The sequence below is a fragment of the Prauserella flavalba genome, from assembly GCF_003202235.1.
GTDB lineage: Bacteria > Actinomycetota > Actinomycetes > Mycobacteriales > Pseudonocardiaceae > Prauserella_A > Prauserella_A flavalba.
Map to the genome: position 1 here is coordinate 448,614 of NZ_MASU01000002.1, position 228,456 is coordinate 677,069.

Genomic DNA, 228,456 nt, shown 5'->3' on the forward strand with positions numbered 1-228,456 from the left:
GGCCGGCATCATCAAGATGAGCGTCAGCCGCTCGCGGGAGTACCAGGCCGACGCCTCGGGCGCCGAGCTCACCGGCGACCCGCTCGCGCTCGCCTCGGCACTGCGCAAGCTGGAGCGGGGCACCCGTGCCCTGCCGCTGGCGCCAGAGCCCAAGGTCGTCTCGCAGTCGCACCTGATGATCGCCAACCCGTTCCGGCCAGGCCAGCGGCTCTCGCAGCTGTTCTCCACGCACCCGCCGATCGAGGACCGCGTGCGCAGGCTCGAGGAGATGGCCAAGGGTCCTCGGTACTGAGCCTCAGCCCGAGGCGCCCGCGGCCCTGGCGACGTCCATCACGTAGTCGCCGTAGCCGCTCTTGGCGAGCTTCGCGCCCAGCTGGTAGCACTCGTCGGGGCCGATGAAGCCCATGCGCAGCGCGATCTCCTCCAGGCACGCGATGCGGACCCCGGTGCGGTGTTCGAGCACCTGCACGAACTGCGCGGCCTCCAGCAGCGAGTCGTGCGTGCCGGTGTCGAGCCACGCGAACCCGCGGCTGAGCTCCACCAGCCGCGCGCGGTCCTGCCGCAGGTAGGCCATGTTGACGTCGGTGATCTCGAGCTCGCCGCGCTTCGACGGGGTCAGCCCCTTCGCGATCTCCACCACCTGGTTGTCGTAGAGGTACAGACCGGTGATGGCGCGATTGGAGCGCGGCCGCTCCGGCTTCTCCTCGATGGACAGCAGCCTGCCGTCCGCGTCCATCTCGCCGACGCCGTAGCGCTGCGGGTCCTTGACGGGGTAGCCGAACAGCACGCAGCCGTCCAGAGTGGACACCTGCTCCTGCAGGGTCCGCGAGAAGCCTTGGCCGTAGAAGATGTTGTCGCCGAGGATGAGCGCCACGTCGTCGTCGCCGATGAAGTCGGCGCCGATCACGAACGCCTCCGCCAGCCCGTTGGGTGCGGCCTGCTCGGCGTAGCTCAGCTCGATGCCGAACTGGCTGCCGTCACCGAGCAGGCGCCGGAAGTTCGGCAGGTCCGTGGGCGTGGAGATGACCAGCACCTCGCGGATCCCGGCCAGCATGAGCACCGAGAGCGGGTAGTAGATCATCGGCTTGTCGTAGACCGGGAGCAGCTGTTTGGAGATCGCCTGCGTGATGGGGTGGAGCCGGGTGCCGCTGCCACCAGCCAGCACGATGCCCTTCATCCAGATACTCCTGCCGTCACTCGGTCGTGAATGGCCAGGGTATCGCGGCGGTCAGCGGGACGGCCCCCTGCCGAAGTAGGCCTTGCACACCCCGTTGGTGTAGTCCGCCGCGATTTGCAGCACGTTCTCGCCGTCGTCCACGGGCAGCAGCGTGGAGCTGTAGTTCGGGCACCAGTTGTCGTAGGGCCTGCGCACGTGGACGGGAGCGGGTACCTCGTACCAGTCACCCGCGCCGAGGTGGTCGTTGGCGAGCAAGGTGCGTCCGTTGCCCGGCAGCGGCTTGCCGTGCCGGTCGACGTAGATCTGGCCGACCATGAGGATGCGGGTCCCGGTGGGCCCGCCGGGGAACAGCGTGATGGTCTGGGCGTGCTGGAAGTGGTTGCCGCTCGCCGTGTCCACCCTGGTGCCGGGCGCCTTCGGGTCGCCGTAGTTGGCGCCGTCGGGGGAGATCTTGAAGTACGGGTCGCAGAAGCGGTCGCCGTAGTTGCAGATCTCGTAGGCGAAGTAGTACCGGCCGTCGGGCAGCCTGCGCACGATCGGCATGCCGGGGCGCACGCGGTCCGGCGGAATGGCCAGGGTGCGCTGCTTGGTGCCCCAGTTGATGCCGTCTGTGCTGGCGACGCGGTTGAGCACCTGGCCGTAGCGGGGCGCCTCGGTCTCGTCGGCGTAGTGCATCCAGAGGTTGCCGCCCGCGTCGACGGTGAACTCGGGTTCCCACACACCGTCGTAGTTGTGGGAGCGAACGGGCTCGGCGAGGAAGCTCCAGCTGCGACCGAGGTCACGGCTGGCCCACACGCGGATGCCGATGCGCCGGTCGGGCCCCGCCTTCTGCCGGTAACTCGCGGCCCAGAGCAGCGTCCCCGCGCGCAGCCGCCCGACACGTTCCGGCAGCTCGTAGAGGGTGCCGCAGCACATGCCGGCGGCGCCGGCGGGATCACGCACGGCGCCGACGCGAGTGAACGTGCGACCCTCGTCGGTGCTCTCGAAGATCGGCGCGTAGTAACCGGCGGCGTCCCTGCTGGTGACGGACGCGAGGATGCGCCCGTCGCCGAGCAGCCCGCCGTGCTCGAGGCGGATCAGCCGAGGGTAGGAGCCGAGCCCGCTGTGAAGGAGCTTCCGCTCGGCGGCCGCCGCGGGGGCGACCAACCCGGAGAGCATGAGCAGGCAGAACAACAGGACGAAGACCTTGCGCATGGTGACCCCCTTCGCGCTGTGACGGGGGGATTACACCATGACGTGATCTTGTGCGCCGACCCGTGGCGCCATTCGCTGGCCCGTGGCCTGGCTACCTATCGAGCTGCGGAAACGTGGACCCGGCCGATCAGCATCGTCACCTGAACCTGTTCGGTGAACGGCCGGTGTGGCTGAAGTACGTGGCAGAGCCGCTCGGCGAAGCGTGGGCGTTGTTCCGGGGACGGAAGGCGGTCAACGGGTAACGCCGAGTAGACGCCACCGACGATCTGCTCGGCGCTGAGCTCGTCGAGGTAGTCGACGCTGGTGACGGCGACGTCGTAGCCAGCCGCGGCCAGCCCGTCACTGTATCGCCGCCGGCTGGCTTCATCAGTGCCGCAGGTGCTGGTCAGCTCGCTGCCCAGCCAGTCCTCCAGATGGCCGCGCAGAGCGCGAGACCACGCCGTGTTCTGCAGCCACAGCGGTGTTCCGTTGGTCACCACAGCCACACCACCGCCGGGCCGGACGAGGGGAACCACTGCGCGGAACAACTCCTCGTGGTCCATCCAGTGCAGCGCCTGTCCGATGGTCACCACACCCAGGCGTCGATCACCGATCAGGGCGCCAAGCGTGGGAATGTCGGTGTCGGCCCCGATCATCCAGGTCACGTTGGCGACCCCGCGCTCACGCGCGGCGCGCCGGGCTCGCAGCAGCATGTCCGGCTCAGGATCCACGGCAACCACAGACCGCACCCGCTCGGCGATCGGCAGGGTCAGCTGGCCGGTTCCGCACCCGAGGTCCACCACGACGTCGTCGGTCGTCAACCCGAAGGCGCCCACCAGCGAGTCGATCACGGTCGGCGGATAGCCACGCCGAAACCGATGATAGAAGTCAACGACCTCGCCACGAAAACCCAAGTCCACGGCCTCAGTCTGCTCACCGGGTCCTGGCAACGACAGCGGTTCAGCTCACGGCGTAGAGCGTTGCCCGAGCGGTACAGGGCTGTCGGCTACCTGGCTTCCGGGTGCGGCCGACCGTCGTCGCGGGCAGGCAGCCGGACCTCGCTGCCGCCCACGACGAAGACCGGCCGTCGAGGACGCGGGCCTGCCGAAGGCTCCGGCCTGCGCGGCCGGATCAGCGGTAGTTGGTGAACTGCAGAGCGATCTCGAAGTCCTTGTTCTTCAGCAGAGAGATGACATCCTGCAGGTGGTCCTTCTTCTTGCCGGAGACTCGCAGCTGGTCGCCCTGGATCTGCGCCTGAACGCCCTTGGGGCCCTCGTCGCGGATGAACTTGGCGATCTGCTTGGCCTTGTCCGAGGCGATGCCCTCGATGATCTTGCCCTGGACCTTGTAGACCTTCCCCGAGACGGCGGGCTCGCCCGCGTCGAACGCCTTGAGCGAGATGCCGCGCTTGATCAGCTTCTCCTTGAACACCTCGACCGCGGCGAGCACGCGCTCCTCGGTCTCGGCCTCGAGCACCACGCCGTCGGAGCCGGACCACTCGATCTTGGCGCCGGTGCCGCGGAAGTCGAACCGGGTGGACAGCTCCTTGCCCGCCTGGTTCAGCGCGTTGTCCACCTCCTGGTGATCGACCTTGCTCACCACGTCGAACGATGGATCGGCCACGTCACACACCTCGTAGTCTGCTGGTTGGAATGGGTCCCACCTTAGTGACCGCGAACCCCCGGCGTGGGCAGGCCGGGGGCATTGGGTACTCTGTTCCTCGGCCGGGCGAGCACCGGCCCCGGCGGGTTGCCCGAGCGGCCAAAGGGATCTGACTGTAAATCAGACGGCACTGCCTTCGGGGGTTCGAATCCCTCACCCGCCACACTCGGCAAACACCCCCGCGACCTGCGAGAACAGGGCACGGGGGTGTTCTTGTATGTCCGGCCGCGTCCGACTCGGTCCGGCACCGACCGGCATCCCGCCCCAAATACACCCCAGAGCTCTAATAGCCACGCATGGCGCGCTCAGCGCGGTCACGAGCGGCCTTCTCGCCGCCGTCCAGGCACTTCGCGTAGACCTTCAGCAGCACTGAGAGGCTGTGGCCTGCCCACTTCGCCACCCTGGTCGGCTCCACGCCGCCGCTCAACCAGGTTGAGACGCACGCGTGACGCAGGTCGTACGGCCGCTTGGCGAGCGGGCCAGCCTGCACCTCTTCGGTGAAGACCAGCTCGCGTGCGGCAGCCCATACGCGTCCGTAGACGCTGCTCGACACCCGGCCGCCGTCTCGGGCGCCGCGGAAGAGGCGACCGTCCGGCGCCGTGCCGAAGCGGGTCAGGTGGTTGTGCAGGATCTCCGTCAACGCGGGCGCGCAGGGAACCGTCCGGCCGGTGTTCTCCTCGCGGTGCTTCAGTGGACCCGCTTCGCTCGCCTCGCCCGAGTCGGTCCACTCCTTTGCGATCTCGGGGCGCGCGCCACTCAGGTTGAGATCGCCCCAGCCTTCCTCGGGAATCGCGAGATCGGTCTTGTTCAGGTTTGCGGCCTCCTCAGGGCGCAAACCGGCGTAGTACATCGTGGCGAAGAAGGCGACGAGTGGTGGCCCCGGTTTCCCCACGTTGCCGACTGCCTCCAACAACATCCGCGCTTGCATCGGGTTCACGACCGAAGCGGGGTCGACCTCCTTGAGCGCGTAGTTGCGCCTCTTGGTCTTCAGCTCGGCGAGTGGGTTGCCCGCGAGCAGCTTCTTCTCAATGGCGTAGTCGATGGAGTTGGTGAGCGCGGCCTTGCGGATGCGCACGGTGTTCGTCGATCCTCGCTTGCCGTCCAGGTTGGTTTCGAGTTCGGCAAGTACCGACCGAAGAACGTCGGGCTTCTCCAGGTCGTTCACGTTGCGACTGTGCCGGGCGATCGTGCTCAGCTCGCCGGCCATCCGGCCGGACAGCGCGGCCTCGCGCGTCGTCGGATTGAACGCAGCCATCAGGGCTTGCCGCAACTCCCGTCCCTCGGGGCTGCCTGCATCGGGCAACGAACCGCGATTGTCGGTCATGGCCAGAGTGATCCGTGCGAGCGATTCCGCAGTGGACTTCCGATATCGAGGCGAGGAGTTCGGCCACTTCATGTCGATGTACTCGCACGCGAACTCGAACCACGGCATCGTCGCGAGCTTTCGCATCATCGAGACCGGTAAGCCAGTGTCGGTGTCGAATGCTTCGCCCTTACGCGACGCGGTGACGAGATCCGAGCGGAAGCTGTCGGCGAGACCGACTGTCGCAAAGGACTCGCCGAACCTCTGCTTCGCAACGAGCCAGCGCACGCGGTAGGTGGTCTTCCGCTTGCCCTTGATCTTCTCTACTGCCCAGATACGGACGTCGTGGCTGGTCTGCATCAGGCGGCCACCTCTCGGGATTCGAGCCACGCTTCGAGGTCCGAGCGTCGAATGCGGATTTCGCCGTTCGGCAGCTTGATATGCCGTGGTGCGCGGCCCTTTGCACACCAGTCGTAGAAGGTCGACTTGGCGACCTGGAGCTCTTCGCAGAACGCTTTCAGCGTGAGGAATCGGGACGTGGTGCCCATGACGAGGTGTCCTCCGAGGAGTGGTGACGGTCGGCGACGGCTGGCATGAGGCATGGCGGATTCCTTCTGGTGTTGGGCGGCTATGTCGCGTAACTGGCGTAACCGGCGTAACCGCCCTGGTCAGCGGGTTACGGATGCTTGGGCGGTTACGGATGCATCCGTAACCGGGGCTCTTGCCGTAACCGGCTGGCCTGCGGGGTTACGTGAGTTACGTCGGTTACGCGGTAGAGCCGGGGTCGGCGGGTAGGTACCGCTTCCAGGCGTCGGCGAGGCCGGTTTCGCCGGTGGCGAGGTAGCCGCGGGTGGGCTTGCCCTCGGCCTTGTAGACGGTGGGCTTGACGCCGTAGCGGTCCAGCTCCTTCGCCAGTCGCCGGGCGTCCAGCGGCTTGCCGTAGAGGTCGCCCCACGGTGCCTCTTCGTTGGCGTAGAGGGCTTCCAGGATCGCCGCAGTGGGCAGTCGGTCGGCCTGGCGCTGGGTGAAGACCTCGCGGAGATCGGCCAGGAGCCGGATGCCGAGGCTGCCCTTGTGCGGGTCGTTGTTCGCCACGAAGTGGGCGCAGGCGGCCCGGGCGGTGTCGGGCCAGTGGCCGCCGGCGGCGTCGGCGAGGGCGATCAGCGGTTCCCAGATCTCGGCGGATCGGTCGGTGACGCCTTCGGGCATGTCGGGTTCGGCGTCGTCGAGGCTGTCGGCGACGCTGGCGACCCACGCGGCGAGCTTGTCCCGCAGCGGTTCGGCCTCGGTCTCGATGCGGCGGGTCTTGAAGGGTTCTACGTGCTCGTTCGGGGCGCGGCGGCGCATGTGGATGGTGATGGCGCGGGTGGTGATGGTGTCGGGCATGTGCCCGGCGATCCCGGCCAGCGCGACGGGGGCGTAGACCTTGAAGCGCTGCACGTTCATGGCCTTGGCGTCGCCGACGCACCGGGCGATGGTGGCGGAGCGCTTGTAGCCGGCGTTGAGCATGGCGCGCAGGTCTTCGTAGTTGCCGCCGTTCTTTGGGTTGAAGATCGCGTCCACCTCGTCGAACAGGATGGTGATGGGGGCGGCGTTGACCATCCGGAAGAGTGCCGCGGTGCTGGCGGAAATGGTCATCTCCGGGGCGTGCACGAGGTACTGGGCGACCTCCAGCACGCGGGTCTTACCGGACCCGGGTTCGGCGCTGGACAGGATCAGCCGTGGGGTGACGTAGAAGTGCTCGGCGGCGTGGGTGTGGGCGTACCAGAGCGCGAGGGTAGGCACGCAGTGCTCGTCGGGGAAGGCGTTGAAGCGGGACACGAAGGCTCCGATCTCATCGAGGACGGCGGCACCATCGGCGGGCGTGGGGCCAGGTGCGCGGGCGGCGGGCACGACCCGTAGTGGGCGGGCGGGATGGCTCATCCGGGCTTCCTTCCTCGGCTCAGGTAGGGGATGTCAGGCGGCGTCCTGGTCGGCCCGTAGACGGGCGCGGACGCGGACGACGGTGCGCGGGGTGGTGCGCAAGGTGCAGGCGATCTCGCGGGCGGTCTTGCCGGCGCGGGTCAGCCGGGCGACCTCCCGGTCGCGCGGGTTCTCCGGACGGCGGTGGCGGTGTGGGCGTTCCTGCTCGGTCTGTCCGCCCCAGATGCCGAACTCCTCGTCGTGGCTCCGAGCCCACTCCGCGCAGGCAGCGCGGACCGGGCAGACGGCACACACGCGCTTGGCCGCGGCGGTCAGCTCGGCGGCACCGGGGCCGGGTTCGGGGAAGAACGCGTCCGGGTCGGTGCCGCGGCAGGCAGCGTGCTCGTGCCAGGCGAGCTCGGCGGCGGTCACGCCGAGGACGGCCCAGGTTGGCGGGGCGGCTGGTGCGCGGCCGGGGGTGGTTGTACCGGTGATGCGGCGTGGCTGGCGAAGTTGGGGCATCAGGCTGCCACCTCCAAATTCGGCCGGCCGGTCACGGCGGCCTGGTAGCGCGACCAGAGTTCGTCGACGGCGGCGGCGTCGTCGGCCAGCTCGCGCAGCACCTCGGTCGGTGAGCTGGCCACGGCCTGCTCGATGCGGCGGGCGTGGGCGAGCAGGGCGCGGCGCCATGCGGTCTCCAGCAGGACGGCCTTGAGGTGGTCAGCAAGCTCGGGCGGCGGGGCGTCGCGGAAGGTGTCGGCCAGCCAGCCGGACAGCCACTCGCGGCGCTTCTCACCCGGTGCCTGCCCGGTGGCGATGGCGTGGGTGTAGAGGGTGACCGGGGCCGGGGTCCGTTCGGCGGCCACGACTTCGATGGCGAGTTGGAGGCTGTGGGCGGTCATGCCGCCGGCGAAGTCGGTGGCGCGCATTCCGGCCAGCAACCGCCGCGCGATGCGGGCGGGAAGCTGCATCAGGCAGCCGAGGAACTGGCGTTCGGGGTCGGTCAGGGCATCGGTAGCGGTGACCATGATGGTCCTTCCTGTGTGGAGGGTCAGGCGCAGCGGGCGAGGACGGCGGCCAGGGAGTCGTGTTCGGCTTGGTCGATCGAGAGGCGGTAGCGGGTCTTGGTCTCGATCCAGCGGGCGGCGTAGCCGCACCGGTCCCGCTCCGGGAGCCAGTGCGCGGGGTCGGAGTCCCCTTTGGACCGGTTCGCGCGGGCGGTGGCGACGACGAGGACGTCCGGGTCGTTGGCGTAGCGTTCCCGCTCGGCGCGGGACCAGGTGCGGGGGCCGACGCGGTGGCCGTTCTCGATGCGGCCGGAGCGGGCGACCTCGGCCAGTGGCACGAGGTGGTCAATGTCCAGTTTGGACGCGTCGGTGACGGTCACCCCGTCGTAGGCGCTGACCCAGGTCCCGGTGATCGGGCGGCACTGGTCGTCGGCGCGGACGTCCTGGCCCTGATCGAGCAGGGCTTGTTCGCGGGCGTTGCAGGTGCCGTGCACGGTCTTCCAGTGCGGCCAGTCGTCGCGGTCGTAGTGGAACCCGGTGTCTTCGGGGGCGATCGGCAGCGCGGCGAGCGTGGCGGCGACCTCAGCAGGGGCGGCGGAGGTGTCGGTGACGGGCAGGCAACCGGCGGTCAGGGCGAGGGTGGCGAGCGCGGCAACGGTGATGGCGGCGGGCTTCATGACTTCCTCTCGATGACTACTCAACGTGTCGAAAGATGGGCGTGAGACGCCAGGGCGACAGCCGGGCGGGGGTGTCGCCGAGACGGGTTTCCCGGGGTTCCGGGGGTGTTTGCGCTGGTGGACGCTAGGAGCTAGCTCGCAGCTCAGGAAGGGTGTGGGGCGCTAGCGGGGATGCTAGATCTAGCATCGGGTGACGCTAGCGAGCCGGAACCCGCTAGCACCCCACGGCGGTTACTCTCCGTTGTTCTTGGTGCGGTGGCGGTCGGCCGCGGCGAGCACGGCGGCGCGTTCGACACCGCGCCGGTTGGCGGTCTTGCCGTCCTCGGTGCGGCCGTAGACCTGGAGCGTGTCCACGCCGAACGGCTTGAGCGCGGAGGCGAGCTGGTTGGCCTTCGCCCGCCCGTCCAGCTCGGCCCACGACCCGTAGACCTCCGGGCGCAGCTCGGCGAGCCGGTCGACCAGGGTTTCCGACCACACCTTCTGTTCCCCGGCCCGGATCACCGACGCGGTGTCGGCGATGACCGAATAGGACGGACGCGCGGCCTCGTCGGTGACCACTTCGCCGGCGGCGTGGCCGGTGATGGTGCCGTGTCCCTCGCGCAGGGCGCGGGCGCGGTTCACGATCTTCTCGGCGGCTGGGCCGTCGATGTAGTAGCCGCGCACGATCTGCGGGTCGTCGCTGGCGCCGACCAGGTAGCCGATGCCCTTGTCCTTCGCCCCGAACGTGGTGGCCCGGATGCCGTTCTTGTACGACGAGGTGCCCAGCACCATGTCGTTCTCCAGCTGGCCCATGACCCGCAGGCAAAACCGCAGACCGGCGTTCGCCGAGACGCCCGGCGGCAGGGACTGGGCGTCGGGGCGCTGGGTGGCCAGCACGAGGATGATGCCCATCGCCGGGCCGCGCTTGATGATGCCCTCGGCTAGCTTGCGGGCCTCGTCCTTGTAGTCGTCGTGGGAGAACAGTTCCTGGCACTCGTCAATCGCGGCGAAGATCGGGTGCAGCCCGAGCTTGCGGTTGCGCGAGAGCTGCGGGGTGACCTTGTTTTCCGGGCACAGCGCCCGGTTTTCCTTGGCGATGCGGGTGATGGTCTTCGACCGGCGCTCCAGCTCCTTATACAGCCGGCGCAGGCTGTTCATGGCGCCTTCCAGCGTCTCGTCGTCGGCGCCGGAGCCGTACTCGTGCGCGACCTTCTCGAACATCCCCAGGTCACCGGTGCCCTTGAGCTCCCACAACACCAGCTCCACCCACGGGTCCAGCGCCGCGGCCAGCACCAGCACCCGCAGGGAGAACGTCTTGCCCATGCGGGGCATGGCGCCGATGACCATGTTCGCGAACATCAGGTCCACCCCGACCGGACGGCCGCGCTGGTCGGTGCCGAACGGGACCGACTTGAACAGGTCCGCCTCACCCGACTTCGCCAGCGGCCAGGTCGCGGGCTTGGCCTTGGACATGTCCTGGTCCCCGACCCAGATCACCAGCCGCCCGGCGTGCTCCTCGGACACCGGCTCGGGCCACACGCAGCCCAGCGGGCGGCGCAGCCCTGACGCCAGCTTGTCGCGACGCTCCATCACATCCGTCACGGTGACGCCGTGCGGCAGGTCGACCTCGGCGCGCCAGCCCGGCCCGTCCCGGGTGATCGGCGCCGGGAACGTGATGCCCTGCCCCTTCGCTACGGCCTGGTTGATCCCGGAGATGCCCAGCGCGGCCAGGGCGCGGACCACAACGTCGCTGGTCAGCTTCGGCGCCTTCGACGTCACGACGGCGCGGCCGAGAACCGGCTTGTCCGCCGGGGTGCCGACCTTGCCCAGCAGCGCGACCCCGGCGGCGGCCAGCAGCCACGCCAGGCCGGTGCTGTAGCTGGCTAGCACGTACACGCCGGCCGCGGCCACGAGCAGGGTCAGGAAGGCGAGCAGGCCGCGCTTGCGGATGCGCTCGGCGCGGACCTCGGCGAGCTTGAAGTACTTGTCGTACTCGTTCGCCGTCACCGCCGCCGCGCGCAGCGGCTTGCCCTCCGCGTCGTAGACCCACCGGTGCGTGGCCACGACCACCCGCCACAGCCCGCGGGGCGAGCGCAGCAGCAGGATTCCGGCATAGGCCGGGGTCCGCACCGCGTGGTAGGCGATCGTGTGGCCGGTGTAGAAGGCGACCCACTTCACCCGGTCCCGCAGCTCGGCCTTGGACCGCGCCCACGCGGGCAGCAACGGCCGGATCTTCGCGTCCCGGGTGGTCTCCCACCACGACGCCTTGGCCGGTGTCGGCGGGTCCACGAGCACCGCGTGCCGGACCTGCTCGGCGTCCTCGTCGTCGACGATCTCGGCGTCGATCACGTCCGACCGGGACAGGTCGCGGCGTTCCTGAACGGGGATCTCGTCGGCGTTGTTGGCGCTGTCCGGGCGGGGCGTGAACGGCAGCACCTTGCCGTTCACGGTCTCGCGCTGGTCGGTGTTCACGGGCTCCTGTTCGGGGGTGTTCATGAGGTCCTCACGGTTGGAGTCGTCGCCGGGGCGCGGGTTGGTGGGGATGGACATCAGGCGGCCTCCTCGCGGCTGTGGGCAGCGGACGGGAACGGGGCGGGCTCGGCGGTCGCGGTGACCTCGGCGCGCAGGTCGTCGGCGACGTTCTTGCTGGTCCCCCGGGAGATGTCCGGGCAGACCGTCCGGACCCACGCCGGCGTGATCTCGATGCCCGGCGCCCACGCCGCGCGGACCTCGGCGAGGTAGTCGGCCCGCAGCTTGCGGGCTGGCTTGGCCGCAGCTTTCGGCTTCCGGGGCGTCCGCTTGACCGGCTCGGGAGCGGGCTCCTGAACGGGCTCCGGGGTGGCGTCCTGAACGGCCTCGTGAGGCTGTCCAGTGAACGCCGGGGCGGCGGCGCGGGTGACCGCCTCGGTGAGCCGGTCCCGCAGCACGGGGGCGGTCTCGGCGGCCAGGAACACCAGCACCGGCGGCACCGAGTGCAGCACGACCCCGGCCACGTGCAGCTCGGTCCAGGAGTGCCACGTGTTCATCACGTAGGTGGCCAGGAACGCGAACCACTTCGTGCGGTGCGGCCACTTCCCGGTCTCGACCTGGTACCGGGCGGTGATCTGCTCGGCGCGCAGCACCGCCACCAGCACCAGCGACACCATCGGGTCCAGCAGCCACGCGGCCAGCCACGGCAGCGACCACATGGCGGCGCCGGCGGCGGCGAAGGTCTGGACGTTGACCATCGTGAACGCCAGCCCGAGGAAGATGCCGACCCACACCAGCGTGTCCACGAAGCCGCGGACCTTCTCCACCCGCAGCGCGATCACGTCCGGGTGGTTGGACAGCGCCCGCACCTCGGCCGCGGTCTCCGCGTCCTGGCGCAGCTTGTCCGCAGTGGACAGAGGAACGAGCTGGGCGTCCTGCGTTGCCGTCATCGCTGCCCCCTCGTGGTCGTGACGATCTCGGTCACCGCGAGCAGCCGCGCCACGGCCGCGCCGGCGAACAGCGACGGCACGATGAGCACGATCAGCAGCGCGGTGGTGTTGGGCCACCAGGTGATGACGGCCCACTGGATGGCGACGATCACCGCGGCCGTGAGCAGCGTCCGCACGGCGTTGCCGGTCATCCGGGTCACCTCGCGGACGCCCTTGCGGGCCTTGAGCGCGGACTTCCGGCCGGACCGCCAGGTCGCGAACAACCCGATCAGCGCGAGTCCGCCGAGGACGTAGAGCGCGGTGTGGTTCATCAGGCCACCTCCTTCGCGGTGTCGAGCTCGGCGAACAGGTCGATCTGGTCGGCGGGCTGCCACGCCCCGTCGCGCCAAACGGCGTCGAGAGCGATGCCTTCCTCAGCACGCAGGACGGGTTCGGTCCTGGACAGCCACGCGGCGCGCTGGACGGCGGTCAGGTCGCGCCACCGGCGCCCGGTCGTGGTCTCGTAACGGCGGATGGCGAGGGTCTTGAGCTGGGCGGGTGTGGCGACGGTCCTCATGCGGCCTCACCACCCAGCGCCGCGAACTCGCGGTCCCAGTCGATCCGGTCCGACTCGCTGCCGATCGGCACCAGGGCCTCGGTCTTGGCCAGCGCGTCGACCAGGCTGGCGCGCTTGAACGCGAAGTCGGCCACCCCGGTCGGAGAGGACAGGCTGATCCACACCCGCCACGGCACGTCCAGGCACGGGGCGACCAGCACGTCCCCCATGCCCGCGTTGTCGGCGCTGCCGGGCGGGATCGCCAGGCCCTCGGCGAGCAGGTCCCGGGCGATGTGCCAGCGCGCCCACTGCTCGGCGCCGACCGCGAAGTCCAGCACCACCGCGAACGGGTCATCCGTGCGGTAGCGGAACTTCACCTTCACCGGCACCAGCTCGATCACCTCGCCAGAGCAGTCCTCCAGCTCGGCCCACATCGGCAGGTTCAGGCTCGTGGGCAGCATCAGCGCTCACCCCGCTCGATCTCCGGGGCGAGGGCGGCGAAGCGGCACACCGCTTCACACACGTCGCCGTAGAGGTCCAGGGCCGCCGCGTAGCTGGCGTCCTGCACCACGTCCTCGGCCTCCATGCTGCCCACGCGCTGCTCGGCGCCCTGCCGGATCAGATCGGCCCAGGTCTCCAGGTGCTCGCGGCCGGCTCGCAGCTTGGCCAACACGCGCTCGCGCTCCTGCACAGCCTGGTCGCGCTCGTTGGTGCCTACCATTGGGTTCCTTCCCGAGTGGTCTTGCGACTGGTTGGGGAGTCCCGGCACGGCGTGCTTGTTCTTGGCGGAGTGGGCCGCCGTGCCGGGGTCCGTGATCACAAAGCGAGTCATGTTTCTTGCCCCCGTTCTCAGGCGAGGACGGACAGGACCAGCGCGACGGCGAGCGCGCCGGCGCCGAGGATGAGCAGGTTCACCGCGTGCTTGACGCGGGTGTGCTTGTCCACCGCGAGCTGACCCAGCAGGCACACGTCCTGCGCGGCAGCCTCGGCGGCGTAGCTACCGGCCTCCAGCAGCACACTCGGCCCGTGCAACGTGGCGTCCAGCCACGATCCCGGCGCCGGGAACTGCGAAAGCTTCGGCCGGATCGTGGCCAGCAGCACCAGCACCGCACCGAAGATCGGCAGAGCCGACAGCCACAGCGCGGCCAGCGCCGGAACCGGCATCCCGGCCTTGGCCAGCGCCACCACCCCGGCCAGCGCCACCCCGACCACCGACAACAACGTCGTGGCCTTGGTGTCCGCCCGGCGCAACTCGTCCCGAACCTGCTCGTGCGCCCGCAGCACCACCGGCGGCGCGTCCATCCGAAGGCGTCCATCAGGCGGCCTCCCCCTCGATCAGGTCGGCCACGTCCAGCCGGGCCGGCAGCGACCGCAGCACGGTCGCCTCCGCCCGGCGCAACTCCCGCCCCGCCCGGCGCGGATCGGTGAACCGCGGCACCCGAACCAGCGCCGCGAGCGCGGCGGCCTCCAACTCGGCGTCGATCTCGTCGAGCAGGTCCAACGCGCCGGCCAACTCGTCGGCATCCGCCGCGCAGGCAGCCTGCGCCTGCACCGCGAACACCTCGTCGTAGTCGATGTCCAGACCGTCGAACCGGGCCTCGGCCTGCCGACGGCTGATGTGTGCGGACCTCATCGGGTCTCCCTTCCGGGTTCAATGCCTTAACGTGCCTTAGTGCACTACATGGTGCTCGGGCCCGTCAAGGTCGCACATGTGGTGCTTTAGGGTGATGTTGGTTCCGAGGTACCCTCGGTCAGTGCCTATCGATCAGCACGGCGCTCAGCCGCTAAGCACTCAGATCAGGGACGACCTCGCCCGACGCATCCGCGCGGGGGAGTTCAACGTGGGGGAGAAGATTCCGTCGCTTCGGGCGCTCGCCGCGGACTACGGCGTCGCCGAGCTGACGGTGCACGGCGCGATCCGGGAGCTTCAGCACGCGGGCGTTCTGGAGTCCTCCACGGGCCGCGGCACCTTCGTCCGTGCTCTGCCGGACGAGGTTGCCTCTAACGCCGACGCCCTGGAAGCCCTCCGAGCCGAGGTCGCGGACCTCCGGGAGCGAGTCGAGGCCTTGGAGAAGGAGCGCCAGTCGCGCTGACCCGGTGTTCGTGTTCGCTGTCATGACCTAAGAACACCGCAGGAACGGCCGCGCTGGTAGGCGATGCGCAGTCGCGTCCGCGCTATTCCGGAAAGGACTATTCCGGGGCGGCATACGCGCTGGTCAGAGACTTCCAGCCGTCCGAAAGAATCTGCGACAAATCCGAGTTCGGGGCTTGCCAGCCCAGCTCCTCACGGATGCGCCGGCTGTCCGCGAGCAGCACGCGCGGCTCGTTCGCGGGCGGGTTCCGCTTGATCCGGACCGGACGGCCGGTGATCTGCTCGGCGGCCGCGAGAACGTCGTTGATGGACGTCTCGCGGCCGCTGCCGACGTTGTAGGCGCGCCACTCGCCAGGGGTGCACGCCTCGATGGCGAGGACGAAGGCGTGTGCCATGTCGGCGACGTGCACGAAGTCGCGGACGGCTGATCCGTCGCCGTTGACGCCCAGCTCCTCGGCGAGTCCGGCCTGGACGGCGAGCACCTTGGGGATCAGGCGGGTGAAGTCGCGGTCCGGGTGGCCGTCGACGGCACCGGCGATGTTGAACGCGCGCAGGCTGATCGCCCCGAGCCGGCCGGTTGCCGCGACGTTCGCGGCCGCGAGGTCAGCCGCGGCTTTGGTCGCTCCGTACGGGTTCGTCGGCGCGATCGGCGCGTCTTCGCTGATGGGCTGGACGGTCGGGGTGCCGTAGACGGCCGCCGTCGACGCGAGCACGAGGCTGGCCGGCGCGTCCCGGTCCGTGAGGGCTCCGAGCAGGTTGAGCGTGCCGTTGACGTTGGTACGCCAGTAGGGCAGGGGATCGGCCAGGGACTCGCGGACCCGAGCGCGGGCCGCGAGGTGGCACACGCCTTCGACGTCGCGGACCGCTTCGCGGAGGCTGGCCGGGTCTTCGACGTCCCCGACTGCCGTTGCCGCTGCTTGACGTGGGGCCTTGGCGGCGTCGCGCACGAACGCCACCGGGTCGTGCCCCCGCTCGGCGAGGGCAGCGACGACGGCGTGTCCGAGGTACCCGGCAGCGCCGGTGACGAGAACGCGCACGTGCTCAGCTTGCCAGGAGGGTGTTCCGGTGCTGCCAGGCCAGCTCGATGCAGGCGCGCGAGATCGGTGAGAGCGGTTCGGACTTCAGCCGCTCGCGAGACTCCGAGTTGAAGGGGATGCCCACAGTCGGCCGGCCCGCCTCGGTGCTGACGGCGGCGCCCTCCTCGTTAACCTCGACCATGCCGGCGAAGAGCTGATCGAACACCGGCGCCTCAATCACGGCGACAGTCAGCAGCTCCACCCACAGCGTCAGCGGTTCGAGCACCACGGCGCAGGTGAAGACACGGAAGTCACCGGCCGCTCGAGCAGCGGCGAACGAGCGGAACGGCTCGTCGTGCTCGTAGTCGATGGGGTCAAGGGCGTTGCCGTCGTGCTCGGGGTTGCCGAGGAACTCTTCGGAGTACTCGCGCTGGATGTTGCGCCACAGGGAGAAGTCGTTGGCCTGGTGCGCGGGCGCGAGCGCGGCGGGCTGGAACACCCCGGCGGGGATGACGTGGAACATGCCGCCGGCGACCGCGGTGGCCTTGGCGTCGCGGCGGTGCAGGAACATCCGGTGCCCGTCGATCGGGTCCCGCCGGATGGTCAGGGTGTTGATACTGGGCAGCATCGGCCGGGCGAGCAGGTCGAACGGGTCGACGATGTGGCGGCGCAGCGGCAGGTGAGCGAGGCTGGGCCGCTTCCGGCCGGCGCGGAGCCAGGCGTCGGCGAACTCGTGCGCCGCGGCCTCGCAGACGTCCAGGACGTCGAAGTAGGTGGTGTAGCTGAACCCGAGGCGGCCCTTGTCGCCGGTCCAGTCGACCTCGGCGAGGCGGTAGCTGACGCGGTTGTCCAGCAGCTTCGGCCGGGCGAGGTCGCGCAGGGCGCGCGAGTAGAGCCGGAAGCGGTCGCCGTCCGCGGCCAGCGGCCGGACGCTCTCGGTCTGCTCGATGCCCCGGGTGATGGCGGGCTTGGGCAGGGCCTCGGCGAGCCAGTACAGCTCGATATCGGACAGCTCGACTGGCTCGGAGGGCAGCCAGTTCGGCTGGGTCAGGACGGTGGTGCCGGGGATGCAGTGGGCCTGCGGGTACAGCTCGGACGCGAGGTCGCCGAGCCGGGCGCGGTTGGCGTTCAGCTCACGCCGCACGAGCTTCCAGTGCTCCTGGCTCTCGTGCGGCGCGCCGGCGTCGCTGACCTGCCCCGGCTTGGGGATGGCGTCCGCGGAGTGGTCGGGCAGGATGCCGAGGCGTTCCGGCGGGATGTGCAGCTTGGCCGCGATCGACCGCAGCTCGGCGAGGCCAGGCACGAGCTTGCCTTTCTCGACCTTCGACACCCAGGACTGCGTGGTGTTGAGCAGGTCAGCGGCTTCCTGCTGAGTGAGGTTGTGGTGCTGCCGGTACCAGCGGATGACCTCTCCAGCGTCGGAGCCATCTGGGGGAGCGGCAACAGCCTGCGCCACGTGTAGCCACCTTCCGGTGTCGGCGGTGTCGGTCAAGGCGCGCTTCCTTTCGCGGCTCGTCACACATTCCCGGCTCAATTGTCGCAGCTTCGAGCACTGTTTGGGCAGGAAGGGCGTGAAGTGCCGAGAAGCTCCGGTTGCTGCTTCCTAGACCTTCAGTGCATCGCCCCAGCGAAGGTAGAACGCCAGGAACGGATCCAGCACATAAAACCGATCATCTTTGTATGCCACGGCTGGGTCACCTGCGCCTCTTTCTGCCTCGGCGATCGTAGACATGTGGCGGAGAGTGTTGGACACCTGTTGTGCGCTAGGAACATCTTCCTTCAGTTCCGCATCCAACCGCCTGGTGATCTCTTGATATGTCAAGATCGTCTTAGGTCCGGTCATCGCGATAGCCCGCAAGACGGCGCCGTAAATGTCGGTTGTGAATCCATCTTTGAACGGACGATCTATGCGTTCCTGTCCGCGACTCTTCGGTCCCGCAAGTAGACGATCGAAAACGGGGGGCGTTATCCTGTTTGCGATACGCCGAAAGAATGCTTCCCAGCCACCAATTGGTCCAGATATCGATTGCGGGTCGTTCTTGGTTTCAAGGATTCCGCTTGCCGTGCAAACGTCGTGGCACAGTTGCTGCATGAGGAAGGGGGCGCCATAGGAGTGCTCGGCAAGTTTTGTCGCAACCACGTCCTCAGGGTCTGCAACGTTGAGGGCCTCGAAGCCCTTTTTTGCGATGAAGATCAACTCGTCTTTAGTCCACGGTTCGATTCTGAGATTCCAGACGCGGCCGCTCATGTCTGGTTCCCGTCGGACCACTTCAAAGGCTTCGTGCGGAACTGCGACGAGGACCACATGCGTGATGGTGATGATGCTCTTGACGGCTCGTGCAACCTCAAGTTGAGCTGCTCGGTCGATGTAGTGGAAGTCATCCAGAACTATAGGAACCGGTAGGGTTTCGAGACCTTGCCGCGCGACTGCGGCGTATGCGCGCTTTCTTGCAAGTTTGACCGTTGAGGTTGCCGTGCTGCTGTCGCCGACGTTTGCCGTAACTGACGCGACTTTCGGGACGCCGATAGACCCAGAGACGCCAGTGCTGGTTTGGTCAGCGTTCTGGGTGCTGACCTCAACTTGATCATACAGGCCATACCAGTCGACGATTCTCTCCCAGAATTCGTCAACACTCTTGATGTCAGAACCCTGTAACCAAATCGCGTCGTGTGTCGGAAGCTGCTTCTCGATAAGGACAGTCTTACCCGATTTCGTTGGGCCGGATACAGAGAGGGCCTTTCCGCCTTGGGAGAGGTAGCTTCCAACCTCGGATTCCTGTTGGCGTTCGTCTCTCGGATTATACGTGACGAGCGGTGTTCGTCCGGCGACGAACACGTTTTTTGTCAGGTAGACAATCCTCTGATCAACGGTCTTATCAGCCAAGTGTGGCTCCCATCCCTGCGTCATCGCCCCTCGGTAGATGAGTGGCAACAGCTTCCCAGTGTCTGGCGCTTCGAGCGCCGCCGTTCTCCCCTCTCTTGCGTCCCCGTGGGTCCGATGCGTCCCTGCGCTAGCCGTAATGTCTGCGGACGATGACCCAGTGTTACGGCGGGCTGCTCAACTTCTGCTGGGAGGTACTGGTGCGCTGACGGAGCGCTTCCATGCGTTCCGGCTCGGTGCGCACGCCCCAAATGCTCCCCTAGTGGTGCCGCTCAGAAGGTAAAGGTCCAGGTCAGACCCGGTTTGCTCGCCGCTCTGTAAATCAGACGGCACTGCCTTCGGGGGTTCGAATCCCTCACCCGCCACACCTACCGATACGCCCCGGTGACCTGTTCGATCAGGTCTCGGGGCGTTTTCGTGCGTGGGCCAGGGGGCGGCCCCTCACAGACGCGAGGCGCGGACCGTGGTGCTCAGCCGGTCCGCCGCGGCCCGCACGGCTTCCGCTCGGGCCTCGCCTTCGGCGCCCGCGAAATCCTCGCTGTGTCCTCCGAGGCTGATCGTTCCCGTGAGAGACCCGTGCCTGCCGAGGACGGGCGCCGCGACCGCGGACACGCCACGCAGGTAGTCGTCGTGGCTGCGGGAGATCCCCTCGGTGCGTACCCGCTCCAGGTGACTTTCGAGCGCTGCCGGGTCGATGTGCGTTTCCTCGGTGAACGCTTCGAGCCGCCCCTTCAGGACCCGGCGGCGGATCTCCGGATCGAACGCGGCCATGACGACCGGTGCGGCGGCCGCGTGGAAGGGCAGGACCGAACCGACGCTGATGGCGGCCAGAGCCATCGGTTTCCCGCCCTCGACCCGGTCGATGCACACGGCGCCTGCGTCGGAGGGCACCATCAGGAACGCGGTGTCGCCGAACCGCTGCGCCAGCGCCTCGAGTTCAGGCCTGGCCTCGGTGCGCAGGTCGAATCCGGAGAGCGCCGCGGCGCCGATGGTGAACACGGGCATCCGGATCCGGTACGCGCCCGTGTGGTCCCGGTGCACCCAGCCGGCCTCGACGAACGAGCTCATGAGCCGGTGCACCGTGGGCTTGTTGAGTCCGGTGGTCGCCGTCAGCTCGGCCAGGGTGATGACCGGCCGGTCGGCGCTGAAGTGGCCGAGCAGCTGGCACGCGCGGAGCACCGAGGTGACGGTCTCGCGCCCCGCGGAGCCGTCCTGAAGTGCTTCTTGCGCCACCGCTCACCTCACCTGCCGCGTGCTTGCTGGACTCAGGTTAGCGATGAGTTCGGACCGGTTCCTTGACATGCTCGGTGTCCTTCCCGCAAAGTTTCGGAACGCGTATCGCATTACGATACACAAGGGAGTGATCAGTGGATTTGCGCGAGTTGATCAGCGACCGACTCGTCTACGCGCCGGGTGTCTGGGACGGTCTGACCGCCCGCCTGGCCGAACAGGCGGGCTTTCCCGCGCTGTGCGCGTCGGGCTTCGCGATCTCGGCGGCGCTGGGCTATCCGGACACCGAGCTCTACTCGATGTCGGAGAATCTGCAGGCCGTGCGGACGATTCGCGAAGCGAGCGGGCTGCCCCTCATCGCCGACATCGACACGGGCTACGGCAACGCCGTCAACGCACACCGCACGGCGCGTCTGTTCGCCGGCGCCGGAGTGTCCGCCGTGTTCATGGAGGACCAGCGTTCGCCCAAGCGATGCCCACTGATCCCCGGCGCCGCACCCGAACTGCTCGACGTGCCCGAGGCGACCGGCAAGATCCGCGCCGTGGTCGAGGCGGCCAGGGACTCGGGCATGCTCGTCATCGCCAGGACGGACGCCGCGGGCGACGAGGCGCTCCGCCGTGCCGAGGCGTACGTCGAGGCGGGCGCGGACCTGATCATGCCGGTGACGAAGACGTTCAGCACCGTCGAAGAGTGGCGGCGCTGTCACGAGGTCACCGGTGTTCCGCTGATGGCCACCCTCACCGCGTCGGCGTGGACCGAACGCGAGTTCACTCCCGAGGTGATGGGCCAGATCGGTGTCCGCATCGCATTGTTGCCGACACAGGTGCTGATGGCGGTCACGCGTGCCGCGGGTGACTGCCTGCGCCGGCTCGCCTCCGGCGAGAACCCGGCCGACGTCAGCGCGGACGCGACCGCGCACCACGACTTCCTCGGCCTCATCGGCATGCCCGAGATCGAGCGGCTCCAGCAGGCGTACCTGCCCGCCGCGGAGCCGGTGTGAGGAGCGCCATGCCGAGCACGATCGCCGAGAAGATCCTGGCCAGGGCCGCCGGTGTCGACGTCGTCAAGGCAGGCGACAACCTGCCCGTGCGTCCCGACTACATGATCGCCTACGACTTCCCTGGCTACACCGACGTGATGTTCAAGCAGATGCACGACGACTTCGGCATCCGGACGCTCGCCGAGCCTCACCGGTACGTCGTGTTCATCGACCACATGCTCACGAAGGGCACGGAGCAGGAACGCCAGGTCCACCAGGTCACGCGGGACTGGTGCGAGTTCTACGGCATCGAACTGCACGAAGCCCGCGGCATCGGCCACCAGGTGATGGCCGAACTGGGGTACGCGCTGCCCGGCAACTTCCTGATCCACTTCGACGGCCACATCTCGGGCGCCGGCGCGTTCGGCGCGCTCGGCTGGGGCGTGCGCCGGGATCTCCTGGAGGCGTGGGTGTCCGGGCAGATCTACCTCGACGTCCCGGCGACGACGCGGTTCGAGCTGGTCGGTGAGCTGGCCGACGGCGTGGACAGCCGCGATCTGGTGCACCACATCATCGGTGAGTACGGTGCCGACGGCTGTGCGCACCAGGTCATGGAGTTCGCGGGCCCCGGTGCGCGCGGCATGTCGATCGACCGCAGGCAGGGCCTCTGTGGCATGGCCATGTTCACCGGCGCCGTGTCCGCGGTCTTCGAACCCGACGAGGCGGCACTGGCCTACGCGAGCCGGGTTGCCAGAACCGAGTTCACGCCGCAGCTGCCGGACGAGGGCGCCGACTACGCCGCAGTGCACACCATCGACCTTTCCGAGCTGCGCCCCCGGGTCGTGCTGCCCGGATCGGCACGGTCGGACAACACCCGGGGGGTCGACGAGCTGGCGGGCACCCCGGTCACCAAGGCCTTCATCGGTTCCTGCGCCAGCGGCCGCATCGAGGACATCCGCGCCGCCGCGCTCATCCTGGACGGCCGCAAGGTCGCTCCCGGCGTCGAGCTCAACGTCGTGCCGACCTCCGACTCGGTGCACCAGCAGGCGGAGGACGAAGGGCTGCTCGACGTGCTGCGCGCTGCCGGTGCGCAGATCGCACGCTCCAGCTGCGACTTCTGCTTCGGTTACCAGAAGCCGTTGCAGCCGGGCGAGAACTGCATCTCCACCGGCGTGCTGAACATCTCGGGCCGGATGGGCAGCACCGAGGCGAACATCTACATGGGGTCGGCGTACACGGTCGCGGCCAGTGCCGTCGCCGGAACGATCTCGTCAGCGGAGGGGGTGGCCCGGTCGTGAGCGCACTCCGCGACTACCCACCACCGCCCGACGTGATCCGCGGCCGCGTGGCCTGGATCTTCGGTGACGACTTCGACATCGACCTCGTCATCGGTGTCGAGAACATCAAGTCCTACGACGCGGATTTCCTGCGCGGCAAGGTGATGCGGCAGTACGACCCGACGTTCGCCGATCGGGTCAGGCCCGGTGACGTGATCGTCGGTGGCCGCAACTTCGGCTACGGCCATCCGCATTACCCGCCGATGGTGGCGCTGCGGGACCTCGGCATCGCGGCGGTGCTGGCCGAATCGTTCTCCCCGGGCTTCTGGCGGGGGGAGACGTACAACGGAATGCCGTTGCTGACCGTGCCCGGCATCAGCACCGGCGTGGCCAAGGGGGACAACGTGGCGGTGGACTGGCGCGCCGCCACCGTGCGCCTCGACGACGGCACCGAGTTGCGGGGCACCCCACCCAGCGACCGGGTTCGCCGCGTCATCGAGGCGGGCGGCTCGCTGAAGCTTCTGCTCGCCGAGCACGCACGTCAACCAGCCGACCGATCCTGATATCCCTCCGCCCAGTCAACGACGACGGACCCAGGAGCACCATGTCCGAGACGACCTCACACCCGTCGACCGAAAGCCCCGCTGTGCCCTCACCTGCCACGGCCAAACGCGCCGCGCTGGCCGGTGGGGTCGGCACCCTGATCGAGTACTACGACTTCAGCGTGTACGCGTTCCTCGCGGTGACGATCGGTCCGCTGTTCTTCCCCAGCGGCGAGCCCGCGGTCTCCGTGCTCGTCGCGCTGGCCGTGTTCGGGTCCGGCTATGTCATGCGGCCCATCGGTGGCTGGTTCTTCGGTCGCCTCGGCGACCGCCGCGGGCGCCGCAGCGCGCTCGTGGTGACGGTCGTCGCCATGGGTATCTGCTGTGGCCTGCTGGGTCTGTTGCCGACCTACGCCTCCATCGGCATCGCCGCGCCGATCCTGCTGGTGCTGCTCCGCCTGGCCCAGGGGTTCTCCGCGGGCGGTGAGATCGGTGGTGCGGCGACCTACGTGGCCGAGTCGGCGCCGACCAAACGCCGTGGTTTCTACGGCTCCGTCACCGCGCTCGGCTCGACCCTCGGCTTCTCCGTGTCCGCGGCCGTGGTCGGCCTCGTGAGCAGCCTGACGACGACCGAGCAGATGATGTCGTGGGGCTGGCGCATCCCGTTCCTCATCTCGCTCCCGCTCGCGCTGCTCTGCCTGTGGGTGCGGGTGCGGCTCGAGGACACCGACGAGTTCGCTGAGATGGCCAACAAGCGCGAGATCGTGCGCAGCCCGCTGCTCCAGGTCATCAAGGAGCGGCCAGGAAGCGTCGCGCGGGTCGTCGGCATCGCGATCGCCATGAACGGCAGTGGCTACATCGGACTGACGTACTTCAACGTCTACCTCATCGATCAGGGGTTCGACAAACAGGCCGTCTACTGGGCATCCGCCATCGGCATCGCGCTCGCCTGCGTGACGTTCCCGCTGGCCGGTGCGCTCGCCGACCGGTTCGGGCGCCGTCCCGTGCTGCTCACCGCGTACATCGGGTACCTGCTGATCGCGTGGCCCGCGTTCGCGATCCTCGGCGGGACGTCGAGCATCCTCGTCGTGGTGCTCGTCTACATCGTCTACATGTCGTTCAACGGCCTCGCCCAGGTGCCGGCGTTCCCCCAGTTCACCGAGCTGTTCCCGCGGCGAATGCGCTACACCGGTGTCGCGCTCGGCTTCAACATCGGCACCATCATCGCCGGCGGGTCGGCCCCGTACATCGCCGCTCAGCTGGTGGAGAGCACCGGCGAGCCGATGGCGCCCGCCTTCTGGGTCATGGGTGTCGCGATCGTCGGCATCGTGACGGTGCTGACGTTCCGCGAGACCGGCAGGAAGCGCCTGCCGGTGTGACCGAGACGGCCACCGCGACACGACTCGAGGAGAACACCTTGTCCGATTCCCTGTACACCGCGTCGGTGAGCGTCACGCACGGCCGGGGCGGCACGGCACGCAGTGACGACGGAAAGCTCGACGTGACACTCGCGCCGCCCGCCGCTCTCGGCGGCGACGGCGCCGGAACGAATCCGGAGCAGCTCTTCGCCGCCGGTTTCGCGGCCTGCTACCTCAGCGCGCTCGGCGCCGTGGCTCGCCGGGCCCGCACGAAACTGCCCGAGTTGTCCGCCACGTCGCACGTGGACCTGCGTCGTGCCGACGACGGTGGTTTCGAGCTCGCGGTCGATATCGTCGTCACGGTGCCCGCGGACTCCGTCGGCCAGGTGCGGCCGCTGCTCGCCGAGGCTGAGAAGACGTGCCCGTACAGCCGCGCCACCCGAGGCAACATCAACGTGAGTATCGACGTGAGGGGCTCCTGACGATGTCAGGCGTCCGGGAGGTCGACCTCCTCTGCGTCGGCGGCGGTCTGGGTGGTCTCGCCGGGGCGCTGCGGGCTCACGACCTCGGCGCCGAGGTGCTCGTGGCCGAACGGTCGTCGCTGGTCGGTGGTGTCGCCGCCTACAGCGGCGGGTTCGTCTGGGTCGGCGGCGGTCCGCTCGCCTCCGCCGCCGACCCCATCGAGGCCGTCGAGTCCTATCTGGACCACGTGCAGGGAGAGCGCCCGGTCGACCGCGCCGCACGCCGTGAGTACCTGCTGGACGCGGTCGAGGCGACGGCGTGGTTCGCCGACGCCGGTGTACCGCTGCGGGTGATCCCGGACGCTCCCGATCTGTACCACCCAGCGCCCGGATCCACGGGCGAAGGCAGGCTGCTGGAGTGCGTGCTCGACGGCGCGGAGCTGGGCGCCTGGCGGCCGTATCTGCGTCCCGGGCCGTACTACGACATCGGCGTCACCCGGGCCGAGCAGTACACCGGACCAGCCACATCGGACGGTGCGGGGCGCGGCGAGGACCGCCTGACGCACGGAGTGGGGCTCGCGGGCGGCTTCGTCAGGGAGACGCTCGTGCGACGCGGTGTCGAATGCCTGCTCGAGCACCGGGTGGTGGAACTGCTGTGCGAGGACGGCGCGGTGGTCGGCGCGGTGCTCGCCGGGCCCGGCGGCCGCGTCGCCGTCAGGACGCGTGGTGGCGTGCTGATCGCGGCGGGCGGCTACGGCTGGACCGCGCACGCGGCCGAGCTGGAGGACGTGCCCGAGCTGGTGGAATGCGCCCCTCCGGTCGTCGAGGGCGACTCGGCGGCGCTCGCGGAGCAGGCGGGAGCGGGCCTGGTCCGAGGGGCCGACCCGTTCTTCAGCGTCGGCTACGGGTTCCCCGGTGAGCTCCACCCCGGCACCGACGTCCCGCTCGTCCGGCCGTTGCTCGCCCATCTCGGCCTGCCGCACTCGATGATCGTCAACCGGGATGGGCGACGGTTCGGCGACGAGAGCTACTACGGGGCCCTGATCGGTGCCCTGCGCCGGTTCGACGGTCGTCGCCGCCGCTGGGAGAACATGCCGTGCTGGTTCCTCGTCGACGACGAGTACCGGAAGCGGTACCCACTCGGGCCCTACGCGGCGGGGCAGGAATGGCCGGACTCGATCCCGAGGGCGGACAGCGTCGCCGAACTGGCCGCGCTCACGGGCATCGACCCCGACGGGCTGGAACGGACCGTCAACGCGTTCAACGAGTGCGCCGACCGTGGTGAGGACCGGGAGTTCGGGAGGGGTGCGCTGCCGTTCGTGCTGCGGACCTACGGCGATGCCGCCCACGAGCCCAACGCGTGCCTCGGCGCCCTGCGCACCCCACCGTTCTACGCACTGGAGCTGACCGTGGTCGGGTTCGGCATGGGCACGCTCGGTCTCTGGATCGACCGCGACGCCCGCGTGCTGCGCCGGGACGGCACGCCGATCCACGGTCTGTACGCCACGGGAAACGCGGCAGCCACCCGGGAACTGCGTGGCTACGTCACCGGACTGGCGAACGCCCGGAACTACACGTACGCCTACCGCGCGGCCGGCCACGCCTGTGACCGGGTACGCGGCACCCACGAGTGAGGACGCCGATGCCGATTCGCAGCCCGTATCCAGCTGTCACCGTCCCCGACGTTTCCCTGACCACGTTGCTGTTCGGCGACGGTCCTGGTGAGCATGCCGATGCGACCGCGCTCGTCGACGGCCGCACGGGCGCGGTGACGACCTTCGGCGAGCTGCACCAGCGCGTCGGGCGCGTGGCGGCGGGCTTGCGCCGCCACGGACTGCGCACCGGCGACGTCGTCGGTCTGGTGGGCCCGAACTCGCCGGACTGGGTGACGGCGTTTCACGCCGTGCTGCGCGCGGGTGGCGTCGTCACGTCCGCGAACCCCACGTACACGACCGCCGAGCTCGCCCATCAGCTCCACGACTCGGGCACCCGTTTCGCCATCGCGGCGGCCGCGCAGCGGGAGCTGGTGGCGGCGGCCGCGGAGAAGGCCGGGATCGCGCAGGAGGCCGTGTTCACCCTGGAGCCGGTCGAAGGCCACGGCTGCCTTGCCGAGCTGGCGACGGAATCCGGCCCCGCACCCGTACCGTCCGTCGGGCCGGACGACCCCGCCGTGCTGCCGTACTCGTCGGGTACCACGGGCCAGGCCAAGGGCGTGGTGCTCACCCACCGCAACGTCGTCTCGAACGTCCTGCAGTTCGACCGGATGGTGCCGCTGACGCGCGGAAGCACGCAGCTGGCCGTGCTGCCGCTGTTCCACATCTACGGCATGACCGTGCTGATGAACCACAGCCTGTACACCCGCGCACCACTGGTCACGATGGCGCGGTTCGACCTGGCCGAGCTGCTCCGCCTGGTGGAGGAGCACCGCGTGCGCAAGCTGTACGTGGCACCGCCGGTCGTGCGCGCACTCGCCAAGGAACCGCTGGTGGACCGGTACGACGTGGGCAGCCTGGAGATGGTCTTCTCCGGTGCGGCCCCGCTGGACCGCGGGTTGAGTGCCACGCTGGCGGAGCGGCTGGGGTGCGCGGTCATGCAGGGCTACGGGATGACGGAGATGTCGCCCGTATCGCACGCGGCGCCCGAGGACCGCCTCGACATCGACCCGGCGAGCTGCGGGTTCGCCCTGCCCGGCATCGAGTTCCGGCTCGTCGACCCAGTGACCGGTGACGACGCGCAGCCTGGCGAGCGGGGCGAGCTGTGGGTGCGGGGACCGAACGTCATGTCCGGGTACCTGAACAACCCCTCGGCTACGGCCTCCGCGCTCGACGAGGACGGCTACCTGCACACCGGAGACGTCGCGACGCTCGGCCCGCACGGTGAGCTCAAGATCGTCGACCGGATCAAGGAGCTGATCAAGTACAAGGGCTACCAGGTCGCGCCCGCCGAGCTCGAGGACGTGCTGCTCGGCCATCCGGACCTGGACGACGCGGCCGTGGTCGGGGCCCGTGACGCCGACGGGGAGGAGGTGCCCAAGGCGTTCGTCGCGCGCCGCAGGGGGAGCACCGTCACCGCGGAGGCGGTCATGACCTTCGTGGCCGAACGGGTGGCGCCCCACAAACGCGTCCGCGCCGTGGAGTTCGTCGCCGCGATTCCCAAGTCGGCGTCCGGGAAGATCCTGCGCAACAAGCTCCGCGAGTCGTGAGCGTGGGCCCCCGCTGACCCGTCACCTCGGGCAGTGCCTGAGCACCGCGTTGATCGCTTCCAGCTCCGCCTGGTCGGCCGTCAGGTCGTACTTGGCCTTCGCCTGGACCCAGCGGGTCACATAGCCGCAGCGGTCCTGTTCCGGGAGCCACGTCGCCGGGTCCTGGTCGCCCTTCTGCCGGTTGCTGCTGGCCGTCACCGCCACCAGTACCTCCGGGTCGTTGGCGTACGCCTCGCGCTCGGCTTCCGTCCAGTCGCGGGAACCGGAGCGGGCCACTTCCGCCAGCGGGACGATGTGGTCGATGTCCAGGTCGCCGGCGTCGGTCACGATCTCGCCGTCGTAGACGCTCGTCCACTCGCCGGTCACCTTGCAGTTGTCGCCGACGCGGATGGAACGGCCCTGGTCCTGCAGGATCTGGTCCCGCACGTCGCAGCCGTCGCCGAGGTAGTCCCAGTGCGGCCAGTCGTCGCGGTCGTAGCGGGCGCCCGTGTCCTCCGGTGCCTCCCGCAGCTGCGGGAGCTCTCCCTGCGGAGCGGGCGTTTCGGCCGGGGCTTCGGGTAGTTCGCACGCGGTGAGCGTGAACGCGGCTGCAAGGGCGAGGACGAGGGCGCGGATCTTCACCCCGTGATCATCTCTGGTCGCCGTCCGTATCCGTGGCAACGACAGAGGAGGAGAACGTCACATCGGATGCGGTCAGGCGATCGCGTCGAAGCGGGCGAAGAGGGCACAGTCTTCGCGCGGGTGGGCTTCGTGTTCCGGGCACAGTTCCGCCGCGTACGCCGTCACCTCGCCCCGCGCGCGCCATTCGGCGGCGGCCGCCAGGGCCTCCTCGTGTTCGTAGATGCCGACCACCAGGCAGCCGCTTTGCAGTGAGAAGACCCCGTACTCGGTCGAGTCTTCTTCCGGAGGGACCGACCACGATTCGAAGGAGGAGGTCCGTACGAGTACGTCCCGTCCGCTCATACCTGAGACCTCCATCGGTCGGTCACGCTTGACCGGTGGTGAAAACCGTTCGCATCACCATGGACGATTCCCCTGGTCAAGAGCAAGGGAGTCACCCGGGTGGCAGGCACCCGGGTGAGCGAACGACACTTTCCGTAGCACGGCCGGGGCGCGGGCCGCACGCCCGCACCCCGGCCGGGAACTCAGCCCGTGAAGTGGAACGCCTGGTTCCAGGTCTGCACGGTGCTCGCCGAACGCTCCTTGGCGTCTTCCGGCGTGAAGAGGTGGAACTGCTCCGAATCGGCGGGGGGCAGCTGGTACTCACCTGTCGGTGTCGGTTCCAGTCCGGGGCGGGCGGGCACGAAGCCCTGTGCCGCCGCGAACTTCTGGCCCGCCTTCGACATCGTCCAGTTGATGAACAGCTTCGCCGCCGGGCTCTTCTCACCTGCCGGCGTGAGGCCCATCAGGTTGAACGAGCCCGAGATGCCGTCCTCGGGCACCACCAGCTTCACCGGCGCACCTGCCACCTCGGCGCCGTACGTGCTGTTGAAGCCCAGCGTCGCGACCGTGATCTCGCCCCTCGCCAGCGCCTCCAGCTGCACCGACGTGGTGTCGAAGATGCGGGGCTGCTGGGCACCGAGTGCCTTGACGTAGTCCTCGCCGAACGCGTCGAGCTGGAAGGCGGCGAGCGCCGTCACCGTGCCGCCCGCGCCCGCGTGCACCACGCCCAGCTTGCCCTTCCACTTCGGGTCGAGCAGGTCGGCCCACTTCTTCGGCACGTCCTTGCCCTGCACGGCCGCCGAGTTGTAGCCGAAGGCGTAGGCCGAGTAGTAGGCGGTGAGGTACTGGCCGTCGTTGAAGACGACATTGTCGCCCTTCGCGAGCTCGCCGATCGACGGCGGCTGGTAGTTCACGTACACGCCCCGTTTGGCGAACTCCTCCGCCACCAGCGGGTCGGTGACCCGCACGACGCCCGCGCCGAGCTGGTTCGCGCCGTGCTCGCTGAGCACCCGCTCCGAGAGCTTGTTCGTCGGCATCCGGGTGAGCTCGATGTCGATGCCCGTCTCGGCCTTGAACCGCGCGATCGTGAGGTCCTCGCTCTCCTTGCCGGAGCCCGAGTACAGCACCACCTTGTCCTTCTTCGCGGCCTCGAAGAGCTGCTTGTCGGCGATCCGCTCGCCGTCGATCACGAGACCGTTGGAGGTGTCGATCTTGGCGGGCATCGGCAGCACCTCGTTGCGTGCCGCGTCGCTCGCGGGGGACTCGCCAGAGCCGCCGCCACCGCACGCGGTGGTCAGCACCAGTAAGGCCGTCGTGGCGAGGCCGAGGGTCAGTTTTCTCCGCATCGGATTCAACTCCTTTGTCGTCCTGAGTGCGTTGGTCAGGGGGTCATTCCGCCCGAGCCGAGGCGGCGGGGCAGGTAGGAGAGCACGAACATGATCAGGCAGTAGATGACACTCATCGCCGCCGCTTGCTGCAGCGCTCCACCGTTCTCGAACTGGTCGAAGATGGTGATCGAAAGGATGTGAGTGTCCGATGTGTACAGGAACAGTGGAACGGTCAGCTCCCGCATGGAGAGCATGAGCAACATGAGGAACGTCGACGCGATGCCCACCCGCATGAGCGGCACGGTGATCGAGAGCACCGCGCGGGACCGCCTCGCGCCGTGCAGCACGGCGTTGTCCTCCAGGTCCCGTTCCGTGGACTGGATCGACGACGCGATGCCGCGCAGGCCCTGCGGCATCTGCACCGCGATGAACGCGATCATCAGCACCGCCAGCGTCCCGTACAGCGGCACCGGCATCACGAGCCACGTCCACAGCAGACCCATGCCGAGCACGATCGCGGGGATCGCGAGCGGCACCATCGACACGCCTTCCAGCGCACCGCGGGCCTTGGCCTTGGTGCGATACACGGTGTAGCCGACGAGGAACGCGAGCACGGTGCCGAGTGCGGCGGACACCACGGCCACGAGCACGCTGTTGCCCGCCGAGTCGAGGAACAGGTCCGACTGCAAGACCCGGCCGAAGGAACCGAAGTCGATCGCGCCCGGCGCCGAGAGGTCGTTGAACGACTGCATGTACGGCGACGTCCGCACGGCCGTCAGCACCAGCGCCGCGAGCGGCAGCACGATCGACAGCAGCAGGTACACGAGCGCGACCGCGAACAGCGGCCACCGCCAGCGGCCGAGCGAGATGCGCCGCGCCTTGAGGCCCTTGCCCGACACCGTGGTGTAGGAGCGGCGGGCCAGAATGCGGCGCTGGCCGAGCGTCACCAGCAGCACTACGAGCACGAGCACCACGGCCATCACCGCGGCCTCGTTGCCGCGCGAGGGCGAGGCGTTCATGAGGCGGTAGATGAACGTCGGCAATGTGTCGATCTGGCCCGGTGTCGCCAGCACCTGCGAGACGGGGAAGTTCTCGAAGATGTGGGTGAACACCAGCAGCGCGGAGCCCAGGATCGCGGGCAGTGCCAGCGGGAACGTGACGCTGCGCAGCATCTGCCACGTCGACCCGCCGTGCACGCCCGCCGCGTCCTCGAGGTCGGGGTTCATCAGCGACATCGAGCTGTGCATGAGCAGGAAGGCGTACGGCGCGTAGAACATGCCCATCACGAGCACGACGCCGCCCATGCTGTAGATGTTCACGGTGAAGTCGATGCCGAGGTCGCGCATGCCGATGTTGAGCAGCCCGGCCACGGGGCTGCCGAGGATCGACCACGCCAGCGCGCCGACGTAGGACGGCAGGAACAGCGGCATCAGCCCGATCAGGAACACGAAGCCGCGCATCGGGATGTTGGTCCGCGCCGTCACGAACGCCAGGAAGCCGCCGATCAGCAGCGCCAGCAGCGTCGCCGAGACACCGATGATCAGCGAGTTCAGCGTCGCCTTCAGCACGCCCGGCTCGGTGAACACGGCCAGGTGCTTGAGCGTCAGGTCGAAGTTGATGCTGCCGGGGCGGGGGATGTCGACGCTGAACGCGGCGAGCAGCACGAACCCCGCCGGGACGAGGATCAGGAAGCCCACCACCAGCAGCAACGGCAGGCTGCCGAGGCCCTTCGGCCTGCGCCACCGGCGACGCGAGGCCGGGGCCGGTGACGGCGCCGAGGGACGGGCCTTCACGCGGGTGCTCTGCATGGTCGTCATGCCGCGGCCTCCTCCGGCACCGGTGCGGCCTCGACCTCGTCGGGCAGCACCAGCACGGCCTCGGGCGCGATCTCGACGCTCGCGCGCTCGCCCCGTGCCAGCGCGCCGGGACCGGCGGGGCACACGGCGTCGAGCAGGGGACCGTCGTCGAGCCTCACCTGGTAGCGCACCGAAGAACCCTGGTAGACGCACACCTCGACGGTTCCCGGAAGGCCGGAGCCTTCGCCTCGCACGACGACGTCCTCGGGGCGGACGGCGACGCTCGCCGCCCCGGCCGGAGCCGCCGAGGCCGTGAGGAGTTCCAGCGCGTGGTCGGCGAGCGTCACGCGGTTGCCCGAGGCGCCGCCGACGGCGAACACGTTGGTGACGCCCATGAACTTCGCGATCGACGCGCTCGCCGGGGTCGCGTAGACCTCCTCGGGAGTGCCGAGCTGGGTGATGCGCCCGCCCTGCATGATCGCGATGCGGTCGGCCAGTGCGAGGGCCTCCTGCTGGTCGTGCGTGACGTACATGCTCGTCAGGCCCCGTTCCTGCTGGATGTGCCTCAGCTCCACGCGCAGGTCCTCACGCAGCCGGGCGTCCAGGTTGGACAGTGGCTCGTCGAGCAGCAGCACGCTCGGCTCCATCGCCATGCTCCTGGCCAGCGCCACCCGCTGCATCTGCCCGCCGGAGAGCTGGCTCGCGCCGCGCTCGGCGAGGTGGTCGAGCCCGACGAGCCCGAGCACCTCCATCGCCTTGTCCCTGGCCGCGCCGCGCTTGACCTTCTTCATCCGCAGCGGGAAGGTCACGTTCTCCAGCACGGTCTTGTGCGGCCACACGGCGTAGGACTGGAACACCATGCCGACGTTGCGCCGGAACGACGGCACCGAGCGGCCGGTCTCGTGGTCGAACACCACGGTGTCACCGATCGAGATCCGGCCGCCGGTGGGCTCCTCCAGCCCCGCGATGCAGCGCATCGTGCTGGTCTTGCCGCAGCCGGACTGTCCGAGCAGGACGATCGACTCGCCGTCGGCGATGGTCAGGTCGAGCCCTTTCACGGCGGTGAAACCGCCGTAGGCAAGGCTGAGATTGGTGATCGTCACCTGCATGACGGTCTCCTTCCTTGGGCTGGGGATCAGGGTTGGCCGGCGACCCGCACGAGCGCGTCGAGCGCGGTGGCACCCTCTCCGGCGGCGCCGACGGAGAGCGGGTTCACCTCCGCCTCGACGACGTCGGGCCGGTCGACGGCGAGGTTCGACACGGCGACGATCGTGTCGACGAGCGCGTCGACGTCACCGGCCTCGGATCCACGGAAGCCGGCGAGCGTGCCGAGGCCACGCACGTCGGCGATCATGCCGCGCGCGGTGGCCGGATCCACCGGTGCGAGCCGCACGGTGGAGTCGGAGTACAGCTCGGCGTAGATGCCGCCCGCGGCGAGCACCACGAGCGGGCCCGCCGAGGGGCTGACGCGGTAGCCGACGAGGGCCTCGGCGACACCCTTCGCGGCCATCCGCTGCACGAGCACGCGGTCGATCCCGATCGAGGAGTCGTAGGCGGCGACGTTGGCCTTGATCCGCGCCACCGCCTCGCGCACGCCGGCGGCGTCGGCGACGTCCAGCACGACGGCACCGGCTTCGGTCTTGTGCGGCAGCTTCTCCGACAGGGCCTTGACCACCACCGGGTACTCGAACGGCAGCGTGAACTCCCCGGCGACGTCGGCGGTGCCGAGCACCACGGACGGAACCCTCGCGACACCCTGCGCCGCCAGCAGCTCCGCCGACTCCGCCTCGTCCAGCACGCGCGACGACGCGGGCGGGGGCGTGCCGAGCGGGACGCCCGCGCGCACGGTCGGCACGGATCTGCCGAACGCGGTGGCGATGGCGTCGGCACACGCCTCCGGCGTGCGGAACGCCGCGACCCCGGCCTCGTCGAGCAACCGCAGCGTGGTGAGCGCGTCGGGCAGCGCGAACGCGACGAGCGGCGTCTTGCCGTTCGCGCACTCGGCGATCGCCTTGACAGCTAGCTCGGGGTTGTTGCGGGCCGAGGAGCCGATCACGAAGCACACGAGGTCGAACTCGCCGCTGTCCTGCATGATCTCGATCGCCGAGCGCACCACCTCGTGCTTGGCGCCCGCGAGGGTGAGGTCGGCGATGAGGTTCGGCGCGACCGGGGCCTTGGCCTCCGCGAAGCGCTCCAGCACCTGCTCGCTCGGCGCCACGACCTGCACGCCACGCGTGGCGAGCTGGTCGACCATGATCGCCGCGCCGCCGCCGGTCGTGGTGATCACCCCGACACGGGCGGGCTTCTCACCCTCGGCGGGCGCCAGCTTGCGCAGCAGCGACGGCGCCTCGATGAGGGCCTCGAGGTGGTCGACGCGGGCGAAGCCGCACGCGCGGAAGAACGCGTCCGACTCGCTGTCCTCACCCGCGAGCGCGCCGGTGTGCGACACCGAGAGCTGCGCGGCCTCCTCCGAGCGGCCCAGCTTGTAGACCACCACCGGCTTGCCCGCCCGATGCGCGGCGTGCGCGAACGACGCGAGCTCGTCGGTGTGCTGCAACGACTCCATGAACAGCGCGTAGGCGCCGATGCCAGGGTCGTCGACGGTCGCCTCGCACAGCGCGCCGATCGAGACGTCGGCCTCGCCGCCCACCGAGACGAGCCCCGCGAAGCCGATGCCGCGTGCCTTGCCCCTGCTCACCAGCGCGCCGATCATCGAGCCCGACTGCGAGGCGACGAACAGGTCGCCCTGCAGCAGCTCCTCATCGAACGCGGCGTTGGCGGTGAGCAGCAGGTGGTTACGCGGGTTGACCACGCCGAGGCTGCTCGGGCCGATCAGCCGCACACCGCCCGCGCGGGCCGCCTCGCGCAGCCGTTCCTGCCGCTCGTGCCCCTCGGGGCCCTCCTCACCGAACCCGCTCGCGAGGATCGTCGCCACCGGAACGCCCAGCGCGGCGCATTCCCGCACCGTCTCGATCGCGGGCTCGGCGTTGGTGAGCACGAAGACGTGGTCGGGCACCTCGGGCAACGCGGACAGGCTCGGGTAGCAGCGCTCGCCGAGCACCTCCTCGCGGGCGGGGTTCACCAGGTACACCGCACCGGCGAACCCGGCCTGGCGCAGGAACCGCTGCGGCCGCGACGTGGTCTTCGCAGGGTCGCCGGACGCGCCGACCACCGCGACACTGCGCGGACGCAGCAGGCTCTCGGCGAAGCTGGACTGGTTGTCAGCAACCATCGTTCTGTTTCCGTTTCCTCTCAGCTGGCTCGGCGGAGCAGCTCGTCGGCGCGGTCGAGGAAGCCGAGGCCGTCGAGGGCCCACACGGCGTCGATCAGCTCGGCGGCCGCGGCCTCCCCGAGGATGGGGTCCACGAGCGCGTGGAACTTGCCCGCCAGCGACTCGTCGCTCATCGGGTTCGACGGCTCCCCGTAGGGCTGCTCGACGGTCTCGGCCACCGTGCGGCCGTCCCGCAGTGTGAGCGTGAGCGTGGCGGGGCGGGCCTTCGGGTAGACGTCCTGCGCGGCCTGGTCCACCTCGACGGCGACCGCGCGGGTCAGCCGCCCGATCTCGGCGTCGGCGCGGGCCTCGTCGCCGAACTCGGCGAGCGCGACCTTGCCGCGTGCCAGCGCGGCCGCCACCGCATAGGGGATGCTCATCTGCGCGTCGAGCAGGCCGTTCACCTCGGTGTGCGAGTGATGCGTGGCCACGGTGTAGGTGCCGACGTGCGCCTGCTCGACGTCGGCGGCGGTGAGGCCGTGCCGCTCGCGCAGCGCGAGCGCCGCGTCGATCGGACCGTGCAGGTGGCGGCAGCTCGGGTACGGCTTGACGTAGGTGTCGAGCAGCGTCCAGCGCGAGCCGAGTCCGTCGCGGACGGTCTCGGGCGACCACTCGTCGCGGGCGAACGCGGCGAAGTAGCCGTGGGTGCCCTCCAGCACCGTGTGCGGGCCGGTGACGCCCGCCGCCGCGAGCTGCGCGCTCGCGATGCCGTCGCGTGCGGCCTTGCCGGGGTGGACCCGCTTGACCTCGGCCGACTGGCCGAGGAACTCGAACAGCCCGCCCGCGTGCGAGCCCGCGATGCCCAGCGCGTCCTGCACCCGCTCGGTGTCGAGGCCCAGCAGCCCGGCGACCCCGGCCGCCGAGGCGACGACCCCGGTGAGCGGCGTGTTGTGGAAGTGGTTGCGCCACGTCGCGGGGTGTCCGGCCGCGGCGAGGCGGCACGTCAGTTCCAGCGCGATGGCGGAGGCGGCGAGGGTCCGCTCTGGGTCGGCGCCCGCCTGCTGCGCGGCGGCGAGCACCGCGGGCAGCGCGACCGCGCTCGGGTGGACACTGCCCGGCGTGTAGCCGTCGTCCACCTCCAGCCCGTGCGCGGCGGTGCCGTTGACCAGCGCGGCGCCGAGCGCCGACAGCCTGCCCGCACCGATACCGGTGGCCCCGTCCCCGCCGTAGGACTCGCGGGCGTGCGCGGCCACGGCCTTCGACACCGGCGTGGTCGCACTGGCGATCACCCCGCCGAGGTGGTCGAGGATCAGGCGCTTGACGTGGTGTTCGACCTCGGGCGACAGCGGCGTGGCAGCCTGCTCGCTCACCCAGCCCGCGACGTGCGCGGTGAGTCCCTGCGCGCTCACTTGGCGGCCTCCACGGGACGCTGGCTGAAGCGCTGGCCGAGCACGTTCTGCGAGATCGTGTTGCGCAGCACCTCCACCGAACCGCCCGCGATCATCCAGCCGCGCGTGCGGCGCACGATGTACTCCAGCGGGAACTCGGTGGAGTAGCCGCTCGCGCCGAACATCTGCAGCGCGTCGTTGGCGACCTTGAACGCCGTCTCGTTGCAGTGCAGCTTCGCGATCGCCGCCTCGGTCGGGTCGGGGGTGCCGGTGTCCGCTCCCGCCACGGCGCGCATCAGCAGCAGCTTCGCGGCGTCGAGCTGCACCTTCATGTCGGCGAACTTCCACTGCAGGCCCTGGAACTCCGAGAGCGTGCGGCCGAACGCCTTGCGGGTCTTGACGTGCTCGATCGCGCGCTCGTAGGCCGATTCGGCGAGCGCGAGCGACCGCGAGGCGTTGCCCATGCGCTCGACGCCGAACACCGAGAGCATCTTCTTGATCGCGCCCGAGTCGGCGAGCACGTACTCCTTGGGCACGCGCGCGTTGTCGAAGTACAGCTGGCAGTGCCGCTCACCGGACATGTAGGTCTCCGCCTTGCCGCGCGAGAAACCGGGGGCGTCCACGGGCACCACCACGGCGCCGATGTCGCGGCTGCGCGGGCCGAACCGGCACCACACCACGGAGTGCGTGATGTCGGGGCCGTGGGAGTTCCAGCACTTCTGCCCGTTGAGCACCACGTCGCCGCCGTCGTACTCGGCGCGCGTGGTGAGGTCGGTCAGCGCGGTGCCCGCCTCCGGCTCGCTCATGCCCGCGCTCACCAGCGCGTCACCGGCCAGCAGCGGCGCGAGCACCTCCGTGCGCACGCGCTCGGAACCGAAGTGCGCGATCTGCCGGATGGCGCCGAAGTTGGCGGCCTGGAAGGCGTCGGCGCTGTGCGGGCACACCTTGGTCAGCGACATCATCACGAGCACCGCGTCGAGCAGGCCGGCACCCTGTCCGCCCACCTCCACGGGCAGCGTGAGGCCGGTGAGCTCGTTGGCGGCCAGCGTCTTCAAGCTGTCCCACGCGAAGCCGTCGCGCTGGAACGCCTGTGCGGCGAACTCGCGCTCCGCGAGCTTGGTGACGGAGTCGACGAGGGCTTTCTGTTCGTCGGTCAGCTGGAAGTCCATGGTCTCCACTTCTCTTCTCGGGAGCGCTTTTCTTGCGTAAGCGCGGGGAAAACTCAGGCGCCGAGTGCGGCGAGCGCGGGGCCGAGGCCGGCTGGGGAGAGGTCGGCGAGCCGCTCGGCGAGCGCGGCGATGGCGGCGACCGTGCCGTCCGGGTCGTGCCCGCCGACGCGGGCGCACGCGGCGGTCTTGGCGGCGAGCCGCTCCTCGGTGAGGGGATGTTCGGGGGAGCCCGCCATCGGCGCGGTGGCCTCGTGGGTCCGCCCGTCGTCGGTGCGCAGCACCACGGTGGCCGGGGCCATCGCGGCGGTGCCGTGCCGGTCCTGGTGCACGGTGACGCGCGCCGCGAAGGTCTCCACATCGGTGTCGAGCAGGGTCGGCCCGGCGATCGTGGTGAGGTCGACGGTGCCGGTGACCAGCTGCGCGGCGACGAGCCAGGGGATGGAGAACTGAGCGTCGATCACCGGGCGGCCCCGGCGTTCGAAGGGACGCGACACCAGGGCGTACGCCGCGCCGTCGGGCACGTGCACGTCGACGGAGGAGATCCTCGTGTGCGCGATGCCGAGTCCCGCTTCGGCCGCGGCGGCGATCGCGGCGTGGGTGTAGCGGCACGCGGGGTAGGGCTTGAGCGAGAGGTTGGCGCCCTCCCAGCCCGGCGCGAACAGCACGCCCGCCGGGTCGCTGGCCTTGGCGAGCAGGCCGTAGCCGCCGTCGGCCCAGCCCGAGGGGCCCTCGACGCCTGCCTGTGCGAGGAACGCCGCCGTGAGCCCGGCCTGTACCGCGAAGCCCGGCTGGAGCCGTTTGTTGACGGCGCTGTTCTCCACCACCTGCCTGCTGTGCGGCGATCCGGCCGAGGAGAGTGCGAGCGCCATCGCGTTGCCGATGCCCTCGGCGCCGAGGCCCAGTGTGCGGGCCGCGGCCGCCGCGGCGGCGGGTGCGCCGAGGCTCGCGGTGCGCACCATGCCGTGCTGCGGGCCGAGGGCGAGCGAGAGCCTGCTCAGCGCCTGCACGCCGACGACAACGCCGTCGAGCAGGTCGGCACCGGACCGGTTCGTCCGCAGTGCGGCCGCGAGCGCGGCGGGGAGTGCGACGGCCATCGCGTGCACCACGGCGTCGTCGTGGGTGTCGTCGAAGTCCCACGCGTGCACGAGCGCGGAGGTGGCGAGCCCGGCCTGTGCGGCGGGCAGCCGGAGATCGGTCCAGGGCACCGCGACCTCGCCGGAACCCAGCGCGCGCAGGGCGTTCAGTGCCGGCTCGATGCCGGTGGCGCGGGTGCCGGCTGAGGCGATGCCGAGCGCGTCGCGCAGCAGCACGATTCCCGCGTGGCGTTCGGTGGGGGACAGTCCTGACCAGCTCATGCCCGCCAGTTCGGCAGGCCACTTCGTCGTGGATTCCATGGGGCTCCAGGCTTTCGAGAGTTGGAAGTCACTCTGCGACTACCGGGAAGGTACATAGTCTATAGAGTGTTGTCTATAACCAATTGAGGAGCGAAGATGGTGCGGAGAGTGTCGGTCCGGACCCGGTCCGGGAGGAGTTCGCGACATACTGTGTCCAGTTCCTGGCATGGTGGTCGCTGGAGGAGAGGGTCCCCATGACGTCGGAGGTCGAGCCGATGCGGCCGCCTCAGAGCCGTGTGGCCTACGTGGTCGAGCGGCTCAAGGAAGACCTGGCCAGCGGGCTGATCCAGCCCGGCGAGCTGATCAAGCAGACCGTGCTCGCCAAGCGGTACGGGGTCAGCCCCACACCCGTGCGCGAGGCGCTGCGCGTGCTGGAGGCCGACGGCACCATCACCTACCAGCCGCACCGCGGCGCGTCGGTGCGCGAAATGGCCCCCGAGGCCGCGGTCGACCTGTACCGGATGCGCGCGAGCGCGGAGGGCACCGCGACGGAGATGGCCGTCGAGCGGATGACCCCGGCCGGGCTCAACCGCATCGAGGCCAAGCACGAGGAGCTGAACCGGGAACGCGCCGAAGGGGCGACCTCGGCCAGGCTGTCGCAGCTGAATCGCGAACTGCACTTCACGATCTACGCGCAGAGCTCGCCGCTGGTGGTGGAGTACCTGGAGCTGCTGTGGACCCGGTTCACGCCGTCCAGCACGATCTGGACCGGTGAGCACGCCGGCGAGCTGGCCGACGACCACGAGGCGATCATGGACGCCATCCGCGATGGCGATGCCCGGCGTGCGGGCGCGCTGATGTCCGAGCACATCCTGCGGGCGTCGCGGATCCGCGCGGGTGACCCCACGGCTCGCGCCGAGGGTACCCACGACCAGATGGACTCCTGAGCCTCGAGACCTGAACCGCCCCGCTACCGCGGGGTGGTCCACCGAGGCTGGCCCCGATACGGCAGAAGGTGGCAATGCGGCACTGGTATCCCCACCTGTGCGTCGTCACGGCGCTGTCCCAGGCGGCGTTCAACGCGGCCAGGATGCTCGTCTCCTACCGCGCGCTCGGACTCGGCGCCGACGGCGTGGCACTCGGCGTCATCGCGGCGCTCTTCTCGCTACTGCCCCTCGTGGTGGCGGTGCACGTCGGCAGGGCCGTCGACAACGGCCACCCCGCCGGGATGCTGCGGGCGGGCGTACTGCTCACCGCGGCCTCGCTGATCGTGATCGCGTTGAGCGGCGACCTCGTGGTGCTCGGCATCGGCAACGCCCTGCTCGGGTTCGGGCAGATCCTCGTGGTCGTGGCCGCGCAGGGGTTCATCCCGCTGCTGTCGGAGCCGTACGAGCTGGACAAGCGGTTCGCGGGGTGGTCGCTGGCGGTCTCCATCGGACAGACGGTGGGCCTGCCGGTGGCCGGGCTCGTGTCGTCGGCCAGCAGCGCCGAGGGCGAGGGCGTGGCGACCACCGGGGCGGTGCTCGCGCTCGCCGGGCTCGTCGCGCTCGCGGCGCCCTCTTCGCTCCTGCTGCCCGTGCCGAGGCGGGTCAACGGCAAGGCGCCGTCCCAGGAACCCACACAGTCGGTGCTGACGATGCTCGGCATCCGCGGCATGTGCCCCGCCGTCTTCAGCAGTCTCGTGGTGCTGACGTCGATGGACGTGCTCTCGGCGTTCCTTCCCGTGCTGGGCGAGGAGTACGGCTTCAGCGTCCTGCTGGTGACCGTGCTGCTGATGCTGCGCACGGGCTCCTCGATCGTGTCCCGGGCGTTCCTGCCCGCGCTGCTGCGGGTGGTGTCGCGCCGCTGGCTGCTGCTGTCGGCGACGCTGTGCTCCGCGCTGCCGATGTCACTGCTTCCCCTTGCGCACCAACCGGTGCTGATGGGCATCCTGCTCGTCATCGTCGGCTTCTTCTGGGGCATCGGGCAGCCGCTGACGATGACGTGGGTGGTGACGCTCGTGTCGCAGCGCAGCCGCGCTTCGGCGTTGTCGTTGCGGCTCACGGGAAACCGGCTCGGTCAAGTGCTCGTACCCCTCGGCGCGGGTGCCATCGCGGGCTCGGCGGGCGTCGCGTCGGTGTTCGTGGTCACCGGCGCGCTGCTGTGGACCTCCAGCGGCTTCACCTGGCGAGCCGTCCGCCGCGAACGGGACGCCTGACCCGGGAAGGGCGGGGGTTGCGCGATGGGTGTAGATCTTCAATGTGAGGAATTCCGGACTTTTCCGGCTCGTTGCCGGAGCACTCGCCGTGACGACGTCGGCCGCGCTTGTCGCGCCACCCGCGAACGCGGCTCCGCAGCAGGTGCACCTGCCCGATCCCGAAGGCCCGTACGCGCCGGGGACGAGCCTGCTTCACCTTGTCGACGAGGGCCGCACCGACGCCCTCGCTCCCGAGGGCGGGCCACGGGAACTGATGGCACAGGTCTGGTATCCGGCGCTGCCCCTGCCCTGGTACGAGCGCGCGGCCTACGCGCCCGCGAAGGAGGCCGCGCGGCAGGAGGAGTTCTACGTCCTTCCCGACGGCGTGCTCGAAGGTGCCGTCACCAACAGCAGGCAGGACGCGCCCGCGCTGCCGGGCAACTACCCGGTGGTGCTCTTCTACCACGGCCTGTGCGCGAGCCGGACCGACACGACGGCCGTCAACGAGCGCCTCGCGAGCCTCGGCTTCGTCGTCGTCGCACTCGGCAGCACCCATGAGTCCGACCTGGTCGAGTTCCCCGGCGGCAGGACGGTCTCCACCGCCGACCCGGCGTTCTGCGCCGCGGCCAGCGACTTCAGCCCGGAGAACCAGGCGATCCTCAACCGGCTCCAGGAGACCAGGGTCGCCGACGTCCGGTTCGTGCTCGACGGGCTTCAGCAGGGGTCCCTGCCGCTGCCATCGGGCGTTGCCCGCGCCGCCGACATCGACCGTGCGGGCATCTACGGGCACTCGTTCGGCGGCTCCACAGCGGCGCAGGCGATGCTGGAGGACCCGAGGCTGCTGGCGGGCATCAACCTCGACGGCCTTGTCGTCGGCCCGGTCCGCACCGAGGGCCTCGACAAGCCGTTCCTGGTCATGGGCAGCGACTACCACGACGACAAGGCCGACCCCACGTGGGCGGATTTCCTGCCCGCCCTCACCGGGTGGCACCAGTGGCTGCGGATCCGCGACGCGGGCCACTACCGCTTCGTCGACCAGGGCGGCAGCGCCGACCGCTGGAACATGCGCGAGGTGATGCCGCCGGAGATCTGGACCGCGAACTTCGACGACATCGGTGACGAACGCTCGCAGCGGATCCTGCTCGACTACACGTCGGCCTTCTTCCTGCGCTTCCTCAAGGGCGAGGAGCAGCCGCTCCTCGACGGTCCGTCCGCGGGGTACCCCGAGGTGGAGTTCAAGACCGCAGGCGGGCCAGCGCCTCGTCCAGGTCGGTGACGTCGGCGTACTTCGCGTCCAGGTCGGTCAGGTTCGCGTCGTGCAGCTGGACGGATCGGTCGGCGCACGCCTGGCGCACCACCTGCGGCCGGAAGCCGTGCGCGAGCGCGTCCGTGGCCGAGGCACGCACACAGCCCGACGTCGACACCCCGGCCACCACCACGGTGTCGACGCCTGCCGAGTGCAGGGTCGCCGCGAGCGACGTGCCGAAGAACGCCGACGCGTACTGTTTCACGATCACCGGCTCGCCCGGCTCCGGCTTCAACGGCGGCGCGATCTCACCCCAGCCGCCCTCGGCATCCTCCGCGAACGCCGCCAGCGCGGGCACCTTCCGCACGAACAGCCCGCCGTCGGCGAGCCCGCGCGTGTACCGGACCACCGTCCACAGCACCGGCCTGCCCGCAGCCCTCGCCGCGGCCACCAGCTCGCCCGTCGCGGCGACGGCCGGTCCGGGATCCGGCAGCAGGAACGGCCCGCCCGGCTCGGTGTAGGCGCGCACCAGGTCGATCACGAGCACCGCAGGGCGCTCACCCCAGCCGACCCTGCCGGAGAACGCCGTCCCGTGCGGCCCGGTGCTCACGATTCCGCCCAGTGCGGCCGTTTCGGCGCGGGCAGGCCGGTCTCGGCCTCGCAGCGCTCCAGCAGCTCCTCGATCGGCGGGCCCATGTCGAACACCGGCAGCTCGGCGGGCCGCGACGCCTTCAGCTCCGCCCGCAGCGCCTCGGTCGCCTCGGCGTCCACCGCGCCGGAACCGTCGAGCACCACGCCGTAGCGCCGCGCGCCCTCTGCGGTCACCAGTCCTCGCGCCACCTCCAGCGCCACCAGCTCGGGGTCGCGTTGCAGCGGGTCACCCCAGCCGCCACCGCCCCACGTGACGAAGTGCAGCACGTCCCCCGGCCGCACCGGCACGTCGTGACACTTGCTCGGCAACACCTCGCGGGTGCCGTCGGCTCGCTCCAGCCACTTCGTGCCGCGCGCCCCGGGCTCGCCGCCGTTGACGCCCCACGGGTAGGTCAGCCACCGGTCGTCATGGATCGCGATCGTGCCCGGCTCCTCGAACACGTACGTCACGTCCACACCGTTGCCGCCCCGGTGCAGGCCCGCGCCGCCGGTGTCGGACACGGTCTCCCAGCGTTCGATGCGCAGCGGGTAGTACGACTCCAGGTACTCGCACGGGATGTTGACGAAGCTCGGCCACAGCGAGTGCCCGTCGGGCCCGTCCCCGAGCGGGCGGCCGGGGATGCCGCCGAAACCGATGGAGTAGAGCTGGAACCACTCGCCCTCGCGGTCGCCGGAGGTGTAGTAGCCGGAGTACATGAAGTGCGGACTGGAGGAGAACCCGGCCGCGTTGAGCAGCGCGGGGTTGGTCTGCCCGAGCAGCCCGCCGAAGAGGTCGAACACACGCCCGATGCCGTGGTTGCGGCCGTTGAGCGACGCCGGGTGCTTCGGCTTCCAGTACGAGCCGTCCGGGATCGTCACGTCCACGAGCGGGTAGAAGCCGTCGTTCCACAGGATCTGCGGGTCGGCCACCGTGATCATGTAGATCCCGAAGAACATCCGGGTCAGGTTCTCGTTGATGTAGTAGTTCACCGGCCCGGCCGCCTGCGGCGAGCTGCCCGTGAAGTCCAGGTGCACCTTCTCGCCGTTCCTGGTGAGCGACAGCTTCAGCTCGTAGGGCCCGTTGCCGACGCCGTCGTCGCAGATGTAGTCGGTGAAGCTGATCGTCTTGCCGTCCTCGAAGACGGTCTCCAGCAGCACCTTCATCGCGTCGTAGTTGCGTTGCAGCAGCGCGTCGAGCGCGGACAGGTAGGTCGCCGTGCCGAACCGCTCGCACATCTCCACCACGCGACGGCCCGCCGTGCGGCACGCGGCGACGAGCCCGTTGAGGTCGGCGCGGTTCCAGTCCGGCATGCGCACCTGGTTGAGGATGATGCGCAGCGCGTCGGCGTTCAGCTCTCCCCTGCGGTACAGCTTGAACGGCGGCACGACCACGCCCTCCTCGTAGATCGTGCGCGCGTCGGTGGGCATCGAGCACGGGGTCTTGCCGCCGACGTCGGACATGTGCCCGAACATCGACGCCCAGCCGACGAGCCTGCCCTCGTGGAAGATCGGCATCACGAGCAGCCAGTCGTTGGCGTGGCTGATCGCGGCGCCGCACGCGTAGGGGTCCGACGTCATCAGCACGTCGCCCTCTTCGATCGTGTCGTCGAAGTTCTCCAGGAAGTCGGGAATGGACAGTCCGAACTGGCCGACCACCATCTTGCCGCTCGGGTCGCCGATGAGCGGGAACTCGTCGTGCTGCTCGCGGATCCCAGGCGACAGCGCGGTGCGGAACAGCACCTCGTCCATCTCGTAGCGCGCGTTGCGCAGGCCGTTCTCGATGAGGTCGAGGGTCACCGGGTCCACGGTGCCCTTGGTGAGCTCGCCGGTCGCGGTCTCGATGATGCGGGCCATGCCTCACGCCTCCAGCGGGTTGATGAGCAGGCTGCCGGTCGGGTGCACCGTGGCCGCGTGGCCGGGCAGCACGAGGGTCGTCGAGTCCATCTCGGTCACGATCGCGGGGCCATTGACCACGTCGCCGGCCCGCAGCTTCGCCCGGTCGTACACGCGGGCGTCGTGCCGGGCGCCGGAGACGTGGATCGGGTGGGTGTCCACGAGCGCGTCGGCGGGATCGCCCGTGCCCTCCGGCAGGGTCAGCGGGGCGACCTCCGGCCTCGGCCCTGTCACCGTGGCGCGGGCGTTGACCAGCTCGTGGTCCACCGAGAGCAGGAACGAGAACAGCCGGTCGTGCTCGGCGTCGAAGCGGCTCGCGAGCGTCTCCAGCGCGGTGCCGGGTCCGTCCAGCCACGCCGGATCGAGCTCGACGGGGATCTCGAAGCCCTGGCCGTGGTAGCGCACGTCGACCTCGAAGCCGACCTCCTGTGCGTCCTTCGCCAGGCCCTGCGCGGCGAGCCGTTCGCCCGCCTCGTCCGCCAGCTCCAGCAGGATCGCGCCCAGCTCGTCGCCGGTGAGGTCGCCGAAGCGGCGCAGCACCGTGCGGGCGGCGATGTCACGCAGGCTCGTCGTCGCGTCACCGAGCGCGCACAGCACGCCGGGTGACGGCGGCACGATCACGGGCCACGCGCCGGTGAGCCTGCCGAGCGCGTTGGCGTGCAGCGGTCCCGCGCCGCCGAAGGCGACGAGCGCGAAGTCGCGCGGGTCGAAACCCTGCTGCACGGAGACGAGGCGCAGGCCGCCGAGCATGTTCTCGTTGACGATGTCGACGATGCCCGCCGCTGCGGTCTCGGCGTCGGGCAGGCCCATCGCCTCCGCGACCTTCTCCACCGCGTCCCTCGCGGCGGCGACGTCGAGCGTGATCTCCCCGCCCGCCAGCGCGGGCGGAAGGTAGCCGAGCACCACGTTCGCGTCGGTGACGGTCGGCTCGGTGCCGCCCCGGCCGTAGGCGGCGGGGCCCGGGTCGGCACCGGCCGACTGCGGGCCGACGCGCAGCGCCCTGGTCAGCTCCGGCACGTGCGCGATCGAGCCACCACCGGCTCCGACCGTGCGGACGTCCACACTGGACGCTCGCACGGTGAGGTCGCCGACCTTGGTTTCCCTGCCGATGCGCGGCGAGAGGCCCTGGACCAGCGCGACGTCGGTGGAGGTGCCGCCCATGTCGAACGTGATCAGGTCGCGGTAGCCGCACTGCTCGGCCACCCACACCGCACCGGTCACCCCGCCCGCGGGCCCGGACAGCAGCATGGTCACCGGCGAGGCGACGGCCGCGTCGGCGGCGGACAGCCCGCCATCGCTGCGCAGGATCGCGAGCTCCCCGGCGACGCCGCCCCTGCCGAGCTCGCCGGCGAGCGTCTCCACGTAGCGTTTGACCTGCGGCTGGACGTAGCCGTTGGCGACGGTGGTCACCGTGCGCTCGTACTCGCGCAGCTCCGGCAGCACGTCGGAGGACAGCGACACCGGCACGCCGGGCAGTTCCTCGGCGGCGAGCTCGGCGACCCGGCGCTCGTGGGCGGCACCCGCGAAGGAGTTGATGAGCGAGACGGCCAGCGCCTGGATGCCACGGCCGCGCAGCCTGCCGAGCTGGGCGCGGACGTCGGCCTCGTCGAGTGCCCGGATCACCGTGCCGTCGCTGGCGATCCGCTCGTCGACCTCCACGGTGTTCTCCAGCGCGGCGAGCGGCTCCGGCTTCGGCCAGATGATCCACCCCGCAAGGCCGCCCGGCACGTAGGACCGCGCGATCTGCAGCACCTGCCGGAAGCCCTTGGTGGTGACCAGGCCGACCTTGGCGCCCTTGCCCTCCAGGATCGCGTTGGTCGCCACGGTGGTGCCGTGCAGCACCTGGGCCACCTCGTGCAGGCCGATCCCGGCGTCGGCGCACACCTTGCCGATGCCGTTGAGCACGCCGACGGACTGGTCGGCGGGCGTGGACGGGGTCTTCGCGCGCCAGGTGGCGCCCGTGGCCTCCTCGACCAGCAGCACGTCGGTGAAGGTGCCGCCGACGTCGACTCCGAGCCGGTAACTCATGGGTTCTCCTGCTCCCTCGCCGCGCGGACCATCACGGCCCGCGCGTTGCGGATATGGGCGGTCATCACGGCACGGGCCCACTCCGGGTCTCCCGCCCGCACGGCGGCGACGATCTCGACGTGGTGCGCGAGGCTGCGCCGCAGCGACGTCTCGTCGTAGGTGTGGAAGTTGCGCAGCACGATCGGGGCGTGCACCGCGCTGGCGAGCGCGCCCGCGAGCGCGGGGTGGTGCGCGAGCGCGACGAGCCTGCCGTGGAACTCGCGGTTGAGTGGCACGAGCGCGTCGAGGTCCTGCTCAGGGCCCGGGCTGCCGACCTCGACCATGCGCAGCGCGAGCCGGTCGAGCTCCTCGACGTCCTCGGGGCGCGCCTTGGGTACGGCGAGCGCGGTGAGCTTGGGTTCGAGCGCGGTCCTCAGTTCGAACACGCCTTCGAGCTCCTCGACGCTCCACTTGCTGACGCGAGCGCCACGGTTGGGCACCAGCTCGACGAGGCCCTCGGCGGCGAGCCGGGTGAGGGCCTCCCGGACCGGTGTGCGGCTGACCCCGAGCCGGGTGGCCAGCTCCATCTCGCCGAGCCGGGCACCCGCCGGGAAGTCGCCGCGCAGGATCAGCTCGCGCAGCGCGTCGACGGCCTTCTCGCGGCCCGTCACCGAGGGCGAAGTCTGTGTCATGAATCACCTCGAAGCCAGATTGTGTGCAATCTAGGCCGAAGGGGATTCCACTGGCAATGGGTGACGCGTAAATTCGAGGTGTCTGTATACAAGGAGGCTGTGACGTGGGAGATCTGCTCGGTACCGCAAGGACCCCGAGGGCCCGCCTGCGGGAGCTGCTGACGGCCGGGGAACCGCTCGTCGCACCCGGCTCGTACGACGCGCTGTCGGCCAGGCTGATCGAACAGGCCGGCTTCGACGTCGTCTACATGACGGGGTTCGGGACCACCGCCTCGCTCATCGGCAGGCCCGACGTCGGCCTGCTCTCCGGCGCCGAGATGGTCGACAACGCGAGCCGTATCGTCGCCGCCGTCGACGTGCCGGTGATCGCCGACGCCGACACCGGCTACGGCAACGCGATCAACGTCGTACGCACCGTGCGTGCCTACGAGCAGGCCGGGGTGTCCGGCATCCACCTTGAGGACCAGGTGATGCCGAAGAAGTGCGGGCACATGAGCGGCAAGGCGGTGATCTCGCGCGAGGAGATGGCGGGCAAGCTCCGCGCCGCCGTCGCCGCGAGGCAGGACCCCGACTTCGTGCTCATCGCCCGTACCGACGCCGCCGCCGTGCACGGGCTCGACGACGCGATCGACCGCGCCAAGGCCTACGCCGACGCGGGCGCCGACGTGCTCTTCGTGGAGGCGCCGACGAGCGAGGAGGGCATCGAGCGCGTCGCGACGGAGCTGCGCGGCGTCGCACCGCTCGTGTTCAACTGGGCCGAGGGTGGCCGCACCCCGCCGATTTCCTTGCAGCGCATAGGAGAGCTCGGCTTCTCGCTCGTGATCTTCCCCATCGGGACACTGCTCGCCGCGACCGCCGGGATCCGGTCACTGCTGGAGGTGCTGCGCGCCGAGGGGACCCCGCAATCGGCGCTGCCGGGGCTGCCTTCGTTCGGCGAGTTCACCGATCTCATCGGGCTTCCCGAGATACAGAAACTGGAGCAGCGCTTCGCGAGTGAATGAGTTACCCCGGCCGATACCTGGAAATACGGGCAGGTAGGAGCTACGTTCGCGGTACGCCCACGCACTCCGAACCGGCGATCAGACAAAGGGGTTTGGACATGCCGGATAACCATGTTGTCGTGTATCAGGGGCCGGGACGGGTCTCCGTCGAGTCGATCGACTATCCGAAGCTCGAACTTCCTTCTGACGTCGTCGAAGGACTGGGCCTGCCGAAGAAGGCTCCCCATGCAGCGATCCTGAAGATCGTCACCACCAACATCTGCGGAAGCGACCAGCACATGGTGCGCGGCCGCACCACCGCGCCCGTCGGGCAGACCCTCGGGCACGAGATCACCGGGGAGGTGGTCGAAGCCGGTGACGACGTGCTGTTCGTCAAACCCGGCGACATCTGTTCGGTGCCCTTCAACATCGCGTGCGGCCGCTGTCGCATGTGCTTCGAGGGCAAGACCGGAATCTGCCTCAACGTCAACCCCGCCCGGCCCGGCGCGGCCTACGGCTACGTCGACATGGGCGGCTGGATCGGTGGCCAGGCCGAGTACGTGATGGTGCCGTACGCGGACTTCAACCTGCTGCCGTTCCCCGACCGCGACCAGGCGCTGGAGAAGATCCTCGACCTGACGATGCTGTCGGACATCTTCCCGACCGGCTACCACGGCGCCTTCTCAGCGGGCGTGACCACGGGCTCCACGGTCTACGTCGCCGGAGCGGGACCGGTCGGCCTCGCGGCGGCACACGCCTCGCAGCTGCTCGGCGCGTCGGTGGTGATCGTCGGCGACATGATCCCGGAGCGGCTGCAGCAGGCCCGCAGTTTCGGTTGCGAGACAGTGGATCTGCGCGAGTCGGCCGAGCTCGCCGACATGATCAAGGAGATCACCGGTGAGCCGGAGGTCGACGCGGCGGTGGACGCCGTCGGCTTCGAGGCCCGCGGCCACGGCCGGGACGCCGGCGAGCAGCCCGCGACGGTGCTCAACGACATCATGACCATCTCCAGGGCGGGCGCCTCGCTCGGCATCCCCGGCCTGTACGTGACCGGCGACCCCGGCGGGGTCGACGAGAACGCGCAGATCGGCCAGCTCGGCGTGCGCATCGGCCTCGGCTGGGCGAAGTCGCACTCGTTCACCACCGGCCAGTGCCCGGTCAAGAAGTACAACCGCTTGCTGATGAACATGATTCTCAGCGGCAGGGCGCAGATCGCCAAGGCCGTCAACGCCACGGTGATCCCGTTGAACGACGCCCCGCAGGGCTACCAGGACTTCGACCACGGCGCTGCCAAGAAGTTCGTACTCGACCCGCATGGGATGGTTCCCGCGTAGGAAGGAACCAGCCGATCGCGCCCCGGTTCAGCGCAGCCGGGGCGCGATCGTGCTCGCGTCCGGCGCTGCCACCTGCTCACGCAGGCTCTCGGCGAGCGTGCGCGCCCACTGGCACAGGCCCTCGACGTCGATGCCGTGGGGGCGGCGCCGCGTGAACGGCTCGATGTTGCCCGCGCCCCTGGTGAGCAGCGACGCCGCGCCCGTCGGGTTGCCGCGCGCCGCGTGGGTGATGCCCACGGCGAGCTGCGCGAGCCCCCGCCACAGTTCCCGCTCGTCCTCCGGCCCCGACTTCCACGCGTCCTCGAAGACCTCGTGCGCGTGGAACGGCTTGCCGTCGTCGAGCAGCCGCTGCGCCTCCGTCAGCGACTCCTCCGGTGTGCGGACGACGCCCTCCGGCTGCCGCTCGACGCCCTCCGCGCCGTAGGGCAGCGGCCTGCCGAGGCCGTCCCTCGGGCGGGCGTTGCGGGCGCGGCCTTCCTCGTCCCGGTCGCGGTCAGTCACGCCTGCGAGTCTCGCACCGTCACTCGGTGCCCCGCTGGGTGGCGTCGGACGCCTGCTTCGACGCGGGCTGCGGCTCCGCGGTGTGCGGTTTGACCCTGCCGGTGAGCGTGATGTGCCCCTCGGAGTGGATGCGTTCGACCATGTGCGGGTAGTGCAACTCGAACGCGGGCCGCTCCGACCGGATCTTCGGCAGCTCGGTGAAGTTGTGCCGGGGAGGTGGGGAGCTCGTGGCCCATTCCAGCGAGTTGCCGAAGCCCCACGGGTCGTCCGCGTTCACCGGGTCGCCGAACCGGTAGCTGCGCACCACGTTCCACAGGAACGGCAGCATCGACAGCCCCAGCACGAACGCGCCGATCGTCGACACCACGTGCAGCTCGGTGAACCCGTCGGACGGCAGGTAGTCGGCGTACCGGCGGGGCATGCCCTCGTCGCCGAGCCAGTGCTGCACGAGGAACGTGGTGTGGAAGCCCACGAACGTCAGCCAGAAATGCAGCTTGCCCAGCGGCTCGTTGAGCATGCGACCGGTGAACTTCGGGTACCAGAAGTAGATGCCCGCGAACGTCGCGAACACGATGGTGCCGAACAGCACGTAGTGGAAATGCGCCACCACGAAGTAGCTGTCGGTGACGTGGAAGTCCAGCGGCGGGGCGGCGAGGATGACCCCGGTCAGTCCGCCGAGCAGGAACGTCAGCAGGAACCCGATCGACCACAGCATCGGCGTCTCGAAGCTCAGCTGCCCCTTCCACATCGTGCCGATCCAGTTGAAGAACTTGATGCCGGTGGGCACGGCGATCATGAACGTCAGGAACGAGAAGAACGGCAGCAGCACCGCGCCCGTGGCGAACATGTGGTGGGCCCACACGACGAACGACAGCGCCGTGATGCCCATCGTCGCGAACACCATCAGCCGGTAGCCGAACAACGGTTTCCGGCTGAACACCGGGATGATCTCGGTGATGATGCCGAAGAACGGCAACGCGACGATGTAGACCTCGGGATGGCCGAAGAACCAGAACAGGTGCTGCCAGAGGATCGCGCCGCCGTTGGCGGGGTCGAACACGTGCGCACCCAGATGCCGGTCGGCGGCGAGCGCGAACAGCGCAGCCGTGAGGATGGGGAACGCGGCGAGGATCAGCACGCTGGTGAACAGGATGTTCCAGGTGAAGATCGGCATCCGCCACATCGTCATGCCCGGCCCGCGCAGGCACGCGACGGTGGTGATCATGTTGACGGCGCCGAGGATGGTGCCGAGACCGGAGACGATCAGACCCATGATCCACAGGTCGCCGCCCACGCCGACGGAGTACTCCGCGCGAGACAACGGCGTGTAGGCGGTCCAGCCGAAGTCCGCGCCACCCGCAGGCGTGAGCAGCGAGCTGAGGACGATCGTGCCGCCGAACAGGAACAGCCAGTAGGAGAAGGCGTTCAGGCGCGGGAAGGCGACGTCGGGGGAGCCGATCTGCAGCGGCAGCACGAGGTTGGCGAAGGCGAACAGGATCGGCGTCGCGTAGAGCAGCAGCATGATCGTGCCGTGCATGGTGAACAGCTGGTTGTACTGCTCCTGCGACAGGAACTGCAGGCCCGGCCAGGCGAGCTCACCCCGGATCAGCAGGGCCATCAGGCCGCCGATCATGAAGAAGACCATCGAGGTGACGAGATAGAGCATCCCGATCTTCTTGTGATCGGTGGTGCGGACCCAGGCCAGCACCAGCTGACCTCGCTTCCCCGTGCGGGCAGCGGGCTGGCGGATTCGGGTCGGCCGCAGGCCGATCTGAGTGTCCAAGGCTGCACCTCCACCACCAGTGGTGCATCCCCGAGCCCCTCGTGCTGGCCGGCTCGAGGCGGTCTTGATAAACGGTAGACCCCGAAGGGGTCCGGCGCATCAGTTCGAACCGCCTCGACACCCGGCCCGTTACTGCTGGTAGGACTCGACCTCGCTGACCGAGCGTGGCTGGGCCTCGTCGGGGTCGTCGCCGAACTCGGCGCGGGCGCGTCGCTGCCGCAGCAGGTCCCAGCACTGGTCGAGCTGCTGTTCCAGCTCGCGCAGGCGCCGCGTGCCCGCGTCGTCGAGCCCGCTGCCCGTGGCGTGGGAACGCAGCTCGCGCTCCTCGGCGATCAGCGCGTCGATCCTGGCGATCGTGTCCTCGTCAGCCATGCAGGCCACGGTACGCCGCAGCCCGCCTCCCCAACGGCCCCCAAGGCCACCTTCGGTGCGCTCAACGCAACAAAGGTGGCCTTGGGGGCAGCTGGATTCACTCGGGTGGGTCTGAGGGGAAGAGGTGGTGCCAGGCTCGCGAACGGACCCAGCGGCTGCCGTTGGCCACGGCCTCGTCGGCCTCGGCCTCCAGCCACTCGCCGAGCAGCGCCGCGTCGCGGGCGTCGAGCACGCGCGCCTGCAGCAGGTTGCCGTCCTCGTCCAGCAGTTCGGCCGAGAGCAGACCCGCGTCGGGATCCGCCCGGAACTTGACCATTCGCCGGAGCACCGCACCACGCTAACGGGTCACCTGCCATCGAGTCGGGGGGCCAGCATCCGCGAGATGCCGCGCGCGGCGGCCTGCACCAGCGGAGCCAGCGCGATGGGCTCCGCCGTGTCGGCACGCACCACCAGCGACACAGCCGCCACCACGGCACCGTCGGCGCCGCGGATCGGTGCGGCCACCGACAGCGCGTCGAGGGTCACCTGTCCGTCGCTCACGGCGTAGCCGTTGCGGCGGACCGCCGCCAGCAGCTCACGCAGGCGGTCGGGGTCGGTGATCGTCTTCGGCGTGTAGGCGTGCAACGGGGCCGCAAGCGCTTGCTCCTGCACCTCCGCGGGTGCGTGCGCCAGCAGCACCAGGCCAACCCCGGTCGCGTGCAGGGCGAACCGGCCGCCGACGCGGGTCAGCACCGGCACCGCGTGCCTGCCCGCGATCCGCTCCACGAACACCAGCTCGAGCCCCTCACGCACCGCCAGCTGGACGTTCTCGTGCGTGACCTCGTACAGGTCCTCCAGGAACGGCATTGCCACATCCCGCAGGCCGAGCCCGCGCGGAGCCAGCGCCGCGACCTCCCACAGCCGCAGCCCGATCCGGTACCGCCCATCGGCGCCCCGTTCCAGCGCACCCCACGCCACCAGCTCGGCCGCCCGCCGGTGCGCCGTCGGCAGCGAGACACCCGCTCGCCGCGCCAGCTCGCTGAGGGAGAGGTCCGGGGTCGCCGGGGTGAACGCCTCCAGCATGGCGAGCACCTTGGCGGTCACCGACCGGGCACCCTCGCCCACCTCAACTCCTTCGCCGAGCTCGCCGGTAGAGGCTACAACTCCAGCACCAGCCGCGGCCCGCACGAACGGGAGACACAGATCAGCATCGTCTCGCCCGCAGCGCGCTCCTCGTCGGTCAGCAGGGAGTCGCGGTGGTCGGGCACGCCCTCGCGGACGTCGGTCTCGCACGTGCCGCACGTGCCCTCCTGGCACGAGGACAACACCGGCACCCCTGCGTCCTCCAGCACCTCCAGGATCGACTTGTCCCCGGGCACCGTGAACGTTCTGCCGGACACGGCCAGCTCCACCTCGAACGACTCGCGCGGCCCCGCGCCCGCGTCGTCCCTCGGCGCGAACCGCTCGACGTGCAGCACGCCCGGCCCCCACGCCGCGCACCGCTCCTCCACGGCCGCGAGCAACGGCTCCGGCCCGCAGCAGTACACCGCCGTGTCCGGTTCGGGCGTCCCGAGCAGCTCGTCGAGCGGCAGCAGCCCCGTCTCGTCCTCCGGCAACACGCGAACGCGATCGCCGTACTTCGCGGTGAGCGCGTCGGCGAACGCCATCGACGCCCTGCTGCGCCCTCCGTAGACGAGCCGCCAGTCGGCGCCGCGCGCGTCGGCCTCCGCCACCATCGGCACGATCGGGGTGATCCCGATGCCGCCCGCGAGGAAGAGGTACCTCGGCGAGCCGGTGAGCGCGAAGTTGTTGCGTGGCCCGCGAACCCGCAGCACCGCACCCTCGGCGAGCCGCTCGTGCACGAACGTCGACCCGCCCCGGCTCTCCGGTTCCCGCAGCACCGCCACGGTCAGCGCGGAGCGGTCGCCGGGATCGCCGCACAGCGAGTACTGCCGTTCGAGCCCGTCGGCGAGCAGCAGGTCCACGTGCGCGCCCGGCTCCCACGGCGGCAACGGCTCACCCCCGGGACGACGCAGCGTCAGGCACACCACGCCCTCGGCGGCGGTCTCCTTGCGGGCCACCACCAGTTCCAGATCCGTCATCGCGCCGGCTCCTCCTCGTGGCCTTCGGGATGGGCGAGCAGCCAGTCCCACAGCTCGACCGGGTCCTGCGACTCGTGCTCGGCGCCGCAGTGGCACACGCCGAGCAGCCGGTCGGTGTTCAGCACCCAGTGGATGCGGAAGACGGTGTTGCCGCGCAGCATCGCCGTCATGAGCGCACCAACGCCCCGGGTGCGGCCCGCTCGGCCATGCGCCGCAGGAACCGCCGTGCCGCCAGCCCGCCGGTGTCGATGTTGATGCTCAGCTCCTGGTAGCCGTCCGGTTCGGACTGGATCACCTGCTCCAGCACGTCCAGGGCCCGCACGTCCTGGAGCACGACCGTGCGGTTGCTCTCGGCGAGGAAGTCGGAGACCTCCTGGTCGTCGAGCGCGAAATCCCGCGCCACGGCCCAGAAGTCGTGCGTGCTGTGCTCGGTCTCCGGCGTGATCGCGTACACCACCTCGACGTGGAAGGCGTCCGGATCGGTGCCGTCGTCGTTCGGCAGCACGCCAACCGGCGCGATGCGGCTGTGCAGCAGGTACAGGCACGGCGGGTGATACTCGATGTCCTGCCAACGCGTGATCCGGCCCTCGATCCCGGTGGACCTCGCGTAGAACGACGGGCATTCGGCGTCGGCCATGTGCCGGGAGACGTAGATGATCTCGTTCTCCTCGTCGACCTCCGTGGTGATCGGCGTGTTCGCCACCTCCGGCGTGCCGATGTAGCCGCCGTGCAGGTAGGTCTCGTGGGAGAGGTCCATGAGGTTGTCCACGAGCAGTTCATAGCGCGCCCGCAGCGGCTCCATCCCGGACACCGTCGTGTACGCGGGGTCGGCCAGCCACGGCGCGCGGGGGACCAGCGTGGGGTCGGCCTTGTCGCGGTCACCGATCCACACCCAGACGAAGGAGTCCTGCTCCACAAGCGGGTAGCTGGCGACGCGCGCGGTGCGCGGGATACGAGACTGGCCGGGCACGAACACGCACGAACCGGCCCGGTCGTAGGTGAACCCGTGGTAGCCGCACACGATGGTGTCGCCCTCGAGCCTGCTCTCCGAGAGCGGGTAGCGGCGGTGCACGCAGCGGTCGGCGAGCGCGACCGCGTCGCCGGACTCGGTGCGGTAGAAGACGATCGGCTCGCCGAGGATCGTGCGGGGAAACAGTTCGCGCCCGAGCTCGCGGCTGTAGGCGGCCACGTACCACTGGTTGCGGGCAAAAGTCGGCATCGACGTCGCTCCTTGCGCGGGTGGTGGGAGACGCCCCGACTGTGCTGGCAGCGGTGCGACCGCGGCCACGCCGGTTTTCACCCACTGAAAGCTTTTCGTGGTTTCCCGCACATTCCATTCACCGGAACGGGGGACGGGCGAATCGGGACGTTTGTTGCGACCGTGCTGCCCCATGACACGGTCAGAGCCGACGCCGTTCCTGGCGGGCGAACAGCAGACCCGCAAGCCGTACAAGGCGTTGTGGGCGGTACTGCTGCTCGGCTGGGTGGTCAGCTATGCGGATCGCACCCTCACCGGCCCCGTCGTGAGCTGGATGATCGCGAACGAGGTCGGTTTCATCGGCGAGTCCAGCGATCCGCGCGCGCTCGGCGGCCTGGTCGGCTCGCTGTTCTTCACCGGCTACATGCTCACGCAGTACCCCGGCGGCAGGCTCGGCGACCGCTTCGGCCACCGCGAGATGATCGTGCTCTCGCTGCTGTGGGCGGGTGTGCTGACGCTCGTGTCCGGTGTCGTTGTCGGGCTCATCGCGTTCGTCGGCGCGCGGGTGCTGACCGGTCTCGGCGAGGGCGTCTTCTACTCCAACGACCGCACGCTGATCCTCAACCACACCCCGCCGAAACGGCGCACGCTCGGCCTTGGCGTGGTGATCTCCGGGCTCTCGATCGGGCTCACCATCGGCATCATCTGCACGCCGCTGCTGATCGACTGGGGTTCCGCGCTCGGCATGGGCGCCGAGGCGTGGCGGATGCCGTTCGTGGTGTTCGCGGTCGTCTCGCTGATCGTGGCCGGGCTGTGCTGGTACTTCTTCCGCGCCCGGCTCGACGGCAGGCTCCAGCTCGGGCCACCGATGCTGCGGCTGGTCGGCGTCTCCGCGCCCCTGCTCGTTGCGGTGCTCGGGCTGTTCATCGTCGCCGACGAGCTGCGCTGGCCCACGTGGGGCACCGCGATCGGCTCCGGGGTGCTCGCCGCGATCGTCATCGCCGTCATCGTGGGGCGCCTGCGCCGGACGCCGGAGGCGTCCACCCTGCTCAGCAGGGACATCGTGATCGTCTACGTCGCCTACATCGCGATCCTGTGGAACCTGTGGTTCTTCAGCTTCTGGTCGGTGGAGATCGTCCGCGAGGCCACGGAGAGCTCGCTGCTCGCCGCCGCGCTCACGGCGGCGTTCAACGCGGGCGCCGGCATCCTCGGCTTCCCCGCGGGCGGCTGGCTCGCCGACCGTGCGCTGCGCAAGGGCTACGGCCGCAAACCGCTGCTCATCTCGTTCAGCGTCGTCTACTCGCTGCTGGTGTTCGCGTTCGCGTTGTCGATCAGCGGTGACGGGGAGCCGTCGCTGTTCCTGCTGGGGCTGATCCTGTTCTGCTCGGGCCTGTTCTTCAACGCGCTGCAGCCGATCGCGCAGGGCATCACGGGCGACCTGGTGCCGGAGAAGCAGCGCGGGTCGGCGTTCGGGCTGCTGAACCTGATCTCCGAGATCGGCGCCGTCGCGAGCCCCGTGGTGAGCGGCGTGCTGCGCGACGCCACGGGCAGCTGGGCCGTCGGCACCTGGGTCGCGGGCGGCATCATGCTCGCCTCGGCAGGCCTGTACGTCCTGGTCCGCGAGAAGCGACCCCAACTGCAGTGAAGGCCACCTTGCCTGCGTTGAACGCAGTGATGGTGGCCTTCACTGCGGCCGGGGTGGTCAGGAGCCGAGGAAGCGCAGCACCGCGAGCACGCGGCGGCTGAAACCCGTGGTGTGGGCGAGGTCGAGCTTGTCGAAGATCGCGTTGACGTGCTTCTCGACCGCGCTCTGCGACACGTGCAACTGCTCCGCGATGCCCGCGTTGGTGTGGCCCTGCGCCATTTTCTCCAGCACCTCGCGCTCGCGGGCGGTCAGCCGGGTGAGCGGGTCGACGTGCGTGGTGCGGGCCAGCAGCCTGCGCACCACCTCGGGGTCGAAGGCAGCCCCGCCCGCGGCCACGCGCTCCAGCGCGTCGAGGAACTCGCCGACCTGCGCCACGCGGTCCTTCAGCAGGTAGCCGACCTTGCCGGCGTCGTCGGTGATCAGCTCGGTGGCGTAGCGCTTCTCGACGTACTGCGAGAGCACGAGCACGCCGATCTCCGGCCAGCGGCTACGGATCTCCAGCGCCGCGCGCAGGCCCTCGTCGCTGTGGGCGGGCGGCATGCGCACGTCGGTGACGATCACGTCCGGCCGGTGGCGCTCGGTCTCCCTGATCAGCGCCGCGCCGTCGTCGACCGCGGCCACCACCTCGTGGCCCTCCTCGGCGAGCAGGCGGACCAGCCCCTCGCGCAGCAGGGTCGAGTCCTCGGCAAGTATCACGCGCACGGCAGCTCCGCCTCGATCGTGGTCGGCCCTCCGGCCGGACTGTCCACAGTGAACACGCCATCCACGGCGGCGACGCGCCGGGCGAGCCCGGAGAGTCCTCCGCCGGAAGCCTGCGCGCCGCCCGCGCCGTCGTCGGTGATCCGCACGGTCACCATCGTCTCGTCCCCGGTGACGCTGATCCCGATCCGGGACGCGCCCGCGTGCTTGATCGCGTTGGTCACCGCCTCCGACGCCACGAAATAGGCCACGGTCTCGACGGCCGCGCCCGGCCGCTCCGGAAGCGCGTAGTCGAGCGTCACGGGCACGCTGGAGCGTTCGGCGAGCGACTCCAGTGCCACTTCCAGCCCGCCGGAGTCCAGCGCGATCGGATACACCCGCCACGTCACCTCGCGCAGGTCCTGCAGCGCCTGCTGCGACTCGTCGTGCGCCTGGCGAACCAGTTCGCCTCTGTGCTCGGGATCCTTGCTGCGCAGGGCCCTGCCGAGCACCATGCCGAGCGCGACGAGCCGCTGCTGTACGCCGTCGTGCAGGTCCCTTTCGATGCGCCTGCGCTCGTCGTTGACGGCCTCGATCACCTCGGCTCGGCTCGTGGCGAGCTGCGACACCCTGCGGCGCAACAGGTCCTGCTCGCTCGGCCCGAGGAACCGGTGCGCCACGCGGCGATCCAGCGTCGCGACGCCGATGAGCCCCTGCACGGCGATGAAGATCAGCAGGAGCCCGAGCAGGAACACCGCGGGGAGGTCGTACCAGTCGTGGTCGTCGCCGATCGGGTCCCCGCCGCCGATGGGCGCTCCGGAGAAGAACTGGCTGGCCATCACCAGTCCGGACACCGCACCCCACAGGATGAGCACGAAGACCCCGGCGCCGAGACCACCCACGACGCAGCGCACGGCGAGGTACTCCAGTGCGCGCCTGCCGCCGTAGTCGGCGGAGTTCTCGTTGCGCAGGTACCGCGCGAGGCGTGCGCGTTCCACCTCGGCGAGCAGGCGGGCCCCGGCGAACACCCTCCGGCGAGCCGAGGGAACGGCGAGCGCGGGCAGGGTCAGCAGCACGTAGGCCGCCTCGGCGAAGGCGAGCACGGCGCCGAGCGCCAGCCCGATCGTGGTCCGGCACCCTCGGCGCAGGAGTCCGTCGGCTGCTCGGGGCACAGCCCCGAGGCTAATCGCGTGGTCACGCAGCGGTACTGAGGTTTTCCACAAGATCGCCCTGTGGTGGGCGCCCCCGGAAGTCGGCGCCCCACTTCATGGCGACAGCACGCGCGCGTCCGTAGCGTCGAGGGTAGTTGCCCAAAACGAACAAATGACCCGAAAGGCCATACATGACCGCGCAGCTGGCCCAGGACAACTCAGGCGAACTCGGAGGTATCGCCGGATGGGCCGTCGACCTGATGGACGTGCTCGGCGGACCGGGCGCCGCCATCACGGTCGGCTTCGACAACCTGTTCCCGCCGATCCCGAGCGAACTGGTGCTGCCGTTGGCCGGGTTCAGCGCGGCCAACGGCACGTTCTCGCTGGTCGAGGCCCTGATGTGGACCACGGCGGGGTCGGTGCTCGGCGCGATCATCGTCTTCTACCTCGGCCAGCTGCTCGGCCGTGACCGCACCCGGTGGCTCATCTGCAAGCTGCCGCTCGTGAAGCCCGAGGACTTCGACAAGGCCGAGGAGTGGTTCGCGAAGCACGGCACCAAGGCGGTGTTCCTGGGGCGGATGGTGCCGTTGGTGCGGAGTTTCATCTCGCTGCCCGCAGGCATCCAGCGGATGCCGTTCTGGATCTTCCTGTCGCTGACCACGCTCGGCAGCCTCATCTGGAACTCGATCTTCGTGGTCGCCGGCTACGCACTCGGCGCCAACTGGCACGTGGTGGAGGAGTACGCGGGCGTGTTCCAGATCATCGTGATCGTCCTCGGTGTCGCCGCGGTGACCCTCTTCGTGGTCAAGCGCCTCCGCGACCGCGCCCGCACCCCCGCCTGAGCGGATTCGCCAACTGCCCCCAAGGCCACCTTTGTTGCGTTCAACGCAACAAAGGTGGCCTTGGGGGCTTCTTACGCCGCGTGGGCCAGCCGGGTCGAGGCGGGCTCCAGTGCCAGGTCCAGCACCTCGCGGACGCTGCTCACCGGGTGGACGTCCAGCTCGGCGAGGATCTCCCCGGGCACGTCGTCCAGGTCCGGCTCGTTGCGCTGCGGGATGATCACCGTCCGCATGCCCGCCCGGTGCGCGGCGAGCAGCTTCTGCTTCACCCCGCCGATCGGCAGCACGCGCCCCGTCAGCGACACCTCACCGGTCATCGCCACGTCGGCCCGCACGAGCCTGCCGGACAGCAACGACGCCAACGCCGTCGTCATCGTCACGCCCGCCGACGGTCCGTCCTTCGGCACCGCACCCGCAGGCACGTGGACGTGCACGCCGCGCTCCTTGAGGTCGCCGACCGGCAGCTCCAGCTCGGCACCCCGCGAGCGCAAGTACGACAGCGCGATCTGCGCCGACTCCTTCATCACGTCACCGAGCTGACCGGTCAGGGTCAGCCCCGTGCCGCCGGTCTCCGCGTCGGCCAGCGACGCCTCGACGTACAGGACGTCGCCGCCCGCGCCCGTCACCGCGAGCCCGGTCGCGACACCCGGCGTCGCCGTGCGCTGCTCACCGGCCGGCAGCGACGACTCCGGCACGTGCCGCGGCCGCCCGAGGTAGCCCTCGAGTTCGGGCACACCGACCGTCAGCGGGAGCGTGGCCTCGTTCAGCGCGACCCTGGTCGCCACCTTGCGCAGCACCTTCGCGATCGTGCGGTTCAGGTTTCGCACACCCGCCTCGCGTGTGTACTCCGCCGCGATCCGGCTCAGCGCCGCGTCGGTGAACGTCACGTCGCCCTCGGCCAGCCCCGCCCGTTCGAGCTCGCGGGGGAGCAGGTGGTCGCGCCCGATGGTCACCTTCTCGTGCTCGGTGTAGCCGTCGAGCGTCACCAGCTCCATGCGGTCGAGCAGCGGACCCGGAATGGTCTCCAGCGCGTTGGCCGTGGCGAGGAACACCACGTCGGAGAGGTCCAGCTCCACCTCGAGGTAGTGGTCGCGGAACGTGTGGTTCTGCTCGGGGTCGAGCACCTCCAGCAGCGCCGCCGTCGGGTCGCCCCGGTAGTCGGCGCCCACCTTGTCCACCTCGTCGAGGAGCACCACCGGGTTCATCGACCCGGCCTCCTTGATCGCGCGCACGATCCGGCCGGGCAGTGCGCCGACGTAGGTGCGGCGGTGGCCCCTGATCTCGGCCTCGTCGCGGATACCGCCCAGCGCTACGCGTACGAACTTGCGCCCCATCGCCTTGGCGATCGACTCACCCAGCGACGTCTTGCCGACACCGGGAGGGCCCGCCAGCGCCAGCACGGCGCCGCCGTGCCGACCGCCCACAGTGGACTCCGCTGTGCCCGACGGCGCCTCGGCGGTAAGGAGTGCCTCGGCGCGCCGCTGCCGCACGGCGAGGTACTCGATGATGCGTTCCTTCACGTCGTCGAGCCCGGCGTGGTCGGCGTCGAGCACCTCACGCGCGCCCGCGATGTCGTGCACGTCGGTGGTCCTGACCTGCCACGGGATGTCCAGCACAGTGTCGAGCCACGTGCGGATCCAGCCCGCCTCGGGCGACTGCTCGGAGGTCCGCTCCAGCTTGTCGACCTCGGCGAGCGCGGCCTTGCGGACGTGCTCGGGCAGGTCGGCCGACTCCACGCGGGCGCGGTAGTTGTCCTGGTCGGCACTGCCGTCGAGCTCACCGAGCTCCTTGCGGATCGCCTCGAGCTGGCGGCGCAGCAGGAACTCCTTCTGCTGCTTCTCCATGTCCTGCTCGACGTCCTTGCGGATGGTGTCGTTCACCTTCAGCTCGGCCAGGTACGCCCTGCCGGTCTCCAGCGCCGTCTCCAGCCGGGCGGTGACATCGAGCGTGCGCAGCAGCTCGAGCTTCTGCTCGGTGGTGAGGTACGGCGCGTTGCCGGCGAGGTCCGCGATCGCGGAGGGGTCGTCGAGCTGCTGCACCGCGTCGAGCATCTGCCACACACCGCGCTGCTGCAGCAGCGAGATCACGACCGACTTGAACTCCGCCGCCAGCTCACGGGTGCGCTCGCCGACGGGCAGTTCGACCGCGGGCTCGGCGTGCACCCACCTGGCGTCGCCGGGGCCGTCGGCGGGGGAGCCGACGAGCGCGCGGCGCGTGCCACGCACCAGCGCGGCCGAGGAACCGCCGGGAATGCGGCCGATGCGCTCGACAGTCGCGACCGTGCCGACCTCGGCGAGCTCGCCGTCGATCCTGGGCACGATCAGCACCTCGGCCTTGCCCGCCGCCGACCGGATTCCGGGCAGCGACGCGACACCCGGCGCCTTCGCCTGCGCCGACTCGACCGCGTCGCGGGTGTCCTGCTCCGCGAGGTCGAAGGGCACCACCATGCCCGGCAGCACGACGTCGTCGTCGAGTGGGAGTACGGGGAGGAGCTGTGTCTGGGTCATCAATACGCTCCCGTCTTGTTGAGTACATCTCGCTCAACTTTCTGGAGCGTCTCCAGATTCCCCGCTGGTGTTCGCCGGGAGCGATCAGCGCCTCAGCCCCGCGCCGCGGGCCTCCGGTACCAGGACGTCCACAGTGGCCGGTAGCCCTGCGCGTACCAGAACGGCGTCGAGCGCGGGCTGGCCAGCGCGTGGTGCAGCAGCACGGCGTCCATCCCCGCCTCGTCGAACAGCTGGTGCACGTGCGCGGCGAGGGCCGAACCGACACCGGTGCTGCGGGCCTCCTCGGCGACGTGCATCGAGGCCAGGTAGCCGGCCCGCTCCACGGCGACGTAGCCGCTGATCCAGTCGGCGGCCGGCGGCAGCTCGACGTGCACGAAGCCGAGCGGCTTGCCGTAGAGCTCCGCGATCCACAGCGACGGCACGGCCGCGCCCGCGTCGGCGAGCAGCCCACGGGTGGCGTCGGTGATCGCGCGCTCCTCGTCCTCGCGCCGGGTCACCAGGCCGAACTGCGCGTCGTACTGCCGCAGCTCCAACTGCAACCGCACCAGCGTGGCCAGTTCGGACGGTTCCGCCTGCCGGATGCGCACACCGGGCACCGCGGGCGGACCACTCGCCAGCCGGTCGGCGGGCCGGACGGCGAGCACCCGCGTCGGGGCGAACCCCCGGCGCAGCAGCTCACCGGTCCCGACCGTGTCCCTGCTCGGCCGGGTCACCACGGCGGCGCTGTCCCAGTCGGTGGCCTCCGTCTCCTCCAGCAGCCGGTCCCACTCCGTGAGCAGGGAACCGAACGCAGCACCGGGATCGGTCCCTCCGAGCCGGACGTCGAGGCGGTACTCGGTGAGCGGCCGCCACAGCGCCTCTGGCGTTCCCGGTTCGACGCGTGAGCGGGTCGCGAGCGCCATCCCGTCCCGGGTCGTCAGCCGGGTCCCGCCCTCGGGGTTCAACGGCGAGGGCTTCGGCAGCAGTGCGTCCGCCGCGGCCAGCCGCTTGGCGTGCTCCGCGGCGATGGCATCGATCTCCATTCCCTAATCCAACCCGACGTGGTATGAGGTATGTCACTCGGGGATCGACTACTGGCGGCGACCATGAGGACCGTGAGATCACCCCCGCCGAGGCTGACGTATCACTTCGTTGGTGGCGCGTTAACCCTGAGGTGATCTCATGGCGTTCGGATCGAGGCCTTGATACGCCCTCCGGGGTACAGTGATGCCTCGTTCGCGAGCTGGCCCCTGTGGCACAGCGGGACGGAAGGGAGGTTGCATGCCGGACGCGCACGACGAGTCCGTCGGATCCAGTGCGGCTGCAGCCGAGGCACCTGCCTCTCGTCCGAGTGGTCCCGCGTCCGCCGAGGCCAGGACCGATGAACGGAGATTCCGTTACTACACGGTTGCCGTGCTGCCGCTGAGCCTGCTCGCGGCGGCCGCGGTGTCACTGTGGCAACCGTTCGAAGGTTCGGTCCACCTGTGGTGGATCGGACCACTGCTCGCACTCGCGTTCCTCGGAGCGGAACAGCTCGGGGTCAACGTCGACGTGCGCAGTGGCATCTCCTGGACCATCTCGTTCACGGAGATCCCGCTCGTCATCGGCTTCTTCGTCGCGCCCTTCGAGGTGGTGCTCGGCGCGCACGTCGTCGCGGGCGTCACCACCCTGCTCGCCAGGAAGGTCACCGGGCGCGTCCTCTACAACGCGGGCGCGTTCATCTTCGAGGTCACCAGCGCGTTCGCCGTGGCCGGACTGGTCAAGCAGGCCCTCGGCAGCGGGCCGGGCGAGATGCCGTGGCTCGCGGCACTCGCGGGCACCCTCACCGCGCCGCTCGCCAGCACGCTGCTGGCGATGGCCGCCGTGCGGGTGCTGCGCCGCCGCATGCGGGTCGGCACGGCGCTGAGGCTCGCGGGCCGCATCCTCGTGGTCGGCTTCGTCAACGCCTCGGTGGGCCTCACCGGCTACCTCGTCATCTCCAAGACCCCCGAGGCGTGGCCGATCGTGCTGGCCGTCAGCCTCGGCCTGGCCGCGCTGTACTGGGCCTACTCCGACCTGCTGCGTGAGCAGCGCGACATGGAGGCCCTCTCAGACGTGAGCCTGATGGTCGCCCGCTCCGGCCAGCAGGCGGCCGCGCGCCCCGCGAGCCTCGGCGACGAGCTCGGCCAGGAGGTCGACTTCGGCGAATGGTCCACGATCGCCGAACGGATCAAGGACCAGCTCGCCGCCGCCAGGGTCGTGCTCCGGCTGCGGCTCGAACCCGACGAGCCGATGCGCTCCGTCGTCGCGGGCGAAGAGCTCCCGGTGAACTTCGTCCGCCCCGACGACCCGCTGCTGCGCCTGCCCGGCGCGCACGTGCGGCACTTCCGGATCACCGAGGCCAACCCCGAGGTGCGCGCCGCGCTGCTCGACCGGGGCGCGCAGGAATCGCTCGTGGTGCCGCTGCGCAGTGCCAACCAGCTGCTCGGTGTGGTCGAGGCGCACGACCGACTCTCGCGCTGGCGCGGCTTCGGCAAGTACGACGTGCAGCTGCTCGGCACGATGGCCAGCCACCTGGCGACCGCGCTCGACAACCGCAGGCTGCTCGCCACGCTGCGCCACGACGCCTACCACGACCCGCTCACCGGCCTGCTCAACCGGCCCGGTTTCCGGCAGGTCGCCCGCGAACCGCTGCGCGAGCGCGTGCAGTCCGTGGTGCTGCGGGTGGACCTCGACGTGTTCTCCCAGGTCAGCGACGCCCTCGGCTACGCGTGGGCCGACCGCATGGTGATGGCGGCCGGCCGGCGCATCCGCGACGTGCTCGGCCCCGAGGTCTCACTCGCGCGGCTCGAAGGGGCCTCCTTCGCGGCCCTGCTCGTCGGCTGCCTGCCCGACGAGGCGCACCGCATCGCCGAGCGCCTCCGGGCCCAGCTGTCCGCCCCGTACCCCGTCGACCGGCTCACCGTCGAGGCCAACGCCGTGGTCGGCTACGCCTCCACGAGCTCGGAGGAGAACGGTCACCTGGTGGACGTCGACACGCTCCTGCAGCGCGCCGACATGGCCGTGCGCGCCACGCGCGGCGGCGAGGAGGTCCGCGGCTACGTGCCGAGCATGGGCCAGATCTTCCTCCGCCGGTTCCAGATGGTCACCCAGTTCCGCCAGGCACTGGAGGAGGGCCAGGTCAGCGTCCACTACCAGCCGAAGGTCTCGCTGCCCGGCAAGCACGTGCTGGGCGTCGAGGCGCTCGTGCGCTGGCAGCACCCGGAGTTCGGCCGGGTCGACCCCGACGAGTTCGTGCCCGCGGTGGAGGCGGCGGGGCTCGTGGGCGCGCTGACGTCGTTCGTGCTCGACAAGGCGCTCGACCGCGTGCGCCGCTGGCTCGACGAGGGCCTGCGCATCTCGGTCGCCGTGAACCTCTCCGTGCGCAACCTCGCCGACGACGAGTTCCCGGCCAAGGTCTCCGCCGCGCTCGAACGCTTCGGGGTTCCCGCCGAGCTGCTGACGTTCGAGCTGACCGAGTCGGGCGTGATGGCCGACCCGCAGCGGGCGCTGCCGATCCTGCGGCAGCTGCACGGGCTCGGCATCGTGCTCGCCGTCGACGACTTCGGCACCGGCTACTCGTCGCTGGCCTACCTGCGCCAGCTGCCCGTCGACCAGGTCAAGATCGACAAGAGCTTCGTGCTCGGCATGGGCACCGATCTCGGCGACCTCGCCGTCGTGCGTTCGATCGTCGAGCTGGGCCACTCGCTGGGCCTGACGGTGGTCGCGGAGGGCGTCGAGGAGGACGTCGCGCGCGACCAGCTGGAGGCGATGGGCTGCGACGTGGCTCAGGGCTACCTGATCTCGCGGCCGTTGTCGGAGGAGCGGCTGGAGGCGTGGCTGCAGGCTCGCACGGCCCGTTCGCTCGGGCACCACTCCGAAATCGTCCTGACCCTGCTGACCTGAGGTTTTTCCGTTGCGGACCCCCGGTTTCCGGGGCCGGGACGGCCTCAGGTACTCTTTTCGAGGCTCGTTGAGCACGCCCCTTTAGCTCAGTCGGCAGAGCGTCTCCATGGTAAGGAGAAGGTCTACGGTTCGATTCCGTAAAGGGGCTCGGAGGTCTGGGCCGCGATGCGTAAGCTTGTGTATCGCGGCCTGGGTCGTGTGAGGCGGTGTAGCTCAGTTGGCAGAGCAAGCGGCTCATAATCGCTGTGTCGCCGGTTCAAGTCCGGCCACCGCTACGCGAGTGGGCGGGCTGTGTTTGCGCAAGCGCAAACCGCCTCGCTTCGCCATGACATGGGGGGTACAGCCCCCCAAGCCCCCGCCCGGAGGGGCTCCGCCCCCCGGACCCCCCGGCATGGTGGGTACGAGTAGCTAGTAGAGGAGCCGAAGTGGCTGCCACCGACGTGCGACCGAAGATCACGCTGGCGTGCGAGGAGTGCAAGCACCGCAACTACATCACCAGGAAGAACCGGCGTAACGACCCGGACCGCCTGGAGATGAAGAAGTTCTGCCCGAACTGCGGTACGCACCGCAACCACAAGGAGACTCGCTGAGTTCCTGAGTCGACGAGAGGCCGCTCCCGGTGTTCGGGGGCGGCCTTTTTGTTCGCCATCTCGTTGGAAAGAATCCAACGAAAGACGCTAGCGGTTCGTGCGTGACTGGCCTCACTCTAACGGGTGACAACCCTGCGAAAGTGAGAACCGGTATGAACATCAAGTCCAGAACCGCGATCACCCTGGCAGCCAGCGCCTTCACGCTGGGTCTCCTGGCCCCCACGGTGGCGTCCGCAACGAGTATCGAGGGCTACTCGAGCGACGTCGCCGGTGCGGCCATCGCCACCATCACCTCCGAACGAGGCATCACCGAGGCCGCCGCCCAGCGGCTCCTCGAGGCGCAGCAGGCAGGCGCCCAGACCCTCACCGAGGTCACCGCGGCGCTCGGCGCCCAGCACGCCGGCAGTTACCTCGACGCGCAAGGCCGCCCGGTCGTCAACGTCACGAGCGATGGCGCCGCCGCGAAGGTGGAGCAGGCCGGCGCGACCGCCAAGGTCGTCACCCGCTCGGCGGCCGAACTCGCCGAGGCGCGCGGCACGCTCGACGCGCTGCCCGCCGTCGCGCACACCTCACTGGGGCTCGACCCGACCACCAACCAGCTCGTGCTGACCGTCGCCGACGCCGCGGACGACAGCGCGGCCGCGAAGCTCGTCTCGGCCGCGGAGGGGCTCGGCGGCGCCGTGCGCGTCGAACACGTCGCGGGCGGCATGCACAAGGCCATCTACAACGGCGAGGCCATCACCGGCGGCGGCAGCCGCTGCTCGGCGGGCTTCAACACCAACCGCGACGGGCAGAACTACATCGTTGACGCGGGCCACTGCACGGGCGCCGTCGCCGAGTGGAACGTCGGCCCCTCGGTGGACGCCAGCTTCCCCGACAACGACTACGGCCTGATCCAGAACACCACCGGCAGCGCCCCCGGCGAGGTCACGCTGTGGGACGGCTCGACGCAGCCCATCACCTCGGCCGCCGACGCCACGGTCGGCCAGGAGATCTGTAAGAGCGGCTCCACGACCAACCTGACCTGCGGCACCGTGCAGGCCGTCGACGTGACCGTGAACTACGCGGAGGGCTCGGTCCACCAGCTGGTGCAGACCTCGGCCGCGGTGAACTCCGGTGACTCCGGCGGCTGCATGTTCGCGGGCAGCGTCGGCCTCGGCATCACCTCCGGCATGGGCGGCGGCAGCTCGTTCTTCCAGCCCGTCGTCGAGGCCCTCAACGCCTACGGCGTGGCCCTGAACTAGCGACACGGACAACCGGGGGCCGTGAGGGCAGGCCAAGGCCCGCACGGCCCCCGGTAACCTGCACGGGTGCCCCTGGATCCCTCTTTCATCGGCCGGACGTACCCACCCACCAGCACCTACGAGGTGAGCCGGGCGAAGATCGCCGAGTTCGCCGACGCGATCGGTGACGACAGCCCCCTTTACCGCGACCCGGCCGCGGCCGAGGCGGCGGGCTATCCCGACGTCATCGCGCCGCCGACCTTCCTGACGATCATCAACCTCGCCTCGATCAACGCGATCGTCGCCGACCCCGAACTCGGCCTCGACTACTCGCGCATGGTCCACGGCGACCAGCGCTTCACCCACCACCGCCCGGTGCGCGCGGGTGACGAGCTGCGGCTGACCACGCACATCGACGACATCTTCGTCCGCGCGGGCAACGACTTCCTGAGCGTCCACGCCGACGTCGAGACCGTTGACGGTGAGCCGGTCTGCACCACGTACGCCCAGCTCGTGGTGAGGGGAGAATGAGCATGAACGTCGGAGACGAGCTGCCCGGCCTTTCCGTGCACGTCACCAGGGACCAGCTGGTGCGCTACGCGGGCGCGTCGCTGGACTTCAACCCGATCCACTGGAACGAGCGCTTCGCCACGGAGGTCGGCCTCCCGAACGTGATCGCGCACGGGATGCTGACGATGGCGCTCGGCGGCCGCATGATCAGCGACTGGCTCGGTGACCCCGGCCGCGTCGTCGAGTACGGCGTGCGGTTCACCAGGCCTGTCGTGGTGCCCGACGACGCCGAGGGCGCACTCGTGGAGTTCACCGGCAAGATCGGCGAGGTCCGCGACGACGGCACTGCCCGCGTCGACATCACCGCGAAGTTCGACGGCAAGACCGTGCTGGGCAAGGCGCAGGCCGTGGTGCGCGTCGCCTGACGTCAGCGGATGACCCCGAGCACGGCGTCGGCGAGCGCCCGTTCGCCGCGCGCCGTCGGATGCAGCGGGTGGGCGCCGGTCACCGGCTCCAGGCCCTCCACCCAGCGCGACTCCGGCGGCGCGCACACGCCGTGGCCCCTCGTGGGCGTCACCGTGTCGGCGTACTCGGCGCCGTGCTTCGCCGCCTGCTCGGCGAGCATCGCGTTGAGGGCGTCCAGGCCCTGTCGCAGCGACGGGATCCGGTCGACGGACTCGGGATACTCGAGCGCACACTCACCGGCGTCGGTGGGCAGGATCGTCGGGTAGCCGACCACGATCACTCTGGCCGAGGGCGCCCGCTCGGCGATCTCGTCCAGTGCCGACCCGAGCCGGCTGCCGACCTCCGCCAGCACCGAGGCCAGCCACTCCGGCACCCCGGCGGCGTTCATGTCCAGGCACGCGGCTCCGCGCGCGCACTCGGCCGCGCGCTCGATGAGGTTCACGTCGTTGCCGCCGATGCCCAGCGTCACCAGCGCCGTGTCGGGCCTCAGCGCGTCGAGCTGAGGCGGGTTGGTGCCCTGCGGCGTCGGCTGTGGCGCGGTCAGGTTCTCGGTGCGTGCGCCGCCGCAGCTGACGTCGGAGAGCTTCTCCACGCCCAGCTCGGCGGCGATCAGGCGCGGGTAGTTGTGGTCCGAGCGCAGGCACCCGCTCGGCACGCCCGTGGGCGTGCCGGTGCCCGGACCCGAAACGTAGGAGTCGCCGAGCGCGACGTAGTGCCCAGCGTGCGGTGCGGTGCCGTCGACGGCGTCCGCACCCGGTGTGCAGGCGCCGGCGACCGCGGCGAGCAGCGCGGTCGCCAGCGCCTTGCGCACGGTGTGCCTACTTCGCCTCGGAGAGCAGCGAGCCGACCCGGTTGACGCCCTCGACGAGGTCGGCCTCGGCGAGCGCGTAGGAGAACCGGAAGTAGCCGGGGGTGCCGAACGCCTCGCCCGGTACCACGGCCACCTCGACCTCACGCAGGATCAAGTCCGCGAGCTCGACCGTGTTCTCCGGGCGCTGGCCCCGGATCTCCTTGCCCAGCAGCGCCTTCACCGACGGGTAGGCGTAGAAGGCGCCCTCCGGCGTCGGGCACTCCACGCCGGGGATGTCCGACAGCAGGGAGACGATCCGCTTGCGGCGCACGTCGAACGCCTTGCGCATCTCGTACACGGCGTCCAGCGGGCCCGACACGGCCGCGAGCGCGGCCCGCTGCGACACGTTGGCGACGTTGCCGCACAGGTGCGACTGGAAGCTCGACGCCGCCTTGATCACGTCCTGGGGGCCGATGATCCAGCCGACGCGCCAGCCGGTCATCGAGTAGGTCTTGGCGACCCCGTTGAGGATCAGCGTCTGGTCGGCCAGCTCGGGCACCACGGCCGGCATCGAGGCGGCCGTGACGCCGTCGTAGACCAGGTGCTCGTAGATCTCGTCGGTGACCACCCAGATGCCGTGCTCCAGCGCCCAGCGGCCGATCGCCTCGACCTGCTCGCGCGGGTAGACGGCGCCGGTCGGGTTGGACGGCGAGTTGAACAGCAGCACCTTGGTCTTGTCGGTGCGGGCCGCCTCGAGCTGCTCGACGGTGACCAGGTAGCCGGTCGACTCGTCGGCGGTCACCTGCACCGGCACGCCACCCGCGAGGGTGATCGACTCGGGGTAGGTCGTCCAGTACGGGGCGAGCAGCAGCACCTCGTCGCCCGGGTCGAGCAGCGTCGCGAACGCGGAATAAACGGCCTGCTTGCCGCCGTTGGTCACGAGGATCTGCGAGGCGTCGCACTCGAACGCGGAGTCGCGCAGCGTCTTCGCGGCGAGGGCCTCGCGCAGCTCGGGCAGCCCGCCCGCGGCGGTGTAGCCGTGGTTGACGCGCTCGTGCACCGCGGCGGCCGCGGCCTCGACGATGTAGTCGGGGGTGGGGAAGTCGGGCTGGCCGGCGCCGAAGCCGATCACCGGGCGACCCTCCGCCTTGAGTGCCTTCGCCTTCGCGTCGACGGCGAGCGTCGCAGACGGCGTGATCCCCGCGATCCGTGCGGATACGCGGGAACGAGGGCTGGTGACAGTGCTTGCAGGTGTGGCCATGCCGACATTTTTTCACGCGCGCCGGAGCCGGTGGACAGCCGCCCCGGAGGCCACAACCGGGCGCGGTTGCGAGGTGCTTCCGGGCTTGCCGTAGACTTCCGAACTTGGAACGCCCGACACTCGGCCCTGCGAGCGCAGCGGGGTGGGTTGAGTGCGTCCACGCGAGCGGTTTCGCCGCTCGAAGGGGTGTAGCTCAAATGGCAGAGCAGCGGTCTCCAAAACCGCAGGTTGCAGGTTCAAGTCCTGTCACCCCTGCGTTGACGTGTCAGGTGGAGCGGAGGAGTAGCTCGTGAGCGAGGACGGGGAGAAGGACAAGGACCGGGCGTCGAAGCGCTCGTCCCGTCCGGTCACCGCCGCGGCTCGGCGTGAGCGCCGCGCCTCCGCGCGCCCTGCCGGCACGGGCTCCGAGGCCGAGAGCGCCGAGGCGAAGAAGCGTCCCGCTCCGAAGGGGAAGACTTCGGACAAGCCCGTCAAGCCGTCCGGCAAGGACCGGCCGACGCCGAAGCGTGACCGCAAGGACGACAAGCGAGGCTCGATCTTCTCGCGGTTCGTGCGGTTCATCCGGGAGGTCTGGGCCGAGCTGCGCAAGGTCATCTGGCCGACGCGCAAGCAGATGGTCACCTACACCACCGTGGTGCTGGTGTTCGTGGCGTTCATGGTGGCACTGGTGTACGGACTCGACTTCGTCTTCCTCAAGGGCGTGGACTTCGTATTCGGCACCTGAGCGGCCGACCAGGCCCGGCGAGTGGCCCCGGGGTCGCACGCGACACCGGCGACCACCACACGCGATCAACTGAGAGGACGGAAAGTGACCTCCGAGAACGGCTCAGGAGCCGGTCAGGACCTGACCGGCCTTTCCGACGAGCAGGTGCTCGCGGCCACCGGTGAGGCGGACTCGGACCCCACCGAGGCCGACGTGACGCCGGTCGAGGCCGCCGAGGACACGGAGGCCGACAGCGCCGACGCCGCCGCGGACCGCACCGACGACTCCGCCGTCGCGGAGCAGCCCGAAGCGGCCGACGCCTCGGACGAGGACGAGGACCCGGTCGAGAAGCTCCGCGCGGAGCTCCGGTCGCTGCCCGGCGAGTGGTACGTGGTGCACTCCTACGCCGGCTACGAGAACAAGGTCAAGAACAACCTCGAGACCAGGCGGCAGACGCTGGACGTCGAGGACTTCATCTTCCAGATCGAGGTGCCGACCGAAGAGGTCACCGAGATCAAGAACGGCCAGCGCAAGCAGGTCCAGCGGAAGGTGCTGCCCGGCTACATCCTGGTTCGGATGGAGCTGAACGACGCCTCGTGGAGCGCGGTGCGCAACACCCCCGGCGTCACGGGCTTCGTGGGCGCCACCTCGCGCCCGTCGCCGCTTACGCTGGACGAGGTGCTGAAGTTCCTCGCACCGCAGGTCGAGAAGGCCGCCCCCGCGAAGGCGGGCAAGGGCGAGGCCGCCGCGGCCGAGACGCCGTCGGCCGCCCGCTCGGTCGAGGTCGACTTCGAGGTCGGCGAGTCGGTCACCGTCATGGACGGCCCGTTCGCGACCCTGCCCGCGACGATCAGCGAGGTCAACGCGGACGCCCAGAAGCTGAAGGTCCTGGTGTCGATCTTCGGCCGGGAGACGCCGGTCGAGCTGTCGTTCAACCAGGTCTCCAAGATCTGACGGTCGCCTACCTGGCGGCCGGAAGGTCCCCGCGCCACGGCAGGTGCGTGGGGAAGCAACGCTGAACAGGAAACAGGAATGCCACCCAAGAAGAAGAAGCTTGCAGCGATCATCAAGCTGCAGATCCAGGCGGGTGCCGCGAACCCGGCCCCGCCCGTTGGTCCCGCGCTGGGTCAGCACGGCGTCAACATCATGGAGTTCTGCAAGGCCTACAACGCGGCCACCGAGTCGCAGCGCGGCAACGTCGTGCCGGTCGAGATCTCCGTGTACGAGGACCGCTCGTTCGACTTCAAGCTCAAGACCCCGCCGGCCGCGAAGCTCCTGCTCAAGGCCGCCGGGATCGAGAAGGGCAGCGGCGAGCCGCACAAGACCAAGGTCGGCAAGGTGACCATGGCCCAGGTGCGCGAGATCGCCGAGACGAAGAAGAGCGACCTCAACGCCCACGACACCGACCAGGCCGCCAAGATCATCGCCGGCACCGCCCGGTCGATGGGCCTCACGGTCGTCGACTGAGCCACAGCGCTCCCGTGTGGAAGGGCCAGGCGCTGGCCCGTACCACGACTGATCCACTCACAGATTCGAAGGACAGAGCATGACCAAGCGCAGCAAGGCCTACCGCCAGGCCTCCGAGCTGATCGACAAGAGCAGGCTGTACGCCCCGCTCGAGGCCGCTCGGCTCGCCAAGGAGACCTCCAAGGTCAAGATGGACGCCACCGTCGAGGTCGCCATGCGACTCGGCGTCGACCCCCGCAAGGCCGACCAGATGGTCCGCGGCACCGTGAACCTGCCGCACGGAACGGGTAAGACCGTCCGCGTCATCGTTTTCGCCATCGGCGACAAGGCCGCCGAGGCCGAGGCCGCCGGTGCTGACGCGGTCGGCTCCGACGACTTGATCGAGCGCATCCAGGGTGGCTGGCTCGACTTCGATGCCGCGATCGCGACACCGGACCAGATGGCGAAGGTCGGCCGGGTGGCCCGCATCCTCGGCCCGCGTGGCCTGATGCCGAACCCCAAGACCGGCACCGTGACCCCCGCGGTCGGCAAGGCCGTCACCGACATCAAGGGCGGCAAGGTCAGCTTCCGCGTCGACAAGCAGGCCAACCTGCACATGGTGATCGGCAAGGCCTCGTTCGACGCCGACAAGCTGGTGGAGAACTACGCCGCCGCGCTGGATGAGGTGCTGCGGTCGAAGCCCTCCGCCGCGAAGGGCCGCTACCTCAAGAAGGTCACCTTCAGCACGACGATGGGCCCGGGTATCCCGGTGGACCCGGCTCGCACGCGCGACCTCCTCACCGAGGACAGCAACGCGTAAGGCTCGCAGAGCGACGAAAAGGGGCGGTCACCCGAAGCCGGGTGGCCGCCCCTTTCTCGTGTGCGCTAGTTGGAGGGGCTGGGGCTTGTGGGCTCGCCAGTGTCGGGAGTGGTGCCCGGGCAGGTCTTCGGGCCGGGTTCATGTCCGGTGATGAGCCACTGGCCGCGCTCGACCTTAGTCACCGTGAAGACGCCGAGGGCCGGGCCTCCGCTGATCTCAAAGTCACACGAATCGATCCGCAAGGTCGTGGCGTTGGGGTCGTAGTACTGGGGATAAATCGATCGCGAATAGTCCGTGACATGTGACACCTCGGTCTGGAGACCGAGCACAGCTTGACGGCAGTCGGGATAACCCAGGTCCCGGGCGAATTTCTCTTCGATGCCGCGGTCGTTGTCGAAACGGACGCACGCCCGCTCGTAGCTGCCCTCGGCGACCAGCTGATAGATCTTCTGCACCGCCACGTGCGGTCGCGTGGAGAGGACCTCGTTGGTGTGGTACTTCCCGCCACCCAGTTGGGCCGCAGACTTGGTGCTGTCGCCCTCGTCGGAGCCGAAGAAGTAGTTGTACGCCCAGGTCAGCGCCAGTGCGAGCAGCAGGAAGAAGATCAGCCAGCCGAGGATCTTCTTGCCGAGCCACTGCAGCCAGCCCGGCACCCTCCGGCGCGGGGGAGCTGGCGGCTGGTGGATGAGCTGCTGGGTCGCCGCCGGTGCGGGGTGGTACTGCGGCTGCTGGCCAGGCACCACCTCGGCGCCGCCCTGGCGCTGCGCCTCCTGGAACTTCAGGAAGTCCTGGAACTGCTGGAACTGCTGGAATTGGCGCAGCTGCTCCGGGTCGAGATCGGGTGGCGGCGTCTGCGCCGGCTGGTCCCGCCGGCCGGGCTGGAGGTCCGATCCGGGCGCGTGCTCGGCAGCCGGCCCCTGCTCGGGTCCGGGCTGTCGGTCAGGTCGCTGCTGGGCCACGTGACCCATGATGCCTGCTCGCGCACGGTACGTGGCCCTAGGTCGCCCAGGCGGCTGCAGTGAACGCCACCATCACTGCATGACGGACCTACCAGGGGGTGGTGGCGAGGGTGCGCGGAGGGCCACGTATGCTGGTCAGCGGTTCTACCGAAGACCGCTGGTCTTCTCCGGGCACCTCGCCCGGGGAACGAAGGTCCGCAGTACGGCGGGCGGCCCGCGCAGGAGGACGAGGATCGCCACACTGACTCAGTGTGTATCGACGCCCCGCGCCTGCTGCGCCGGGGCGTTTGTCGTGTTGGGGGTCCGGGCGCAGCCAGTGGTCACCCAGCCAAGAGAGGAGGCGACCATGGCGAAGCCCGACAAGGTGGCGGCCGTCGCCGAGATCGCGGACAAGTTCCGCAACAGCTCGGCAACCGTTGTCACCGAGTACACCGGCCTCTCCGTGTCCCAGCTCAGTGAGCTGCGCCGCGCTCTCGGCAACACCGCCAAGTACCGGGTCGCGAAGAACACCCTCGTCAAGCGTGCCGCTGAGGACGCTGGCATCGAGGGCCTCAACGATCTCTTCGTGGGTCCGACCGCGATCGCCTTCATCGAGGGCGAGCCGGTCGAGGCCGCGAAGGCGCTGAAGAACTTCGCGAAGGACCACAGCGCCCTCGTCATCAAGGGCGGCTACATGGATGGCCGCCCGCTCACGGTTTCCGAGATCGAGCGGATCGCCGACCTCGAGAGCCGTGAGGTGCTCCTCGCCAAGGCGGCGGGCGCGTTCAAGGCGAAGCTGTCCCAGGCCGCCGCGCTGTTCCAGGCGCCGGCGTCCCAGGTCGCCCGCCTGGCCGCCGCGCTCGAGGAGAAGCGCAAGTCCGAGTCCGGCGACGGCGCTGCCGACACTGCCGAGAGCTGACCGAAAACCCACCCCCGACCAGCGAGTCGTAACAAGGAAGGAACGCCATCATGGCGAAGCTGAGCACCGAGGAACTGCTCGACGCTTTCAAGGAGCTGACGCTCCTGGAGCTCTCGGAGTTCGTGAAGCAGTTCGAGGAGACCTTCGACGTCACCGCCGCCGCCCCGGCCGCCGTCGTGGCCGCCGCCCCGGGTGCCGCGGGCGCTGCCGCCCCGGCCGAGGAGGAGAAGGACGAGTTCGACGTCATCCTCGAGGGCGCCGGCGACAAGAAGATCCAGGTCATCAAGGTCGTCCGCGAGGTCGTCTCCGGCCTGGGCCTGAAGGAGGCCAAGGAGCTCGTCGAGGGCGCCCCGAAGCCCCTCCTCGAGAAGGTCGACAAGGACGCCGCCGACGCCGCCAAGGAGAAGCTCGAGGCTGCCGGCGCCAAGGTCTCCGTCAAGTGACCTGGTAGCTCCACAGAGCACCGCGAAGGGCGGGCATCCGATCACGGGATGCCCGCCCTTTTCGTGCATTCGGCACCCCGGTGCGTTACCTTGCTCCCACCTTTGACGGTCGTGGCCGCGTCCCACTGATCAGAACCGGTGAGTAACCTGTGCGCGCCCGGCTCGTTGCATGTGGGTGACGCAAGCTTCGGGGCGTGCTGCCGCGAATGGGCTCCGGGAGGTGCGATGGGTGTCGAGGTGGTCATCGAGGGCTTGACGAAGTCATTCGGCAAGCAGACCATCTGGCGTGACGTGACGCTGACGCTGCCGCCGGGCGAGGTGTCGGTGATGCTCGGCCCGTCGGGCACCGGTAAGTCGGTCTTCCTCAAGTCCATGATCGGCCTGCTCAAGCCCGACCGCGGCAAGTGCGTGATCAACGGCGTCGACGTGGTCACGTGCTCGGAGCGCAAGCTCTACGACGTCCGCAAGCTCTTCGGGGTGCTGTTCCAGGACGGCGCGCTGTTCGGGTCGATGAACCTCTACGACAACGTCGCGTTCCCGCTGCGGGAGCACACGAAGAAGTCGGAGACCGAGATCCGGCGGATCGTGCTGGAGAAGCTGGAGATGACCGGCCTCTCCGGTGCCGAGAAGAAGCTGCCCGGCGAGATCTCCGGTGGTATGCGCAAGCGCGCGGGGCTGTCGCGCGCGCTCGTGCTGGACCCCAAGATCATCCTCGTCGACGAGCCGGACTCCGGTCTGGACCCGGTCCGGACCACGTACATCAGCCAGCTCTTCCTCGACGTGAACGCGCAGATCGACGCGACCTTCCTGATCGTCACGCACAACATCAACCTCGCCCGCACCGTGCCGGACAACCTGGGCATGCTGTTCCGCAAGGAGCTGGTGATGTTCGGGCCACGCGAGGTGCTGCTGACCAGCGACGAGCCGGTCGTCAAGCAGTTCCTCAACGGCCGCATGGACGGCCCGATCGGCATGAGCGAGGAGAAGGACTCCGCCACGATGGCCGCCGAGAAGGCCATGTTCGAGGCGGGTCACCACGCGGGCGGCGTCGAGGACGTGACCGGGATCCCCGAGCAGATGCAGCCGACCCCCGGGGTGCCGGAGCGGGGCGGGGCACGCCGTCGCAAGGACCGCGTGATGCGGATCCTGCACACGCTGCCGCCTGCCGCGCAGGAGGGGATCATCGAGTCGCTGAGCCCCGAGGAGCGGCGGCACTACGGGGTCCAGACCCACCACGGCCTGACGTCGCAGCGGGGCCAGCTGCCCACCGAGGACGTCGCCGCCCTGCCGGGATCCGGCTGGCGGGAGCCGAGACAGGCGACCGACACCGATCGCCTTCCCCCTCCCTACCCGCAGCAAGGACGTTCATGAGCGGTGACGAGCGCAGCGAGGAATCGCTCCGGAAGATGCAGCGCGGTCGTGCCTCATGGACGGCCTCGGCCCGCGAGGAACGAGCACGGCGAGGACCTTCATGAGCTCTCGGGCCTCCACGGCCAGGGTTCCCGGCATGGGGATGCTGCGGGAAACCGGGAAGCTCTTCGCGCTCGGCCTCGACGTAGCACGTGGCATCTTCCAGCGGCCGTTCCAGGTGCGGGAGTTCATCCAGCAGTCCTGGTTCATCGCGAGTGTCACGATCCTGCCGACGGCGCTGGTCGCGATCCCCTTCGGCGCCGTGATCTCCCTGCAGTTCGGTTCACTGGCGCGGCAGCTCGGCGCGCAGTCGTACACCGGCGCGGGCAGCGTGCTCGCCACGGTGCAGCAGGCGAGCCCACTGGTCACGGCGCTGCTCGTCGCGGGCGCAGGCGGATCGGCGATCTGCGCCGACATCGGCGCGCGCACGATCCGCGAGGAGATCGACGCGATGGAGGTGCTCGGCGTCTCCGCCGTGCAGCGGCTCATCGTGCCGAGGGTGCTCGCGTGCATGCTCGTCGCGCTCCTGCTCAACGGCATGGTCAGCGTCATCGGCGTGCTGGGCGGCTACTTCTTCAACGTCGTGCTCCAGGACGGCACACCGGGCGCCTACCTCGCGAGCTTCTCCGCTCTGGCCCAGCTGCCGGACCTGTGGGTCGGTGAGCTGAAGGCACTGATCTTCGGTTTCATCGCCGCCGTCGTCGCCGCGTACCGGGGGCTGAACCCGCCGCCGGGGCCGAAGGGTGTCGGCGACGCCGTCAACCAGTCCGTCGTCATCACGTTCCTGTTGTTGTTCGTGGTCAACTTCGTGATCACGCTGATCTACCTGCAGGTCGTTCCTGCGAAGTTGGACTAGACGATGGCCACGTTCTCCCAGAACGCGAAGAAGCTCGCGAACCGTCCACTCGAGACGCTCGACGTCCTCGGCGACCAGATGTCGTTCTACCTGCGCGCGCTCGCGTGGGCACCGCGAACGATCCGGCGCTACACCAAGGAGGTCCTGCGCCTGCTCGCCGAGGTCAGCTTCGGCTCGGGGTCGCTGGCCGTCATCGGCGGCACGGTCGGCGTCATGGTCGGCCTCACGCTGTTCACCGGTGTGCTCGTGGGCCTGCAGGGCTTCTCGGCGCTGAACTCCATCGGCACGTCGGCGTTCACCGGCTTCCTCACGTCGTTCTTCAACACGCGGGAGATCGCGCCGCTCGTGGCGGGGCTGGCGCTGTCGGCGACCGTCGGCGCCGGGTTCACCGCGCAGCTCGGTGCCATGCGGATCTCCGAGGAGATCGACGCGCTCGAGGTGATGGGCGTGCCGAGCCTGCCGTACCTGGTGACCACGCGGATCATCGCCGGGTTCGTCGCGGTGATCCCGCTGTACGTGATCGGCCTGCTCAGCTCCTACCTCGCCTCCCGGCTGGTGGTCATCTACATCTACGACCAGTCGGCGGGCACCTACGACCATTACTTCGACATGTTCCTGCCACCGCAGGACGTCTTCTACTCGTTCCTCAAAGTGCTGATCTTCAGCGTGCTGATCATCCTGACGCACTGCTACTACGGCTACCGGGCCTCCGGTGGCCCCGCGGGCGTCGGCGTCGCCGTCGGCCGCGCGGTCCGGCTCTCGATCGTGACGGTCGCGGTGGTCAACTTCTTCATCGGCTTCGCCATCTGGGGCACCGACACGACGGTGAGGATCGCGGGATGAGCCAGGCGATGGGAACACTGCGCCGCAGGCTGCTGGGCCTGCTGCTCATCCTCGTGCTCGTGGGCGGCGTGTACCTCAGCATCGCGCTGTACAACAAGAGCTTCTCGAAGTTCGTCAGCGTCACGCTCGAGGCCGACACGATCGGCAACCAGCTCACCGAGAACTCCGACGTCAAGGTGCGCGGGCTGATCGTCGGCAGTGTCGCGGACATCGCCCCCACCGAGACCGGGTCGAAGCTGACCCTGCACCTCGACCCCGAGCAGGCGCCGCTGGTGCCGAGCAACGTCTCGGCCCGGTTCCTCCCGAAGACGCTGTTCGGCGAGCGGTTCGTGTCGCTGGAGATCCCCGAGCAGGCCTCGCCGCAGAGCCTGCGCGACGGCGACGTGATCCCGCAGGACCGCACGTCGAGCGTGATCGAGCTGGAGCAGGCACTCGGTGACCTGATGCCGGTGTTGCAGGCCGTGCAGCCGCAGAAGCTCTCCAGCACGCTCACCGCGATCTCCACGGCGTTGCAGGGCCGCGGCGAGGAGCTGGGCGCGACGCTGTCCGAGCTCGGCGCCTACGTCGGCGAGCTGAACCCCCACCTGCCCGAGCTGCAGCAGAACCTGCGCGAGCTCGCGGAGTTCTCCGACAACCTGTCGGTCGCCGCTCCGGACCTGGTGCGCACGCTCGACAACCTCAGGACCACGAGCCGCACCGTGGTGGAGCAGCGGCAGAACCTGCAGACGCTCTACGGCAACCTCACCACGGCGTCGACCGACCTGCGGTCGTTCCTCGAGGCCAACTCGGCCAACATCATCAGCCTCGGCGAGACGGCGCGGCCAACCGCCGAGCTGCTGGCGAAGTACTCGCCCGAGTACCCGTGCTTCATCGGGCAGATGGCCGACCTCTTGCCGCGCATCGACGAGGCGTTCGGCAAGGGCACCGACAAGCCCGGTCTGCACGCGACGATCGAGATCACCACCAACCGCGGGCCGTACATTCCCGGCCAGGACGAGCCAGAGTATGAGGACAAGCGCGGCCCGCGCTGCTATGCGATGGACGAGTACCCGGATCCCTTCCCGCAGTACCCGCCGGACGGCCCCGTCGAGGACGGCAGCGAGCCGCCCGAGCCCGCGCGTTCGCAGAACGACGGGCTGAACCCGGCCAACAACGCGGCTAACGCCGGCGGCTACAACGGCAGCGGCACCACGGCGGGCGGCAACCCCGCCAACACGCCTGCCGAGTACGCCCTGCTCTCGCAGCTGCTCGGCCCGCAGGTGGGGATGGACGCGGCCGACGTGCCCGGCTGGGGCGCGCTGCTGGTGGGACCGCTGTACCGGGGAGCGGAGGTGAACGTTCGTGAGTAGGAAGGGTGGATGTCTCCGCTCGACCGAGTCGGGTGCCGCGAACGCGCTCTCGCCGAAGGCACCGCCAACGCGGAGGCGGGCCGCTCTGCGAGGTGACCGGGCGTTCGGCGGATCGGTGAGCGGCCCGGCTCCGCGTTCGCTGTCGCGCGTTCAGACGGGGGGCGAAGCATGAGGGGAGTCGCCGCTCCACTGACCAAGCTGACGATCTTCATCGTGGTCACCGTGGTGTTCACCGCGATCCTCGGCATCAGCATCGCCAACGTGAACCTGACCAAGACCAACGCCTACACGGCCCGCTTCACCGACGCCGCGATGCTGCTGCCCGGCGACGACGTGCGCATCGCGGGCGTGCGCGTCGGCCAGGTGAGCGATGTGCGGATCGTCGACCGCAGGCAGGCCGAAGTCGAGTTCGAGGTGGACTCGGGCCGCAGGCTGCCCGCCGGGGTCACAGCCACGATCAAGTTCCGCAACCTCGTGGGCCAGCGCTACGTGTCGCTCGACCAGGGCACCGGCGAGCCCGCCGGGCAGCTGGAGCCGGGCGGGAACATCCCGGTGGAGCGCACGCGGCCGGCCCTCGACCTCACCGAGCTGTTCAACGGCTTCAAACCGCTCTTCCGCGCGCTGGCCCCCGAGGACGTGAACAAGCTGTCCTTCGAGATCATCCAGGTCCTGCAGGGCGAGGGCGGCACGGTGGAGAGCCTGCTGGCGCACACCGCGTCGCTCACCACGACCATCGCCGAGAAGGACCAAGTCATCGGCCAGGTGATCGACAACCTCAACAGCGTGCTGGCCACCGTCAACGAACGCACGCCGCAGCTGTCCGACCTCATCGTCCGGCTCCAGCAGTTCGTGTCCGGCCTCTCCAGCGACCGCGAGCCGATCGGCGACGCGATCGAGTCGCTCGGCGAGCTGACCACCACCACGTCGGGACTGCTCGACGAGGCGAGGGAACCGCTGAAGCAGGACATCGAGGCGCTGGGCGTGCTGGCGAACAACCTGAACGACAGCGAGCCGCTCGTGGAGCACTTCATCCAGTTCCTGCCCGAGAAGGTCACCAGGATGACCGCGACAGCCGACTACGGCTCGTGGTTCAACTTCTTCCTGTGCTCGACCGAGGGCAGCGTGCAGATCCCCGGTCTGATGACCGCGCCGGTCAACGTGCCGATCGCCCCGGTGGGCAGGGAACGGTGCATGGGCTGATGACGAGCTTCCAGAAACGCAACCCGATCCCGATCGCCGTCGTCGGCATCGTGCTCATGGTGCTGGGCACGGTCGCGGCGCTGAACTCCGACGACCTGCCGATCATCGGCGGCGGCACCACCTACACCGCCGACTTCAGCGAGGCCGCGGGGCTGCAGGCCGACGACGAGGTCCGCATCGCGGGCGTCAAGGTCGGCAAGGTGACCGACGTCGAGCTCGCCGGCGACCGGGTGCGCGTGTCGTTCAAGGTCAAGGACGCGTGGCTGGGCGACCGCACCAGCGCTGCCATCAAGATCAAGACTCTGCTCGGGCAGAAGTACGTGGCGCTCGACCCGGTCGGGGACCGGGCGCTCGACCCCGGCGACACCATCCCGAGGGAGCGGACGGTCGCGCCGTACGACGTGCTGGAGGCGTTCCGGGGGCTTTCCCAGACCGTCGACGAGATCGACACCGAGCAGCTCGCGCAGAGCTTCGACGTGCTCTCGGAGACCTTCGCCGACACGCCCGACGACGTGCGCGGCGCGCTCGACGGGCTCTCGCAGCTGTCCAACACGATCGCCTCGCGGGACCAGCAGCTCTCGACGCTGCTGGCCAACACGCGGCAGGTCAGCCAGACCCTCGCCGACCGCGACGCCGAGCTGACGAAGCTGATCGACGATGGCAACCTGCTGCTGGCCGAGCTGGCCAGGCGCGAGCAGGCGATCTCGGCGCTGCTGCAGGGCAGCCAGGCGCTCGCGACCCAGCTGCAGGGCCTGGTGGACGACAACCAGGGCCAGCTCGACCCGGTGCTCACCCAGCTCGACCAGCTCACGGGCATGCTCCAGCGCAACCAGGAGTCGCTGTCGGAGGGCATCCGCCGGTTCGCGCCGTTCATCCGGGTCTTCAACAACACGATCGGCAACGGCCGCTGGTTCGACAACTACATCTGCGGCCTGCTCCTGCCGTCGGTCGGCCCGCTGAACGAAGAGGGGTGCAACGCGCAATGAGTGACACCCGCTTCGGTCAGAGCCTCCTGCGAGGCGTCACGATCGCCTGCGTGCTCGGGCTCGTGGTCGCGGGCGGTCTGTGGTGGACCCTCAAGGACGCGGGCCAGAAACACGTGACCGCGTACTTCCCCAGCGCCGTCGGCCTCTACGTCGGCAATAGCGTGCGCGTGCTCGGCGTCGAGATGGGCGAGGTCACCCGGGTCGAGCCGCAGGGCGAGCGGGTCAAGGTCGAGATGACCTACGACCGCGAGGTGACGATCCCCGCCGACGCGCAGGCCGTGATCGTCGCGCCGTCGCTGGTGTCCGACCGCTACGTGCAGTTCGGCCCCGCCTACACCGGCGGGCCGACGCTGGACGATGGCGCCATGATCCCGATGAACCGCACCGCCGTGCCGCTGGAGGTCGACGAGCTCAACGAGAGCCTCAGCCGCGTGTCGGAGTCGCTCGGACCCAACGGCGCCAACCGTGACGGCTCACTGTCGAACCTGCTGAACACGCTCTCCGACAACATGGAGGGCAACGGCAAGGCGCTGAACGACACCATCAACCGGCTCAGCCAGGCCGCGGGAACGCTCTCCGGCAACTCCGGTGACCTGTTCAAGACCGTCGAGAACCTCGCGAAGCTGTCCACGACACTGGCGAACAGCGACGACGAGGTGCGCCAGTTCGAGACGCAGCTCGCCGACGTCAGCTCTTTCCTGGAGGGCGAGAAGGACAACCTGGCGGCCACGGTCCAGCAGCTGAGCACCACGCTGTACTCCGTGCGGGACTTCATCGAGGACAACCGGGGCCGGGTGAAGTCCAATGTGGACAAGCTCGCCAGCGTCACCAGGGTGCTCGTCGATCAGCGCGCCGCGCTCGCGGAGACGCTCGACATCGCCCCGCTGGCGCTGGGCAACCTCGCCAACACCTACAACGCGTCGTCGGGCACGCTCGACGCCCGCGCCAACCTCAACGAGCTGACCCAGCCGCCGATCGCCATGATCTGTGGGTTCCTCAAGCAGACGCCCGAGGCGCTCGACGCGCTCGGCGACCTGTGCGGGCAGGTGGCGCCGCTGCTCGACGGCACGCTGCCGGTGCCGTCGCTGGCCCAGTCGGTGAACGCGCTGAACCAGGGCAACCTGCCGCCGTTGCCGGTGCCGCTGACCGATCAGCTGCTGAGCTCGGGAGGTGGGCAGTGATGCGATTCCGGAAGACCTTGGTCGCCGTGTCCGCCTCCGCGCTGCTCGCGGTGTCGGGCTGCGGGTTCACGGGCATCTACGACGTGCCGCTCCCCGGCGGCGCTGACCTCGGCGACCACCCCTACCGCGTCAAGGTCCAGTTCCGAGACGTGCTGGACCTGGTGCCGCAGTCGGGCGTGCGCGTCAACGAGGTCCCGGTGGGTCAGGTGGAGAGCATCGGCCTCGCCGAGGACGGCTGGACCGCCGAGGTGACCGTGGTGGTCAACGGCGACGTCCAGCTGCCCGCCAACGCCATCGCGAACCTGCGCCAGTCGAGCCTGCTCGGCGAGAAGTACGTCGAGCTGACCACGCCACCCGAGGCGGCCGCGCAGGCCAAACTCGCGGACGGCGACCTGATCCCCGTGTCGCGAACCAACCGCAACGTCGAGGTCGAGGAGGTGCTCGGCGCGCTGTCGATGCTGCTCAACGGCGGCGGGGTCGAGCAGCTCAACGTCATCACCAAGGAGCTCAACAACACCCTGGAGGGCAACGAGCCCGACGTCCGCGCGCTGCTGCACAACGCGGAACGGCTGGTGAGCACCCTCGACGAGCAGTCGGGCGACATCACCCGCGCGCTCGACGGGCTCAACCGGCTCTCCGGCACGCTCAACGCGCAGAAGGACCAGATCGCGGGCGCGATCGAGGACCTCGGCCCCGGCCTGCGGGTGCTCGAACAGCAGCGCGGCCAGCTCGTGACGATGCTGCAGGCGCTGGAGGGCCTCTCCGGCGTCGCGGTGGACACCGTCAACGCCAGCCAGGAGGACCTGGTGGCGAACCTGCGGGCGCTGCTGCCGACACTCCAGAAGCTCGGGGAGGCAGGCTCCGACCTGCCGAAGGCGCTCGAACTGCTGCTGACCTACCCGTTCAGCGACGCGGCCGTCGAAGGGGCGAAGGGCGACTACTTCAACCTCTACGCCAAGATCGACCTCAACCTCGGCGAGGTGCTGGCCAACATGGGCCGCAGCAGGCAGAACCCGCTGCAGGACGTCCCGATCCTCGGCCAGCTGACCGGTGGGCGGCAGGGCACGCCGGAGAACGCGCCGCCGCCGCTGCCACTGCCGGGCTCGCAGCCCCAGACGAGTCAGCAGGCGCCGACGGGGCAGGCACAGCAGCCGCAGAACACCGGCGTCCAGGGGATCTTCGACGTGCTGTCAGGGGGTGCCGGCTGATGCTCGTGCGCAGGACGAAGATCCAGCTCGTCGCCTTCGCGATCATCTCGGTGCTCGCGATCGCGTACGCCCTGGTTCGCTTCACCGACGTCGAGAAGGTCTTCGGCGAGGGCGGCTACACGGTTCACCTGCAGCTCGACGAGTCCGGTGGCATCTTCACCGGCGCCGAGGTGACCTACCGCGGCTACAACATCGGCAGGGTCGGCCAGCTCAGCCTCACCGAGACCGGCCTGCAGGCGAACCTCGAGATCGAACCGGACGCCCCGCAGGTGCCTCGCGACCTGCACGCACTGATCGCCAACCGTTCCGCGGTCGGCGAGCAGTACGTGGACCTGCAGCCGGTCAACGAGCACGGCCCGTACCTCGAGAACGGCGCCGTGATCCCGGCAGAGCGGACCAAGACGCCGATCCCGACCGAGAAGGTGATCGGCGACCTGGACAGCCTCGCCACGTCCGTGCCCACCGACGCGCTGCGCACGGTGGTGGACGAGTCGTACGACGCCTTCCGCGGCACCGGCGACGACCTGCAGGTGCTGATGGACACCACGCGCGACTTCACGAGGGTCGCGCAGCAGTACCTGCCGCAGACCGTGCAGCTGCTGGAGCAGGGCAACGTCGTGCTCGACACGCAGAACGACCTGTCCGGGTCGATGCGCTCGTTCAGCAGCGACCTGGCCTCGCTGTCGGAGACGCTGAAGAACTCCGACGGCGACATCCGCAGGCTGATCGACATCACGCCGCAGGTGTCCACCCAGGTCAGCGAGGTGCTCGCCGAGACGGGCCCCGGGCTCAGCTCGCTGGTGGCGAACCTGCTGACGACGTCGAACATCCTCGTGACCAGGCTCGACGGGCTCGAGCAGGCGATGGTGACCTACCCGATGGTGTCGGCAGGCGCGTTCACCGTGGCGCCGGACGACGGCACCGCCCACCTCGGGCTCGCGCTGAACCTGTTCAACCCACCGTCGTGCACCAAGGGCTACCTGCCGCCGGAGGAGTACCGGCCGGGCAGCGACATGAGCGAGCGTGCGCCCAAGGAGGACGCGTACTGCGCCGAGCCGGCGGGCAGCCCGATCAGCGTGCGCGGCTCGCAGAACGCGCCGTTCAACGGCGTGCCGGTCGCACCGAGCCAGGAGCAGGTGCAGGCGAACTCCACCCGCGACGAGGAGGAGCTCGCTTCGCTGCGCGGCGTCCCCGGCGTCGCGGGCAGCCCGGGCTTGAGCATCACGAGCCTCGGGCAGCTGATCGGCCTGCCGGGCTGATCCAGACCACACATCCCCGACCTACCCTGGAGCGCTATGAGTTCGGACGAGCCGGAAGAGACGCGGGTCGACGCCGAGGCTCCCGAGCGGGAGCCGGGCGAGCCGGAGCCGAGGCGGAGTTCGGGACCGCCGAGGTGGCTCCTGTTCGGCAGCGCGGCGTTCGCGATCGCCGCCTTCCTCGTGGCGGCGGTGTTCGGGGCGATGTGGTGGGTCGCGGCCGCCGACGACAACGCCGACGTCGCGGCGTCGCGTGAGGACGTCGTGCGCGTGGCGGGTCAGGCCGTCACCGCGTTCACCGAGGTCGACTACGAGAACCTCGACGAGTACTTCAACCGGCAGAAGTCGCTGGTCACCGAGGACCTGAAGACCCAGATCAGCACTGCGGAGCAGACCTACCGCAAGGCGATCTCGGACGCCAAGACCAAGGTGGTGTCGACGGTGCAGGACGTCGCCGTCGAGGAGCTCAACGACCGCGAGGGCGTGGCGAGCGCGCTCGCGACCGTGAGCACCAAGGTCACGCGCGGGCAGGAGCAGGGCACCAAGACGCTGCGCCTGGAGGTCCAGCTCTCCCGTGTCGACGAGAACGGCGAGCAGGTCTGGAAGGTGTCGCAGATCGGCGACGTGCCGGTCGCGGCGACGACGCAGTAAGCGCAACGAGCAGCATCGGATCGGAGTCAGTCGTGTCAGCTTCCCGCCGCCTTCCCCGTGCGACCGGGGCGACGCCGCCGGCCCGGCGCCCACGGGTCGCCGGACTGCGCAAGCCGGCGGCGCCCTCGCCCCGCCCGCGCCCGGAGGCTCCCGAGAGCACCGAACCGGAGGAGCCCGAGACTCCGGAGGCTCTTGAGCCTGCCGAGGCTCAGGAGGCCACTGAGGCCGTCGAGCCGCCGGGGCCGGAACCCGAGGCGCTGACGCCGCCGGAACCGGCCGAGAGCGAGACGGAGACCCCGAAACGGCCCGCCCCGCGCCGCAAGGTCAGGGACACGGGCGCGGCCAAGCCCGCCTCCGAGGAGGAGGTCGCCGTCGAGGTCGCCGAGCCCGACGGCGAGCCCCTGCCGAAGCGTGGGTTCCGGAACTCGTTCGCGCTGGTCGGCGTGCTGCTCGTGGTCGGCCTGCTCTTCGCTGGGCTGGCGGCCTTCTTCCAGCTCAAGGGCAGCGACGCCTCGGCGCGGACCGAGAACACGGCGCTGATCGACGTGGCGGGCACGGCGCAGGTCAAGCAGGAGATGAGCTCGGCGGCCGAGCGGCTCTTCTCGATCGACTACAACGACATCCCGAAGAACGAGCGGGCCGCGGACGAGCTGCTGGTCAACGACGAAGTCCGGCAGCAGTACGAGCAGTTCATGGGTGAGCTCAAGCGGCTGGCTCCCGAGCAGCAGATGGTCGTCACCGTGAAGGCGACGCGCAGCGCCGTGGTGATGCTCGACGACGACCGGGCCAAGGTCATGGTGTACATCGACCAGACGGCCACGCGGGCGTCGGACAACCAGACCTCCTCCGGCGGCGCGGCGCTGTGGTTCACCACGGAGAAGCGCGACGGCAAGTGGAAGGTGACCGACATGGACACCTACGCCTCGGGCCAGCCGACCCCGGTGCCGACCCAGCCCGGCCAGCAGAACCAGCCGCCCGCGGAGAACTGAGCCGCTCGCCCCGGCACGACACCCACATGCAGCAGTGAAGGCCACCTTCACTGCGTTGAACGCAGTGAAGGTGGCCTTCACTGCATGAGTGAGCCGACCGGCGCTCAGAGCTGGGCGGCCGACGTCCGAGGTGGCGGGCACTTGTGCGCCCAGACGCCGCTGCGCCAACCGACGGCAAGAGCGCGTGGGCGCTTGACTCAGAGTCCACGGGGGTTCACGCTTACAGGCAACGGCGAGCCTTGCGGGAGGCGAGCCAGGAGGACGACGAATGAGGCTGGGCCCCGTCGGGCGTGCCCCCTCGACAAGTAGCGTCTTCAGGGCTAGACTGCTTCTTTGCGCTGCCCACTTTCAGGCTGCCCATGTGCGGTAGCTAGGATGGTCGGCAACACCGCACCCTTGACAGTACGTGTTGCTAGTTGCTAACGCGGCTGCTCAACCGCTATGTCCCCGGAAGGACGCATCTTGGCAGTCTCTCCCGCGAACCAGGCCACTGCTGCGACCAACTCGACTCGAGAGTCAACGGGAATTCCAGGAGCACCGAAGCGGGTCTCTTTCGCGAAGATCCGTGAACCGCTGAGTACTCCCAACCTGCTTGACGTGCAGATTCGGTCTTTCGAATGGTTCACCGGCTCGGAGGCGTGGTTCGAACGCGCCGTCAACGAGGGTGAGGAGAACCCGGTCGGTGGTCTCGAGGAGGTCCTCAACGAGATCTCCCCGATCGAGGACTTCTCAGGTTCGATGTCCCTGTCCTTCTCCGATCCGCGCTTCGACGAGGTCAAGGCCTCGGTCGAGGAGTGCAAGGACAAGGACATGACCTACGCGGCGCCGTTGTTCGTCACCGCCGAGTTCGTCAACAACAACACCGGCGAGATCAAGAGCCAGACGGTCTTCATGGGCGACTTCCCCGTGATGACCGACAAGGGCACCTTCATCATCAACGGCACCGAGCGCGTCGTGGTCTCGCAGCTCGTCCGTTCGCCGGGTGTGTACTTCGACCAGACTATCGACAAGACGACCGACAAGGACGTCTTCAGCGTCAAGATCATCCCGAGCCGTGGTGCGTGGCTCGAGTTCGACGTCGACAAGCGCGACACGGTCGGGGTGCGCATCGACCGCAAGCGCCGCCAGCCGGTCACCGTCCTGCTGAAGGCCCTCGGCTGGACCACCGAGGCGATCCGGGAGCGGTTCTCCTTCTCCGAGACGCTGCTCGCGACGCTGGAGAAGGACCACACGGCGGGCACCGACGAGGCGCTGCTCGACATCTACCGCAAGCTGCGCCCGGGCGAGCCGCCGACGAAGGAGAGCGCGCAGACGCTCCTGGAGAACCTGTTCTTCAAGGACAAGCGCTACGACCTCGCCAAGGTCGGCCGGTACAAGATCAACAAGAAGCTCGGCCTCGACCTGCCGTACGACAGCGGCACCCTCACCGAAGAGGACATCGTCACCACCATCGAGTACCTCGTCCGCCTGCACGCGGGCGAGGAGACGATGAAGCCCGGTGAGACCGAGGTCCCCGTCGAGACCGACGACATCGACCACTTCGGCAACCGTCGCCTGCGCACCGTCGGCGAGCTGATCCAGAACCAGATCCGGGTCGGCCTCTCCCGCATGGAGCGCGTGGTCCGCGAGCGGATGACCACCCAGGACGTCGAGGCGATCACGCCGCAGACCCTCATCAACATCCGCCCGGTCGTCGCCGCGATCAAGGAGTTCTTCGGAACCTCCCAGCTGTCGCAGTTCATGGACCAGAACAACCCGCTGTCGGGCCTGACCCACAAGCGCCGCCTCTCGGCGCTGGGCCCCGGCGGTCTGTCCCGTGAGCGCGCCGGCATGGACGTCCGCGACGTGCACCCCAGCCACTACGGCCGGATGTGCCCGATCGAGACGCCGGAAGGCCCGAACATCGGTCTGATCGGCTCGCTGTGCTCCTACGCGAGGGTCAACCCGTTCGGCTTCATCGAGACGCCGTACCGGAAGGTCGTCGAGGGCCGGGTCACCGACCAGGTCGACTACCTGACCGCCGACGAGGAGGACCGCTTCGTCAAGGCGCAGGCCAACGCGCCGCTGACCGAGGACGGCCACTTCGTCGAGGAGTCGGTGCTGGGCCGCCGCAAGGGCGGCGAAGTCGAGCTGATCGACCCGCTCGAGATCGACTACATGGACGTCTCGCCGCGGCAGATGGTGTCGGTCGCCACCGGCATGATCCCGTTCCTCGAGCACGACGACGCCAACCGCGCGCTGATGGGCGCCAACATGCAGCGTCAGGCCGTGCCGCTGCTGCGCAACGAGTCGCCGCTGGTCGGTACGGGTGTCGAGCTGACCGCCGCCGTCGACGCCGGTGACGTGCTCGTGGCCGAGCAGGCCGGCGTGGTCGAGGAGCTCTCGGCCGACATGGTCACGATCATGCACGACGACGGCACGCGGAAGAGCTACGGACTGTACAAGTTCCGCCGCACCAACGCGGGCACCTGCTTCAACCACCGCCCGGTGGTCGACGAGGGTGACCGTGTCGAGAAGGGCCAGGTCATCGCCGACGGCCCGTCCACCGACAAGGGTGAGATGGCGCTCGGCAAGAACCTGCTCGTGGCGGTCATGCCGTGGGAGGGCCACAACTACGAGGACGCCATCGTCATCTCGCAGCGGCTCGTCCAGGACGACGTGCTCACCTCGATCCACATCGAGGAGCACGAGATCGATGCGCGCGACACCAAGCTGGGTGCCGAGGAGATCACGCGGGACATCCCGAACGTCTCCGAGGACGTGCTCGCCGACCTCGACGAGCGCGGCATCATCCGCATCGGTGCCGAGGTCCGCGACGGCGACATCCTGGTCGGCAAGGTCACGCCGAAGGGCGAGACCGAGCTGACCCCGGAGGAGCGCCTGCTCCGCGCGATCTTCGGCGAGAAGGCGCGCGAGGTCCGCGACACCTCGCTGAAGGTGCCGCACGGCGAGACCGGCAAGGTCATCGGCATCCGCGTGTTCTCCCGCGAGGACGACGACGAGCTGCCCCCGGGCGTCAACGAGCTCGTTCGCGTCTACGTGGCGAAGAAGAGCAAGGTGCAGGACGGCGACAAGCTCGCGGGCCGGCACGGCAACAAGGGCGTCATCGGCAAGATCCTCCCGGTCGAGGACATGCCGTTCCTCGAGGACGGCACCCCGGTCGACGTCGTGCTGAACACCCACGGTGTGCCGCGCCGGATGAACATCGGGCAGATCCTCGAGCTGCACCTCGGCTGGCTGGCCTCGCAGGGCTGGAAGGTCGACGGGGCGCCGGACTGGGCGAAGAACCTGTCCGACGAGCTGCGGGACGTCGAGCCCGGCACGAACACCGCCACCCCGGTGTTCGACGGTGCCAAGGAGGAGGAGCTCATGGGGCTGCTCTCCTGCACCAAGCCGAACCGCGACGGCGACCGGATGGTCGGCCCCGAGGGCAAGGCGACCCTGCTGGACGGCCGTTCCGGCGAGCCGTTCCCGTACCCGGTCTCGGTCGGCTACATGTACATCCTGAAGCTGCACCACATGGTGGACGACAAGATCCACGCCCGGTCGACGGGCCCGTACTCCATGATCACGCAGCAGCCGCTGGGTGGTAAGGCGCAGTTCGGTGGCCAGCGCTTCGGTGAGATGGAGTGCTGGGCGATGCAGGCCTACGGCGCGGCGTACACGCTGCAGGAGCTGCTGACCATCAAGTCCGACGACGTGCTCGGCCGCGTGAAGGTCTACGAGGCCATCGTCAAGGGCGAGAACATGCCGTCGCCGGGTATCCCGGAGTCCTTCAAGGTCCTCCTGAAGGAGCTGCAGTCGCTCTGCCTCAACGTCGAGGTGCTCTCCAGCGACGGGGCCGCGATCGAGATGCGCGACTCCGACGACGAGGACCTCGAGCGTGCGGCGGCGAACCTCGGCATCAACCTGTCCCGCAACGAGTCGCCTTCCGTGGACGACGTCGTGCAATGACCCAGCCGCCCGGGCGGGCGTACACCTCCCGCGTACGCCCGCCCCGGGTAGCCGACTCCTCTAGCCGAATCAACCCCAAGGGGATGCAAGGACGTGCTGGACGTCAACTTCTTCGATGAGCTCCGGATCGGGCTGGCCACCGCCGACGACATCCGTCAGTGGTCCTTCGGTGAGGTCAAGAAGCCGGAGACCATCAACTACCGCACCCTCAAGCCGGAGAAGGACGGGCTCTTCTGCGAGAAGATCTTCGGTCCCACCCGTGACTGGGAATGCTACTGCGGCAAGTACAAGCGGGTCCGCTTCAAGGGCATCATCTGCGAGCGCTGTGGTGTCGAGGTGACCCGTGCCAAGGTGCGCCGTGAGCGGATGGGCCACATCGAGCTGGCCGCCCCGGTCACGCACATCTGGTACTTCAAGGGTGTTCCCTCGCGCCTCGGCTACCTGCTCGACCTGGCGCCGAAGGACCTCGAGAAGATCATCTACTTCGCGGCCTACGTCATCACCGGCGTCAACACCGAGCTCCGGCACAACGACCAGCCGACGCTGGAGAACGAGATCAGCGTCGAGCGCAAGAACATCGAGGCGAAGCGCGACGCCGACATCGAGGCGCGGGCGCAGAAGCTCGAGGCCGACCTCGCCGAGCTCGAGGCCGAGGGTGCCAAGGCCGACGTCCGCCGCAAGGTCAAGGAGGGCGGCGAGCGTGAGATGCGCCAGCTCCGCGACCGGGCCCAGCGTGAGCTGGACCGCCTCGAGGAGGTCTGGTCCACGTTCACCAAGCTCGAGCCGCGGCAGCTGATCGTCGACGAGCTGCTCTACCGCGAGCTGGTCGACCGCTACGGCGAGTACTTCACCGGCGGCATGGGTGCGGAGGCCATCCAGAAGCTGGCCACCGAGTTCGACGTGGACGCCGAGGCCGAGTCGCTGCGCGAGACCATCCGTAGCGGCAAGGGCCAGAAGAAGCTGCGTGCGCTCAAGCGGCTCAAGGTCGTCGCGGCCTTCCAGGCCACCGGCAACGACCCGCGCGGCATGGTGCTCGACGCCGTCCCGGTGATCCCGCCGGAGCTGCGGCCGATGGTGCAGCTCGACGGTGGCCGCTTCGCCACGTCGGACCTCAACGACCTGTACCGCCGCGTCATCAACCGCAACAACCGCCTCAAGCGACTGATCGACCTCGGCGCGCCCGAGATCATCGTCAACAACGAGAAGCGGATGCTGCAGGAGGCCGTCGACGCGCTGTTCGACAACGGCCGTCGCGGCCGCCCGGTGACCGGCCCCGGTAACCGCCCGCTGAAGTCGCTGTCCGACCTGCTCAAGGGCAAGCAGGGCCGGTTCCGCCAGAACCTGCTCGGCAAGCGCGTGGACTACTCGGGCCGTTCGGTCATCATCGTCGGTCCGCAGTTGAAGCTGCACCAGTGCGGTCTGCCGAAGGACATGGCGCTGGAGCTGTTCAAGCCGTTCGTCATGAAGCGGCTGGTGGACCTCAACCACGCGCAGAACATCAAGTCCGCCAAGCGCATGGTGGAGCGGGCTCGCCCGCAGGTGTGGGACGTGCTGGAAGAGGTCATCAACGGCCACCCGGTGCTGCTCAACCGTGCTCCGACGCTGCACCGCCTCGGTATCCAGGCCTTCGAGCCGCAGCTGGTGGAAGGCAAGGCCATCCAGCTGCACCCGCTGGTCTGCGAGGCGTTCAACGCGGACTTCGACGGTGACCAGATGGCCGTGCACCTGCCGCTGTCGGCGGAGGCACAGGCCGAGGCCCGCATCCTGATGCTGTCGGCGAACAACATCCTGTCGCCCGCGTCGGGTCGTCCGCTGGCCATGCCGCGTCTGGACATGGTCACCGGCCTGTTCCACCTGACCAGGCTGGACGAGAACGCGAAGGGCGCCGGTCAGGCGTTCTCCTCGGTGGCCGAGGCCATCATGGCGTTCGACATGAAGCAGGTCGGCCTGCACGCGCCGGTCAAGATCCGCGTCAAGGACCGCCAGCCGCCGAAGGCCGACGAGGCCAAGCTCCGCGAGAACGGCTGGGAGCCCGGTCAGACCTGGCTGGCCGAGACGACGCTGGGCCGGGTGCTGTTCAACGAGCTGCTGCCCGCCGACTACCCGTTCGTCAACGAGCCCCTGCCGAAGAAGCGGCAGGCGGTCATCGTGAACGACCTCGCCGAGCGGTACTCGATGACGCAGGTCGCGCAGACCCTGGACCGGCTCAAGGACGCCGGCTTCCACTGGGCCACGCGCTCCGGTGTCACGGTCGCCATCTCCGACGTGCTCGTGCCGCCGGAGAAGAAGGAGATCCTGGACCAGTACGAGGCCAGGGCGTCGCAGGTGGAGAAGCGCTACCAGCGTGGCCAGCTCTCGCACGCCGAGCGCAACAACGAGCTCGTCAAGGTGTGGGGCCAGGCGACGGAGGACGTCGCCAAGGTCATGGAGGAGCACTTCCCCGAGGACAACCCGATCGCGATGATCGTGAAGTCCGGCGCGGCGGGCAACATGACCCAGGTCCGGTCGCTGGCCGGTATGCGTGGTCTGGTGTCGAACCCGAAGGGTGAGTACATCCCGCGGCCGATCAAGTCGAACTTCCGTGAGGGCCTCTCGGTGGCGGAGTACTTCATCGCCACCCACGGTGCCAGGAAGGGTCTTGCCGACACCGCGCTGCGGACCGCCGACTCGGGTTACCTGACCCGTCGTCTGGTGGACGTGTCGCAGGACGTCATCGTCCGCGAGACCAACTGTGGCACCGGCCGCGGCATCAACATGGTCATCGGCGAGGACCTCGGCGACGGCAGGGTCGTGCGTACCCAGCACGTCGAGACCAGCGCCTACGCCCGTTGCCTCGCGACCGACGCGGTCGACGCGCAGGGCAACGTGGTGCTCAACGCGGGCGACGACCTCGGTGACCCGGCGATCGAGACGCTGATCTCGAGCGGCATCACCAAGGTCAAGGTGCGCAGCGTGCTCACCTGCGAGTCGGGCACGGGCGTGTGCGCGACCTGCTACGGCCGCTCGATGGCGACCGGCAAGCTGGTCGACGTCGGCGAGGCCGTGGGGATCGTCGCCGCCCAGTCGATCGGTGAGCCCGGTACCCAGCTGACGATGCGTACCTTCCACCAGGGTGGTGTCGCCGGTGACGACATCACTACGGGTCTGCCCCGTGTGACCGAGCTGTTCGAGGCCCGTGTCCCGAAGGGCAAGGCGCCGATCGCCGACGTCGATGGCCGGGTCCGCATCGAGGAGAGCGAGCGGTTCTGGAAGATCACGCTGATCCCGGACGACGGCAGCGAGGAGATCGTCTTCGACAAGCTGTCGAAGCGGCAGCGGCTCGCGGTCGGCCCGAACGGCCCGCTGGCGGACGGCGACCACGTCAACGTCGGACAGCTGCTGCTCGAGGGCACGCCGGACCCGCACGAGGTGCTGCGTGTCATGGGTCCGCGCGAGGCCCAGATGCACCTGGTGGACGAGGTCCAGAAGGTGTACCGGGCGCAGGGTGTGTCGATCCACGACAAGCACATCGAGGTCATCGTGCGGCAGATGCTGCGCCGCGTGACGATCATCGACTCCGGCGCCACCGAGTTCCTGCCCGGCGAGCTGCCCGAGCGCACGCGCTTCGAGCAGGTCAACCGGCAGTCGGTGGCCGAGGGCGGCGAGCCCGCCTCGGGTCGCCCGGTGCTCATGGGTATCACGAAGGCCTCGCTGACCACGGACTCGTGGCTGTCGGCGGCGTCGTTCCAGGAGACCACGCGTGTCCTGACCGACGCGGCGATCAACGGCCGCAGCGACAAGCTCGTGGGCCTCAAGGAGAACGTGATCATCGGTAAGTTGATCCCGGCCGGTACGGGCATCAACCGGTACCGCAACATCCAGGTGCAGCCGACCGAGGAGGCGCGGGTCGCGGCGTACGCGATCCCGTCCTACGACGACGGCTACTACACCCCGGACGTGTTCGGTACGGGCACCGGTGCCGCCGTGCCGCTGGACGACTACGACTTCGGTCGCGACTTCCGCTAACCGGCACGAACGAGGGAGCCCCCGCAGCCAGGCGCTGCGGGGGCTCTTTCGTTTTCCCTCGGGGGCTTACTGCTGTTGAGAGCGGGCAAGTGCGACGAGCCGGTCGAGGTCGGCCAGCAGCTGCTTCTTGGAGAGCCTGTCGTCGCGCTTGCCGACCGAGACCACTCCGGAGCCGCTGTGCACGCCGCCCGGGGGTGGGCGCATGGCGCGGTCGAGGTCGTGGAAGATGCGCTGCTCCCAGTCGAGGATCGCGGGGTAGGCGGCCAGCCACCGATCCGCGCCCTGGCCGGGCGGGGCCGTGGTGGCGACCGTGACGACGTAGTCGGGGCGCCAGCGGTACGACTGCTCACCGGGGTGGCCGCTGGAGCGGGTGGCCCTGGTGCGGTGCTCCCTCGCGTGGAAGACGAGGCCCTGGTGCTCGCCGAGGAACTCCAGATACGTCCCCGGCACGGTGCCTGCCTCCCACGCCGAGCCGCCGCCGGGGCCGGTGGGGGAGACCTTCACGAGCCAGCCGCGTTCCTTCGCGAGCCGCTGGGCCGAGGTCGCCCCGAAGAGCCTGCCCGGCAGGCTCCTCGCGGCCCACCAGCCGAGCGCCACGAGTACCGCGGCGAGCACGATCCAGCCCGCCGGTCCGTCGGGTAGCCAGTCAACGAGTTCCATCGGCTCAGATGTCCAGGTAACCCTGGGTTTCGCCCTTCGTGTAGTCGGTGCCGATCTGGTCGGCCTCGTCCGCGGCCTGCAGCGCGCCCTGGTTGCGGGCGGCCTTGTCGATGCCGGCGTTGGCGCCCGTGCCCGCGCCGACCTGCGCGGCGGCGGTGTCGCTGAACACGCCGCCCAGCGACTTGCCGAAGCCGCCCTGAAGCCGCTCGCCGAGCATGCCGTCCTTGCCCCACATGCGGTCCACGGACTGCTTGAACGGGTTCTTGCCCGCGCCGGCCAGCGCGGTGTCGGCGGCCTGGCTGCGGGCCAGCTTGTTGTCCATCGCCTGCTTGAAGCCGGTCTTGAGGTTGCCGATCCTCGACCGGAGGCCGCGCAGGAAGTCCATGATCTTGTCCAGCAGCCTGCGCAGCTTGGCCACGGTCTGCGCGACCCGGCCGCCGGTGGAGGCGGCCCGTGCGGCCGTGGCCGTGCCCGCGGCGGCGGTCGAGGCGCCCGCGGTGGGGATCGCGGCGGCGAGCGCCGGGATCCAGATCATGATCAGCCACGTGATCAGTTCGGTGAGCAGCGCTTTGATGAAGTCCTCGACGACCGACATGATCATCGACGAGGTCGACAGCATCTCGGCGACCTCACCGGCCTGGCCGGCGACGCCCTCGATGCCCTTGGCGAACTCGCCGAGCTTGGTGCCCGCGGCCTCCGAGGCCTCGCCGCCCCAGTTCTGCAGCGACGAGGTGAGCTCGTCGCCGAACTTCTGCCGCAGCTCCATGACGCCCTGGCCGATGGCGGTGAAGTTCTCGGCGGCCTGGGTGAGCGCGGGGCCGTCTCCGCTGACGAAGTGGATCGCGTCCTCGATGGGCTGGCACACGGAGATCAGGAACTCCAGGCCCTGCCCGACGAGCCAGCCGATCGGGTCGGTCGCGATGCCGATGGCGGCGCCGCCGAGCCCCTGGATGAACCCGGAGCTTTCGGACACCAGGCCCGAGATCTCCGACCCGGTCGCGCCGTCGCTCAGCTTGCCCGCCGCGTCGAACGCCTTGATCGCACCACCGGCGAGGGGGATGGCCTCCTTGGCCTTGTCGCCCCAGTCCTTCTCCCCGGTGGTGATCGTGACGCCGCCGGCTTCCGTCTCTACCTCAGCCATGTTTGCCTAGCCCTGTCTTCCTGTCGTTCAGCCGCCGAGTTCGACGTTCATTCCGTTGAGGAGCTCCTTGACGGCGTCCTCGTGCTGCCGGTATCCGTCGGCGGCGGACTTGAACTTGTCCGAACCGGACTGAAGACCCTCCTCCATGCTGGTGAACATGTCGTTCAGGTCCGCGAGCATCTGCGTGTAGTCGCTCTTGACGAAGAGCCCGACGACGCCCCACGATTTGTCCCCGACGTCCGCCTTGTCGACGAGGCTGTGGATCTGGCTCGCGGTGTCCTTCTGCCCGGCGAGCTTGTCGGCGTACTGCCGCAGCTCGTCCTCGTTGACGTTGAATCCCGTCATCGGCCCTCCCTGGTTCTGACCGCACCTTGGAGGCGGCTCATGTCCAGCCGGTTCCTCCGTGCGCGGCCATGATCTCCTACACCCTTCAGCAGCGCTTAACGTAGCTAGCCCGTCGGCGGACCAGGGGCTAGCGGTATCGCCATGCCTGCTGGGGGAGGCGTTCGACGAAGTCGATGAGCAGACCGGCGTTGGACAGCAGGACGTCCGCGTCCAGGCTGCCCGCGAACTCGGAGCGGACCACCCCGGCGTCGAACTCCAGGAACTTGTCCCGGTACCTGCTGCCGTACAGCAGTAGGTCGAGCACCGGCCCGTTCAGCACCGTCCTGGCGAAGCGCTCGTCCGCCGCCGCCACCTCGAAGACGTCGTCGAAGCGCGCGTTGCCGAGCTGGAACACGGTGAGCTCGTCACCGCGGTACGTGAGCCCCGCCGGCCTGCGCGCCGAGATCCGCAGACGCGGGGTCGGCGGGGTGCGCACCTGGACGATGTTGTTCTGCAGCCACCGGACCACACTCCGGCCTGCCTCGTTGACCCTGACGTTGTATGTGTAGTCGACGCCCAGCACCTGATGGTTGCGGTAGGCGAACTCGACCGCCTGGTCGAACTGCTCGATCGGGCGGAGCGCGTCGCTGGCGTGGTTGTAGCGGGGCTCGGGCAGGACACCGAAGGAGGGCCGCGTCCCGCCCTGTGCCGTGTGGACTGTCGCGTTGAGACGCTGCACGAGCCCCGCCATGCCTGCCACGCGATCGGTTTCGGCCGCCCGCCTGCGCGGTCCCGCCACGAACACGCGATGCAGCCCGACGGCGATCACCGCAAGGAGGATGACGGCGCCGATGGCACCGCCGACGATTTCGCTGCTACCCAAGCCGGTTCCTCTCAGACATCGAGGTCGCGCGTGGTTTCCTCGTCGGACTGCTCGGTGCCGATGGCGTCGTAGTCGGCGCGCTTGCCTTCCTTCTCGGACTGGTTGAGGTGGTGCTTGACGAAGCCCTGTGTCAGCCCGCCCGGGTCGTCGGTCTTGCCGGGGTCGATGCCGGTCATCTGCTTGACGCCCTCCTTGGCGCCCGCCTCGAGGCTGGCGATGCCGGCGTTGGCGATCTTGCGGCCCATGCTCTGGCTCGCGTCGATCCCGGCCTCCCGCGCCGCGTCCGCGACACCCTCACGGGCGGCGTCCATGATGCCGCCCTTGGTGAACGTCTTGGTGAACGTGGACTTGAGCTTGGCGAACCAGGCTTTGATCTTGTTGAGCAGCTGGGTCAGCTTGTTGACCTTCTGCGTGGTGCTGGTGACCGTGGTGGTCGCCTGAGCCGTGGTGGCCGTGCCCGCGGCCGCCGTCGAAGCGCCCGCGGTGGGGATCGCGGCGGCGAGCGCCGGGACCCAGATCATGATCAGCCACTTGATGAACTCGGTGATGATGGCCTTGATGACCTCCTCGACCACCGTCATCAGCATGCTGGAGGCCTGCAGGATCTCCGCGACGTTGCCCGACTTGGCGGCGACGCCGCTGACCCCGTCGGCGAAGTCGGCCAGCGCGGCCTTCGCGGCGTCCGACGCCTCGCCGGTCCAGCCCGCGAGCGCCTCGTCGGCGACCCGGACGAAGTCCTCGCTCATCGCCTGGAAGCCCTCACCGATGCTGCCGAAGTTGCCCGCGGCCTCCTCCAGCGCGGGGCCGTCGCCGCTCACGAAGTGCAGCGCGTCCTGCAGCGGCTGGATCACGCTGATGAGGAAGTTGAGGCCCTGACCGATCAGCCAGCCGAGCGGGTCGGAGGCGATCTCCATCGCGGTGCCCGCGAGCGACTGCACGAACCCGACACTGTCGTTGAGCAGCGACGCGGCGTGATGGGCGACGTCGCCGACGTCGGGATCCTTGCCCGGCCCCTCGATGAAGCTGCTGACCAGGCCGACGCCGCCGCTGATCGGCCCCGGCAGCGCACCGACGATGTTGCCGGTGTTGATGAAGCCGGAGTCGTCGGAGACCTGGACGTCGACGCCCTCGGTGGCGTCCTTCACCTCAGCCATGACGCGACTCCTTGGCGGCCCCGATCCGGTTCAGGATCTCGTTCATCAGCCGCGCCACCTCGTCGTCCATCGCCTGGTACTGCTCGGCGGCGCTGGTGATCTTGTCCGAAGCGGACCGGAGGCCGTCCTGCATGCTCCTCAGGTGCTCCTGGAGCTGACCGAGCGTCTCGGTGTACTGGCTCTTGGTGAAAAGCCCGATGATTCCCCAGGACTCGTCGCCCACGTCGGCCTTGGCGACCAGCTCGGTGAATTTGCCCGCCTGCTCCTGGTAGCTGCCCAGGTTGTCCTTGTACTTGTGCAACGCCGGGACGTCGACGTGGTAGCCGCCGCTCATCGCTGGTCTTCGTCGAAGAGGTTCTTGAGGAACGCGTCGCCCGCGGAACCGCCGCCGGACGCGGGCGGCGGGGGAGCCTGCCTGCCTCGGTCGTCGCCCGAGCTCAGCACGCTCTGCTGCGAGTAGTCGTCGAAGCGCTCCTCCTCGGCCGAGCGGCGGCGGGGGCGCTCCTGCTCCATCGCGGCCCGCAGTTCCTCGGGGTCCTTGCCGAACAGCTGCGCTTGCGACTCCAGCACCTGCTCGGTGAGGTTGAGGCCGCCGCCCATGTGCTCCTCGACGATCGAGGCCTGCTTGCGGGCCGATTCGGCGACCGCCTGCTGCAGGGTCGAGAGCAGCGCGGCCGAGAGGGCCTGCGGGGGCTGGGCCATCGCCCTGTCGGTGAGCTGGATGTCCTTGATGGCGCCGCCGGGACCGGCCACGACGGTGACGGAGCGGTCGGCCGAGGTGGCGACTCCCTCGAGCTCGGAGAGCTCACTCTGCATCTGGCCGAGATTGGCGAGCTGGTCGTCGACATTCTTGATCTTCGACTGGAACTTTTCGAACTCCGCGACGAGTTGCTCGAACTCCGCTGACACGAGGGGCCTCCCGGACTATGGTTGCTGTCACTGACCAGCGCAATGCGGCCCCATCATGAACCATCGGACCCCGTTCCCGGGGATGTATCCGGTAAACTGGTGGACGTAAGCCACCCGTCCGTGCCGCATCGTCGGTCAAAACCGACCCCCGATGTGGTCGCCATGAAAACGGGCGGGTATCTTTGACGACCGTGCCCGGCAGGCTGTCGGGCCGCTCCGTGTGCCTGTCGGCTCATGGGCCGGTGCCCCAGTGCCCGGTTCGCGACCAGGGCCAGACGGAGATCCACGGCAATCCCGATGGGAAGTTAGCGGATCGAGAGATCCAGACGCGGGCCGACACGCCCGACCTCGGGGACCGGGGAGACAACGTAGAGCTACAGGACGCGACAGAAAGCTGGTCCATTGCCCACGATCCAGCAGCTGGTCCGCAAGGGCCGCCAGGACAAGGCTGCCAAGCAGAAGACCGCGGCGCTCAAGGGGAGCCCGCAGCGGCGCGGCGTGTGCACCCGCGTGTACACCACGACGCCCAAGAAGCCGAACTCGGCGCTGCGCAAGGTCGCGCGTGTGAAGCTGACCAGCGGCATCGAGGTCACCGCCTACATTCCCGGTGAGGGCCACAACCTGCAGGAGCACTCGATGGTGCTCGTGCGTGGCGGCCGTGTGAAGGACCTGCCGGGTGTTCGTTACAAGATCATCCGCGGTTCGCTCGACACGCAGGGCGTGAAGAACCGCAAGCAGGCGCGCAGCCGGTACGGCGCGAAGAAGGAGAAGAGCTAATGCCCCGCAAGGGTCCGGCCCCGAAGCGGCCGCTGATCGCTGACCCGGTCTACGCCTCGCCGCTCGTCACGCAGCTGGTGAACAAGGTGCTGACGGACGGCAAGCGCTCGCTGGCCGAGCGCATCGTCTACGGCGCACTGGAAGGCGCTCGCGAGAAGACCGGCACGGACCCGGTCGTCACGCTGAAGCGCGCGCTGGACAACGTGAAGCCCACCCTCGAGGTGAAGAGCCGGCGCGTCGGTGGTGCCACCTACCAGGTGCCGATCGAGGTCAAGCCCGGCCGGTCGACCACCCTTGCGCTGCGCTGGATCGTCACCTTCGCGCGGGCCCGCCGTGAGAAGACCATGATCGAGCGCCTGCAGAACGAGCTGCTCGACGCGAGCAACGGCCTCGGGGCAAGCGTGAAGCGCCGCGAGGACACCCACAAGATGGCCGAGTCCAACAAGGCTTTCGCCCACTACCGCTGGTGATTGCCGCCCGGCAGCCGACCCAAGCCAATGCCGGGCCCCACGCTTGAGACAGGGGAACACTGAAGTGGCACGTGACGTGCTGACAGACCTGAACAAGGTCCGCAACATCGGCATCATGGCCCACATCGACGCCGGTAAGACCACCACCACCGAGCGGATCCTGTTCTACACCGGGATCAACTACAAGATCGGCGAGGTGCACGACGGCGCCGCGACGATGGACTGGATGGAGGAGGAGCAGAAGCGGGGTATCACCATCACCTCGGCTGCCACCACCACCTTCTGGGCCGACCACCAGATCAACCTGATCGACACCCCGGGTCACGTCGACTTCACCGTCGAGGTGGAGCGCAACCTGCGGGTGCTCGACGGGGCGGTCGCCGTCTTCGACGGCAAGGAGGGCGTCGAGCCCCAGTCCGAGCAGGTGTGGCGCCAGGCCGACAAGTACGACGTCCCCCGGATCTGCTTCGTCAACAAGATGGACAAGCTGGGCGCGGACTTCTACTTCACCGTGCGCACCATCGAGGAGCGCCTCGGTGCGCGCCCGCTGGTCATCCAGCTGCCGATCGGCGCCGAGAGCGACTTCCAGGGCGTCATCGACCTGGTCCGCATGAAGGCGCTGACCTGGCGCGGTGACGTCAAGAAGGGCGAGGACTACGAGGTCGAGGACATCCCGGCCGAGCTCGCCGACAAGGCCGCCGAGTACCGCGAGAAGCTCATCGAGGCCGTCGCGGAGACCGACGACGCCCTGATGGAGAAGTTCTTCGGCGGCGACGAGCTGTCCGAGGCCGAGATCAAGGGCGCCATCCGCAAGATGGTGATCGAGCGCTCCGCCTTCCCGGTGCTGGCCGGTTCGGCGTTCAAGAACAAGGGCGTGCAGCCCATGCTCGACGCCGTCATCGACTACCTGCCTTCGCCGCTGGACGTCCCCGCGGTCGAGGGCACGCTGACCGACGGCGAGACCCCGGCCTCGCGCAAGGCGTCGGTCGACGAGCCGTTCTCGGCGCTGGCGTTCAAGATCGCCGCGCACCCGTTCTTCGGCAAGCTGACCTACATCCGGGTCTACTCGGGCAAGGTCGCCTCCGGCGCTCAGGTCATGAACTCGACCAAGGAGCGCAAGGAGCGCATTGGCAAGATCTTCCAGATGCACTCCAACAAGGAGAACCCGGTCGACGAGGCCCAGGTCGGTCACATCTACGCCGTGATCGGTCTGAAGGACACCACGACCGGTGAGACCCTGTGCGATCCGCAGAACCCGATCGTGCTGGAGTCGATGACCTTCCCCGAGCCGGTCATCAAGGTCGCCATCGAGCCGAAGACCAAGGCCGACCAGGAGAAGCTCTCCACCGCGATCCAGAAGCTCGCCGAGGAGGACCCGACGTTCCGGGTCAGCCAGGACGAGGAGACCGGTCAGACGATCATCGAGGGTATGGGCGAGCTGCACCTCGAGGTGCTCGTCAACCGGATGAAGTCCGACTACAAGGTCGAGGCGAACATCGGTAAGCCGCAGGTCGCCTACCGCGAGACCGTCCGCAACACGGTCGAGAAGCTCGAGTTCACCCACAAGAAGCAGACCGGTGGTTCCGGTCAGTTCGCGAAGGTGATCGTCAAGCTCGAGCCGCTGCAGACCACGGACGGCGCTCTCTACGAGTTCGACAACAAGGTGACCGGTGGCCGCGTGCCGAGGGAGTACATCCCGTCGGTGGACGCGGGCGCCCAGGACGCGATGCAGTACGGCGTTCTGGCCGGCTACCCGCTCGTCGGGTTGAAGTTCACCCTGTTGGACGGTGCGTACCACGAGGTCGACTCCTCGGAAATGGCCTTCAAGATCGCCGGTTCGATGGCGATGAAGGAAGCCGCGAGGAAGGCGAATCCGGTACTGCTCGAGCCGATGATGGCCGTCGAGGTCACCACCCCTGAGGACTACATGGGTGACGTCATCGGTGACCTGAACTCCCGCCGTGGTCAGATTCAGGCCATGGAGGAGCGGTCTGGCACGCGCGTCGTGAAGGCGCTCGTGCCGCTGTCGGAGATGTTCGGCTACGTGGGCGACCTGCGGTCGCGCACCCAGGGTCGTGCGAACTACTCCATGCAGTTCGACTCCTACGCCGAGGTTCCGGCGAACGTGGCGAAGGAGATCATCGCCAAGGCGACGGGGGAGTAACTCTCCACCAGCACCCAACGCGGGCGCGAAAGGGGCCTCCCCCTAAGGTCCGCACAACCGACCAGATCGAGTCGCAAGCCGGCAGCCACGCCGGCCAGCGAGTAAGTAAGTCCAGGAGGACATTCCAGTGGCGAAGGCGAAGTTCGAGCGGAGCAAGCCGCACGTCAACATCGGAACCATCGGTCACGTCGACCACGGGAAGACCACCCTGACCGCGGCGATCACCAAGGTTCTGCACGACAAGTTCCCGGAGCTGAACCAGTCGCGTGCGTTCGACCAGATCGACAACGCGCCTGAGGAGAAGCAGCGCGGTATCACGATCAACATCTCGCACGTCGAGTACCAGACCGACAAGCGCCACTACGCGCACGTCGACGCTCCGGGTCACGCCGACTACATCAAGAACATGATCACCGGTGCGGCCCAGATGGACGGCGCGATCCTCGTGGTCGCGGCGACCGACGGCCCGATGCCGCAGACCCGTGAGCACGTGCTGCTCGCGCGTCAGGTCGGTGTGCCCTACATCGTGGTGGCCCTGAACAAGGCCGACATGGTGGACGACGAGGAGATCCTCGAGCTCGTCGAGATGGAGGTCCGTGAGCTGCTCAGCTCGCAGGAGTTCCCCGGCGACGACGCTCCGGTGGTCCGCGTCTCCGGCCTCAAGGCCCTCGAGGGCGACGAGCAGTGGGCGCAGAGCGTGCTCGACCTCATGGAGGCCGTGGACGACAACGTTCCGGAGCCGGAGCGTGAGGTCGACAAGCCGTTCCTGATGCCGGTCGAGGACGTCTTCACGATCACCGGTCGCGGCACGGTCGTCACCGGCCGTATCGAGCGCGGCGAGATCAAGCTGAACGAAGAGGTCGAGATCGTCGGCATCCGCCCCGAGGCTCGCAAGACCACCGTGACGAGCATCGAGATGTTCAACAAGATGCTCGACTACGGCCAGGCCGGTGACAACGCCGCCCTGCTGCTCCGTGGTATCAAGCGCGAGGACGTCGAGCGCGGCCAGGTCGTCGTGAAGCCCGGCACCACGACTCCGCACACGGAGTTCGAGGGCTCGGTCTACATCCTCTCCAAGGACGAGGGTGGCCGTCACACGCCGTTCTTCAACAACTACCGCCCGCAGTTCTACTTCCGTACCACGGACGTGACCGGCGTGGTGACCCTCGAGGAGGGCACCGAGATGGTCATGCCGGGCGACAACACCAACATCTCGGTGAAGCTGATCCAGCCGATCGCCATGGACGAGGGTCTTCGGTTCGCCATCCGCGAGGGTGGCCGTACCGTCGGCGCCGGCCAGGTCACCAAGATCATCAAGTAACGCACCCCCGGGTGCGGATGCCTGATTTCGGTATGGCATCCTATTAAGGTTGCTCGACGCGGGGCGGCCGATTCTGAGGAATCAAACCCAATATGAATCGGCCGCCCCGCCGCGAGTGTCCTGGGCTTGCGGCTTCCGTGAGTCAGGAGCATTCGGCTGCGCCGGTGCTTCACGAGGTAAAGACCTAGGCACGACAACGATCCTGAGGGATCAGTCTGCGCAGTGGGCGCGACACGCCCGACCGCGTGGACCGGAGACCAGGCCGTTGACGTGCGAGAACCGGCGCCGAGCGTTGGTTTGAGATAGCGGCACGAGACGAAGGAACGAGCTGCCACCATGGCGGGACAGAAGATCCGCATCCGGCTCAAGGCCTACGACCACGAGGCGATCGACGCCAGCGCACGCAAGATCGTCGAGACGGTCACGCGCACCGGCGCTTCCGTGGTCGGGCCGGTGCCGCTGCCCACCGAAAAGAACGTTTACTGCGTCATCCGCTCGCCGCACAAGTACAAGGACTCGCGCGAGCACTTCGAGATGCGCACGCACAAGCGGCTGATCGACATCCTCGACCCGACGCCGAAGACGGTCGATGCGCTCATGCGCATCGACCTGCCGGCGAGTGTCGACGTGAACATCCAGTAAGCGTTGGGCGAGCGGCGGAGATAAGAGACTCATGTCTGACAGGCAAGTGAAGGGCATTCTGGGCACCAAGCTCGGCATGACGCAGGTCTTCGACGAGAACAACCGGATCATCCCGGTGACCGTCGTGCAGGCCGGGCCGAACGTGGTGACCCAGGTGCGCAACCAGGAGAAGGACGGCTACTCGGCCGTGCAGCTGGCGTTCGGCGCGGTCGACCCGCGCCGGGTCAGCAAGCCGAAGACCGGTCACTTCCAGAAGGCTGGTGTGACGCCCCGGCGCTTCGTCGCCGAGCTGCGCACCACCGACGCGGACTCGTACGAGGTCGGCCAGGAGATCACGGCCGAGGTGTTCGAGACCGGCGCGGTGGTCGACGTGACCGGCACCAGCAAGGGCAAGGGCTACGCCGGTGTCATGAAGCGCCACGGCTTCAAGGGCCAGGGCGCCAGCCACGGTAACCAGGCCAAGCACCGCGCTCCCGGTTCGATCGGCGGTTGCGCCACGCCGGGTCGCGTGTTCAAGGGCCTCCGCATGGCGGGCCGGATGGGTAACGCGAGGGTCACCACGCAGGGCCTCACCGTGCACTCGGTGCGCGCTGAGGACGGCCTGCTGCTGATCAAGGGTGCCGTTCCCGGCCCCAAGGGCGGCCTGATCTTCGTCCGCAGCGCCGCGAAGGGTGGTGTGACGGCATGACCGCGACGGTCGAGGTGAAGACCCCGGCGGGCACGGCCGACGGCACGGTCGAGCTCCCCGACGAGATCTTTGACGTGCAGGCGAACATCCCGCTGATGCACCAGGTCGTGGTGGCCCAGCTGGCCGCCGCTCGCCAGGGCACGCACGACACGAAGACCCGCGGCGAGGTCCGCGGCGGTGGCCGCAAGCCGTACCGGCAGAAGGGCACGGGCCGGGCTCGTCAGGGTTCGGTCCGCGCGCCGCAGTTCACCGGCGGTGGCACGGTGCACGGCCCCACGCCCCGTGACTACACGCAGCGCACCCCGAAGAAGATGAAGGCCGCCGCCCTGCGCGGTGCCCTCTCCGACCGGGCGCGCGCCGGCCAGGTGCACGTGGTGACCGGGCTGGTCACCGGCGAGAAGCCGTCCACAAAGGACGCCAAGAAGGCGCTGGCCGCGGTTTCGCAGGCCAAGCGGCTGCTGGTGGTGCTTGGCCGCGACGAGGAGCAGGCGTGGTTGTCCGCGCGGAACCTCTCGTACGTGCACCTGATCCACCCGGACCAGCTCAACACCTACGACGTGCTGGTCAACGACGACGTGATCTTCACCAAGGCCGCGTACGACGCGTTCGTCGCGGGCCCGGCGAAGGGCAAGGCCGGCAAGGCCTCCGCGACCTCCAGCGAGCTGGAAGGGAGTGACCAGTGAGCTCCGTGGCGATCCCCGACCCGCGCGACATCCTCATCGCGCCGGTGATCTCCGAGAAGTCCTACGGGCTGCTCGAGGACCACAAGTACACGTTCCTGGTTCGCCCGGACGCCAACAAGACCCAGATCAAGGTCGCGGTCGAGAAGGTGTTCGGCGTGAAGGTCATCAGCGTGAACACGATCAACCGCACCGGCAAGCGCAAGCGCACCCGGTACGGCTTCGGCAAGCGCAAGGACACCAAGCGCGCCATCGTGACGCTGTCGGCCGAGAGCAAGCCGATCGAGATCTTCGGCGGACCAGCCGCGTAAGGGACTGAGAAGACATGGGCATCCGCAAGTACAAGCCGACTACGCCGGGACGGCGTGGCTCGAGCGTCTCCGACTTCGCCGAGATCACCCGGTCGACGCCGGAGAAGTCGCTCCTGGCCCCGCTGAGCAAGTCCGGTGGCCGCAACTCGTCGGGCAAGATCACCACCCGGCACAAGGGCGGCGGCCACAAGCGTGCGTACCGGATCATCGACTTCCGGCGCAACGACAAGGACGGCGTTCCCGCCAAGGTCGCGCACATCGAGTACGACCCCAACCGCTCGGCCCGTATCGCGCTGCTGCACTTCGCCGACGGCGAGAAGCGCTACATCATCGCGCCGGACAAGCTCAAGCAGGGTGACCGGGTGGAGAGCGGCCCTCGCGCCGACATCAAGCCCGGCAACAACCTGCCGCTGCGCAACATCCCGGTCGGCACCGTGATCCACGCGATCGAGCTCCGCCCCGGCGGCGGCGCGAAGATCGCCCGCTCGGCGGGTGCCCGCGTGCAGCTCGTCGCCAAGGACGGGCCGTACGCCCAGCTGCGGATGCCCTCGGGCGAGATCCGCAACGTGGACGTGCGCAACCGGGCCACCGTGGGCGAGGTCGGCAACTCCGAGCACTCGAACATCAACTGGGGCAAGGCGGGCCGCAACCGCTGGCGGGGCAAGCGCCCCACCGTCCGCGGTGTCGTCATGAACCCGGTCGACCACCCGCACGGTGGTGGTGAGGGCAAGACGTCCGGTGGTCGTCACCCGGTGAACCCGAACGGTAAGCCGGAGGGCCGCACCCGCCGTCGCAAGGAAAGCGACAAGCTGATCGTCCGCCGCCGGCGTACCGGCAAGAAGCGCTGAGCAGGGAGGTAGAAGAACATGCCGCGCAGCCTGAAAAAGGGCCCGTTCGTGGACGACCACCTGCTCAAGAAGGTGGACGCGCTCAACGAGTCGGGTAAGAAGACCGTGATCAAGACCTGGTCCCGCAGGTCCACGATCATCCCGGACATGCTCGGTCACACCATCGCGGTCCACGACGGCCGCAAGCACGTCCCGGTGTTCGTCACCGAGGCCATGGTGGGGCACAAGCTGGGCGAGTTCGCCCCGACGCGGACCTTCAAGGGCCACGTCAAGGATGACCGCAAGTCGCGTCGCCGCTGAGCGCGCACCTGAGAGAAGGAAGTAACGATGAACGCGCGTAACGAGGTGGAGGCCGAGGCTCTGCCGACGGCTTTCGCTCGCGCTCGGTTCGTCCGGGACTCGCCGACCAAGGTGCGCCGGGTGATCGAGCTGATCAAGGGCCGCAACGCCAACGAGGCCCTGGCCGTGCTCCGGTTCGCCCCGCAGGCGGCCAGCGAGCCGGTGGCGAAGGTGCTCGCCAGCGCCATGGCCAACGCCGAGAACAACCTCGATCTTGACCCGGACACGCTCTGGATCAAGAACGCCTACGCCGACGAGGGCCCGACGCTCAAGCGCATCCGGCCGCGTGCCCAGGGCCGCGCCTACCGGATCCGCAAGCGGACCAGCCACATCACGGTCGAGGTCGAGTCGCGGCCGGAAGCCAAGACCAAGAGCAAGAAGAAGGCAGGTGGCCGGTAGTGGGCCAGAAGATCAACCCGCACGGCTTCCGGCTCGGGATCACCACTGACTGGAAGTCGCGCTGGTACGCCGACAAGCAGTACTCGGAGTACGTCGCCGAGGACGTGAAGATCCGCAAGCTCCTGTCCACCGGCATGGAGCGGGCCGGCATCTCGAAGGTCGAGATCGAGCGCACCCGCGACCGCGTCCGCGTGGACATCCACACCGCCCGGCCGGGCATCGTCATCGGCCGCCGCGGCGCGGAGGCCGACCGGATCCGTGGCGCGCTGGAGAAGCTCACCGGCAAGCAGGTGCAGCTGAACATCCTCGAGGTGAAGAACACCGAGGCCGACGCCCAGCTCGTCGCGCAGGGTGTCGCCGAGCAGCTGTCCAACCGCGTGGCCTTCCGGCGCGCGATGCGCAAGGCGCTCCAGACGTCCATGCGCTCGCCGCAGGTCAAGGGCATCCGCGTGCAGTGCAGCGGCCGTCTCGGCGGTGCCGAGATGTCCCGCTCCGAGCACTACCGCGACGGCCGGGTGCCGCTGCACACGCTGCGTGCCGACATCGACTACGGCTTCTTCGAGGCCCGCACGACGTTCGGCCGCATCGGCGTGAAGGTGTGGATCTACAAGGGCGACGTCATCGGCGGCCTCAAGGGCAAGGCCGAGCGCGACGCCGCCGCGGCGGCCGAGCGCGCCCCGCGCCGCGAGCGTCCCTCGCGTCGCCGCTCGGGCTCGTCGGGCACCACGCCGACGTCGACCGAGGCCGGCCGCGCGGCTGCCGCGAAGGCCGACACAGACGTCGCGGCCAGCCAGGCCCCTGAGGTGGCCTCGCCGGACGCAGCAGAGAAGACGGAGGGCTGACGCGTGCTCATCCCACGCAAGGTCAAGCACCGCAAGCAGCACTCGCCGAAGCGGTCCGGTGCCGCCAAGGGCGGCACGAAGGTCAACTTCGGTGAGTACGGCATCCAGGCGCTTGAGCACAGCTACGTGACCAACCGGCAGATCGAGTCCGCTCGTATCGCCATGACTCGTCACATCAAGCGTGGCGGGAAGATCTGGATCAACATCTTCCCCGACCGGCCGCTCACCAAGAAGCCCGCGGAAACCCGCATGGGTTCCGGTAAGGGCTCGCCCGAGTGGTGGGTCGCCAACGTCAAGCCCGGCCGCGTGATGTTCGAGATGAGCTTCCCGAACGAGGCGGTGGCTCGCGAGGCTCTGCGCCGCGCGATCCACAAGCTGCCGATGAAGTGCAGGATCGTGACCCGCGAAGGTGGTGAGTTCTGATGGCGAGCGCAGCAGGGGTTGCGGCGTCAGAACTTCGTGAGCTCACTGCGGAAGAGCTCGTGCTCCGTCTGAAGGAAGCCAAGGAGGAGCTGTTCAACCTCCGGTTCCAGATGGCGACCGGACAGCTCGACAACAACCGCAGGCTGCGCACGGTCCGCGCGGACATCGCGCGCATCTACACGGTGATGCGTGAGCGCGAGCTCGGCCTCTCCGTCGCGCCTGACGACACTGACGAGAGTGAAGGTGCCGCATGACCGAGCCGGTGCAGAAGAAGGACTCCGGCCGCAACTACCGGAAGGTCCGTGAGGGCCTCGTCGTGTCCGACAAGATGGACAAGACGATCGTGGTCGAGCTCGAGGACCGCAAGAAGCACCCGCTGTACGGCAAGGTCATGCGCTCCACCAAGAAGGTGAAGGCGCACGACGAGCAGAACACCGCCGGCGTGGGTGACCGCGTGTTGCTGATGGAGACCCGGCCGATGTCGGCCACCAAGCGGTGGCGGCTGGTCGAGATCCGCGAGAAGGCCAAGTAATCAGGGGGCTGCCAGCCCCATTCGTTCCGCCAGGCTCGGGCTTCCCGAGAACCGGCGCGACATACAGGAGTTGACGTGATCCAGCAGGAGTCGCGACTGCGAGTCGCCGACAACACGGGTGCCAAGGAGATCCTGACCATCCGCGTGCTCGGTGGCTCGGGGCGGCGCTACGCGGGCATCGGCGACATCATCGTCGCCACCGTCAAGGACGCCATCCCGGGCGCCAACGTGAAGCGTGGTGACGTGGTCAAGGCCGTCATCGTCCGCACGGTGAAGGAGAAGCGTCGCCCTGACGGCTCCTACATCCGTTTCGACGAGAACGCCGCCGTGCTCATCAAGAACGACAACGAGCCGCGCGGCACCCGCATCTTCGGGCCGGTCGGCCGCGAGCTGCGCGACCGCAAGTTCATGAAGATCATCTCGCTGGCGCCGGAGGTGCTCTAGATGAAGGTGAAGAAGGGCGACACCGTCCTCGTCATCGCCGGCAAGGACAAGGGCGCGAAGGGCAAGGTCATCCAGGCCTACCCCGAGCGGCAGCGGGTTCTGGTCGAGGGCGTGAACCGGATCAAGAAGCACACCCGGATCACCCAGACGCAGCGCGGTGCCCAGTCCGGCGGCATCATCACCCAGGAGGCCCCCATCCACGTCTCGAACGTGATGGTCGTGGACTCCGACGGCAAGCCGACCAGGGTGGGCTACCGGATTGGCGAGGACGGCAAGAAGGTGCGTATCTCGCGCAGGACGGGCAAGGACATCTGATGACCACCGCAGAGACGACATACCCGACGCCGCGGTTGAAGACCCGCTACCGCGAGGAGATCAAGGGCCAGCTGCAGGAGGAGTTCTCCTACGCGAACCCGCACCAGATCCCCGGTGTGGTCAAGGTCGTGGTGAACATGGGCGTTGGTGACGCCGCTCGCGACAGCAAGCTGATCGAGGGCGCCATCCGCGACCTGGCCACCATCACCGGCCAGAAGCCCGAGGTGCGCAGGGCCCGCAAGTCCATCGCCCAGTTCAAGCTGCGCGAGGGCCAGCCCATCGGTGCGCGCGTGACGCTGCGCGGCGACCGCATGTGGGAGTTCCTGGACCGGCTGCTGACCATCGCACTGCCCCGTATCCGCGACTTCCGCGGCCTTTCGGGCAAGCAGTTCGACGGCAACGGCAACTACACGTTCGGCCTGTCCGAGCAGTCGATGTTCCACGAGATCAACCCGGACTCCATCGACCGCCCGCGCGGCATGGACGTCACGGTCGTCACCACCGCCACCACCGACGACGAGGGCCGGGCGCTGCTGCGCAAGCTCGGCTTCCCGTTCAAGGAGAACTGAGCCGATGGCCAAGAAAGCTCTGATCGCCAAGGCCGCCCGCAAGCCGAAGTTCAAGGTGCGTGCCTACACCCGCTGCCAGCGCTGCGGCCGGCCGCACTCGGTCTACCGCAAGTTCGGACTGTGCCGTATCTGCCTGCGAGAGATGGCCCACGCGGGTCAGCTCCCCGGCGTCAGCAAGTCCAGCTGGTGAAGGCTTCCCACCAACTCCCACTTCGCCACAGGCCCCGCACGGGGAACCAGGGCGAGAAAGGTTGACAGGTCACCATGACGATGACCGACCCGATCGCAGACTTCCTGACACGTCTGCGTAACGCGAACTCGGCGTACCACGACGAGGTCGTGCTCCCTCACTCGAAGATCAAGGCGAACATCGCCGAGATCCTCAAGCGCGAGGGTTACATCTCGGACCACCGGGTCGAGCCCGGCGAGAAGCACAAGAACCTGATCGTCGAGCTGAAGTACGGCCCGAACCGGGAGCGCAGCATCGCCGGCCTCCGGCGGGTGTCCAAGCCCGGTCTGCGGGTGTACGCGAAATCGACCAACCTGCCCAACGTTCTGGGCGGCCTCGGCGTTGCGATCATCTCGACGTCGTCCGGCCTGCAGACCGACCGGCAGTGCAAGCGCAACGGCGTGGGCGGCGAAGTCCTCGCCTACGTCTGGTAAGGGAGGGGGACTGGCATGTCACGCATCGGAAAGCTGCCGATCACCGTCCCCTCCGGGGTCGACGTGACCATCGACGGGCAGCTCGTCAAGGTCAAGGGTCCGAAGGGCACCCTCGAGCACACGGTTCCCGAGCCGATCACGGTCGAGCGCGGTGAGGACGGCGTGCTCTCGGTGAAGCGCCCTGACGACGAGCGGGAGAGCCGCGCGCTGCACGGCCTGACCCGCACGCTGGTGAACAACCTCGTCGTGGGTGTCACCGACGGTTACGAGAAGAAGATGGAGATCCACGGGGTCGGTTACCGCGTGCAGGCCAAGGGCTCGGACCTCGAGTTCGCCCTCGGCTACAGCCACCCGGTGCTGATCAAGGCCCCGGAGGGCATCACCTTCAAGGTGGAGTCCCCGACTCGGTTCTCGGTCTCCGGCATCGACAAGCAGAAGGTCGGCCAGACCGCGGCGGTCATCCGTAAGCTGCGTCGCCCGGACCCCTACAAGGGCAAGGGCCTGCGCTACGAGGGCGAGCGCATCCGTCGCAAGGTCGGAAAGACGGGTAAGTGATCATGAGCGAAACGGTGACCAAGCGCAAGCCGGTCGGCAAGGACATCTCGACCCGCCGTCGCGCTGGCAAGGTTCGTCGGCACGCCCGGCTGCGCAAGAAGATCAGCGGCACGGCGGCCCGGCCGCGGATGTCGGTGAAGCGGTCCTCGCGGCACATCGTCGTTCAGCTGATCGACGACATCGCGGGCCACACCCTGGCGTCGGCGTCCACCCTCGAGGCGGACGTGCGCACGGTCGAGGGCGACAAGAAGGCCAAGGCGGCCAAGGTCGGCGAGCTGGTCGCGGCCCGCGCCAAGGACGCCGGGATCTCCAAGGTGGTGTTCGACCGCGGGGGCAACGCCTACCACGGCCGGATCGCCGCACTGGCCGACGCCGCCCGCGAGGCGGGGTTGGAGTTCTGACAGTGAACAAGTTCGAGAACGGAAGGAACGCCTGATGCCGGGACGTACGCGGCAATCCGGCGGCCAGGGCGGACCCGGAGGCGACCGCGAGCGCGGTGGCGGCCGGGACCGCAGGGACCGTCGTGACGGTGGCCGTGGCGGGGCGGCCCAGGACAAGACCCCGCACCTCGAGCGCGTCGTAGCGATCAACCGCGTGGCCAAGGTGGTCAAGGGTGGTCGTCGCTTCAGCTTCACCGCGCTGGTCGTCGTCGGTGACGGCGACGGTCAGGTCGGCGTCGGCTACGGCAAGGCCAAGGAAGTTCCCGCGGCCATCGCCAAGGGCGTCGAGGAGGCCAAGAAGAACTTCTTCCGCGTGCCTCGGATCGCCGGCACCATCCCGCACCCCGTGCAGGGTGAGGAGGCCGCCGGTGTGGTGCTCCTCCGTCCGGCCAGCGCCGGTACCGGTGTCATCGCCGGTGGCCCGGTGCGTGCGGTGCTGGAGTGCGCCGGTGTGCACGACGTGCTGTCGAAGTCGCTCGGCAGCGACAACGCGATCAACATCGTGCACGCGACCGTGCGGGCCCTGAAGGACCTGCAGCGTCCCGAGGAGGTCGCGGCTCGCCGTGGCCTGCCGCTCGAGGACGTCGCTCCGGCCAGGATGCTGCGGCAGCGTGCGGGCCAGGGGGTCTGACATGGCGCAGCTGAAGGTCACCCAGATCAAGAGCACGATCGGCACCAAGCAGAACCACCGGGCGTCGCTGCGCACCCTCGGGCTGCGCAAGATCCGGCAGTCCGTCGTGCGGGATGACACCCCCGAGACCCGCGGGCTCATCCACACGGTCCGGCACCTGGTGACCGTGGAGGAGGTCAAGGCATGAGCGAGCTTGCGAGCTCATCATTCGACACAGCACCCTTGGTCATGCCCGCGACGAGCGCTAGCGAGGAGTGAGCATGACCATCAAGATCCACCACCTGCGGCCCGCCCCCGGCGCCAAGCGCGAGAAGATCCGCGTCGGCCGCGGTGAGGGCTCGAAGGGCAAGACCGCCGGTCGCGGCACGAAGGGCACCAAGGCCCGGAAGAACGTGCCCGCCGGCTTCGAGGGTGGGCAGATGCCCATCCACATGCGGCTGCCGAAGCTGCGTGGCTTCAAGAACCGCTTCCGCACCGAGTACCAGCCGGTGAACGTGGGCGACATCGCCCGCGTGTTCGCCGACGGCGGCAAGGTCGGCAAGGAGGAGCTCGTCGCCCGCGGCCTCGTCCGCAAGAACCAGCTGGTGAAGGTTCTCGGCAACGGCGACGTCGAGGGCGTCAAGCTCGACGTCACCGCCGACGCCTTCTCGGCCAGCGCCAAGGAGAAGCTCGAAGCCGCTGGTGGCAGCGCCACCACGCTCTGAGCAACTCAGAGGCTGAAACGGCCCGCCCGGTCCACGTGACCGGGCGGGCCGTTTTTCGTTTGCGTGCCCGGTTATTTTCGAAACGTGACCTGGCTGCTGGTGTTCTTCGGTGCCGCGCTGCTCATCGCGCTGACACCCGGTGCGAACAACCTCCTCGGCCTGCACCACGGCATGCGCCACGGCCTCGGCAAGGCACTCGCCGGGCTTGCGGGCAGGCTGGCCGCGTTCGTGCTCATGATCGCCGCCGTCGCGGCCGGTCTCGGGCAGGTGCTGGCGGCGTCCGAGCTGGCGTTCACCGTCATCAAGTGGGTCGGTGTCGCCTACCTGGCGTGGCTCGGTGGAAGCCTGCTCGTGAGCACCTTCCGGCACGGCACGCGTTCCCGGCCGCCCGACGAGCAGGAGAGCGGGCCGCTGCCGGTGTGGCCGGTGGTGCGCAAGGAGTTCCTGGTCGCGATCACCAATCCCAAGGCGGTACTCGTCTTCACGGCGTTCGTACCGCAGTTCGTCGACGCAGGCCACGGTCCGATGGGATGGCAGGTGGCGGTGCTGGGCGCGGTGTACCTGCTGGCGGAGTTCCTCGCGGGCACGGTGTACGTGGGTGTCGGAACCGCCGCGAGGGCGGCTGCTCTCTCGGCGCGGGCGCGGCGCAATGCCGACCGCGGCACCGGGATCGTGCTGCTCGGGATGGCGGGTGCGCTGGCGACCTCGTCCGCCTGACGCGTTAGCGCGTACTACCTGCGAGCACTACCACAGAGGCTGTTAGAGTCGACGACACGCTGCGGGATACTTGTGTCCCGGAGCGCTCCTGGCTTGCCCGCCAGCGACTGTGTCCTGCCGGTACCCGTACCGGCCAAGCCGATCGTCGGTTGATCACCGGCGACGCCGAGGAGGTCCCCCGCGTGCTCAGCGCATTCCGCTCGGCTCTCGCGACGCCGGACCTGCGCAAGAAGATCCTGTTCACGCTGATGATCGTGGCCGTGTACCGGATCGGTGCGGTCATCCCAGCGCCCGGGGTTTCGTACCCCAATGTTCAGGCCTGTCAGGCGCAAGTCGAGAACCAGAACATCTTCTCCCTGCTGAACCTGTTCAGCGGTGGTGCGCTCCTGCAGTTGTCGATCTTCGCGACGGGCATCATGCCCTACATCACGGCGAGCATCATCGTGCAGCTGCTCACCGTGGTGATTCCGCGCTTCGAGGAGCTGAAGAAGGAAGGGCAGGCCGGCCAGGGCAAGCTCACGCAGTACACGCGCTACCTGACGATCGCGCTGGCGATCCTGCAGGCGACGGGTGTCATCGCGCTCGCGGACCGTGGTCAGCTCTTCGGTGACTGCGACCAGCCGGTCATCCCGGACAACAGCATCGCCACGCTGGCGATCACCGTCCTCACGATGACCGCGGGCACGGCCGTGATGATGTGGCTCGGCGAGCTCATCACCGAGCGCGGCGTCGGCAACGGCATGTCGCTGCTGATCTTCCTGAACATCGCGGCGCAGATCCCCGCCGAGGGTGCCAACATCCTGAGCAACCAGGGCGGACTGGTCTTCTTCTTCGTCTGCATCCTCGCGCTGGCGATCATCGCGAGCGTCATCTTCGTGGAGCAGGGCCAGCGCCGGATCCCGGTGCAGTACGCCAAGCGCATGATCGGCCGTCGCATGTACGGCGGCACGTCGACCTACCTGCCGATCAAGGTCAACCAGGCCGGTGTCATCCCGGTCATCTTCGCGTCGTCGCTGCTCTACCTGCCCGACCTCATCGGCAGGCTCGTCGGCGACCCGAACCAGGCGTCCGGCTGGCAGCGGTTCCTCCAGACGTACCTGGTGAACCAGTCGAGCTGGGTGCACATCCTTCTGTACTTCGCGCTGATCATCTTCTTCACGTACTTCTACATCACGATCACCTTCAACGTTGACGAACGTGCTGAGGAGATGAAGAAGTTCGGTGGGTTCATCCCGGGCATCCGTCCCGGCAGGCCCACCGCCGAGTACCTGAGCTTCGTACTCGGCCGCATCACGCTGCCGGGCTCGATCTACCTCGGCATCGTGGCGATCCTGCCCAACTTCTTCTTGTCCATCACCGGCCAGGGACAGAACCAGAACTTCCCGTTCGGCGGCACGGCTGTGCTGATCATGGTCGGTGTCGGACTCGACACCGTGAAGCAGATCGAAAGCCAGCTCATGCAGCGCAACTACGAAGGGTTCCTCCGATGACGCGTCTGGTTCTCGTTGGTCCGCCCGGTGCCGGTAAGGGCACGCAGGCCGTCGCTCTCTCCGAGCGGCTCCGGGTGCCCCACATCTCCACCGGTGACCTGTTCCGGGCTCACGTGGGGGAGCAGACGCCGCTGGGCCAGGAGGCGAAGCGCTACCTCGACTCGGGCGACCTCGTGCCCGACTCGGTGACGAACGAGATGGTGCGGGAGCGGCTGGCCGAGCCGGACACGAAGTCGGGTTTCCTGCTCGACGGCTTCCCCCGCAACACCAAGCAGGCCGAGGTGCTCGGCGAGATGCTGGCCGAGTCCGACACCGCGCTCGACGCCGTGATCGAGCTCCAGGTTCCCGAGGACGTGCTGGTCGAGCGGCTGCTCGGCCGCGGTCGCGCGGACGACACCGAAGAGGTCATCCGCCGTCGCCAGCAGGTGTACCGCTCGGAGACGGCTCCGCTGCTGGAGTTCTACGCGGACATCCTGGTGACCGTCGACGGCGTCGGCGGGATCGACGAGATCTCCTCGCGCGTGCTGGACGCGCTCGACAAGAAGTCGTGAACCTGCGCGGTCTACGCATGCCGAGGTGGTTGCGCCGCGGCAGCTCCATCGAGATCAAGACCAGGGGCGAGCTCGAGGCGATGCGGGAGGCAGGCCTTGTCGTCGCCCGCACGCTCGTGCTGGTCACCGAGGCCGCCAAGCCCGGCGTGACCACGATGGAGCTGGACGAGCTCGCCGAGCAGACCATCCGCGAGGCGGGTGCCGTGCCGTCGTTCCTCGGCTACCACGGTTTTCCCGCGTCGATCTGCGCGTCGGTGAACGAGCAGATCGTGCACGGCATCCCGTCGGTGTCGCAGACGCTGACCGACGGCGATCTGCTGTCCGTGGACTGCGGGGCGATCCTGAACGGCTGGCACGGCGATTCCGCGGTCACGATCGCTGTCGGTGACATCGCGGATGCCGACCGTAAGCTGTCGGCGGCCACCGAGGCGGCGATGTGGGCCGGAGTCGACGCCGTCCGGCCCGGTGCCCGGCTCACCGACATCTCGTTCGCGGTGGAGTCGGCGGCCCTGCGGGCCGGGGAGGCCGACGGCCTCGACTACGGCATGGTCGTGGAGTACGGGGGCCACGGCATCGGCAGCGAGATGCACATGGACCCGTTCCTGCCGAACGTCGGCAAGCCCGGCAAGGGGCCGGCGCTGGAGGTCGGGATGGCCCTCGCGGTGGAGCCGATGCTGACCGGTGGCTCTGGTGAGACCGTGGAGCTGGAGGACGGCTGGACGGTCGTGACCGCTGACGGCTCCCGCTCCTCGCACTGGGAGCACACCGTCGCGGTGACCGAGGACGGCCCCTGGGTGCTGACCGCGCCGGAATCCGCCTGACCGGGCGACGGCGGTCCGGACCGGGTCCATCGCCCGTGGAGTGCGCGGACGGCGTTCGGCCTGCTCAGCGTGGTTCTTCGCCCGTCGTGGTGATTCCGTTACGGTGTTACCATTGAGTGGGTGCGACGGAACGTCGTCGTGCCTCTAGCACAGGTGGCCCCCGTTTGGGGTGCTTGACACAGGGTGCGTACACTATCTAGCTGGCGTGCCCATCACGTCGATTCCATCGCGCTTGTGAAATGCACTCGAGTTCCTGGGGCATTGGAGTCGGGGTGACGTGCGTGCCACCGACAGTAAGCACTCACCGCTCAACCAATCACGAAACGCGGAGGACATGGCGAAGAAAGACGGGGCCATCGAGGTCGAAGGCCGCGTGATCGAGCCGCTTCCCAACGCGATGTTTCGCGTCGAGTTGGAGAACGGCCACAAGGTCCTAGCCCACATCAGCGGCAAGATGCGGCAGCACTACATCCGCATCCTGCCTGAGGACAGGGTTGTCGTCGAGCTTTCGCCCTACGACTTGTCCCGTGGTCGCATCGTCTACCGCTACAAGTGATCACGGAGAGCGTGGCTGAGGCCGACGGCCTCGGCCGAGGGGCGCGCAGCAACTCAGCACGAGCAGGAAAGCAGGAGACGTGAAGGTCAAACCGAGCGTCAAGAAGATCTGCGACAAGTGCCAGATCGTCCGCCGGCACGGCCGGATCATGGTGATCTGCGACAACCTGCGGCACAAGCAGCGGCAGGGCTGATCGCAAGCACTCGTTCCGGAGTGGCTTGACATATCAACACCTCCCCGTACCTGCCGGGTCGCCACGGCGGCCTGGTTCACCCCCGGGCTTCAGGCCGGGGCCGGGACACCACCAGCGAGAGCGGGTGGGCGACAGCGAGTCGTCCCGGGAACGGCCGGGGAGCAGACCTGAAGACACGACGAACTAAGGAGCACGAGCGCCAATGGCACGACTCGCTGGCGTCGACCTCCCCCGCGAAAAGCGGTTGGAGATCGCGCTTACCTACATCTACGGCGTTGGCCGTACCCGCTCCAGGGAACTGATCGCCGCTACCGAGCTGAACGCGGACACCCGCGTGAAGGACCTCAGCGACGACGACCTGGTGAAGCTGCGGGACTACATCGAAGAGAACTTCAAGGTCGAGGGTGACCTCCGCCGCGAGGTGAATGCCGACATCCGTCGCAAGATCGAGATCGGGTGTTACGAGGGTCTGCGGTGGCGCCGTGGTCTGCCCGTCCGCGGGCAGCGCACGAAGACGAACGCCCGTACCCGCAAGGGCCCGAAGAAGACGGTCGCCGGCAAGAAGAAGGCGGGCAAGAAGTGAGCGTCCGCGGCAGGAGGGTCGTGCAGGTCGGCGCGAACCAGCGCCGCGGTTCGGCCTCGTGCGTCTCGCCGAAGGCCCTTTACGCCCGTCCGATGGCGCTGCGCCAGCTGTACACCGACGCCGGTTCCGTGATCCGGCGCGGGCAGCGTGAGGCCGCGGCCGCCCACCAAGAGAACTCGCGGTAGAGGAGAAGCACCCAGACATGCCCCCCAAGGCTCGTACCGGCGCCAAGAAGGTCAGGCGCAAGGAAAAGAAAAACGTCGCTCACGGGCACGCCCACATCAAGAGCACGTTCAACAACACGATCATCTCGATCACCGACCCGAACGGCGCGGTGATCTCGTGGGCCTCGTCCGGCCACGTCGGGTTCAAGGGCTCGCGTAAGTCCACCCCGTTCGCCGCGCAGATGGCCGCCGAGAACGCCGCGCGCAAGGCGGCGGAGCACGGCATGAAGAAGGTCGACGTGTTCGTGAAGGGCCCCGGCTCCGGCCGGGAGACCGCGATCCGCTCGCTGCAGGCCGCCGGCCTCGAGGTCGGCACCATCCAGGACGTGACCCCGCAGCCTCACAACGGCTGCCGCCCGCCGAAGCGGCGCCGGGTCTGAGGAACGGGGAGGAGTAAGCACACATGGCTCGTTACACCGGCCCCGCGACGCGCATCTCGCGTCGCCTCAAGGTCGACCTCATCGGCGGTGACCAGGCTTTCGAGCGTCGCCCCTACCCGCCCGGCCAGCACGGCCGCGGCCGGATCAAGGAGAGCGAGTACCTGCTCCAGCTGCAGGAGAAGCAGAAGGCTCGCCACACCTACGGCATCCTCGAGCGCCAGTTCAAGCGCTACTACGAGGAGGCCGCGCGGCGCACCGGCAAGACCGGTGAGAACCTGCTGCAGATCCTGGAGTCCCGCCTGGACAACGTGGTCTACCGCGCCGGCCTCGCCCGCACCCGCAGGCAGGCCCGTCAGCTGGTCAGCCACGGCCACTTCCTGGTCAACGGCCAGAAGGTGAACATCCCCAGCTTCCGCGTGTCCAAGTTCGACATCATCGACGTGCGGCCGAAGTCGCTGCAGATGCTGCCGTTCGTGGCCGCCAAGGAGGCGATGGGCGAGCGCCCCATCCCGGCTTGGCTGCAGGTGGTCCCCTCCAGCCTGCGCATCCTCGTGCACCAGCTGCCCGAGCGCGCGCAGATCGAGGTTCCGGTGCAGGAACAGCTGATCGTCGAGTTCTACTCGAAGTGATCCACCATCCGGCTCCGGCCGGGGGCGGATCCGGCGGCGGCGCCGTGGAGTGCGCCGCCGCCTACGCCACACCTTTCGGCGTCATATGGCGGGCGCCGGCAGGAAAGGAAGAAGGAAAGTGCTGATTTCCCAGCGGCCGACTCTCGGCGAAGAGACGGTCAACGAGACCCGCTCCCGGTTCACCATCGAGCCGCTCGAGCCGGGCTTCGGCTACACGCTCGGCAACTCGCTGCGGCGCACGCTGCTGTCGTCGATTCCGGGTGCCGCGGTCACGAGCATCCGCATCGACGGCGTCCTGCACGAGTTCACCACCGTTCCCGGGGTGAAGGAAGACGTCACCGAGATCATCCTGAACCTCAAGGAGCTCGTGGTGTCCTCCGAGGAGGACGAGCCGGTCACCATGTACCTGCGCAAGCAGGGCCCCGGTGAGGTCACCGCGGCCGACATCGTGCCCCCGGCCGGTGTCACCGTGCACAACCCGGACCTGCACATCGCCTCCCTGAACGGCAAGGGCAAGCTCGAGATCGAGCTCGTCGTCGAGCGGGGCCGCGGCTACGTGCCCGCGCTGCAGAACAAGCAGGCCGGCGCCGAGATCGGCCGGATCCCGGTCGACTCGATCTACTCGCCGGTGCTGAAGGTGACCTACAAGGTCGAGGCCACCCGTGTCGAGCAGCGGACCGACTTCGACAAGCTGATCCTGGACGTGGAGACCAAGCCGTCGATCACGCCGAGGGACGCCGTCGCGTCGGCCGGTAAGACGCTCGTGGAGCTCTTCGGTCTGGCCAGGGAGCTCAACGTCGACGCGGAGGGCATCGAGATCGGCCCGTCGCCGCAGGAGGCGGACACCATCGCCGCCTACGCGATGCCGATCGAGGACCTGGACCTCACGGTGCGGTCCTACAACTGCCTCAAGCGCGAGGGAATCCACACCGTCGGCGAACTGGTCTCGCGCAGCGAGGCCGACCTGCTCGACATCCGCAACTTCGGCGCGAAGTCGATCGACGAGGTCAAGATGAAGCTCGTCGGCCTCGGCCTCACGCTGAAGGACAGCCCGCCCGGGTTCGACCCGACGGCCGCCGCGTCCAGCTACGACGGCGAGGGCTGGGGTGGCGATGTCGCCGACGGCCTTTCCGACAGTGGCCACGACGATGGCCAGGACTACGCAGAGACGGAGCAGCTGTAGGACCGGTAGGGCGGTCCGCAGTGGACCATCCACTGTGGACCGCCTGGTCTTGCCGCTGAGAAGTTAACGAGGAGAACCGATGCCCACCCCCACCAAGGGACCCCGTCTCGGTGGCTCGCCGTCGCACGAACGGCTGATGCTGGCGAACCTGGCCACGTCGCTGTTCGAGCACGGCAAGATCACCACCACCGAGGCCAAGGCCAAGCGCGTCCGGCCGCTCGCCGAGAAGCTGATCACCAAGGCCAAGCGCGGTGACCTGCACAACCGGCGTCAGATCATGCGGATCATCCGCGACAAGGACGTCGTGCACAAGCTGATCGCCGAGATCGGACCGTTCTTCGTGGACCGCAACGGCGGTTACGTCCGCATCACCAAGACGCTGCCGCGCAAGGGCGACAACGCCCCGATGGCGGTCATCGAACTGGTGGCGGAGAAGACGGTCGCGGCTGAGGCCGAGGCGGCGCGCAAGACCAAGTTCGCCAAGGACGAGAAGCCCGCCGAGGAGACCACCGAGGCCCCCGAGGCCGAGGCTGCTGAGGCGAAGGCCGACGACCAGGACGCCGAGGCTCCCGCCTCCGCGACCGACGAGGCGACGGCCGACCCCGCCGAGGGTGCCGAGGACAAGACCGACGAGCCGGCCGACAAGGCCGACAAGAAGGACGAGTCCTGACGGCACAGAACGTCACGAACGAGCCCGCCACTCCCGCTGGGGAGGGCGGGCTCGTTCGTCTGCGCCTCGACGTCTCCTACGACGGCACCGACTTCTCGGGCTGGGCACGTCAGCCGGAGCGGCGCACCGTGCAGGGCGTGCTGGAGGACGCTCTCACGAAGCAGCCTCCCGGCGCCGCATTGGCCCGCTCCGTGGTTGTCGCGGGCCGGACCGACGCGGGGGTCCACGCGACCGGTCAGGTCGTCCACGCGGACGTGGTGCCGTTCTCGGGCGAGGCGACGTCGCGGCGCCTGACCGTCGACGAGCGCGGTCTCCCGGACCTCGACCGCATGCGGCACCGCTGGAACCGCATCCTGCCCGCCGACGTGCGCGTCCTCGGCGTGCGCGTCGCCCCCGAGGGGTTCGACGCCCGGTTCTCCGCGACGCGACGGCACTACCGCTACCAGGTCTCCGACGCGCCGTACGGCGTCGATCCGTTGCGCCGTCACGACACCCTCGCCTGGGGCCGTCCGCTCGATGTGGACGCGATGAACGCCGCTTCCGGGGCCCTGCTGGGCCTGCACGACTTCGCGGCCTACTGCAAGCAGCGCGAGGGCGCCACGACGATCAGGGAGCTGCAGCGGCTCGCCTGGCGCAGGGTCGCCGAACACGACGTGCACGTGGACGTGTCGGCGGACGCGTTCTGCCACTCGATGGTGCGCAGCCTCGTCGGCGCGTTGTTGCTGGTGGGTGACGGGCGCCGCGACGTCGCGTGGCCGGGAGCGGTACTGGAGAGCCAGGAGCGGGAGAGCGCGGTCGCGCCCGCCCACGGCCTCACCCTGGTGCGCATCGACTACCCGCCGGACGCCGAGCTGGCCGCCCGGGCCGAGCAGACCCGCAACGTCCGGACCGCGGAGTAGCCGCACACGACGAAGGCTCCCACATCGCGATGTGGGAGCCTTCGTGGTCGTGGGTCAGTCGCCTCGGCGGACCGGGCCCAGGATCTGCTTCTCCTTGGCCGTGGTGACGAGCCGCAGCGGGCGCCAGAGGTTACGGCCCAGCGCCACCACTTGGTCGTCCTTCAGCGTCGTCAGCTGCCGCATCATCTGCGGCGGCAGGCGCCAGATGCGCGCGGCCAGTTCGGCCTGTCCCGCGGGCAGGCGCTGCATGAGCACCAGGTCCGCCGCGTTGGCCATCGCGCCCGCCTGCGGGTGCAGGTAGGGCAGCACGTAGACCGTCGTCTGCCACGGCGAGCGCGGCGGGAAGAGGTCCTGCGGGGTCGGGCCGCCGTCGTGGACGACGAGCAGCGGCGCGTCCTCCGACGGCCTCGGCAGCTCCACAGGGGACAGGCGCCGGATCTGGACCAGCGGCGAGGGCTGCCCGTTCGGCTGGGTGCCCGCGGCCTGCGACAGCACGTGCCATGCCGTCGGACGGCCGGTCGCCACCACGACCCACGCGCCGACCGCCATCGCCCGCAGCGCCACCTGCCGCGCGAGGTACAGGCCACCGACGAGCACGATCCTCGTCGGCGTGGAGCGCAGCGCCGAGATCGTCAGCGGCTCGCCCTGCAGGCCGGAACCCAGCACGATGCCGCCGCGGTCGCCGGAAGGGCTGATCGCGTCCAGCAGCTCGGGGTCCACGATGAACTCCGGAGCGACGCCGAGATCCTGATTCGCGTCGTGCACACGCGAGCTCATGCCGCGCCTCCCATCGGCAACGTCGAGGTGAATCCGGCGGCCTGCTTGCCCCGCAGCGGGGTGAGCGAGACGCCGAGGCGCTCGGACGTGCTGTTCAGCCGCTGGTCCGCCGCGTCGAGCTCACGCGGGTTGCGGGCGCTGACCCGCACCACACCGCGCAGGCCGATCTTGCCCTCCTCCTGCGAAGGGGAGATCGACATCGCCACGGTGGCGGACAGCGCGCGCACGCTCGTGAGCGCGTTCAGGCTGTTGGTGATCTTGCCCTTCGGCCAGCCGGTGATCGCGTAGCTGGCGTGCCCGATGCCCGCCGCCGTGACGCCGGTCCAGCGCTCGTGCAGCGCCACCTTGCTGCCCGAGCCCGCGACACCGGTCAGCTCGGCGGCGGAGATGCCGGCGCGCAGCAGCTCGTCCGGGTCGAGCGGGCGGGTCGGCACGCCGCGCGACTCCAGCGCGTTGCGAACCCGCGAGAGTGCGCCCATGAGCGCCCGGTGCGCACCGACGACGCCTCCGCCGCGCTCGCGCACCGCCGAGGGGCAGCGCTTCGGATCGAGGCGGATCGACACCCACGTTGTCCGCCGCGCCGCTGCGGTGAGCGGGCCGAGCACCTCCAGATAGGAGCTGAGCGCGGGCGAGTCGGCGGGCAGCGCCGCGCTGCCCGGGTAGCAGTGCCAGGTCATCTGGATGGAGTCGAGCACCACGCCGCGGTCCTCGAGGCACGGAGCTAGTGCCGACAGCGGCAGGCTCGGCGCGCCGCCGGCCTGCGTGATCAGGGCCGGAGTGGGCTCCACCAGCAGCACGGCGGTCCAGGTGCCGTCGTGCCAGGCGAGGCCGACCTCCTGGTGCTCGTGGTCCTTGCCCTGCGCCACGACCAGATCGGGCAGCGCGAGACGCAGCAGGTTGACCCTGGCGTCATCGGGGCCGATGACGCCGCCGCTGTCGTCCTCGTCCGCGATCGACTCGATGGTGGTCGGTGCGAGGGGAGTGGCGACGCGGTCGTGGGCGCGGAACGTGTAGCGGGCGGTAAGTCCAGCCCATTGGGTGAACCACTGACCGCCCCAGCGCAGGAACGCCAGCACGAGCGCGACCGCGACGATGCCGATCGAGACGTAGAGCAGGCCGTCGTTGATCGCGAGCAGGATCAGGCCGATCGCGAGACCGATCTCCAGCACGACGACGTTGACGACGGGCAGCGGGCCGAGGCTCGCGCCGAACGTCCGCCTGCGCGCGGGCGGTGCGATGCGCGGCGGTGCCTGAGTGGCGCCCCCCGGCCTGGGTCCCTGACCGGGCGGAGGTCCCGGCGGGCCCCCTGGACCGCCTGGTCCCCCAGGCCCTCCCGGACCCCCTGGACCTCCGGGGCCTCCCGGCCCACCCGGCCCACGAGGGTTCCTCGGCCCTCCCGGGCCACCGCCCGAACCGCCAGGTCCTCTCGGACGCTGGGGTGGCCCCGGCGGCCGCCCGGAAGGCGGCGGGGAGCCAGGCGGCGGGCCCGGCGGACGTGGAGGAGTGGTGACGGACATCCGCGCGTTCTCTTCCCCTCGTTTTGGTGCACTTGAGCTGACAGCCGGTCCCGAGGAGCCGAACACTAGCCGGAGTTGGTAGAAACCAACACCAGACGGTCCCCGCACGGCTATCCTGCGGAACCGTACCGCGACTGGGAGAGCTGTAGGTCGAGAATGCCGTCAACACCGACAACCAAGTCACAAGTCCAGGCGTATCAGTTCGTGCTGCGACGCATGCAGTCCGCGCTGGTGCGCAAGGACGCGGTGATGTTGCACGACCCGATGCGAACGCACTCCCGCGCGACGATCGTCGGCGTGGTGCTGAGCGCGATCGCGATGCTCGGCTTCGTCATCTTCGGATTCTTCAAGCCCGCCCCCAAGGCGCCCGACTCGGGAATCGTCATCGGGGAGCAGTCCGGCTCGATCTACGTCGTCGCGGGCAACCCGAAGAAGCTGATCCCCACGTTCAACCTGGCCTCGGCCCGGCTGATCCTCATGGGGCAACAGCAGCAGAACGCCGAAGGCGGGCAGGGCGGGCAGCAGGCGGCGCAGCAGGCCCAGGTCCCGCCGACCACGGTCGTGCCGGACGACCAGCTCAAGGACATCCCGCGCGGGCGGCTCCAGGGCATTCCGGACGGTCCGGACCTCATTCCGTCCAAGGACCAGATGATCGCGCCGCACTGGGCGGTGTGTGACGAGGTCAAGGTCGACACGGCGCTCCCGGAGTCGGAGCGCCAGGCGGCGTCGACGCGGGAGACCACCGTGTTCGCCGGGGTCGACAACCTCGGCAGGCAGCTCGCGGCCAACGAGGCGCTGCTCGTCACCGCCGACGACGGCCAGACCTACCTGATCTACCGGCAGGCGGGGCAGGGCAACGCCGTGCGCGCACAGGTGGACATGAGCGACACCGCGGTCACGACGGCGCTGGACCTCCAGGAAACGCAGGTGCGCAAGATCTCGATGGGGCTGCTCAACGCCATCCCCGCGGTGGGTGAGCTGAGCGTGCCCGACCTCGCGAACCTGGGCGAGTCGCCGAGCTACAACCTCAACGAGCTCACCGTCGGCTCGGTGTTTCAGGTGGAGGGCGCCGGGGACACGGCCTACTACGTCGTGCTCGACAACGGCGTCCAGCGCATCCCGCAGTCGCTGGCGCAGATGATCCGCTTCACCGAGGCGTCGACGGACGAGTTCCCGATCATCGCGCCGGACCACCTGAACAACGTCACGATCCTCCGCCAGGGCCAGCCGGGCGCGGTGGACGTCAGCCAGTACCCGGAGATCGTCCCGACCGTGCTCACCGCCGACACGCGGCCGGTGAGCTGTCTCGGGTGGAGCGTGCAGGGCGAGGGCGCCGAGCGCGACGCCAAGACCGCCGTCTACGTCAACCCGCAGCTGCCGGGGCCGAGGGACGCGCAGCTCGTCGGGATCGGGGAGCCGAGCCCGGACGGCTGGAAGATCGAGCATTTCTACATGCGACCGGGCTTCGCGGCGGCGGTGCGTTCGGCGACCACGAGGGAGACCTTCGACAAGGGCAGCATCCAGCTGATCTCCGACCGCGGTGTGCGGTACTCCATCCCGGACGCCGGCACGGCGACGGGGCTGGGGCTGTCGCTGCAGGACCTGCAGCCCGCTCCCGAGGCGATCATCAAGCTGCTGCCGACCGGTGCCTCGCTGAACACCCAGGACGCGAAGCGGACGTTCGACGGGGTGCAGTTCGATCCGAACGAGGGCTCCTTCCCCGACGACACCGCGGCGGCCGCGGGCGGCAACTGAGCCTGTCGCACAGGCACAGACGACACCGGCCCGGTCCCCTCAGCAGGGGGCCGGGCCGCAGTGCGTTGTGGACCATCTCCAGCCTCGTAACCCCTGTGCCCCGACCGCAGTGAGGGCCACCTTCACTGCGTGGAATGAGACACAGCGGCGCGTAGCGTCTCCGTTTGGGTGGTGGTGGGAGACGTCCGACTGCAGTGAAGGCCACATTCACTGCGTTGAACGCAGGCATGGTGGCCTTCACTGCGGAGGGGAGGGGCTGGTGGGCGAGAGGGTTACGTGGTGCGGTTGCGGCGGATGGTGTGCACCACGAACAGCGTGATCAGCAGCGCCATGAGCGCACCGCCGGAACCCGCGAGTGCGACGATCATCGGCGTCTGGTCGCGGTCGTTCGGCGGCGGCATGTCCGACGGCAGCGCCACCGGCGACGCGGGCTGGATGCCCTCCTCCTCGGGAACGATCGCCGTCAGCGCGGCCATCGGGTCGATCACGCCGTAGCCGACGAAGTTGTCCCTGCCGCCGGGCGCGGCGGGGTGCTGCGCCGTGCTGGTGATGCGGTTGATCACTTCGCGAGCCGAGAGGTGCGGGTATTTCGCCCTGACGAGCGCGGCGAGGCCGGTCACGTACGGTGCCGCGAAGCTCGTGCCCTGGATTTCCTGGGTCTCGCCGTTCTCGATGGTCAGGTTCGCCAGCCGGTCGGAGCCCTCCGCCGGGTCGAGCGAGGTGATCTTCGTGCCGGGAGCCGCGACGCTGACCCACGGCCCGTGGATGCTGAAGTCGGCGACGCCGCCGGTCTCGTCGATCGCCGCCACCGACAGCACGTCCTCGCTGAACCACGGCGGCGTCACGATCGTGTTCGGCCGGTTCGGGTCGCCCGTGTTCTGCGTGCACCTGTCGCTGAGGTTGCCCGCGGCCGAGACCACCACGATGTCGTTGTTCGCCGCGTAGTTCACGGCGGCCTGCAGCTCCTGCTCACCGGTGGTGATGCTGCCGTCGGCGGGCCTGCAGTTGTTGATCGAGATGTTGATGACGTCGACGCCCCTGTCGGTGGCGTTCACCACCGCCTGCGCGAGCGTGTGGAGCGTGCCCGCCGCTCCCTCGTCCTCCTGGGTGCGGCCGCCGCCGTCCTGCGAGGGCCCCGTCGACGGCTGTCCGGCTCCGGTGCCGCCGCCGTCCTGGCCCTCGCCGCCGGGCTGCTGTTCCTCGCCGCCGGGCTGATCCCCCTGCGCCGGGGGCTGTGCCGGGGGCGGCTCGGGGCTGTCGTCGGGCGCGTAGTTCTGGCTCGACTGCCGGATGGAGATGATCTCCACGTCCGGTGCCATGCCCTTGAAGCCGATGTGGGGCGGCGTGTTCGCGCCGATGATGCCCGCGACCTCGGTGCCGTGCCCGTCGCAGTCCTCCATCCCGGGCTGGCCCTTGTTGGCCACGTAGTCGGCGCCCGGCTGCACCCGGCCCTGGAAGTAGGGGTGGGCCGTGACACCGGTGTCGATCACCGCGACCTGCACGGGCTCGCCGCCTGCGTACCGGCCCGCCGAGCCGACGGTGTTGCGCATCAGCTGGTGGACTTCCTCGACGCGCAGGTACTGCTGGCCCCACGGTGCGGCCTGCAGCTGCGTGTTGTTGTCGAGGTCGCGCTCGACGCAGCCGACCTCCTGCTTGTAGTTCTCATCGGGCGACGCGGTGTCGGCGGGCAGCCGGCTCGGGTCCACGTTGGGCGGCGTCGCGTAGCCCGTGGTGTCCTGCGTCTCCTGTGCCGACGCGGGCAGCGGCACCAGTCCCGGTCCCACCGCACCGATCGTCGCGGTGAGCAGCAGCGCCGACGTCCGCCTCACCAGCCCGGCCGAACGCACGCGTGACCCCCTAGAGCTCATGACGGACCGGTCCGGCCGTCTCATCCGATGTCGAGGTGGCGCAGCGTCGAGTAGAGGCCCATGACGGCCAGCGCGAGCGGCAGCACCGAGGCGATGCAGATCGCCTCGATGATCTCCACCGTGCGCCGCATCGGCGGCGAGAAGCGCTGGTTCGGGAACACGACGCCGAGCACGAGTGCCGCCGCGGCGAGCAGGAACAGCGCGCCGAAGACCCACAGCAGGCGGCCCGTCGCGTCCTCCGACCACATCCAGGCGAGGAGGATGCCGCCCGCGGAGAACAGCCCGGTGGTGAGCAGCGCGACCGCCTGGCTGCCGTTGGCGTAGGCGCGAGCCCGCAGCAGCAGCACGAGCGTGGCCACCACGGCCGTGATGACGCCCCAGATCTCGGGGGAGGAGGCCGTGATCATCGCCGAGATCGCGGTGACGGCGCCGCAGCCGATCAGCAGGCCGGTCATGTAGTTGTGGGCGACGCTCGTGCGGCGCTCGATCGACGAGTAGTCCGGGTAGCCGCTGTCCTCTTTGAGCTCTTCCGCGGTGCCGGGCACGTGCGGCAGCGGGAGCTTCGCGAGCCAGATCGTCGCCCTGGGCAGCATCGAGATGCCTGCCAGCGCGACGGCGGCGGTACCTGCCGCGATGCCCGGCGCTGGGTGGGCGATCAGCGTGCCGACGAGGAACGCGATCAGCCCGAACACACCGGCGGTGGCGGCGGCGATGAAGGTGGTGATGCCCGCGCCCATGATGAGGATGCAGACCGCGGCGACCACGACGACCAGCGCGCTGGCCAGCAACAGGTTCGCGCGCACCGACACGTCGGGGACGATGTAGAAGCCGCTGACGAACGCGAGCGGCAGGCCGCCTGCCGCGGCGATCAGCACGCCCGTTGACTCGGCCTGGTACGCCTTCGCCAGCGTGGCGCCGACCGCGACGCACGCGATGGCGGCGACGCCTGCGGTGATGGCGACGGCGATGCCGTTGCCGCCGTAGAGCGGGCCCGCGAAGAACAGCGCCAGCGCGGCCAGTACGAGCGCGATGCCGCCCGCGATGTGACCGATGCGCTGCGCGGTCTCCTTGGTCCACGGCCGGAAGCTGTCGGGTTCCGCCTCGGCGATGGCGTCGACGACGTCGTCGTAGAGGGGCGGCGGCGGGTTCTCGTTGCGCTTGCGCAGCTGCAGGAGCTCACCGTCGACGATGCCGAGCGAGGCGAGCGTGCGGCTCGGGTCGAGCGGGGCGTCGCCGAGCTTGGCCAGTGCCCAGCCGCCGTGCCGGGCTCCGCCGTCCGGGGTGACCTCCTTGGCCATCTCCAGCAGCATGGGCAGGAGGTCGGCCACCGCCACATCGGCGGGCAGCGCCACGTCGATGCGGGTCCGCGGTGCCACCACCGTGACCCGGCTGAATACGGTCGTGCCCGTTGCCACGTCTTTGCCCCCTACCTGGAGATATCGCTGCACGGTACTTATACCGCGCCGCGGAAAATACCCGCCGGAGGGCCGTAACGTCAGGCAAACCGGCCCCACGGTGTCGTCGTGCCGCCCTAGTATTAGCGCACCTGGGTCAAGCGTGGGGTCACTTCGGGCGAATGCGCCGGGTCAGGCGGTCTGCACCAGCGAGCAGCGTGCTGTTCGCTACCGTGTGGGCTCGGCCTGGCACCTCACGGGCCTGACGTCGCCGAGTTGAAGAGGGGTCTGTTCGGTGAGCACGCTGCAGTTCAAGCGGTCGCCACGGCTTGCTGCTCCCCGCCCGCCGGGCGGCGAGGTCCATCTGGAGCCGCCGCCCGAGGTCCCCAGGACCATCCCCGGCAACATCATCATGAAGATCCTGCCGGTGGTGATGGTCGTCGCCATGCTCGGCATGGTCGCCTTCATGTTCACGGCGGGCGGTGCGGCGGCGCGCAGCCCGTTCTTTCTGATGATGCCGCTGATGATGATGATGTCGATGGTCGGCATGTTCGCCGGTGGCGGCCGCGGCGGTCAGCAGAAGAAGGCCGAGATGAACGAGGATCGCAAGGACTACCTGCGGTATCTCGGCCAGATGCGTGACCGCGCCCGCGAGGCGATGATCGATCAGCGTGCATCGCTCGAATGGGTGCACCCGGACCCGCAGAGCCTGTGGTCGATGGCGTCGAGCCGTCGCATGTGGGAGCGCAGGCAGAGCGACCAGGACTTCCTGCACCTGCGCGTCGGCCGCAGCTCGCACCGCCTGGCGACGAGGCTGGTGCCGCCGCAGACCGGGCCCGTCGACGAGCTGGAGCCGATCGCGACGCTGGCGCTGCGCCGGTTCGTGCGCGCGCACTCGATCGTGCCCGACCTGCCCACCCAGATCACCCTGCGCGGCTTCGCCGCCGTCGGCATGCAGGGCGACAAGCAGCTCACGCGAGGTCTCACCCGCGCGATGCTCGCCCAGCTGGTCACGTTCCACAGCCCCGACGACGTGCTGATCGGCGTGGCGACCGCGGGCAGGGCGAAGGAAGAGTGGGAGTGGGCGAAGTGGCTGCCCCACGTGCAGCACCCCAGCCTGTCCGACGGCATCGGCCAGATGCGCATGATGGCGGGCTCGCTCGCCCAGATCGAGCAGTGGCTCGACGAGGAGCTGCGGGAGCGGCAGCGGTTCTCCCGCAACGCGACTCCGCCGCCCGACCAGCCGCACGTCGTGATCATCATCGATGACGCCGACGTGACGGGTGAGGAGCAGATCCTGCTCGAGGAGGGCCTGGTCGGCGTCACGCTCATCGACCTGTCCGACTCGATCGGCAACCTCGCCGCCCGCCGCGGTCTGCGGCTGGTGGTGGAGGAGGAGCGCCTCGGTGCGCGCAGCGCGGGCGGTGTCGAGTGGTTCGGCCGTCCCGACACGTTGAGCCTGGTCGAGGCTGAGGCGCTGTCCCGCAAGCTGTCGCCGTACCGGATGGGCTCGGCCGCCGCCGACGAGGGTGAGGAACAGCCGCTGCTGTCCAACCCGTCGCTGCTCGAACTGCTCGGCATCCCCGGCGACCCGATGACGTTCGACGTGCAGCAGGCGTGGCGGCCGAGGCCCGTGCGCGACCGCTACCGCGTGCCGTTCGGTGTCGGCGAGTACGGCCAGCCCGTCGAGCTGGACATCAAGGAAGCCGCGATGGAGGGCATGGGCCCGCACGGCCTGTGCATCGGTGCGACCGGTTCCGGTAAGTCGGAGTTCCTGCGCACCCTCGTGCTCGGCATGCTCGCCACCCACTCCTCGACGACGCTCAACTTCGTGCTCGTCGACTTCAAGGGTGGTGCGACGTTCCTCGGTCTGGACAAGGCGCCGCACGTCTCCGCGGTCATCACCAACCTCGCCGACGAGGTCACGCTGGTCGACCGCATGAAGGACGCGCTCGCCGGTGAGATGAACCGGCGCCAGGAGGCGCTGAAGAACGGCGGCAACTTCAAGAACGTGTGGGAGTACGAGAAGGCGCGCGAGAACGGCGCCGATCTCGACCCGCTGCCCGCGCTGTTCATCGTCGTTGACGAGTTCTCCGAGCTGCTGTCGGCGAAGCCGGACTTCATCGACCTGTTCGTCGCGATCGGCCGCCTCGGCCGTTCGCTGCAGATGCACATGCTGCTCGCCTCCCAGCGGCTGGAGGAGGGCAAGCTGCGTGGTCTGGACTCCCACCTGTCGTACCGGATCGGTCTGAAGACCTTCTCCGCGGCGGAGTCCCGTGCCGCGATCGGTGTGCCCGACGCGTTCGAGCTGCCGTCCGTGCCCGGTGGTGGCTACCTCAAGTACGACACGTCCACGCTCGTGCGCTTCAAGGCGTCCTATGTGTCCGGTCCGTACCGGCCTGCCGGGATCAAGGCCGCCGCGCCGGGCGCGAAGGTGGTGCGCGCCGACAAGCGGCCGCAGCTGTTCGTGCCCGACTTCGTGGAGCTGCCGAAGGAGCCGGAACCGGTTCCCGAGGTCGTCGAGCAGCCGAGGCAGCCGGAGTCGGAGGAGGCCGTCGAGCCCAGCGAGCTCGACGTGATCATCTCGCGGCTGGTGGGTCAGGGCCCGCCCGCACACGAGGTGTGGCTGCCGCCGCTCAAGGAGCCCAACTCGCTCGACACGCTCCTGCCGAACCTGAACCCCACCGACGACAGGGGGCTCTCCCCGGTCGGGTTCTTCGGCAACGGCAGGCTCCAGGTGCCACTGGGCATTGTGGACCGTCCGTACGAGCAGCGGCGTGACCCGCTGTGGGCGGACTTCTCCGGTGGCGCCGGACACGGTGTGATCGTCGGTGGTCCGCAGTCGGGCAAGTCGACGATGCTGCGGACGCTGATCATGTCGATGGCGCTGACGCACACGCCGGAGGAGGCGCAGTTCTACTGCATCGACCTCGGTGGTGGCACCCTGGCCGGGCTCTCCGGCCTGCCCCACGTCGGTGGTGTCGCGGTCGCGCGCAGGGAGCCGGACAAGGCCCGCCGGATCGTCGCCGAGCTGACCACGCTGGTGAACGAGCGCGAGGCGCGGTTCGGCGCGCTGGGCGTCGACTCGATGAACGACTTCCGCAACCGCAAGCGGCGCGGCGAGATCACGGCCGAGCAGGACCCGTTCGGTGACGCGTTCCTGATCGTCGACGGCTGGCGCGCGCTGCGCGACGACTTCGACGAGCTGGAGCCGCAGATCACCAAGCTCGCCGTGCAGGGCCTCACCTACGGCATCCACGTGGTCATCTCGTCCAACCGCTGGGCGGACATCCGGCCCGCCATCAAGGACATGCTGGGCACCCGGTTCGAGCTGCGGCTCGGTGACCCGAGCGAGTCCGACATCGACCGGCGCGTCGCGGTGAACGTTCCGGCGGGACGGCCAGGCCGTGGCCTGACGAGGGACAAGCTGCACTTCCTCGGTGGCCTGCCGCGCATCGACGGCTCCAGCGACGATCAGGACATGGGTGCCGGTGTGAACGACGCCGTCGCCAAGATCAGGTCGGCGTGGACGGGCAGGCTCGCGCCGCAGGTCCGCCTGCTGCCCGAGATGATCGGCTACGACGAGCTGCTGCTGCAGGACAAGCACCGCGACTCGAAGCTCATCCCGATCGGTGTCAACGAGGACGAGCTGGCTCCGGTCTACCTGGACTTCAACGCCGACCCGCACTTCCTGGCCTACGCGGACGGCGAGTCGGGCAAGACGAACCTGCTGCGTCAGATCGTGCGCGGCATCACCGATCGCTACACCAAGAAGGAAGCGGTCATCATCCTCGTCGACTACCGGCGCACCATGCTCGGTTTCGTCGAGGGCGACCAGCTGCTCGGCTACGCCGTCTCCGGCAACCAGCTCGAGGGCATGGTCAAGGAGGTCGCCGGTTCGATGGCCAAGCGCCTGCCCGGACCGGACGTCACCCCGCAGCAGCTGAAGGACCGCTCCTGGTGGACGGGCCCCGAGCTGTTCGTCATCGTCGACGACTACGACCTCGTGGCCACCTCGACCAACAACCCGCTGCGGCCGCTGTCGGAGTACCTGGCGCAGGCGAAGGACGTCGGCCTGCACATGGTCGTCGCCCGGCGCACGGGTGGCGCGGCGCGCACCGGTATGGACCCGATCCTGGGCAAGCTCAAGGAGCTCGCGATGCCGGGCATCGTGATGAACGGGTCCAAGGACGAGGGCCAGCTGCTCGGCAACGTCAAGCCGAGCCAGATGCCGCCGGGCCGTGGTGTGTTCGTCAGCCGCAAGGTCGGCAAGCAGCTCATGCACGTGTCGTGGATCCAGCCGGAGTGATGCTCCGGGGGTTGACACGGGCGACACTGCGCGGGCGCCGCTCTCTCCGGTCTGACAGAGTGGCGCCCGTAGTGTCGGCGATCGGCGGGAGCGGCTGGTGACCTTACGGGTGGCGGTGGACTTCGGGACATCGAGCACCTGTGTCGTCGCCTCGGTGAACGGCCGGGAGCCGCAGGTCGTGGTGGTGGACGGCCAGCCGCTCATGTCCTCGGCCGTCTACGCCGCGCAGGACGGCACGCTGTTCGTCGGGCAGGAGGCCGAACGGCAGGCCGCGGTCGATCCCTCCCGCTTCGAGCCCCACCCCAAGCGCCGCATCGACGAGGGAGAGCTGCTGCTCGGCGACTCGGTGCTGCGCGTCACCGACGTGGTCCACGCGGTGCTCGCGCGCGCGGTCGGCGAGGCACGGAGGCTCGCGGGCGGCGCCGAGGTGAACCTGCTGGTGCTGACCCATCCCGCCGACTGGGGTGCCGTGCGCACGCGGCTGCTGCGGCAGGCGGCCGGTCAGCTCGCGCGCGAGGTGGCGCTGGTTCCGGAACCGGTCGCGGCGGCGGTGTTCCACGCGGCCACCTTCACGCCGGCCGCCGCGAACCAGGAACGCACCGTGGAGTTCAGCGGCAAACCCGGCGACGCGCTGGCAGTGCTGGACCTCGGTGGCGGCACGATCGACGCGAGCGTCGTGCGCAGGGCGCCGCAGGGCAGCAGGCGCGGCGGCTTCGAGGTGCTCGCCACGCGCGGCGACCCGAGCTTCGGCGGTGCCGACATCGACCAGTCGCTGCTCGAACACGTCGGCTCGCTGGTGTCGGGCGCGGACCCGAAGGCGTGGGAACAGCTCGTGCAGGGCCGCGAGCTCGTCGACCGGCGCCGCCGTCGCGTGCTGCGCCAGGACATCCGGGGAGCGAAGGAGACGCTGTCCCGGCACGCCTACACCGATGTGCCGATGCCGCCGCCGTTCGCCGACGCGCACGTGACGCGCGAGGACCTCGAACGGCTCGTCGCCGCGCCGCTCGGCAGGGCCGTGGAGCTGACCAGCGGCACGATCGAGGCGGCGGGGCTGCGGCCGAAGCAGCTCGCCGCGATCTTCCTCGTGGGCGGGTCGAGCCGGATCCCGATGGTGTCGCGGCTCGTTCACGAGCGCACCGGAGTGGTTCCGACCACCCTGGACCAGCCGGAAACGGTCGTGGCGCGCGGCGCGCTGCGCGCCGTGCAGGTGATCCCCGACCGCACCGGCGCACTGCCCGGTTCGGCGGCTCCCCGGCAGGGCGCGCCGGTTCCCGAGCACGAGCAGCGCACCAAGGTCGTGGCCACGCCCGGCTTCGGTGGGCGGCCATCCCGGCCCGTCGCCGGTGCGCCCCGGATGCCGCGCCCACCCGTGGCGAACCCGGCCGGACGGCCGTCCCCGCCGAGGGGACAACCCGCGCTCACACCGCAGCCCGCGCAGGCGCAGGCCCGCGGCCGCAACCGGCTGCCGTGGCTGATCGGTGGTGCGCTCGTGCTGGTGGCCGCCACGGTCGCGGTGCTGCTGACCGCCCTCAGCGGCGAGGACGAGCCCGAGGGGCGCACGTTCGCGCAGTACTCCTACACGTTCGTCGCGCCGCCGGGCTGGACGCAGACCGGCGACAACGTCGCCGACCGGCAGGTGATCGTGAAACCGAGCGACGCGCAACAGCGCGACGATCTCGTGGTGGTGCAGGAGTTCGTGCTGTCCTACGACGGCGGGGCCGAACGCGACCGGCTGGCCGGCGTGCTTCGGGACGCGGCGAGCAGCGAGTCCGACCGCTACAGCGGTTTCCAGGACCACCACCAGTTCGCGGGCCGCGACACCATTCACTACGTGGAGACCAAGCCCGCGGCGAAGGTCAACTGGTACGTGCTGGCACAGGGCACCGCGCAGGTCAGCATCGGCTGCCAGGAGGCGGGCGATCCCGAGCGCGTGCGCGTGGCGTGCGAGCAGATCGTGCGCACCCTCGAGATCACCAACTGAGGCCGCGTTCCCCATTAGCTCGGGCGGGTGATTAACCGTGTCTCGAATTCGCGCAAGCGAATGCGATAGGCGTGGGTCCCCGGCTCTCGTCGCATGCCGAAACCGTTGCGGGACAGGGTATTTCCGAACGCGTTCTCGCAGGTCGGAGCAGGTGTTCACCTCGTGGTTCCACTCCGGTTCCGAAGTGGAGCGTTCACGCTAGCAACTACTTGGGGACATGCCGCGACAACGGGGAACCGAACATGGCAATGTCTCCGTCGTAGAGCCAGTACGAACAACCGAGTACAGGCGAACCACGAACGAAGGGGGTCACCTCCGATGGCAGGCGGTTTCACCGGGACACCGGAGCAGTTCCAGCAGGCGTACCAGGACGTCGACCAGATCAAGGCGTCGATGGACCAGAACCTGAACACGCTCCGCAACAACATCGAGGCCACGCAGGCCGGCTGGCAGGGCGAGGCCGCGAAGGCCTTCAACAACGTGATGGCGGCCTTCGACGAGAAGACCCGGAAGCTGAACGAGGCGCTCGGCAACATCGGTGAGCTGCTCCAGCAGTCCGGTGTCAAGTACCAGCAGGCGGAAGAGGAGCAGAACTCCGCCATCAGCAGCATCGGCAACACGCTCGGCGGCCTCTGAGCCGCGTAGCGCGCCCACTCGAACTTCCAGACCCACTACTCAACGGAGGCAAAAATGCCGAACGGCATCGTTGTTGATTACGCGACCATCCACCAGGCCGCCGACGACTGCACCAAGACCGGTGGCGAGCTCGACGCCCTCTTCGAGGACCTCAAGGCCCGCCTCGCCCCGCTGGTCGACAGCTGGTCCGGTGAGGCCATGGAGGCGTGGCAGAACGTGCAGAACGAGTGGAACACCTCGCTCGACGAGATGAAGCAGGTGCTGGCCCAGATCGCCACCGCGCTGCCGCAGATCGCCGACGGCTACCAGTCGACGGACAAGGGCATCCAGGGGATGTTCTGATCCCGAGCGCGACGAGACCGGGCCCGGCCGAATCGGCCGGGCCCGGTCTCTTTGTGCGTCTGTCTACTTGGGAGCGCCGACCTCGTACTCGGGCTTGTCGTTGAGCACGCGGATCGTGACGGACCTCTTCTGTCCGGCCACCTCGGCCGAGCACTCGAAGGTGTGGCCGGTCTCGATCTGCTGGTTCGCCGGGCACTGCACGCCGGAGACGTCGTGCTCGCCGTAGCTGTCCCGCAGCGTGGTCGCCACACCCTCCTGCAGCGACTGCTGGTCGAGCACGTCACCGCGGAACACGCCGAGCAGCCATGCCGCGACCCCGCCGCCCGCGAGCACCACCACGGCCACGAGCCCGATCACGAGCGGTTTCTTCGACCGCTTCGGCTTGGGCTGCGTGGTGGTGTCGCCGAAGGCGCCGAGCCCGCCGTACTGGGATTGGAAGTTGCCGCCGAAGCCGCCCGGTGCCTGCTGCTGATGCGGTTGATGCAACTGCTGCGGCTGGTGCTGCTGTGGTTGCTGGTGCGGCTGTTGCGGCGTGCCCGGGTACTGACCGGGAGCCGGGTAGCCGTGGCCCGGCGTCTGCGGCTGCCACCAGCCCTGCGGCTGGCCGGGCTGCTGTGTCATCGGGTTCCCCTCGTGCGCTCGTCGACTGCGGACCACCTCGGCGGTCAGCCGCCCGCGCTGGTGATCTGGCCCATCCGGTCGTAGAAGTCGTCGACCTCGGCGTCGGTCTTGAGCGCCGTGATCTGGTCGGGCGGCGGGATCTTGGGCAGCGACTCCTCGGTCGGCGGCTCGAGCACCTGGTAGTGCTCCTTGATCTCGATCTCGGTCCCGCCCGCGGTGATGAGCCCGTTCATCTCGATCTCCTTGAGCCCACCCTGTGGGTCGAGCGCGATCCGTGTCTCGACGACCCCGTCGCGCGCTTCCTCGCTGATCTGCTGCAGCGCCCAGTCGGGCAGGATCACCACCCGCTCCTCGAGGATGTCGCGCAGGGTCACCTCGGCCGTCAGCTCGACGCTGCCGTCCTGCAGGCTCTTCGCCTGCTTCGCCGCGTGACCGTTCTCCAGCGACGACTGCACGGTGCTGAGCATGCGGCACACGACGGCGTAGCCGCCCCAGAAGCAGATGTCGTAGCCGACGTCCTCGTACGGCAGGGAGACCCACGCGGTGGGGGCGAGGCTCTCGTAGACGGGGCCGAGGATCGCGTACTCGACGTCGCTGCCCGCGGGGCGGTAGTAGTCGCGGTAGTCGGCGGAGTCCCGGTTGGAGTGGTTCTTGTAGAACCGCGACGGCGGGCTGCCCACCTGGATCGCGGTGATCGTGGCGTCGGCCTTCTTGTCGCCGATCCGCGTGTACGAGCGGTGGGTGCTCTGCCTCGGCTCGTTGCCCGCGAGGTCGTCGTCGAGGCGCTCCAGCGTGGCCGCGAACTTGGCGCTGACGTACTCCGCGGCGGCGTCGCCGTCTGGGATGGGGGTGCCGGACCGGCCACCGCCCACGCAGGACGTGGTCAGCGCCAGCACCGCGCCGAGCGCCGCGAGTGTCCTCAGCCGTCGCCGTTTCGACGGCCTCAGGCACTGTGTCATTGCCTACCCCCGGAATGTCTCGTCGCGGCGCACCGCTGGAGACATTAGTATGTGGGGTGCTCTCGTACCCCGCCTTCACCCTCTTCTAGGCGACCGGGTATCTTCATAAGCTGTTGTGCGCACGAGCGTCTGCGCTCAGCCCGCACTGAACCCACAAGCAATGTTGACGACGAGGTAGACCCTTGCCCACGTACAGCCCCAAGCCCGGCGATGTCACCCGTGCCTGGCACGTGATCGACGCCGAGGATGTCGTGCTCGGCCGGCTCGCGACCGAGGTCGCCACGCTGCTGCGCGGCAAGCACAAGCCGACCTATGCCCCGCACGTGGACACCGGTGACTTCGTCATCATCGTCAACGCCGACAAGGTGGCCCTCACCGGTAACAAGCGCGAGCAGAAGTTCGCCTACCGGCACAGTGGCTACCCCGGCGGTCTGCGCAAGCGCTCCTTCGGTGAGCTGCTCGACACCCGCCCCGAGCGGCTGGTCGAGAAGGTTGTCAAGGGCATGCTGCCGAAGAACAAGCTCGGTCGCGCCCAGGCGAAGAAGCTGAAGGTCTACGCAGGGCCCGAGCACCCGCACGCCGCGCAGCAGCCGCAGCCGCGCGAGATCTCCAAGATCGCTCAGGTTACCCAGTGAGTGAGGAACAGGTAGTGACCAGCACCGAGACCGAGGCCGCCACCGACGCGGCTGTGACCAGCGAGACGCCGGCCGCGCCGAGGCCGTCCCGCGCCGCCGGTGGCACCGCGCAGACGGTCGGCCGCCGCAAGGAGGCCGTCGTCCGGGTGCGGCTCGTGCCCGGTTCCGGCCAGTTCAAGCTCAACGGCAAGTCGCTCGAGACGTACTTCCCCAACAAGGTGCACCAGCAGCTCATCCGTGAGCCGCTGGTGACGGTGGAGAAGCCCGAGTCGTTCGACGTGTTCGCCAACCTCGACGGCGGCGGCATCTCCGGCCAGGCCGGTGCGCTGCGTCTCGCCATCGCGCGTGCGCTCGCCGAGATCGACGCCGACGACCGCCCGGCTCTGAAGAAGGCCGGCTTCCTGACCCGGGACGCGCGTTCCACGGAGCGGAAGAAGTACGGCCTCAAGAAGGCCCGCAAGGCTCCGCAGTACAGCAAGCGCTGACGCGCCACAGCAACGCACGGGAGCGCCCATCCGATACCTGGATGGGCGCTCCCGCGCGTTTCGGGGTCCGCCCGGCGGTGGAACACGCCGCGTGCGTACCCGCCTGGGGCCGCTTCCCCGCGGTCGCTAGGTTTGATCGGGCCGCTTTCGTGGCGGACCCTCACTGCAGGACCCTCACACGGAGGTCGAGGACATGGCTCGCCTTTTCGGCACCGACGGGGTGCGCGGCCTCGCCAACGCCGAACTCACGCCCGAGCTCGCGATGTCGGTCGCGGCCAGCGCCGCCCGCGTGCTCGCCGCACACGACCGCTCGCACCGGCCGGTCGCCATCGTCGGCAGGGATCCGAGGGCCAGCGGCGAGATGCTGGAGGCGGCCGTGGTCGCCGGGCTCGCGTCGGCGGGCGCGGACGTGCTGCGGGTCGGCGTGCTGCCGACGCCCGCGGTCGCGTTCCTGGTGGGCGACCTCTCCGCGGACCTCGGCGTGATGATCTCCGCCTCGCACAACCCGATGCCCGACAACGGCATCAAGCTCTTCGGCGAGGGCGGGCACAAGCTGCCCGACGGCATCGAGGACGAGATCGAGGCCGGGCTAGACGCCCACGGCACCCGGCCGACCGGTGCGCAGATCGGCAGGGTCTCCGACGTCGACGACGCCCTCGACCGCTACATCGCCCACCTGCTCGCGGCCACGCCGCACTCGCTCGCGGGCCTGCGCGTGGTGGTCGACTGCGCGAACGGCGCCGCCTCGCAGGCCGCGCCGGAGGCGTACCGCAAGGCCGGCGCCGAGGTGATCGCGCTGTACGCGGAGCCGGACGGCGTCAACATCAACGAAGGCTGCGGTTCCACCCATCCCGACGACCTGTGCGCCGCCGTGGTCGAGCACGGCGCCGACCTGGGCATCGCCCACGACGGCGACGCCGATCGCTGCCTCGCCGTCGACGCCGGGGGCAACCTCGTGGACGGCGACCAGATCATGGCCGTTCTCGCTCTCGCGATGGCGCAGGCGGGCGAGCTGGCCGAGACGACGCTGGTCGCCACGGTGATGAGCAACCTCGGCCTGCACCTGGCGATGCGGGAGCACGAGATCGTGCTGCGGACCACCGCCGTCGGCGACCGCTACGTGCTGGAGGAGCTGCGGGCGGGCGGTTTCTCGCTCGGCGGCGAGCAGTCGGGACACGTGGTGCTGCCCGGTCACGCCACGACGGGTGACGGGCTGCTCACGGCGATGCGGCTGATGAGCAGGATGGCGGGCACCGGCAAACCGCTGGCCGAGCTGGCCGGGGTGATGCGCAGGCTGCCGCAGGTGCTCGTCAACGTGCGCGTGGCCGACAAGGCCGCCGTGGCCTCGTCGCCCGCGGTGCGGGAGGCCGTGGACGCGGTGAGCGCGGAGCTGGGCGACGAGGGCCGCGTGCTGCTGCGCCCTTCGGGCACCGAGCAGCTCGTGCGGGTGATGGTCGAGGCGCCCGCCGAGGACACCGCGCAGGCCGCGGCCGATCGCCTGGCCGGTGTCGTCGCCTCGGTCTCCTGAGCAGGGGTTCGGCGTTTCGGCTTGCAAATTTCCGATCTCGGTGCGTGCTGACCTGCGCCTCGGTACATTCTGTGCATTAGCGACGGCACCGGGGCGGAACCCTGTGCGTCGTAAAGGCGATCGCACAGTCAACCGGGAGGGGGAGCGGTCGTGACCGGGGTCAACGCACCGAGTGGCTATACCGCAGACACAGGCTCCATGGCGAGCCAGGCGCAGACGATCAACGATGCCGCCGAGGAAGCCAAGGACGCCGTCAAGGACGTCAAACCCGCGAAGGTCACGGAGGCCGACTTCGGCACCGCCCACACCCAGTACGGCGCCGACTTCACCGCGGCGATCGAAGCGCTCGGCACGGGTTCCGACGCCATGTGCGGTGCGCTGATATCGCTCGCCCAGGGCATCGGCAGTGCGGGCAAGCAGTACGCCACGGCCGAGTCCGAGCAGGCCGCGGCCGCCAACCAGTCCGGGAGCGGGATGTGAGCGAGCAGCGCAGCTGGGAAGAGACGAAGGCGATCCTGGACGATCCTTACGTCTCCGCGGACACCAAGCAGGCGGTGCTGGGCGCGTACTCCCGCGACGGCGGCGGCTTCAACGAGGACGCGGCACCCTACTTCGAGCAGTACAACGTCCCCAGGTACACGTTCGGCAGCGGCGGTGGCCTGGTCGACTACCTCGACGACGCGGCCTACGAGCAGGCCGAGCAGGAGTCGGAGGAGAACGGCTACCAGGACCGCCAGGTACGGGACCGGCTCGAGGAGAACCAAGGCGAGCTGGACAACGCGCAGGCGCCGGGCTCCGGCTCGTCGGCCATCGCGAAGGCGGACGAGCTGCTGGACCTGGCCCGCGACGGGCTCAAGGTGTTCGAGACCTTCGTCCCGATCGACGCCGAGGCCCCCGGCGACCAGAAGCACATCGACTCGCCGCTGAACTACGACGAGGACATCGTCAAGCGGTTCGACGAGCAGAAGGGCATCGACTTCCAGAAGCTGCTCGACGAGGCCAAGCGCCTGCGTGACGCGCACACCGTGCTGTCCGATCTGCACAGCACCACGGAGTCGAGCCTCAACTCGCTCTACAAGGACTGGACCGGTGACGGCGCCAACGCCTCGTACCAGAAGTACAGCGAGGACATCGCGCCGAACACGCAGGAACTGCTGGAGTACCTGAGCGGTGGCGCCGACGTCATCGAGGCCACGGTGCAGACGGTGTACGAGGCGGTCAAGCACAAGGCCGACGAGGTCATCGCCATGTACCAGTCCACGGTCGGCGCGGCCACGGAGCAGACGGCCAGGGACGTCATGAAGCTCGCCAACGGCGACTTCTCCTCGCAGGACGAGATCCTGCCGGTGGCGGCGTGGGTCGACGCGGAGACCGGCAGCGACATCGAGTCCCGCATCCGGTCCGACGACTGCGACCTCAACGAGGGCAACAAGACCTACGTCATCGAGCAGTGCAAGCAGTGGGTCAGGGACTCGTGGAACCCGGACCTCTACGACAACCTGCACCAGCGCTTCACGCAGCTGTGCGATGACACCAAGGAGGCCGTGGACACGGCCTTCGAGGAGATGAACTCCTATCTCAAGGAGTACAAGAACGAGTTCCCCGAGGAGTCCGCGGAGCCGCAGCCCCAGCCGCAGCCGCAGCCGAATCCGGGCGACACCGGTGGCGGCGGTGGCACGGGTGGCGGCGGTTCCGGCGGCGGTGGAACCGGCGGTGGCGGCACGGGCGGCGGTGGCGGTGCCCCGAGCGCGCCCACGCCCCCCGAGATGGAGACCCCGGGGGCGACGACGCCCGGCAAGAACCCGGTCACCGGCGAGGACCTGGAGGTCAACCCGGAGACGGGCGAGCCGTATCCGATCGACCCGGAGACCGGCGAGGCCATCAAGGACACCGGCAGCGACCAGGACACCCTGACCGTGGAGAAGGGTGACCACACGTTCGAGATGACCGAGCCCGACGAAGACGGGAAGATGGAGATCTCCGTCGACGACGGCTCCGGCGAGCTCAAGGACTACAAGCTCGACTTCGGCACGGGCGAGGAGGGCGCCGAGGGACAGCAGGAGGGCTTCGGCCCGCAGGGGTCCGAGGGCGCGGGCGACGAGCAGGTGTACCGGCCCGGCCCCGACGGCAAGATCCACATCGAGGACGGCAATCTCAAGATCACGGCCGAGCAGCCGGAGGGCCCGGACGGGCCCACCAAGGTCACGGTCGACGACGGCAACCCTCCGCCCACCACCTACACGCTCGGTGAGGCGAAGCAGGAGGGCGGCGGCGGTGCGGGCGCCCAGGGCGGCACGCCGCGCGAGGGCATCCGGACGATGCCGGCGCCCGGCGAGAACCCGTTCACCTCCGGCGGCTCCGAAGGCGGCTCCTTCGCCGGTGGCGGTGGCACGCCCGCCGAGGGCGCCGCGGCGGGAGCACCCGCCGGGGTGGCCGGTGGCGACGGTGCGAGCATCGGCGGTGCCGTCGGCGGCGAGGGCGTGGCCGGCGGTGGCGACGGTGCCGGCGGTGGCCAGCAGACCGAGCCGTCCGCGGGTGGTGCGGGCAGCGGCGGTGGTGGCGGCGGAGGCGACTTCGGCGGAGCCGCCGGTGCTCCCGCGGCCGTCGGTGGTGGCGGCGAGGGCGACGCGCTCGGCGCCGGGGCCCAGTCGGGTGCCGCCACGCAGTCCGCACCGGCCGGTGCGGGCCTCGGTGTCGCACCCGGCGGAATGGGCGAGCCGATGCCCGCCGCGGCGGCGCAGGGCAGCGGCATGTCCGGCGGCGCGGGCGGCATGGGCATGATGGGCGGCATGGGTGCGATGGGCGGTGCCGGTGGTGGCCAGGGCGGCGACCAGGAGCGCAGCTCGAACCCGTACCGCATCGACGGCGGCATCTTCGAGGGCAGCGGCGGTGGCGGCGGCAGCCGGATCAGTGGTTCGCTGAACGACGACGCCGAGCGCTCGATCCGGTTCGACCGGTGAGCGGCATGGCCGACGGCAGAGGTGAGGAGTCCTGATGGCTGAGGGAAAGGCCGCGGCGGTCATCACCCGGTTGGGACAGATCAACCGCGAGATGAGCGAGCGTCGCGCGCTGCGGGAGCGCCGGTCAGCGGCGGCGAAGCAGCAGGCGAAGGAGACCTTCCAGCGGCAGGGGCAGGTGGCCGACAAGACCGCCAAGCACCTCGGCGAGCTGGGCCGCAGGCAGCGGGAGGCCGGTGGCTGGGCCACCGAGAAGGCGCTCGCCGACCGCGACAAGGTCATGGGCTTCGGCCAGGTGGAGGACGAGGAGCAGCCCGCCGACGACTACTCGCGCTACGCGAGCGGCGCACCGATCGCGCCGTCGTCGGCGGCGTCGCCGGCAGCGGCGGGTGCTCCGGCATCGCAGGCGGAACCGCCGCAGCAGCAACGCAAGTACTCGCGCGCGGTCGCCCCGCCCGCGCAGCCGGAGCAACCTCAGCAGCAGCGCAAGTACTCGCGGTCGGTCGCGCCTGCCCAGCAGCCGGAGCCGGAGACCCCGCCACCACCGCCCCGGCGTGCTCCCCGGCACGCCAGGGAAGAGCGGTTCGACGACGACGACTTCTCGAACAACAGTTGGCTGAAATGAACGCGGTGGTGGTCGAACGGGCCGGCGAGATCAAAGAGCTCGTCTGCCGGGTGCTGGAGATCGAGCCGGAGAAGGTCAGCGACACCGACCTGTTCACCGACGATCTCGGCGCCGACTCGATGAAGCTCATCGAGCTGCTCGCCAACCTCGAGATCGAGTTCGACGTGGAGATCGACGAGGACGAGATCGAGCGGCTCGTCAACCTGCGTGGGGTGTACGACGTGCTCAGCGCGGCGCTGGACGCCTGAGCCGTGCGCAGGGTGGTGGTCACCGGCATCGGTGTCGTGTCCAGCATCGGCACCGGTGCCGCCCCCTTCGCGAAGGCGCTGCGGGAGGGACGCAGCGGGGCGCGGCCGATCGGGGCGTTCGACACCGCGGGGTTCGCGCACGCCACGGGCTGTGAGGTGGTCGGGTTCGAGCCGCAGCGCTGGGTGCGCAACGTGCCGCTCGACGAGGTCGGCAGGGCCGCCCGGTTCGCCATCGCCTCGGCCAGGATGGCCGTGGACGACGCCGGGCTCACCGAGGAGGAGCTGCGGCGGCTGCCCGGCCTCGTGTCCATCGGCACCACCGACGGTGGCTCGGACGACGGAGAGCGGCTTGCCGCCTCGTACGTCCACTCCGGACCGGAGTCGATGGATCCCGTTGCGGCGCGCAGGCTCCCGGCGAGCACGCTCGCCACGGGGGTTGCCCGCGAACTCCGTCTGTCCGATGTGGACGTATCGACGATCGCCACCGCGTGCGCGGCGGGCAACTACGCGATCGGCAACGGTTTCGACGCGGTACGCACGGGCGAGGCGGACTTCGCGCTGTGCGGCGGCGCGGACGCGATGTGCCGCATGACGTTCACCGGATTCTACCGGCTCGGCGCGGTGGATCCGGACGGCTGCAGGCCGTTCGACGTGAACCGGCGCGGCATCCTGACCGGCGAGGGCGGCGCGGTGCTGCTGCTGGAGCCGCTGGAGTCGGCGCGGGAGCGCGGCGCGCGGAGCTACGCGGAGATTCTCGGCTACGGCCTCAACTGCGACGCCCACCACCAGGTCGCCCCCGACGGCGACAGCGTGCGCCGGTGCATGGAGCTCGCGCTCGCCGACGCCGGGGTCGAGCCCGGCGAGGTGGACCTGATCTCGGCGCACGGCACGGGAACGAAGGCCAACGACGTCACCGAGTGCGGGGCGATCCGTGGCGCGTTCGGAGATCGGCCGCCGCGCACGGTGTCGGTGAAGTCGATGCTGGGGCACACGATGGGCGCGGCGAGCGCGCTCGGTGCCGCCGCGTGCGCGCTGGGCATCGAGCACCGATTCATCCCGCCCACGATCAACCACACCGAGACGGACCCGGACTGCGGTATCGACTGCGTGCCGAACACGGCGGTCGAGGCGCGGTTGCGGGTGGTGCAGAACAACGCGCTCGCCTTCGGCGGCAACAACGCCGTCGTGGTGCTCGGGAAGCGGTGAGGCGCATGGGGCCGGTGATCACGGCGTGGTCGGCGATCTCGTCGTGCGGGGTCGGGCGCGCGGCGTTGGAGGCCGGGCTCGTGCGGCCGAGCCCGCTCGACGACGAGAGCCCTGGCACGCAGGCGTTTCTCGCCTCGGACTTCGTGGTGCGGGAGGCGCTGGGCACCAAGGGCACGGGCTCGATGGACCGCTCCAGCGCGCTCGCCGTCGGCGTGGTGGGTGAGCTGCTGCCGGGTGTCGACGTCGACGCGCGCACCGGCGTGGTGCTCGGCACCACCTCGGGCAGCTCCCAGACGCAGCTGGAGTTCACGCGGGATTCGCTGACCCGGCGCAAACCGTACTTCGTCAACCCGGCCTCGATGCCGTTCGCGCTGATGAACAGCGCCGCGGGCCAGGCGGCGATCTGGCACAAGCTGACGGGTCCGAACACGACGATCGCCGGCGGCCGGATGTCGGGGCCGAGCGTGCTGCGCTACGGCGCGCGCCTGCTCGCCACCGGGCGCGCGAGCGGGGTCGTGTGCGGTGCCGTGGAGGAGTACAGCCCCACGCGGGCGTGGCTGGAGCACCACCGGGGCGGTACGCGGGTGCTGGGCGAGGGCGCCGCGGTGGTGTTCCTCGAATCGGCGGGCACGGCGAGGGCGCCGCTGGCCGAGGTGCTCGGCATCGCGACGAGGGTCGCCGTGGACGGCGACCCCGCCGGGGCGCTCGCGGCGTGCCTGCACCGCGTGCTGGAGCGGGCCGGTGCGGCTGCGGAGGACGTGCGGACGGTGGCCGTGTCGGCCCCGGAGGGCGCGCTCGCCGAGGCGGAGCGCACGGCTCTGGCCAGGTTGCGGGCCTCGGTGGTGGACCCGGCCGAGGTGATCGGTGACGTCGGCGCGGCGACGGGGCCGTTCCAGGTCGTGACGTTGCTGCGCTCGCCGGGGCTCGCGGTGGCGACGGCGCTCGACGCCGACGGCAGCGTGGGCTGCGTGCTGCTGCGCGTGCTCAGCTGACGGCGGGCTCCGGCTCGTACGCGATCGGCGCGGCCTTCAGCTCCGCCTCCAGCAGTGACCGGTAGGTGTTCGAGCCGGTCAGGTGGGTCAGGAAGAACGCGGTGAACAGCGCGCGGACGGTGCGCTGCGTCGCGCGGTGGGGCTTGCCGTGCAGCAGGGCCTGGCTCCAGTGGGCACCCTCGGTGACGCCGAGGTGCGACGACTTCGGCAGCGTGCGCAGCTGCACCGGGCCTGCCCACGCCCTCGCGATCGCCTCCGCGTTGCCGCCCGCGGGTGCCACCAGGTCGTCGTCGGCGGCGAGATGCAGTCCGGGCACGGTGACCTTCGCGGCCGCCGCGGTGGCGGTGGGCATGGTCTGCGCGGCCGCCACGGTGGCGACGGCCTTGATCTCCGGCTCGCCCTCGGTGGCCGCGGCGAGCACGGCGGCGCCGCCGCCGACGGAGTGCCCGGCGACACCGAGCTTGCGCGGGTCGACGCTGATGCCGTCGGGGCCGAGCCGCACGCCGCGCACGACGTCGAGCGTGGAGCGCAGGTCGGCGGCGAAGAGCCGGTGGGAGGGCAGCGGACCGCGGTGCGTCGCCGGCGCGGCGGCGACGATGCCCCAGCTGGCGAGGTGGCGCAGCAGCTCGCGGTAGCGGCCCGGCGGCTGGAGCCAGCCGTGTCCGAACGCGACGGCGGGCAGGTTGAGCCCCTCACGCGGGGCGAACACGACGCCGGGGAGGCCGACGAGTGCGAGGTCGCCGCGCAGCACCTCGTGCGGACCCGGGTGGGAGAGCTCCTCGAGCAACTGCTTCGGCTTGCTGGCCATGGCTGGAGGGTAGCCGAACGATCAGGTGGCGGCAGGTGCGCCACGGGTGGAACGCGCTGCCGCCGTGCCCGGCCAGGCCGCTCCCGGGGTGTCGTTACGCTGGGGCGCGTGTGTGGAATCGTGGGATACGTCGGGCATCGGCAGGCGCTCGACGTCGTGCTCGGCGGCTTGCGCCGGATGGAGTACCGGGGTTACGACTCGGCGGGTGTCGCGGTGCTCGACGGCGCCGGATCCCTGACGGTGGAACGAAAGGCGGGCAGGCTCGCCAACCTGGAGTCGGCGCTGGACACCACCGGCAGGGACGCCTTCACCGGCACCGCTGGCATGGGTCACACGCGGTGGGCGACGCACGGCGCGCCGGTGGACCGCAACTCCCACCCGCACCGGGATTCGAGCGACCGGGTCGCCGTGGTGCACAACGGGATCATCGAGAACTTCGCCGCTCTGCGCGCCGAGCTGGAAGCCGACGGCGTGGAGCTGACCAGCGACACCGACACCGAGACCACGGCACACCTCATCGCCCGTGCCTACGACGAGGGCGCCACGAAGGGTGACCTCGCGGCGAGCGTGCGTACGGTGTGCCGCCGTCTGGAGGGCGCGTTCACGCTCGTGGTCACCCACGCCGACCAGCCGGACCTGATCGTCGCGGCCCGGCGCTCGTCGCCGCTGGTGGTCGGCGTCGGCGAGGGGGAGACGTTCGTCGCCTCCGACGTCGCCGCGTTCATCGAGCACACGTGCGAGGCCGTCGAGCTCGGCCAGGACCAGCTCGTGGTGATCGACCGCGACGGCTACACGGTCACCGACTTCGACGGCGAACCCGCGCAGGGCAAGCCGTTCACCGTCGACTGGGATCTCTCGGCCGCCGAGAAGGGCGGCCACGAGTACTTCATGCTCAAGGAGATCGAGGAGCAGCCCGACGCGCTGGCCAACACGCTGCGCGGGCACTTCGAGGCCGGCCGCATCGTGCTCGACGAGCAGCGGATCTCCGAGCAGGACCTGCGGGACGTCGACAAGGTCTTCGTGGTCGCCTGCGGTTCGGCCTACCATTCCGGGCTGGTCGCCAAGTACGCCATCGAGCACTGGTGCCGCCTTCCCGTCGAGGTGGAGCTGGCCAGCGAGTTCCGCTATCGCGACCCGGTGCTCGACCGCGACACACTCGTCGTCGCCGTCTCGCAGTCGGGGGAGACGGCGGACACGCTGGAGGCCGTCCGGCACGCCCGCACGCAGAAGGCCCGCGTGCTCGCCGTCTGCAACACCAACGGCGCGCAGATCCCTCGCGAGTCCGACGCCGTGCTCTACACGCACGCCGGGCCGGAGATCGGGGTCGCCTCCACCAAGGCGTTCCTCGCGCAGATCGCCGCCAACTACCTGGTGGGCCTGGCGCTGGCCCAGGCTCGCGGCACGAAGTACCCCGACGAGGTGGCGCGCGAGTTCAGCGAGCTGGAGGCCATGCCCGCCGCCGTCCACAAGGTACTGTCCACAGTAGAGCAGGTGCGGGACCTCGGCCGCCGGATGGCGGACTCGAAGGCCGTGCTTTTCCTCGGCAGGCACGTCGGTTTCCCGGTGGCACTGGAGGGTGCGCTCAAGCTCAAGGAGCTCGCCTACATGCACGCCGAGGGCTTCGCCGCCGGTGAGCTGAAGCACGGCCCGATCGCGCTGATCGAGGAGGGCCTGCCGGTGGTCGTGGTGATGCCCTCGCCGAGGGGGCGTGCCGTGCTGCACGCGAAGCTCGTGTCGAACATCAGCGAGATCCAGGCGCGAGGGGCCCGCACGATCGTGATCGCCGAGGAGGGCGACGACACGGTGCGCCCGTTCGCCGACGAGCTGGTGGAGGTGCCCGCGGTGCCGACGCTGCTGCAGCCGCTGGTGTCCACGGTGCCGCTGCAGGTGCTCGCCGCCGAGATCGCCCGCACCCGGGGCTACGACGTGGACAAGCCGCGCAACCTGGCGAAGTCGGTGACGGTGGAGTAGACAGTGGCCTGTGCGCGGAATCTGGACCACTGACCACGTCAGGCAGGCCGAGGACCGGCTGCTCGCGGTGACGCCCGAGGGCGCGCTCATGCGGCGCGCCGCGCACGGTGTGGCCGTGCACGCGGCCCGGATGCTCGCCGAGCACGCCGGTTCGGTCTCCGGCAGGCGGGTCGTGCTGCTGGTCGGCGCGGGCAACAACGGCGGCGACGCGCTGTGGGCGGGCGCGTTCCTCCGCAAGCGCGGGGTCGGGGTCGCGGCGGTGCTGCTCAAACCCGAGAAGGCACACCCGCAAGGGCTCGCGGCGCTGTGCAGGGCGGGCGGCCGGGTGGTCCCGCTCGCCGATGGTCCACAGTGGATCGAGAACGCCGACCTGGTGGTCGACGGCATCGTGGGAATCTCGGCGAAGGGCCCGCTGCGCCCCGACGCCGCCGAGCTCGTGGAGCGCGTCACCGCGCCCGTGCTCGCCGTGGACCTGCCGAGCGGCGTGGAGCCCGACACGGGTGCCGTCGACGGAGCCGCCGTCGCGGCCACCGCGACGGTCACGTTCGGCGCGCTCAAACCCGTGCACGTGCTCAACCCCGAGCGCTGCGGCGAGGTGGTCTTCGTCGACATCGGCCTCGGCGACGAGCTGGGGGAGCCGGATCTGCGCAGGCTCGACGCGGCCGACGTGGCGGCGGCGTGGCCGATGCCGGGGCCGTCCGACAACAAGTACTCGCAGGGGGTCACCGGTGTCGCGGCCGGTTCGGCGGCCTACCCGGGCGCGGCCGTACTCGCCGCGGCGGCCGCCGTGCGGGCGACGTCGGGCATGGTCCGCTATGCCGGGCACGCCGCGGACGTGGTTCGCTGGCACTGGCCGGAGGTGGTGGCCACCGGTTCGATCTTCGACGCGGGGCGCGTGCAGGCGTGGGTGGTCGGCCCCGGTATCGGCACCGGGAGCGCGGGGCGGGACGTGCTGGTGCACGCGCTCGGCCAGGGCGTGCCGGTGTGCGCCGACGCCGACGCCATCACGATCATCGCGGAGCGCCCCGAGGTGCTCGACGCCCGCGACCCGGACACGCCGCTGCTGCTGACCCCGCACGACGGCGAGTTCGAGCGGCTGACCGGCAAGGCGCCCGGCCCGGACCGCGTGGCGGCCGTGCGGGAGGCGGCGCGCCGGTTCGACGCCGTCGTGCTGCTCAAGGGACACAGCACGCTGGTCGCCGATCCGGCAGGCCGGGTGCTGGTGAACAAGGCCAGAGGGTCGTGGCTCGCGACGGCGGGCTCGGGTGACGTCCTGTCGGGGTTGACGGGCGCGCTGCTGGCGTCGGGCCTGGAGCCGTGGCTGGCGGCGGGCGTGGCGGCCGACATCCACGCGCGGGCGGGCGAGCTGGCCGCGCGCGGGGTGCCCGCGTCGGCGTCCGGCGTGCTCGCGGCGATCCCGGACGCGGTGCGGCAGGCCCGCTCGCTGGCGCCCTGAGTTTTTACCGAGTTACGTGTTAAGAGCGCTCCGGTTTCCTGGTAAGAAGGACCGGTGAGCGATCTTCCCGAGGCCATGACGGTGTCCGTGCTGAACGGTGTTCACGACGTGACCACCGAGTGGCGGCCGGTGCCCGTTCCCGGTCCCGGCGAGGTGCTCGTCCGGGTCCTCGCGGTGGGCACGTGCGGCTCCGACGTGCACTACTACGAGCACGGCCGGATCGGCGACTTCGTGGTGGAGCGCCCGCTCGTGCTCGGGCACGAGCCCAGCGGCGTCGTGGTCGCGAACGGGCCGGGCGCGACGCTGCACGAGCCCGGCACGCGCGTGTCGCTCGAACCCGGGGTCCCGTGCTCGCGGTGCGCCCAGTGCCGCCAGGGCCGCTACAACCTGTGCCCGCACATGCGGTTCTTCGGCACGCCGCCTGTCGACGGCGCGTTCTGCGAGTACGTCGCGCTGCGTGAGGAGTTCGCCTGCCCGGTGCCCGACGCGCTGAGCGACGAGGCCGCGGGCCTGCTCGAACCGCTGTCGGTGGGCGTGTGGGCGTGCCGCAAGGCGCGCGTGGGCCCCGGCTCGCGGGTCCTGATCACGGGTGCGGGCCCGATCGGCCTGGTCGCGACGCAGACCGCGCGGGCCTTCGGGGCCACGGAGGTCGTGGTCACCGACGTCAATGCCAAGCGTTTGCGCCTGGCCGCCGACCTGGGCGCGACCGGAACCGTCGACGTCTCGATGGCCTCGCTCGCCGAGTCCGGCTACGAGCCCGACGTGCTGCTGGAGTGCTCGGGCGTGGCCTCGGCGATCGGTCAGGCCATCCGGCTGGTCGGCCGCGCGGGCCGGGTCGTGCTGGTCGGCATGGGCGGCGACGAGATCCCGTTACCGCTGGCGCACGTCCAGGGCTTCGAGATCGAGGTGACGGGCACGTTCCGCTACGCCAACACGTGGCCGACGGCCCTCTCGCTGGCGGCCGGTGGAGAGGTGGACCTCGACCGGCTCGTCACCCACCGCTTCGGCCTCGCCGAGGTCGAGCAGGCGCTGACCGTGGCGACCAGGGACGACAGCGTGATCAAGGCCGTGGTGCTGCCCGGTGCCTAGAACGCGTCCGCCGGACGCGGCGGTGGAGCAGCGCAGGCAGTCGATCCTGCGCACGGTGATCGAGCTCGGCGAGGTGCGCATCGACGACCTCACCGCGCGGTTCGACGTGAGCCTCATGACCATGCACCGCGACCTCGACGACCTCGCCGAACGCAAGCTGTTGCGCAAGCTGCGCGGGCGGGTCGCGGCGTACCCGGCACTGACGATGGAGACCGCCAAACGTTTTCGCGAGGGCCTGCACGTCGCGCACAAGGAGGCGCTGTGCGCGCTCGCGGCCGCCGAGGTGGCGGACGGGCAGACGGTGTTCCTCGACGACTCGACCACCCTGTTCCCGCTCGCCCGCGTGCTGGCCGGGCTGGAGCGGCTGGTGGTGATCACCAACTCGCTCGAGGTCGCGCGCATCGTCGGCGAGGGGGGATGCGGTGAGGTGTTCCTGCTCGGCGGGCGCTACACCGAGTTCGACTCGTGCATTGGCTCCGACACGCTCGCGGCGCTGCGCCGCCTGCGCGCCGACGTCGGCTTCGTGTCGGCGACCGCGATCGCCTGCGGGCGGCTGTATCACCCGGTGCGTGAGTACGCCGAGCTGAAGGAGGCGGCGCTGGAGATCGCCGAGCGCAACGTGCTGGTGGTCGACCATTCGAAGTTCGGCAGGACCGCCACCCACGCGTACGGCGAGGCCGGCGCCTACGACGTGGTGCTCGTCGACGACGAGACACCGGCGGACGAGATCGAGGCACTGCGCGCGTTCGGCAGCCGGGTGGCGGTCGCCCGCGTGCGCACCGACCAGGGAAGCTGACGGACATGAACAGCGAACGGGAAGTACTGGTCGCCGGGGTCGACTCCTCGACGCAGTCGACCAAGGTGATGGTCTGCGACGCGCGGACCGGCGCGGTCGTGCGCTCGGGCAGAGCGGAGCACCCGGACACCACCGAGGTCGACCCCGCCGAGTGGTGGTCGGCGTTCACCTCGGCCACGGACGGGTTGCTCGACGGCGTTTCGGCGATCGGCGTGGCGGGCCAGCAGCACGGCATGGTGACGCTCGACGACGCGGGCGAGGTCGTGCGGCCCGCGCTGCTGTGGAACGACACCCGCTCCGGCAAGGCCGCCGCCGACCTCACCACCGAGCTCGGCGGCCCGCACGCGTGGGCGGAGGCCGTCGGCTCGGTGCCCGTGGCGAGCTTCACGATCACGAAGCTGCGCTGGATGGCCGAGCATGAACCGGAGCTGGCCGACCGCGTCGCGCGTGTGCTGCTGCCGCACGACTGGCTCACGTGGCGGCTCGTCGGCGGCGACCCGGTGACCGACCGTGGGGACGCCTCGGGCACGGGGTACTTCTCGCCCGCCGGCAACGCCTACCGCACCGACCTGCTCGCGAAGGCTTTCGGCGGCCGCACGCCCGAGCTGCCCACCGTGCTCGGCCCCGCGCAGCCCGCCGGGCACACCCCGGACGGCGTGCTCGTGTCGGCGGGCACGGGCGACAACATGGCCGCCGCGCTGGCGCTCGAAGCCGGTGAGGGCGACGTCGTGGTGTCGCTCGGCACCAGCGGCACGGTCTTCGGGGTGAGCGAGACGCCCGCCGCCGACGCGACCGGCACCGTCGCGGGCTTCGCCGACGCGACCGGACGGTTCCTGCCGCTCGCCTGCACCCTGAACGCCGCCCGCGTACTGACCGCGACCGCCCGGCTGCTCGATGTGGACCTCGCCGAGCTGGACCGGCTCGCGCTCGCCGCCGCGCCCGGCGCGGACGGGCTCACGCTGCTGCCCTACCTGGACGGTGAGCGCACCCCGAACCTGCCCGAGGCCGCCGGAACGCTCCTCGGCCTGCGCAGGACCAACATGACACCCGAGAACCTGGCACGCGCCGCCGTCGAGGGCATGCTGTGCGGGCTCGCCGCCGGACTGGAAGCGGTGCGTGAGCACGGAATCACCGTCCGCCGGGTGCTGCTCACCGGTGGCGCCGCGCAGTCGGCGAGCGTGCGCGCGGTCGCTCCGATCGTGTTCGGCGTGCCCGTCGTGGTGCCCGAACCGGCCGAGCACGTGGCACTGGGCGCCGCGAGGCAGGCCGCCTGGGCACTCGCCGAAACGCCGGAACCGCCCGCGTGGGAGGGCGCTGACCAGGCATTGCGCCTCGACGAGCCCTCGGCCGCCGAGGCCGAGGCAGGGCAGCGGATCCGCGCGGAGCACCGGTCCGCGCGTGCTCGCGTGCACGATCTTTAGGCCCCTGTGGGAAAATTCCCGTGCCATGAACGCTGACCATTCGCCCCGCGCCGAGGTCGTGATCGACCTCGGCGCCATCCGCGACAACCTCGGACTGCTCGCCTCGCGGGCCGCAGCCTCCGGTGCCGAGACGATGGCGATCGTGAAGGCCGACGGCTACGGCCACGGCGCTCTGCCCGTGGCGAGGGCTGCCGTTCGAGCGGGGGCGACGTGGCTCGGCACGTGCTCGCTGGCCGAGGCGCTGGACCTGCGCGACGCAGGCATCACGACGCGCCTGTTCAGCTGGCTCGACACCCCCGACGTCGACTTCACGCCCGGCGTCGAGCGCGACGTCGACTTCTCGGTGAGCTCCCTCGCCGAGCTGGAACGCGTTTCCTCGGCCGCAGCCGGTGCGGGCAAACCCGCACGCGTGCACCTGAAGATCGACACCGGGCTCTCCCGCAACGGGTGCCCGCCCTACGCGTGGCCGGACCTCGTCAAGGCCGCGGCCGACGATCCCCGCATCGACGTCGTGGCGATGTGGTCGCACCTCGCGTGTGCCGACGAGCCAGGGCACCCCTCGATCGACGCGCAGGCCGAGCGGTTCGCCGACGCGTACGAGATCGCCCGCGGCGTGGGCCTGAACCCGTTGCGGCACCTGGCGAACTCGGCCGCCACGCTCACTCGCCCGGACCTGCACTTCGACCTCGTGCGCCCCGGGATCGCGATGTACGGGCTGAACCCCGTGCCACAGGCCGAGAAGCTCACGCCCGCGATGACACTGCGGTCGAGTGTGGTGCTGACCAAACGGATCCAGCCTGGTGAGTCCGTCTCCTATGGACATACGTGGACGGCGGAGCGGGACACGACGCTCGCGCTCGTGCCCGTCGGCTACGCCGACGGTGTGCCGCGCACACTGTCGGGCCGGATGAGCGTGTGGCTGGACGGCCGTCGCCGCCCCGTCGCGGGCCGCGTGTGCATGGACCAGCTCGTGGTGGACTGCGGCGACCACGAGCCCGCCCTCGGCGCCGAGGTGGTGCTGTTCGGTTCGGGCGCTCGCGGTGAGCCCACGGCCACGGAGTGGGCCGACACGATCGGCACGATCGACTACGAGATCGTCACCGGCATGTACCGGCCGAGGGTGCGGCGACGCTACCTCGGCGAGGACGACGGCTGATGTCGTCGCGGCCGTTGCGGACCGACAGCGAGGAGGAGGCCGAGGAACCGTTCGGCCGCCTCGCGCCCGGACGGGTGTCGACGGTGGCCGCCGATGACGGCTCGCCGATCTCGGTGGAGGAGATCGAGCCGGAGGACGGCGGCAAGCCGAAGCTGACCGTCGTCGGTGTCCACGGCTTCGCGCTCTCCCGGCAGAGCTGGCACTTCCAGCGGCGCGCGTTCACCGCGCTGCGCGCGCCCAGGGTCCGGCAGGTCTACTACGACCACCGAGGGCACGGGCAGTCGGCGGCCTCCGAGGCCAAGCACAGCACCATCGAGCAGCTCGCCGCCGACCTGCACGCCGTACTGCGCGCGGTGGCGCCCGACGAGCCGACCGTCCTGATGGGACACTCGATGGGCGGCATGGTGATCATGGAGCTGGCCCAGCAGGACCCGGAGCTGTTCACCGAGCGCGTCCGTGGCGTGGTGCTGATCGCGACCGCGGCGGGGGAGGTGGGCAGCCGGGGCCTGCCGCGCTCGCTGCTGTCGAAGTACAACCCCCTGACACGCGGAGTCGGAGAGCTGGCGGGCTGGCAGCCGGGCCTCGTCGAGTTCGTGCGAGCCGCCGGCGGGCAGCTCACCCGGCACGCGGTGCGCAGGCTCGCCTTCGGCAGGCGGGATGTCGACTCCCGGCTCGTCGACTTCATGCTGGAGATGCTCGGGGTGTCGCCGGTACGCCAACTGGTGAACTTCGTCGACACCCTGGGCAGCCATAACCGCTACGCCGCGCTGGCGGGCCTCAAGCACACGCACGTGCTGGTGGTGGGCGGGGACGCCGACCGGCTGACGCCGTACTCGCACGCGGAACGGATGGCCGCCGAACTGCCGGACGCCCGGCTCGTCCGGGTCCGCGGCGCCGGACACATGGTTCACCTGGAGCAACCGGACCTGGTGAACGATCACATCATCGAGTTGCTGAAGGTCTGTTCCGGTGCCGACCGGCAGCGGCTCGTGCGTAGGATCCGATGGTGGCGCAGATGAGCATGGAACTCCCCACGGCCGACGAGACGATCCACTTCGGACGATCTCTGGGCCGCGTGTTGCGGGCGGGCGACCTCGTGCTGCTCGCGGGCCCGCTCGGCGCGGGCAAGACGACCATGACGAGGGGCATCGCGGACGGCATGCGAGTATCGGGGCGGGTCAGCTCGCCGACGTTCGTGCTGGCGAGGCTGCATCCCGCCGCCCCGGACGGCGTCCCCCTCGTGCACGTCGACGCGTACCGGCTCGGCGGCGACCTCTCGCAGCTGGACGACCTGGACCTCGACACCGACCTCGAAGACGCCGCCGTGGTGGTGGAATGGGGCGAGGGTGTCGCCGAACGCCTGTCGGAGGACTACCTGGTGGTGCGGCTCGACCGCCGCCCCGACGACGTGCGCACGGTAGCCCTGGAGCCGCACGGCGCCTGGGCGAACCGCACGAAGGAACTGACCTTCGCGGCATGACCCGTAGGCGGGATGCCTGACTCGTGTCTTGCTGTGCCCGGCGGTGTGGGCGGTACCTGGCTGCAGTGAAGGCCACCATGCCTGCGTTGAACACAGTGAGGGCCACCTTCACTGCGGGCGGTTTGGCCGGGTCTGGTGGCTGGCTGCAGTGAAGGCCACCATGCCTGCGTTGAACGCAGCGAAGGCCACCTTCACTGCATCGGTGCCCCCTGCCACACCGATCACCACCGACGCGAAAGCTCCGTTCCCGACGCATAGGGGCGCCCCTGATCTCACGCTACCGCGTGGGGGCGACACTTCGGGGCGGAACGGCCGAGCGGGCGGTGCCACCGCTCCGTTCACGTCAGCAAGCCGGCCACGCCGCTCAGGTGAAGCCCCGTTCCCGCCCGCGAGCCTCGGCAAGCCGCCCCGCCACCGACGCCACGGCTCCGTTCGCGCCGCCGAAGCACCCCCGGAACCACTTTCTACCGGGTGGGGGTGACGATGCCGCGGGCGATGCCCAGTTCGACCAGGTCCTGGGGGCGCAGGCGCAGCTGGTCGGCCGTCGTCGGAACCTCCGCCTCCGCGCGTTTCAGGATCCTGGCCGCCGCTTCCGGCGACGTTACCGAAAAATAGCTGTCCGGCGTGACCCAGGTCCGGCCCTCCGCGGCGAACGCGAGAGCTCCACCCGAACCGCCCTCACCGATCACCAGCGTGGTCACCGGGACCCTGGCCGACGCGACGGCCTCGAACATTTCCGCGATCGCCGGACCGATCCCCGCCCGCTCGGCGTCGGCGTCGTTCGCCGCGCCCGGCGTGTCCACCAGCGTCAGCACCGGGATGCCCAACCGGTCCGCCAAGCGCACGAGCCGGGCCGCCGTGCGGAAACCCGCCGGGCGCGTCGCCGTCCCACACTGCGCCGCGTACGCGATCGTCGCACCGTCTCGGTACCCGAACCCGCACAGCACCCCGTCGTCAACGCCGCCGCAGCGGTCGCCGCTGATGTCCTCCCGCCACTCGAAATACGCGTCCACATAGGACTCGGCGCGGGGACGGCTCGCCGCACGCGCCTGCTGTACCGCCGCCCAGCCCGTGTCCGGCAGGTCCGCGCCACCGAGCGCACCAGGGGGCACGGCCTCGGTCCCCGGAGTGGTCAGTAAGCGCAACCACCGTTCGAGCTTCGCCCGCAGCCACGCCGGGTCGAGAAGCTGGTCGACGTGGCCCGAGGCGAACTGCCCCTCCGCCGTGTACGCCGCCGGGTCGCCGGGCGGGCGCACCCGCGACCCGGCGAACCCCACCTGCGCACCCGGCAGCGCAAGCGTCACGTCCGCCCCGGCGCCGAGCGTCGCCCAGCCGCCACCCGTCGTCGGGTCGCGCAACACCGCGACCTGAGGCAACCCCGCCGCCCTCGTCAGCGCCGACTCCCGCGCGATGCGCTGCAACTGCGACAGCGCCCGCATACCCTCCTGCATCCGACTGCCACCAGTGGCGATCAGCGACACCACCGGAACACCCAGCTCCCGCGCCCGCCCGAACGCGCGCTCCAACCGCAGACCCGTCCGCCCGCCGAGCGAGCCGCCCAGATAGCCGAACTCGAACGCGATCAGCATCGCCTCGGCGTCGCCCACCTTCCCGACGCCGCACACCACCGACTCCCGCTCACCGGTGCGTTCCGCCGCGCTCACGCGCGCCCCGTCGTACCCCCGCCAGCCGATGGGGCCATCCACACCAGGATCGGGACCGTCGTCCACGGGCAACTCGGTGAACGCCGACGCCACCGCCTCGATCGTCGCGCGCGCGGAGTCAGGCATTGAGGGCCCGCTTCATCACCTTGCCCATGTCGTTGCGCGGCAACGCCGACAGGAACCGCACCACACGCGGCCGCTTGTGGGGCGTCAGCAGCCGCGCCACATGATCGGCGAGCTGCTGCTCCGACGGCGGCTCGCCGCTCGGCACCACCCACGCCACGATGCGCTCACCGAGGTCGTCGTCCGGCTCGCCCGTCACCGCCACCTCGGACACCGCAGGATGCTCCAGCAGCGCGTTCTCGATCTCCCCGGCGCCGATCTTGTAGCCGCCGCTCTTGATGATGTCGGTGGCCTTGCGGCCGACGATGCGGATGTAGCCGTCACCGTCGCGGGTCGCCATGTCGCCCGTGCGGAACCAACCGTCGCTGAACGCCTCCGCCGTCGCGTCCGGCCGATTCAGGTACTCGGTGAACAGGTTCGGGCCGCGCACCTGGATCTCGCCGACCGTCTCGCCGTCACTGGTCTCGATCGGCACACCGGCCTCGTCAACCAGCCGCAGCTCCACACCCCGCAGCGGAACGCCCACCGTGCCGGGCTTGCGCTCGCCGTCCGCCCGGACGCTCGTGTTCATGAGCGTCTCCGACATCCCGTAACGCTCCACCACCTGCTGCCCCGTCGCCGCCGTGATCCGCTGATGGTCGTGCACCGGCAACGCCGCCGACCCCGACACCAGCAGGCGGGCGCCGCGCAACGCCCCAGCCAGGCGCGGGTTGTCGCCGACCTCCGTCGCGATCCGGTGGTACATCGTGGGAACCCCGAACATCATCGTGCCGCCCTCGGCCAGAGCCGTCGCGATCCCATCCGTGGAGAACCTGCCGAGGTGCCGCACCGAACCGCCGCGCCGCAGCGGCCCCAGGATCCCGAGGATCAAGCCGTGCACGTGGAACAGCGGCAACGCGTGCACCAGCACGTCGTCGGCACTCCACTGCCACGCGTCCTCCAGCGCGTCGAGCGTGGTGGCGATCGCCCTGCGCGGCAGCACGACACCCTTCGGCGGGCCCGTGGTGCCCGAGGTGTAGACGATCAACGCGGGCGCCTCGCCGTCCGGCTCCGGCGGCAGCCCGGCAGCCGTGCCGGTCAGCGTCACGTCCTCGCGAGGCACGTCACGCAACCCCTCCGGCAAGGCCACACCCGGCTCCGCCAGCACGAGCGCCGGCTCGCTGTCCGACACGATGTGCGCCAGCTCCCGCTCCCCGAGCTTCGGATTGAGCGGCACGGCGGGCACACCGGCGGCGAGCGCGGCGACCACCGCGACGCTCGTCTCCATGCTGGACGTCGCCCACACCGCGACCCGGGACAAGCCGCTCAGCCGCCGCGCGAGCGTCCCGGCCACGCCGGCCAGCTCGCGGTAGGTGAGCGACTTCTCGCCGAAGCGCAGCGCCGTCTTGTCCGGTGTGGTGTGTAGCGAGGGGAAGAGCACAGTCACGCGGTCTCCTTCATCGATCACTGGGGTCACCCGAAGCCGGGCACGATCAGCACGAGCCAGGCGGCGAGCGGTGCCACGGCGACAATGATGCCCCCGTACACCATGAGCTGCCGGAAGAATCGATCCCGGTCCACATCCTGTGCGCTCGCCAGCACGAGCGCGCCGTTGGTGGAGAACGGGCTCACGTCGACCACCGTCGAGGCCACCGCCAGCGCCGCGATCATCCCGACCGGGCCGATGCTGCCCTCCAGCAGGAACGGCACCGCCAGCGGGATGAGCGCGCCCATGATGCCGACACTCGACGCGAACGCCGACACGAGCGCACCGATGTAACAGAGCAGCAGCGCCGAGATCAGCGGAACGCCGATGTCGGAGACGGCGTTGCCCGCGTAGTCGATCGTGCCCATCTCCTGCAGCACGCCGACATAGGTGAGCATGCCGCAAATCAGCAACACCGTCGGCCACGTGACCTGGCCGATCGCCTGCTTGCTCGTATCCGGCCAGAAGACGCTCAACAGCACGGCGAGCGTGATGGCCGTCAGGCCGACGTCGAGGTCGAGCACGAGTGCGCACACCATCAGCACGGCCAGGCTCGCGAGCGTCGCCATGCGGGCGGGCGTCAGGCGCGGGATGCTCGGGCCGCCCTCGGTGCCGCCACCGTCCCCGGCACCACCGGCCGGGGAGGAACCACCGCCGACGGTGGCGAGCTGCCGGGCTTGCGCGACCGGGCGCGACAGCTTCAGCCCGCCGCACACGACGAACACGATCGCGGCGATCACGAGGTTCACGACCACACTCGCCAGAAACAGCACCAGCTCACTGCCCGGGAGGCTCTCGCGCGCCACGATGCCATTGACGATCGTGCCGTAAATGCTGATCGGCGAGAACCCGCCCGCCTGCGCTCCGTGCACCACCATCGCGCCCATCAACAACGGGCTGATCCGATACTGCGCCGCGAAGTTCAGCGCGATCGGCGCCACGATCGCCACAGCCGCCGGGCTCACGGCGCCGATCGCCGTCAACGCACCCGTGATCGCGAACATCACCCACGGGATCAGCGCCAACCGCCCGCCGACCAGCCGGATCGACGCGTGCACCAGCCAGTCCGTGGTGCCGTTCGCCCTCGCGATAGCGAAGAGATACGTCACGCCGACGAGCACCACGAACAGATCCCCCGGAAAACCCGCGAAGATCTCGTCGGTATCCATACCCGCGGCCAGCGTGCCGACCCCGAACGCGGCCGCGAACGCCAACGCCCCCATGTTGATCGATCTCGTCGTGGCGAGCACGAACACCACCACGAGGACAAGTATCGAGACGAGCTCGGCTGACATGCGGATCTCCCGTCGTTGGGCTCGCTGCCGATGGGGCTTGGCCGGTGCGAATGGTTCGCCGGCCCGGTGGCTCAGTGGCCTAGTGGCTCAGTGGCGTAATGGCCTAGTGGACGAGTGGCTGAACCACTTTGCGCGGTGAGGGGTGCCGGTGTCAAGCCGCAAAGGCGCTGGGTGGAGCAGTGGGGCATTGGAAGAATGGCGCAGTGCGTTAGTGGCTCAATTGGAACAGTGGCTCGGTGGGTTGGTGGCCCAATGAGTTGAATGGCTGGAAACTAGTGGCTCAGTGGATCAGTGGCGCAGTGGGTTGGTGGCGCAGTGGCTCAGCCACATAGTGGCATAGTGGCTGAGCCATTCCACGGGAAGCTTGGGCTGCTACGCTCCCGGAGACCGGCAGGTCAGCGCGATCGAAGGGGGCCCGCGTGCCTGATGCCCTGCGGCCCATGGCCCGCACCCGGCTGTACGAGCAGGTGCTCGAACGGCTGCGCGAGTACGTCACGAGCGCCCGGCTCAGCGCGGGCGACAAGCTGCCCGCCGAGCGGGAGCTGGCCCAGCGGCTGGGCGTGAGCCGGGCGTCGATCAAGCAGGCGATCGTGGTGCTCGAGGTGCAGGGCCTCGTCGAGGCCCGTCACGGCGGTGGCACCTACCTGGTCAGGGACACCCTCGACGCGGAACCGGTCGAGCAGCTCGTCGAGCGCCGCAAACGCCTGCCGGACGTCCTCGAGGCCCGGGAAGCGCTCGAGACGAAGCTCGCGGAACTCGCGGCACAGCGGCGCACCAAGGCCGACCTCGACGCGCTCGAGGCCGCACTCGACCACATGCGCGCCGAGATCGCCGAGGGCGGACACGGCGTGGAGGGCGACCGCCGGTTCCACGCCGCCGTCACGGCCGCCGCACACAGCTCGATGCTCGCCGAGTTCATGCGCTCCATCGCCGAGCAGATCACCGAGAGCCGCACCGAGTCGCTGCGGCAGCCCGGCAGGCCGTCGCGCTCGCTCAGTCAGCACCTGGCGATCTTCGACGCCATCAGCAGAGGCGACGGCGGCAAGGCCGCCACCGCCATGCGCAGGCACCTGCGCACCGTCGCCAAGGTCCGCCTGCTCGCCTGGAACCCCGACGACGACGCGGAGTGACGCGTCAGCGCGCCGCAGTGAAGGCCACCTTCACTGCGCCCGCCCGTCTCCGCCAGCACCCGCAACGGAGACGCTGTGTTCGACCAGCGCAGGCATGGTGGCCTTCACTGCGGCCGGGCCGCCACGCGGTCAGCGGGTGACCGTCAGCGGCACCTCGGCCGCGTGACCTCCACCGCACCGCAGTACCACGGGATACGTCCCCGGCGCGGCATCGGAGCGGATCCGCGCGTGCCCGGAGCCCATGCCACCCACGTGCTCGGTGAACACGGCGACACCACCGTTGCCGGTGTAGGGACCGTCGTGACCGGTCGCGGTGAAGGCGGGAGAGCCGACGTGGCTGATGCCCTCCGCGAGCGGACACCTCGCGGTCACGTGAACGACCCCACCAGGCGATACGGTCGATTTGTCGACAAGCAACAGGGAGCCGGCTGACGCGGGCGCGGCGACCAGCGCATACACGAGCACGGCCACGGGCACGGTCAGCGCGAGACGGAGGATCTTCATCGCCACCCCAGACGCGCGGCCAACGCCCAGGTTGTGCGCGTGACCCGATCGGCTGGTCGTACGCTCGAAGGGTGCTAGTACTCGCCATCGACACCGCCACGCCCGCCGTCACCGCCGGTGTCGTCTCCGTGGACCGCGAGAGCGGGGCCACCCGCCTACTCGCCGAGCGCGTCACCCTCGACGCCCGCGCCCACGGCGAGCTGCTCACCCCCCACGTCCGCGACGCCGTCGCCGAGGCCGGGCACACCCTGCGCGACCTCGACGCCATCGCCTGCGGCACCGGCCCCGGCCCCTACACGGGCCTGCGCGCGGGCATGGTCACCGCGGCCGCGCTCGCCCACAGCCTCGGCATCCCGGCCTACCCGGTGTGCACCCTCGACGCCATCGCCGAGGACGCCGAGCGCGGCGAGCCCTTCCGGGTGCTCACCGACGCACGCCGCAAGGAGGTCTACTGGGCCGACTACGACGCCGAGGGCCACCGCGTCGACGGCCCGCACGTCGACAAGCCCGCAGACCTCGACGAGGTACCGCGGGCGCTCGACCACCCGAAGCCCACCCCGCTCGGCCTCGTCGCCGCAGCGAAGGCCGCCATCCTCGGCGGCGAGACACCGGGCCCGCTCACGCCGCTCTACCTGCGCAGGCCGGACGCCGCCGAGCCGGCCACGCGGAAACGGGTGACCACGTCGTGAGACTGGAACCCATGCGCCGCAAGCACATCCGCCGCTGCGTCGAGATCGAGAAGATCCTCTTCTCCGGCGACAGCCCGTGGAGCGCAGGCGCCTTCCACGCCGAACTCGACGCGGGCGGCCACTACCTCGTCGCGCTCGACGACGACGGCGAGGTGGCCGGATACGCCGGCCTGGCACTGCTCGGCAGGCCCGGCGACTGGGAAACCAGCGTCCACACCATCGGCGTACTGCCGGACAAGCAGGGCCACGGCATCGGCACCGCACTGCTCGAAGCGCTGCTCACCCGCGCCGACGAACTGGCCGCGCCCGTCTTCCTCGAGGTCCGAACCGACAACGACAGCGCCATCAGGCTCTACGAGAAACACGGCTTCAGCCGCGTCGGCCTGCGCAAGCGCTACTACCAGCCATCCGGAGCCGACGCCTACACGATGACGCGGCCGGTCCGGCGAGCACAGGAGGTGGCCCGCTGATGTCCCGCATCGTCATGGGCATCGAGAGTTCGTGCGACGAGACCGGCGTCGGACTGGTCCGCCTGCACGACGACGGCACCGTGGAGCTCCTCGCCGACGAGGTCGCCTCCAGCGTCGAGCAACACGCCCGCTTCGGCGGCGTCGTGCCCGAGGTCGCCAGCAGGGCACACCTCGAAGCGATGGTGCCCACCGCCCGGCGCGCCTTCGACACCGCCGGCCTCGAGCTGTCCGATGTGGACGCCATCGCAGTCACCGCAGGCCCCGGACTCGCCGGAGCGTTGCTCGTCGGCGTCTCCGCGGCCAAGGCCTACGCCGCCGCACTCGACGTGCCGCTCTACGGTGTCAACCACCTCGCCGGGCACATCGCCGTCGACACCCTCCAGCACGGCCCGCTACCCGCGCCGTGTCTCGCGCTGCTCGTGTCCGGCGGGCACACGCAGCTGCTGCGCGTCGACGACATCGCAGGCAAGATCACCGAAATCGGCTCCACAGTGGACGATGCCGCGGGGGAGGCGTACGACAAGGTCGCCCGCCTGCTCGACCTGCCCTACCCAGGCGGGCCGCCGATCGACAAGGCCGCCAAGAACGGCGACCCTCGGGCGATCGCGTTCCCGCGCGGCATGACCGGACCTCGCGACGCCCCGTTCGACTTCTCCTTCTCCGGCCTCAAAACCGCCGTCGCGCGGTGGGTCGAGGCGGCCGAACGGCGCGGCGATCCCATCCCCGTCGACAACGTCGCGGCCTCGTTCCAGGAAGCCGTGGCCGATGTGCTCACCGCCAAGGCCGTGCGCGCGGCCACCGAGTCGGGCATCGGCACGCTCGTGATCTCCGGCGGCGTGGCCGCCAACTCCCGGCTGTCCTCGCTGGCCGCGGAACGGTGCGAGGCGGCAGGCATCGAGCTGCGCGTGCCGAGACCACGGCTGTGCACGGACAACGGCGCCATGATCGCGGCGCTCGGCGCGCACGTGGTGGCCGCCGGGTGCACGCCGAGCTCGCTCGACTTCTCGGCGAACCCGGCGCTGCCCGTCAGCACCGTCTCGATCTAGGGCCCTTTCAAAGCCGGGAGTCCGTCCGCCGCATCGGTCACGGCCATCGGCGGTTGAGTAGCCGCACGCCGTGGTGGCAGTTGTCACATGACTTCCGTGTCCTCCGCGGCTGGTCCTCATGAGACCGTTTTGTGAGGGTTGACGCCGTCCGCGAGGAGAGGAGCATTGCGTGCCGGGTCTGGACGAGAAGCTGGGTGAGATCTACGCCGAGGTACTGCGGCGAAACCCGGGCGAGGTCGAATTCCACCAGGCCGTGCACGAAGTGCTCGACTGCCTCGGTCCGGTGGTCGCCAAGCATCCGGAGTACGCCGACAGCGCGGTGATCCGGCGGTTGTGTGAACCGGAGCGGCAGATCATCTTCCGGGTGCCGTGGGTCGACGACACCGGTGTCGTGCAGATCAACCGCGGGTTCCGGGTGGAGTTCAACTCCGCGCTCGGGCCGTACAAAGGCGGTCTGCGTTTCCACCCGAGCGTCTACCTCGGAATCGTGAAGTTCCTCGGCTTCGAGCAGATCTTCAAGAACGCGCTCACCGGGCTACCCATCGGTGGTGGCAAGGGCGGCTCGGACTTCGATCCGAAAGGCCGCTCCGACGGTGAGATCATGCGGTTCTGTCAGGCACTCATGACCGAGCTGTACCGGCACATCGGCGAGTACACCGACGTGCCGGCGGGCGACATCGGGGTCGGCAGCCGGGAGATCGGCTATCTGTTCGGCCAGTACAAACGGATCACCAACCGGTACGAGTCAGGCGTCCTGACCGGCAAGGGCCTCGCCTGGGGCGGCTCACAGGTGCGCACCGAGGCAACCGGCTACGGCACCGTGTTCTTCGTCGAGGAGATCCTGAAAACCCGCGGCGACTCCTTCGAGGGCAAGCAGGTCGTCGTCTCCGGATCGGGCAACGTGGCCATCCACGCCATCGAGAAGGTCCAGCAGCTCGGCGGCACCGTCATCGCATGCTCGGACTCCGGGGGATACGTGGTCGATGAAAAGGGCATCGACCTCGACCTGCTCAAGGAACTCAAGCAGGTGCGCCGCGCACGGATCCACGCCTACCCCGAGGAACGCGGCGGCGCCGCCCGGTACGTCACCGGCCGCCCCGTCTGGGAGATTCCCTGCGCCATCGCCCTGCCGTGCGCCACCCAGAACGAGCTGAACGGGGCCGACGCCGCCACGCTCGTCGCGAACGGATGCACCCTCGTCGCCGAGGGCGCCAACATGCCCTGCACACCCGAGGCCGTCCGGCTGTTCACCGAGGCCGGCGTGACCTTCGCCCCCGGCAAGGCCGCCAACGCCGGTGGCGTGGCGACCAGCGCCCTGGAAATGCAGCAGAACGCCTCCCGCGACACCTGGACCTTCGACCACACCGAACAACGCCTGGCCGACATCATGCACGGCATCCACGACCGGTGCCTGGCGACCGCCGACGAGTACGGCGCCCCCGGCAACTACCTCACCGGCGCCAACGTCGCCGGCTTCATCCAAGTGGCCGACGCGATGCTCGCCCTCGGCATCATCTGAGGGCGGTGGCGCTTCTCCTCCCGATACCGAGAGAGCGTCGTCCCCTCGACACGAACCTGCACCGCGGGCTCGTGCCGAGGGCGACGACCTCCAGCTGAGCTAGGCCGCGTCTGACAATCCCATTGCCGGCTCGCACGGCAGAGGATTGTCAGACACGACCTAGCGGGGGCGCCACCTCCGTCAGCCCGGGGTTGCGGTCCGCGATCACGAACGACGCCCTCGTGCGCGCGGGACGACCCGGCTCGGTCACCTTGTCGAGCACACGGAAGTCCGCCCGGAACTCGTCCCGGGTGATCCTCGTGCGCACATACCCGCGCTGGTTGTTGCGGAACTTGATGTGCGGATTGAGCTTCAGGTTGTTGTCGTCGTTCGGGTCCGAGTCGGCCCCGTTGCCGCCCGAGGTGATCGACGTGGTCACCAGCTCGGTGCCCACCACGTCGCTGTCCGGGTCGGCGTAGTTCGCCTTCAGCTCGTTCGCCCAGTGCGTGTGCACGTCACCGGTGAGCACCACCGGGTTGCGCACGCCCGCGTCGAGCCAGCCCTCGGTGATCCGCTCCTGCGAACCCCGGTAGCCGTCCCACGAGTCCATGCTCGTCGCGCCGGAGGCGTTGACGCGGCGGGCGAAGAACACCTGCTGCCCCAGCACGTCCCAGCGCGCCCGCGAGCGGCGGAACTGTTCGATCAGCCAAGCCTCCTGCTCGTCGCCGGTCAGCGTGCGGGCCGGGTCGGCGGCGTCCGCGCACACCTTCCAGCCGTCGTCACACGCCTGGTCGTCGCGGTACTGGCGGGTGTCGAGCATGTGGAAGTTCGCGAGCGCACCCCAGCGGACCGTGCGGTAAAGCCGGATGTGCGAACCACTCGGCTTGCTGTGCCTGCGCAGCGGCATGTTCTCGTAGAGCGCGCGGAACGCGTTGGCCCGGCGCTCGATGAAGTTCGGCTGCGGGATCTCCGGCTTCTCGTAGACATCGCCCGCCCAGTTGTTGTCCACCTCGTGGTCGTCCGGCACCACGAGCCACGGCGCGACGGCGTGCGCGGCCTGCAGATCGGTGTCCGTGCGGTACTGCGCGTGCCGCTGCCGGTAGTTGGCCAGCGTCTCGGTCTCCGGACCGGAGTGATCCCGCACGTTGCCGGTCGGGGAGACGTAGCTGTCCGCCTTGTACTCGTAGATGTAGTCGCCGAGGTGCAGCACGAGGTCCGGCTCGTCGGCGGCGAGGTGCCGGTAGGCGGTGAAGTAGCCGTGCTCGTACTGCGAGCACGACGCGAAGCTCATCGCCAGCCCCGACCCGAACACCCCGAACGCGGGCGCGGTGCGCGTGCGGCCCGCCGGCGAGACATGCCTGCCCGCGCGGAAACGGTAGAAGTACTCCGTGCCCGGTGCGAGGCCCGCGACCTCCGCGTGCACGGCGTAGCCCGCGTCGGCGTTCGTCCGCTCGCGGCCACGCCGCACGATCCGGCGGAACCGCTCGTCCCGCGCGATCTCCCACTCGACCTCGACCGTGCCGCGCATACCGCCCAGGCCGTCCTCGGCCAGCGGATTCGCGGCGAGCCGGGTCCACAGGACCACGCTGTACGGATCGGGGTCGCCCGACGCGACGCCGAGGGTGAACACCTCGCCGGTGCTCGGGTTGCCCGCCCCCTGCGCGGCTGACGCGGCCAGCGGCAGGGCCGTCGCGGCCGCCGCGACGGCACCGAGCGCGGCACCGGAGGCGAGGACGGTTCGGCGGGATGTCGTGAGCGGACTGTTCTCACCGGAGACGGGCACGGCGGCACTCCCAACGTGGTGGCGGGACGGTCAGAGCCAGCACAGCCTGCATCCCCGGAATGGCCGGGATTCACCGATCGGGTGAGCACCCGGTGAATGTTCGGTGCGCGCCCTCTCGCCGTCCTCCGCTGACCAGGTCCGTCACCACCGGGGACCCTGGTTGCGCGGCTAGCACTCCGCTAGCTAGAGTGCTAATTGCACGGCGCCAAACACGCCCCGGCACCCGCGACGGCGGGGGTGGTAGGAGCCGTACCCATTTAGGTACCTGCCAACGCTTTCGACGACCCGTGGAGGTCAACCCGGTGAGCGTGAACATCAAGCCGCTCGAGGACAAGATCGTTGTCCAGACGAGCGAGGCCGAGGAGACGACTGCCTCCGGTCTCGTGATCCCCGACACCGCTAAGGAAAAGCCCCAGGAGGGCAAGGTTCTGGCCGTTGGCCCGGGCCGCGTCGACGACAAGGGCAACCGCATCCCCGTGGATGTCAAGGAAGGCGACGTCGTCATCTACTCCAAGTACGGCGGCACCGAGGTCAAGTACAACGGCGAGGACTACTTGATCCTGTCCGCCCGCGATGTGCTGGCCGTCATCAACTGACGACCCGCGTATGCGATAACGCCCCGGGCCCCGCGCAAGCCGGGGGCCGGGGCGTTTCGCGTGCCTGGAGAGAGGTACATCATCAATGCCTAAGCAGATCAACTTCGACGAGGACGCCCGCCGCGCCCTCGAGCGCGGGGTGGACAAGCTCGCCAACGCGGTGAAGGTGACCCTCGGCCCGCGCGGCAGGCACGTCGTTCTCGACAAGAAGTTCGGCGGCCCCACGATCACGCTGGACGGCGTCACCGTCGCCCGTGAGATCGAGCTGGAGGACCCGTTCGAGAACCTCGGCGCGCAGCTCGCCAAGAGCGTCGCCACCAAGACCAACGACGTCGCCGGTGACGGCACCACCACGGCCACCGTGCTGGCGCAGGCGCTGGTGAAGGTCGGCCTGCGCAACGTGGCCGCCGGCGCCAACCCGACCGCGCTCGGCAAGGGCATCGAGGCCGCCGCGGACAAGGTCATCGACGCCCTCAAGGCCAAGGCGACCCCCGTGAAGGGCCGCGACAACATCGCCCAGGTCGGCACCGTCACCTCGCGGGACGCCAACATCGGCGCCCTGCTCGGCGAGGCCGTCGAGAAGGTCGGCGAGGACGGCGTGATCACCGTGGAGGAGTCCTCCACGCTGGCCACCGAACTCCAGATCACCGAGGGCGTGCAGTTCGACAAGGGCTACCTCTCGGCGCACTTCGCGACCAACCCGGAGGAGCAGCGGGCGATCCTCGAGGACGCCTTCGTGCTGCTGCACCGGGAGAAGATCTCGGCGCTGGCCGACCTGCTCCCGCTGCTGGAGAAGGTCGCGGAGGCCAAGAAGCCGCTGCTGATCATCGCGGAGGACGTCGACGGTGAGGCGCTGTCCACCCTCGTGGTGAACTCGCTGCGCAAGACGATCACCGCGGTGGCCGTGAAGGCTCCGTTCTTCGGCGACCGCCGCAAGGCGTTCCTCGACGACCTCGCCGTCGTCACGGGCGCCAAGGTGATCTCCGCCGAGGTCGGCCTGAAGCTGTCCGAGTCCGGTCTCGACGTGCTGGGCAAGGCCCGGCGCATCGAGGTCACCAAGGACACCACCACGATCGTCGACGGTGCGGGCACCAAGGACGACGTCCAGGCGCGGATCGCCCAGATCCGCAAGGAGATCGAGACCACCGACTCCGACTGGGACCGCGAGAAGCTCCAGGAGCGGCTCGCGAAGCTCGGCGGCGGTGTCGCGGTGATCAAGGTCGGCGCGGCCACCGAGACCGAGCTGAACGAGCGCAAGCACCGCATCGAGGACGCCGTGGCGTCGACCAAGGCGGCCGTCGAAGAGGGCATCGTGCCCGGCGGTGGCACGGCGCTCGCCCACGTGGCCAAGGAGCTGACCTCGCTGGAGGCCGAGCTCTCCGGCGACGAGGCGACCGGCGTGAAGATCGTGCGGGAGGCGCTGACCGCTCCGCTGTACTGGATCGCGAGCAACGCGGGCCACGAGGGCGCTGTCACCGTGGTCAAGGTCCAGGACCTCGAGTGGGGTCACGGCCTCAACGCGGCCACCGGCGAGCTGACCGACCTGCTCGCGGGCGGCATCGTCGACCCGGTAAAGGTCACCCGCTCCGCGGTGGCCAACGCGGCCTCGATCGCCCGCCTGGTGCTCACCACGGAGAGCTCCGTGGTGGACAAGCCGGAACCGGCCGACGACAACGCGGGCCACGGTCACGGCCACGCGCACTAGTCACGCGTCACGAGAACAGAACGGGGCGGCACTCCCACCGGAGTGCCGCCCCGTTCCTTTTTCGTCCCCTGCCTCGGTCAGTTGCCGGTGAGCGCCAGAGAGCGCTTCTGCGATTTGATGATGTTCTCGCGTTCCGATTCGGACAGTCCACCCCAGATCCCGTAGGGCTCGTGCACCGCGAGCGCGTGCTCGCGGCACATCCGCAGCACCGGGCAGGAATGGCAAATGGCCTTCGCCCTGGCCTCCCGCCGAGCCCTCGCCGGGCCCCGTTCACCGTCCGGATGGAAGAAGGAACCGCTGTCCATCCCCCTGCACGACCCCTCGAGTTGCCAGTCCCAAACGTCGGCGTTCGGGCCAGGGAGCCTGCGCGTGTCTGCCATCGTGACCGCCTCCGGTATCCGGCCCCACGCGGCCGGATTCTGCAGTTGTACTTGTGCGACTACTCCATTTGGTGCAACCGGGCGTAACGTTAGAAGCGCGCCAATACTTGTTCAAGGGGTTGCGATCATTTCAGCCGTTAGGTCTCCCCCGGGGGCGTGACAGGTAACACACCGAACAGAAGTTCCCGGTTGCCCTCACTCGGTGGTCCGTGGATATTTGACCGGGTGGGGTCCGGGTCCGGCTCAGATCGCGCAGCCGGTGACGCGCCGGCTGTGCGCGACCCGGTTCCTCCGCCGTCGGCCGAGCCGACACTGCCCGTCGCCGCGGTCGCGCGCAGGCTCGGCGTCGCCCCGTCCACGCTGCGGACCTGGGACCGCCGGTACGGGCTCGGTCCCAGCAGGCACACCGGCGGCAGGCATCGCCGCTACGGCCCCTCCGACGTCGTCCGCCTCGAACTGATGCAGCGCGCGCTGCTGCGCGGCGCCTCCACCGCCGAGGCCGCCCGCTACGCGCTCGCGCACATGCCCAAGGCTTCGAACGAGCCCCCCGCGCCCGTCACGGAGCTGCGCGTGGAGACCACCGACGGCGAGGTGGTGCTCGGCAACGGCCGGGAGCAGGCGGACCACCTCGGCCCGCCCCGCTTCGCGCGCCAGCTGAGCGCGGCGGCACTGGCGATGGACGTGCGGGCCGTGCAGCACCTGCTCGCCGAGGTCATCGGCGCCCTCGGTGTACTCGACGCGTGGGAGGGCGTGATCCGCCCCGTGGTCGCGGCACTCGGTGCGGGCTGGCGCGACGGCCGCGGCAGCTCCGAGGTGGGCTACCTGCTCACCGAATGCGTGTTCGGCGCGCTCGTCAGGGCCACGCCCGTGCTGTCCGAGCCCCGCAACCTGCGCCCCGTCCTCCTCGGCAGCGTTCCCGACGAGCGCGACACCCTCCCGCTGTACGTGCTCGCCGCCGCGCTCGCGGAGCGCCGCATCGTCACCCAGCTGTTCGGGGTCCCGCTGCCCGCCGACGTGCTGGCCGTCGCCGTGCGCCGCAGCTCACCCGCCGCCGTGGTCCTGTGGGCCCAGCGCGGGCCCGCCGCCAACCCGAGGCTGTTCACGCGCATCGCCCGCGGCCGTCAGCGGGGACGCCTCTTCGCGTGCGGCCCGGCGTGGCACGCAGGCGACCTGCCGCCCAAGGTCGAGCTGCTCGGCGACATCCGCGACGCCGCAGACCGGGTCGAGTACGTGCTGCTGGGGGACACACCGCGAGGATGAGCGGGTGCTGACGAGGGAGAGTGTCCTGCGCCGTGCCGCGTTCGGCGACGCACCGGACATCGACGACCGTGAGCCGGCCGCCGCGGCGAACCCTCCCGAACGCTGGCTCGCCGCGGTCGTGCTCGGAGCCAGAGGCGGCTACGCGGCCGCCATGACCCTGCTCGAGCCCCTGCGCCGAGGGCGTGACCCGCTGCTCGCCGCGCTGGCCGCCGCCACGCTCGCCTCCCACCGCCGTCAGCTCGGCGGGCACGCCGCCGCGGTCCCGCTCGACGGCGCCGCGTTGCGGCACGCCGCGCTCGCCGCCGGACCCGCCGACGAGGACGGGCTCGACCCGGCCGGTGCGCTGGCCGACGCGCTGCTCGGTCTCGCCGCCGACAACCTCGGCCGGGGCAGGCTCACTGCCGCGCGCAGGCTCATCGCGGCGGCGTCCGCGCACGCGACCTCGTGGCGGACGCGGGTCCGCCTCGGCTGGGTGAGCGCCGAGGTTTCGCTCGCGGCGGCCGACGCGGCCGCGGCCGTCCCGCACGCGGAACGGGCCTGGGCGGTGGCGAGGGAACGCGGCGCCGCGCGGCATGAGATCAAGTCGGCACTCGTCCTCGGCGCCGCGCTCGCCGCCACCGGCGAGCCCGCGCCGCGAGAACGGGCGAGGGACCTCGTCGAAGGCGCACTGGAGGCCACGGGCAAGTACCGGCTCGGCTCGCTGGCATGGCCGGCCGGACTGCTGGCGGCGGAACTCGACCCCGAACGGGCTGACTGGAACCGATCAAGAGTTACTCGCGAGTTATACGCTCTGTTACCGGCCTCCGACCCGGAGGGACGGCGCCTCGCGATCTCCTCTCCGTGGGTCCCGATTTAGCCTGTTACCTGGGTCACAAGCCCCATACCGACATCTGGGCGAGGCATTTTTCAAAAAAAGCCACCAGATCGTGTCAAGGTGGGACCTAAAGCGTCCGATAGGGGAAGTGGAATGTCACCCGGCTGCAGGAAGGAAACCCCGTGACGACGGTCTTGATCTGCGACGACCGACGCAGTGTCCGCGAAGGCCTTACCCGCGTGATGTCTGCCGTCCCCGGCGTCAGTCGCATCGACTGTGTAGCGCACGGTGACGAGTTGCTCGCCCGCTACTCGCGGCAGCCGGTGGACGTCGTGCTCGTCGGCACCCAGCGCGCGGTGCCGACGGGAGTCGAGGCGACCCGCAGGCTGGTCTCCGCCAACCCGCAGGCCAACGTGATCGTGTTCGGCGCCCCGGACGACGCCGGCAGCATCGCCGCCGCGATCGCGGGCGGGGCGCGGGGCTACCTGCGCTGGGACGCCTCGCGTCCCGAGCTCGTCGCCGCGTTGGCCCACACGCTGGCGAGCACCTCGGTTCCCGCCCCGCGCCAGCCGTCCGACCCCGGCGTGCAGCTCACCGAGCGCGAGCTGCAGGTGCTGCGTGGCATGAGCCAGGGCAAGAGCAACGGGCAGATCGGCCGCGAGCTGTACCTGTCCGAGGACACCGTGAAGACCCACGCCCGCCGGCTGTTCCGCAAGCTCGGCGTGCGCGACCGCGCACAGGCCGTCGCACACGGCTTCCGGCGCGGCCTCGTGTCCTGAGTCACCGCTCCGACGGGTCCCTCAGCCGGTAGTTGAAAAAAGACAGTCGCGGCGCGCCACGTGGTACGTACCCACGTGGCGCGCCGCGTTGTACTGTGACGTTCGCCGTATCGCCTGGGCGTGTCGGTCGTTGAAAGTTGCAAGATTACGGTACGCTGGCGTTTTCGCAGGTTGCAGCCTGCGTCACGCGGTTTCGATGACCGTGAGCGAAAACCGGGGGTGTCGGAAGGTACGGTAGGTATCACCGGCGTGAGGGATATGAGAGCCACGCGCCGTTCTTCTTGCACGCCTACACGTAACACCGGGACTGTTGTCTGCGATGGCCAATGTGGGGGATGGACTGGACGAGTCAGTCGCCGCCGCTGTCGAGGGTGACCCACAGGCGGTGGAGCGGCTACTCGCCGCGATCCGTCCCCTTGTGGTGCGGTACTGCCGCGCCCGAGTTGGCAGGCAAGAGCGTTCGTTCGCTTCGGCTGACGACGTAGCCCAGGAGGTGTGTCTCGCGGTGCTCACGGCGTTGCCCTCGTATCGTGATCAAGGCCGCCCGTTCCTGGCCTTCGTCTACGGCATTGCTCAGCACAAGGTGGCCGACGCGCATCGCGCGGCGGCACGCAACCGTGCCGAGCCGGTCGCCGAGGTACCCGACGAGGTGGAGGGTGACGTCGGTCCCGAGCAGCACGCCCTGCAGGGTGAGCTGAACGCGAGGATGTCCGAACTGCTGCAGGTCCTGCCGGACAAACAACGCGAGATCGTGGTGTTGCGGGTGGTCGTCGGGCTGTCCGCCGAGGAGACCGCCGAGGCAGTGGGGTCCACCCCCGGTGCCGTGCGGGTCGCCCAGCATCGCGCCCTCGCGCGGCTGCGCAAGGTGCTGGCCGCTGAGGAGGTGGTCTGAGTGACGGAACGCGACGGCGGTAACCAGGAGAACGGCGAGGTGTTTCCCTACTCGCAGGCAGAGCCGGACGAGTCCTCGACCACGCTCGAGCTGTCGGCCATCCAGGCCGACGACGCGCTGCTCGACGCGCTGGGCGGGCCCGACCCGCAGGTCGCCGACGGGCTCGGTGACCAGGAACTGAACGCCCTGCTGCTCGCGTGGCGCAGGGACATCGACAGCGAGCCGCTCGCCGAACTGGTCGACACCCCGACCGCGGTCACCACGATCAAGACCGCCGCCATCGCCAAGCGCCACGCGGGCCGCGGACGGAGACGCAGACTCCTCGTCCCTGTCGCCGCTGCCGCCGCCGTGCTCGCCATCGGGTTCACCGGCACCGCTCTGGCCGCCAGGGACGCCCAGCCCGGCGACACGCTGTGGGGCCTTTCCAAGGTCCTGTACGCGGACCACGCCCGCTCGGTCGAGGCCGCCGCATCCGTGCGGACCGAGCTCGAAGAGGCCCATCTCGCACTCGCGCAGCAGCGCTACGACGACGCGCGCCGCGCACTCCAGCAGGCGGAGCAGGCGCTGAGCCAGGTGACCGCCGAGGACGAGCTCGCGCAGCTCAAGGCCCGGCACCTGGAGCTGCTGGCCCAGCTCAACAAGCCGCAGCCGGGAGACACCCCCAGCACCACGCCGTCGTCCACCGGCACACCGGACAGCAGCTCGTCCACGTCAACGGGCACCAACCCGACCAACGAGCTGCCGCTGCCGGGGCCCACGACCGATCCCTCGGAAGCTCCGGACACCACCACGTCTCCGACCACGGACCCTCCGACGTCGTCGACCGAACCGCCACCGCCGAGCACGTCGACGGGTGACACCAGCGGCGGCGAATCGGGCAGCACCGACAAGCCCTTCGGCCAGGAGCCTGCGGGCGTCTCCGGCGACAGCAGCACGGGCTGACACATCGAAAAAGGGGCGTGTGACCGATGCGGTCACACGCCCCTTTCCGTGTCCTCAGTACGCGCTCTCGGTGGCCGTGATCCCGTCGGCGAATCCCCGGCAGTAGTCCCAGCTCACGTAGTCGGCCGGGTTCGGGTCGAAGGCGGGCTCGTGCGGGCGCATGTGCCCGTCGGAGAGCAGCTGCTCGAGGCTCGCCCTCAGCAGGTGCCAGTCGTGGTAGTGAGGCTGGTCGCACTCACCACAGTCCACGACGATGCCCCTGACCCCGCGAGGCTCCAGCAGCGCCTGGTAGACGGCGAGGTCCGAGAGGTCGGCGAGCAGCTCGGAGCGCTCGTCCGGACTGATCGGCTCACCAGCCGGTTCGTCCAGAGCGGCGATCTCCTTCGCCGGGTCGTTCGGGTCGTCGGCGAACGGGTCTGGGGGCAACACGTCGTGCGGCACGGCCTGCACGGTACCGGGCTGGCCCCGGGGTACGTCCAGATACCATCGTTAACAGGTCCGTATACCCCTGTTGGCTTACCCGCCGAGGAAGGTTCTCCGCCTGCCATGACGAGCGAGTTCACCTCCGCCGACCTCATCCCCTCCGCGGAGGCCACGAATGGCGCCGTCCCCGACAAGTTCGCGATGCTCGGGCTGACTTTCGACGACGTCCTGCTGCTGCCTGCCGAATCGGACGTCGTGCCCAGCGCCGTGGACACCAGCACCTGCCTGACCCGCAACGTCACACTGCGCGTGCCGCTGCTGTCGGCGGCGATGGACACGGTGACCGAGGCGAGGATGGCCATCGCGATGGCCCGCCAGGGCGGCATGGGCGTGCTCCAGCGCAACCTGCCGATCGAGGAGCAGGCGCAGGCGGTGGAGATCGTCAAGCGCTCCGAGGCCGGCATGGTCACCGACCCGGTGACCTGCTCGCCCGACGACACCCTCGCCGAGGTCGACGCACTCTGCGCCCGCTTCCGCATCTCCGGCGTTCCGGTCACGGACGCCTCCGGCACGCTCGTGGGCATCATCACCAACCGCGACATGCGGTTCGAGGTGGACCACAGCAGGCCCGTGAGCGAGGTCATGACCAAGGCCCCGCTGGTGACCGCGCAGGTCGGGGTCACGGCCGACGCCGCGCTCGGCCTGCTGCGCAGGCACAAGATCGAGAAGCTGCCGATCGTGGACGGCGCCGGCAAGCTGCGCGGGCTGATCACCGTCAAGGACTTCGTCAAGACCGAGCAGTACCCCAACGCCACCAAGGACCCCGACGGCAGGCTGCTGGTCGGTGCCGCCGTGGGTGTCGGCGTCGACGGCCACCAGCGCGCGATGGCACTGGCCGACGCGGGTGTGGACGTGCTGATGGTCGACACCGCGCACGGTCACTCGCGGGCGGTGCTCGACACGGTGTCGACGCTCAAGAAGGAGCTCGGCGACACGGTCGACATCGTCGGCGGCAACGTCGCCACGCGCGCGGGCGCGCAGGCGCTCGTCGAGGCGGGCGCGGACGGCGTGAAGGTGGGCGTCGGACCGGGCTCGATCTGCACCACGCGGGTCGTGGCCGGTGTGGGTGTGCCGCAGATCTCGGCGATCTACGAGGCCGACAAGGCATGCCGTCCCGCCGGTGTTCCCGTGATCGGCGACGGCGGCATCCAGTACTCCGGCGACATCGCCAAGGCCATCGCGGCCGGTGCGTCCGCGGTGATGCTCGGCAGCCTCCTCGCGGGCACCGCCGAGGCGCCGGGCGAGGTGATCCTCGTCAACGGCAAGCAGTACAAGACGTACCGCGGCATGGGCTCGCTCGGCGCGATGCGCACGCGGGGCGAGCAGCGCTCCTACTCGAAGGACCGCTACGCGCAGGACGACGTGCTGTCCGAGGACAAGCTCGTGCCGGAGGGCATCGAGGGGCGGATCCCGTTCCGTGGCCCGCTGGCGAACGTGGTGCACCAGCTCGTGGGCGGCCTCCGCTCCGGGATGGGCTACGCGGGCGCCAACACGATCCCCGAGCTGCAGCGCGCGCAGCTGGTGCGCATCACGGCGGCCGGTCTCAAGGAGAGCCATCCGCACGACGTCACCATGACCGTCGAGTCGCCCAACTACACCACGCGCTAGGGGCGCGCACAGCGCCGTGGACGCCGGCGTCCACAATGAACCCGCTGCAGTTCGCGGGTAGAAGGGACTTGACGTGCGGGATCTGGTCGAGATCGGCATGGGGCGCACCGCGCGGCGGTCGTATGACCTCGACGACATCGACATCGTGCCGTCGCGGCGGACGCGCTCGTCGAAGGTGGTGTCCACCGGCTGGCAGATCGACGCCTACCGGTTCGACCTGCCGCTCGTGACGCACCCGACCGACGCGGTCGTGTCACCGGACACGGCGGTGTCGATCGGCAAGCTCGGCGGGCTCGGCGTGCTCAACGCCGAGGGCCTGTGGGCGCGGCACGCCGACGCGGAGAGCGTGCTGGCGCGACTGGTCACCGCCGCGAAGGACGGCGCGGAGACCGGCGAGGTCGTGCGCCTGCTGCAGGAACTGCACTCGGCGTCCATCCGCACCGACCTGCTTACCGAGACCATCCGGACCGTGCGCGACTCGGGCGTCACCGTGGCGGCGCGCGTGAGCCCGCAGCACGCGGCCGAGCTGACCCCGCACCTGCTTTCCGCGGGCGTCGAGATCCTGGTCGTGCAGGGCACGATCGTGTCCGCCGAGCACGTCGGCAAGGACACCTCCGAGGACGATCCGCTCAACCTCAAGGACTTCATCGCCGACCTCGACGTCCCGGTGATCGCGGGCGGCGTGAGCGACTACCGCACGGCGATGCACCTCATGCGCACCGGCGCGGCCGGCGTGATCGTCGGGCACGGCTACACGCCGGGCGTCACCAGCACCGACCGCGTGCTCGGCATCGGCGTGCCGATGGCGACCGCGATCATCGACGCCGCCGCCGCGCGCAGGGACTACCTCGACGAGACCGGTGGCCGCTACGTGCACGTCCTCGCCGACGGCGGCATCAGCTGCAGCGGTGACATCGCCAAGGCGATCGCGTGCGGTGCCGACGCGGTGATGCTCGGCGCGCCGCTGGCCTCCGCGCACGAGGCGCCCGGCAAGGGCCTGTACTGGACGGCCGCCGCCGCGCACCCGTCGCTGCCGCGTTCGCGCGTGGCATCCCTTCCGGGGCGCGAGGTGGACCTGAAGACGCTGCTGCACGGGCCGTCGTCCGACGCCGAGGGCGTGGTGAACCTGTTCGGTGCGCTCCGCCGCGCGCTGGCCAAGACCGGGTACTCCGACCTCAAGGAGTTCCAGCGCGTCGGGCTCACCGTTCGTAACTGAACTCAGCGGTAACTTACCCCTGGTCAGAAAAGCGGGCCGAAGCTACAGTTTTACGTGTGACTGCGCGTAACACCATCACTGGCGATGGCACCACGACCGATTACGACGTCATCGTGGTCGGCTCGGGCTTCGGCGGCAGCGTCGCGGCACTGCGGCTGACCGAGAAGGGCTACCGGGTCGCGGTGATCGAGGCCGGTCGCCGCTTCGCCGACGACGAGTTCGCCAAGACGTCGTGGGATCTCCGCCGGTACCTGTGGGCTCCCGCGCTCGGCTGCTTCGGCATCCAGCGCATCCACCTGCTCAAGGACGTCATGGTGCTCGCGGGGGCCGGGGTCGGCGGCGGGTCGCTCGTCTACGCCAACACGCTGTACCGCCCGCTCGACCCGTTCTACCGCGACCGCCAGTGGTCGCACATCACCGACTGGCGCGCCGAACTGGAGCCGCACTACGACCAGGCGAGCCGCATGCTCGGCGTGGTCACCAACCCCTCGGTCACGCCGTCCGACGAGGTCATGCGCAAGGTCGCCGCCGACCTGGGCGTGGCCGACAGCTACCACCCGACCCCGGTCGGCGTGTACTTCGGCAAGCCCGGTGAGCGCGTCGCCGACCCGTACTTCGGCGGCGCCGGACCCGAGCGCACCGGCTGCACCGAATGCGGGTCGTGCATGACCGGCTGCCGCGTCGGCGCCAAGAACACGCTGGTCAAGAACTACCTGTACCTCGCGGAACAGGGCGGGGCGAAGGTCGTGCCGCTGACCACCGTCACCGCGGTGCGTCCGCGAGGAGGATCGTTCGAGGTCGACGTCCGCAAGACCGGCACCACGTCCCGCCGGTTCACCCACACACTGACCGCCCGGCACGTCGTGCTCGCGGCGGGCACGTGGGGCACGCAGCGGCTGCTGCACGACATGCGCGACACCGGCACCCTGCCGCGGCTTTCGCCGCGGCTCGGCGAGCTGACCAGGACCAACTCCGAGGCGATCATCGGGGCCGCCCGGACGACCGTGGATCCCGAGAAGGACTACAGCCGGGGCGTGGCCATCACGTCGTCGATCCACCCCGACGAGTCCACCCACATCGAGCCGGTCCGCTACGGCAAGGGCAGCAACGCCATGAGCCTGCTGCAGACCATCGCCACCGACGGCGGCTCCGAGGTACCGCGCTGGCGGCAGGCACTGCGATTCCTCGCCCGCCACCCCGTGCAGACCCTGAAGCTGCTCAACGGCTATCGGTGGAGCGAGCGGACCGTGATCCTGCTGGTGATGCAGAGCCTCGACAACTCCATCACCACCTACACCAAGCGGGGGCTGTTCGGGCGAAGGCGCTACACCTCGCGCCAGGGGCACGGCGAGCCGAACCCGACGTTCATCAAGGCCGGGCACGAGGCGAACCTGCGCACCGCCGAGCACATCGGCGGCATGGCGGGCGGCACGTGGGGCGAGATCTTCGACATCCCGCTCACCGCGCACTTCATCGGCGGCGCGCCCATCGGCACGAGCGCCGACGAGGGCGTGATCGACGCCTACCACCGCGTCTTCAACTACCCGAACCTGCACGTCGTCGACGGCGCCGCGATCACGGCGAACCTCGGCGTGAACCCGTCGCTGACGATCACCGCACAGGCCGAACGGGCGTTCTCCCTGTGGCCGAACAAGGGCGAGGCCGACCCTCGCCCCGCGCAGGACGAGCCCTACCGGCGCGTGGAGCCGGTCGCGCCGAAGAACCCGGCGGTGCCCGCCCACGCGCCGGGCGCCCTCACAGCGGGACGCCGGTGAGCACGGTGACGCGCTCGACGCCGAACTCCCGCATCGTGGCGCGCACCGAGTCCGGGCGGTAGGCGGGCACGTCGCCGATCACCGCGGTGTCGGCGGCGAGCTCGGCCGAGGCGCGCAGCGCCAGCGTCACGTCGCGGGTGAACACGCCCGTGCGGGCTCCCTCGGCGAGTTCGAACGCGGCGTCCGCCGAGTCGGCTACCGACACGACGAGCACCGGCCCTGGCACCGGCTCGGCCGCGACGGGTCCCCGCAGCAGCGTGGGTTCCGTCGCGGATCCGGTGAGCAGCTTGGCGCCGCCGGAAGTGACCTCGTCGAGCCATTCCGCGAACCTCGTGGCGGCATCCGCCGTCGCGAGCGGGCCCACCGACACCGCCGGGTCGAACGGGTCGCCGGTCGGCTGGGCCCGCATCGCGTCGGTGAGTGCGGCGACGAAGTCGTCGGCGACGGCGGCCTCCACCACCACCGTGCGGACCGCGTGGGCGCCCTGCCCGGCCTCCTGCGTCGCCGAGGCCGCGATGCGCCGCGCCGCCGCGCCGAGGTCGGGCCAGTCGGCGAGCACCACCGCCGTGGTGGTGCCCGTGGCGCCCGCATAGGTCACGGCGAAGCGGGGGTCGGTGGCCAGGCGGGCTGTGCCCTTCCTGGCTTCGAAGGGCAGCACGGAGAACGCGCCCTCCGGCAGGTCCGCCTCGGCGAGCACCTCGCCCAGTGCGAGCGCCCCGAGCGGAGCGCGCGTGTCGGGGGCGAGCACCACGGGCGCGCCGACCGCCAGCGCGGCGGCCACTGTGTGTGCGGCGACACCGAGCGGGCAGTGGGCGGGCACCGCCCCGAGCACCGGTCCCCTCGGCCTGCGCCGCACCAGCTCCATGCGCTGCTCGCCCGCGACGTCGGAGTCGAGCCGGTGCAGCTCGCCGTCGGCGCGGGTCGCCTCCCGCGCCGACGAGCGCAGCGCCGCGACGGCGTGCGCGACCTCGACCTCGGCCCAGCGCAACGGTTTCCCGCACTCCGCGGTGATCAGCTCCGCGAGCTCGCCGGCTCGCGTGGCGAGGCCCTTGGCGATGTCCTCCAGCGCCGTCGCGCGGGCGTGTGCGGGGGAGCGGCGCAGCGTGGCGGCGGCGCCGGCGGCCGAGGCGACGGCCCGTTCGACCTGGTCGGAGTCCGGCAGCGCCACGGTGGCGACCTCGGTGTCGTCGCACGGGTGCGTGACGGCGAACGTGCCGGCACCGTGCTCGGCGCGCCCGGCGACCCAGGCGGCTCGCGGCTGCGGTGTGATGGCGTCCATAGTGCAGACCGTAACGGCCACCTGGGCTCAGCGCCGGGCAGCTCACCTGCGACGATGGAGGTGCCCGTTCGTGAATGCCAGGAGGTCCGGCAGTGGCAGAAGGTCCAGTGCTCGTCGTGGACTACGGAGCCCAGTACGCGCAGCTCATCGCGAGGCGGGTCCGCGAGGCACAGGTGTACTCGGAGGTCGTGCCGCACACCTCCACCATCGACGAGCTGCTGGAGCGCAAGCCGTCGGCGATCATCCTGTCCGGCGGTCCCTCCAGCGTCTACGCCGAGGGCGCGCCGAGGGTCGACCCGGCGCTGTTCGACGCGGGCGTGCCCGTGTTCGGCATCTGCTACGGCTTCCAGGCGATGGCGCAGGCGCTCGGCGGCGACGTCGAGCACACCGGCACCCGGGAGTTCGGCCGCACCGAGCTTGGCGTCACCGGCGGTGCGCTGCACGAGGAGCTGCCCGCGCGGCACCCGGTGTGGATGAGCCACGGCGACTGCGTCACCAAGGCACCAGAGGGCTTCTCGGTCACCGCCTCCAGCGAGGGTGCCCCGGTGGCCGGGTTCGAGGACGTCGAACGCCGCTTCGCGGGCGTGCAGTACCACCCCGAGGTCGCCCACTCGCCGCACGGCCAGGAGGTGCTCCGCCGCTTCCTGCATGAGATCGCCGGCATCCGTCCGCAGTGGACCACGGCGTCCATTGTGGACGACCAGGTGGCCAGGATCAAAGCGCAGATCGGTGACGGGCACGCGATCTGCGCGCTCTCCGGTGGCGTGGACTCCGCCGTCGCCGCCGCGCTCGTGCAGCAGGCGATCGGCGAGCGGCTCACCTGCGTGTTCGTCGACCACGGCCTGCTGCGCGCGGGGGAACGCGCTCAGGTGGAGCGCGACTTCGTCGCCGCGACCGGCGTCAAGCTCGTCACCGTCGACGCCCGGGAGCGGTTCCTCTCCGCGCTCGCCGGGATCACCGACCCCGAACAGAAGCGCAAGATCATCGGCCGCGAGTTCATCCGCGTCTTCGAGCAGTCCGCCCGCGACCTCAAGGCCACGGGCGACGCAGAGTTCCTCGTCCAGGGCACGCTCTACCCGGACGTCGTCGAGTCCGGCGGCGGCACCGGCACCTCGAACATCAAGAGCCACCACAACGTCGGCGGGCTCCCCGAAGACCTGCAGTTCAAGCTCGTCGAGCCGCTGCGGCTGCTGTTCAAGGACGAGGTCCGCCGCGTCGGCCTCGAGCTGGGCCTGCCGGAGACGATCGTGCACCGCCAGCCCTTCCCCGGCCCCGGCCTCGGCATCCGGATCATCGGCGAGGTCACGGCCGAGCGACTGGAGACGCTGCGGGCGGCCGACGCGATCGCCCGCGAGGAGCTCACCGCGGCCGGGCTGGACAGCGACATCTGGCAGTGCCCCGTGGTGCTGCTCGCCGACGTCCGCAGCGTCGGCGTGCAGGGCGACGGGCGCACCTACGGGCATCCCGTGGTGCTGCGGCCCGTTTCCAGCGAAGACGCCATGACGGCCGACTGGACGCGGCTACCCTATGACGTGCTCGAACGCATCTCGACGCGGATCACCAACGAGGTGTCCGAGGTCAACCGGGTGGTGCTCGACGTCACCAGCAAGCCGCCGGGCACCATCGAGTGGGAGTGACCTCGCCGCTGAACTGGGGGTAACCGGCTGATGTGGATCGCAGGGGCGCTGCTCGTCGTGGCCGCCGTCGCGGGGTTCTTCTACATGCGGCACACCAAGAGCGAGCTGCACGCGATGATCGGCACCGAGACGCTGTCGATCCCCGAGCTGGAACGCCTGCGCGGCATCTCCGACGAGCTCGGCGCCAAGGGCTCGTTCCGCAAGGTGGCCGAGGTCGTCGGCGCCGCCCACCCCAGGCCGGAGGGGCTGCTCACCTCGGAGCTGTCCAAGACCGAGTGCGTCTGGTACCGCTACCAGATCGAGCGGCAGTACGAGACTGTCGAGTACCGCGACGGCAAACGGCACCGCAGCAAGCGCACCGAGCAGGTCGCCAACCACACGTCGTGGGAGGGCTACGCGCTCATCGACGAGCAGCGGCGCACCATCGGCGTCGACCCCAACGGGACTAAGCCCGACGGCGTCGAGCAGACCGTCAACCGCTTCGAGCCGTACCGGGGAAACGACGGCTCGCCTGTGCTGTTCGGCTTCACGCTGCCGCAGTTCGTGCTGGGCAACAACAGCACCACGATCGGCTACCAGTACCGGGAATGGGTCATCCGCCCCGGCAGGCGTCTCTACATCCTGGGCGAGGTGCACGACAGGATCGGCCCGCTCGTGATCGGCAAGCCCGAGAACGGCGGCCACTTCCTGCTGTCCACCCGCACCGAGCAGGAGCTGCGCGACGACCGCGTGAAGCGGCACAAGCTCCTCGCGGTCGGCGTCATCGCCGCCACGCTCATCGGGATCGTGCTCGTCGTCGCCGACGTGCTCACCTGATGCTCTGACCCTCTGACACGGAAACGGGCCGGGCGGCTGCTGCCACCCGGCCCGCTTTCCGTTGTGCGTCAGTCGCGCTTGCGGCCGCCGCGCATCGACGCGATCAGCATCAGCGTCCCCACCAGCACGGCTCCACCGGCCAGCACCCACCGCAGGTCCACGGTGGGGAACCAGTTCTGCCCGTCGGACAGGACGTAGGCAGACACCAGCAGGGTGGCGATCCCGGCGAGGAGGGTCACCAGGTCGACCGCCGGCCTGCGCTGCTCCACGCTCCGGTTCTCCTGCTCAGCCACGGGACACCTCCACGTTTCCTGCTGCCGACTGGACGTTCAGGGTGATGTGCTGGCCACCGGGGCCGTCGGGGCCTGGGTCGAAGCCCCGCATCGGCTCGATCCCCATGCCGGACTGGGTGCGGCCCAGGCACTCGACGTTGCCCACTCCCGCGTCGCAGGTGTAGGCGACGTCGGCGTCACGCGGCACGAGCACGGTGACGTTGCCGGTGCCCATGCGCACGGCGGTGTCCACCGACTCGTCCGGGTCGGAGAGCTGCCGCAGGTCGAGCTCGATCGTCCCGGCAGCGCGCTCGTAGACCGGTTTCACCTCGGCCGCCGTCGTCGGCCGTTCGTCGAGATCGCCGAGGCCGCCGCGGAAGTTGTCGACCGGCACGTTGGTGAGGAACAGCGCGGCCGCCGAGAGTGGCACGGCGAGCCAGACGAGGCCGCGGCCGCCGCCGAGGAACGATCCCACGACGAGCCCGGTACCCAGCACACCGAGCACCAGCCCGAGTACGTGCGCGGCCGTGAACCAGCCTCCGTCGTTGGCGGCGATGGCGGCGCCGACACTGCCGACCGCGAGCGCCACGCCGAACGTGGCGAGCCCGACCTTCGACCTCGGGCGCCGGGGCTCCGGCGGAACGGGAGCAGGCGGCTCGGGCACGGACGGCGGCGCGGGTAGGTCCCAGCCGAGCGGCGCGGCACCCAGCGCGTCCCACGACCCGGGCGCCGGTGCCGTGCCCGTGGTGGCCGCCGCATAGCCGTACGGCGTGGTCTGCCCGCCGTGGACGTCGTAGCCGGTGGCGGCGGCCATGCGCTGGACGGGGGCGGGCCGGTTCAGGTGGCCCCTGCTGCGGTGCAGCAGGTACAGCGCGGTGACGAGCAGCGCCGCCCCGATGAAGCCGCCGCCGTCGAACCAGTTGCCCGCGAACGTCCACCCGAACGACGGGAGCAGCACCACGCACAGCACCACGGCGAACGCCTTCGACACCGAGCTCTGGCCCTTGCCGATGAGATGCTCGAAGGCCGAGACCTCGTCGTCCTCACCGGGCAGGAACAGCCACCCGAGCAGGTACACGCTGATGCCGACGCCGCCGAAGATGGTCATGGCGACCAGCGCCACCCTGATCACCACGGGGTCGACGCCGTAGCGGTAGCCGACGCCCGCGGCCACACCCGCGAGCTTGCGGCCCTGGTGCGGCCGTCTCGGCCTGCTCTCCCAGAAGTCCTTCACCGTGTCCTCGAAGCCCTCGATGTGCTTCGAGGCGTTCGTCGCGCCACTCATGACATCGAGGATGCGGTCGAAGCCCCGCCCGCCGCATCGGGGAAGACCCCTGACTTTGCCGACACCGGGATCAGGGTGGGGGTCAGGTCAGGGGTTTCCCTGATGAAACCGCCTCCGATCTCTGTGAACATGGATGACGTGCAGGAACAGCCCACCGAGGAGCGCGCGGTCACCGTGGCGCCGCCCGCAGGCGAGCGCGCCGAGGTCACCGCCACCCCGTCGCGGGCCGTCGCGGAGCCCGGTGCCCCGCCCAAGATGTACCGCCGTCGAGGCGGCCGCGTGCTGGCCGGTGTCGCGGGCGGGCTCGCCGACCACCTCGGGGTCAAGGTCCTGTGGGTGCGCGCGACGTTCGCGGTGCTGGCGGCGTTCGGCGGGCTCGGGCTCGTCGTGTATGGCCTGCTCTGGGTCTTCGCGCCGCAGCAGTCACGCGACGAGCCGGTCAAGGTCGAGTCCGCCAGGGAACGGCAACAGGCGTTCGGGCTCCTCGCACTCGGCGTCGGCCTCACCGTCGCCGGGGGAGCCATCACCGGCATGTTCACCGGCTGGGTCGGCCTGCCGATCGCCGTGGCACTCGTCGGTGCCGCCGTGGTGTGGCGAGAGGCCGACGAGTCGCAGCGGCGCCGCTGGCGAACCGGCGCCCGCTCCGGCGTCGCTGGTGCCGTGCTCGGCGGCGGGGGCTGGTCGGCGGCCGTCCGCATCTTCGCGGGCGTCGCGCTCGTGATGACCGCGATCGGTGTGCTGGTACTGCGCGACAGCAGCCTCAGAGAGATGCAGTTCGCGCTGATCGCGGTGCTTGCCACGCTCATCGGCGTCGCCGTGCTCACGGTTCCGTTCTGGCTTCGCATGGTCCGCGACCTCGGCGAGGAGCGCAGGGCCCGCATCCGCACCGAGGAACGGGCCGAGATCGCCGCCCACCTGCACGACTCCGTGCTGCAGACGCTGGCCCTGATCCAGAAGCAGGCCGAGTCGCCGAGAGAGGTCGCCCGGCTCGCGCGGGGACAGGAACGCGAGCTGCGCGGCTGGCTCTACGGCCCGAACGGCTACGGCAAACCGAAGGAGCAGCCTGCCGCCGAGTCGCTGGGGACGCTGTCGCAGGCCGTGGCCTCCGCGTGCGGCGAGGTGGAGGACGCGTTCGCGATCTCGGTGCAGCAGGTCGTGGTCGGCGACACCGAACTCGACGAGCGCCTGGCCGCGCTCGTGCAGGCGGCCCGCGAGTCGATCGTCAACGCCGCCAAGCACGCCGGTGTGGAGGAGGTCAGTGTCTACGCCGAGGTGGAGCCCGGTTCCGTGACCGTGTTCGTCCGCGACCGGGGCAAGGGCTTCGACCCGGACACCGTTCCCGCCGACCGGCATGGCCTCGCGGACTCCATCCGGGGCAGGATGGAGCGCAACGGCGGCAGCGTCCGGCTGCGCACCGCTCCCGGTGAGGGCACAGAGGTGCAGCTGGAGATGCCGCGCAAGACCACAGCCAAGACGTCTCAGGGGGCAAGGTGACAGACGAGCAGCAGACCAGACAGCCGGTGACGGTGTTCCTGGTCGACGACCACGCGCTGTTCCGCGCAGGGGTGCGCGCCGAGCTGGAGTCGATCACCGACGAGGTGCGCGTCGTCGGCGAGGCGGGCTCGGTCGCCGAAGCGGTCGCCGGGATCACGCGCGTGCGCCCGCAGGTGGTGCTGCTCGATGTCCACATGCCCGATGGCGGCGGCGCCGAGGTGCTGCGGAGGCTGCGTAGCGAGCTGCCCGAAGTCGTGTTCCTGGCCCTGTCGGTGTCGGACGCCGCCGAGGACGTCATCGCGGTCATCCGCGCCGGTGCCCGCGGTTACGTCACCAAGACGATCTCGTCGAAGGAGCTGGTGCGCGCGGTCGTCCGGGTCGCCGACGGCGATGCCGTGTTCTCGCCGAGACTCGCGGGCTTCGTGCTGGACGCGTTCGCGGACCGCCCCGGCTCCGAGCCCATCAGCGACCCGGAGCTGGACCTGCTGACCCCGCGCGAGCGGGACGTGCTGCGCCTGCTCGCGCGGGGCTACGCGTACAAGGAGATCGCGTCGGAGCTGTTCATCTCGGTGAAGACGGTGGAGACGCACGTGTCGAGCGTCCTGCGCAAGACCCAGCTGTCGAACCGCTACGAGCTGTCCCGCTGGGCCTCCGACCGCAGGCTCGTCTGAGCGTCACCGGGGCGTTTCCACGAGCGGGGGCTTCACCACGGCGACCCGCCTGCGCACGCGGGTGAGCGCGACACCGGCCAGCACCACGACCATGCCGACGATCACCCGCGCGTTGAGCTCCTCGTCGAGAAAGACGGTGCCGAGCAGCACGGACACCACCGGCAGCAGATACCCGACGGTCGACGTGGCGACGCCGCCCTCGGTGGCGATCAGCCGGTAGTTCAGCGCGAACGCGATGCCGGTGGAGAACACGCCGAGCACGGCGACGGCGATCATGGCCGTCCCGTCGAGGTGGATCGGGCTCAGCCCGCCCACGGGCACCGCCAGCAGCAGGAACCCGCTCGCCGTGATCATCTGGGCGGCGGCGAGCGCGACCGGTGAGGCGCCGGTGTCGGCGAGGAACCTGCCCTCGTAGACCATCACGAAGCCGTAGCTCGCGGCCGCGGCGAGGATCACCACGGCACCCCAGCTGAGCAGTCCCGAGGACTCCCAGGGCGCGAAGATCAGGATGGTTCCGGCGAGGCCGAGCCCGAGGCCGGCGGTCCTTGCCGCCGAGAGCCGGCGCTCCACCCGCCACACGAGCGCCACCGCGAGCGCCCACAGGGGAGTGGTCGCGTTCAGCACGCCGGTGACGCCGGAGTCGACGGTCTGCTCGCCGATGGCGAACAGCAGGAACGGCAGCGCGTTGTGGAAGAGCGCCGCCACGGCGAGGTACCCCCAGATGCGCCGCGACCGTGGCAGCCGGTCCTTCGCCGCGAAGCAGAGCACCACGAGCACCGCGGCGCCGAGCACCAGCCGCGCCAGCACGAGCTGGACGGGGGTGAACGCGGCGAGTGCGAGCTTGATCCACAGGAAGCTGGAGCCCCACATCAGGGCGAGCGCGCCCATACGGAGCAGGGTTTTCGTTTCTCCCACGACGCCAGGTTCGTCCTGCTCAGGCATAAGAACAAGCGAATTGTGCTGCAAGGGGTTTAAGCAGAACTGTAAGGTGACGGGATGCTGGACGTTCGGCGGATGCAGGTGCTGCGCGCGGTGATCACCAGCGGCTCGATCAGCGAGGCCGCCCGCAATCTCGGCTACACGCCCTCGGCGATCAGCCAGCAGTTGTCCACCCTCGAACGCGAGGCGGGCACCGCCCTGCTGGAACGCAACGGCCGCGGCGTGCGGCCCACCCCGGCCGGTGAACTGCTCTCCGAACACGCCGAGGTGCTCGGCACCCAGCTCGCGAAGGCCGAGGCCGCGCTCGCCGACCTGAAGAACGGCCGCACCGGACGGCTCGCCATCCGCTACTTCGCCACGGCGGGCGCCGCACTCGTGCCGCCCGCCGTCACGGCACTGCGCCGCGAACTGCCCGACATCCAGGTGGACCTCAAGCTCGTCGAGCCCGACGACCCGCTGCCCGAGGTGGAGGCAGGCCACGCCGACGTCGCGATCGTGGTGTTCCCCCGGTCGAAACCACCGGCGGAGAGCGTCGAGCTGGTGCACCTGCTCGACGACCCGTACCGCGCGGTGCTGCCGAAGGGCCACCGGCTCGCGCGCAAACGCCTGCTCGATCTGGCCGACCTCGCCGAGGAGCCCTGGGTCGGCAACGAGTGGCCGCCGGGCCCGTGCCGCGACATCATGCTGCAGGCGTGCGGGGCGGCCGGTTTCGCGCCGAACTTCGTGGTGGAGTCGGAGGACTACGCCACCGCGCAGGGCTTCGTCGGTGCCGGGCTCGGGGTCTCGCTCATTCCGGAACTCGCGCTGGGCGCACCACATCCGGCCGTGGTGGTGCGGAAGGTTCGCAGGCCCTCGCCGGTGCGGGTGATCTACGCGGCCGTCGCCGCACACGCGCGCGACAACCCGGCGGTGCGGGTGCTCCTCGACGCGATGAAGCGCTAGATCGCGAGAACGATCCCGACGACGATGATCGTCACCACGACCACCGCCACGATCCACCACTGCCACGGCCGCACACGCGGCCCCGGCCTGCGCTGCTTGGGCGGCCGGGGCGCCGGGGCCTGCGGCTGCACCCTCGGTGGCCTGGGCATCACCGGCACGGTGGGCATGGCGGGTGCGGTCGGCGGGACGAAACCCTTGTCCTGGCCCCGCGTGATCGCCTTGAGCGCGGTGACGGAGTCAGCCATCGTCGGGCGCAGGTCGGGGTCCGTGCGCAGCATCTTCAACAGCGCCCCGGTGAGCGGCCCGGTGCGGTTGGGCACGGTCGGTTCGCTCGTGCCCTCCGGCCCGAACGGCGGGGCGCCCTCGACGGCGGCGAACAGCGTGGCGCCGAGCGAGTAGGTGTCCGCTCCCGCCGTGGCGGGCTCGCCCTTCGCGACCTCGGGCGCGCGGTAGGCGGGGTCGGGCGGTCCTCCCGCGATGCCGATGTCGGTGATCTTGACGCCGCCGTCGTCGGCCAGCAGCACGTTGCTCGGCTCGACGACGCGGTGCGGCACGCCGAGCGCATGCGCCACCGCCAGCGCCGACCCGAGCTGCACGCCGAGGAACGCGGCCTGCTCGGGGGTCAGCTGCCCGTACTCGGCGAGGAAGTCGGCCATGTTGCGCGACGGCACGTACTCCATGACCAGCCAGACGTCGTCGCCGTCGCGGAACGCGTCGTACACGGTGATGGCGTTGGCGTGCAGGATGCGCGTGGCCTGCCGTCCCTCGCGCAGCGCGGCTTCCCTCGCCTCCTCGGCACGATCGGGAGGCAGGTCGGGTTCGATGTAGAGACGTTTCGCGGCGACGGTCCGGTGCAGCATCGTGTCGAAGGCGAGCCAGACGATTCCGGCCCGCCCCCGACCGATGGGTTGGTCCAGTCGGTACCGGTCACCGACGAGAGCACCTTCTGTGTCGTTCACGCAGCCCCTTGTACCGCAACGCCGGTCAAACCGGCATCAACAGGGTCGTACCGTCATGGGGTCGCCGAGGACGGCGGCGAAGGCTCCGTCGTCGGCGGCTCCGGATCCAGCGTCGAGGACGGGATCTCCGACGTCGGCTCGGGCTCGGGCTCCGTGGTCGGCTCCGGCTCGTACGACGGCTCGGTCTCCTCGACCGGCGGCGGCACGTACTCCGACTCCTCCTCGTACGTCTCCGTCTCGACGACCTCGGTCGACTCCTCGGTCGTGGTGGTCGTGGGCGGAGGCGTGGTGGTGGTCAGCGAGACCCTGGAGGTAGTGGCGACGGGACGCTGGTCCTGGTTCTGCTCGGCGTCACTGCCACCGGGGCTGCCGAAGATCCAGATCGCGAACGCGGCGAGGCCCAGCACCACGATGCTGCCCGCCAGCGCGGGCAGCTTCCAGTTCGACTTCTTGGGCTCGTCCTCGGCGGGCGGCTCGTCGTCGTAGGGACGCGCGTGGTCGTAGTCGTCGTAACCGTCGCCGTAACCGCCCGCGGGCACGGCACGGGTGGCCTCGAGCCCGCCCTGCGCGCGACCGTAGCCGTCGTAGTCCTCGTCGGGGTAGCCGCTCGCGGGCTCGTACCGGTCGTCCGGCTGGGCGTCGTAGTACCCGCCGACGTCCTCACCGAGCGTGCCCGAGTGACCGGCGGGCACGTAGTCGTCGTCGGCCGAGGCCGCGCCGAGCGCCGCTCCGGCGCCGGCCGCACCGAGCACGGCGGTGCCGCCGCCGATCGCGGGGTGTACCGCTGTGGCGTCGGCGTCGTCCGCGGCCCCGCCGAGCGGCGTCTCTCCCCTGGCGACCGCGGCGAGGAGTTCCTCGCACTCGTCGGCGGTGGGGCGGTGCCGGGTGTCGGGGTGCAGCATCACGGCCAGCACGCTGGTCAGCGGGCCGGACTGGCGCGGCGGGTTGATCTGCCCCGCGGCGACCGCGTGCAGCAGGCTCAGCGTGTTCTCGCTGAGCCCGAACGGCGGCTGTCCCTCGGTCGCGGCGTAGAGCGTGGAGCCGAGCGAGAAGACGTCCGACTCGGGGCCGGGGTCGCCGCCGATGGCCACCTCGGGCGCGAGGTAGGCGGGCGTGCCGGCGATCATGCCGGTCTTCGTGACGGTGACGTCGTCCTTGGCCCTGGAGATGCCGAAGTCCGTGATCTTCACGAGCCCGCTGCCCGCGAGCAGGATGTTGCCGGGCTTGATGTCGCGGTGGACGATCCCCACCGCGTGCGCCTCCTTGAGCGCCGCGGCGACCTGGGCGCCGATCTTGGCTACCTCGATCGGGGGGAGTGTCTTCCGCTGCTGGAGTTCCTGGGCGAGGCTGGTCGACGCCAGGTACTCCATGATCAGGCAGGGCTGCCCGTTGTCGTCGGTGACGACGTCGAACACGCTGATCGCGTTGGGATGGTGGAGGCGGGCCGCGATCCGGCCCTCACGCATCGTGCGGGCACGCGCGTCCTCCGCCTCGTGATCTTCGAGGCCCGGCTGCAGCAGGAGCTGCTTGATCGCGACCGTGCGGTGCAGCACTTCGTCCTGCGCCTGCCAGACCGCACCCATGGCACCGGTACCGATCCGCTTGATGACACGGTAGCGGCCGGCGACCAGGCGACCCTCGTCGCTCACGCGACCTCCTTCGGGGCTCCGTCAGCAGGGGTGGAGCGTAGGCACAACCCGGCCGGCTGTGTGCCGGATTACCGAAACCGACTCGTGACAGGTTAGGCCGCTTACTCTGCGCACACGAAGGCGGCACTCTCGGACACGGCGCCAGTGCTCCTATGTGGTAGACGCCGCTGAGGTCAGTAGGGTTGCGCCGAAAGGAGCTTCACCTCGCGGATCCGGCCGTCCCGTCCGCCGCCGATGTCGAGCTGCTGTGTGACCCGCACGGCCTCGCCCCGCTGGGGAATCATGGTGACCACGGCGCGAACGGAGCCGTCGCGCTGTTCGTGGACCTCTTCGACCTCGACCGACTCCATCGACCGCCAGGCCCGCACGAGCGTGTCGCGCTCGGCCGCCAGCGCGGGGCCGAGCAGCCGGACCGCCTGGTCGGGGGAGCTGTTCACGAGCGCGTAGAACTCACGCACGGTGCTGACCTTGCCGTTGCCGCGCGCCGGCGTGCCCGCCGCGCCGCCCTCGCCGCTGTCGTCCTGCTGCGAGACCGTCCTGACCTCACCGGCCGGGGCGATCGCGTCCTTCCCGCCCGAGACCGGGGCGGCGTCGTCGACCACCGGGGTGTCCGCGGAGGCTCCGCCCTTGCCGTCCTGGCCGGCCAGCGTGAAACCGCCGAGCGCGGCGGCTCCGGTGATCTCGAGCGGCTCGGCCACGTCCTCACCCTGTGACTCGCTCTGGCCCGCCATCGAGGCGGCGATGATGATCGACGCGACGAGCAGCGCCACGGCGACCAGCAGGGCCGCCAGCTTGGCGCGGCGGGCGAACGGCTTCTCGGGCTCCGGTGGCGGGTCGTCCTCGGGCCGCTCGGCGCGGGTGCCGGGCGGCGGCAGGTACCTGCGTGGCTCGCGGAAGACCTCACGCAGGTATTCGTCGTCGACCAGCTCGTCGGCGAGGATCTCGTCGCTGATGACGTCCTCGACCGCGATGGTCGGCTCGGATGCGTGGCGCCGGTCGTGCACTGCTGGCCCTCGTCAGTTTCGTCTCGTGGACTCGGAGTTCGGACCCCTCGCGTTTCAGGTAACCGTGCCGCGCGTCCCGTCACCAGACTCGATCGGTGGACTGTCGTGCCGACACGACGAACGGCAAAACGTGTCACCCACGTAGAGCAATATGTGACCGTTCGGCGCACTGCACGTGCACCAGAATGTGCGAAACCGCCGTGCATTCGCAGGTGAAGCGCCTGTTCGGGGGTTGGGAAAGCGGTCGGGAATCGTTTCCTCTACTGACCGTCGTTCGAAATCTTCTCGTCGTCGGCGAAGACGAGTTTGCGTGTTTCCTCGGTCGTCGTGCCGTCGGGATGGGTGACCTCGACCGTGTTGATCGTGTACCCCTCGTTCTGGTCGATGTAGACGTGCTTCACCTCGAAGTAGGCGACGTTCGCGTACTTCTGGCGCAGCCCCTCCTCGCCCTCGGCGGCGAGCTCGCCGGTGGTCATGGCGTACGCGGTGGCCGGGTCCTCGGTGACCGTGTTGAAGAAGTCCTGGGAGGTCTGGCCCAGCTGATCGGCGTCGTACGGCGGGGCCGTGATGTACCGCGGCTTGGCCCGCGACGTCGGCGCGGGGGTGACCGGCGGTTTCCGCAGCTCCGACGTGGTCGGCCCTGCGCTCGTGGTCAGCGTCGGCCGGCTGGAGCCCTGCTCGGGCGTGGTCGTCTCGTCGACCTCGGACGACGAGCGCAGCCCGGCCGGGGTGTCGGGGTCCTCTTCCGAGCTGGGCGACGACGAGGAGTCGTCGGCGCTGGACGTGGGCGTGGCGTCGTCGGTGACGCTCTGGTCGTCCTCGGCGTAGCCCTCGTGGGGCAGCAGCGGCGCGACGCCGCCGTGCCGGTCGGGCCAGCCCTCGATCGCCGCCCGCTCCGCGGGCGGCTGGCCGACGAGCACGGTGCCGGCCACCAGCATGGCCACCACCACGCCGCCCGAGGAGATGGTCGCGAACCACGCGGCCTTGCGCCAGCTCTTCGGTGGGGTGACCGACGCGGGCACCGAGCCGAGGTCGAACTTGCCCAGCCCGTCGGGAGGTGGCGCGACGTACACGCGTGCCTCGTCGTCGGGCTGGCGCGCGGGCCGCTCGCACGTGGTGAGCGTGATCTTCTTCCTGCGGACGGTCGTGCCCTCGCCGACGGGCGTGTCCACGACGGCCTCGATCGAGGCGGTGGTCTCCTCCTGCTCCACCGCGGGCTGCACGGCGGGAATCGGCAGCTCGCCGCGCGACGCCGCGAACTCGGCGGGACGTGCCGGGGGAACGGGGAGCGAGCCGCTGAACGGCGTGTCGGAGGCGGGGCCCGCGGGTGCGGCCCGGCCGGAGCCGTCGCGACGGTGGTGGTGACGGGGCTTGGCTGGCACCGAGGGGGTCCAGGTTCCAGCCCCCGGCGCGTGCCTGCGCCTGCCCTCGGCTACGGTCGGCTGATCGGAGTACGGGACGCGGCGCTTCGTGGAGTCGGCCCTGCCGTTCATGTCGACTGGACCCTCCGAAGAGCCCGGCCTGACGGGGATTCCGCCCCGGTTAGACCAATCGGAGCAGTCAGAGCACGAGCAGCTGCACGGCACGCTGCACGTGCGAAACGCCCTGAGGCGCACAGACCGCTCGCGAGAACTCTCACTCGCCCCACATTAGGAGCCTTTCGGCCCCACCGGCGTACCGGGGCGCCAACCAGCGCCGGATATCACCCCTCTGGGCGCACCCATCCGGCGAGGTACACGTGTGGTATCAGCCGCCGCTGCGGTACTTCGCCTGCGTCGACTGCAGCGCCTTCGCCGCCGTCGCACCGCTGCCCACCGCGAGGACGATCGCGATCACGTCCATCGCGGGGCCACCACCCGTGAACAGCAAGGCGATCAGCGAGACGGCGGTGGTCGCTCCGGCGACCCCCCACCTCGACCGGACGTACTGCGCGATCGGCGCTCCGCCGGCCCGCTTGTTCGCCGCGCTGTTCAGCATGGCGAGGTAGCCGGCGTGGCCCAGCGCCGCGAGCACACTCACCAGTGCGATCACGAAAGCGATCAGGTGAACGATCGTGTCCATGCGTCCAGTGTGCCCGAATCCGAAGGTGCCCCGGCTCGGGGAACACCCTGAGATTCGCGGGCGGTCAGCGGCCCAGCCTGCCGCGGCCCAGATTCAGCAGCGCCATGGCGAGTTGGCGGCCCTCCGGCCCGAGCTCGCGGTAGCGGGCGAGCACGTCCATCTCGCGGTTGTAGACGATGCGGGGCCCGCCCGCGGCCATCCTCGCGGCGCCGATGGTCTTGGACACCTCGGCCCTCCGCTTGACGAGCCGCAGGATCTCGGCGTCCAGCCAGTCGATCTCCTTGCGGAGCTCGTCGATGTCGGCTGCCGTGGTCTCGTCGGCGTCGTGAGTCTGCGCGTTCATCTGCACCTCCGGTCGCGTCCGGATCCACATCGGGCCCAGAGCCGACGAAAGCCCCGGGTCCGTGGACTCCGGGGCTTGCTGTGATGGCCGTGTGGCACTACGCGATCACGGGAGCCGGAGTCCGGGTCCCGTAGAAAAATCGAAACGCGTAGCACTGCACGCGGAGAGTATGGCACATGGCTACTTCGTCAGAGGTCCCAGGTAGCGTTGAATCACAATGAGCACCCTCTTCGATCTCCCCTCGGAACCGGGCAAGTACGCGGATCTGCTCGACGACCTGAACCCGGCCCAGCGCGCCGCCGTGGAGCACAGCGGCCCGCCGCTGCTGGTGGTCGCCGGCGCGGGTTCGGGCAAGACGCGGGTGCTGACCAGGCGCATCGCCTACCTGCTCGCGGCACGCGACGTGCACCCGGGGCAGATCATGGCGATCACCTTCACCAACAAGGCCGCCGCCGAGATGCGCGAGCGCGTCGGCGAGCTGGTGGGGCGCAGAGCCAACGCGATGTGGGTGTCGACGTTCCACTCGATGTGCGTACGGCTGTTGCGCCGCGAGGCCAAGACGCTGGAGATGTCGTCGAACTTCTCCATCTACGACGCCGACGACAGCAGGCGCCTGATCACGCTGGTCGCTCGTGACCTGGACCTCGACCCCAAGCGCTACCCGGCGCGCACGCTGGCAGCGCACATCTCGAACCTCAAGAACGAGTTGCTCGACGCCGAGACGGCGGCCTCGAAGGCGGCCAACGACTTCGAGCGAAGGGCCGCGGAGGTCTACGGCGAGTACCAGCGCAGGCTGACGCAGGCCAACGCGATGGACTTCGACGACCTGATCATGCGCACGGTCGAGCTGTTCCAGGTGTTCCCCGACGTGGCCGAACACTACCGCCGCCGGTTCCGCCACGTGCTCGTCGACGAGTACCAGGACACCAACCACGCCCAGTACACGCTGGTGCGGGAGCTCGTGGGCACGAAGCCGACCGGGTCGGGCGTCGAGCCGTCCGAGCTGTGCGTCGTCGGTGACGCCGACCAGTCGATCTACGCGTTCCGCGGCGCGACGATCCGCAACATCGAGGAGTTCGAGCGGGACTTCCCGAACGCGCGGACGATCCTGCTGGAGCAGAACTACCGGTCGACGCAGACGATCCTGTCCGCGGCCAACGCGGTCATCGCGCGCAACCCGAACCGGCGCGACAAGCGGTTGTGGACGTCGTCAGGCGACGGCGAGAAGATCGTCGGCTACGTCGCCGACAACGAGCACGACGAGGCCGCGTTCGTGGCAGGGGAGATCGACGCGCTGGCCGACAGCGGCGAGGCGAAGTACTCCGACGTCGCCGTCTTCTACCGCACCAACAACCAGTCGCGCGTGTTCGAGGAGATCTTCATCCGCCTCGGCCTGCCGTACCGGGTGGTCGGCGGCGTCCGCTTCTACGAGCGCCGCGAGGTGCGGGACGCACTGGCCTACCTGCGGGTGCTGGCCAACCCCGAGGACACGGTGAGCCTGCGGCGCATCCTCAACGTGCCGAAGCGGGGCATCGGCGACCGCGCGGAGGCCGTGGTCGCGACACATGCCGAGCGGGAGCGCCTGTCGTTCGCCGCGGCGCTGCGGGACGCCGTCGCGGGCAAGGTGCCGCTGCTGAACCCGCGCTCGCAGCGCTGCATCGCGGGGTTCGTCGAGCTGATGGACGGCCTGCATGAACTGGTCGACTCCGGCACCGAGGTCGCCGACGTGCTGGAGGCGGTGCTGGAGCGCACCGGCTACCGCGCCGAGCTGGAGGAGTCCGACGACCCGCAGGACGCTTCGCGGCTGGAGAACCTCGACGAGCTCGTCACGGTCGCGCGGGAGTTCACGGAATTCGCCGACACGGTGCTCGAGGAGCAGGCCGAGGCCGAGCAGGAGGTCGACGACGCCGCGGGCGTGCCCGAGCCCGGCTCGCTGCCCGCGTTCCTGGAGCGCGTGTCCCTGGTCGCCGACGCCGACTCGATCCCGTCGCCCGACGGCGAGGGCGGTGAGGAGGACTCCGGCGTGGTGACGCTGATGACCGTGCACACCGCGAAGGGCCTCGAGTACCCCGTCGTGTTCTGCACCGGCTGGGAGGACGGGATCTTCCCGCACATGCGTGCGCTCGGAGAGCCCGCGGAGCTGGCGGAGGAGCGGCGGCTGGCCTACGTGGCCATCACGAGGGCGCGGAAGCGGTTGTACGTCTCGCGCGCGCTCGTCCGCTCGGCGTGGGGTCAGCCGATGGCCAACCCCGGTTCGCGGTTCCTCGATGAGGTCCCCGCCGAGCTCGTGGACTGGCGGCGGCTCGCGCCGTCCAACGGATCGGGTGCGGGCGGTGGTTCGCCGCGTGCGGCGACGACCTGGGGCCGCAGGACGGGCTTCGGGGACGACTCGGCGCAGGCCGGGGTCGCGTCGCGCGGCATGCGGACCACGTCGTTCAAGGGCTGGAAGGACGGCTGGAAGGACACGGTGGCCCTCAAGCTGGATGTCGGCGACCGGGTCAGCCACGACAAGTACGGCCTCGGCACGGTGGTCTCCACCGACGGCGCCGGTCCGCGTGCCACGGCGACCATCGACTTCGGTGCGTCGGGCAAGGTGCGGCTGATGCTCATCGGCAGCGTGCCGATGGTGAAGCTCTAGTACTTCTTTCGGGTGAGCCGCTCCGGCGACCCCGAAACTGTCACACCCCCACGCTAACCTTCTCTTCGAACACAAGTTCGAACGGCGGGGTCGCCTGTGCGGCTCCGGAAGTGGGGGTCACCGGTGTGGAGCGCTGGTTTCAGGCGATTGGCGAAGGCGTGGTCCGCTCTCTCGACGAGCTGGCCGCTCGCGCGATGGCGGAGGGAGGGCCGCTGGCATCGGATGTCGGCAGGCTCGTCGCCGCCTGGCGGCTCCTGTTGCGGCTACACGGGCGAACGGAGCGCGGGGGATGCCGGGTGTGCGGACGGTCGCACGGACGGCGCTTGTGCACCGTGTGGCAGGTCGCCGTGGGGTACTTCCTGCGGCGGTTACCCGAGGATCAGCGGTCGAGGCGGGACTGAGGTGGACTCAGACCTCGACGCCACGCTCGGCGAGCCACTCGCGGGGGTCGATCTTTTGGCCGTCGGCGGTCCATACCTCGAAGTGCAGGTGGGGGCCGGTCGACTGGCCGCGGTTGCCGATCTCGGCGATCTGCTCGCCGGCCTTCACCCGCTGGCCCACGCTGACGTAGTAGTCGTTGACGTGCCCGTAGACGTGGATCGTGCCGTCGTCCATCTGGACGCGTACCCACAGGCCGAAACCGCTGGCCGCGCCCGCCTCGATCACGGTGCCGTCGGCGGCCGCGACGATCGGCGTGCCGATGCTGTTCGCGATGTCGATGCCGTAGTGAGTCGTGCCCCACCGGGCGCCGAAGCCCGAGGTGAACGTGCCCTCGGCGGGCAGAACGGTCTTGGGGCGGGCGGCCTCCTCGGCGGCCCTGCGGGCGGCCTCGGCCTCGGCGGCGAGCCGGGCGTTGGTCACCTCGGCGCTCTCGGTGAGACGCTGGACCTCCGCCGACGCGTCGGTCGAGCGGGTCACCTGCAGCAGCTCGGGGGCGCCAGTCGGGGCGCTGCCGCCCATGCCGAACGAGGCGCTCGCGTCGCGAGCGTTCGCCAGCGGCGTCACGTCGGTCTTCGTGTCAGTGGAGCCCGTGGCGGCTTGCAGAGTCTGTCCGGCCGCGGCTGCGGCGAACGCGCCGGCGGCGACAGCCGCGACCACAACGCGGCCGCGCAGGGCCGAGGAGGGCGCGGGGAGCCTATGTGAACCCCGGACACGAACGACGGCACCGTCCAGTGCGTCTTCGAGTGCCGGGGAAGGAGCTTGGCCGCCGGGGGAGCGGTGTCGAGCCAAGACAGGGCCTTCCGTTACTCGGGGAGTCAGATCGCCAGACGCCGGGCGGGGGATCCCGGTGAGCGGCTTCGGGGGTAACCGCTCGATGGCGTGCCTGCCTCGGGGAGAGGCCTGCCCACCATGTCCGTTCGTGACCTGACCGTAATGGGGACTGCGGGACAGTAACGAAGGGGCACGGTTCGGAGCAAGATCCGGCACCCGTGTGGGCCGATCGAGTCAGCCTTCGCGGGGTGCGCGTGCCGGAATGACACAAGGTAGAAAGGGGGTTGCTCCATTTGGTGTGACTTGCGTTACAGTTGCGCAACCGTGGGACTAAACGACGTGCCTCCGGGGAACTGAGTCAAGTTATTTCGGCCGGGCCGGCCATTGCTAGCGTCGGCACGAACCGGCCCACCGGCCCTGCCGGTCGGGGTGCACGTCGTACGAACCCGAGGTGAGTTGATGACCAGTTCCGGCCATCCACGTCCCGCGCTACTGGGTACCGGCCGTTGAGTTCGCGAGTCCTCGTCGACACGGAACGACGTCCGGCCGTCCTGCTGGCCGCGCTCGGTGCGGCCGGGCTGGCAGCGGTGTTGCTGGCCGCCGGTGCCGTGGTGCCCGTCGTCGAAGGGGCGGAGCCGGGGTTCGCCGCCGCTCCGCTGCTGATCGTCCTGGCGGTGCTGCCCGTCGCCGTGGCCGGTGCCTTCGCGGCGCGTGGCAGGCCGGCTGTCGCGGCCGGGGCGCTCGTGGCCGTGGCGGTGCTGGCGCCTGGGCGTGCGGTCCTGGACCTGCAGTTCCTGGTCGATCCCTCGGTGGCGGTCCGTCCCGAGCTGTATCTGGCGAAAGACCTGCTGCTGCATCCGGTCGCCGCCGGGCTGTGGCTGTTGCTCGCCGGGCACGTCGCGACGGCCGTCGCGGGGCTGCTCGCGTTCCGGGCGACCCGGGGCGCCGAGCAGGACGGCGGCGACGAAACGGCAGGCTGGCGGCAGCGCTGGCTGCTGGTCGTGGTCGTGGCCGCCGTGGTCGCCGCGATCGGCCTGCTGATGGCGCCGTTCGGCTCCACCGACGTCTACCTTCTCGCGCGCAATGCATTCGAAGGGCCGGCGGTGGCGCTCACCGGCTACCTCTTGATCGCGTGCGCGCTGCCGTTGTTCGCGGCGCTCGCCGTGACGTCGGGCAACGGCGGCTTCGCGAGGGGCGGCCTCCTGGGACTGGGCATCGGCGTGGTCACGCTCGCGGTGCCGAGCCTCGTGGCCGGGGTCGTGCTCGACGCGGCCGACCTCGGCGCGGGCCCGATCGTCGCGCTCGCCGGCGCGGCCGGGCTGCTCGCCGTCGCGGGTACGCGGCCGGCCGGGGAACCCGACGCGGGGCCGGAAGCGGACGAGGCGGCCGAGGCGAGGGTGCCGGGGCGCAGCAGGCTGCTGGCCGCCACCGGCGTGCTCGCCGTGGTCACGGCCGCCGCGGCCTGTCTCGGGGCCACCACCGCGCAGCTCACCACGAACGGCGCGCTGCCCGCGCCGGAGAGTCCCGCCCGCTGGGTGCTGCTGGTGGCCGGGCTGCTCGTCGGTGCGCTGGGGCTGGCGATGTTCGTCCCCGGGGTGGCTCGCGTGTTCCGGCCCGCGCTGTCCGTGGCCTGGGCCGGTGTGTTGCTCGCCGGTACCGCGGTGCTCGACACGGCGATCACGGCCACGGGCGTCGCCGGGACGCTCGAGACCGGCCCGGGGGTGCTGTGGACGTGGCTTGCGATGGTCGCCGCGGCGATCACCGCGTGCTGTTCGGTGGTCGCGGGCATCGTCGAGCGCGAGGACGACGAGGGCTACGACCGCGAAGGCGGCGAGACCGGGCTGGCCGGGGTCAACATGCTGACCCCGCTGGCCGCCGCGGGCGTGCTCGCCGTCGCCGCGTTCGGCACGCCCGTGATCGTGGCGCCGGACTACGAGGCGGCGGGGCTGTGGTCGGCCTTCGGCACGCCGTCCTGGGGCCTGCTCGCCGCGACGTTGACCGTGCTCGGTGCCGTGGTTCTCGCTCCGCGCAGCCGTCCCGCCCCGGCGGTGGCGCTGCTCGGCGGGGCAGCGTGCCTGCTCGGGCTGCACGCGGCCACGCTGCCGCTCAGCAGCGGCGACATCGAGGGCGCGACCGCGGGCATTGGCGTCTGGCTGGCGCTCGCCGGCATCGTGGCGCTGATCATCGCGGCCGTCATCGCGGCGGTCGGGAGCAGGCGCGACGTCGCATGACCGGGCGGAATGTGACGCGGATCGTGCTCGTCGAGGCGGGCTCGGCCTGTGCCACCGCGGTGCCTCTCGCCCGCGCGCTGCGCGACGAGGGCGCTGAGGTCGTGCACGCCGGGGTCCTCGGCACCCTGGAGGAGATCGTGGCCACGGCGGAACAGGAGGATCCGGACATTCTCGGGGTCTCCGTGGTGTCGGCCGCCGACCGGGAACTGGCCGACGGCCTCGCGGCGGCGCTGCCCGAGCTCCGCGTGGCCGCTTTCGCAACCGATACAGACGTCACCCGATGGGTGGAGGAGAACGCGATGTGCGCCACAGACCCCAGCTCAGAGGCCCTTCGGTGACCGAGTTCACCAGGTGCGGGGGCCTTTGCTCGCGGACGGGTCGATAGGGTCGTCTGCGTCCGGCAGCACGGTTTGCAAAAACCACAGTGGCGTGTGTCGTCAGGAGACTGAAAGAGTGGACCTCTACGAGTACCAGGCGAAGGACCTCTTCGCCGCCCATGGTGTGCCGGTGTTGCCCGGCGCCGTGGCGAGTAATCCGGAAGAAGCGCGGGCCGCCGCCGAGGAGATCGGTGGGCAGGTTGTGGTCAAGGCGCAGGTGAAGACCGGTGGCCGGGGTAAGGCCGGTGGTGTGAAGCTGGCCCAGGATCCGGCGGAGGCGCAGGAGAAGGCCGAGGCGATCCTCGGGTTGGACATCAAGGGTCATGTCACGCGTCGCGTGCTGGTGACCGAGGCGTCGGACATCGCGCAGGAGTATTACTTCTCGTTCCTGCTGGACCGGGCCAACCGGACGTTCTTGGCGATGGCCTCGGCCGAGGGTGGCATGGAGATCGAGCAGCTGGCGCATGAGCGGCCGGAGGCGCTGGCGAAGGTGGCGGTGGACCCGATCGCGGGGGTGGACAAGGCCACCGCGACCGCGATCCTCACCCAGGGCGGGTTCCCGGCGGAGATCCGGGAGCAGGCCGCCGAGGTGGTGGTGAAGCTGTGGGAGACCTTCGTGGCCGAGGACGCCACGCTGGTCGAGGTGAACCCGCTGGTGCGGGACCCGCAGGACAGGATCGTCGCGCTGGACGGCAAGGTCACCCTGGACGGCAACGCCGCGTTCCGCCACCCCGAGCACGAGCAGCTGGTGGACACGCAGGCCGAGGACCCGCTGGAGGCCAAGGCGAAGGCCAAGGACCTCAACTACGTCAAGCTCGACGGGGAGGTCGGCATCATCGGTAACGGTGCGGGCCTGGTCATGTCCACCCTGGACGTGGTCGCCTACGCCGGGCAGCGTCACGGTGGGGTCAAGCCGGCGAACTTCCTGGACATCGGGGGCGGCGCCTCGGCGGAGGTGATGGCCGCCGGGCTGGACGTCATCCTCGGCGACCCCGCGGTCAAGTCGGTGTTCGTGAACGTGTTCGGCGGGATCACCGCCTGCGACGCGGTGGCCACCGGCATCGTCGAGGCCCTCAAGATCCTGGGTGACGAGGCCACCAAGCCGCTGGTGGTCCGCCTGGACGGCAACAACGTCGAGGAAGGCCGGGCGATCCTCGACCGGGCCAACCACCCGCTGGTCACCCAGGTGGACACCATGGACAACGCGGCCGACAAGGCCGCCCAGCTCGCCGCGGCAGGAGCCTGATCCCCATGGCCATTTTCCTCAACGAGAACTCCAAGATCATCGTGCAGGGCCTGACCGGCTCGGAAGGCACCAAGCACGCCACCAAGATGCTGGCCGCCGGCTCGAACATCGTCGGCGGCGTCAACGCCCGCAAGGCCGGCCAGACCGTCACCATCGGCGGCCAAGAGCTCACCGTCTACGGCACCGTCGAAGAGGCCATGAAGGCCACCGGCGCCGACACCTCGGTGATCTTCGTGCCGCCCAAGTTCGCCAAGGACGCCGTGATCGAGGCCATCGACGCCGAGATCGGCCTGGCCGTGGTCATCACCGAGGGCATCCCCGTGCACGACTCGGCCTACTTCTGGGCCCACGCCGTGGCCAAGGGAAACAAAACCCGGATCATCGGCCCGAACTGCCCCGGGGTGATCTCCCCGGGCAAGTCCAACGCGGGCATCATCCCCGCCAACATCACCGGCCCCGGCCACATCGGCCTGGTGTCCAAGTCCGGCACCCTGACCTACCAGATGATGTACGAACTGCGCGACATCGGCTTCACCACCGCGGTCGGCATCGGCGGGGACCCGGTCATCGGCACCACCCACATCGACGCCCTCCAAGCGTTCGAAGCCGACCCCGACACCAAGGTCATCGTGATGATCGGCGAGATCGGCGGCGACGCCGAAGAACGCGCCGCCGACTACATCAAGGCCAACGTCACCAAACCCGTCGTCGGCTACGTCGCCGGCTTCACCGCCCCCGAAGGCAAAACCATGGGCCACGCCGGCGCCATCGTCTCCGGCTCCTCCGGCACCGCCCAAGCCAAAAAAGAAGCCCTCGAAGCCGCAGGCGTCAAGGTCGGCAAAACCCCCACCGAAACCGCCGAGCTGGCCAGGGAGCTGTACAAGGCCCTGTAGTGCGGGAGCACAATGACGGTAGGAGCCGGGCACCGCACGGTGCCCGGCTCCTTCGTTTACAAAGGTCGGGCGAAAGGGAAACCAGCCGCCCGGGTGAAGCGTCTAAGAGCCGGCCGCTTCACCGGTTCGCGGTGCGCTAACGTTCCGTTGCCGCAGCCGTTCCGGCCGTCCGGGACGGCCGCGAGCCCGGGGGCGCGAGGCGAATCGGCCAGGACTGACCGCGCGTTGTCAGCGAGAACACGACAGGAGAACAACGGATGACCTTCCCGAGCGGCGCGCCGGGTGGATTCCCCGGCCAAGGCCCCCAGCAGCCACAACAGCACTTTCCCGGGGCGGCGCCGTCAGCAGGCGGCGGACCCAAGCTGGGCCTGCCCCAGATCCTCTACTTGGTCACCGCGGGTCTCGGTGTGCTGAACCTGTTCCTCGGTTTCGCCAACATCGGTGGTGGCGCGAGCTTCTACGAGGCCGGGTACGCGTGGATTCCGGCGTTGCTGTTCGTGAGTGCGCTGACCGCGGTCTTCCTGGTTCTCCCCGGTGACGTCAAGCCGGGCCCGTGGCCCGCGATCTTCGCCGTGGGTGCCGCGATCCCGTTCCTGTTCACCGTGTTCGCCGTTCCGTACGACATGCAGGCCGGCGGCGTCATGGTCCTGATCTTCGGTCTGCTCCAGATGGTGGCCGCCGTCGCCGCGTATCTGTTCGACGCGGGCGTGCTCAAGCCACCGGCTCCTCAGCCGCAGTCGCCGTACGGTCAGCAGCCCGCGTACGGCCAGCAGCAGCCGGGCGCGTTGGGCCAGCAGCAGCCGTACGGTCAGCAGCCCGCTCCGGACCAGTCCGGTGGCATCCCGCAGCCGACGAAGTTCGCGCAGCCGGTGTCGCCGCAGCCGGGTCAGCAGCCCACGACCTACGCCTCGCAGCACGGTCAGTTCTTCCAGCAGCAGCCGCCGGAGGGCGGCCAGCAGAACCCGCCGGGCACTCCGCAGGGCGGTTTCGGCCAGTCCAACAGCTGATCCGAGCTTCGGAAAAGGCGCTTCCGGCGAACGCCGGGAGCGCCTTTTTCCTTGTCGGGGACTGCCCCGACCGGGTGGGGTGTGGGCGTCGTCATCCGCCCGCGGCGGCGTGGCTCACTCGGACGGCCCAATCGCGATGCGATGGTCAAAGCATGGATCTCCTCACCACGCGCATGCGCTCAGCGGGCCGGGCCGCTGGTGAGGACGTGCCGCGCGGTGGACGGGTGCGTGCGCTGCTCGCCGCTGCCGGGTGGCCGCTCGTCACCGGCTACGCGGTGGTCGCCGCGTTGTTCGCGCTGGTCACGGCCATCGCCACCCGGTCGCAATTCTCCGCGCTCGGCGTCCTGCTGGCCGCAGGCCCCGGCTGGCTGGGTGCCTACCAGGTTCCGGTGCAGATCGAGGGTGAACCGCTCGGCGTCCTGCCGCTTCTGCCGACCATCGGCGTGTGCGTGCTCGTCGCGCGTACGGCCGCGAGTGCGGCGCAGCGGCTCGGCCTCACCGAACCCTCGCGGGCGGTCCCGCTCATCAGTGTCATGGCGGTTGCACACGCCGTGCTCGGTCTCACGATCTCGCTGCTGTCCAACGGCGAGACCCTCAGCGTCGAACCGCTGTCTGCGTTCCTCGTTCCCGGGCTGGTCGCCGGTGTGTCGGCCGCGGTCGGCGTCGCCCGGCACTGCGGGTTCACTGCGACGGTCGGCCGCCATCTCGATCCGCTCGCCGTGCACGGCCTGCGCGCGGGTGCACTGGGACTGCTCGCACTGCTGACGGTCGGTTCCTTCGCGTTGCTGGCAGGCATGGCGTTCTCGGTGCAGACGGCGAACAGCCTCTTCGCCAACAATGCGCCGGGCGCGGGCAGTGCGGCGGGCATGCTGCTGCTGTCGCTGGGCTACGTGCCGAACGCCGCGGTGCTGGCGCTGGGCTTCGTCACGGGGCCAGGCTTCTCCATCGGCTCGGTGTCGGTCGGCCCCTACGCGTTCACGGGCGGGCCGGTGCCCGGGGTGCCCCTGCTGGCGGCGATGCCGGAGGCACAGGCGTCGTGGTGGCCGGTGTTCGTGCTGCTGCCGATCGCGGCCGGGGCGCTGGTCGGCTGGTCGTTGCGCCGGTGCCACGAGAACCCGATGGCGCGCCTGCGCACGGTCGGCGTCGCCGGTGCGCTGGTCGGATTCGGCACCGTCGTCCTGGGCACGCTCGCGGGTGGCAGGCTCGGCTCGGGCGTGTTCGACCCCGTCGCGATCCCACTCGGGCTCGTCTCGATCGCCGCCTTCCTCTGGATCGCGGTGCCCGGCGGTCTCGTCGCGTGGTTCGCGGGGCCGCGTCCTCAGCCGGAGCCCGAGCCTGAGCCCGCCGCGGTCGAGGAGCCGGTGGAGGAAGCCGGGGGAGAGGACTCGGCGGAGACCGAGGCCGAGCAGCCCGATGAAGCCGCCGAGGAGGAGCCGGGCGAGGACGAGGGGCCCGGCGACGCGGAAGAGCCCGAGGACGACGACTTCGACGACACCGACGAGGCCACCGAGGTCACCGAGGCCGAGCCGGAGTCGGAGCGCGACATTGAACCGGAGCCGGATGACGAGACGGCGCCGGAGCCGGAAAAGGAACCCGAAGAGGAACCCGAAGAGGAACCCGAACGCGGCGACGACGAAGCCTCCGGCAAGCGGCCCTGACACCTCTGCGCGAAGATCAACTTCTCGGCGTTTAGGGTGGAGTGTCACCAGGTCAACCGACGTGTGCTCTGGCGCACAGCCCGGCAAGGAGACCGTTCTGGCTAGCAGGTTGGAGCTGCCTACCCCAGCGAGGTTGGTGGTACTCGCATCAGGTTCGGGGACGCTGCTTCAAGCGGTACTCGACGCGGTCGAGGAGCCCTCGTACCCGGCCACCGTGGTGGCCGTCGGGGCGGACCGGGACGGCATCGAGGCGCTGGCGAGGGCCGAGCGCGCCGGGATCCCGTACTTTTCGATCAAGATGGGCGACCACCCCGACCGTGAGGCCTGGGACAAGGCGCTGACAGACGCGGTCGCCGCGTACCTGCCCGACCTCGTGGTCTCCGCGGGTTTCATGAAGATCCTGGGCTCCCGCTTCCTCGGCCACTTCCCGAACCGCGTGATCAACACCCATCCCGCGCTGCTCCCGGCGTTCCCTGGCATCCGTGCTGTTGCCGACGCGCTCGAACTGGGGGTGAAGGTCACCGGGTCGACCGTGCACTTCGTGGACGCCGGAGTCGACACGGGGCCGATCATCGCGCAGGAGGCCGTGGCCGTGGAGGCCGATGACGACGAGGCGAGCCTGCACGAGCGGATCAAGGTGGTCGAACGCAGGCTCCTCGTCGACGTGATCGAGAAGCTTGGCCGTGCGGGGTGCACGGTGGAGGGACGGAAGGTGAGGTTGTCGTGAACGAGCAGACCCCAGGGGCCGGTCAGCGGCCGGTCCGGCGCGCGTTGATCGGGGTGTCGGACAAGGCGGGCCTGCTCGAGCTCGCGACCGGGCTGCACGCGGCAGGCGTCGAGATCGTGTCCACCGGCGGCACCGCGAAGGTGCTCTCCGACGCAGGTGTCCCCGTGACGCCGGTCGAGGAGGTCACCGGGTTCCCCGAGTCGTTCGACGGACGCGTGAAGACGCTGCACCCGAGGGTGCACGCCGGCCTGCTCGCCGACGTGAACCGGCCCGACCACGTCGAGCAGTTGAAGTCGCTGGACATCGCGCCGTTCGATCTGCTGGTGGTGAACCTCTACCCGTTCGCCAAGACCGTCGCTTCCGGGGCGAGCCCCGAGGACTGTGTCGAGAACATCGACATCGGCGGCCCCGCGATGGTGCGCGCCTCGGCCAAGAACCACGGCTCGGTGGCGGTGGTGGTCGACCCGGCGAGCTACGATTGGGTACTCGAGCGGGTCCGCGCCGGCGGTTTCGACCTCGCCGAGCGTAAGCGGCTGGCGGCGAAGGCCTTCGCGCACACCGCGGCCTACGACACGGCCGTCGCGTCGTGGTTCGCGAGCGCGTACGCCCCCGCCGACGACTCCGGTTTCCCCGACTTCCTCGGCGCCACCTGGGAGCGCGGCGAGGTGTTGCGCTACGGCGAGAACCCGCACCAGGGCGCGGCGGTGTACCGGCACGGTGAGCCCGGGCTGGCGCACGCCGAGCAGTTGCACGGCAAGGCGATGTCGTACAACAACTACGTCGACACCGACGCCGCGCGGCGCGCCGCCTACGACTTCACCGACCCCGCTGTCGCGATCATCAAGCACGCCAACCCGTGCGGGATCGCGGTGGGCGCCGACATCGCCGAGGCGCACCGGAAGGCCCACGCGTGCGACCCGGTGTCGGCCTACGGCGGCGTGATCGCCAGCAACCGACCGGTGAGCCTGGAGATGGCCGAGCAGATCGCGGACGTGTTCACCGAGGTCGTGCTGGCGCCGGACTTCGACGCGGACGCGCTCGATGTGCTCACCCGCAAGAAGAACGTGAGGCTGCTGCGGCTGCCGGAGCCGCTCGGCTCGCCGGTGGAGTTCCGGCCGATCTCGGGTGGCGTGCTGTTGCAGACCGCCGACCGGATCGACGCGCCCGGCGACGACCCGGCGAACTGGACCCTCGCGACTGGCCAGGCGGCCGACGAGAACACCCTCGCCGACCTCGCGTTCGCGTGGCGCGCGATCAGGGCCGTGAAGTCCAACGCGATCCTCCTCGCGAACGACCTGGCCACGGTCGGTGTGGGCATGGGTCAGGTGAACCGCGTCGACTCGTCGCGGCTGGCCGTGCAGCGGGCAGGCGATCGTGCGAAGGGTTCCGTCGCGGCGTCCGACGCGTTCTTCCCGTTCCCGGACGGCCTGCAGGTGCTGCTCGACGCCGGTGTGCGTGCGGTCGTGCAGCCCGGTGGATCTGTGAGGGACGCCGAGGTGATCGCGGCCGCCGAGGCCGTCGGCGTGACCCTCTATCTCACCGGCACCCGCCACTTCGCCCACTGATCCTCCGCGGCCGTCGCGCCGCAAAGCAGGGAGCAAGGGAGCTTTACTCCCGGAAAACGGGAGCAAAGCTCCCTTGCTCCCGTTTCGCCGTGGGACGCCTACCGCGCCAGCCGGGCCGCCCGCTCCTCCAGGTGCCGGCGCTCGGGGATGCTCGTGGTGCGCTTGGCCGCCGTCCGGTAGTGCTCCAGTGCCGCTTCCTGCTCGCCCGCCATTTCGAGCAGGTGCGCCCGCACGGCGGCGAGCCGGTAGTGCTTGGCCATCCGGCTGTCTCTGTCCAGTGACTCCAGCAGCCCCAGTCCCGCCTTTGGCCCGTGGACCATCGCCTCGGCGACGGCCTGGTTGAGTGTCACCATCGGGTTGGGCGCCATGCGCTGGAGCATTCCGTACAGCGCGAGGATCTGCGGCCAGTCGGTCTCCTCCGCGGTCGGCGCCTCGTCGTGGACGGCGGCGATGGCGGCCTGTAGCTGGTACGGCCCCACCCGCGTTCTCGACATCGCGTCGGTGACCAGTGCGACGCCCTCGGCGATGAGCCCGGCATCCCAGCGGCTGCGGTCCTGTTCGGTCATGGGGATCAGCGAGCCGTCCGCCGCGGTGCGTGCGGCCCGGCGGGCATCGGTGAGCAGCATCAGGGCCAGCAGGCCCGCGACCTCTCCGTCGTCGGGCAGCAGCCGGTTGACCATGCGCGTGAGCCGGATCGCCTCGTTCGAGAGCTCCACTCGCGCCAGTTCGTCCCCGGACGTCGCCGTGTACCCCTCGTTGAAGACGAGGTACAGCACGTGCAGCACCGCACGCAGTCGCTCGTCCCGTTCCTCCGGCCTCGGCGGCCGGAACCCCACGCCCGACGACTTGATCCGCTGCTTGGCGCGGCTGATGCGCTGGCCCATCGTGGACTCCGGCACGAGGAACGCGCGGGCGATCTCCTCGGTCGTCAGGCCGCCGACGGCCCGCAACGTGAGCGCGATCTGCGACGCCGGCGTGAGCGCCGGATGGCAGCACAGGAACAGCAGCGTGAGTGTGTCGTCCCGATCGGCGGCCGAGAGCATGTCAGCCGGCGGCGCGTGCAGCTCGTCGGCGGGGATCCGGACGGCCACGGTGTCCTCCCTGCGCTGGCGAGCCAGCTCACTGCGCAGCAGATCGGTCATCCGCCGGAAACCGACGCGGATCAGCCAGCCACGCGGGTTCTCCGGAACGCCCTCCTCGGGCCACTGCACGGACGCGGCGAGGAGGGCCTCCTGCACGGCGTCCTCGGCCGTGGCGAAGTTGCCGAAGCGGCGGACGAGCGCGCCGAGCACCTGCGGCGCCAGCTCGCGCAGCAGGTCCTCGACGCCCCTGTCCGTCCGCACGGTCACTGCTCCATCGGCCCCGGACCCTCGCCGATCGGGCGCACCTCGACGGCGTCACCGGTGGCGTCCACGACGCGTGCGGCGATCTGCAGGGCGCGGTCGTAGCTCGCGCAGTCGAGGATCGCGAAGCTCACCAGTACCTCCTTCGACTCGGCGAACGGGCCGTCCGTGACCACCGGGCCACCGTCGCCCTTGCGGACGGTCCTGGCGTGTACGGGCTCGGAGAGGCCCTCCGTGGTCACGAACTCCCCGGTCTCGGTGAGTTCCTTGTGCAGGCCCTCGTAGAACTCGCAGGCCTTCAGCACCTCGGGCGGCAGCTCGCCGGTGGTCGCCATCTGCGCCGCCGCAGCCTGCCAGTCATCGGCGTTGGTATAGGCCAAGAGGATGTACTTCATCGCTGTTCTCCCTGCGTCCGTGGCACCGCTTCTGAGTGCCTTCGCTGGAGACATCGGAGCTGGCGGCGTGGCTTCGACATCCGCGCAAGCCGATGCTGCCGGAGATTTCCGCGGAATGCGAGAGAAATCGGACGCGAGGGCTCCGTTCGCGTCCGGTCGCCTCCGTGGCTTGACAGGGTGAGGCGGGCGGTGTTCACTGAAGGTGTCGAACAGGTGTTCGATAGCTAGCCGTCTTCCCCGCGGCGACCGAGTAGAACGCAGGGCTCACGCGACGAGCGTGAGCGTGATCGTGCTGTCCGCGAGGGGAGGTGGTGCTGAATGCCAGGTGGAACGGTGGCGGAGATCCAGGCCGTCCGGCCCGGTGAGCCGTTGGCCGAGACGGCAGGGGTGTCCGCGGTGGCGCGGCTGGCCTCCCTGCCCGGAGTCAGCACGGCCAGCGGGGTGGCGGCCTCCGCTGTGCACGCGCAGACGACAGGGCGGGTCCTCCCAGTACTGCCCGCGCTCGCCGAGCTGCTGCCGTGGGGCGGACTGCGCAGGGGCAGCACGGTCGCGGTCCACGGCTCCACCTCGCTGCTGCTCGCACTGCTGGCGGAGGCGACCGCGAGCGGGTCGTGGGCGGCGGTGGTGGGAATTCCCCGGCTCGGGCTGGTGGCGGCGCGGGAGCTCGGGGTCGAGGTGGGCAGGCTGGCGCTGGTGCCGCGGCCCGGTGCGGACTTCGCCTCGGCGACAGCGGCTCTGCTCGACGGCGTCGACCTGGTCGCCACCGGTCCTCCCGGCAGGTTCGGTGGAACCCAGACCGCCCGCAGGCTCTCCGCGCGGGCCAGGAATCGCGGAGCGGTGCTGCTGTCCCTCGGGCCGTGGCCGGGTGCCGAGGTGGAGCTGCGCTGCGGCCCGGTGAGCTGGTCCGGGCTCGGAGAGGGGCATGGCTACCTGCGGGAACGCGAGGTGGTCGTGGACGTCGCCGGTCGCGGGGCGGCGGCGCGCCCCTTTCGTGCGTCGCTGTTGCTGCCGGGGCCCGGCGGAGCGGTGGCGACGGCCGGGGCCGCGGCTCGTCCGTCCTACGCGCCCGCCGAGGGGGTGAAGGTGGGATGAGCACGGCAGGGTTGCTCACCCGGCCGCCGCGGATGCTGGTGCTGTGGTGTCCGGACTGGCCCGTGGTCGCCGCCGGCGTGGCGGCCGGGTTGCCCGCTCATCTGCCCGCCGCGGTGTTCGCGGCCAACCGGGTCGTGGCGTGCTCGGCGATCGCGAGGGCGGCGGGTGTCCGGAGAGATATGCGGCGGAGGGAAGCGCAGTCCCGGTGCCCCGAGCTCGCGGTGTTCGGCGAGGACCAGGACCGGGACGCGCGGTTGTTCGAACCCATCGTGGAGGCGGTGGAGGAGCTGGTCGTCGGGGTGGAGGCCGTGCGCCCCGGGGTAGTGGCGGTGCCGGTCAGCGGTGCGTCCGGCTATTTCGGCGGGGAACACCGGCTCGTCGAACTGCTCGTCGACCACGTCTCCGGCGAGACGGGTGTGGAGTGCCAGATCGGGGTCGCCGACGGGCTGTTCGCCGCGACGCTGGCCGCGCACCGCTCCGTACTGGTGGAGGAAGGCGCGGCAGCGCGGTTTCTCGCGCCGCTGAGCGTCACTGAGCTCGACCAGCCCGACACCGGAAGGGCCGAGCTGGTGGATCTGTTGCGCAGACTGGGTCTGCGCACGCTCGGCTCGTTCGCGGCGCTGTCCGAACGAGACGTGGCCGGACGGTTCGGCAGCGAGGGCGTGCTGGCGCACCGGCTGGCGAACGGGCAGGACGAACGACCACCCCACCGCCGTCGTCCGCCACCGGAACTGTTCGTCACCAAGACGTTCGACCCGCCGCTCGAACGTGTCGACGTGGCGGCGTTCATGGGGAAGACGCTGGCGGGCCGGTTCCATTCCGGACTGTCCTCGCGCGGTCTCGCCTGCACCCGTCTGGGCATCTACGCCACCACTGAACGTGGCGAGGAGCTCAGCAGGATCTGGCGGTGCGCCGAGCCGCTCACGCCCGAGGGCATCGCCGACCGGGTGCGCTGGCAGTTCGAGGGCTGGTTGCGAGCCGGAGACGGGCGGCGGCCGACGGCGGGCGTCTCCGAGCTCCGGCTGGAACCCGAGGAGACGGTCGAGGGTGCGGCGTTGCAACTCGGCCTGTGGCAGGGCGGGGACGGGGGCGAACACACCCCGGAGGCCGACCGGGCCGCGAGGGCGCTGGTCCACGTCCAGGGGCTGCTGGGGCCGGACAGCGTCTTCACCGCCGTTCCCGAAGGAGGACGTGGTCCCGCCGAGCGGGTCCGTCTGGTGCCGTGGGGTGATCAACGCATGCCGTCCGATGGACACGACGCGTCCTGGCCGGAACAGCTTCCCGGACTGTCCCCGGCCACGGTCTTCGAAGAACCGGTGCCCGCCTTCGTCACCGATGCGGAGGGCACGGAGGTGAGCGTCACCGATCGGTACGCGCTCACCGGTCCGCCGCACCAGGTGTCGATAGAGGGAGGGGCCGCCCGCCGCGTTCTCGCCTGGGCGGGGCCCTGGCCAGTGCTCGCGCGGTGGTGGGCCCCGGAGGGCCGGCCCACCACCGGCCGCGTGCAGGTGGTGCTGGAAGGGATGAGCGGGGCGCAGTCCGAAGTCGCGCTCCTGCTGAACTGGCAGGCCAAGCGGAGTCCGCTGTGGACAGTGGAAGGGATGTACGACTAGTGGACGAGGAACGTTTCCACAACGGTACGGAGCCGGAGCGGACGATCGATCCGTGGTACCGGCTCGTCGAACCGCAGGCGCCGCAGCAGGTGTGTCCCGTCATCCCGCTGCCGAGAACGTCACCGGAGAACCTCGGATAGCATCATGGGCTGGAACAATCCACCGATCCCGTGGCGGGAGCTGGAACGCACGCTCTCCGGCAGAGCCGAGCCGTTCGACAAGGCGGGAGACGGCAATGACAGCCCCGCGTGGGGCCGTAAGCGGGAGAGGTATCTCCGCCCCGCCGACCTGGACTCACTGCGCGGTGCCGACGACACCGGGGCGGCCACCCGCATGCCGTACGCGGAGCTGCACTGCCACTCGAACTTCAGCTTCCTCGACGGGGCGAGCCATCCCGAGGAACTGGTCGAGGAAGCCGTGCGACTCGAGCTCGACGCCATCGCGATCACCGACCACGACGGGATGTACGGCGTGGCCCGGTTCGCCGAAGCGGCGCGTGAGGTCGGCATGCGCACGGTGTTCGGCACGGAGCTGAGCCTCGGGCTCTCCGGACCGCAGAACGGGATCGCCGACCCCGAGGGCGAGCACCTGCTGCTCCTGGCGAAGGGCGAGCAGGGGTACGCGAGCCTCTGCCGGGCCATCACGGCGGGCCAGCTGAAGGGCCACGACGTGGAACTGCCCCCTTCCGAACGCGCCGAGAAGGGGCGCCCGGTATACGACCTCGACACCATCGCTGGGGAGGTGGCGGGCAGGTGCGCGGTCCTCACCGGGTGCCGCAAGGGAGCCGTGCGGCGCGCGTTGGTGGAGCAGGGGCCCGAGGCGGCCGCGCTGAGGCTGTGCGAACTGGTCGACCGGTTCGGCGAGGATGACGTGTACGTCGAGCTGATCGACCACGGCAGGCCGCTCGACAGCACCCACAACGACGCGCTCGCCGAACTCGCCCAGGAACTCGGCCTGCCCACCGTGGCCACCAACGCCGTGCACTATGCGATCCCGCAGCGGGCCTACCTGGCGCAGGCGGTCTCCGCCATCAGGGCCCGCCGCGGCCTCGACGAGATGGAGGGGTGGCTCGCCGCCGCCGGCACGGCACACCTGCGTTCCGGCGCGGAGATGCAGGCCCGGTTCGCCCGCTACCCGGGGGCCGTGCAGCGGGCCGCGTTGCTCGGCACGCAGATCGCGTTCCCGCTGCACCTGGTGGCTCCGGAACTCCCACCGTTCGACGTCCCGGACGGCTACACCGAGGCCACCTACCTGCGGTACCTGACCTACGAGGGCGCGAAGAAGCAGTACGGCACCCGGGAGACCCACCCGAAGGCCTACGCGCAGCTCGACCACGAGCTGGAGATCATCGAACGGCTCGGGTTTCCCGGGTACTTCCTGATCGTGTGGGACATCGCGAAGTTCTGCCGGGACAACGACATCCTGTGCCAGGGCCGGGGATCGGCGGCGAACTCCGCGGTCTGCTACGCGCTGGGCATCACCAAGGTCGACCCGGTGAAGTGGAAGCTGCTCTTCGAACGGTTCCTCGCACCGGATCGCGACGGCTACCCGGACATCGACCTCGACATCGAGTCCGACCAGCGCGAGAAGGCGATCCAGTACGTCTACGAGAAACACGGCAGGCTGCGCACCGCGCAGGTGGCGAACGTGATCACCTACCGGGCCCGTTCGGCGGTGCGCGACGCGGCCAGGGCGCTCGGCCATTCGCCGGGCCAGCAGGACGCCTGGAGCAAGCAGATCGACCGCTGGGGTCCGCTGCGCCACACCAGAGGCGAGACCGACCACGACATCCCCGCCAGCGTGCTGGGGCTGGCCGCCGCGCTGGAGGACTTCCCGCGTCACCTCGGCATCCACTCGGGCGGGATGGTGATCTGCAACCGACCGGTGAGCGAGGTCTGCCCCATCGAATGGGCGCGCATGGAGAACCGCAGCGTCCTGCAGTGGGAGAAGGACGACTGCGCGTCCGTCGGACTGGTCAAGTTCGACCTGCTCGGGCTCGGCATGCTCTCCGCGCTCCACTACATGATCGACCTGGTGCGCGAGCACGAAGGCATCGAGATCGACCTCAGCAAGATGCCGCTGGAGGACAAGAACGTCTACGACATGCTCAGCCGCGCCGACGCCATCGGCGTGTTCCAGGTGGAGAGCAGGGCGCAGCTGGCAACCCTGCCCCGGCTCGCGCCGAAGAAGTTCTACGACCTCGCCATCGAGGTCGCCCTGATCAGGCCGGGACCCATCCAGGGCGGCTCCGTGCACCCCTACATCCGGCGCTACACCGAGAAGGAGACGTGGAAGCACGACCATCCGCTGCTGGAGAACGCGCTGGACAAGACGCTGGGCGTGCCCCTGTTCCAGGAACAGATGATGCAGATCGCGCTCGACGTCGCGAACTTCACCGCGGCCGAGGCCGACGAGCTCCGGCACGCCATGGGAGCGAAACGGTCGGGCCGGAAGATGGAGCGGCTGAGGCGGAGGTTCTACGAGGGGGCCGCGCGCAACGGCGTCGACGAGAAGATGGCGGAGCACATCTTCCAGAAGATGCGGGCGTTCTCCAACTTCGGTTTCCCGGAGAGCCACGCGCTGAGCTTCGCGTACCTGGTCTTCGCCAGCGCGTACTTCAAGTACTACCACCCGGAAGCGTTCTGCGCGGGGCTGCTGCGCGCGCAGCCCATGGGCTTCTACTCGCCGCAGTCGCTGGTGGCCGATGCCCGGCGGCACGGCGTGACGGTACGCGGGCCCGACGTCAACGCCAGCCTGTCCCACGCGACGCTGGAACCGTTGGGAGAAGGCGAATCCGGCCTCGCCGTCCGCATCGGGCTCAGCGCGGTGCGCACGATCGGCGAACCGCTAGCGAAACGGCTCGTGGCCGAAAGGGACAGCGGCGGCGTCTACCGCGACATGGCCGACGTGGCGCGGCGGGTGCGGCTGACCACGCCGCAGGTCGAGGCACTCGCCACCGCGGGCGCTTTCGGCTGCTTCGAACGCGACCGGCGCAAGGCGCTCTGGGCTGCGGGCGCCGTCGCGGAGGAACGGCCGGAGAAGCTGCCGGGCAGCACGCCCGGCGTCAGCGCGCCCACGTTGCCCGGCATGGACGACCTCGACGTCGCGGTCGCGGACGTGTGGGCGACCGGGCTGTCGCCTGACAGCTTTCCCACGCAGTTCATCAGGGACCGGCTCGATGCGCTCGGGGTGGTCACCGCCCAGCGACTGCAGGAGATGGAGGACGGCAAGCGGGTCCTCATCGGCGGCGCGGTGACCCATCGGCAGCGGCCCGGCACCGCGGGCGGGATCACGTTCCTCAACATCGAGGATGAGACGGGCATGGTCAACGTCATCTGCACGGCCGGCCTGTGGCAGCGCTACCACCGCGTCGCCCGCTCCAGCCAGGCGATGCTGATCCGCGGGGTCGTGGAACGCGCGGACGGTGTGGTGAGCCTGCTCGCCGACCGGCTACAGCACCTGCCCATGCGGATCAGCTCGAAGTCGAGGGACTTCCGATGACCTCACGCGCGCAGTCCGTGCCGGTCCGCCCAGCCGGCGATCGCCGTGACCATGACCTTGGGCTGATCCGGGAGCAAGGCGAACGACGTTCCCCGGCCGTCATTGTGTTGGCCGCACTAACGTTTGTGCTGCTAACGATATGGCGAGGGTTGGGTGGTGTCGACCATTCGCGTGACCGGCGATCCGTTCAGCCGTTATCGTCGGCCTGGTGTGGCGATGCGGAGGTGAGCAGGTGGGACGACCCACCCACTCCGGGGCAACCCCGGGGAGCTCGACATCGGCAGGGCACCGCGCCCCACGCGCGCCCGCATGCTCCGCGTGGCCCAAGCGCGCGGACGAACGGAGACGAGGTCACCTCCGCATCGCCCACCTCGTCACGTGGACGGCCGGATGAGCGCGGTCGAGCGAAGGGTTGCCGCGCGCCGCCGCCAGCACGACGAACTCGCCGCGATCGCGCTTCGGGGGCCGTGGGAGCACATCGAGCTGGCCCTGCGGCTGGAGAGGGAGAGCCGGCTCGACGCCGACGACGCGAGCGACCTTGCGGCGCGGCTGCTGAGCCGCTTTCCGGGAGAACCGCCGTCGAGACCGGAATCCCTGGCGTCGGCGATCCGCACGTTCCCGCCGCTGCCGGTGCGCACGTTGCCGGACTCGCGGGCGGTGCCGGTCGAGCCGGAACCGGTATGGCGCTGGGACGTAGCCCGCTGGCGAACCGTGGAGGAGTGCGCGCACGCGCTGGACCTCACCGAGGGCGAGCTGTACTGGTTCGCCGACGCACGCGGCTGGAACCGGCGGGCGGGCACTGCCCTGCGGCACTACCGCTACCGCTGGGTGCCGACGCGCAGTGGCGGCGTGCGGCTGCTGGAGCAGCCCAAGCCGCGGCTTGCGGAACTGCAGCGAAGGGCCGTGCGGCACGTGCTCGGCGCATTGCCGGTGCACGACGCGGCGCACGGCTTCCGCCGCGGCAGGTCCGCGGCCACGTGCGCGGCGCCGCACGCGAGCAAGGACCTGGTGGTGCGGCTGGATCTCGAAGGGTTCTTCGCGGCGGTGTCGGCGGCCCGGCTCCGGGGCCTGCTGCGGCTCGCGGGCTACCCGGACGGTGTCGCGACGTTGCTCGCCGGTCTGCTCACCACGTCGACTCCGGTCGACGTGCTCGCGGCGGCTCCGCGGTCCCGCGACGACGCCGTGCGCAGGCGGTTGCTGCACCGGCTCGCCGCGCCGCACCTGCCGCAGGGTGCGCCGTCGTCACCTTCGGCGGCCAACGCGGTGGCGTACCACCTTGACGTGCGGCTCGCCGGGCTCGCGGGCGTACTCGGTGCCGCATACACGCGTTACGCCGACGATCTCGCGTTCTCCGGCGATGCCCGTCTACCACTGCATCGGCTGCTGCCGGGAGTGCGCCTGATCGCCAGAGAGGAGGGATTCCGGCTCCGGGACTCGAAGACGTCGATCGCGGCTGCGCACCAGCGGCAGCGGGTCGCCGGGCTCGTCGTGAACGCCGCGCCGGCGGCGCCACGCGCCGAGTACGACGCCCTGCGGGCCATCCTGCACAACTGTGCGCGAACAGGTCCGCAGGCGCAGAACCGGCACGGCCATCCGGACTTCCGGGCGCAGCTGCTCGGCCGGATCGCGTGGATCGGGTCGACCCATCCAGGGCGGGCTGCGCGGCTGCGCGCGCTGTTCGAGCGCATCACGTGGTGACAACACGTGGTGTGCGATGCTGGCCGGATGGATGAGTCCGAAGTGGACGAGGACTACCGCGACGCGGTGCTGCCCGGTGCGCGGTGGGAGAAGCGGACGTTCGTGCGCTGTGACTTCACCGAGGCCGACCTGCGCGGGCTGGTGACGCGCGGCTGCACGTTCGACAGCTGCGACTTCAGCGGAGCCGACCTCGGCGAGTCGCGGCACACGTCCTCGGCGTTCCGGTCGTGCACGTTCAACCGGACCGTGCTCGGCCGCTCGGAGTGGTCCGGGTGCTCGCTGCTGGGTTCGTCCTTTCTGGACTGCGCGCTGCGCCCGATCGCGGTGCGGGACTGCGACCTGTCACTGGCCTCGCTGGGAGGGGCGAAGCTCAAGGGCACCAACCTGTCCGGGCTACGGCTGCGCGAGGCCAACCTGACCGACGCCGACCTGCGGGAGACCGACCTGCGCGAGTCCGATCTGACCGGGGCCCGGTTGCTCGGTGCGCTTCTCGTGGACGCTGATCTGCGGGGTGCCCGGATCGACGCCGACGGCCTGCGACAGGCGCGGCTCACCGGTGCGCATGTGGACCTGGACACCGCGGTCGCCTACGCGGCGGCGAACGGTCTCGTCGTCCACTGAGGCAGCGGACGACGAGACCCCTGCTCAGTCGATGGGCGGTTCGCCGGGTTCGAGCTCGATGAGGTCGCCCTCGGCCAGCAGTTCCTCGATGGAAGCGGGCAGCAGGTAGGCGGCCCCGCCTCCTGGCTGGTTGAACCACGGGATCGCCACACCGGCGAGCGCCTCCAGGGGCCGCTGCACCCGGTACAGGTGGTAGGGGCGGCTGACCCACTCCGGCACCAGCGAGCGCTCCTCGAACGGCGTCCCCGCCGCGTAGGTGAGGTTGCCGTTCGCGCCGCCGAAGCGGTCGAGCTCGCTGCCGACCGGCAGGGTCCGCATCTCCTTGCCGCGGAACAGCGTGAGCGGCGGCTCACCCGAGAGCGGCTGGATCGGCCACTGCTGCTGACCGCCGCCCGAGGCTCGTGCCTCCGGCTTCTCCGCGGCGGGCCGCGCCTCGCGCCGCGGGGGTGCGGAGGGAGCCTCTCGTGGCGGCAGTGCACCCGATGCGGCGGGCACCGCGGCACCGCCGAGCGCGCGCCGGCCACCAGCGGGCTCCTCCCTCGGCGGGGCTGGCCTGGGTGCCTCCGGCGGAGCCGCGGGCGGTGGCGGGCGCATGCCCGTCGCGACCTCGGGCGACAGCGTCGCCGTCACCGGCCGGGACGGCGGCAGCGGAGCCGCCGGCGGCGGTGGAGCCTGACGTTCCTCCGCCGCCGGAGCCTGCGGGGCGGGCGGCGGTGGCGGAGGCGGAGTGCCCTGCGGCACCTCACCGACACCCGCAGGTGAGAGCAGCAGCTTGCCCAGCATGAAGGCCGTGGCGTCGCCCGCGTCACCGAACACTGCCGGGCTCTTCAGCCCGCCGTCGTACCAGCCGACGCGCCAGCCCTCGGCGACCTGCTCGATGCTCCAGCCGCGCTCGGTGGGCTCGCCGATGCGGTACGCACCCTGCGGCACGCCCAGCTCGTCGAGCTTCTCCTGCAGGTCGTCGAGGTACGGGTCGTCGTGCAACGGCGGAGCCGGAGCGGGGGAGAACTGCGTCGGCGGGCCGCCGTCGTCGTCCAGCTCGGCGCGGCCCGGCAGCGGCTGCTGCTCGGTCTCCTGCTGGGACGGCTGCGGCTCCGGCTCCTCGTCGCCGGGCGGCTCGGTCACCGCGTGCTGGGTGACTGGCGGCGGCGCGGGCGAGGTGACGGCGGTCGGCGGGCCGCTGTCGAAGCCGGGCGCGGGCGTGTACGTGGTGCCCTGCTCGGCGTGGTCGTCCGCGGCCTCGGGGTGCTCGTCGGCGTAGTCGTCGGCGGCCGCCGTGTACTGGTCGGTGTCGTACTCGTCCGGCTCCCGGCCGTCGAGTTGCGGGTGCTCGTCGAAGCGCGGCGGCTCTGCCAGCTGTGTGCGCTCGGCGGCGTGCTCGGCGAAGTGCTCCTCGAACGGCGGCTCCGCCTCGTGCGGCACGGGCTCCTCGACGGCCGCCTGCGCGGGGGCCGGCTCCGGTTCCGGTTCCGGCGCGGGCGGAGGGGGCGGCGGCGGAGGCGGGGCCGACGGCCGTTGCTGCAGGTTCTGGCCACGTGTGATGTGCGCGGCGGCGGCCTGCCGCACGGGGTCGGGGACGTCGGGGATGCCGAACCCGTTCGCCCGCATGTGCTGGAGCAGGTCGGGCTCCGGCGCGACGCCGTACTCCCGCAGGTAGTAGTTGACGGCTGCGGGCCAGATCCAGGTGCCGTCGCTGTGGAACGCGATGGGGACCGTGCTCTCGGGCGTGCTGGCGAGCCGGTCGATGTCGTAACCCCGGCCGGGCACCACCACGGGGGCGCCGTCGAGGTAGTCGAGTACCCGGTCCTGCTCCTCGACGTCGAGCTCGGGACGGTTGATCACGGGGCCGTTCGGGCCGACGCCGTCGAAGATGCGGGCCATGCGGAACCGGGGCCCTGGACGCTCGGGGCCGAGGCCGGCCATGCGCCGCATGAGCCAGTCGGGCACGTTCTCCTCGGAACGGGGGAACATGCGCAGCTCGTCGGCGTAGGCCTGAGGCGGCGGCGCGAGGTCCCAGTGCGGCTCGTCGCGGTCGTACTCGAGGTTGTAGCTCGAGGGGTGGTCCAGCTGGTAGCGCGCGTTGAACCAGGTGCCCCTGCCCTCGCGGTACATCCCGGCGCGCAGCCTGCCGAACAGCGTCGCGATGTCGTGGGTCGCCAGCCACTCCTCCGTGGTGCCGTCGGATGTCACGACCTCGCCGGTCAGCTCGTGGTACCTCCCTACGGCGCGGTACTCCGCGGTCACCCGCCGCCAGTCTCGCGGGGCGGCTCGGAGCAAGGAGAGGCCGATCTGCTTGACCAGGGTGTCCTGCTCGGTTGCGTTCAGCTGGGTCGGAAGTGCCACGCCAACATCTTGACTAATTCATGCCGTCAATGCACGGGACATGTGCACATCGACGCTGTTGTCGCAGATACATCGCGTGTGGCGTCAACCCTGGGAAGTGTGGCTCGCCACAGATCACCGGATGGAGGCAACCGGGCCGACGCCCACGGACTGACAATGGCACGCGATGGCTACCCCGCGTACCGGCTCAGCGCCGAACCGTCCTACGAAGGGCGCAAGCACGCCCACATCTCGAGCGAAGCGCCTCGGCGGCGTGGCGCTGGCGCTGGTCACGGGCCTCGCGATGTCGGTGCAGAGCAGGGTCAACGGGCAGCTGGGCACGGAACTGCACGACTCGGCGCTCGCGGCTGTCATCTCCTTCGGCGGCGGCCTGCTGCTGCTTCTCGCCTGGCTCGCGGTCTCGCGCTCCATGCGGCGGGGGCTCGGCCGGGCCGTGTCGGCCGTGAGAACGGGCACGCTGCGGCCCTGGCAGTGCCTCGGCGGGGTCGCGGGCGCGACGTACGTGCTCGCCCAGTCACTCACCGTGGCGCTCATCGGCGTCGCGATGTTCACCGTCGGCGTCGTGGCAGGTCAGACCGTCAGCGGGCTACTCGTCGACCGGGCAGGGCTCGGGCCCGCCGGCAAGCAGCCGTCGTCGTGGCCGAGGGTGCTCGGCGCTCTGCTGACCGTGCTCGCCGTGGGCGGCGCGCTCGCGGGCGATCTCGGGGAGAACGCCCACCTTTCCCGGCTCTGGCTCCTCGTGCTGCCGTGCGTCGCCGGTGCCGGGATGGCCGTACAGCAGGCGGTCAACGGTCACGTCGGTGCGGTGTCGCGCAGCCCGCTCGCGGCCGCGCTCGTGAACTTCACCGCTGGAACGGTGGTGCTCGTGCTGGCCTGGATCGTCTCGCTGCTCGTCCGCGGCGGCCCGGACGCGTGGCCCGCGAACCCGCTGCTCTACCTGGGCGGCCTGGTGGGGATCGTGTTCATCGCCACCGCGTCGTTCGTCGTCACCTGGATCGGAGTGCTGCTGCTCGGGCTCAGCTCGGTCGCAGGCCAGCTGATCGGCTCCGTGCTGCTCGACGCCTTCCTGCCTGCCGGGGCCACGCGGCTCACCGCGTCGACGGTGATCGGCTGCGCGGTGGCGCTCGTCGCGATCGCCATCGCGGGCGTGGGCGGGCGGCGACGGGGCCGCGAGCCTTTGAAAGAATCGGGGTCGTGACGGCGACGATTCTCGACGGCAAGGCCACCAAGAACGCCATCTTCGCGGAGCTCGCTCCGAGGGTGGCCGCGCTCGCCGAGCGGGGGATCGTCCCCGGGCTCGCGACCGTGCTGGTCGGCGACGACCCCGGCTCGCACGCCTACGTGAAGATGAAGCACGCCGACAGCGCGAAGGTCGGCGTCAACTCGATCCGCCGGGACCTGCCCGGCGACATCTCGCAGGCCAAGCTCGAGGCCGTGATCGACGAGCTGAACGCCGACCCGGCGTGCACCGGCTACATCGTGCAGCTGCCGTTGCCGAAGCACCTGGACTCCGGCGCGATCCTCGAGCGCATCGACCCCGCCAAGGACGCCGACGGGCTCGCGCCGATCAGCCTCGGCAGGCTGGTGCTGAACCAGCCCGCGCCGCTGCCGTGCACGCCGCTCGGCATCGTGGAGCTGCTCCGCCGCTACGACGTGCCGCTCGCCGGCGCGCAGGTGGCCGTGGTCGGCAGGGGCATCACGGTCGGCAGGACGCTGGGCCTGCTGCTGACGCGTCGCAGCGAGAACGCGACGGTCACCCTGTGCCACACCGGTACCCGTGACCTGGCCGCCGAGGTCCGCCGTGCCGACATCGTGGTGGCCGCGGCCGGGTCGCCGGGGCTCATCACGCCGGAGATGGTCAAGCCCGGAGCCGCGGTGCTCGACGTGGGCGTCTCCCGGGTCGACGGCAAGCTCACCGGTGACGTGGCGCCCGGTGTCGCGGAGGTCGCCGGATACGTCGCGCCGAATCCCGGCGGGGTCGGTCCGATGACGCGGGCGATGCTCGTGTCGAACGTGGTCGAGGCCGCCGAGCGGGCCGCGGCGAGGTGACCGTGACGACGCCGAGGCCGGACCGCCACCGGCTGCTCGCCCACCTCCCGTTCGCGGTGGTGATGCTGCTCGTGGGGGTCGCGGCGCTGCGGATCGGGATGTACCACTGGCGGCAGGGCGCCGCCCTCATCGGCGGGGCGCTGCTGGTGGCGGCCGTGCTGCGGGCCGCGCTCTCGGACGAGCAGGCCGGCCTGCTGCGGATCAGGGGCCGGGCGGTCGACGTCCTGAGCTATGCGGGCCTCGGCCTGCTCATCCTCTTCATCGCGCTGACGATCACGGGCGGCCCACTCGGCTGACCCGCCCGCCCCACTGCAGTGAAGGCCACCTTGCCTGCGTTGAACGCAGTGAAGGTGGCCTTCACTGCGGCTCGGCCAAGAGGTCAGGCGCGGC

Annotated in this window: 223 protein-coding genes, 4 tRNA genes and 1 pseudogene (2 of these 228 running past the window's edge); 142 read left to right on the forward strand and 86 right to left on the reverse strand. The window is 70.0% G+C overall.

The annotated features are described in order from the left end of the window. Nucleotides 1-292 carry the 3' end of a zinc metalloprotease HtpX gene (gene htpX / locus BA062_RS04505; RefSeq protein ID WP_110334733.1) on the forward strand. Its footprint begins 563 nt before the window's first position, so 292 of the gene's 855 nt are visible here — the last part of the coding sequence; its start codon lies off the left edge, out of view; it ends in the stop codon at nt 290-292. Between the two features lie 3 nt (nt 293-295). Here the strand turns inward: htpX and rfbA are convergent, their stop codons facing one another. The 4 genes from rfbA to BA062_RS04525 form a co-directional block, all read right to left on the reverse strand. Beyond that, nucleotides 296-1,177, reverse strand: a complete 882-nt coding sequence (rfbA, locus tag BA062_RS04510) for a glucose-1-phosphate thymidylyltransferase RfbA (protein ID WP_110334734.1) — start codon at nt 1,175-1,177, stop codon at nt 296-298. 51 nt (nt 1,178-1,228) lie between these two features. Next, complete coding sequence (locus tag BA062_RS04515) at nt 1,229-2,371, reverse strand: sialidase family protein (protein ID WP_110334735.1); 1,143 nt, start codon at nt 2,369-2,371, stop codon at nt 1,229-1,231. A 95-nt stretch (nt 2,372-2,466) separates the two neighbouring features. Beyond that, nucleotides 2,467-3,270 (reverse strand): class I SAM-dependent methyltransferase, encoded by an 804-nt coding sequence (locus BA062_RS04520; protein WP_110334736.1) that lies wholly within the window; start codon nt 3,268-3,270, stop codon nt 2,467-2,469. Between the two features lie 211 nt (nt 3,271-3,481). Further along, complete coding sequence (locus BA062_RS04525) at nt 3,482-3,973, reverse strand: YajQ family cyclic di-GMP-binding protein (protein ID WP_110334737.1); 492 nt, start codon at nt 3,971-3,973, stop codon at nt 3,482-3,484. A 120-nt stretch (nt 3,974-4,093) separates the two neighbouring features. Between BA062_RS04525 and BA062_RS04530 the strand changes: the two genes are divergently transcribed. Beyond that, nucleotides 4,094-4,175: transfer RNA gene (locus BA062_RS04530), tRNA-Tyr, on the forward strand. 120 nt (nt 4,176-4,295) lie between these two features. Here BA062_RS04530 and BA062_RS04535 read toward each other — a convergent pair. From BA062_RS04535 to BA062_RS39725, 14 genes and pseudogenes are all read right to left on the reverse strand, one after another. Further along, nucleotides 4,296-5,675, reverse strand: a complete 1,380-nt coding sequence (locus BA062_RS04535; RefSeq protein WP_110334738.1) for a tyrosine-type recombinase/integrase — start codon at nt 5,673-5,675, stop codon at nt 4,296-4,298. After that, nucleotides 5,675-5,863 (reverse strand): helix-turn-helix transcriptional regulator, encoded by a 189-nt coding sequence (locus tag BA062_RS04540; RefSeq protein ID WP_081617651.1) that lies wholly within the window; start codon nt 5,861-5,863, stop codon nt 5,675-5,677. Before BA062_RS04540 ends, BA062_RS04535 begins: the two co-directional genes overlap by 1 nt. 217 nt (nt 5,864-6,080) lie before the next feature. Beyond that, nucleotides 6,081-7,256 (reverse strand): annotated as a pseudogene (locus tag BA062_RS04545) (DUF3631 domain-containing protein); the annotation flags it as partial. Between the two features lie 15 nt (nt 7,257-7,271). Next, complete coding sequence (locus BA062_RS04550) at nt 7,272-7,739, reverse strand: WhiB family transcriptional regulator (protein ID WP_110334740.1); 468 nt, start codon at nt 7,737-7,739, stop codon at nt 7,272-7,274. Further along, a complete protein-coding gene (locus BA062_RS04555; protein WP_110334741.1) occupies nt 7,739-8,245 on the reverse strand; it encodes a hypothetical protein in 507 nt (168 codons plus the stop codon). The genes BA062_RS04550 and BA062_RS04555 overlap by 1 nt, the downstream gene beginning before the upstream one ends. A 23-nt stretch (nt 8,246-8,268) precedes the next feature. Then, a complete protein-coding gene (locus BA062_RS04560) occupies nt 8,269-8,901 on the reverse strand; it encodes an HNH endonuclease family protein (RefSeq protein WP_110334742.1) in 633 nt (210 codons plus the stop codon). 231 nt (nt 8,902-9,132) lie between these two features. Beyond that, nucleotides 9,133-11,430 carry an FtsK/SpoIIIE domain-containing protein gene (locus tag BA062_RS04565; RefSeq protein ID WP_110334743.1) on the reverse strand — a complete coding sequence of 766 codons (2,298 nt, stop codon included), beginning with the start codon at nt 11,428-11,430 and terminating at the stop codon, nt 9,133-9,135. Beyond that, a complete protein-coding gene (locus BA062_RS04570) occupies nt 11,430-12,299 on the reverse strand; it encodes a hypothetical protein (RefSeq protein WP_110334744.1) in 870 nt (289 codons plus the stop codon). Before BA062_RS04570 ends, BA062_RS04565 begins: the two co-directional genes overlap by 1 nt. Beyond that, nucleotides 12,296-12,610 (reverse strand): hypothetical protein, encoded by a 315-nt coding sequence (locus BA062_RS04575; protein ID WP_110334745.1) that lies wholly within the window; start codon nt 12,608-12,610, stop codon nt 12,296-12,298. The genes BA062_RS04570 and BA062_RS04575 overlap by 4 nt, the downstream gene beginning before the upstream one ends. Next, nucleotides 12,610-12,855 (reverse strand): hypothetical protein, encoded by a 246-nt coding sequence (locus BA062_RS04580; RefSeq protein WP_110334746.1) that lies wholly within the window; start codon nt 12,853-12,855, stop codon nt 12,610-12,612. The genes BA062_RS04575 and BA062_RS04580 overlap by 1 nt, the downstream gene beginning before the upstream one ends. Further along, the gene (locus BA062_RS04585; protein ID WP_110334747.1) at nt 12,852-13,295 is read right to left on the reverse strand and encodes an SsgA family sporulation/cell division regulator; all 444 of its coding nucleotides are present in this window, start codon (nt 13,293-13,295) and stop codon (nt 12,852-12,854) included. The genes BA062_RS04580 and BA062_RS04585 overlap by 4 nt, the downstream gene beginning before the upstream one ends. Then, entirely contained in the window at nt 13,295-13,555 is a 261-nt protein-coding gene (locus BA062_RS04590) for a hypothetical protein (protein WP_110334748.1), read from the reverse strand. The genes BA062_RS04585 and BA062_RS04590 overlap by 1 nt, the downstream gene beginning before the upstream one ends. A 128-nt stretch (nt 13,556-13,683) precedes the next feature. Continuing rightward, entirely contained in the window at nt 13,684-14,136 is a 453-nt protein-coding gene (locus tag BA062_RS04595; protein WP_110334749.1) for a Pycsar system effector family protein, read from the reverse strand. Nucleotides 14,137-14,149: 13 nt separating this feature from the next. Continuing rightward, nucleotides 14,150-14,467: a hypothetical protein gene (locus BA062_RS39725; RefSeq protein WP_168213873.1), complete on the reverse strand. Its 318-nt coding sequence runs from the start codon at nt 14,465-14,467 to the stop codon at nt 14,150-14,152. Between the two features lie 121 nt (nt 14,468-14,588). Between BA062_RS39725 and BA062_RS04605 the strand changes: the two genes are divergently transcribed. Then, nucleotides 14,589-14,927: a GntR family transcriptional regulator gene (locus BA062_RS04605; protein ID WP_017986529.1), complete on the forward strand. Its 339-nt coding sequence runs from the start codon at nt 14,589-14,591 to the stop codon at nt 14,925-14,927. A 97-nt stretch (nt 14,928-15,024) separates the two neighbouring features. On the opposite strand, the gene BA062_RS04610 is transcribed toward BA062_RS04605, so the two are convergent. The 4 genes from BA062_RS04610 to BA062_RS04625 all read right to left on the reverse strand — a co-directional run bounded on the left by BA062_RS04610 (nt 15,025) and on the right by BA062_RS04625 (nt 20,056). Continuing rightward, on the reverse strand, nt 15,025-15,963 hold the full coding sequence (locus BA062_RS04610; RefSeq protein WP_110334750.1) for an NAD-dependent epimerase/dehydratase family protein: 939 nt from the start codon (nt 15,961-15,963) through the stop codon (nt 15,025-15,027). A gap of 4 nt (nt 15,964-15,967) precedes the next feature. After that, a complete protein-coding gene (locus tag BA062_RS04615) occupies nt 15,968-17,398 on the reverse strand; it encodes a helix-turn-helix domain-containing protein (protein WP_110335029.1) in 1,431 nt (476 codons plus the stop codon). A 147-nt stretch (nt 17,399-17,545) separates the two neighbouring features. Beyond that, complete coding sequence (locus tag BA062_RS39485) at nt 17,546-18,826, reverse strand: P-loop NTPase family protein (RefSeq protein WP_146240000.1); 1,281 nt, start codon at nt 18,824-18,826, stop codon at nt 17,546-17,548. 438 nt (nt 18,827-19,264) lie between these two features. Beyond that, nucleotides 19,265-20,056: an IclR family transcriptional regulator gene (locus BA062_RS04625; RefSeq protein WP_110334752.1), complete on the reverse strand. Its 792-nt coding sequence runs from the start codon at nt 20,054-20,056 to the stop codon at nt 19,265-19,267. Between the two features lie 134 nt (nt 20,057-20,190). Between BA062_RS04625 and BA062_RS04630 the strand changes: the two genes are divergently transcribed. Genes BA062_RS04630 through BA062_RS04660 form a run of 7 tightly spaced genes read left to right on the forward strand, consistent with a single transcriptional unit; the run spans nt 20,191 to nt 27,873 of the window. Beyond that, a complete protein-coding gene (locus tag BA062_RS04630; protein WP_110334753.1) occupies nt 20,191-21,054 on the forward strand; it encodes an isocitrate lyase/PEP mutase family protein in 864 nt (287 codons plus the stop codon). Between the two features lie 8 nt (nt 21,055-21,062). After that, nucleotides 21,063-22,331: a 3-isopropylmalate dehydratase large subunit gene (locus tag BA062_RS04635; protein WP_210406759.1), complete on the forward strand. Its 1,269-nt coding sequence runs from the start codon at nt 21,063-21,065 to the stop codon at nt 22,329-22,331. Further along, entirely contained in the window at nt 22,328-22,873 is a 546-nt protein-coding gene (locus BA062_RS04640) for a 3-isopropylmalate dehydratase small subunit (RefSeq protein ID WP_110334754.1), read from the forward strand. The genes BA062_RS04635 and BA062_RS04640 overlap by 4 nt, the downstream gene beginning before the upstream one ends. Nucleotides 22,874-22,914: 41 nt before the next feature. Then, complete coding sequence (locus tag BA062_RS04645) at nt 22,915-24,231, forward strand: MFS transporter (protein ID WP_110334755.1); 1,317 nt, start codon at nt 22,915-22,917, stop codon at nt 24,229-24,231. Nucleotides 24,232-24,269: 38 nt separating this feature from the next. Beyond that, nucleotides 24,270-24,692 (forward strand): organic hydroperoxide resistance protein, encoded by a 423-nt coding sequence (locus BA062_RS04650; RefSeq protein WP_110335031.1) that lies wholly within the window; start codon nt 24,270-24,272, stop codon nt 24,690-24,692. 2 nt (nt 24,693-24,694) lie between these two features. Continuing rightward, nucleotides 24,695-26,305 (forward strand): FAD-binding protein, encoded by a 1,611-nt coding sequence (locus BA062_RS04655; RefSeq protein WP_110334756.1) that lies wholly within the window; start codon nt 24,695-24,697, stop codon nt 26,303-26,305. Between the two features lie 8 nt (nt 26,306-26,313). Next, complete coding sequence (locus BA062_RS04660) at nt 26,314-27,873, forward strand: AMP-binding protein (RefSeq protein ID WP_110334757.1); 1,560 nt, start codon at nt 26,314-26,316, stop codon at nt 27,871-27,873. Nucleotides 27,874-27,894: 21 nt separating this feature from the next. Here BA062_RS04660 and BA062_RS04665 read toward each other — a convergent pair whose 3' ends face one another. The 9 genes from BA062_RS04665 to BA062_RS04705 all read right to left on the reverse strand — a co-directional run bounded on the left by BA062_RS04665 (nt 27,895) and on the right by BA062_RS04705 (nt 39,101). Next, complete coding sequence (locus BA062_RS04665; protein ID WP_110334758.1) at nt 27,895-28,494, reverse strand: HNH endonuclease family protein; 600 nt, start codon at nt 28,492-28,494, stop codon at nt 27,895-27,897. Between the two features lie 72 nt (nt 28,495-28,566). Continuing rightward, the gene (locus BA062_RS04670; RefSeq protein WP_110334759.1) at nt 28,567-28,836 is read right to left on the reverse strand and encodes a hypothetical protein; all 270 of its coding nucleotides are present in this window, start codon (nt 28,834-28,836) and stop codon (nt 28,567-28,569) included. A gap of 182 nt (nt 28,837-29,018) precedes the next feature. Continuing rightward, nucleotides 29,019-30,161: an ABC transporter substrate-binding protein gene (locus BA062_RS04675; protein WP_110334760.1), complete on the reverse strand. Its 1,143-nt coding sequence runs from the start codon at nt 30,159-30,161 to the stop codon at nt 29,019-29,021. Between the two features lie 35 nt (nt 30,162-30,196). Further along, nucleotides 30,197-31,960 carry an ABC transporter permease gene (locus tag BA062_RS04680; protein ID WP_245959674.1) on the reverse strand — a complete coding sequence of 588 codons (1,764 nt, stop codon included), beginning with the start codon at nt 31,958-31,960 and terminating at the stop codon, nt 30,197-30,199. Continuing rightward, on the reverse strand, nt 31,957-33,048 hold the full coding sequence (locus BA062_RS04685; protein WP_110334761.1) for an ABC transporter ATP-binding protein: 1,092 nt from the start codon (nt 33,046-33,048) through the stop codon (nt 31,957-31,959). Before BA062_RS04685 ends, BA062_RS04680 begins: the two co-directional genes overlap by 4 nt. 26 nt (nt 33,049-33,074) lie before the next feature. Continuing rightward, on the reverse strand, nt 33,075-35,171 hold the full coding sequence (locus tag BA062_RS04690; protein WP_110334762.1) for an acetate--CoA ligase family protein: 2,097 nt from the start codon (nt 35,169-35,171) through the stop codon (nt 33,075-33,077). Between the two features lie 20 nt (nt 35,172-35,191). Further along, the gene (locus BA062_RS04695; RefSeq protein WP_110334763.1) at nt 35,192-36,559 is read right to left on the reverse strand and encodes an MmgE/PrpD family protein; all 1,368 of its coding nucleotides are present in this window, start codon (nt 36,557-36,559) and stop codon (nt 35,192-35,194) included. Then, complete coding sequence (locus BA062_RS04700; RefSeq protein WP_110334764.1) at nt 36,556-37,707, reverse strand: acyl-CoA dehydrogenase family protein; 1,152 nt, start codon at nt 37,705-37,707, stop codon at nt 36,556-36,558. The genes BA062_RS04695 and BA062_RS04700 overlap by 4 nt, the downstream gene beginning before the upstream one ends. Nucleotides 37,708-37,760: 53 nt before the next feature. Next, complete coding sequence (locus BA062_RS04705; protein ID WP_110334765.1) at nt 37,761-39,101, reverse strand: MmgE/PrpD family protein; 1,341 nt, start codon at nt 39,099-39,101, stop codon at nt 37,761-37,763. Nucleotides 39,102-39,295: 194 nt separating this feature from the next. Between BA062_RS04705 and BA062_RS04710 the strand changes: the two genes are divergently transcribed. From BA062_RS04710 to BA062_RS04720, 3 genes are all read left to right on the forward strand, one after another. Next, nucleotides 39,296-39,988, forward strand: coding sequence for a GntR family transcriptional regulator (locus BA062_RS04710; RefSeq protein WP_110334766.1), 693 nt, complete (start codon nt 39,296-39,298; stop codon nt 39,986-39,988). Between the two features lie 74 nt (nt 39,989-40,062). Next, nucleotides 40,063-41,238, forward strand: a complete 1,176-nt coding sequence (locus BA062_RS04715) for an MFS transporter (RefSeq protein WP_110334767.1) — start codon at nt 40,063-40,065, stop codon at nt 41,236-41,238. A gap of 88 nt (nt 41,239-41,326) precedes the next feature. Then, entirely contained in the window at nt 41,327-42,493 is a 1,167-nt protein-coding gene (locus BA062_RS04720; RefSeq protein WP_110334768.1) for an alpha/beta hydrolase family protein, read from the forward strand. Here BA062_RS04720 and BA062_RS04725 read toward each other — a convergent pair. The 4 genes from BA062_RS04725 to BA062_RS04740 are packed head-to-tail and all read right to left on the reverse strand — an operon-like array spanning nt 42,453 to nt 47,685. Further along, nucleotides 42,453-43,073 carry an isochorismatase family protein gene (locus BA062_RS04725; protein WP_110334769.1) on the reverse strand — a complete coding sequence of 207 codons (621 nt, stop codon included), beginning with the start codon at nt 43,071-43,073 and terminating at the stop codon, nt 42,453-42,455. The two genes, BA062_RS04720 and BA062_RS04725, sit on opposite strands and share 41 nt — an antisense overlap. Further along, nucleotides 43,070-44,947, reverse strand: coding sequence for a hydantoinase B/oxoprolinase family protein (locus BA062_RS04730; RefSeq protein WP_110334770.1), 1,878 nt, complete (start codon nt 44,945-44,947; stop codon nt 43,070-43,072). Before BA062_RS04730 ends, BA062_RS04725 begins: the two co-directional genes overlap by 4 nt. Before the next feature lie 3 nt (nt 44,948-44,950). Continuing rightward, the gene (locus BA062_RS04735) at nt 44,951-47,014 is read right to left on the reverse strand and encodes a hydantoinase/oxoprolinase family protein (protein ID WP_110334771.1); all 2,064 of its coding nucleotides are present in this window, start codon (nt 47,012-47,014) and stop codon (nt 44,951-44,953) included. Further along, nucleotides 47,011-47,685 (reverse strand): GntR family transcriptional regulator, encoded by a 675-nt coding sequence (locus BA062_RS04740; RefSeq protein WP_110334772.1) that lies wholly within the window; start codon nt 47,683-47,685, stop codon nt 47,011-47,013. The genes BA062_RS04735 and BA062_RS04740 overlap by 4 nt, the downstream gene beginning before the upstream one ends. A 104-nt stretch (nt 47,686-47,789) precedes the next feature. Here BA062_RS04740 and BA062_RS04745 point away from each other — a divergent pair, with 104 nt between their 5' ends. Beyond that, the gene (locus BA062_RS04745; RefSeq protein ID WP_110334773.1) at nt 47,790-48,686 is read left to right on the forward strand and encodes an isocitrate lyase/PEP mutase family protein; all 897 of its coding nucleotides are present in this window, start codon (nt 47,790-47,792) and stop codon (nt 48,684-48,686) included. A gap of 98 nt (nt 48,687-48,784) precedes the next feature. Continuing rightward, nucleotides 48,785-49,999: a formaldehyde dehydrogenase, glutathione-independent gene (fdhA, locus tag BA062_RS04750; protein ID WP_110334774.1), complete on the forward strand. Its 1,215-nt coding sequence runs from the start codon at nt 48,785-48,787 to the stop codon at nt 49,997-49,999. 27 nt (nt 50,000-50,026) lie between these two features. Here the strand turns inward: fdhA and BA062_RS04755 are convergent, their stop codons facing one another. The 8 genes from BA062_RS04755 to BA062_RS04785 form a co-directional block, all read right to left on the reverse strand. Beyond that, on the reverse strand, nt 50,027-50,500 hold the full coding sequence (locus BA062_RS04755) for a DUF309 domain-containing protein (RefSeq protein ID WP_110334775.1): 474 nt from the start codon (nt 50,498-50,500) through the stop codon (nt 50,027-50,029). 19 nt (nt 50,501-50,519) lie between these two features. Beyond that, a complete protein-coding gene (ctaD, locus tag BA062_RS04760) occupies nt 50,520-52,283 on the reverse strand; it encodes an aa3-type cytochrome oxidase subunit I (RefSeq protein ID WP_110334776.1) in 1,764 nt (587 codons plus the stop codon). 129 nt (nt 52,284-52,412) lie between these two features. Beyond that, complete coding sequence (locus BA062_RS04765; RefSeq protein WP_110334777.1) at nt 52,413-52,655, reverse strand: DUF2630 family protein; 243 nt, start codon at nt 52,653-52,655, stop codon at nt 52,413-52,415. A 97-nt stretch (nt 52,656-52,752) separates the two neighbouring features. After that, nucleotides 52,753-52,983 (reverse strand): hypothetical protein, encoded by a 231-nt coding sequence (locus tag BA062_RS04770; RefSeq protein WP_146240001.1) that lies wholly within the window; start codon nt 52,981-52,983, stop codon nt 52,753-52,755. 17 nt (nt 52,984-53,000) lie between these two features. Beyond that, nucleotides 53,001-53,759, reverse strand: a complete 759-nt coding sequence (locus BA062_RS04775; protein ID WP_281271611.1) for an IclR family transcriptional regulator — start codon at nt 53,757-53,759, stop codon at nt 53,001-53,003. Nucleotides 53,760-53,791: 32 nt separating this feature from the next. Then, nucleotides 53,792-54,736, reverse strand: a complete 945-nt coding sequence (locus BA062_RS04780; RefSeq protein WP_110334779.1) for a PDR/VanB family oxidoreductase — start codon at nt 54,734-54,736, stop codon at nt 53,792-53,794. After that, nucleotides 54,733-54,906 (reverse strand): hypothetical protein, encoded by a 174-nt coding sequence (locus BA062_RS39730; protein WP_168213874.1) that lies wholly within the window; start codon nt 54,904-54,906, stop codon nt 54,733-54,735. The genes BA062_RS04780 and BA062_RS39730 overlap by 4 nt, the downstream gene beginning before the upstream one ends. Continuing rightward, the gene (locus tag BA062_RS04785; RefSeq protein WP_110334780.1) at nt 54,903-55,955 is read right to left on the reverse strand and encodes an aromatic ring-hydroxylating dioxygenase subunit alpha; all 1,053 of its coding nucleotides are present in this window, start codon (nt 55,953-55,955) and stop codon (nt 54,903-54,905) included. The genes BA062_RS39730 and BA062_RS04785 overlap by 4 nt, the downstream gene beginning before the upstream one ends. Before the next feature lie 172 nt (nt 55,956-56,127). Here BA062_RS04785 and BA062_RS04790 point away from each other — a divergent pair, with 172 nt between their 5' ends. Continuing rightward, nucleotides 56,128-57,579: an MFS transporter gene (locus tag BA062_RS04790; RefSeq protein ID WP_110334781.1), complete on the forward strand. Its 1,452-nt coding sequence runs from the start codon at nt 56,128-56,130 to the stop codon at nt 57,577-57,579. A gap of 57 nt (nt 57,580-57,636) precedes the next feature. Here the strand turns inward: BA062_RS04790 and BA062_RS04795 are convergent, their stop codons facing one another. Both BA062_RS04795 and BA062_RS04800 read right to left on the reverse strand, forming a co-directional pair. Beyond that, nucleotides 57,637-58,281: a response regulator gene (locus tag BA062_RS04795; protein ID WP_110334782.1), complete on the reverse strand. Its 645-nt coding sequence runs from the start codon at nt 58,279-58,281 to the stop codon at nt 57,637-57,639. Beyond that, complete coding sequence (locus BA062_RS04800; protein WP_210406760.1) at nt 58,272-59,429, reverse strand: sensor histidine kinase; 1,158 nt, start codon at nt 59,427-59,429, stop codon at nt 58,272-58,274. Before BA062_RS04800 ends, BA062_RS04795 begins: the two co-directional genes overlap by 10 nt. A 170-nt stretch (nt 59,430-59,599) precedes the next feature. On the opposite strand from BA062_RS04800, the gene BA062_RS04805 reads away from it, so the two are divergent. Further along, nucleotides 59,600-60,250, forward strand: a complete 651-nt coding sequence (locus tag BA062_RS04805; RefSeq protein ID WP_110334783.1) for a DedA family protein — start codon at nt 59,600-59,602, stop codon at nt 60,248-60,250. 71 nt (nt 60,251-60,321) lie between these two features. On the opposite strand, the gene lon is transcribed toward BA062_RS04805, so the two are convergent. Together lon and BA062_RS04815 are read right to left on the reverse strand one after the other, a co-directional pair. Next, entirely contained in the window at nt 60,322-62,754 is a 2,433-nt protein-coding gene (lon, locus tag BA062_RS04810) for an endopeptidase La (protein ID WP_110334784.1), read from the reverse strand. A gap of 92 nt (nt 62,755-62,846) precedes the next feature. After that, entirely contained in the window at nt 62,847-63,776 is a 930-nt protein-coding gene (locus BA062_RS04815) for a GNAT family N-acetyltransferase (protein WP_110334785.1), read from the reverse strand. 238 nt (nt 63,777-64,014) lie between these two features. On the opposite strand from BA062_RS04815, the gene BA062_RS04820 reads away from it, so the two are divergent. From BA062_RS04820 to BA062_RS04850, 7 genes are all read left to right on the forward strand, one after another. Further along, nucleotides 64,015-66,657, forward strand: a complete 2,643-nt coding sequence (locus BA062_RS04820) for a putative bifunctional diguanylate cyclase/phosphodiesterase (RefSeq protein ID WP_110334786.1) — start codon at nt 64,015-64,017, stop codon at nt 66,655-66,657. 75 nt (nt 66,658-66,732) lie between these two features. Continuing rightward, nucleotides 66,733-66,805, forward strand: a tRNA-Thr gene (locus BA062_RS04825). Nucleotides 66,806-66,859: 54 nt separating this feature from the next. After that, nucleotides 66,860-66,932 (forward strand) — tRNA-Met (locus tag BA062_RS04830). 150 nt (nt 66,933-67,082) lie between these two features. Further along, entirely contained in the window at nt 67,083-67,247 is a 165-nt protein-coding gene (gene rpmG, locus BA062_RS04835; RefSeq protein WP_110334787.1) for a 50S ribosomal protein L33, read from the forward strand. A 152-nt stretch (nt 67,248-67,399) separates the two neighbouring features. Then, complete coding sequence (locus BA062_RS04840) at nt 67,400-68,491, forward strand: S1 family peptidase (protein ID WP_110334788.1); 1,092 nt, start codon at nt 67,400-67,402, stop codon at nt 68,489-68,491. 66 nt (nt 68,492-68,557) lie between these two features. Beyond that, the gene (locus BA062_RS04845) at nt 68,558-69,001 is read left to right on the forward strand and encodes a MaoC family dehydratase N-terminal domain-containing protein (protein WP_110334789.1); all 444 of its coding nucleotides are present in this window, start codon (nt 68,558-68,560) and stop codon (nt 68,999-69,001) included. Nucleotides 69,002-69,003: 2 nt separating this feature from the next. Further along, complete coding sequence (locus BA062_RS04850; protein ID WP_210406761.1) at nt 69,004-69,405, forward strand: MaoC family dehydratase; 402 nt, start codon at nt 69,004-69,006, stop codon at nt 69,403-69,405. 2 nt (nt 69,406-69,407) lie between these two features. Here BA062_RS04850 and BA062_RS04855 read toward each other — a convergent pair whose 3' ends face one another. Together BA062_RS04855 and BA062_RS04860 are read right to left on the reverse strand one after the other, a co-directional pair. Further along, on the reverse strand, nt 69,408-70,256 hold the full coding sequence (locus BA062_RS04855) for an SGNH/GDSL hydrolase family protein (RefSeq protein ID WP_110334791.1): 849 nt from the start codon (nt 70,254-70,256) through the stop codon (nt 69,408-69,410). A gap of 7 nt (nt 70,257-70,263) precedes the next feature. After that, nucleotides 70,264-71,496 (reverse strand): pyridoxal phosphate-dependent aminotransferase, encoded by a 1,233-nt coding sequence (locus BA062_RS04860; RefSeq protein ID WP_110334792.1) that lies wholly within the window; start codon nt 71,494-71,496, stop codon nt 70,264-70,266. Nucleotides 71,497-71,678: 182 nt separating this feature from the next. Here BA062_RS04860 and BA062_RS04865 point away from each other — a divergent pair. From BA062_RS04865 to rplA, 5 genes are all read left to right on the forward strand, one after another. Further along, nucleotides 71,679-71,751, forward strand: a tRNA-Trp gene (locus BA062_RS04865). Nucleotides 71,752-71,785: 34 nt separating this feature from the next. Continuing rightward, a complete protein-coding gene (secE, locus tag BA062_RS04870) occupies nt 71,786-72,220 on the forward strand; it encodes a preprotein translocase subunit SecE (RefSeq protein WP_110334793.1) in 435 nt (144 codons plus the stop codon). A gap of 84 nt (nt 72,221-72,304) precedes the next feature. Next, nucleotides 72,305-73,153 carry a transcription termination/antitermination protein NusG gene (gene nusG / locus BA062_RS04875; RefSeq protein ID WP_110334794.1) on the forward strand — a complete coding sequence of 283 codons (849 nt, stop codon included), beginning with the start codon at nt 72,305-72,307 and terminating at the stop codon, nt 73,151-73,153. 78 nt (nt 73,154-73,231) lie between these two features. Beyond that, nucleotides 73,232-73,666 (forward strand): 50S ribosomal protein L11, encoded by a 435-nt coding sequence (rplK, locus tag BA062_RS04880; protein ID WP_110334795.1) that lies wholly within the window; start codon nt 73,232-73,234, stop codon nt 73,664-73,666. 79 nt (nt 73,667-73,745) lie between these two features. Then, complete coding sequence (gene rplA / locus BA062_RS04885) at nt 73,746-74,465, forward strand: 50S ribosomal protein L1 (RefSeq protein WP_110334796.1); 720 nt, start codon at nt 73,746-73,748, stop codon at nt 74,463-74,465. A gap of 65 nt (nt 74,466-74,530) precedes the next feature. On the opposite strand, the gene BA062_RS04890 is transcribed toward rplA, so the two are convergent. Continuing rightward, the gene (locus tag BA062_RS04890; RefSeq protein ID WP_110334797.1) at nt 74,531-75,433 is read right to left on the reverse strand and encodes a hypothetical protein; all 903 of its coding nucleotides are present in this window, start codon (nt 75,431-75,433) and stop codon (nt 74,531-74,533) included. A gap of 337 nt (nt 75,434-75,770) precedes the next feature. On the opposite strand from BA062_RS04890, the gene rplJ reads away from it, so the two are divergent. The 15 genes from rplJ (at nt 75,771) to BA062_RS04965 (ending at nt 96,653) form a co-directional block, all read left to right on the forward strand. Then, nucleotides 75,771-76,322, forward strand: coding sequence for a 50S ribosomal protein L10 (gene rplJ, locus BA062_RS04895; protein WP_110334798.1), 552 nt, complete (start codon nt 75,771-75,773; stop codon nt 76,320-76,322). A 50-nt stretch (nt 76,323-76,372) separates the two neighbouring features. Continuing rightward, the gene (rplL, locus tag BA062_RS04900) at nt 76,373-76,765 is read left to right on the forward strand and encodes a 50S ribosomal protein L7/L12 (RefSeq protein WP_110334799.1); all 393 of its coding nucleotides are present in this window, start codon (nt 76,373-76,375) and stop codon (nt 76,763-76,765) included. A gap of 225 nt (nt 76,766-76,990) precedes the next feature. Beyond that, complete coding sequence (locus BA062_RS04905) at nt 76,991-78,136, forward strand: ABC transporter ATP-binding protein (RefSeq protein ID WP_110334800.1); 1,146 nt, start codon at nt 76,991-76,993, stop codon at nt 78,134-78,136. 100 nt (nt 78,137-78,236) lie between these two features. After that, nucleotides 78,237-79,031 (forward strand): MlaE family ABC transporter permease, encoded by a 795-nt coding sequence (locus tag BA062_RS04910; protein ID WP_110335035.1) that lies wholly within the window; start codon nt 78,237-78,239, stop codon nt 79,029-79,031. A 3-nt stretch (nt 79,032-79,034) separates the two neighbouring features. Next, nucleotides 79,035-79,874: an MlaE family ABC transporter permease gene (locus BA062_RS04915; RefSeq protein ID WP_110334801.1), complete on the forward strand. Its 840-nt coding sequence runs from the start codon at nt 79,035-79,037 to the stop codon at nt 79,872-79,874. After that, entirely contained in the window at nt 79,871-81,223 is a 1,353-nt protein-coding gene (locus BA062_RS04920; RefSeq protein WP_110334802.1) for an MCE family protein, read from the forward strand. Before BA062_RS04915 ends, BA062_RS04920 begins: the two co-directional genes overlap by 4 nt. Before the next feature lie 168 nt (nt 81,224-81,391). After that, nucleotides 81,392-82,423 (forward strand): MCE family protein, encoded by a 1,032-nt coding sequence (locus tag BA062_RS04925; protein ID WP_110334803.1) that lies wholly within the window; start codon nt 81,392-81,394, stop codon nt 82,421-82,423. After that, entirely contained in the window at nt 82,423-83,409 is a 987-nt protein-coding gene (locus BA062_RS04930) for an MCE family protein (protein WP_110334804.1), read from the forward strand. The genes BA062_RS04925 and BA062_RS04930 overlap by 1 nt, the downstream gene beginning before the upstream one ends. After that, nucleotides 83,406-84,590: an MCE family protein gene (locus BA062_RS04935; protein WP_110334805.1), complete on the forward strand. Its 1,185-nt coding sequence runs from the start codon at nt 83,406-83,408 to the stop codon at nt 84,588-84,590. The genes BA062_RS04930 and BA062_RS04935 overlap by 4 nt, the downstream gene beginning before the upstream one ends. After that, nucleotides 84,590-85,798, forward strand: a complete 1,209-nt coding sequence (locus BA062_RS04940; protein WP_110334806.1) for an MCE family protein — start codon at nt 84,590-84,592, stop codon at nt 85,796-85,798. Before BA062_RS04935 ends, BA062_RS04940 begins: the two co-directional genes overlap by 1 nt. Next, nucleotides 85,798-87,057: an MCE family protein gene (locus BA062_RS04945; RefSeq protein WP_110334807.1), complete on the forward strand. Its 1,260-nt coding sequence runs from the start codon at nt 85,798-85,800 to the stop codon at nt 87,055-87,057. The genes BA062_RS04940 and BA062_RS04945 overlap by 1 nt, the downstream gene beginning before the upstream one ends. Nucleotides 87,058-87,093: 36 nt before the next feature. Next, nucleotides 87,094-87,705: a hypothetical protein gene (locus BA062_RS04950; RefSeq protein WP_245959675.1), complete on the forward strand. Its 612-nt coding sequence runs from the start codon at nt 87,094-87,096 to the stop codon at nt 87,703-87,705. 32 nt (nt 87,706-87,737) lie between these two features. Then, nucleotides 87,738-88,694 carry a hypothetical protein gene (locus BA062_RS04955; RefSeq protein ID WP_110334808.1) on the forward strand — a complete coding sequence of 319 codons (957 nt, stop codon included), beginning with the start codon at nt 87,738-87,740 and terminating at the stop codon, nt 88,692-88,694. Between the two features lie 462 nt (nt 88,695-89,156). Then, a complete protein-coding gene (rpoB, locus tag BA062_RS04960; protein ID WP_110334809.1) occupies nt 89,157-92,648 on the forward strand; it encodes a DNA-directed RNA polymerase subunit beta in 3,492 nt (1,163 codons plus the stop codon). 93 nt (nt 92,649-92,741) lie between these two features. Next, the gene (locus BA062_RS04965; protein WP_110334810.1) at nt 92,742-96,653 is read left to right on the forward strand and encodes a DNA-directed RNA polymerase subunit beta'; all 3,912 of its coding nucleotides are present in this window, start codon (nt 92,742-92,744) and stop codon (nt 96,651-96,653) included. 66 nt (nt 96,654-96,719) lie between these two features. Here BA062_RS04965 and BA062_RS04970 read toward each other — a convergent pair whose 3' ends face one another. The 7 genes from BA062_RS04970 to BA062_RS05000 all read right to left on the reverse strand — a co-directional run bounded on the left by BA062_RS04970 (nt 96,720) and on the right by BA062_RS05000 (nt 101,724). Next, the gene (locus tag BA062_RS04970) at nt 96,720-97,313 is read right to left on the reverse strand and encodes a hypothetical protein (protein WP_110334811.1); all 594 of its coding nucleotides are present in this window, start codon (nt 97,311-97,313) and stop codon (nt 96,720-96,722) included. A 4-nt stretch (nt 97,314-97,317) separates the two neighbouring features. Next, nucleotides 97,318-98,454 carry a hypothetical protein gene (locus BA062_RS04975; protein ID WP_110334812.1) on the reverse strand — a complete coding sequence of 379 codons (1,137 nt, stop codon included), beginning with the start codon at nt 98,452-98,454 and terminating at the stop codon, nt 97,318-97,320. Between the two features lie 27 nt (nt 98,455-98,481). Next, nucleotides 98,482-98,799, reverse strand: a complete 318-nt coding sequence (locus BA062_RS04980) for an ESX-1 secretion-associated protein (protein WP_110334813.1) — start codon at nt 98,797-98,799, stop codon at nt 98,482-98,484. Nucleotides 98,800-98,926: 127 nt separating this feature from the next. Continuing rightward, a complete protein-coding gene (locus tag BA062_RS04985; RefSeq protein ID WP_110334814.1) occupies nt 98,927-99,661 on the reverse strand; it encodes a hypothetical protein in 735 nt (244 codons plus the stop codon). A gap of 11 nt (nt 99,662-99,672) precedes the next feature. Continuing rightward, the gene (locus BA062_RS04990) at nt 99,673-100,815 is read right to left on the reverse strand and encodes a hypothetical protein (RefSeq protein ID WP_110334815.1); all 1,143 of its coding nucleotides are present in this window, start codon (nt 100,813-100,815) and stop codon (nt 99,673-99,675) included. After that, nucleotides 100,808-101,149: a type VII secretion target gene (locus tag BA062_RS04995; protein WP_110334816.1), complete on the reverse strand. Its 342-nt coding sequence runs from the start codon at nt 101,147-101,149 to the stop codon at nt 100,808-100,810. The genes BA062_RS04990 and BA062_RS04995 overlap by 8 nt, the downstream gene beginning before the upstream one ends. Further along, entirely contained in the window at nt 101,146-101,724 is a 579-nt protein-coding gene (locus BA062_RS05000; protein ID WP_110334817.1) for a YbaB/EbfC family nucleoid-associated protein, read from the reverse strand. Before BA062_RS05000 ends, BA062_RS04995 begins: the two co-directional genes overlap by 4 nt. Before the next feature lie 402 nt (nt 101,725-102,126). On the opposite strand from BA062_RS05000, the gene rpsL reads away from it, so the two are divergent. The 38 genes from rpsL to truA all read left to right on the forward strand — a co-directional run bounded on the left by rpsL (nt 102,127) and on the right by truA (nt 125,377). After that, complete coding sequence (gene rpsL, locus BA062_RS05005) at nt 102,127-102,501, forward strand: 30S ribosomal protein S12 (protein WP_003102113.1); 375 nt, start codon at nt 102,127-102,129, stop codon at nt 102,499-102,501. Then, nucleotides 102,501-102,971, forward strand: a complete 471-nt coding sequence (rpsG, locus tag BA062_RS05010; RefSeq protein WP_110334818.1) for a 30S ribosomal protein S7 — start codon at nt 102,501-102,503, stop codon at nt 102,969-102,971. Before rpsL ends, rpsG begins: the two co-directional genes overlap by 1 nt. 64 nt (nt 102,972-103,035) lie before the next feature. Then, the gene (fusA, locus tag BA062_RS05015; RefSeq protein ID WP_110334819.1) at nt 103,036-105,135 is read left to right on the forward strand and encodes an elongation factor G; all 2,100 of its coding nucleotides are present in this window, start codon (nt 103,036-103,038) and stop codon (nt 105,133-105,135) included. A 127-nt stretch (nt 105,136-105,262) separates the two neighbouring features. Then, nucleotides 105,263-106,456, forward strand: coding sequence for an elongation factor Tu (tuf, locus tag BA062_RS05020; RefSeq protein ID WP_110334820.1), 1,194 nt, complete (start codon nt 105,263-105,265; stop codon nt 106,454-106,456). A 336-nt stretch (nt 106,457-106,792) separates the two neighbouring features. Continuing rightward, on the forward strand, nt 106,793-107,098 hold the full coding sequence (gene rpsJ, locus BA062_RS05025) for a 30S ribosomal protein S10 (protein ID WP_003883485.1): 306 nt from the start codon (nt 106,793-106,795) through the stop codon (nt 107,096-107,098). Between the two features lie 31 nt (nt 107,099-107,129). Further along, complete coding sequence (gene rplC / locus BA062_RS05030; RefSeq protein WP_110334821.1) at nt 107,130-107,786, forward strand: 50S ribosomal protein L3; 657 nt, start codon at nt 107,130-107,132, stop codon at nt 107,784-107,786. Continuing rightward, nucleotides 107,783-108,469: a 50S ribosomal protein L4 gene (gene rplD, locus BA062_RS05035; protein ID WP_110334822.1), complete on the forward strand. Its 687-nt coding sequence runs from the start codon at nt 107,783-107,785 to the stop codon at nt 108,467-108,469. The genes rplC and rplD overlap by 4 nt, the downstream gene beginning before the upstream one ends. Beyond that, nucleotides 108,466-108,777: a 50S ribosomal protein L23 gene (gene rplW, locus BA062_RS05040; RefSeq protein ID WP_110334823.1), complete on the forward strand. Its 312-nt coding sequence runs from the start codon at nt 108,466-108,468 to the stop codon at nt 108,775-108,777. The genes rplD and rplW overlap by 4 nt, the downstream gene beginning before the upstream one ends. Before the next feature lie 14 nt (nt 108,778-108,791). Further along, nucleotides 108,792-109,625, forward strand: coding sequence for a 50S ribosomal protein L2 (gene rplB, locus BA062_RS05045; protein WP_110334824.1), 834 nt, complete (start codon nt 108,792-108,794; stop codon nt 109,623-109,625). A gap of 18 nt (nt 109,626-109,643) precedes the next feature. Further along, complete coding sequence (gene rpsS, locus BA062_RS05050; protein ID WP_009152380.1) at nt 109,644-109,925, forward strand: 30S ribosomal protein S19; 282 nt, start codon at nt 109,644-109,646, stop codon at nt 109,923-109,925. Nucleotides 109,926-109,952: 27 nt separating this feature from the next. After that, nucleotides 109,953-110,363, forward strand: a complete 411-nt coding sequence (gene rplV / locus BA062_RS05055) for a 50S ribosomal protein L22 (RefSeq protein WP_110334825.1) — start codon at nt 109,953-109,955, stop codon at nt 110,361-110,363. Next, nucleotides 110,363-111,205: a 30S ribosomal protein S3 gene (rpsC, locus tag BA062_RS05060; RefSeq protein WP_110334826.1), complete on the forward strand. Its 843-nt coding sequence runs from the start codon at nt 110,363-110,365 to the stop codon at nt 111,203-111,205. The genes rplV and rpsC overlap by 1 nt, the downstream gene beginning before the upstream one ends. A gap of 3 nt (nt 111,206-111,208) precedes the next feature. Next, on the forward strand, nt 111,209-111,628 hold the full coding sequence (gene rplP / locus BA062_RS05065; protein ID WP_009152383.1) for a 50S ribosomal protein L16: 420 nt from the start codon (nt 111,209-111,211) through the stop codon (nt 111,626-111,628). After that, on the forward strand, nt 111,628-111,882 hold the full coding sequence (rpmC, locus tag BA062_RS05070; protein ID WP_110334827.1) for a 50S ribosomal protein L29: 255 nt from the start codon (nt 111,628-111,630) through the stop codon (nt 111,880-111,882). Before rplP ends, rpmC begins: the two co-directional genes overlap by 1 nt. After that, nucleotides 111,879-112,160 (forward strand): 30S ribosomal protein S17, encoded by a 282-nt coding sequence (gene rpsQ, locus BA062_RS05075; protein ID WP_110334828.1) that lies wholly within the window; start codon nt 111,879-111,881, stop codon nt 112,158-112,160. The genes rpmC and rpsQ overlap by 4 nt, the downstream gene beginning before the upstream one ends. Nucleotides 112,161-112,235: 75 nt before the next feature. Then, complete coding sequence (gene rplN, locus BA062_RS05080) at nt 112,236-112,604, forward strand: 50S ribosomal protein L14 (RefSeq protein ID WP_024876329.1); 369 nt, start codon at nt 112,236-112,238, stop codon at nt 112,602-112,604. Next, nucleotides 112,605-112,919 (forward strand): 50S ribosomal protein L24, encoded by a 315-nt coding sequence (gene rplX / locus BA062_RS05085; RefSeq protein WP_110334829.1) that lies wholly within the window; start codon nt 112,605-112,607, stop codon nt 112,917-112,919. Beyond that, a complete protein-coding gene (rplE, locus tag BA062_RS05090; RefSeq protein WP_110334830.1) occupies nt 112,919-113,488 on the forward strand; it encodes a 50S ribosomal protein L5 in 570 nt (189 codons plus the stop codon). The genes rplX and rplE overlap by 1 nt, the downstream gene beginning before the upstream one ends. A gap of 4 nt (nt 113,489-113,492) precedes the next feature. After that, complete coding sequence (locus tag BA062_RS05095) at nt 113,493-113,678, forward strand: type Z 30S ribosomal protein S14 (protein WP_091802162.1); 186 nt, start codon at nt 113,493-113,495, stop codon at nt 113,676-113,678. A gap of 74 nt (nt 113,679-113,752) precedes the next feature. Further along, a complete protein-coding gene (gene rpsH / locus BA062_RS05100; protein WP_110334831.1) occupies nt 113,753-114,151 on the forward strand; it encodes a 30S ribosomal protein S8 in 399 nt (132 codons plus the stop codon). A gap of 15 nt (nt 114,152-114,166) precedes the next feature. After that, complete coding sequence (rplF, locus tag BA062_RS05105) at nt 114,167-114,706, forward strand: 50S ribosomal protein L6 (protein WP_110334832.1); 540 nt, start codon at nt 114,167-114,169, stop codon at nt 114,704-114,706. Between the two features lie 2 nt (nt 114,707-114,708). After that, the gene (gene rplR / locus BA062_RS05110) at nt 114,709-115,107 is read left to right on the forward strand and encodes a 50S ribosomal protein L18 (protein ID WP_110334833.1); all 399 of its coding nucleotides are present in this window, start codon (nt 114,709-114,711) and stop codon (nt 115,105-115,107) included. 34 nt (nt 115,108-115,141) lie between these two features. Continuing rightward, nucleotides 115,142-115,777 (forward strand): 30S ribosomal protein S5, encoded by a 636-nt coding sequence (gene rpsE / locus BA062_RS05115; RefSeq protein ID WP_091802171.1) that lies wholly within the window; start codon nt 115,142-115,144, stop codon nt 115,775-115,777. 1 nt (nt 115,778) lies between these two features. Beyond that, nucleotides 115,779-115,964 (forward strand): 50S ribosomal protein L30, encoded by a 186-nt coding sequence (rpmD, locus tag BA062_RS05120; RefSeq protein WP_110334834.1) that lies wholly within the window; start codon nt 115,779-115,781, stop codon nt 115,962-115,964. A 73-nt stretch (nt 115,965-116,037) separates the two neighbouring features. After that, the gene (gene rplO, locus BA062_RS05125) at nt 116,038-116,481 is read left to right on the forward strand and encodes a 50S ribosomal protein L15 (protein ID WP_110334835.1); all 444 of its coding nucleotides are present in this window, start codon (nt 116,038-116,040) and stop codon (nt 116,479-116,481) included. An 84-nt stretch (nt 116,482-116,565) separates the two neighbouring features. Next, nucleotides 116,566-117,198: a LysE family translocator gene (locus BA062_RS05130; protein ID WP_210406762.1), complete on the forward strand. Its 633-nt coding sequence runs from the start codon at nt 116,566-116,568 to the stop codon at nt 117,196-117,198. Between the two features lie 182 nt (nt 117,199-117,380). Next, entirely contained in the window at nt 117,381-118,688 is a 1,308-nt protein-coding gene (gene secY / locus BA062_RS05135) for a preprotein translocase subunit SecY (protein WP_110335038.1), read from the forward strand. Beyond that, complete coding sequence (locus BA062_RS05140; RefSeq protein WP_110334836.1) at nt 118,685-119,239, forward strand: adenylate kinase; 555 nt, start codon at nt 118,685-118,687, stop codon at nt 119,237-119,239. The genes secY and BA062_RS05140 overlap by 4 nt, the downstream gene beginning before the upstream one ends. Nucleotides 119,240-119,256: 17 nt before the next feature. Further along, nucleotides 119,257-120,060: a type I methionyl aminopeptidase gene (gene map / locus BA062_RS05145; protein WP_110334837.1), complete on the forward strand. Its 804-nt coding sequence runs from the start codon at nt 119,257-119,259 to the stop codon at nt 120,058-120,060. 334 nt (nt 120,061-120,394) lie between these two features. Then, nucleotides 120,395-120,616 carry a translation initiation factor IF-1 gene (gene infA / locus BA062_RS05150; protein WP_005443304.1) on the forward strand — a complete coding sequence of 74 codons (222 nt, stop codon included), beginning with the start codon at nt 120,395-120,397 and terminating at the stop codon, nt 120,614-120,616. Nucleotides 120,617-120,695: 79 nt separating this feature from the next. Then, a complete protein-coding gene (gene rpmJ / locus BA062_RS05155) occupies nt 120,696-120,809 on the forward strand; it encodes a 50S ribosomal protein L36 (RefSeq protein WP_005443306.1) in 114 nt (37 codons plus the stop codon). A 202-nt stretch (nt 120,810-121,011) separates the two neighbouring features. Next, on the forward strand, nt 121,012-121,392 hold the full coding sequence (gene rpsM, locus BA062_RS05160; RefSeq protein ID WP_110334838.1) for a 30S ribosomal protein S13: 381 nt from the start codon (nt 121,012-121,014) through the stop codon (nt 121,390-121,392). Then, on the forward strand, nt 121,389-121,577 hold the full coding sequence (locus tag BA062_RS05165) for a hypothetical protein (RefSeq protein WP_110334839.1): 189 nt from the start codon (nt 121,389-121,391) through the stop codon (nt 121,575-121,577). Before rpsM ends, BA062_RS05165 begins: the two co-directional genes overlap by 4 nt. Before the next feature lie 17 nt (nt 121,578-121,594). Continuing rightward, entirely contained in the window at nt 121,595-121,996 is a 402-nt protein-coding gene (gene rpsK, locus BA062_RS05170; RefSeq protein ID WP_110334840.1) for a 30S ribosomal protein S11, read from the forward strand. A 23-nt stretch (nt 121,997-122,019) separates the two neighbouring features. After that, complete coding sequence (gene rpsD / locus BA062_RS05175) at nt 122,020-122,625, forward strand: 30S ribosomal protein S4 (RefSeq protein WP_110334841.1); 606 nt, start codon at nt 122,020-122,022, stop codon at nt 122,623-122,625. Between the two features lie 118 nt (nt 122,626-122,743). Next, entirely contained in the window at nt 122,744-123,808 is a 1,065-nt protein-coding gene (locus BA062_RS05180) for a DNA-directed RNA polymerase subunit alpha (RefSeq protein ID WP_110334842.1), read from the forward strand. Between the two features lie 79 nt (nt 123,809-123,887). Next, nucleotides 123,888-124,478, forward strand: coding sequence for a 50S ribosomal protein L17 (gene rplQ, locus BA062_RS05185; protein WP_110334843.1), 591 nt, complete (start codon nt 123,888-123,890; stop codon nt 124,476-124,478). After that, the gene (truA, locus tag BA062_RS05190) at nt 124,475-125,377 is read left to right on the forward strand and encodes a tRNA pseudouridine(38-40) synthase TruA (RefSeq protein ID WP_110334844.1); all 903 of its coding nucleotides are present in this window, start codon (nt 124,475-124,477) and stop codon (nt 125,375-125,377) included. The genes rplQ and truA overlap by 4 nt, the downstream gene beginning before the upstream one ends. Before the next feature lie 54 nt (nt 125,378-125,431). On the opposite strand, the gene BA062_RS05195 is transcribed toward truA, so the two are convergent. Then, the gene (locus tag BA062_RS05195; protein ID WP_110334845.1) at nt 125,432-126,154 is read right to left on the reverse strand and encodes a hypothetical protein; all 723 of its coding nucleotides are present in this window, start codon (nt 126,152-126,154) and stop codon (nt 125,432-125,434) included. Further along, nucleotides 126,151-127,392, reverse strand: a complete 1,242-nt coding sequence (gene eccE, locus BA062_RS05200) for a type VII secretion protein EccE (RefSeq protein ID WP_110335039.1) — start codon at nt 127,390-127,392, stop codon at nt 126,151-126,153. Before eccE ends, BA062_RS05195 begins: the two co-directional genes overlap by 4 nt. Nucleotides 127,393-127,827: 435 nt before the next feature. On the opposite strand from eccE, the gene eccB reads away from it, so the two are divergent. Further along, nucleotides 127,828-129,426 (forward strand): type VII secretion protein EccB, encoded by a 1,599-nt coding sequence (gene eccB / locus BA062_RS05205; RefSeq protein ID WP_110334846.1) that lies wholly within the window; start codon nt 127,828-127,830, stop codon nt 129,424-129,426. Between the two features lie 272 nt (nt 129,427-129,698). Here the strand turns inward: eccB and mycP are convergent, their stop codons facing one another. Beyond that, nucleotides 129,699-131,294: a type VII secretion-associated serine protease mycosin gene (gene mycP / locus BA062_RS05210; RefSeq protein WP_110334847.1), complete on the reverse strand. Its 1,596-nt coding sequence runs from the start codon at nt 131,292-131,294 to the stop codon at nt 129,699-129,701. A 20-nt stretch (nt 131,295-131,314) separates the two neighbouring features. Next, the gene (gene eccD, locus BA062_RS05215; RefSeq protein ID WP_110334848.1) at nt 131,315-132,709 is read right to left on the reverse strand and encodes a type VII secretion integral membrane protein EccD; all 1,395 of its coding nucleotides are present in this window, start codon (nt 132,707-132,709) and stop codon (nt 131,315-131,317) included. A gap of 274 nt (nt 132,710-132,983) precedes the next feature. Here eccD and eccCa point away from each other — a divergent pair, with 274 nt between their 5' ends. The 4 genes from eccCa to BA062_RS05235 all read left to right on the forward strand — a co-directional run bounded on the left by eccCa (nt 132,984) and on the right by BA062_RS05235 (nt 139,956). Next, on the forward strand, nt 132,984-136,997 hold the full coding sequence (gene eccCa, locus BA062_RS05220) for a type VII secretion protein EccCa (RefSeq protein WP_110334849.1): 4,014 nt from the start codon (nt 132,984-132,986) through the stop codon (nt 136,995-136,997). A 97-nt stretch (nt 136,998-137,094) separates the two neighbouring features. Further along, on the forward strand, nt 137,095-138,978 hold the full coding sequence (locus BA062_RS05225) for a type VII secretion-associated protein (protein ID WP_110334850.1): 1,884 nt from the start codon (nt 137,095-137,097) through the stop codon (nt 138,976-138,978). A 318-nt stretch (nt 138,979-139,296) separates the two neighbouring features. After that, nucleotides 139,297-139,614 carry a WXG100 family type VII secretion target gene (locus BA062_RS05230; protein ID WP_110334851.1) on the forward strand — a complete coding sequence of 106 codons (318 nt, stop codon included), beginning with the start codon at nt 139,297-139,299 and terminating at the stop codon, nt 139,612-139,614. Nucleotides 139,615-139,668: 54 nt separating this feature from the next. Further along, nucleotides 139,669-139,956: a WXG100 family type VII secretion target gene (locus BA062_RS05235; protein ID WP_110334852.1), complete on the forward strand. Its 288-nt coding sequence runs from the start codon at nt 139,669-139,671 to the stop codon at nt 139,954-139,956. Between the two features lie 63 nt (nt 139,957-140,019). Here the strand turns inward: BA062_RS05235 and BA062_RS05240 are convergent, their stop codons facing one another. Together BA062_RS05240 and BA062_RS05245 are read right to left on the reverse strand one after the other, a co-directional pair. Next, nucleotides 140,020-140,577: a DUF4333 domain-containing protein gene (locus tag BA062_RS05240; RefSeq protein ID WP_110334853.1), complete on the reverse strand. Its 558-nt coding sequence runs from the start codon at nt 140,575-140,577 to the stop codon at nt 140,020-140,022. Between the two features lie 44 nt (nt 140,578-140,621). After that, nucleotides 140,622-141,536, reverse strand: coding sequence for a hypothetical protein (locus tag BA062_RS05245; protein ID WP_110334854.1), 915 nt, complete (start codon nt 141,534-141,536; stop codon nt 140,622-140,624). 182 nt (nt 141,537-141,718) lie between these two features. On the opposite strand from BA062_RS05245, the gene rplM reads away from it, so the two are divergent. The 9 genes from rplM to BA062_RS05290 all read left to right on the forward strand — a co-directional run bounded on the left by rplM (nt 141,719) and on the right by BA062_RS05290 (nt 150,212). Beyond that, nucleotides 141,719-142,171, forward strand: a complete 453-nt coding sequence (rplM, locus tag BA062_RS05250) for a 50S ribosomal protein L13 (RefSeq protein WP_110334855.1) — start codon at nt 141,719-141,721, stop codon at nt 142,169-142,171. A gap of 14 nt (nt 142,172-142,185) precedes the next feature. Continuing rightward, on the forward strand, nt 142,186-142,656 hold the full coding sequence (rpsI, locus tag BA062_RS05255; protein ID WP_110334856.1) for a 30S ribosomal protein S9: 471 nt from the start codon (nt 142,186-142,188) through the stop codon (nt 142,654-142,656). Between the two features lie 193 nt (nt 142,657-142,849). Next, the gene (gene glmM / locus BA062_RS05260; protein ID WP_110334857.1) at nt 142,850-144,184 is read left to right on the forward strand and encodes a phosphoglucosamine mutase; all 1,335 of its coding nucleotides are present in this window, start codon (nt 142,850-142,852) and stop codon (nt 144,182-144,184) included. Between the two features lie 198 nt (nt 144,185-144,382). After that, entirely contained in the window at nt 144,383-144,664 is a 282-nt protein-coding gene (locus BA062_RS05265; RefSeq protein WP_245959677.1) for a hypothetical protein, read from the forward strand. Next, complete coding sequence (locus BA062_RS40960; RefSeq protein WP_110334859.1) at nt 144,661-147,144, forward strand: WXG100 family type VII secretion target; 2,484 nt, start codon at nt 144,661-144,663, stop codon at nt 147,142-147,144. The genes BA062_RS05265 and BA062_RS40960 overlap by 4 nt, the downstream gene beginning before the upstream one ends. A gap of 34 nt (nt 147,145-147,178) precedes the next feature. Further along, on the forward strand, nt 147,179-147,766 hold the full coding sequence (locus BA062_RS39735) for a hypothetical protein (protein ID WP_168213875.1): 588 nt from the start codon (nt 147,179-147,181) through the stop codon (nt 147,764-147,766). Further along, on the forward strand, nt 147,763-148,014 hold the full coding sequence (locus tag BA062_RS05280) for an acyl carrier protein (RefSeq protein ID WP_110334861.1): 252 nt from the start codon (nt 147,763-147,765) through the stop codon (nt 148,012-148,014). Before BA062_RS39735 ends, BA062_RS05280 begins: the two co-directional genes overlap by 4 nt. Before the next feature lie 3 nt (nt 148,015-148,017). After that, on the forward strand, nt 148,018-149,220 hold the full coding sequence (locus BA062_RS05285; RefSeq protein WP_110334862.1) for a beta-ketoacyl-[acyl-carrier-protein] synthase family protein: 1,203 nt from the start codon (nt 148,018-148,020) through the stop codon (nt 149,218-149,220). Between the two features lie 5 nt (nt 149,221-149,225). Continuing rightward, a complete protein-coding gene (locus BA062_RS05290; protein WP_110334863.1) occupies nt 149,226-150,212 on the forward strand; it encodes a beta-ketoacyl synthase N-terminal-like domain-containing protein in 987 nt (328 codons plus the stop codon). Here the strand turns inward: BA062_RS05290 and BA062_RS05295 are convergent. After that, on the reverse strand, nt 150,205-151,020 hold the full coding sequence (locus BA062_RS05295) for a dienelactone hydrolase family protein (RefSeq protein WP_110334864.1): 816 nt from the start codon (nt 151,018-151,020) through the stop codon (nt 150,205-150,207). The two genes, BA062_RS05290 and BA062_RS05295, sit on opposite strands and share 8 nt — an antisense overlap. Before the next feature lie 108 nt (nt 151,021-151,128). On the opposite strand from BA062_RS05295, the gene glmS reads away from it, so the two are divergent. The 8 genes from glmS to tsaE all read left to right on the forward strand — a co-directional run bounded on the left by glmS (nt 151,129) and on the right by tsaE (nt 160,389). Further along, nucleotides 151,129-152,991 (forward strand): glutamine--fructose-6-phosphate transaminase (isomerizing), encoded by a 1,863-nt coding sequence (gene glmS, locus BA062_RS05300; protein WP_110334865.1) that lies wholly within the window; start codon nt 151,129-151,131, stop codon nt 152,989-152,991. Between the two features lie 10 nt (nt 152,992-153,001). After that, complete coding sequence (locus BA062_RS05305) at nt 153,002-154,447, forward strand: NAD(P)H-hydrate dehydratase (RefSeq protein ID WP_110334866.1); 1,446 nt, start codon at nt 153,002-153,004, stop codon at nt 154,445-154,447. Between the two features lie 75 nt (nt 154,448-154,522). Further along, nucleotides 154,523-155,536 carry an NAD(P)-dependent alcohol dehydrogenase gene (locus BA062_RS05310; protein WP_110334867.1) on the forward strand — a complete coding sequence of 338 codons (1,014 nt, stop codon included), beginning with the start codon at nt 154,523-154,525 and terminating at the stop codon, nt 155,534-155,536. Next, entirely contained in the window at nt 155,529-156,332 is an 804-nt protein-coding gene (locus BA062_RS05315) for a DeoR/GlpR family DNA-binding transcription regulator (protein ID WP_110334868.1), read from the forward strand. The genes BA062_RS05310 and BA062_RS05315 overlap by 8 nt, the downstream gene beginning before the upstream one ends. Nucleotides 156,333-156,337: 5 nt before the next feature. Continuing rightward, a complete protein-coding gene (xylB, locus tag BA062_RS05320) occupies nt 156,338-157,753 on the forward strand; it encodes a xylulokinase (RefSeq protein WP_110334869.1) in 1,416 nt (471 codons plus the stop codon). A gap of 25 nt (nt 157,754-157,778) precedes the next feature. Beyond that, the gene (gene alr, locus BA062_RS05325; RefSeq protein ID WP_110334870.1) at nt 157,779-158,909 is read left to right on the forward strand and encodes an alanine racemase; all 1,131 of its coding nucleotides are present in this window, start codon (nt 157,779-157,781) and stop codon (nt 158,907-158,909) included. Beyond that, nucleotides 158,909-159,928: an alpha/beta fold hydrolase gene (locus BA062_RS05330; RefSeq protein WP_110334871.1), complete on the forward strand. Its 1,020-nt coding sequence runs from the start codon at nt 158,909-158,911 to the stop codon at nt 159,926-159,928. The genes alr and BA062_RS05330 overlap by 1 nt, the downstream gene beginning before the upstream one ends. Continuing rightward, the gene (gene tsaE / locus BA062_RS05335; RefSeq protein WP_168213876.1) at nt 159,916-160,389 is read left to right on the forward strand and encodes a tRNA (adenosine(37)-N6)-threonylcarbamoyltransferase complex ATPase subunit type 1 TsaE; all 474 of its coding nucleotides are present in this window, start codon (nt 159,916-159,918) and stop codon (nt 160,387-160,389) included. The genes BA062_RS05330 and tsaE overlap by 13 nt, the downstream gene beginning before the upstream one ends. A 464-nt stretch (nt 160,390-160,853) precedes the next feature. Here tsaE and BA062_RS05340 read toward each other — a convergent pair whose 3' ends face one another. Genes BA062_RS05340 through BA062_RS05350 form a run of 3 tightly spaced genes read right to left on the reverse strand, consistent with a single transcriptional unit; the run spans nt 160,854 to nt 164,936 of the window. Next, nucleotides 160,854-162,179 carry a carboxyl transferase domain-containing protein gene (locus BA062_RS05340; RefSeq protein ID WP_110334873.1) on the reverse strand — a complete coding sequence of 442 codons (1,326 nt, stop codon included), beginning with the start codon at nt 162,177-162,179 and terminating at the stop codon, nt 160,854-160,856. Then, entirely contained in the window at nt 162,172-163,596 is a 1,425-nt protein-coding gene (locus BA062_RS05345) for an acyl-CoA synthetase (RefSeq protein WP_110334874.1), read from the reverse strand. Before BA062_RS05345 ends, BA062_RS05340 begins: the two co-directional genes overlap by 8 nt. Before the next feature lie 32 nt (nt 163,597-163,628). Further along, nucleotides 163,629-164,936, reverse strand: a complete 1,308-nt coding sequence (locus BA062_RS05350; protein WP_110334875.1) for an SLC13 family permease — start codon at nt 164,934-164,936, stop codon at nt 163,629-163,631. 419 nt (nt 164,937-165,355) lie between these two features. Between BA062_RS05350 and BA062_RS05355 the strand changes: the two genes are divergently transcribed. Beyond that, entirely contained in the window at nt 165,356-166,066 is a 711-nt protein-coding gene (locus BA062_RS05355; protein WP_110334876.1) for a FadR/GntR family transcriptional regulator, read from the forward strand. Nucleotides 166,067-166,195: 129 nt separating this feature from the next. Here BA062_RS05355 and BA062_RS05360 read toward each other — a convergent pair whose 3' ends face one another. Further along, nucleotides 166,196-166,570, reverse strand: coding sequence for a hypothetical protein (locus BA062_RS05360; RefSeq protein WP_110334877.1), 375 nt, complete (start codon nt 166,568-166,570; stop codon nt 166,196-166,198). Nucleotides 166,571-166,641: 71 nt separating this feature from the next. On the opposite strand from BA062_RS05360, the gene tsaB reads away from it, so the two are divergent. From tsaB to gdhA, 4 genes are all read left to right on the forward strand, one after another. Beyond that, entirely contained in the window at nt 166,642-167,259 is a 618-nt protein-coding gene (tsaB, locus tag BA062_RS05365) for a tRNA (adenosine(37)-N6)-threonylcarbamoyltransferase complex dimerization subunit type 1 TsaB (RefSeq protein WP_110334878.1), read from the forward strand. Continuing rightward, on the forward strand, nt 167,256-167,729 hold the full coding sequence (rimI, locus tag BA062_RS05370) for a ribosomal protein S18-alanine N-acetyltransferase (protein ID WP_110334879.1): 474 nt from the start codon (nt 167,256-167,258) through the stop codon (nt 167,727-167,729). Before tsaB ends, rimI begins: the two co-directional genes overlap by 4 nt. Then, nucleotides 167,729-168,775: a tRNA (adenosine(37)-N6)-threonylcarbamoyltransferase complex transferase subunit TsaD gene (gene tsaD, locus BA062_RS05375; RefSeq protein ID WP_110334880.1), complete on the forward strand. Its 1,047-nt coding sequence runs from the start codon at nt 167,729-167,731 to the stop codon at nt 168,773-168,775. The genes rimI and tsaD overlap by 1 nt, the downstream gene beginning before the upstream one ends. 178 nt (nt 168,776-168,953) lie before the next feature. Continuing rightward, entirely contained in the window at nt 168,954-170,294 is a 1,341-nt protein-coding gene (gene gdhA, locus BA062_RS05380) for an NADP-specific glutamate dehydrogenase (protein WP_425452860.1), read from the forward strand. 148 nt (nt 170,295-170,442) lie between these two features. Here the strand turns inward: gdhA and BA062_RS05385 are convergent, their stop codons facing one another. Next, complete coding sequence (locus BA062_RS05385) at nt 170,443-172,056, reverse strand: alkaline phosphatase D family protein (protein ID WP_110334882.1); 1,614 nt, start codon at nt 172,054-172,056, stop codon at nt 170,443-170,445. Nucleotides 172,057-172,358: 302 nt separating this feature from the next. On the opposite strand from BA062_RS05385, the gene groES reads away from it, so the two are divergent. Both groES and groL read left to right on the forward strand, forming a co-directional pair. After that, nucleotides 172,359-172,652, forward strand: coding sequence for a co-chaperone GroES (groES, locus tag BA062_RS05390; RefSeq protein WP_110335040.1), 294 nt, complete (start codon nt 172,359-172,361; stop codon nt 172,650-172,652). A gap of 85 nt (nt 172,653-172,737) precedes the next feature. Continuing rightward, nucleotides 172,738-174,357: a chaperonin GroEL gene (gene groL / locus BA062_RS05395; RefSeq protein ID WP_110334883.1), complete on the forward strand. Its 1,620-nt coding sequence runs from the start codon at nt 172,738-172,740 to the stop codon at nt 174,355-174,357. Between the two features lie 77 nt (nt 174,358-174,434). On the opposite strand, the gene BA062_RS05400 is transcribed toward groL, so the two are convergent. Further along, complete coding sequence (locus BA062_RS05400) at nt 174,435-174,737, reverse strand: WhiB family transcriptional regulator (protein ID WP_110334884.1); 303 nt, start codon at nt 174,735-174,737, stop codon at nt 174,435-174,437. Between the two features lie 273 nt (nt 174,738-175,010). Here BA062_RS05400 and BA062_RS05405 point away from each other — a divergent pair, with 273 nt between their 5' ends. The 5 genes from BA062_RS05405 (at nt 175,011) to BA062_RS05425 (ending at nt 179,424) form a co-directional block, all read left to right on the forward strand. Continuing rightward, nucleotides 175,011-175,997: a MerR family transcriptional regulator gene (locus BA062_RS05405; protein WP_245959678.1), complete on the forward strand. Its 987-nt coding sequence runs from the start codon at nt 175,011-175,013 to the stop codon at nt 175,995-175,997. A 4-nt stretch (nt 175,998-176,001) separates the two neighbouring features. Further along, the gene (locus tag BA062_RS05410; RefSeq protein WP_110334885.1) at nt 176,002-176,853 is read left to right on the forward strand and encodes a hypothetical protein; all 852 of its coding nucleotides are present in this window, start codon (nt 176,002-176,004) and stop codon (nt 176,851-176,853) included. Between the two features lie 140 nt (nt 176,854-176,993). Further along, nucleotides 176,994-177,590 (forward strand): response regulator transcription factor, encoded by a 597-nt coding sequence (locus BA062_RS05415; protein ID WP_003073605.1) that lies wholly within the window; start codon nt 176,994-176,996, stop codon nt 177,588-177,590. A 319-nt stretch (nt 177,591-177,909) separates the two neighbouring features. Further along, complete coding sequence (locus BA062_RS05420) at nt 177,910-178,482, forward strand: sigma-70 family RNA polymerase sigma factor (protein ID WP_110334886.1); 573 nt, start codon at nt 177,910-177,912, stop codon at nt 178,480-178,482. Continuing rightward, entirely contained in the window at nt 178,483-179,424 is a 942-nt protein-coding gene (locus BA062_RS05425; protein ID WP_110334887.1) for an anti-sigma-D factor RsdA, read from the forward strand. A 54-nt stretch (nt 179,425-179,478) separates the two neighbouring features. Here the strand turns inward: BA062_RS05425 and BA062_RS05430 are convergent, their stop codons facing one another. Further along, on the reverse strand, nt 179,479-179,874 hold the full coding sequence (locus BA062_RS05430) for a DUF5319 domain-containing protein (protein ID WP_168213877.1): 396 nt from the start codon (nt 179,872-179,874) through the stop codon (nt 179,479-179,481). 96 nt (nt 179,875-179,970) lie between these two features. Between BA062_RS05430 and guaB the strand changes: the two genes are divergently transcribed. The 3 genes from guaB (at nt 179,971) to BA062_RS05445 (ending at nt 184,506) form a co-directional block, all read left to right on the forward strand. Continuing rightward, nucleotides 179,971-181,515 carry an IMP dehydrogenase gene (guaB, locus tag BA062_RS05435; protein WP_110334889.1) on the forward strand — a complete coding sequence of 515 codons (1,545 nt, stop codon included), beginning with the start codon at nt 179,971-179,973 and terminating at the stop codon, nt 181,513-181,515. Nucleotides 181,516-181,588: 73 nt separating this feature from the next. Further along, nucleotides 181,589-182,731, forward strand: a complete 1,143-nt coding sequence (locus tag BA062_RS05440; protein ID WP_110334890.1) for a GuaB3 family IMP dehydrogenase-related protein — start codon at nt 181,589-181,591, stop codon at nt 182,729-182,731. A gap of 56 nt (nt 182,732-182,787) precedes the next feature. Continuing rightward, nucleotides 182,788-184,506: an FAD-dependent oxidoreductase gene (locus BA062_RS05445; RefSeq protein WP_110334891.1), complete on the forward strand. Its 1,719-nt coding sequence runs from the start codon at nt 182,788-182,790 to the stop codon at nt 184,504-184,506. Here BA062_RS05445 and BA062_RS05450 read toward each other — a convergent pair. Further along, nucleotides 184,487-185,785 carry an aldehyde dehydrogenase family protein gene (locus BA062_RS05450; protein ID WP_110334892.1) on the reverse strand — a complete coding sequence of 433 codons (1,299 nt, stop codon included), beginning with the start codon at nt 185,783-185,785 and terminating at the stop codon, nt 184,487-184,489. The genes BA062_RS05445 and BA062_RS05450 overlap by 20 nt on opposite strands. A gap of 92 nt (nt 185,786-185,877) precedes the next feature. On the opposite strand from BA062_RS05450, the gene guaA reads away from it, so the two are divergent. Then, nucleotides 185,878-187,422 carry a glutamine-hydrolyzing GMP synthase gene (gene guaA, locus BA062_RS05455; RefSeq protein WP_110334893.1) on the forward strand — a complete coding sequence of 515 codons (1,545 nt, stop codon included), beginning with the start codon at nt 185,878-185,880 and terminating at the stop codon, nt 187,420-187,422. A 30-nt stretch (nt 187,423-187,452) separates the two neighbouring features. Beyond that, a complete protein-coding gene (locus BA062_RS05460) occupies nt 187,453-188,238 on the forward strand; it encodes an E3 ubiquitin ligase family protein (RefSeq protein WP_110334894.1) in 786 nt (261 codons plus the stop codon). Nucleotides 188,239-188,306: 68 nt separating this feature from the next. On the opposite strand, the gene BA062_RS05465 is transcribed toward BA062_RS05460, so the two are convergent. Together BA062_RS05465 and BA062_RS05470 are read right to left on the reverse strand one after the other, a co-directional pair. Next, entirely contained in the window at nt 188,307-188,531 is a 225-nt protein-coding gene (locus BA062_RS05465; protein ID WP_110334895.1) for a hypothetical protein, read from the reverse strand. Then, entirely contained in the window at nt 188,524-189,795 is a 1,272-nt protein-coding gene (locus tag BA062_RS05470) for a PspC domain-containing protein (protein WP_110334896.1), read from the reverse strand. The genes BA062_RS05465 and BA062_RS05470 overlap by 8 nt, the downstream gene beginning before the upstream one ends. A 129-nt stretch (nt 189,796-189,924) precedes the next feature. On the opposite strand from BA062_RS05470, the gene BA062_RS05475 reads away from it, so the two are divergent. Together BA062_RS05475 and BA062_RS05480 are read left to right on the forward strand one after the other, a co-directional pair. Further along, nucleotides 189,925-191,289 carry an ATP-binding protein gene (locus BA062_RS05475; RefSeq protein ID WP_110334897.1) on the forward strand — a complete coding sequence of 455 codons (1,365 nt, stop codon included), beginning with the start codon at nt 189,925-189,927 and terminating at the stop codon, nt 191,287-191,289. After that, nucleotides 191,286-191,960, forward strand: a complete 675-nt coding sequence (locus BA062_RS05480; RefSeq protein WP_110334898.1) for a response regulator — start codon at nt 191,286-191,288, stop codon at nt 191,958-191,960. The genes BA062_RS05475 and BA062_RS05480 overlap by 4 nt, the downstream gene beginning before the upstream one ends. A gap of 3 nt (nt 191,961-191,963) precedes the next feature. On the opposite strand, the gene BA062_RS05485 is transcribed toward BA062_RS05480, so the two are convergent. Next, nucleotides 191,964-192,875: a DMT family transporter gene (locus tag BA062_RS05485; RefSeq protein ID WP_110334899.1), complete on the reverse strand. Its 912-nt coding sequence runs from the start codon at nt 192,873-192,875 to the stop codon at nt 191,964-191,966. Nucleotides 192,876-192,956: 81 nt separating this feature from the next. Here BA062_RS05485 and BA062_RS05490 point away from each other — a divergent pair, with 81 nt between their 5' ends. Next, complete coding sequence (locus tag BA062_RS05490) at nt 192,957-193,841, forward strand: LysR family transcriptional regulator (protein WP_110334900.1); 885 nt, start codon at nt 192,957-192,959, stop codon at nt 193,839-193,841. Here BA062_RS05490 and BA062_RS05495 read toward each other — a convergent pair. The 6 genes from BA062_RS05495 to BA062_RS05520 all read right to left on the reverse strand — a co-directional run bounded on the left by BA062_RS05495 (nt 193,838) and on the right by BA062_RS05520 (nt 199,857). Continuing rightward, nucleotides 193,838-194,800: a serine/threonine-protein kinase gene (locus BA062_RS05495; protein ID WP_110334901.1), complete on the reverse strand. Its 963-nt coding sequence runs from the start codon at nt 194,798-194,800 to the stop codon at nt 193,838-193,840. The two genes, BA062_RS05490 and BA062_RS05495, sit on opposite strands and share 4 nt — an antisense overlap. A 53-nt stretch (nt 194,801-194,853) precedes the next feature. Continuing rightward, on the reverse strand, nt 194,854-196,449 hold the full coding sequence (locus BA062_RS05500) for a serine/threonine-protein kinase (protein WP_110334902.1): 1,596 nt from the start codon (nt 196,447-196,449) through the stop codon (nt 194,854-194,856). A 173-nt stretch (nt 196,450-196,622) separates the two neighbouring features. Beyond that, nucleotides 196,623-197,453, reverse strand: coding sequence for a hypothetical protein (locus BA062_RS05505; protein ID WP_110334903.1), 831 nt, complete (start codon nt 197,451-197,453; stop codon nt 196,623-196,625). Between the two features lie 260 nt (nt 197,454-197,713). Then, nucleotides 197,714-198,946, reverse strand: a complete 1,233-nt coding sequence (locus tag BA062_RS05510; RefSeq protein WP_146240002.1) for a hypothetical protein — start codon at nt 198,944-198,946, stop codon at nt 197,714-197,716. Nucleotides 198,947-199,199: 253 nt separating this feature from the next. Then, entirely contained in the window at nt 199,200-199,514 is a 315-nt protein-coding gene (locus BA062_RS05515) for a hypothetical protein (protein ID WP_110334905.1), read from the reverse strand. Nucleotides 199,515-199,578: 64 nt separating this feature from the next. After that, nucleotides 199,579-199,857 (reverse strand): chorismate mutase, encoded by a 279-nt coding sequence (locus BA062_RS05520; protein WP_110335042.1) that lies wholly within the window; start codon nt 199,855-199,857, stop codon nt 199,579-199,581. A gap of 217 nt (nt 199,858-200,074) precedes the next feature. Between BA062_RS05520 and pcrA the strand changes: the two genes are divergently transcribed. Further along, a complete protein-coding gene (pcrA, locus tag BA062_RS05525; protein WP_110334906.1) occupies nt 200,075-202,495 on the forward strand; it encodes a DNA helicase PcrA in 2,421 nt (806 codons plus the stop codon). Between the two features lie 408 nt (nt 202,496-202,903). Here pcrA and BA062_RS05535 read toward each other — a convergent pair whose 3' ends face one another. After that, nucleotides 202,904-203,725 carry a M23 family metallopeptidase gene (locus BA062_RS05535; protein ID WP_110334908.1) on the reverse strand — a complete coding sequence of 274 codons (822 nt, stop codon included), beginning with the start codon at nt 203,723-203,725 and terminating at the stop codon, nt 202,904-202,906. Between the two features lie 488 nt (nt 203,726-204,213). Here BA062_RS05535 and BA062_RS05540 point away from each other — a divergent pair, with 488 nt between their 5' ends. The 8 genes from BA062_RS05540 to purH all read left to right on the forward strand — a co-directional run bounded on the left by BA062_RS05540 (nt 204,214) and on the right by purH (nt 213,411). Beyond that, the gene (locus tag BA062_RS05540) at nt 204,214-205,938 is read left to right on the forward strand and encodes a hypothetical protein (protein ID WP_110334909.1); all 1,725 of its coding nucleotides are present in this window, start codon (nt 204,214-204,216) and stop codon (nt 205,936-205,938) included. Next, nucleotides 205,935-206,276 (forward strand): cobalamin B12-binding domain-containing protein, encoded by a 342-nt coding sequence (locus BA062_RS05545; RefSeq protein ID WP_110334910.1) that lies wholly within the window; start codon nt 205,935-205,937, stop codon nt 206,274-206,276. The genes BA062_RS05540 and BA062_RS05545 overlap by 4 nt, the downstream gene beginning before the upstream one ends. A 115-nt stretch (nt 206,277-206,391) precedes the next feature. Further along, a complete protein-coding gene (gene sucC, locus BA062_RS05550; protein ID WP_110334911.1) occupies nt 206,392-207,561 on the forward strand; it encodes an ADP-forming succinate--CoA ligase subunit beta in 1,170 nt (389 codons plus the stop codon). 5 nt (nt 207,562-207,566) lie between these two features. Next, nucleotides 207,567-208,454 (forward strand): succinate--CoA ligase subunit alpha, encoded by an 888-nt coding sequence (gene sucD / locus BA062_RS05555; protein ID WP_110334912.1) that lies wholly within the window; start codon nt 207,567-207,569, stop codon nt 208,452-208,454. Nucleotides 208,455-208,711: 257 nt separating this feature from the next. Continuing rightward, the gene (locus BA062_RS05560) at nt 208,712-209,461 is read left to right on the forward strand and encodes a DUF5336 domain-containing protein (protein WP_110334913.1); all 750 of its coding nucleotides are present in this window, start codon (nt 208,712-208,714) and stop codon (nt 209,459-209,461) included. A 152-nt stretch (nt 209,462-209,613) separates the two neighbouring features. Then, nucleotides 209,614-211,119 carry a cell division protein PerM gene (locus tag BA062_RS05565; protein WP_210406764.1) on the forward strand — a complete coding sequence of 502 codons (1,506 nt, stop codon included), beginning with the start codon at nt 209,614-209,616 and terminating at the stop codon, nt 211,117-211,119. A 109-nt stretch (nt 211,120-211,228) separates the two neighbouring features. After that, nucleotides 211,229-211,846 carry a phosphoribosylglycinamide formyltransferase gene (gene purN, locus BA062_RS05570; protein ID WP_110334914.1) on the forward strand — a complete coding sequence of 206 codons (618 nt, stop codon included), beginning with the start codon at nt 211,229-211,231 and terminating at the stop codon, nt 211,844-211,846. After that, nucleotides 211,843-213,411: a bifunctional phosphoribosylaminoimidazolecarboxamide formyltransferase/IMP cyclohydrolase gene (purH, locus tag BA062_RS05575; protein WP_110334915.1), complete on the forward strand. Its 1,569-nt coding sequence runs from the start codon at nt 211,843-211,845 to the stop codon at nt 213,409-213,411. Before purN ends, purH begins: the two co-directional genes overlap by 4 nt. A gap of 98 nt (nt 213,412-213,509) precedes the next feature. Here the strand turns inward: purH and BA062_RS05580 are convergent, their stop codons facing one another. Further along, nucleotides 213,510-214,754 (reverse strand): RNA polymerase sigma factor, encoded by a 1,245-nt coding sequence (locus BA062_RS05580; RefSeq protein WP_110335043.1) that lies wholly within the window; start codon nt 214,752-214,754, stop codon nt 213,510-213,512. A 2-nt stretch (nt 214,755-214,756) separates the two neighbouring features. Continuing rightward, nucleotides 214,757-215,149, reverse strand: coding sequence for a YciI family protein (locus BA062_RS05585; RefSeq protein WP_110334916.1), 393 nt, complete (start codon nt 215,147-215,149; stop codon nt 214,757-214,759). Nucleotides 215,150-215,467: 318 nt separating this feature from the next. On the opposite strand from BA062_RS05585, the gene BA062_RS05590 reads away from it, so the two are divergent. From BA062_RS05590 to BA062_RS05610, 6 genes are all read left to right on the forward strand, one after another. Further along, nucleotides 215,468-216,241, forward strand: coding sequence for a hypothetical protein (locus tag BA062_RS05590; RefSeq protein WP_245959679.1), 774 nt, complete (start codon nt 215,468-215,470; stop codon nt 216,239-216,241). Then, a complete protein-coding gene (locus BA062_RS05595) occupies nt 216,238-217,854 on the forward strand; it encodes a DNA polymerase Y family protein (RefSeq protein ID WP_452624747.1) in 1,617 nt (538 codons plus the stop codon). The genes BA062_RS05590 and BA062_RS05595 overlap by 4 nt, the downstream gene beginning before the upstream one ends. Then, nucleotides 217,854-217,994 carry a hypothetical protein gene (locus BA062_RS39740; protein ID WP_168213878.1) on the forward strand — a complete coding sequence of 47 codons (141 nt, stop codon included), beginning with the start codon at nt 217,854-217,856 and terminating at the stop codon, nt 217,992-217,994. The genes BA062_RS05595 and BA062_RS39740 overlap by 1 nt, the downstream gene beginning before the upstream one ends. Before the next feature lie 4 nt (nt 217,995-217,998). Beyond that, nucleotides 217,999-221,355, forward strand: coding sequence for an error-prone DNA polymerase (locus tag BA062_RS05600; protein WP_110334918.1), 3,357 nt, complete (start codon nt 217,999-218,001; stop codon nt 221,353-221,355). A gap of 390 nt (nt 221,356-221,745) precedes the next feature. Further along, nucleotides 221,746-223,053, forward strand: a complete 1,308-nt coding sequence (locus BA062_RS05605) for a reverse transcriptase domain-containing protein (protein WP_110335045.1) — start codon at nt 221,746-221,748, stop codon at nt 223,051-223,053. Between the two features lie 27 nt (nt 223,054-223,080). Further along, nucleotides 223,081-223,674: a pentapeptide repeat-containing protein gene (locus BA062_RS05610; RefSeq protein ID WP_110334919.1), complete on the forward strand. Its 594-nt coding sequence runs from the start codon at nt 223,081-223,083 to the stop codon at nt 223,672-223,674. A 24-nt stretch (nt 223,675-223,698) separates the two neighbouring features. On the opposite strand, the gene BA062_RS05615 is transcribed toward BA062_RS05610, so the two are convergent. Further along, a complete protein-coding gene (locus BA062_RS05615; RefSeq protein ID WP_110334920.1) occupies nt 223,699-226,017 on the reverse strand; it encodes a TNT domain-containing protein in 2,319 nt (772 codons plus the stop codon). A gap of 253 nt (nt 226,018-226,270) precedes the next feature. Between BA062_RS05615 and BA062_RS05620 the strand changes: the two genes are divergently transcribed. The 3 genes from BA062_RS05620 to BA062_RS05630 all read left to right on the forward strand — a co-directional run bounded on the left by BA062_RS05620 (nt 226,271) and on the right by BA062_RS05630 (nt 228,362). Next, on the forward strand, nt 226,271-227,215 hold the full coding sequence (locus BA062_RS05620; RefSeq protein ID WP_281271616.1) for a DMT family transporter: 945 nt from the start codon (nt 226,271-226,273) through the stop codon (nt 227,213-227,215). Continuing rightward, nucleotides 227,212-228,066, forward strand: a complete 855-nt coding sequence (locus tag BA062_RS05625) for a bifunctional methylenetetrahydrofolate dehydrogenase/methenyltetrahydrofolate cyclohydrolase (protein WP_110334922.1) — start codon at nt 227,212-227,214, stop codon at nt 228,064-228,066. Before BA062_RS05620 ends, BA062_RS05625 begins: the two co-directional genes overlap by 4 nt. 62 nt (nt 228,067-228,128) lie before the next feature. After that, complete coding sequence (locus BA062_RS05630) at nt 228,129-228,362, forward strand: DUF3017 domain-containing protein (protein ID WP_110335046.1); 234 nt, start codon at nt 228,129-228,131, stop codon at nt 228,360-228,362. A gap of 83 nt (nt 228,363-228,445) precedes the next feature. On the opposite strand, the gene BA062_RS05635 is transcribed toward BA062_RS05630, so the two are convergent. Continuing rightward, nucleotides 228,446-228,456, reverse strand: the 3' portion of a protein-coding gene (locus BA062_RS05635; protein WP_110334923.1) for an MFS transporter. Its footprint extends 1,210 nt past the window's final position; 11 of the gene's 1,221 nt are visible here — the last part of the coding sequence; the start codon falls outside the window, past its right edge; it ends in the stop codon at nt 228,446-228,448.

Coding starts and splice junctions, on each gene's coding strand:
- BA062_RS05310 (WP_110334867.1), top strand. CDS start 154,523: ATGACGGTGTCCGTGCTGAACGGTGTTCACGACGTGACCACCGAGTGG.
- BA062_RS05400 (WP_110334884.1), bottom strand. CDS start 174,737: ATGGCAGACACGCGCAGGCTCCCTGGCCCGAACGCCGACGTTTGGGAC.
- BA062_RS04970 (WP_110334811.1), bottom strand. CDS start 97,313: ATGGAACTCGTTGACTGGCTACCCGACGGACCGGCGGGCTGGATCGTG.
- mycP (WP_110334847.1), bottom strand. CDS start 131,294: ATGAGCTCTAGGGGGTCACGCGTGCGTTCGGCCGGGCTGGTGAGGCGG.
- BA062_RS04645 (WP_110334755.1), top strand. CDS start 22,915: ATGTCCGAGACGACCTCACACCCGTCGACCGAAAGCCCCGCTGTGCCC.
- BA062_RS04805 (WP_110334783.1), top strand. CDS start 59,600: ATGACCGCGCAGCTGGCCCAGGACAACTCAGGCGAACTCGGAGGTATC.
- BA062_RS04675 (WP_110334760.1), bottom strand. CDS start 30,161: ATGCGGAGAAAACTGACCCTCGGCCTCGCCACGACGGCCTTACTGGTG.
- BA062_RS05420 (WP_110334886.1), top strand. CDS start 177,910: ATGGCCAATGTGGGGGATGGACTGGACGAGTCAGTCGCCGCCGCTGTC.
- BA062_RS04765 (WP_110334777.1), bottom strand. CDS start 52,655: ATGGCTGACGAGGACACGATCGCCAGGATCGACGCGCTGATCGCCGAG.
- BA062_RS05520 (WP_110335042.1), bottom strand. CDS start 199,857: ATGAACGCGCAGACTCACGACGCCGACGAGACCACGGCAGCCGACATC.
- BA062_RS04635 (WP_210406759.1), top strand. CDS start 21,063: ATGCCGAGCACGATCGCCGAGAAGATCCTGGCCAGGGCCGCCGGTGTC.
- rplO (WP_110334835.1), top strand. CDS start 116,038: ATGACCATCAAGATCCACCACCTGCGGCCCGCCCCCGGCGCCAAGCGC.
- guaB (WP_110334889.1), top strand. CDS start 179,971: ATGACGAGCGAGTTCACCTCCGCCGACCTCATCCCCTCCGCGGAGGCC.
- BA062_RS05490 (WP_110334900.1), top strand. CDS start 192,957: ATGCTGGACGTTCGGCGGATGCAGGTGCTGCGCGCGGTGATCACCAGC.
- BA062_RS05605 (WP_110335045.1), top strand. CDS start 221,746: ATGAGCGCGGTCGAGCGAAGGGTTGCCGCGCGCCGCCGCCAGCACGAC.
- rpsG (WP_110334818.1), top strand. CDS start 102,501: ATGCCCCGCAAGGGTCCGGCCCCGAAGCGGCCGCTGATCGCTGACCCG.
- BA062_RS04560 (WP_110334742.1), bottom strand. CDS start 8,901: ATGAAGCCCGCCGCCATCACCGTTGCCGCGCTCGCCACCCTCGCCCTG.
- BA062_RS04950 (WP_245959675.1), top strand. CDS start 87,094: ATGAGTTCGGACGAGCCGGAAGAGACGCGGGTCGACGCCGAGGCTCCC.
- BA062_RS04700 (WP_110334764.1), bottom strand. CDS start 37,707: ATGGACTTCCAGCTGACCGACGAACAGAAAGCCCTCGTCGACTCCGTC.
- rplQ (WP_110334843.1), top strand. CDS start 123,888: ATGCCCACCCCCACCAAGGGACCCCGTCTCGGTGGCTCGCCGTCGCAC.
- BA062_RS05265 (WP_245959677.1), top strand. CDS start 144,383: ATGGCGAGCCAGGCGCAGACGATCAACGATGCCGCCGAGGAAGCCAAG.
- BA062_RS05360 (WP_110334877.1), bottom strand. CDS start 166,570: ATGAAGATCCTCCGTCTCGCGCTGACCGTGCCCGTGGCCGTGCTCGTG.
- BA062_RS04735 (WP_110334771.1), bottom strand. CDS start 47,014: ATGAGTTACCGGCTCGGAGTCGACGTCGGCGGCACCTTCACCGACGTG.
- BA062_RS04910 (WP_110335035.1), top strand. CDS start 78,237: ATGAGCTCTCGGGCCTCCACGGCCAGGGTTCCCGGCATGGGGATGCTG.
- BA062_RS05240 (WP_110334853.1), bottom strand. CDS start 140,577: ATGACACAGCAGCCCGGCCAGCCGCAGGGCTGGTGGCAGCCGCAGACG.
- BA062_RS04550 (WP_110334740.1), bottom strand. CDS start 7,739: ATGCCCCAACTTCGCCAGCCACGCCGCATCACCGGTACAACCACCCCC.
- BA062_RS04935 (WP_110334805.1), top strand. CDS start 83,406: ATGAGTGACACCCGCTTCGGTCAGAGCCTCCTGCGAGGCGTCACGATC.
- BA062_RS05330 (WP_110334871.1), top strand. CDS start 158,909: ATGTCGTCGCGGCCGTTGCGGACCGACAGCGAGGAGGAGGCCGAGGAA.
- rplD (WP_110334822.1), top strand. CDS start 107,783: ATGACCGCGACGGTCGAGGTGAAGACCCCGGCGGGCACGGCCGACGGC.
- BA062_RS39725 (WP_168213873.1), bottom strand. CDS start 14,467: ATGAGGTCCGCACACATCAGCCGTCGGCAGGCCGAGGCCCGGTTCGAC.
- BA062_RS04840 (WP_110334788.1), top strand. CDS start 67,400: ATGAACATCAAGTCCAGAACCGCGATCACCCTGGCAGCCAGCGCCTTC.
- BA062_RS05610 (WP_110334919.1), top strand. CDS start 223,081: ATGGATGAGTCCGAAGTGGACGAGGACTACCGCGACGCGGTGCTGCCC.
- rpmD (WP_110334834.1), top strand. CDS start 115,779: ATGGCGCAGCTGAAGGTCACCCAGATCAAGAGCACGATCGGCACCAAG.
- BA062_RS04730 (WP_110334770.1), bottom strand. CDS start 44,947: ATGGCCCGCATCATCGAGACCGCGACCGGCGAGCTCACCAAGGGCACC.
- BA062_RS05585 (WP_110334916.1), bottom strand. CDS start 215,149: ATGAAGTACATCCTCTTGGCCTATACCAACGCCGATGACTGGCAGGCT.
- BA062_RS05565 (WP_210406764.1), top strand. CDS start 209,614: ATGGATCTCCTCACCACGCGCATGCGCTCAGCGGGCCGGGCCGCTGGT.
- BA062_RS04660 (WP_110334757.1), top strand. CDS start 26,314: ATGCCGATTCGCAGCCCGTATCCAGCTGTCACCGTCCCCGACGTTTCC.
- BA062_RS05630 (WP_110335046.1), top strand. CDS start 228,129: ATGCTGCTCGTGGGGGTCGCGGCGCTGCGGATCGGGATGTACCACTGG.
- BA062_RS04590 (WP_110334748.1), bottom strand. CDS start 13,555: ATGGTAGGCACCAACGAGCGCGACCAGGCTGTGCAGGAGCGCGAGCGC.
- BA062_RS04790 (WP_110334781.1), top strand. CDS start 56,128: ATGACACGGTCAGAGCCGACGCCGTTCCTGGCGGGCGAACAGCAGACC.
- BA062_RS04655 (WP_110334756.1), top strand. CDS start 24,695: ATGTCAGGCGTCCGGGAGGTCGACCTCCTCTGCGTCGGCGGCGGTCTG.
- BA062_RS04785 (WP_110334780.1), bottom strand. CDS start 55,955: ATGCCGACTTTTGCCCGCAACCAGTGGTACGTGGCCGCCTACAGCCGC.
- tsaD (WP_110334880.1), top strand. CDS start 167,729: ATGTCCCGCATCGTCATGGGCATCGAGAGTTCGTGCGACGAGACCGGC.
- rpsK (WP_110334840.1), top strand. CDS start 121,595: ATGCCCCCCAAGGCTCGTACCGGCGCCAAGAAGGTCAGGCGCAAGGAA.
- BA062_RS04540 (WP_081617651.1), bottom strand. CDS start 5,863: ATGGGCACCACGTCCCGATTCCTCACGCTGAAAGCGTTCTGCGAAGAG.
- BA062_RS04565 (WP_110334743.1), bottom strand. CDS start 11,430: ATGTCCATCCCCACCAACCCGCGCCCCGGCGACGACTCCAACCGTGAG.
- rpmC (WP_110334827.1), top strand. CDS start 111,628: ATGGCGAGCGCAGCAGGGGTTGCGGCGTCAGAACTTCGTGAGCTCACT.
- rplL (WP_110334799.1), top strand. CDS start 76,373: ATGGCGAAGCTGAGCACCGAGGAACTGCTCGACGCTTTCAAGGAGCTG.
- BA062_RS04580 (WP_110334746.1), bottom strand. CDS start 12,855: ATGAGGACCGTCGCCACACCCGCCCAGCTCAAGACCCTCGCCATCCGC.
- BA062_RS05295 (WP_110334864.1), bottom strand. CDS start 151,020: ATGGCCAGCAAGCCGAAGCAGTTGCTCGAGGAGCTCTCCCACCCGGGT.
- fdhA (WP_110334774.1), top strand. CDS start 48,785: ATGCCGGATAACCATGTTGTCGTGTATCAGGGGCCGGGACGGGTCTCC.
- BA062_RS04930 (WP_110334804.1), top strand. CDS start 82,423: ATGACGAGCTTCCAGAAACGCAACCCGATCCCGATCGCCGTCGTCGGC.
- BA062_RS05510 (WP_146240002.1), bottom strand. CDS start 198,946: ATGAACGGCAGGGCCGACTCCACGAAGCGCCGCGTCCCGTACTCCGAT.
- BA062_RS05600 (WP_110334918.1), top strand. CDS start 217,999: ATGGGCTGGAACAATCCACCGATCCCGTGGCGGGAGCTGGAACGCACG.
- BA062_RS05545 (WP_110334910.1), top strand. CDS start 205,935: ATGACCGGGCGGAATGTGACGCGGATCGTGCTCGTCGAGGCGGGCTCG.
- rpsM (WP_110334838.1), top strand. CDS start 121,012: ATGGCACGACTCGCTGGCGTCGACCTCCCCCGCGAAAAGCGGTTGGAG.
- BA062_RS04945 (WP_110334807.1), top strand. CDS start 85,798: ATGCTCGTGCGCAGGACGAAGATCCAGCTCGTCGCCTTCGCGATCATC.
- rpsS (WP_009152380.1), top strand. CDS start 109,644: ATGCCGCGCAGCCTGAAAAAGGGCCCGTTCGTGGACGACCACCTGCTC.
- BA062_RS39730 (WP_168213874.1), bottom strand. CDS start 54,906: ATGACGGCGATGCTGCGCGGCAACACCGTCTTCCGCATCCACTGGGTG.
- BA062_RS05340 (WP_110334873.1), bottom strand. CDS start 162,179: ATGCCTGACTCCGCGCGCGCGACGATCGAGGCGGTGGCGTCGGCGTTC.
- xylB (WP_110334869.1), top strand. CDS start 156,338: ATGAACAGCGAACGGGAAGTACTGGTCGCCGGGGTCGACTCCTCGACG.
- BA062_RS05095 (WP_091802162.1), top strand. CDS start 113,493: ATGGCCAAGAAAGCTCTGATCGCCAAGGCCGCCCGCAAGCCGAAGTTC.
- BA062_RS04975 (WP_110334812.1), bottom strand. CDS start 98,454: ATGGCTGAGGTAGAGACGGAAGCCGGCGGCGTCACGATCACCACCGGG.
- rplR (WP_110334833.1), top strand. CDS start 114,709: ATGAGCGAAACGGTGACCAAGCGCAAGCCGGTCGGCAAGGACATCTCG.
- rplC (WP_110334821.1), top strand. CDS start 107,130: ATGTCTGACAGGCAAGTGAAGGGCATTCTGGGCACCAAGCTCGGCATG.
- rpsD (WP_110334841.1), top strand. CDS start 122,020: ATGGCTCGTTACACCGGCCCCGCGACGCGCATCTCGCGTCGCCTCAAG.
- BA062_RS04705 (WP_110334765.1), bottom strand. CDS start 39,101: ATGGAATCCACGACGAAGTGGCCTGCCGAACTGGCGGGCATGAGCTGG.
- BA062_RS04585 (WP_110334747.1), bottom strand. CDS start 13,295: ATGCTGCCCACGAGCCTGAACCTGCCGATGTGGGCCGAGCTGGAGGAC.
- rplF (WP_110334832.1), top strand. CDS start 114,167: ATGTCACGCATCGGAAAGCTGCCGATCACCGTCCCCTCCGGGGTCGAC.
- BA062_RS04685 (WP_110334761.1), bottom strand. CDS start 33,048: ATGCAGGTGACGATCACCAATCTCAGCCTTGCCTACGGCGGTTTCACC.
- BA062_RS39735 (WP_168213875.1), top strand. CDS start 147,179: ATGGCTGAGGGAAAGGCCGCGGCGGTCATCACCCGGTTGGGACAGATC.
- BA062_RS04995 (WP_110334816.1), bottom strand. CDS start 101,149: ATGAGCGGCGGCTACCACGTCGACGTCCCGGCGTTGCACAAGTACAAG.
- BA062_RS05350 (WP_110334875.1), bottom strand. CDS start 164,936: ATGTCAGCCGAGCTCGTCTCGATACTTGTCCTCGTGGTGGTGTTCGTG.
- BA062_RS04515 (WP_110334735.1), bottom strand. CDS start 2,371: ATGCGCAAGGTCTTCGTCCTGTTGTTCTGCCTGCTCATGCTCTCCGGG.
- rpsQ (WP_110334828.1), top strand. CDS start 111,879: ATGACCGAGCCGGTGCAGAAGAAGGACTCCGGCCGCAACTACCGGAAG.
- BA062_RS04780 (WP_110334779.1), bottom strand. CDS start 54,736: ATGACGGATCTGGAACTGGTGGTGGCCCGCAAGGAGACCGCCGCCGAG.
- BA062_RS05140 (WP_110334836.1), top strand. CDS start 118,685: ATGACGCGTCTGGTTCTCGTTGGTCCGCCCGGTGCCGGTAAGGGCACG.
- BA062_RS04980 (WP_110334813.1), bottom strand. CDS start 98,799: ATGACGGGATTCAACGTCAACGAGGACGAGCTGCGGCAGTACGCCGAC.
- BA062_RS04715 (WP_110334767.1), top strand. CDS start 40,063: ATGCGGCACTGGTATCCCCACCTGTGCGTCGTCACGGCGCTGTCCCAG.
- glmM (WP_110334857.1), top strand. CDS start 142,850: ATGGCTCGCCTTTTCGGCACCGACGGGGTGCGCGGCCTCGCCAACGCC.
- rpsJ (WP_003883485.1), top strand. CDS start 106,793: ATGGCGGGACAGAAGATCCGCATCCGGCTCAAGGCCTACGACCACGAG.
- BA062_RS05515 (WP_110334905.1), bottom strand. CDS start 199,514: ATGGACACGATCGTTCACCTGATCGCTTTCGTGATCGCACTGGTGAGT.
- BA062_RS05595 (WP_452624747.1), top strand. CDS start 216,238: ATGAGCACGGCAGGGTTGCTCACCCGGCCGCCGCGGATGCTGGTGCTG.
- rpsE (WP_091802171.1), top strand. CDS start 115,142: ATGCCGGGACGTACGCGGCAATCCGGCGGCCAGGGCGGACCCGGAGGC.
- BA062_RS05460 (WP_110334894.1), top strand. CDS start 187,453: ATGTGGATCGCAGGGGCGCTGCTCGTCGTGGCCGCCGTCGCGGGGTTC.
- rpsH (WP_110334831.1), top strand. CDS start 113,753: ATGACGATGACCGACCCGATCGCAGACTTCCTGACACGTCTGCGTAAC.
- rplK (WP_110334795.1), top strand. CDS start 73,232: ATGCCACCCAAGAAGAAGAAGCTTGCAGCGATCATCAAGCTGCAGATC.
- alr (WP_110334870.1), top strand. CDS start 157,779: ATGAACGCTGACCATTCGCCCCGCGCCGAGGTCGTGATCGACCTCGGC.
- rplV (WP_110334825.1), top strand. CDS start 109,953: ATGAACGCGCGTAACGAGGTGGAGGCCGAGGCTCTGCCGACGGCTTTC.
- rfbA (WP_110334734.1), bottom strand. CDS start 1,177: ATGAAGGGCATCGTGCTGGCTGGTGGCAGCGGCACCCGGCTCCACCCC.
- BA062_RS04915 (WP_110334801.1), top strand. CDS start 79,035: ATGGCCACGTTCTCCCAGAACGCGAAGAAGCTCGCGAACCGTCCACTC.
- rplX (WP_110334829.1), top strand. CDS start 112,605: ATGAAGGTGAAGAAGGGCGACACCGTCCTCGTCATCGCCGGCAAGGAC.
- BA062_RS04940 (WP_110334806.1), top strand. CDS start 84,590: ATGCGATTCCGGAAGACCTTGGTCGCCGTGTCCGCCTCCGCGCTGCTC.
- BA062_RS04815 (WP_110334785.1), bottom strand. CDS start 63,776: ATGGAGATCGATGCCATCGCCGCGGAGCACGCCAAGCGGCTGGCCGCG.
- BA062_RS04680 (WP_245959674.1), bottom strand. CDS start 31,960: ATGACGACCATGCAGAGCACCCGCGTGAAGGCCCGTCCCTCGGCGCCG.
- BA062_RS05560 (WP_110334913.1), top strand. CDS start 208,712: ATGACCTTCCCGAGCGGCGCGCCGGGTGGATTCCCCGGCCAAGGCCCC.
- BA062_RS04575 (WP_110334745.1), bottom strand. CDS start 12,610: ATGAACCACACCGCGCTCTACGTCCTCGGCGGACTCGCGCTGATCGGG.
- BA062_RS05590 (WP_245959679.1), top strand. CDS start 215,468: ATGCCAGGTGGAACGGTGGCGGAGATCCAGGCCGTCCGGCCCGGTGAG.
- rplB (WP_110334824.1), top strand. CDS start 108,792: ATGGGCATCCGCAAGTACAAGCCGACTACGCCGGGACGGCGTGGCTCG.
- BA062_RS05245 (WP_110334854.1), bottom strand. CDS start 141,536: ATGACACAGTGCCTGAGGCCGTCGAAACGGCGACGGCTGAGGACACTC.
- BA062_RS05475 (WP_110334897.1), top strand. CDS start 189,925: ATGGATGACGTGCAGGAACAGCCCACCGAGGAGCGCGCGGTCACCGTG.
- infA (WP_005443304.1), top strand. CDS start 120,395: ATGGCGAAGAAAGACGGGGCCATCGAGGTCGAAGGCCGCGTGATCGAG.
- rplA (WP_110334796.1), top strand. CDS start 73,746: ATGACCAAGCGCAGCAAGGCCTACCGCCAGGCCTCCGAGCTGATCGAC.
- BA062_RS04670 (WP_110334759.1), bottom strand. CDS start 28,836: ATGAGCGGACGGGACGTACTCGTACGGACCTCCTCCTTCGAATCGTGG.
- BA062_RS05230 (WP_110334851.1), top strand. CDS start 139,297: ATGGCAGGCGGTTTCACCGGGACACCGGAGCAGTTCCAGCAGGCGTAC.
- BA062_RS04905 (WP_110334800.1), top strand. CDS start 76,991: ATGGGTGTCGAGGTGGTCATCGAGGGCTTGACGAAGTCATTCGGCAAG.
- BA062_RS05235 (WP_110334852.1), top strand. CDS start 139,669: ATGCCGAACGGCATCGTTGTTGATTACGCGACCATCCACCAGGCCGCC.
- BA062_RS04690 (WP_110334762.1), bottom strand. CDS start 35,171: ATGGTTGCTGACAACCAGTCCAGCTTCGCCGAGAGCCTGCTGCGTCCG.
- BA062_RS04820 (WP_110334786.1), top strand. CDS start 64,015: ATGCCGGACGCGCACGACGAGTCCGTCGGATCCAGTGCGGCTGCAGCC.
- pcrA (WP_110334906.1), top strand. CDS start 200,075: ATGAGCACCCTCTTCGATCTCCCCTCGGAACCGGGCAAGTACGCGGAT.
- BA062_RS04890 (WP_110334797.1), bottom strand. CDS start 75,433: ATGGGTCACGTGGCCCAGCAGCGACCTGACCGACAGCCCGGACCCGAG.
- BA062_RS05470 (WP_110334896.1), bottom strand. CDS start 189,795: ATGAGTGGCGCGACGAACGCCTCGAAGCACATCGAGGGCTTCGAGGAC.
- rplE (WP_110334830.1), top strand. CDS start 112,919: ATGACCACCGCAGAGACGACATACCCGACGCCGCGGTTGAAGACCCGC.
- eccB (WP_110334846.1), top strand. CDS start 127,828: ATGCCGTCAACACCGACAACCAAGTCACAAGTCCAGGCGTATCAGTTC.
- rplJ (WP_110334798.1), top strand. CDS start 75,771: ATGGCGAAGCCCGACAAGGTGGCGGCCGTCGCCGAGATCGCGGACAAG.
- BA062_RS05450 (WP_110334892.1), bottom strand. CDS start 185,785: ATGGACGCCATCACACCGCAGCCGCGAGCCGCCTGGGTCGCCGGGCGC.
- lon (WP_110334784.1), bottom strand. CDS start 62,754: ATGACCCAGACACAGCTCCTCCCCGTACTCCCACTCGACGACGACGTC.
- BA062_RS04850 (WP_210406761.1), top strand. CDS start 69,004: ATGAACGTCGGAGACGAGCTGCCCGGCCTTTCCGTGCACGTCACCAGG.
- BA062_RS04710 (WP_110334766.1), top strand. CDS start 39,296: ATGACGTCGGAGGTCGAGCCGATGCGGCCGCCTCAGAGCCGTGTGGCC.
- BA062_RS04595 (WP_110334749.1), bottom strand. CDS start 14,136: ATGGACGCGCCGCCGGTGGTGCTGCGGGCGCACGAGCAGGTTCGGGAC.
- BA062_RS04740 (WP_110334772.1), bottom strand. CDS start 47,685: ATGACACAGACTTCGCCCTCGGTGACGGGCCGCGAGAAGGCCGTCGAC.
- BA062_RS04535 (WP_110334738.1), bottom strand. CDS start 5,675: ATGCAGACCAGCCACGACGTCCGTATCTGGGCAGTAGAGAAGATCAAG.
- BA062_RS04925 (WP_110334803.1), top strand. CDS start 81,392: ATGAGGGGAGTCGCCGCTCCACTGACCAAGCTGACGATCTTCATCGTG.
- BA062_RS04860 (WP_110334792.1), bottom strand. CDS start 71,496: ATGGCCACACCTGCAAGCACTGTCACCAGCCCTCGTTCCCGCGTATCC.
- BA062_RS04555 (WP_110334741.1), bottom strand. CDS start 8,245: ATGGTCACCGCTACCGATGCCCTGACCGACCCCGAACGCCAGTTCCTC.
- map (WP_110334837.1), top strand. CDS start 119,257: ATGCCGAGGTGGTTGCGCCGCGGCAGCTCCATCGAGATCAAGACCAGG.
- BA062_RS05290 (WP_110334863.1), top strand. CDS start 149,226: ATGGGGCCGGTGATCACGGCGTGGTCGGCGATCTCGTCGTGCGGGGTC.
- BA062_RS04920 (WP_110334802.1), top strand. CDS start 79,871: ATGAGCCAGGCGATGGGAACACTGCGCCGCAGGCTGCTGGGCCTGCTG.
- BA062_RS04570 (WP_110334744.1), bottom strand. CDS start 12,299: ATGACGGCAACGCAGGACGCCCAGCTCGTTCCTCTGTCCACTGCGGAC.
- groL (WP_110334883.1), top strand. CDS start 172,738: ATGCCTAAGCAGATCAACTTCGACGAGGACGCCCGCCGCGCCCTCGAG.
- sucD (WP_110334912.1), top strand. CDS start 207,567: ATGGCCATTTTCCTCAACGAGAACTCCAAGATCATCGTGCAGGGCCTG.
- BA062_RS04990 (WP_110334815.1), bottom strand. CDS start 100,815: ATGGCTGAGGTGAAGGACGCCACCGAGGGCGTCGACGTCCAGGTCTCC.
- BA062_RS05280 (WP_110334861.1), top strand. CDS start 147,763: ATGAACGCGGTGGTGGTCGAACGGGCCGGCGAGATCAAAGAGCTCGTC.
- BA062_RS05195 (WP_110334845.1), bottom strand. CDS start 126,154: ATGAGCTCGCGTGTGCACGACGCGAATCAGGATCTCGGCGTCGCTCCG.